Annotated in this window: 222 protein-coding genes, 2 tRNA genes and 11 pseudogenes; 89 read left to right on the plus strand and 146 right to left on the minus strand. The window is 61.9% G+C overall.

Annotation, left to right across the window (positions count from 1 at the left end):
- Positions 1–8: 8 nt before the first annotated feature.
- The 5 genes from tnpB (X756_RS1000000169975) to X756_RS1000000169995 all read right to left on the minus strand — a co-directional run bounded on the left by tnpB (X756_RS1000000169975) (position 9) and on the right by X756_RS1000000169995 (position 2235).
- Positions 9–290, minus strand: a complete 282-nt coding sequence (tnpB, locus tag X756_RS1000000169975) for a transposase (protein WP_245264540.1) — start codon at positions 288–290, stop codon at positions 9–11.
- Positions 284–448 carry an IS66 family insertion sequence element accessory protein TnpB gene (tnpB, locus tag X756_RS1000000169980; RefSeq protein ID WP_245264541.1) on the minus strand — a complete coding sequence of 55 codons (165 nt, stop codon included), beginning with the start codon at positions 446–448 and terminating at the stop codon, positions 284–286. The genes tnpB (X756_RS1000000169975) and tnpB (X756_RS1000000169980) overlap by 7 nt, the downstream gene beginning before the upstream one ends.
- A complete protein-coding gene (locus X756_RS1000000169985; protein WP_023730533.1) occupies positions 445–672 on the minus strand; it encodes a hypothetical protein in 228 nt (75 codons plus the stop codon). Before X756_RS1000000169985 ends, tnpB (X756_RS1000000169980) begins: the two co-directional genes overlap by 4 nt.
- Before the next feature lie 378 nt (positions 673–1050).
- The gene (locus tag X756_RS1000000169990) at positions 1051–1335 is read right to left on the minus strand and encodes a hypothetical protein (RefSeq protein ID WP_023730535.1); all 285 of its coding nucleotides are present in this window, start codon (positions 1333–1335) and stop codon (positions 1051–1053) included.
- A gap of 651 nt (positions 1336–1986) precedes the next feature.
- A complete protein-coding gene (locus tag X756_RS1000000169995; protein WP_023730536.1) occupies positions 1987–2235 on the minus strand; it encodes a hypothetical protein in 249 nt (82 codons plus the stop codon).
- 461 nt (positions 2236–2696) lie between these two features.
- Here X756_RS1000000169995 and X756_RS1000000166760 point away from each other — a divergent pair.
- The 3 genes and pseudogenes from X756_RS1000000166760 to X756_RS1000000167805 form a co-directional block, all read left to right on the plus strand.
- Positions 2697–2956 (plus strand): annotated as a pseudogene (locus X756_RS1000000166760) (winged helix-turn-helix domain-containing protein); the annotation flags it as partial.
- A 344-nt stretch (positions 2957–3300) separates the two neighbouring features.
- Positions 3301–4284 carry a phosphatase PAP2 family protein gene (locus tag X756_RS0134845; protein WP_023730539.1) on the plus strand — a complete coding sequence of 328 codons (984 nt, stop codon included), beginning with the start codon at positions 3301–3303 and terminating at the stop codon, positions 4282–4284.
- Positions 4285–4766: 482 nt separating this feature from the next.
- A pseudogene (locus X756_RS1000000167805) lies at positions 4767–5523 on the plus strand (IS5 family transposase).
- Here the strand turns inward: X756_RS1000000167805 and X756_RS146965 are convergent.
- From X756_RS146965 to X756_RS146945, 5 genes are read right to left on the minus strand one after another with little or no spacing between them, the layout of a single operon-like run.
- Complete coding sequence (locus X756_RS146965; protein ID WP_023730541.1) at positions 5520–6059, minus strand: prepilin peptidase; 540 nt, start codon at positions 6057–6059, stop codon at positions 5520–5522. The pseudogene X756_RS1000000167805 and the gene X756_RS146965 sit on opposite strands and share 4 nt — an antisense overlap.
- A 9-nt stretch (positions 6060–6068) precedes the next feature.
- Positions 6069–6611: a tetratricopeptide repeat protein gene (locus X756_RS146960; RefSeq protein ID WP_023730542.1), complete on the minus strand. Its 543-nt coding sequence runs from the start codon at positions 6609–6611 to the stop codon at positions 6069–6071.
- Positions 6612–6663: 52 nt separating this feature from the next.
- Positions 6664–7614 carry a type II secretion system F family protein gene (locus X756_RS146955; RefSeq protein WP_023730543.1) on the minus strand — a complete coding sequence of 317 codons (951 nt, stop codon included), beginning with the start codon at positions 7612–7614 and terminating at the stop codon, positions 6664–6666.
- Positions 7615–7631: 17 nt separating this feature from the next.
- Complete coding sequence (locus tag X756_RS146950) at positions 7632–8603, minus strand: type II secretion system F family protein (protein WP_023730544.1); 972 nt, start codon at positions 8601–8603, stop codon at positions 7632–7634.
- A complete protein-coding gene (locus X756_RS146945) occupies positions 8603–9985 on the minus strand; it encodes a CpaF family protein (RefSeq protein WP_023730545.1) in 1383 nt (460 codons plus the stop codon). Before X756_RS146945 ends, X756_RS146950 begins: the two co-directional genes overlap by 1 nt.
- 526 nt (positions 9986–10511) lie before the next feature.
- On the opposite strand from X756_RS146945, the gene X756_RS146940 reads away from it, so the two are divergent.
- From X756_RS146940 to X756_RS146895, 10 genes are all read left to right on the plus strand, one after another.
- Positions 10512–10724 (plus strand): Flp family type IVb pilin, encoded by a 213-nt coding sequence (locus X756_RS146940; protein WP_023730546.1) that lies wholly within the window; start codon positions 10512–10514, stop codon positions 10722–10724.
- Between the two features lie 99 nt (positions 10725–10823).
- Positions 10824–11864: a Flp pilus assembly protein CpaB gene (cpaB, locus tag X756_RS146935; RefSeq protein WP_023730547.1), complete on the plus strand. Its 1041-nt coding sequence runs from the start codon at positions 10824–10826 to the stop codon at positions 11862–11864.
- A gap of 51 nt (positions 11865–11915) precedes the next feature.
- A complete protein-coding gene (locus X756_RS146930; RefSeq protein WP_023730548.1) occupies positions 11916–13352 on the plus strand; it encodes a type II and III secretion system protein family protein in 1437 nt (478 codons plus the stop codon).
- 4 nt (positions 13353–13356) lie between these two features.
- Positions 13357–13635 (plus strand): hypothetical protein, encoded by a 279-nt coding sequence (locus tag X756_RS146925; protein ID WP_245264543.1) that lies wholly within the window; start codon positions 13357–13359, stop codon positions 13633–13635.
- A gap of 69 nt (positions 13636–13704) precedes the next feature.
- Complete coding sequence (locus X756_RS146920) at positions 13705–15246, plus strand: pilus assembly protein TadG-related protein (RefSeq protein WP_023730550.1); 1542 nt, start codon at positions 13705–13707, stop codon at positions 15244–15246.
- 8 nt (positions 15247–15254) lie between these two features.
- A complete protein-coding gene (locus tag X756_RS146915) occupies positions 15255–15761 on the plus strand; it encodes a pilus assembly protein (protein ID WP_280806615.1) in 507 nt (168 codons plus the stop codon).
- A gap of 41 nt (positions 15762–15802) precedes the next feature.
- A complete protein-coding gene (locus X756_RS146910; protein WP_245264545.1) occupies positions 15803–16396 on the plus strand; it encodes a TadE/TadG family type IV pilus assembly protein in 594 nt (197 codons plus the stop codon).
- Entirely contained in the window at positions 16393–17559 is a 1167-nt protein-coding gene (locus X756_RS146905) for an AAA family ATPase (RefSeq protein WP_023730553.1), read from the plus strand. Before X756_RS146910 ends, X756_RS146905 begins: the two co-directional genes overlap by 4 nt.
- Positions 17540–18127 (plus strand): L,D-transpeptidase, encoded by a 588-nt coding sequence (locus X756_RS146900; RefSeq protein WP_023730554.1) that lies wholly within the window; start codon positions 17540–17542, stop codon positions 18125–18127. The genes X756_RS146905 and X756_RS146900 overlap by 20 nt, the downstream gene beginning before the upstream one ends.
- On the plus strand, positions 18124–18717 hold the full coding sequence (locus X756_RS146895) for a hypothetical protein (RefSeq protein ID WP_023730555.1): 594 nt from the start codon (positions 18124–18126) through the stop codon (positions 18715–18717). Before X756_RS146900 ends, X756_RS146895 begins: the two co-directional genes overlap by 4 nt.
- A 22-nt stretch (positions 18718–18739) precedes the next feature.
- Here X756_RS146895 and X756_RS146890 read toward each other — a convergent pair whose 3' ends face one another.
- The 3 genes from X756_RS146890 to X756_RS1000000170000 form a co-directional block, all read right to left on the minus strand.
- A complete protein-coding gene (locus X756_RS146890; protein WP_023730556.1) occupies positions 18740–19279 on the minus strand; it encodes a hypothetical protein in 540 nt (179 codons plus the stop codon).
- 678 nt (positions 19280–19957) lie between these two features.
- Complete coding sequence (locus X756_RS146880) at positions 19958–20254, minus strand: DUF1294 domain-containing protein (RefSeq protein WP_023730558.1); 297 nt, start codon at positions 20252–20254, stop codon at positions 19958–19960.
- A gap of 87 nt (positions 20255–20341) precedes the next feature.
- Positions 20342–20599, minus strand: a complete 258-nt coding sequence (locus tag X756_RS1000000170000; RefSeq protein ID WP_245264546.1) for a hypothetical protein — start codon at positions 20597–20599, stop codon at positions 20342–20344.
- A gap of 477 nt (positions 20600–21076) precedes the next feature.
- Between X756_RS1000000170000 and dusA the strand changes: the two genes are divergently transcribed.
- Entirely contained in the window at positions 21077–22072 is a 996-nt protein-coding gene (gene dusA, locus X756_RS146875) for a tRNA dihydrouridine(20/20a) synthase DusA (RefSeq protein ID WP_023730561.1), read from the plus strand.
- A gap of 5 nt (positions 22073–22077) precedes the next feature.
- Here dusA and X756_RS146870 read toward each other — a convergent pair whose 3' ends face one another.
- Positions 22078–22782 (minus strand): TIGR02281 family clan AA aspartic protease, encoded by a 705-nt coding sequence (locus tag X756_RS146870; protein WP_023726599.1) that lies wholly within the window; start codon positions 22780–22782, stop codon positions 22078–22080.
- 13 nt (positions 22783–22795) lie between these two features.
- Entirely contained in the window at positions 22796–23029 is a 234-nt protein-coding gene (locus X756_RS146865; protein ID WP_031238898.1) for a DUF1289 domain-containing protein, read from the minus strand.
- Positions 23030–23216: 187 nt separating this feature from the next.
- Between X756_RS146865 and X756_RS146860 the strand changes: the two genes are divergently transcribed.
- Entirely contained in the window at positions 23217–24215 is a 999-nt protein-coding gene (locus tag X756_RS146860) for a nicotinate-nucleotide--dimethylbenzimidazole phosphoribosyltransferase (protein WP_023730563.1), read from the plus strand.
- A gap of 9 nt (positions 24216–24224) precedes the next feature.
- Here X756_RS146860 and X756_RS146855 read toward each other — a convergent pair whose 3' ends face one another.
- On the minus strand, positions 24225–25748 hold the full coding sequence (locus tag X756_RS146855; protein ID WP_023682481.1) for a HAMP domain-containing sensor histidine kinase: 1524 nt from the start codon (positions 25746–25748) through the stop codon (positions 24225–24227).
- A gap of 75 nt (positions 25749–25823) precedes the next feature.
- On the opposite strand from X756_RS146855, the gene X756_RS146850 reads away from it, so the two are divergent.
- The 4 genes from X756_RS146850 (at position 25824) to X756_RS146835 (ending at position 28350) form a co-directional block, all read left to right on the plus strand.
- Positions 25824–26447 carry a thermonuclease family protein gene (locus X756_RS146850; RefSeq protein WP_023688516.1) on the plus strand — a complete coding sequence of 208 codons (624 nt, stop codon included), beginning with the start codon at positions 25824–25826 and terminating at the stop codon, positions 26445–26447.
- 39 nt (positions 26448–26486) lie between these two features.
- A complete protein-coding gene (locus X756_RS146845; protein WP_023688515.1) occupies positions 26487–27098 on the plus strand; it encodes a glutathione S-transferase in 612 nt (203 codons plus the stop codon).
- Positions 27098–27715 carry a uracil-DNA glycosylase family protein gene (locus X756_RS146840; protein WP_023688514.1) on the plus strand — a complete coding sequence of 206 codons (618 nt, stop codon included), beginning with the start codon at positions 27098–27100 and terminating at the stop codon, positions 27713–27715. Before X756_RS146845 ends, X756_RS146840 begins: the two co-directional genes overlap by 1 nt.
- 143 nt (positions 27716–27858) lie before the next feature.
- The gene (locus tag X756_RS146835; protein ID WP_023669013.1) at positions 27859–28350 is read left to right on the plus strand and encodes an Lrp/AsnC family transcriptional regulator; all 492 of its coding nucleotides are present in this window, start codon (positions 27859–27861) and stop codon (positions 28348–28350) included.
- A 48-nt stretch (positions 28351–28398) separates the two neighbouring features.
- Here X756_RS146835 and X756_RS146830 read toward each other — a convergent pair whose 3' ends face one another.
- The 10 genes from X756_RS146830 to X756_RS146785 all read right to left on the minus strand — a co-directional run bounded on the left by X756_RS146830 (position 28399) and on the right by X756_RS146785 (position 36027).
- The gene (locus X756_RS146830; protein WP_023690736.1) at positions 28399–28968 is read right to left on the minus strand and encodes a DUF3299 domain-containing protein; all 570 of its coding nucleotides are present in this window, start codon (positions 28966–28968) and stop codon (positions 28399–28401) included.
- Between the two features lie 46 nt (positions 28969–29014).
- Positions 29015–29599, minus strand: coding sequence for a GNAT family N-acetyltransferase (locus X756_RS146825; RefSeq protein ID WP_023730564.1), 585 nt, complete (start codon positions 29597–29599; stop codon positions 29015–29017).
- A complete protein-coding gene (locus tag X756_RS146820) occupies positions 29559–30263 on the minus strand; it encodes a DNA alkylation repair protein (protein WP_023710489.1) in 705 nt (234 codons plus the stop codon). Before X756_RS146820 ends, X756_RS146825 begins: the two co-directional genes overlap by 41 nt.
- Before the next feature lie 9 nt (positions 30264–30272).
- Positions 30273–31142 carry an NAD(P)-dependent oxidoreductase gene (locus tag X756_RS146815; protein WP_023726595.1) on the minus strand — a complete coding sequence of 290 codons (870 nt, stop codon included), beginning with the start codon at positions 31140–31142 and terminating at the stop codon, positions 30273–30275.
- 103 nt (positions 31143–31245) lie between these two features.
- Complete coding sequence (locus tag X756_RS146810; RefSeq protein WP_023696151.1) at positions 31246–32076, minus strand: ABC transporter permease; 831 nt, start codon at positions 32074–32076, stop codon at positions 31246–31248.
- Positions 32073–32789, minus strand: a complete 717-nt coding sequence (locus X756_RS146805; RefSeq protein ID WP_023669007.1) for an ABC transporter permease — start codon at positions 32787–32789, stop codon at positions 32073–32075. Before X756_RS146805 ends, X756_RS146810 begins: the two co-directional genes overlap by 4 nt.
- A 75-nt stretch (positions 32790–32864) precedes the next feature.
- Positions 32865–33650 (minus strand): ABC transporter substrate-binding protein, encoded by a 786-nt coding sequence (locus tag X756_RS146800; RefSeq protein ID WP_023682491.1) that lies wholly within the window; start codon positions 33648–33650, stop codon positions 32865–32867.
- A 319-nt stretch (positions 33651–33969) separates the two neighbouring features.
- Positions 33970–34473 (minus strand): molybdopterin-guanine dinucleotide biosynthesis protein B, encoded by a 504-nt coding sequence (gene mobB, locus X756_RS146795; protein WP_023682492.1) that lies wholly within the window; start codon positions 34471–34473, stop codon positions 33970–33972.
- A complete protein-coding gene (gene mobA, locus X756_RS146790) occupies positions 34470–35099 on the minus strand; it encodes a molybdenum cofactor guanylyltransferase MobA (protein ID WP_023730565.1) in 630 nt (209 codons plus the stop codon). Before mobA ends, mobB begins: the two co-directional genes overlap by 4 nt.
- Before the next feature lie 7 nt (positions 35100–35106).
- On the minus strand, positions 35107–36027 hold the full coding sequence (locus tag X756_RS146785) for a DMT family transporter (RefSeq protein ID WP_023730566.1): 921 nt from the start codon (positions 36025–36027) through the stop codon (positions 35107–35109).
- On the opposite strand from X756_RS146785, the gene X756_RS1000000169435 reads away from it, so the two are divergent.
- Positions 35978–36154, plus strand: coding sequence for a hypothetical protein (locus X756_RS1000000169435; protein WP_198020043.1), 177 nt, complete (start codon positions 35978–35980; stop codon positions 36152–36154). The genes X756_RS146785 and X756_RS1000000169435 overlap by 50 nt on opposite strands.
- Positions 36155–36252: 98 nt before the next feature.
- Here X756_RS1000000169435 and X756_RS146780 read toward each other — a convergent pair whose 3' ends face one another.
- From X756_RS146780 to moaA, 3 genes are all read right to left on the minus strand, one after another.
- Positions 36253–36609, minus strand: coding sequence for a hypothetical protein (locus tag X756_RS146780; protein WP_023696148.1), 357 nt, complete (start codon positions 36607–36609; stop codon positions 36253–36255).
- Positions 36610–36705: 96 nt separating this feature from the next.
- The gene (locus X756_RS146775) at positions 36706–37206 is read right to left on the minus strand and encodes a hypothetical protein (RefSeq protein ID WP_023696147.1); all 501 of its coding nucleotides are present in this window, start codon (positions 37204–37206) and stop codon (positions 36706–36708) included.
- A 52-nt stretch (positions 37207–37258) separates the two neighbouring features.
- Positions 37259–38254, minus strand: coding sequence for a GTP 3',8-cyclase MoaA (gene moaA / locus X756_RS146770; RefSeq protein WP_031193366.1), 996 nt, complete (start codon positions 38252–38254; stop codon positions 37259–37261).
- 200 nt (positions 38255–38454) lie between these two features.
- Between moaA and X756_RS146765 the strand changes: the two genes are divergently transcribed.
- Both X756_RS146765 and X756_RS146760 read left to right on the plus strand, forming a co-directional pair.
- Positions 38455–38808, plus strand: coding sequence for a DUF971 domain-containing protein (locus tag X756_RS146765; protein WP_023668999.1), 354 nt, complete (start codon positions 38455–38457; stop codon positions 38806–38808).
- Between the two features lie 65 nt (positions 38809–38873).
- Entirely contained in the window at positions 38874–39485 is a 612-nt protein-coding gene (locus X756_RS146760; RefSeq protein WP_023696145.1) for a pyridoxamine 5'-phosphate oxidase family protein, read from the plus strand.
- Positions 39486–39511: 26 nt separating this feature from the next.
- Here X756_RS146760 and X756_RS146755 read toward each other — a convergent pair whose 3' ends face one another.
- Positions 39512–39964 (minus strand): MarR family transcriptional regulator, encoded by a 453-nt coding sequence (locus tag X756_RS146755; RefSeq protein WP_023682500.1) that lies wholly within the window; start codon positions 39962–39964, stop codon positions 39512–39514.
- A gap of 48 nt (positions 39965–40012) precedes the next feature.
- Here X756_RS146755 and X756_RS146750 point away from each other — a divergent pair, with 48 nt between their 5' ends.
- The gene (locus X756_RS146750; protein WP_023730567.1) at positions 40013–40921 is read left to right on the plus strand and encodes an alpha/beta fold hydrolase; all 909 of its coding nucleotides are present in this window, start codon (positions 40013–40015) and stop codon (positions 40919–40921) included.
- A gap of 45 nt (positions 40922–40966) precedes the next feature.
- Here the strand turns inward: X756_RS146750 and X756_RS146745 are convergent, their stop codons facing one another.
- Positions 40967–41365, minus strand: a complete 399-nt coding sequence (locus X756_RS146745; protein WP_023730568.1) for a rhodanese-like domain-containing protein — start codon at positions 41363–41365, stop codon at positions 40967–40969.
- Positions 41366–41426: 61 nt separating this feature from the next.
- Positions 41427–42035 (minus strand): TetR/AcrR family transcriptional regulator, encoded by a 609-nt coding sequence (locus X756_RS146740; protein ID WP_023710494.1) that lies wholly within the window; start codon positions 42033–42035, stop codon positions 41427–41429.
- Between the two features lie 97 nt (positions 42036–42132).
- On the opposite strand from X756_RS146740, the gene X756_RS146735 reads away from it, so the two are divergent.
- Together X756_RS146735 and X756_RS146730 are read left to right on the plus strand one after the other, a co-directional pair.
- Entirely contained in the window at positions 42133–42879 is a 747-nt protein-coding gene (locus X756_RS146735; RefSeq protein WP_023730569.1) for a 3-oxoacyl-ACP reductase family protein, read from the plus strand.
- A gap of 212 nt (positions 42880–43091) precedes the next feature.
- Positions 43092–44972 carry a murein L,D-transpeptidase gene (locus X756_RS146730; protein ID WP_023696140.1) on the plus strand — a complete coding sequence of 627 codons (1881 nt, stop codon included), beginning with the start codon at positions 43092–43094 and terminating at the stop codon, positions 44970–44972.
- 97 nt (positions 44973–45069) lie between these two features.
- On the opposite strand, the gene X756_RS146725 is transcribed toward X756_RS146730, so the two are convergent.
- The 3 genes from X756_RS146725 to X756_RS146715 form a co-directional block, all read right to left on the minus strand.
- The gene (locus X756_RS146725; RefSeq protein ID WP_023668992.1) at positions 45070–45540 is read right to left on the minus strand and encodes a hypothetical protein; all 471 of its coding nucleotides are present in this window, start codon (positions 45538–45540) and stop codon (positions 45070–45072) included.
- Between the two features lie 91 nt (positions 45541–45631).
- Entirely contained in the window at positions 45632–46372 is a 741-nt protein-coding gene (locus X756_RS146720; RefSeq protein WP_023730570.1) for a lysozyme inhibitor LprI family protein, read from the minus strand.
- An 83-nt stretch (positions 46373–46455) separates the two neighbouring features.
- Entirely contained in the window at positions 46456–46713 is a 258-nt protein-coding gene (locus X756_RS146715; protein WP_023668990.1) for a PepSY domain-containing protein, read from the minus strand.
- Between the two features lie 357 nt (positions 46714–47070).
- Here X756_RS146715 and X756_RS146710 point away from each other — a divergent pair, with 357 nt between their 5' ends.
- Entirely contained in the window at positions 47071–48843 is a 1773-nt protein-coding gene (locus tag X756_RS146710) for an adenylate/guanylate cyclase domain-containing protein (protein WP_023730571.1), read from the plus strand.
- A gap of 129 nt (positions 48844–48972) precedes the next feature.
- Positions 48973–53295 carry a cytochrome P450 gene (locus X756_RS146705; RefSeq protein ID WP_023730572.1) on the plus strand — a complete coding sequence of 1441 codons (4323 nt, stop codon included), beginning with the start codon at positions 48973–48975 and terminating at the stop codon, positions 53293–53295.
- A 29-nt stretch (positions 53296–53324) separates the two neighbouring features.
- Here the strand turns inward: X756_RS146705 and X756_RS146700 are convergent, their stop codons facing one another.
- Positions 53325–54011: a Crp/Fnr family transcriptional regulator gene (locus X756_RS146700; RefSeq protein WP_023668987.1), complete on the minus strand. Its 687-nt coding sequence runs from the start codon at positions 54009–54011 to the stop codon at positions 53325–53327.
- Between the two features lie 508 nt (positions 54012–54519).
- On the opposite strand from X756_RS146700, the gene X756_RS1000000166765 reads away from it, so the two are divergent.
- The 5 genes from X756_RS1000000166765 (at position 54520) to X756_RS0134860 (ending at position 62298) form a co-directional block, all read left to right on the plus strand.
- Positions 54520–56784, plus strand: coding sequence for a DNA/RNA non-specific endonuclease (locus X756_RS1000000166765; RefSeq protein WP_050589284.1), 2265 nt, complete (start codon positions 54520–54522; stop codon positions 56782–56784).
- Between the two features lie 16 nt (positions 56785–56800).
- Positions 56801–57784: a trypsin-like peptidase domain-containing protein gene (locus tag X756_RS146695; RefSeq protein WP_023730574.1), complete on the plus strand. Its 984-nt coding sequence runs from the start codon at positions 56801–56803 to the stop codon at positions 57782–57784.
- A gap of 304 nt (positions 57785–58088) precedes the next feature.
- Positions 58089–59219, plus strand: a complete 1131-nt coding sequence (locus X756_RS146690) for a hypothetical protein (RefSeq protein ID WP_156941398.1) — start codon at positions 58089–58091, stop codon at positions 59217–59219.
- On the plus strand, positions 59216–61912 hold the full coding sequence (locus tag X756_RS146685; protein ID WP_023730576.1) for a DNA/RNA non-specific endonuclease: 2697 nt from the start codon (positions 59216–59218) through the stop codon (positions 61910–61912). The genes X756_RS146690 and X756_RS146685 overlap by 4 nt, the downstream gene beginning before the upstream one ends.
- 113 nt (positions 61913–62025) lie before the next feature.
- Positions 62026–62298 carry a hypothetical protein gene (locus X756_RS0134860; protein WP_023730577.1) on the plus strand — a complete coding sequence of 91 codons (273 nt, stop codon included), beginning with the start codon at positions 62026–62028 and terminating at the stop codon, positions 62296–62298.
- Between the two features lie 164 nt (positions 62299–62462).
- On the opposite strand, the gene X756_RS146680 is transcribed toward X756_RS0134860, so the two are convergent.
- From X756_RS146680 to X756_RS146670, 3 genes are all read right to left on the minus strand, one after another.
- A complete protein-coding gene (locus X756_RS146680; protein ID WP_023730578.1) occupies positions 62463–63356 on the minus strand; it encodes a hypothetical protein in 894 nt (297 codons plus the stop codon).
- 613 nt (positions 63357–63969) lie between these two features.
- Positions 63970–64044: transfer RNA gene (locus X756_RS146675), tRNA-Val, on the minus strand.
- Between the two features lie 127 nt (positions 64045–64171).
- On the minus strand, positions 64172–64855 hold the full coding sequence (locus X756_RS146670) for a phosphoglycolate phosphatase (protein ID WP_023691328.1): 684 nt from the start codon (positions 64853–64855) through the stop codon (positions 64172–64174).
- A gap of 155 nt (positions 64856–65010) precedes the next feature.
- On the opposite strand from X756_RS146670, the gene rpiA reads away from it, so the two are divergent.
- From rpiA to gor, 3 genes are all read left to right on the plus strand, one after another.
- On the plus strand, positions 65011–65742 hold the full coding sequence (rpiA, locus tag X756_RS146665) for a ribose-5-phosphate isomerase RpiA (RefSeq protein ID WP_023730579.1): 732 nt from the start codon (positions 65011–65013) through the stop codon (positions 65740–65742).
- On the plus strand, positions 65729–66346 hold the full coding sequence (locus X756_RS146660; protein WP_023668979.1) for a DUF2059 domain-containing protein: 618 nt from the start codon (positions 65729–65731) through the stop codon (positions 66344–66346). Before rpiA ends, X756_RS146660 begins: the two co-directional genes overlap by 14 nt.
- 124 nt (positions 66347–66470) lie before the next feature.
- A complete protein-coding gene (gene gor, locus X756_RS146655) occupies positions 66471–67862 on the plus strand; it encodes a glutathione-disulfide reductase (protein WP_023730580.1) in 1392 nt (463 codons plus the stop codon).
- Positions 67863–67935: 73 nt separating this feature from the next.
- Here the strand turns inward: gor and mgtE are convergent, their stop codons facing one another.
- Both mgtE and X756_RS146645 read right to left on the minus strand, forming a co-directional pair.
- Positions 67936–69303 (minus strand): magnesium transporter, encoded by a 1368-nt coding sequence (mgtE, locus tag X756_RS146650; protein WP_023696129.1) that lies wholly within the window; start codon positions 69301–69303, stop codon positions 67936–67938.
- A gap of 289 nt (positions 69304–69592) precedes the next feature.
- Entirely contained in the window at positions 69593–71479 is a 1887-nt protein-coding gene (locus X756_RS146645) for an ABC transporter ATP-binding protein/permease (protein ID WP_023730581.1), read from the minus strand.
- 601 nt (positions 71480–72080) lie between these two features.
- On the opposite strand from X756_RS146645, the gene X756_RS146640 reads away from it, so the two are divergent.
- Positions 72081–72515, plus strand: coding sequence for a hypothetical protein (locus X756_RS146640; protein ID WP_023730582.1), 435 nt, complete (start codon positions 72081–72083; stop codon positions 72513–72515).
- Between the two features lie 6 nt (positions 72516–72521).
- On the opposite strand, the gene X756_RS146635 is transcribed toward X756_RS146640, so the two are convergent.
- Positions 72522–73202 (minus strand): DsbA family protein, encoded by a 681-nt coding sequence (locus X756_RS146635; RefSeq protein ID WP_023730583.1) that lies wholly within the window; start codon positions 73200–73202, stop codon positions 72522–72524.
- Positions 73203–73251: 49 nt separating this feature from the next.
- Complete coding sequence (locus X756_RS146630) at positions 73252–75072, minus strand: extracellular solute-binding protein (protein ID WP_023730584.1); 1821 nt, start codon at positions 75070–75072, stop codon at positions 73252–73254.
- A 260-nt stretch (positions 75073–75332) separates the two neighbouring features.
- Between X756_RS146630 and X756_RS146625 the strand changes: the two genes are divergently transcribed.
- Complete coding sequence (locus X756_RS146625) at positions 75333–75956, plus strand: invasion associated locus B family protein (protein ID WP_023730585.1); 624 nt, start codon at positions 75333–75335, stop codon at positions 75954–75956.
- Positions 75957–76037: 81 nt separating this feature from the next.
- Here X756_RS146625 and hspQ read toward each other — a convergent pair whose 3' ends face one another.
- Entirely contained in the window at positions 76038–76361 is a 324-nt protein-coding gene (gene hspQ / locus X756_RS146620) for a heat shock protein HspQ (RefSeq protein WP_023668971.1), read from the minus strand.
- 224 nt (positions 76362–76585) lie between these two features.
- On the opposite strand from hspQ, the gene X756_RS146615 reads away from it, so the two are divergent.
- On the plus strand, positions 76586–77548 hold the full coding sequence (locus X756_RS146615; protein WP_023730586.1) for an AEC family transporter: 963 nt from the start codon (positions 76586–76588) through the stop codon (positions 77546–77548).
- Here the strand turns inward: X756_RS146615 and X756_RS146610 are convergent.
- Positions 77525–78736, minus strand: a complete 1212-nt coding sequence (locus X756_RS146610; protein WP_023730587.1) for a UbiH/UbiF family hydroxylase — start codon at positions 78734–78736, stop codon at positions 77525–77527. The genes X756_RS146615 and X756_RS146610 overlap by 24 nt on opposite strands.
- Positions 78737–78831: 95 nt before the next feature.
- On the opposite strand from X756_RS146610, the gene X756_RS146605 reads away from it, so the two are divergent.
- From X756_RS146605 to X756_RS146570, 8 genes are all read left to right on the plus strand, one after another.
- The gene (locus X756_RS146605; RefSeq protein WP_023691318.1) at positions 78832–79719 is read left to right on the plus strand and encodes a DUF2182 domain-containing protein; all 888 of its coding nucleotides are present in this window, start codon (positions 78832–78834) and stop codon (positions 79717–79719) included.
- Between the two features lie 14 nt (positions 79720–79733).
- Positions 79734–80348: a DUF1326 domain-containing protein gene (locus X756_RS146600; RefSeq protein ID WP_023691317.1), complete on the plus strand. Its 615-nt coding sequence runs from the start codon at positions 79734–79736 to the stop codon at positions 80346–80348.
- A complete protein-coding gene (pcsA, locus tag X756_RS146595; protein ID WP_023682522.1) occupies positions 80345–81175 on the plus strand; it encodes a phosphatidylcholine synthase in 831 nt (276 codons plus the stop codon). Before X756_RS146600 ends, pcsA begins: the two co-directional genes overlap by 4 nt.
- Positions 81176–81193: 18 nt before the next feature.
- The gene (locus X756_RS146590; protein ID WP_023730588.1) at positions 81194–82171 is read left to right on the plus strand and encodes a quinone oxidoreductase; all 978 of its coding nucleotides are present in this window, start codon (positions 81194–81196) and stop codon (positions 82169–82171) included.
- 215 nt (positions 82172–82386) lie between these two features.
- On the plus strand, positions 82387–83964 hold the full coding sequence (locus tag X756_RS146585) for an ABC transporter ATP-binding protein (RefSeq protein ID WP_023730589.1): 1578 nt from the start codon (positions 82387–82389) through the stop codon (positions 83962–83964).
- Entirely contained in the window at positions 83961–85085 is a 1125-nt protein-coding gene (locus tag X756_RS146580; RefSeq protein ID WP_031238910.1) for an ABC transporter permease, read from the plus strand. The genes X756_RS146585 and X756_RS146580 overlap by 4 nt, the downstream gene beginning before the upstream one ends.
- The gene (locus X756_RS146575; RefSeq protein ID WP_023730591.1) at positions 85085–86005 is read left to right on the plus strand and encodes an ABC transporter permease; all 921 of its coding nucleotides are present in this window, start codon (positions 85085–85087) and stop codon (positions 86003–86005) included. Before X756_RS146580 ends, X756_RS146575 begins: the two co-directional genes overlap by 1 nt.
- Positions 86006–86055: 50 nt before the next feature.
- On the plus strand, positions 86056–87123 hold the full coding sequence (locus X756_RS146570; RefSeq protein ID WP_023682527.1) for a BMP family ABC transporter substrate-binding protein: 1068 nt from the start codon (positions 86056–86058) through the stop codon (positions 87121–87123).
- Positions 87124–87263: 140 nt separating this feature from the next.
- Here the strand turns inward: X756_RS146570 and rimO are convergent, their stop codons facing one another.
- From rimO to X756_RS1000000166770, 6 genes are all read right to left on the minus strand, one after another.
- Positions 87264–88577, minus strand: a complete 1314-nt coding sequence (gene rimO / locus X756_RS146565; RefSeq protein WP_023730592.1) for a 30S ribosomal protein S12 methylthiotransferase RimO — start codon at positions 88575–88577, stop codon at positions 87264–87266.
- A gap of 142 nt (positions 88578–88719) precedes the next feature.
- Entirely contained in the window at positions 88720–89379 is a 660-nt protein-coding gene (locus X756_RS146560; protein WP_023668959.1) for a TerC family protein, read from the minus strand.
- Between the two features lie 262 nt (positions 89380–89641).
- The gene (locus tag X756_RS146555) at positions 89642–90049 is read right to left on the minus strand and encodes a DUF930 domain-containing protein (RefSeq protein WP_032999567.1); all 408 of its coding nucleotides are present in this window, start codon (positions 90047–90049) and stop codon (positions 89642–89644) included.
- Positions 90050–90159: 110 nt separating this feature from the next.
- Positions 90160–91086, minus strand: coding sequence for a glycosyltransferase family 2 protein (locus X756_RS146550; protein ID WP_023730594.1), 927 nt, complete (start codon positions 91084–91086; stop codon positions 90160–90162).
- Positions 91087–92286 (minus strand): FAD-dependent oxidoreductase, encoded by a 1200-nt coding sequence (locus tag X756_RS146545; RefSeq protein ID WP_023730595.1) that lies wholly within the window; start codon positions 92284–92286, stop codon positions 91087–91089.
- 64 nt (positions 92287–92350) lie between these two features.
- On the minus strand, positions 92351–92740 hold the full coding sequence (locus X756_RS1000000166770; protein ID WP_023730596.1) for an FdtA/QdtA family cupin domain-containing protein: 390 nt from the start codon (positions 92738–92740) through the stop codon (positions 92351–92353).
- A gap of 410 nt (positions 92741–93150) precedes the next feature.
- Between X756_RS1000000166770 and X756_RS146540 the strand changes: the two genes are divergently transcribed.
- On the plus strand, positions 93151–93903 hold the full coding sequence (locus tag X756_RS146540; protein ID WP_348529830.1) for a hypothetical protein: 753 nt from the start codon (positions 93151–93153) through the stop codon (positions 93901–93903).
- 347 nt (positions 93904–94250) lie between these two features.
- On the opposite strand, the gene X756_RS146535 is transcribed toward X756_RS146540, so the two are convergent.
- On the minus strand, positions 94251–94442 hold the full coding sequence (locus X756_RS146535; RefSeq protein ID WP_023730598.1) for a DUF3606 domain-containing protein: 192 nt from the start codon (positions 94440–94442) through the stop codon (positions 94251–94253).
- Positions 94443–94628: 186 nt separating this feature from the next.
- Between X756_RS146535 and X756_RS1000000169440 the strand changes: the two genes are divergently transcribed.
- The 7 genes from X756_RS1000000169440 to X756_RS146510 all read left to right on the plus strand — a co-directional run bounded on the left by X756_RS1000000169440 (position 94629) and on the right by X756_RS146510 (position 99043).
- Complete coding sequence (locus tag X756_RS1000000169440; protein WP_023691300.1) at positions 94629–94790, plus strand: hypothetical protein; 162 nt, start codon at positions 94629–94631, stop codon at positions 94788–94790.
- A 314-nt stretch (positions 94791–95104) separates the two neighbouring features.
- Entirely contained in the window at positions 95105–96340 is a 1236-nt protein-coding gene (locus X756_RS146530) for a site-specific integrase (RefSeq protein ID WP_031238913.1), read from the plus strand.
- Positions 96333–96803 (plus strand): hypothetical protein, encoded by a 471-nt coding sequence (locus X756_RS146525; protein ID WP_023730600.1) that lies wholly within the window; start codon positions 96333–96335, stop codon positions 96801–96803. Before X756_RS146530 ends, X756_RS146525 begins: the two co-directional genes overlap by 8 nt.
- 76 nt (positions 96804–96879) lie before the next feature.
- Positions 96880–97074 carry an AlpA family phage regulatory protein gene (locus X756_RS146520; protein ID WP_023730601.1) on the plus strand — a complete coding sequence of 65 codons (195 nt, stop codon included), beginning with the start codon at positions 96880–96882 and terminating at the stop codon, positions 97072–97074.
- Positions 97071–97253 carry a hypothetical protein gene (locus X756_RS146515; RefSeq protein WP_023730602.1) on the plus strand — a complete coding sequence of 61 codons (183 nt, stop codon included), beginning with the start codon at positions 97071–97073 and terminating at the stop codon, positions 97251–97253. The genes X756_RS146520 and X756_RS146515 overlap by 4 nt, the downstream gene beginning before the upstream one ends.
- A gap of 441 nt (positions 97254–97694) precedes the next feature.
- A complete protein-coding gene (locus tag X756_RS10360) occupies positions 97695–98570 on the plus strand; it encodes a hypothetical protein (RefSeq protein WP_023730603.1) in 876 nt (291 codons plus the stop codon).
- Positions 98567–99043 carry a hypothetical protein gene (locus X756_RS146510; RefSeq protein WP_023730604.1) on the plus strand — a complete coding sequence of 159 codons (477 nt, stop codon included), beginning with the start codon at positions 98567–98569 and terminating at the stop codon, positions 99041–99043. Before X756_RS10360 ends, X756_RS146510 begins: the two co-directional genes overlap by 4 nt.
- A gap of 287 nt (positions 99044–99330) precedes the next feature.
- Here the strand turns inward: X756_RS146510 and X756_RS1000000170410 are convergent, their stop codons facing one another.
- Positions 99331–99456 (minus strand): hypothetical protein, encoded by a 126-nt coding sequence (locus tag X756_RS1000000170410; RefSeq protein WP_280806616.1) that lies wholly within the window; start codon positions 99454–99456, stop codon positions 99331–99333.
- Positions 99457–99707: 251 nt separating this feature from the next.
- Between X756_RS1000000170410 and X756_RS146505 the strand changes: the two genes are divergently transcribed.
- The 9 genes from X756_RS146505 to X756_RS146480 all read left to right on the plus strand — a co-directional run bounded on the left by X756_RS146505 (position 99708) and on the right by X756_RS146480 (position 106411).
- Positions 99708–100082 carry a hypothetical protein gene (locus tag X756_RS146505; protein ID WP_156941399.1) on the plus strand — a complete coding sequence of 125 codons (375 nt, stop codon included), beginning with the start codon at positions 99708–99710 and terminating at the stop codon, positions 100080–100082.
- Between the two features lie 196 nt (positions 100083–100278).
- Entirely contained in the window at positions 100279–101523 is a 1245-nt protein-coding gene (locus tag X756_RS1000000166775) for a hypothetical protein (protein WP_023730607.1), read from the plus strand.
- The gene (locus X756_RS146500) at positions 101520–101714 is read left to right on the plus strand and encodes a hypothetical protein (RefSeq protein ID WP_023730608.1); all 195 of its coding nucleotides are present in this window, start codon (positions 101520–101522) and stop codon (positions 101712–101714) included. The genes X756_RS1000000166775 and X756_RS146500 overlap by 4 nt, the downstream gene beginning before the upstream one ends.
- A gap of 12 nt (positions 101715–101726) precedes the next feature.
- Positions 101727–101855 (plus strand): hypothetical protein, encoded by a 129-nt coding sequence (locus tag X756_RS1000000170415; RefSeq protein WP_280806617.1) that lies wholly within the window; start codon positions 101727–101729, stop codon positions 101853–101855.
- The gene (locus X756_RS146495; RefSeq protein WP_023730609.1) at positions 101852–102529 is read left to right on the plus strand and encodes a hypothetical protein; all 678 of its coding nucleotides are present in this window, start codon (positions 101852–101854) and stop codon (positions 102527–102529) included. Before X756_RS1000000170415 ends, X756_RS146495 begins: the two co-directional genes overlap by 4 nt.
- A 3-nt stretch (positions 102530–102532) precedes the next feature.
- Positions 102533–102991: a hypothetical protein gene (locus tag X756_RS146490; protein ID WP_023730610.1), complete on the plus strand. Its 459-nt coding sequence runs from the start codon at positions 102533–102535 to the stop codon at positions 102989–102991.
- Entirely contained in the window at positions 102988–104181 is a 1194-nt protein-coding gene (locus tag X756_RS146485; RefSeq protein WP_023730611.1) for a hypothetical protein, read from the plus strand. The genes X756_RS146490 and X756_RS146485 overlap by 4 nt, the downstream gene beginning before the upstream one ends.
- Positions 104182–104255: 74 nt before the next feature.
- Entirely contained in the window at positions 104256–105338 is a 1083-nt protein-coding gene (locus X756_RS1000000166780) for a head decoration protein (RefSeq protein ID WP_023730612.1), read from the plus strand.
- Complete coding sequence (locus tag X756_RS146480; RefSeq protein ID WP_156941400.1) at positions 105227–106411, plus strand: hypothetical protein; 1185 nt, start codon at positions 105227–105229, stop codon at positions 106409–106411. The genes X756_RS1000000166780 and X756_RS146480 overlap by 112 nt, the downstream gene beginning before the upstream one ends.
- On the opposite strand, the gene X756_RS146475 is transcribed toward X756_RS146480, so the two are convergent.
- The 4 genes from X756_RS146475 to X756_RS0134885 are packed head-to-tail and all read right to left on the minus strand — an operon-like array spanning position 106408 to position 109346.
- Positions 106408–107430, minus strand: coding sequence for an acyltransferase (locus X756_RS146475; RefSeq protein WP_023730614.1), 1023 nt, complete (start codon positions 107428–107430; stop codon positions 106408–106410). The genes X756_RS146480 and X756_RS146475 overlap by 4 nt on opposite strands.
- Positions 107430–108452 carry an acyltransferase gene (locus tag X756_RS146470; protein ID WP_023730615.1) on the minus strand — a complete coding sequence of 341 codons (1023 nt, stop codon included), beginning with the start codon at positions 108450–108452 and terminating at the stop codon, positions 107430–107432. The genes X756_RS146475 and X756_RS146470 overlap by 1 nt, the downstream gene beginning before the upstream one ends.
- 52 nt (positions 108453–108504) lie before the next feature.
- Positions 108505–108810 (minus strand): hypothetical protein, encoded by a 306-nt coding sequence (locus X756_RS146465; RefSeq protein ID WP_023730616.1) that lies wholly within the window; start codon positions 108808–108810, stop codon positions 108505–108507.
- 53 nt (positions 108811–108863) lie between these two features.
- Positions 108864–109346 (minus strand): hypothetical protein, encoded by a 483-nt coding sequence (locus tag X756_RS0134885; RefSeq protein WP_156941401.1) that lies wholly within the window; start codon positions 109344–109346, stop codon positions 108864–108866.
- 413 nt (positions 109347–109759) lie between these two features.
- Here X756_RS0134885 and X756_RS146460 point away from each other — a divergent pair, with 413 nt between their 5' ends.
- Positions 109760–110422, plus strand: a complete 663-nt coding sequence (locus X756_RS146460) for a hypothetical protein (protein ID WP_023730618.1) — start codon at positions 109760–109762, stop codon at positions 110420–110422.
- Positions 110423–110507: 85 nt separating this feature from the next.
- Here the strand turns inward: X756_RS146460 and X756_RS146455 are convergent, their stop codons facing one another.
- From X756_RS146455 to X756_RS0134895, 4 genes are all read right to left on the minus strand, one after another.
- The gene (locus X756_RS146455) at positions 110508–110975 is read right to left on the minus strand and encodes a hypothetical protein (RefSeq protein ID WP_156941402.1); all 468 of its coding nucleotides are present in this window, start codon (positions 110973–110975) and stop codon (positions 110508–110510) included.
- Positions 110968–111288: a hypothetical protein gene (locus X756_RS1000000168895; protein WP_023730620.1), complete on the minus strand. Its 321-nt coding sequence runs from the start codon at positions 111286–111288 to the stop codon at positions 110968–110970. Before X756_RS1000000168895 ends, X756_RS146455 begins: the two co-directional genes overlap by 8 nt.
- A 191-nt stretch (positions 111289–111479) precedes the next feature.
- A tRNA-Ser gene (locus X756_RS146450) sits at positions 111480–111569 on the minus strand.
- A gap of 210 nt (positions 111570–111779) precedes the next feature.
- Positions 111780–112259 carry an MgtC/SapB family protein gene (locus tag X756_RS0134895; RefSeq protein WP_027050850.1) on the minus strand — a complete coding sequence of 160 codons (480 nt, stop codon included), beginning with the start codon at positions 112257–112259 and terminating at the stop codon, positions 111780–111782.
- 295 nt (positions 112260–112554) lie between these two features.
- On the opposite strand from X756_RS0134895, the gene X756_RS146445 reads away from it, so the two are divergent.
- The 7 genes from X756_RS146445 to X756_RS146415 all read left to right on the plus strand — a co-directional run bounded on the left by X756_RS146445 (position 112555) and on the right by X756_RS146415 (position 120071).
- A complete protein-coding gene (locus X756_RS146445) occupies positions 112555–113760 on the plus strand; it encodes a septal ring lytic transglycosylase RlpA family protein (protein ID WP_023688476.1) in 1206 nt (401 codons plus the stop codon).
- Positions 113761–113862: 102 nt separating this feature from the next.
- Positions 113863–115029 (plus strand): D-alanyl-D-alanine carboxypeptidase family protein, encoded by a 1167-nt coding sequence (locus X756_RS146440; RefSeq protein ID WP_023688475.1) that lies wholly within the window; start codon positions 113863–113865, stop codon positions 115027–115029.
- A 72-nt stretch (positions 115030–115101) separates the two neighbouring features.
- Entirely contained in the window at positions 115102–115776 is a 675-nt protein-coding gene (tmk, locus tag X756_RS146435) for a dTMP kinase (protein ID WP_023688474.1), read from the plus strand.
- Positions 115773–116828, plus strand: coding sequence for a DNA polymerase III subunit delta' (locus X756_RS146430; RefSeq protein WP_023730621.1), 1056 nt, complete (start codon positions 115773–115775; stop codon positions 116826–116828). The genes tmk and X756_RS146430 overlap by 4 nt, the downstream gene beginning before the upstream one ends.
- Positions 116829–116919: 91 nt before the next feature.
- The gene (metG, locus tag X756_RS146425; protein WP_023730622.1) at positions 116920–118470 is read left to right on the plus strand and encodes a methionine--tRNA ligase; all 1551 of its coding nucleotides are present in this window, start codon (positions 116920–116922) and stop codon (positions 118468–118470) included.
- Positions 118470–119258 carry a TatD family hydrolase gene (locus X756_RS146420; protein WP_023730623.1) on the plus strand — a complete coding sequence of 263 codons (789 nt, stop codon included), beginning with the start codon at positions 118470–118472 and terminating at the stop codon, positions 119256–119258. The genes metG and X756_RS146420 overlap by 1 nt, the downstream gene beginning before the upstream one ends.
- A gap of 3 nt (positions 119259–119261) precedes the next feature.
- On the plus strand, positions 119262–120071 hold the full coding sequence (locus tag X756_RS146415) for an MBL fold metallo-hydrolase (RefSeq protein ID WP_023688471.1): 810 nt from the start codon (positions 119262–119264) through the stop codon (positions 120069–120071).
- Positions 120072–120094: 23 nt separating this feature from the next.
- Here X756_RS146415 and X756_RS146410 read toward each other — a convergent pair whose 3' ends face one another.
- From X756_RS146410 to X756_RS146375, 11 genes and pseudogenes are all read right to left on the minus strand, one after another.
- Positions 120095–120856: a GNAT family N-acetyltransferase gene (locus tag X756_RS146410; protein WP_023730624.1), complete on the minus strand. Its 762-nt coding sequence runs from the start codon at positions 120854–120856 to the stop codon at positions 120095–120097.
- 198 nt (positions 120857–121054) lie between these two features.
- Positions 121055–121273 carry a hypothetical protein gene (locus X756_RS1000000167820; RefSeq protein ID WP_084569940.1) on the minus strand — a complete coding sequence of 73 codons (219 nt, stop codon included), beginning with the start codon at positions 121271–121273 and terminating at the stop codon, positions 121055–121057.
- Positions 121270–122186 (minus strand): annotated as a pseudogene (gene fusA, locus X756_RS146405) (elongation factor G); the annotation flags it as partial. The pseudogene fusA and the gene X756_RS1000000167820, both read right to left, overlap by 4 nt.
- Before the next feature lie 23 nt (positions 122187–122209).
- A complete protein-coding gene (locus X756_RS146400) occupies positions 122210–123112 on the minus strand; it encodes an alpha/beta hydrolase (RefSeq protein WP_023730626.1) in 903 nt (300 codons plus the stop codon).
- A gap of 70 nt (positions 123113–123182) precedes the next feature.
- Positions 123183–123959 carry a DUF2066 domain-containing protein gene (locus X756_RS146395; RefSeq protein ID WP_245264548.1) on the minus strand — a complete coding sequence of 259 codons (777 nt, stop codon included), beginning with the start codon at positions 123957–123959 and terminating at the stop codon, positions 123183–123185.
- A 107-nt stretch (positions 123960–124066) separates the two neighbouring features.
- Positions 124067–124843, minus strand: a complete 777-nt coding sequence (locus X756_RS146390) for a pyrroline-5-carboxylate reductase (protein WP_023730628.1) — start codon at positions 124841–124843, stop codon at positions 124067–124069.
- Positions 124844–124866: 23 nt separating this feature from the next.
- Positions 124867–125748, minus strand: a complete 882-nt coding sequence (locus X756_RS146385; RefSeq protein ID WP_023730629.1) for an aldose 1-epimerase family protein — start codon at positions 125746–125748, stop codon at positions 124867–124869.
- 171 nt (positions 125749–125919) lie between these two features.
- A pseudogene (locus X756_RS1000000168900) lies at positions 125920–126282 on the minus strand (Bax inhibitor-1/YccA family protein); the annotation flags it as partial.
- Positions 126283–126292: 10 nt separating this feature from the next.
- A pseudogene (locus tag X756_RS1000000168905) lies at positions 126293–126730 on the minus strand (Bax inhibitor-1/YccA family protein); the annotation flags it as partial.
- A gap of 39 nt (positions 126731–126769) precedes the next feature.
- Positions 126770–127546 (minus strand): anti-sigma factor, encoded by a 777-nt coding sequence (locus tag X756_RS146380; RefSeq protein ID WP_023730630.1) that lies wholly within the window; start codon positions 127544–127546, stop codon positions 126770–126772.
- Entirely contained in the window at positions 127543–128064 is a 522-nt protein-coding gene (locus X756_RS146375) for a sigma-70 family RNA polymerase sigma factor (protein ID WP_023728022.1), read from the minus strand. Before X756_RS146375 ends, X756_RS146380 begins: the two co-directional genes overlap by 4 nt.
- A 187-nt stretch (positions 128065–128251) precedes the next feature.
- Between X756_RS146375 and X756_RS1000000166785 the strand changes: the two genes are divergently transcribed.
- The 3 genes from X756_RS1000000166785 (at position 128252) to mazG (ending at position 130904) form a co-directional block, all read left to right on the plus strand.
- Positions 128252–128689 (plus strand): DUF3592 domain-containing protein, encoded by a 438-nt coding sequence (locus tag X756_RS1000000166785; RefSeq protein ID WP_050589287.1) that lies wholly within the window; start codon positions 128252–128254, stop codon positions 128687–128689.
- 129 nt (positions 128690–128818) lie between these two features.
- A complete protein-coding gene (locus tag X756_RS146365) occupies positions 128819–130003 on the plus strand; it encodes an amino acid aminotransferase (protein ID WP_023730632.1) in 1185 nt (394 codons plus the stop codon).
- Positions 130004–130079: 76 nt separating this feature from the next.
- Positions 130080–130904 (plus strand): nucleoside triphosphate pyrophosphohydrolase, encoded by an 825-nt coding sequence (gene mazG / locus X756_RS146360; RefSeq protein ID WP_023730633.1) that lies wholly within the window; start codon positions 130080–130082, stop codon positions 130902–130904.
- Positions 130905–130910: 6 nt separating this feature from the next.
- Here mazG and hflX read toward each other — a convergent pair whose 3' ends face one another.
- From hflX to dusB, 8 genes are all read right to left on the minus strand, one after another.
- Entirely contained in the window at positions 130911–132302 is a 1392-nt protein-coding gene (gene hflX, locus X756_RS146355; protein WP_023730634.1) for a GTPase HflX, read from the minus strand.
- Entirely contained in the window at positions 132303–132548 is a 246-nt protein-coding gene (gene hfq, locus X756_RS146350) for an RNA chaperone Hfq (RefSeq protein ID WP_006202172.1), read from the minus strand.
- A 145-nt stretch (positions 132549–132693) separates the two neighbouring features.
- Positions 132694–133554 carry a D-amino-acid transaminase gene (locus tag X756_RS146345; RefSeq protein ID WP_023730635.1) on the minus strand — a complete coding sequence of 287 codons (861 nt, stop codon included), beginning with the start codon at positions 133552–133554 and terminating at the stop codon, positions 132694–132696.
- 101 nt (positions 133555–133655) lie between these two features.
- Entirely contained in the window at positions 133656–135017 is a 1362-nt protein-coding gene (locus tag X756_RS146340; protein WP_023668929.1) for a sigma-54 dependent transcriptional regulator, read from the minus strand.
- On the minus strand, positions 135007–137295 hold the full coding sequence (locus X756_RS146335) for a PAS domain-containing sensor histidine kinase (protein ID WP_023730636.1): 2289 nt from the start codon (positions 137293–137295) through the stop codon (positions 135007–135009). The genes X756_RS146340 and X756_RS146335 overlap by 11 nt, the downstream gene beginning before the upstream one ends.
- Before the next feature lie 144 nt (positions 137296–137439).
- Complete coding sequence (gene ntrC / locus X756_RS146330) at positions 137440–138897, minus strand: nitrogen regulation protein NR(I) (protein ID WP_023691281.1); 1458 nt, start codon at positions 138895–138897, stop codon at positions 137440–137442.
- Positions 138894–140039: a nitrogen regulation protein NR(II) gene (locus tag X756_RS146325; RefSeq protein WP_023706549.1), complete on the minus strand. Its 1146-nt coding sequence runs from the start codon at positions 140037–140039 to the stop codon at positions 138894–138896. The genes ntrC and X756_RS146325 overlap by 4 nt, the downstream gene beginning before the upstream one ends.
- Entirely contained in the window at positions 140036–141058 is a 1023-nt protein-coding gene (gene dusB, locus X756_RS146320) for a tRNA dihydrouridine synthase DusB (RefSeq protein WP_023730637.1), read from the minus strand. The genes X756_RS146325 and dusB overlap by 4 nt, the downstream gene beginning before the upstream one ends.
- 139 nt (positions 141059–141197) lie before the next feature.
- On the opposite strand from dusB, the gene X756_RS146315 reads away from it, so the two are divergent.
- Positions 141198–142421: a bifunctional 2-C-methyl-D-erythritol 4-phosphate cytidylyltransferase/2-C-methyl-D-erythritol 2,4-cyclodiphosphate synthase gene (locus tag X756_RS146315; protein ID WP_023730638.1), complete on the plus strand. Its 1224-nt coding sequence runs from the start codon at positions 141198–141200 to the stop codon at positions 142419–142421.
- Positions 142418–142927: a CinA family protein gene (locus X756_RS146310; RefSeq protein WP_023730639.1), complete on the plus strand. Its 510-nt coding sequence runs from the start codon at positions 142418–142420 to the stop codon at positions 142925–142927. The genes X756_RS146315 and X756_RS146310 overlap by 4 nt, the downstream gene beginning before the upstream one ends.
- Here the strand turns inward: X756_RS146310 and X756_RS146305 are convergent.
- The 11 genes and pseudogenes from X756_RS146305 to eno all read right to left on the minus strand — a co-directional run bounded on the left by X756_RS146305 (position 142903) and on the right by eno (position 153290).
- Positions 142903–143364: a type II toxin-antitoxin system RatA family toxin gene (locus tag X756_RS146305; protein WP_023730640.1), complete on the minus strand. Its 462-nt coding sequence runs from the start codon at positions 143362–143364 to the stop codon at positions 142903–142905. The two genes, X756_RS146310 and X756_RS146305, sit on opposite strands and share 25 nt — an antisense overlap.
- An 11-nt stretch (positions 143365–143375) precedes the next feature.
- The gene (gene lipA, locus X756_RS146300) at positions 143376–144341 is read right to left on the minus strand and encodes a lipoyl synthase (protein ID WP_023730641.1); all 966 of its coding nucleotides are present in this window, start codon (positions 144339–144341) and stop codon (positions 143376–143378) included.
- Between the two features lie 208 nt (positions 144342–144549).
- The gene (locus tag X756_RS146295) at positions 144550–144807 is read right to left on the minus strand and encodes a GlsB/YeaQ/YmgE family stress response membrane protein (RefSeq protein WP_023668920.1); all 258 of its coding nucleotides are present in this window, start codon (positions 144805–144807) and stop codon (positions 144550–144552) included.
- Positions 144808–144909: 102 nt separating this feature from the next.
- Positions 144910–146358 carry a dihydrolipoyl dehydrogenase gene (gene lpdA / locus X756_RS146290; RefSeq protein WP_023730642.1) on the minus strand — a complete coding sequence of 483 codons (1449 nt, stop codon included), beginning with the start codon at positions 146356–146358 and terminating at the stop codon, positions 144910–144912.
- A 21-nt stretch (positions 146359–146379) separates the two neighbouring features.
- Entirely contained in the window at positions 146380–147021 is a 642-nt protein-coding gene (locus X756_RS146285; protein WP_023682555.1) for an SGNH/GDSL hydrolase family protein, read from the minus strand.
- Positions 147018–147437, minus strand: a complete 420-nt coding sequence (locus tag X756_RS146280) for a hypothetical protein (RefSeq protein ID WP_023730643.1) — start codon at positions 147435–147437, stop codon at positions 147018–147020. Before X756_RS146280 ends, X756_RS146285 begins: the two co-directional genes overlap by 4 nt.
- A gap of 14 nt (positions 147438–147451) precedes the next feature.
- Positions 147452–148856 (minus strand): annotated as a pseudogene (locus tag X756_RS01000000165775) (pyruvate dehydrogenase complex dihydrolipoamide acetyltransferase).
- 18 nt (positions 148857–148874) lie between these two features.
- Entirely contained in the window at positions 148875–150296 is a 1422-nt protein-coding gene (locus tag X756_RS146275) for a pyruvate dehydrogenase complex E1 component subunit beta (RefSeq protein ID WP_023696091.1), read from the minus strand.
- A 15-nt stretch (positions 150297–150311) separates the two neighbouring features.
- Positions 150312–151358: a pyruvate dehydrogenase (acetyl-transferring) E1 component subunit alpha gene (gene pdhA / locus X756_RS146270; protein WP_023682559.1), complete on the minus strand. Its 1047-nt coding sequence runs from the start codon at positions 151356–151358 to the stop codon at positions 150312–150314.
- Positions 151359–151553: 195 nt separating this feature from the next.
- Positions 151554–151877: a septum formation initiator family protein gene (locus X756_RS146265; RefSeq protein ID WP_023682560.1), complete on the minus strand. Its 324-nt coding sequence runs from the start codon at positions 151875–151877 to the stop codon at positions 151554–151556.
- A gap of 138 nt (positions 151878–152015) precedes the next feature.
- A complete protein-coding gene (eno, locus tag X756_RS146260; RefSeq protein WP_023730644.1) occupies positions 152016–153290 on the minus strand; it encodes a phosphopyruvate hydratase in 1275 nt (424 codons plus the stop codon).
- A 535-nt stretch (positions 153291–153825) separates the two neighbouring features.
- Between eno and X756_RS1000000169445 the strand changes: the two genes are divergently transcribed.
- Positions 153826–154974: a hypothetical protein gene (locus X756_RS1000000169445; RefSeq protein WP_023730645.1), complete on the plus strand. Its 1149-nt coding sequence runs from the start codon at positions 153826–153828 to the stop codon at positions 154972–154974.
- A 109-nt stretch (positions 154975–155083) separates the two neighbouring features.
- Positions 155084–155206 carry a hypothetical protein gene (locus X756_RS1000000170420; protein WP_023688444.1) on the plus strand — a complete coding sequence of 41 codons (123 nt, stop codon included), beginning with the start codon at positions 155084–155086 and terminating at the stop codon, positions 155204–155206.
- A gap of 75 nt (positions 155207–155281) precedes the next feature.
- Here X756_RS1000000170420 and X756_RS146255 read toward each other — a convergent pair whose 3' ends face one another.
- The 6 genes and pseudogenes from X756_RS146255 to X756_RS1000000170425 form a co-directional block, all read right to left on the minus strand.
- Positions 155282–155647, minus strand: coding sequence for a PRC-barrel domain-containing protein (locus X756_RS146255; protein ID WP_023668909.1), 366 nt, complete (start codon positions 155645–155647; stop codon positions 155282–155284).
- An 83-nt stretch (positions 155648–155730) separates the two neighbouring features.
- Positions 155731–155933: pseudogene (locus X756_RS01000000165780) on the minus strand (dodecin family protein).
- Positions 155934–156029: 96 nt separating this feature from the next.
- Positions 156030–156908 carry a 3-deoxy-8-phosphooctulonate synthase gene (kdsA, locus tag X756_RS146250; protein WP_031238928.1) on the minus strand — a complete coding sequence of 293 codons (879 nt, stop codon included), beginning with the start codon at positions 156906–156908 and terminating at the stop codon, positions 156030–156032.
- Positions 156905–157777, minus strand: a complete 873-nt coding sequence (locus X756_RS146245) for a VOC family protein (protein WP_023730647.1) — start codon at positions 157775–157777, stop codon at positions 156905–156907. Before X756_RS146245 ends, kdsA begins: the two co-directional genes overlap by 4 nt.
- Before the next feature lie 55 nt (positions 157778–157832).
- Positions 157833–158123, minus strand: coding sequence for a Dabb family protein (locus X756_RS146240; protein ID WP_023730648.1), 291 nt, complete (start codon positions 158121–158123; stop codon positions 157833–157835).
- A gap of 114 nt (positions 158124–158237) precedes the next feature.
- Positions 158238–158372: a hypothetical protein gene (locus X756_RS1000000170425; RefSeq protein WP_023730649.1), complete on the minus strand. Its 135-nt coding sequence runs from the start codon at positions 158370–158372 to the stop codon at positions 158238–158240.
- Positions 158373–158631: 259 nt separating this feature from the next.
- Between X756_RS1000000170425 and X756_RS146235 the strand changes: the two genes are divergently transcribed.
- Entirely contained in the window at positions 158632–159882 is a 1251-nt protein-coding gene (locus X756_RS146235) for a cyclopropane-fatty-acyl-phospholipid synthase family protein (protein WP_023730650.1), read from the plus strand.
- A gap of 61 nt (positions 159883–159943) precedes the next feature.
- Here the strand turns inward: X756_RS146235 and X756_RS146230 are convergent, their stop codons facing one another.
- Positions 159944–161923: a bifunctional 2',3'-cyclic-nucleotide 2'-phosphodiesterase/3'-nucleotidase gene (locus X756_RS146230; RefSeq protein ID WP_023730651.1), complete on the minus strand. Its 1980-nt coding sequence runs from the start codon at positions 161921–161923 to the stop codon at positions 159944–159946.
- 141 nt (positions 161924–162064) lie between these two features.
- Positions 162065–163330 carry an NAD(P)/FAD-dependent oxidoreductase gene (locus X756_RS146225; protein ID WP_023730652.1) on the minus strand — a complete coding sequence of 422 codons (1266 nt, stop codon included), beginning with the start codon at positions 163328–163330 and terminating at the stop codon, positions 162065–162067.
- A 179-nt stretch (positions 163331–163509) separates the two neighbouring features.
- Between X756_RS146225 and X756_RS146220 the strand changes: the two genes are divergently transcribed.
- Positions 163510–164175 carry a 5-formyltetrahydrofolate cyclo-ligase gene (locus tag X756_RS146220; RefSeq protein WP_023730653.1) on the plus strand — a complete coding sequence of 222 codons (666 nt, stop codon included), beginning with the start codon at positions 163510–163512 and terminating at the stop codon, positions 164173–164175.
- On the opposite strand, the gene X756_RS146215 is transcribed toward X756_RS146220, so the two are convergent.
- On the minus strand, positions 164172–164645 hold the full coding sequence (locus X756_RS146215) for an Lrp/AsnC family transcriptional regulator (RefSeq protein WP_023668897.1): 474 nt from the start codon (positions 164643–164645) through the stop codon (positions 164172–164174). The genes X756_RS146220 and X756_RS146215 overlap by 4 nt on opposite strands.
- A gap of 155 nt (positions 164646–164800) precedes the next feature.
- Here X756_RS146215 and X756_RS01000000165785 point away from each other — a divergent pair.
- Positions 164801–165953 (plus strand): annotated as a pseudogene (locus X756_RS01000000165785) (alanine dehydrogenase).
- A gap of 275 nt (positions 165954–166228) precedes the next feature.
- The gene (locus X756_RS146210; protein WP_084569944.1) at positions 166229–167464 is read left to right on the plus strand and encodes an outer membrane beta-barrel protein; all 1236 of its coding nucleotides are present in this window, start codon (positions 166229–166231) and stop codon (positions 167462–167464) included.
- 389 nt (positions 167465–167853) lie between these two features.
- On the opposite strand, the gene X756_RS146200 is transcribed toward X756_RS146210, so the two are convergent.
- The 6 genes and pseudogenes from X756_RS146200 to X756_RS146180 all read right to left on the minus strand — a co-directional run bounded on the left by X756_RS146200 (position 167854) and on the right by X756_RS146180 (position 171873).
- Positions 167854–168321 carry a DUF1203 domain-containing protein gene (locus tag X756_RS146200; RefSeq protein ID WP_023730656.1) on the minus strand — a complete coding sequence of 156 codons (468 nt, stop codon included), beginning with the start codon at positions 168319–168321 and terminating at the stop codon, positions 167854–167856.
- A gap of 134 nt (positions 168322–168455) precedes the next feature.
- Positions 168456–168554: pseudogene (locus X756_RS1000000170005) on the minus strand (OmpA family protein); the annotation flags it as partial.
- A gap of 25 nt (positions 168555–168579) precedes the next feature.
- Entirely contained in the window at positions 168580–169143 is a 564-nt protein-coding gene (locus X756_RS146195; protein ID WP_023682574.1) for a GNAT family N-acetyltransferase, read from the minus strand.
- Between the two features lie 5 nt (positions 169144–169148).
- Entirely contained in the window at positions 169149–170000 is an 852-nt protein-coding gene (sseA, locus tag X756_RS146190) for a 3-mercaptopyruvate sulfurtransferase (RefSeq protein WP_023730657.1), read from the minus strand.
- A 95-nt stretch (positions 170001–170095) separates the two neighbouring features.
- Complete coding sequence (locus tag X756_RS146185; protein WP_023730659.1) at positions 170096–170839, minus strand: alanyl-tRNA editing protein; 744 nt, start codon at positions 170837–170839, stop codon at positions 170096–170098.
- Positions 170839–171873 (minus strand): cysteine synthase A, encoded by a 1035-nt coding sequence (locus X756_RS146180; RefSeq protein ID WP_023672785.1) that lies wholly within the window; start codon positions 171871–171873, stop codon positions 170839–170841. Before X756_RS146180 ends, X756_RS146185 begins: the two co-directional genes overlap by 1 nt.
- 214 nt (positions 171874–172087) lie before the next feature.
- Between X756_RS146180 and X756_RS146175 the strand changes: the two genes are divergently transcribed.
- Positions 172088–172909, plus strand: coding sequence for an SDR family oxidoreductase (locus X756_RS146175; RefSeq protein WP_023710548.1), 822 nt, complete (start codon positions 172088–172090; stop codon positions 172907–172909).
- A gap of 70 nt (positions 172910–172979) precedes the next feature.
- Positions 172980–173960, plus strand: a complete 981-nt coding sequence (locus tag X756_RS146170; RefSeq protein WP_023730660.1) for an alpha/beta fold hydrolase — start codon at positions 172980–172982, stop codon at positions 173958–173960.
- Between the two features lie 94 nt (positions 173961–174054).
- Here the strand turns inward: X756_RS146170 and X756_RS146165 are convergent, their stop codons facing one another.
- Positions 174055–175458 (minus strand): DEAD/DEAH box helicase, encoded by a 1404-nt coding sequence (locus tag X756_RS146165; RefSeq protein WP_286461048.1) that lies wholly within the window; start codon positions 175456–175458, stop codon positions 174055–174057.
- A gap of 440 nt (positions 175459–175898) precedes the next feature.
- Here X756_RS146165 and X756_RS146160 point away from each other — a divergent pair, with 440 nt between their 5' ends.
- Positions 175899–177431: an acyl-CoA carboxylase subunit beta gene (locus X756_RS146160; protein ID WP_023730661.1), complete on the plus strand. Its 1533-nt coding sequence runs from the start codon at positions 175899–175901 to the stop codon at positions 177429–177431.
- 154 nt (positions 177432–177585) lie between these two features.
- Positions 177586–178509 (plus strand): M48 family metallopeptidase, encoded by a 924-nt coding sequence (locus X756_RS146155; RefSeq protein WP_196814072.1) that lies wholly within the window; start codon positions 177586–177588, stop codon positions 178507–178509.
- 25 nt (positions 178510–178534) lie between these two features.
- Here the strand turns inward: X756_RS146155 and X756_RS146150 are convergent, their stop codons facing one another.
- Positions 178535–180535: a hypothetical protein gene (locus X756_RS146150; protein ID WP_023730662.1), complete on the minus strand. Its 2001-nt coding sequence runs from the start codon at positions 180533–180535 to the stop codon at positions 178535–178537.
- A complete protein-coding gene (locus tag X756_RS146145) occupies positions 180532–182085 on the minus strand; it encodes a bifunctional ADP-dependent NAD(P)H-hydrate dehydratase/NAD(P)H-hydrate epimerase (RefSeq protein WP_023691258.1) in 1554 nt (517 codons plus the stop codon). Before X756_RS146145 ends, X756_RS146150 begins: the two co-directional genes overlap by 4 nt.
- Positions 182086–182469: 384 nt before the next feature.
- On the opposite strand from X756_RS146145, the gene X756_RS146140 reads away from it, so the two are divergent.
- The gene (locus X756_RS146140) at positions 182470–182808 is read left to right on the plus strand and encodes a P-II family nitrogen regulator (protein ID WP_006205430.1); all 339 of its coding nucleotides are present in this window, start codon (positions 182470–182472) and stop codon (positions 182806–182808) included.
- Positions 182809–182866: 58 nt separating this feature from the next.
- Positions 182867–184276, plus strand: a complete 1410-nt coding sequence (gene glnA, locus X756_RS146135; protein WP_023730663.1) for a type I glutamate--ammonia ligase — start codon at positions 182867–182869, stop codon at positions 184274–184276.
- Between the two features lie 137 nt (positions 184277–184413).
- Here the strand turns inward: glnA and X756_RS146130 are convergent, their stop codons facing one another.
- Complete coding sequence (locus X756_RS146130; RefSeq protein ID WP_023730664.1) at positions 184414–185454, minus strand: glutamine synthetase beta-grasp domain-containing protein; 1041 nt, start codon at positions 185452–185454, stop codon at positions 184414–184416.
- A gap of 317 nt (positions 185455–185771) precedes the next feature.
- Between X756_RS146130 and X756_RS146125 the strand changes: the two genes are divergently transcribed.
- Positions 185772–185969, plus strand: coding sequence for a DUF2735 domain-containing protein (locus tag X756_RS146125; protein WP_023730665.1), 198 nt, complete (start codon positions 185772–185774; stop codon positions 185967–185969).
- A 94-nt stretch (positions 185970–186063) separates the two neighbouring features.
- Here the strand turns inward: X756_RS146125 and X756_RS146120 are convergent, their stop codons facing one another.
- From X756_RS146120 to tuf, 36 genes and pseudogenes are all read right to left on the minus strand, one after another.
- On the minus strand, positions 186064–187950 hold the full coding sequence (locus tag X756_RS146120) for an MFS transporter (protein WP_023682590.1): 1887 nt from the start codon (positions 187948–187950) through the stop codon (positions 186064–186066).
- Between the two features lie 178 nt (positions 187951–188128).
- The gene (locus X756_RS146115) at positions 188129–188920 is read right to left on the minus strand and encodes an ATP12 family chaperone protein (protein ID WP_023691254.1); all 792 of its coding nucleotides are present in this window, start codon (positions 188918–188920) and stop codon (positions 188129–188131) included.
- A gap of 11 nt (positions 188921–188931) precedes the next feature.
- Positions 188932–189849: a DMT family transporter gene (locus X756_RS146110; protein WP_023730666.1), complete on the minus strand. Its 918-nt coding sequence runs from the start codon at positions 189847–189849 to the stop codon at positions 188932–188934.
- Between the two features lie 2 nt (positions 189850–189851).
- Positions 189852–190832, minus strand: coding sequence for an RluA family pseudouridine synthase (locus X756_RS146105; protein ID WP_023698805.1), 981 nt, complete (start codon positions 190830–190832; stop codon positions 189852–189854).
- A gap of 131 nt (positions 190833–190963) precedes the next feature.
- Entirely contained in the window at positions 190964–191338 is a 375-nt protein-coding gene (gene crcB / locus X756_RS146100; protein WP_023672768.1) for a fluoride efflux transporter CrcB, read from the minus strand.
- A 53-nt stretch (positions 191339–191391) separates the two neighbouring features.
- A complete protein-coding gene (locus tag X756_RS146095; protein WP_023730667.1) occupies positions 191392–192222 on the minus strand; it encodes an aspartyl/asparaginyl beta-hydroxylase domain-containing protein in 831 nt (276 codons plus the stop codon).
- A gap of 183 nt (positions 192223–192405) precedes the next feature.
- The gene (locus X756_RS146090) at positions 192406–193716 is read right to left on the minus strand and encodes a replication-associated recombination protein A (RefSeq protein WP_023730668.1); all 1311 of its coding nucleotides are present in this window, start codon (positions 193714–193716) and stop codon (positions 192406–192408) included.
- Positions 193717–193763: 47 nt separating this feature from the next.
- Positions 193764–195257: a DegQ family serine endoprotease gene (locus X756_RS146085; protein WP_023688416.1), complete on the minus strand. Its 1494-nt coding sequence runs from the start codon at positions 195255–195257 to the stop codon at positions 193764–193766.
- A 197-nt stretch (positions 195258–195454) separates the two neighbouring features.
- The gene (gene rplQ, locus X756_RS146080) at positions 195455–195886 is read right to left on the minus strand and encodes a 50S ribosomal protein L17 (RefSeq protein WP_023682598.1); all 432 of its coding nucleotides are present in this window, start codon (positions 195884–195886) and stop codon (positions 195455–195457) included.
- A gap of 105 nt (positions 195887–195991) precedes the next feature.
- Positions 195992–197002: a DNA-directed RNA polymerase subunit alpha gene (locus tag X756_RS146075; protein ID WP_023730669.1), complete on the minus strand. Its 1011-nt coding sequence runs from the start codon at positions 197000–197002 to the stop codon at positions 195992–195994.
- 102 nt (positions 197003–197104) lie between these two features.
- Positions 197105–197494 carry a 30S ribosomal protein S11 gene (rpsK, locus tag X756_RS146070; protein ID WP_006205444.1) on the minus strand — a complete coding sequence of 130 codons (390 nt, stop codon included), beginning with the start codon at positions 197492–197494 and terminating at the stop codon, positions 197105–197107.
- Between the two features lie 126 nt (positions 197495–197620).
- Complete coding sequence (rpsM, locus tag X756_RS146065) at positions 197621–197989, minus strand: 30S ribosomal protein S13 (RefSeq protein ID WP_006205445.1); 369 nt, start codon at positions 197987–197989, stop codon at positions 197621–197623.
- A 211-nt stretch (positions 197990–198200) separates the two neighbouring features.
- The gene (locus X756_RS146060) at positions 198201–198809 is read right to left on the minus strand and encodes an adenylate kinase (protein ID WP_023701778.1); all 609 of its coding nucleotides are present in this window, start codon (positions 198807–198809) and stop codon (positions 198201–198203) included.
- Positions 198806–200146: a preprotein translocase subunit SecY gene (secY, locus tag X756_RS146055; protein WP_023672761.1), complete on the minus strand. Its 1341-nt coding sequence runs from the start codon at positions 200144–200146 to the stop codon at positions 198806–198808. The genes X756_RS146060 and secY overlap by 4 nt, the downstream gene beginning before the upstream one ends.
- Before the next feature lie 257 nt (positions 200147–200403).
- Positions 200404–200874, minus strand: a complete 471-nt coding sequence (gene rplO, locus X756_RS146050) for a 50S ribosomal protein L15 (RefSeq protein ID WP_023672760.1) — start codon at positions 200872–200874, stop codon at positions 200404–200406.
- Between the two features lie 22 nt (positions 200875–200896).
- Positions 200897–201094, minus strand: a complete 198-nt coding sequence (rpmD, locus tag X756_RS146045; protein ID WP_006205449.1) for a 50S ribosomal protein L30 — start codon at positions 201092–201094, stop codon at positions 200897–200899.
- A 24-nt stretch (positions 201095–201118) separates the two neighbouring features.
- Positions 201119–201682, minus strand: a complete 564-nt coding sequence (gene rpsE / locus X756_RS146040; RefSeq protein WP_006333394.1) for a 30S ribosomal protein S5 — start codon at positions 201680–201682, stop codon at positions 201119–201121.
- Positions 201683–201835: 153 nt separating this feature from the next.
- A complete protein-coding gene (gene rplR, locus X756_RS146035; RefSeq protein ID WP_023682602.1) occupies positions 201836–202195 on the minus strand; it encodes a 50S ribosomal protein L18 in 360 nt (119 codons plus the stop codon).
- Positions 202196–202334: 139 nt separating this feature from the next.
- Positions 202335–202868: a 50S ribosomal protein L6 gene (rplF, locus tag X756_RS146030; RefSeq protein WP_023682603.1), complete on the minus strand. Its 534-nt coding sequence runs from the start codon at positions 202866–202868 to the stop codon at positions 202335–202337.
- A gap of 41 nt (positions 202869–202909) precedes the next feature.
- Positions 202910–203308 carry a 30S ribosomal protein S8 gene (gene rpsH / locus X756_RS146025; RefSeq protein ID WP_006205453.1) on the minus strand — a complete coding sequence of 133 codons (399 nt, stop codon included), beginning with the start codon at positions 203306–203308 and terminating at the stop codon, positions 202910–202912.
- 12 nt (positions 203309–203320) lie between these two features.
- A complete protein-coding gene (rpsN, locus tag X756_RS146020; RefSeq protein WP_010909282.1) occupies positions 203321–203626 on the minus strand; it encodes a 30S ribosomal protein S14 in 306 nt (101 codons plus the stop codon).
- 27 nt (positions 203627–203653) lie between these two features.
- Positions 203654–204253, minus strand: coding sequence for a 50S ribosomal protein L5 (gene rplE / locus X756_RS146015; RefSeq protein WP_023672755.1), 600 nt, complete (start codon positions 204251–204253; stop codon positions 203654–203656).
- A complete protein-coding gene (gene rplX, locus X756_RS146010) occupies positions 204246–204560 on the minus strand; it encodes a 50S ribosomal protein L24 (protein WP_013531428.1) in 315 nt (104 codons plus the stop codon). The genes rplE and rplX overlap by 8 nt, the downstream gene beginning before the upstream one ends.
- A gap of 12 nt (positions 204561–204572) precedes the next feature.
- On the minus strand, positions 204573–204941 hold the full coding sequence (rplN, locus tag X756_RS146005; RefSeq protein ID WP_006205457.1) for a 50S ribosomal protein L14: 369 nt from the start codon (positions 204939–204941) through the stop codon (positions 204573–204575).
- Between the two features lie 72 nt (positions 204942–205013).
- Positions 205014–205253, minus strand: coding sequence for a 30S ribosomal protein S17 (gene rpsQ, locus X756_RS146000; RefSeq protein WP_010909280.1), 240 nt, complete (start codon positions 205251–205253; stop codon positions 205014–205016).
- Between the two features lie 11 nt (positions 205254–205264).
- The gene (gene rpmC / locus X756_RS145995; RefSeq protein ID WP_006205459.1) at positions 205265–205465 is read right to left on the minus strand and encodes a 50S ribosomal protein L29; all 201 of its coding nucleotides are present in this window, start codon (positions 205463–205465) and stop codon (positions 205265–205267) included.
- 13 nt (positions 205466–205478) lie between these two features.
- Positions 205479–205892, minus strand: coding sequence for a 50S ribosomal protein L16 (gene rplP / locus X756_RS145990; RefSeq protein ID WP_006205460.1), 414 nt, complete (start codon positions 205890–205892; stop codon positions 205479–205481).
- Between the two features lie 26 nt (positions 205893–205918).
- Positions 205919–206644: a 30S ribosomal protein S3 gene (gene rpsC / locus X756_RS145985; RefSeq protein ID WP_023672753.1), complete on the minus strand. Its 726-nt coding sequence runs from the start codon at positions 206642–206644 to the stop codon at positions 205919–205921.
- The gene (gene rplV, locus X756_RS145980; protein ID WP_006205462.1) at positions 206644–207033 is read right to left on the minus strand and encodes a 50S ribosomal protein L22; all 390 of its coding nucleotides are present in this window, start codon (positions 207031–207033) and stop codon (positions 206644–206646) included. Before rplV ends, rpsC begins: the two co-directional genes overlap by 1 nt.
- A 2-nt stretch (positions 207034–207035) precedes the next feature.
- A complete protein-coding gene (gene rpsS, locus X756_RS145975) occupies positions 207036–207314 on the minus strand; it encodes a 30S ribosomal protein S19 (protein ID WP_006205463.1) in 279 nt (92 codons plus the stop codon).
- Between the two features lie 16 nt (positions 207315–207330).
- Positions 207331–208174: pseudogene (rplB, locus tag X756_RS01000000165790) on the minus strand (50S ribosomal protein L2).
- Positions 208175–208197: 23 nt separating this feature from the next.
- The gene (locus X756_RS145970) at positions 208198–208491 is read right to left on the minus strand and encodes a 50S ribosomal protein L23 (RefSeq protein WP_023672751.1); all 294 of its coding nucleotides are present in this window, start codon (positions 208489–208491) and stop codon (positions 208198–208200) included.
- Positions 208488–209108: a 50S ribosomal protein L4 gene (gene rplD / locus X756_RS145965; RefSeq protein ID WP_023672750.1), complete on the minus strand. Its 621-nt coding sequence runs from the start codon at positions 209106–209108 to the stop codon at positions 208488–208490. Before rplD ends, X756_RS145970 begins: the two co-directional genes overlap by 4 nt.
- On the minus strand, positions 209108–209836 hold the full coding sequence (gene rplC / locus X756_RS145960; RefSeq protein WP_023682606.1) for a 50S ribosomal protein L3: 729 nt from the start codon (positions 209834–209836) through the stop codon (positions 209108–209110). The genes rplD and rplC overlap by 1 nt, the downstream gene beginning before the upstream one ends.
- 61 nt (positions 209837–209897) lie before the next feature.
- Positions 209898–210206 (minus strand): 30S ribosomal protein S10, encoded by a 309-nt coding sequence (gene rpsJ / locus X756_RS145955; RefSeq protein ID WP_010909272.1) that lies wholly within the window; start codon positions 210204–210206, stop codon positions 209898–209900.
- A 69-nt stretch (positions 210207–210275) separates the two neighbouring features.
- Positions 210276–210413, minus strand: a pseudogene (tuf, locus tag X756_RS1000000167830) (elongation factor Tu); the annotation flags it as partial.

Consider the following 210413-nt stretch of genomic DNA (forward strand, 5'->3'; position numbering starts at 1 on the left):
ACCCCTCTTCAATGGGCTGATCTGGCCGAAGGACGGCTGAAGCCTCGACCGCCTAGGCCGCAACGGCGCGTCTCGACTTTCTTCCCCTGTCGGCTCCCACCCGATGCGGCAAGCGCATGGGGACCCCGAGCGCCGCCATTCCTCGCGAGACAAGAAAGCCGTTCCTGCGCCGGCGTCAGCGTGATCGAGCCATTGAAGCCGGCCATCACTGGCCACGCGAAGCTGCCCTGGTCGAGCCGTTTTGTGAACAGGCACAACCCGTTTCCGTCCCAGAACAGTATCTTCAGCATCGACGCCTTTTCTTGCCCCGGAAGGCAAACAGATTGCCCGAGAATGGGTCCTGCTTCAGCGTTTGCTGCACCAGCATGGCGAGTCCGTCGAGACCTTTGCGCATATCGGTGTAGCCCAGCGCCAGATGCACCTTCACGCCCGCGGGAACGATCATCATGGTCCTGTTGCTCCGCTTCCGAGATGCTCACGAACGGCATCCGGATCGCTGCCGGTGGGCGCAAATACGCGTCGGCCGTCAGGCAGATCGATCGTTCCATCCGGCGGCTGCACGAGTTCACGCAGCAGAAGTGCCGCTGGCGTGCCCTCAGTCAGCGTGACGGGGGCAAGCTTCGCGCGCTTCATCTGCGCGACGCCGAACTGCACGCGCCAGCGGAACAGCATACCCGTGAGATCCCGTGCTTGCGCGCGACCTGCGAGACGCTGACACCAGGCTGGTCACTCTCCAGCGCGATGGCATGCTTTTCCTCGTCGCTGAAGAAGCGTCGGACAGGTTGCCGACGGGCGCCTGGATCAACCTTCGATGAGGCCGTTAAGCTCGATTCTGCCAGCGTTCCGCTAGCACTAGTGCCAACGACCGGACGGGCGGAGGGATGAAGATGTGCCCGCCAGTCGATTTCGACCTCACCCTCGTCCAGTCGGTCACGCCATGTGCGCAGGCTCGTCGGCGAAAGATGCAGCGCGGCGGCGTATTCACGGATGCCCGTGCCGCTCCAGTTCATCGACTCGACATGCATCGCCCAGAACGCCTGGACAGCACGGTTACGCACATCCGTGCTCACCGCGAAGCGCAGCCGAGCGCGCTTTTTTCTGCCGCTTCGCTCGCTCTTCCAGACGCTTCTGGCGGCGCAATTCCGCCTGATATTCCGCCTGCTTACGTGCCGCGTCGTTGGCCGCAAAGTACTTCAGCCAGCGATCGAGCGTGTCCTTCGTCAGGCGATGCACACGGCAATATTCCGTCCGCGTCAGACCGCTTCGTGGCCACGCCTCGACGTGAACCATCCAATAGGACTGCCGCGCCTTGTTCTCGAAATGTCTCAAATTCACCGGAGATCCTCCATGCAACGAAGGAGCCCGACATGTCGCGCTATTGCACTACTCAATCTGGGTGCAGAGACCGGACGCTTACGAACAACCGGAAGATGGCAGGATAAAAGGGAGCACATTGCGCTGCGGTTGGGCGCTATTTTTCAATGGGTTAGACGGCGATTTCACAATGTGTGGATGTTTACTCCACATTGCGAGAAGAGCGATTCCATTCTTAATGCAGTGTGCGGCGGCTGGGCCCGCAGTTGAGGAGACTTGGGCCGGGAAGGGGGCGCAGTCGACGGCAGCGAGACGCTCGACAGAAAGCCCCGTTCTCGGAGGTGGACGCGGGCTCCTTCGGTGACCTCTGGTCGGCATGGCACCCTGAGTGGCCGTCGTTGCGGCTCGGCGATAGCCGACATCGCCAGCATCGGCCGTAGGATGGCGGCCGAATGCAGGCTTGTCGGCGGCGCTCCCGGTCGCGCCTGCGTATGCAAAGCCTTCACGGCTCAATAGAGCGCGCCGGCCGCGACAGGCTTGCCACCGATCCAAGCTTCCATCGCGGCTTGTAGGGGCGCAGCATTCAGGATGCGGGCGCTGCTATCTCCAGCCGCAGTCGCTGTCGGCTGACATGGGACCTTCCATCCTGACACGAATGCGCAAACCGGCGTGCTACGGTCTGATGAGCTGGCCGCGCGAGCCAGCCATTTGCTCTCCGCTTCGCAGTTGCCGGCGTAGAGGGCGCAGCTTTTGTCCTAAGTTGGACACCTTGCCAGCGCCGGCCGCCGCAAGCAGCGCCTGCGCCGCCGCCTCGACCTCGCGCTTCTTGCTGACACCCATCATGTAGACGTAGGCCTGGTCTGCCAAACCACTGATGGCGGCTAGGTCATCCGTGAAGGCGTTCGGTAGATGTCTTGCCATCCATTTTCGAGGAAGTTCATGCTGCGCTTGCTCATGAGGCACAGCTCGCCGCGCTACTGCTGCGTCCGTACACGTTCCCGAGCCAGTGCGGCGACAAGCACCGAACAGTCGAGTTCCTCGTTGAACGAAACGTGCGGGTCCGCCTCTGGCAAAGCCTGAATCAAGCGAAGCGATTTCAATCTGGCTGTCTTGGCGGCACGCTTAGCGCATTCAAGTTCAATGATCGATTTCGCGGACCGCGCACGTCGGCGATCTTCCAGCCAACACATTCCTGCAACCTCCCAAAGTTTTCTCGGTCCATGGATCCCATACGTTGGTGAACTATGTCCCTTCATTTTGATGAAGCCTGCCACCCAAGCGAGGATTCAGATCGACATCGGTGCGATCTGGAACCTGCCAATGAAGCGACCTTCGATGATCTTGCCAATCTCGTTAGGGAGCCCAGGGGAACGCATGGCACGCTGTCCAGGCGCGAGATGAGGCGGGGCGGCGAGGCGCGCTGAAGCTGACCCACCGCGAGCAGGAGATCCCGGCGATCTTCGCCGCGCGCGCCGGCGAAACCATCCCGCTCCATGAGTTGGTCGGCGACGATTCCGAAGTCAGCGAGCGCACCATCGACGTCCAGATCAACCGCCTGCGCCGCAAGATCGAGCGCGATGCGTCCAATCCGGTCTGGATGCAGACAGTGCGCGGCATCGGCTATCGGCTCAGTGTGGAATAGCTGGCCCGGCCAGGTGTTTCAGTTGCATGCTGGCAAAACCGTCAAACAAGAGTATTTGGTTTGACAGTTTTGTCCCTGCACCGTGCCCGGCGATGGCATTCATCGCTTCATGCGCACGCGCGAGCGAAGTAGTTGCTTCTTAATTAAGTCGGGCGCATCCTATCTCGCGGCTTGAGGAGCGATTTGCGCGTGGGCTTTTTGAGAATGCTTCTGATTTGCGCGATTGCGAGCGCAGGTGCCGGCGGTTTCGTCAAGGTCGTCGAATACTTTACCTTTACCCCACCATCGCCGGTCGTGGTCGACGCTCCGGTCCTTCTGAAAAAAGCCCCGCCAAAGAAGCGAATATGGCGGCGAGCGCTGACGTAACTTCCGCACCGAGGAAAGGGCTATCGGCAAAACTGGCGATCTTCGGCCTTTGCTACGCTGGTGTCGCGGCTGGCCTGTTCCCTGAAACCTACCTTGCGGCACTGGGAACACAGCGGCTGCTGATCCTCTATTTCCTGCCGCCCTTCCTGATACTGTTCGGGCTCGCCATTGCCGCTATGATCAACCGGCCGCGCTCCCCACTCAGCTGGTTGCGGGACAAGCTGAAGTCACGAGGCATCGGAGCGACGTGCACGCTCGGAGTCTTCATTCTTAGTCTGGCTGCATTCACAACCTTCAAGCACGAATTCTCGCAGATGGTGCCGTTCTTCGCTGATGAAATCCTGGCGACAATCGACACCGCCCTGCATTTCGGCGACCCTTGGCAATGGCTGCGTGCTCTGCCAATTCCGGCCTTTGCTGATCGGGCGCTTTATATACTTTATTCCCATCTGTGGTTTGTTCTGCTTGCCGGCATCGTTGTCGTAGCAGCTTGGCTTGACGATGCTTTGAAGCGTCAGCGCTACTTTCTGTCGCTCACCGTCGTGGTGATTGTTCTGGGCGTGATCTTGCGGTTGACCGCGTCTTCGGCTGGGCCGATCTTCTACGATCGGATGTTTGAGTCTGACAGGTTCGAAGACCTCATGATGTCGCTAAAGGCGAGCAATGCCGGCCCCGACATCCTCCTGATCGCCGACTATCTTTATTCGTCCTACACGACCCATAAAGCGTCGATCGGTACTGGTATTTCGGCAATGCCGAGTTTCCATGTTGCCATCGCTGTCCTGAACGCCCTTTTCCTCTGGAGCCTCAACCGATGGGCCGGCTTGATCGCCTGGATCTACGCAGGCCTTGTCATGTTCGGCTCGATCTACTTCGGATGGCACTACGCCACCGACGGTTATCTGGCGATCGTCGCAACTGTGATGATCTGGCTATATTGCGGGCGATGGGTAGGGCGGTAATTGGCCGTCCAATAGCGAAGAGCTTATGGCCACGCCAAGAGCTAGGTCGTGAACCCATAAATCTGAGAGAAGGATGGGTTCACGCCGGTGGCGTAAAAAAATAGGCCTCCAGGGGGAACCGATCTCCCTCGCACATTAGCCTTCCGCCGCTCTCTTCAAAGGTTCGCAAAGTCCACCGAGCAAAATCAATCGCGAGGGCATAAGGCTTGAAGGGGATCGCCTCCAGCAATGCGGAGCGGCCTCTGAAAATCGCCCATCGAATGACACACCGCCACTGCATCTCTCGCTCTAAGAAGGGGCTCTGAACTTCAAGTTTGAAAGGTATCGAAGGGCCATCGGCTGGGATGGCTTCGAGTTCCAACGACAAGACTACTGGCTGCTCACTCATGCAAACGTCTTAGTCGAAAAGTGTGACATCCGCTATCAAGGGCGTCACAACTGAGCGGCTTTCATGTTGCGCCCGAATATGAACCAGGATCGTCATGAGCCGATATGACCTGACTGACTTCGAGTGGCGCGTGACCCAACCACTTCTGCCCAACAAGCCGAGAGGCGTGCCGCGAGTTGACGACCGCCGCGTGCTGAACGGCATCTTCTGGGTGCTGCGATCCGGTGCGCCTTGGCGCGACCTGCCGGAAACGCTATGGCCCCGCACCACTTGCTACGACCGCTTCGTGCGATGGCGGACGGCGGGCGTGTGGGACGGGCTGATGGACGCCATCACCGCCGCCTACGAAGGCGACATCCAGAGCACTTCCGTTCGCGTCCACCAACAGGCCGCGACGGCAAAAAGGGGGATCGAGATCATTGTCTCGGTCGTTCCCGAGGCGGCCTCACGACCAAGATCCACGTCGTCGTAGATGCGCAAGGGCTCCCGATCCGGCTCAGCCTAACGGCAGGCCAGACCCACGACGGGCAAGTTGTTGATGATCTGCTCGACCATGTTGGCCGCGACACGATCGTCTTAGCGGACAAGGCCTATGATGCCGATCATATCCGCGCCTCCCTCCGCGAGAAGGGGCCATGGCCAATATCCCGCCAAAGTCCAACCGGCGTAGCAAGCCCTACTTCAGCACATGGCTCTACCGTTAGCGCAACCTTGTCGAATGGTTTTTCTCCAAGCTGAAGCACTTCCGCCGCATCGCCACTCGATACGACAAGTTGGCCGAGAACTTTCTCGCCATGGTTCAACTCGCCTCGATGCGGCTATGGCTGCGCGCTTATGAGTCTACGGCTTAGTTCAACTGCTGCAGAACTCCCGAACTGCTGGCCAGCAGCCAACTCCCGTATATCTGGAAGGCAATTGCGCCAGTCGCAGCTGCCGAAATCGGCACGCCGAAAGGCACGACACCCTTGCGGTCCATGTGCTGGACATAGAGGCGAAACGCGCCTGCCGGCAGCAGAAACGGGTTTTTCATCACCATGGCCATTACCACTGCGAACACCATCAGGAGCAGAGAAAACACGACGAGGCCGCTGCCGCCGACCAGGAACGGTATGACCGCCATCAGCTTGACATCGCCGGCTCCGACCTTGCGCAAGACCCAGAACGGAAAGAGCACGATAAACAGCAGCAGGCCGGCAAGCGTGCTCAGCGTCATGTCCCACCAAGAGTCGGACGGAAGGGCCAACAACAGCAGTGAGCCTGCGCCCAGGCAAAGCAGCAGCAGCACGTTGCTGTTGGATATCTTCTGAGTGGTGAAGTCGAGCCAGGCAATCCTCGCAAGCAGAGGGATCGCAAACGCCTTCAGCAGCAGCGACGCGGCAAGCAACATGTTGGGGCTCTACCGCTCGATGTTCTGCACGCTGGACGACAGGAGCTTCAGATTGTTGACCACAGTCGGATCGTTGGGTGCCAGTTCGTAGGCCTTGAGAAAATTGCTGCGCGCGTCTTGCAGCTTGCCGCGCAGCAGATGGGAATAGCCGACATTGTTGTAATATTCGGGCGTCGCGCCAACCAGCTTGAAGGCACGGCCATAGGCCCGGTCGGCAAGGTCGAAGCGGTGGATCCGGTCGCAGGATGCGGCCAGTCCCATCCAGGCGCCACCGTCATTGGGGGCCAGTTGCGTCGCCTTGAAGAACAGGGCGCCGGCATTGCCGTAATTTTCCGCGCGGAACTGGTTCTTGGCCTCGGCAACAGCCTGATCGGAGGCGTAATATTCGACGTCCCCGACTGTCTTCAGCCCATCGAAAGCATCGCCGAAGGACGTGACATCGCCTTTCGATGGCTCGTTGGTGCGAACGACACCGTCGGTTGTGTCCGCCGTCTGACAGCCGACGAGTGCCGCCATGAACAGGCAGGCCACGACTGCAATTGGCCTTTTCATACAATCTCCCCGTGAGTCCCCGACCCATATTAGGACAAAAGAATATATGCAACTAGAAGAAAACGCCTTTCATGCGGATGATTACAGGCAGCAGGATGACCATAAGCACTACAGGAAAGACGCAAAGTCCCAACGGGATCATCATTTTGACCGGCAAGGAATTGGCACGTTCCTCGGCGCGAAAGATACGCTGGCTTCGCATCTCGTCGCTATAAACCCGCAAAGCTTCAGTCAGGCTGGTGCCAAGTTCCTCCGACTGCCTGAAAAGCACCGCCAGAGTCCGTGCCTCATCAAGTCCCAAGCGGTCGGCGAGTTCACGCAGCGCCTCCCGCATCGGCTTGCCGGCGCGCATTTGCAGATTCATGATCGCCAGTTGAATGCCCAACCATTTGTGGGTGCCGGCCAGTTCCTGGCTGACACGCTCGACCGCCGCTTCCAGGCTCATGCCGGCATCGGCGCAGGTGATCATCATGTCCATGAAGTCGGGAAAGCCGCGCTGGTAAACCCGCTTTTGTCCATTTTCAAAGCGGTCGAGCATGACGCTTGGAATCACCAGGCAGGCGAGACCGAATAAAGCGGAGACGACGTAAGGTATGAAAGCCGGCAAATTTGGCGGCAGTACCCGCGACAGAATCGCATAGCAACCCAGGAAGCCCAAACACACCACTGCGAGCCGCGACACTGTGTAGATCAACGGCGCGCCGGCTTTATAGAAACCAGCACGGAAAAGTTTGGCTTCCAGTGCGTTTGGCTCTCCGCGCGCCTTCTCGACAGACCGGAAATAGGCTTCGATCGGACGCTGGGCAGCGATCCTCGCAAGCTTCTCCTGTCCCAGCAAAGAGCGGCGGTCAGCAATGCCGTCGGCAATCAGGCTCTGCGTCACCAGTTTTCGCGTCTGCAGCGCCGGAAGAAAGATGAGCGCTCCAAAAAGGAACAGGGCCACCGCGGTCAAAAAGACCGTAATGGAGATCAAAAAACTCAGGTCCTGCAAGTTCGCGAACAAATCTGTGCTTCGCCCCGCTAGATATCGAAGTTGACCATTCGATACATCATGAAGTCGCCCAACAGCGCCCAGCCCGCGGAAATTGCAAACGCCGGCAACATCAGCGGACTGTTCCAGACGGTGCCATAGTAGGTGGGCGCGGTGACCTCAAGAGCCAGGAACATTACCACAGGAAACAAGGATATGATCCAAGCCGACATTCGCCCTTCCGACGTAAGCGCTTTGATCTTCAAGCGCAGTTTTTGCCGCTCACGCAGGACCGACGAAAGATTGCCCAGGATTTCGGTGAGATTGCCGCCCGTCTTGGATTGGATCGAGAGTGAGACCGACAGCAAATGCAAACCCTCGAAGCCGACCCGCTCCGACAGCTTTCGCACTGCCTGCTCCAGGCTGAGACCGAAAGTGATCTCGTCCGACACGATGCCGAATTCGGTTCCTATCGGGTCAGGCATCTCACGTGCGACCAAGCTGATTGCAACCGATGCTGGATGACCGGCCTTCAGCGACCGCACGATCATGTCAAGAGCGTCAGGAAGTTGCCGGGCGAATTTGAGGATTCGTTTATTGCGGGCTCGCCGCAGAACCAGCAAGGGCAGCACGAAGCCGATGACGAGAAAGGCAATGAACCCGATAACCATCTGCAGGTTGAAGACCAGTGTAGCGAGAAGTCCAACAACCAGTCCCGCGAGCAGAAAGATCACTGCAAAGAGGATTGGATTCCCCGTGGTACCCGACTGCGTATAAAGCCTGTTTAAACCTATCGCTCCAAAAAGGTAGTCGCCGGTGCTGGTCAGGCCTCGCTCGAGCAACAAACCTTGCAGTGTCTGTTCTGCCGGACCCTCCTCTCCGAGCCGCTTTAGTCGGCGATTGATAACTCCGAGCCTTGCATGCCGCGCGGAATACGACACGTAGACAGACTCGACCGCAAGGATCACCGAGGCGGCCGCCAATACGTAGATGAAATAAAGCAGGGTCTGTCCGGTCGGCATCACAGCGCAACCTGAGGATTGAATGCGTCCTTCGCAAAATGATGTCCCAGCGTAGCCGCTTCCGGGGCAAAGCGCGGTCGGACACCCGTTGCCCGAAAATCTCCGATGATCGTGCCGTCGGCGGCAACATCGCGCCGAACAAAATGATAGATTTCCTGGAGCTGGACGACATTGCCTTCCATGCCGGTTAGTTCCGATATGGAGATAACACGCCTGCCGCCATCGGAAAGGCGCTGCGTCTGCACGATGATGTCAATGGCGGATGCGATCTGTGCCCGGATGGCATCATGGGTCATCGGCATGCCGGCCATGCCGACCATCTGCTCAAGGCGCGAGATGGCATCACGCGGCGTGTTGGCATGGATGGTGGTCATCGACCCCTCGTGGCCGGTGTTCATGGCCTGCAGCATGTCAAAGGCCTCCTCGCCGCGAACCTCGCCGACGATGATGCGGTCCGGCCGCATGCGAAGCGCGTTCTTCAGCAATTCGCGCTGACGAACCTCGCCTCTGCCCTCGACATTGGGAGGCCGCGTCTCCAGACGGCCGACATGCGGCTGCTGCAATTGCAGTTCGGCCGCATCCTCGATGGTGATCAAGCGCTCTTTCGAAGGGATGTAGCTCGACAACGCGTTAAGCAACGTCGTCTTGCCGCTGCCGGTGCCGCCCGAAACCAGGATAGATTTGCGCGACTGCACGGCGATCCGCAGCAGCTCGATCATTGGCGGGCGAATCGAGTTGAACGCCATCAGGCGTTCGAGCGAATAGGGGTTTTTTGAAAATTTTCGAATCGAGACCAGCGGGCCATCCACCGAGATCGGCCGCACCGCGATGTTGACGCGCGACCCGTCTGCTAGGCGGGCGTCGACCATCGGCGCCGATTCATCAACACGCCGGCCGATCGCCGAAACGATCTTGTTGATTATGCGCAGCAGATGCGCCTCGTCACGAAAACGAATCGAAGTTTCTTCGATCACGCCGCGCCGCTCGATGAAGACGCGGTTGTGCGTGTTGATCAGGATATCAGCGATCGAGTCGTCCTTGAGCAGCGGTTCGATCGGCCCCAGTCCGAGCATCTCGTCGGCGGTGTCGCTGGTCAGTTGATCGAGTTCACGTGCATTCAACGGAACGTTTCGACTGCGGACAAACTCCCGTACGATCGGCCTGATTTCGTTGAGGATCTCGTCCTTGGTTGCTGTTTCGAGCGCGGCCAGGTTGAAGCGGTCGATCAGATGGCGGTGGATCTCGACCTTGAGCGTCAGGAAGTCGTCGCCACCCTCTGCCGCATCCATCGTTGGAGATTGAACGCTCGGAATCACCACGACGGGTACCGGAGCCTGCGGCGCCCGCGTCTCATTCGGTCCCTTGATGAAGCGGCCCAACATCGCATTCAACCCCTCGACAATTCCCCGGACCGGAAACTAAACGTTAACCAAGGGAGGCACAAGCGCCGAGCGAGGCGGCGATCACCTGATACTTACAACATAGTTAAAGCCCTGACGTAAAAAAACGTTTTTATTTCACGCCGCGCTCGGCTGTCATCAAACACGAAACCCACCTCACGGAACCTTTCATACCGCAACGAACCGCATGCGGGTGAAAAAGGTCGGTAAGCCATTAGATATAAAGGAATATGCCGCCTGGCTAATACGACCCTCTTTCGCCTTAGCTGTGGCCAAATTGTGAACGAATGGTTAAGGACGATTGAAAATTCAGCACAATCAAGCTCTTGTCAGAATTCAAATCGCCCTTGAACTCGCGAGCATAGGTATTGGAAGGTTAAGGAATTGTTAATCCCGTTTGACTCTGCTTTTTCGCGAGCCTTAGGATTGAGGTGACGGGGGATGCTTGGGTATGGAGTTCATCCTGGCTCTGTCTCGTCGGGTTCAACTCCAAAGGGGAGAAATTGACATGAAGAAGCTCATGACGATGACCCGGCAGTTCCGCGACGACGAAAACGGCGCTGCTATGGTCGAATATTCCATCCTGGTCGGCATTATCGCCACCGCGTCTATTCTGATCATCGTCGGCATCGGGTTGTGGGTGACCGGACGTTTCACCGCTCTCTGCGTTGGTCTGAATGCTGGACCTGGCAGTTGCGCCGTGGGTGGCACGGGTAGCTGATCACTCGCGCTCTCCTCAGGCCCGGACAGGGGGTCCGGGCCTGAGATTTAGCCGCCGGACAAACGCGGCTGATTTAACAAGCCTCCTGGGGTTGGGCTCATGCGCGCAAATACAGTCATAATGATCATTCTCGCCGGCGTGTTCGGAGTGCTGGCGGTTGTGCTCGCCAATATCTGGCTGGCCAACCAGCGTAGTGCGATTGCAAAGACAGGCGATATCCCTCGCGATACGGTCGTCGTGGCGTCAGTGGCGCTGAAGTTTGGTGACACACTGTCCGCCGACAAATTGCGCGAAGTCGCGTGGCCGACGGGCGCGGTTCCGACTGGCGCCTTCAAGACAACAAAGGACCTGCTGGCCGGAGAAGGTTCGAAGCAGGCGCTGCAGGCGATCGGCGTCAACGAACCAATTCTCGCCACCAAGATCACCGGCCCCGGCCAGCGCGCCACGCTTTCGGCAGTGCTCGGCGAAGGCATGAAAGCCGTTTCCATCAGGGTCAATGACGTGCTTGGCGTCGCCGGCTTCGTCTTCCCCGGCGACCGTGTCGATATCCTGCTGACTCGCACGGTACGCAACACCGAAGGTGTGGATCAAAGTTTTGTCGATGTGCTGTTGCAGAGCATGAAGGTGCTCGCCGTCGACCAGGTCGCCGATGAGAGCAAGGACAGCCCTACCGTCGTCAAAGCGGTGACGCTCGAAGTCAGCACCAAGGATGCGCAGAAGCTTACTTTGGCCGCCGGCGCCGGCCAATTGTCACTGGCGTTGCGCCAGGCAGCCGCCAGCAAGGGCGAGACGACCGAACGCGTCACGGTGTCAGACCTGACTGCCGAAACGCCAGCCGACGTCGCAGCCAAGCAGGCCGAACGCGACAAGAAGGTGGCAGCCGATGCCGCGGCCGCGGCGGAGCGCAAGCGCGCGGATGACAAGATCGCCGGATTGGAAAAGGCCGTGGACAGAGTGGGAAGCCAGCTCGACCAGTTGAGCAAGGTCAAGCCGGTTCCGGCCGTGGTGACGGCACCCGCATCAAAAGAAGTAGTCAAGGAAGTTATCAAGTATTTGGAGCCGGCACCGCCGAAGAATGTTACAGTGGGCGTGTTTCGGGGCGTGAAGCTCGAATCCTATGACGTGCCGCGACAACCATAACAAAGCGCGGCGAAGCGGGGGCTGGCGGTGGCCGCAGTTTGGGAGATGGGGATGCAGGGGTTTTGGATGAGGGTAGCGGCGGCCGCGTTGTCCTGTTTGGCTGCGCTGCTGACGTCGAGCCTTAGGGCTGAAGCAGCCGACCGCTTCATCGACGTATCGAACCCGAGCGTCCATCGCATCTTCCTGCCGATGTCGCAGTCGGTGACCCTCCAGGTGAGCGCCAATCTCGGCGATATCGTTGTCGGCGACGAGAAGATCGCCGATGCCCAGCCGATGACCGACCGGACGCTTTATGTGATCGGCAAGAGCGCCGGCACCACCACGGTCAATCTCTTCTCCCCGGAAAAGCGCTCGCTGGGCGTAATCCAGATCGAAGTCGGCGTCGACGTTAGCGACATGGCGCAGGCGATCCGCCAGGTGGCGCCCAAGGCGCGCATCGAGATCGGTTCGATCAACGGCAAGGTGAGGCTTGGGGGTCACGTCAAGGACGGCGCCACGCTGGCATCCATCATGGAGGTGGCGCAGCAATATGGCCCCGACGCAATCATCAACTCAGTTATTGTCGACGACAGCCAGCAAGTGAACCTGGAAGTGCGCATTCTCGAAGCCAAGCGCAATGCCGGCCGAGACCTCGGCGTTTCGTTCAGGAGCAGGGGCAGCAATGCAACCAAGTTTGGAACGGGCATCGCAGCTACCCAAGCACCCGGTGTAGACCCTGGTGAGCTGGTGACGGGCCTGCTGTCGAAGTCGAATCCTTTCGCGACCCTGATCACCCAGGTGATCGACAGCAACATCAAGGTCGACCTGATCATTGAAGCGCTCGAGGCCAAGGGAGTTGTGCGTACGCTGGCTGAACCCAATCTCACCACCTTGTCCGGTGAGCCGGCCAGCTTCAACGCCGGCGGAGAAGTGCCCATCCGTGTCGTCGGCAATGATGGCCAGATAACCGTCACGTACAAGCAATTCGGCGTCAATCTGCTGTTCACGCCGATCGTGCTCGACGACGGCAAGATCCATATGAAGCTGGCGCCGGAAGTCAGCGATCTGACCAGCTTCACCACCGCCGGCGACCCGATCTTCACCAACCGCAAGCTTGATACCGTCGTCGAACTGCGCGACGGCCAGAGCTTCGCGGTCGGAGGGCTGCTGTCCAGCAAGACCACCAAGCTGCAGAACCAGGTGCCATGGCTCGGCCAGGTGCCGGTCATCGGCTCGCTGTTCCGCAATTCGAGCAACCAGAAGGAAGAGACCGAACTGGTCGTCATCGTCACGCCGCATGTCGTGCGGCCGGTCAAGCCCGGCGAACAGCTGGCGACGCCGTTCGACAAGACACGGCCGGCCAACGATCCGGAATTCTTCGTGCTCGGTCAGCTTGAGGTGAACAAGGATATGATCCGAAAATACGAAACGGGCGACGGCGTGACTGGACCCTATGGCCACATGCTGGACTTCAAATCGAAGGACAAGATGCTCTATGTCAAGAAATAGTGTCGTGATCCTCATTCTGTGCGCCGGTGCACTATCAGGCTGCGCCGCCGATTATCTGAACCACTACGACACGGTGACTCTGGCCGCCGGCGATACGCAGAAATACAATTCGCTGGCTCAGACAGTCGATCCGTTCAATCCGAACTCGAAGAACACACATATCGAAGGCGACGGCACGCGGGCTGCCGCTGTTGCCCAGGGCTACAAATTTCCACCGCCACCACCACCGCCGCCTGCGATCACGGTCAATGTAGGCGGGGCGGTGAACAACGGAGCGAATTGAACAGAAGGATGCGGTCGCAATGCGCCGGGTGAGCGAGGGGCTCGGTGCAAGGAAGCAGAGAGTAAGGTCATGTTGGGGACCATTAGGGCGTTCTGGAACGATCAAAGGGGTATTGCGCTCATCCTCGTCAGCATCATGCTGCCGGCGATCATCGGCTTCTCGCTGTTGGCGATCGACGCGAGCCGGGTGAACAATCTGCACAACGACCTGCAGAAAGGCACCGACGCACTGGCGCTTGCCGCCGCGGCCGAGTTGAACGGTCGATCCGATGCATGGACGCGCGCCGAGAACGCTCTGTCCAATCTCGTTTCCAACAGCACCAGGTTCTCGGATGGAGGCACCGTACCGCTGACCACTGGCACCGGAGCCACCAGTGTGAACTCGACCTATTCGGCGTGCCGGTCGAAAGGGCAGATTTCATGGTGTTTCCTCGCCTCCATACCGACAAACGACTCCGATCCGATTACGTCAGCCAACTATGCCGCATCGGCAATCGTGACCCGGTTCATTCAGGTAGAGGCACATCCTGAGAGCTTCACGTCGTTTTTCCCCGTTTCCATCGTCTCCTCGGGAGGTACAGCCAACAGCAGCTACAATCTCAGCACCGCCTCGGTGGCCGGGTTCACCTCCGGCGTCTGCAATTACACCCCCGTCTTCATGTGCAACCCATATGAGATGGTGAATGGCACCAATTCGGCGGGTGGGGCGACGCTCGAGCAGGCTGTGACCGACCCAGCTATTCATCGCCGGCTGATCGAACTGCGATTGGTGGGAAACAACTCCGCCTATGGGCCGGGCAATTTCGGCTTCCTGGCACCGCCGGATGATGTCGGCAATGGCGCTCAGGCACTCGCACAGACAATCGCCACCTCGACACCCCGTGGCTGCTATTCGGCGCAGGGCGTAAGCACCAAGACCGGCCAGAACAACGGCCCGGTCCAGGACGCGTTCAACGTTCGGTTCGGTATCAACGCCAGCGGCAATGCTTTCAACAGCCCGGAATACGGCCCGGCCGCAAACGTTCGCAAGGGAGCGATAACTGGAGGGAACGGGCAGGGGAATGGAGGGGGGAATCAATGCCCTTCCTATAACCAATTGACGTTCAATGGAACGGGCAATATGGGTCTGCCCCGGGATGCCACCACGCCCTATATGGGCGGACGCATGGGCGACGGAAACTGGAACCTTTCCGGTTACTGGAGCACCAATTTCGGCTCCGCCAGCTACCCCTCTTCGTGGAATACGACCACGCCGACCCGGTACCAGGTCTACAAACACGAGCTTGCGAATAGCCTGGTCGGAACAGCCTCGGCAGGCGGCGAGGTGGGAACCCCGCCGAGCTCCTGCCAGCCTCCGGTGACTTCCGTTGATCGTCGCTTGCTCTACGGCGCGCTCCTTAATTGCAACGCGCTTCAGGCCGCCGGCAACAATTTGAGCGGCAACAGCACCAACCTTCCCGTTGAAGCCTTCGGCAGTTTCTTCATGACGGAACCCGTTCCGGGTGCGTCGCAGGGAGGGTCGGTCTTTGTCGAGCTCGTCGACATTACTGGCCGCGGCGGACAAGGGACGCTCGACAACTTCCTGCGCGACGAAGCGCAGCTTTACCGGTGATGACGACAATGGTTCGGCTGATAGCTCGCCATCTCCGGAGATTTAGGCGCGACCAGCGTGGCACGGTGCTTCTTGAAATGGCGATAGTGGCGCCGCTGATGCTGCTCTTGTCGGCTGGCGTGTTCGAGTTCGGCAATCTGATCCATGACAAGCTGTTGATGGAAGCCGGCCTTGACGATGGAGCGCGTTTCGCCTCACGTTGCAATAGCCAAATCTACACTCAAGCCAATCTGACAATTAACTGTGCTGCCGTTGCGGAAAACATTGCCGAGCGCGGCAATGTAGCTGGCGGCACTGAGCGCGTTCCTGGTTTTAACGTGACCATCAACACTTCTACTTGCTACAACACGGTCGACGTCAACGGGGTCGTTCTCTACCTCTCGACGACATCCCAAGTCTGCGTTGTGACGGCTTCCGGCACCCTTCTTTACAGCGACATCGGCATGCTGTCGCTACTTGGCATCGGCCCGATCACGCTAACCGCCAGCCATCAGGAGCGGTTCATCCGATTTTGATGATGATGAAGCGGTTCGTGACATCGGAAGACGGAGCGACGATGGTCGAAATGGCCATCGCGATGACGCTGCTGCTTACCTTGACCCTTGGCTTCGTCGATTTCGGCTATGCCCTGTATCAGTGGAATGCCGCGACCAAGGCCGTGCAGATCGGCGCTCGGCTCGCATCAATTTCCAATCCGGTTGCAACCGCGCTTACGACAGCCGCACCGACCACGACCCCGGGCGCTCCGGTGGTTGCCGGTATATATGGGCCGTTCGCCTGCAGCTATGCCGGTTCCACTGGCTCCTGCACCAACAGCGGCGCATTCGACGCCACTAATTTCAGCCGCATCTTTCGCGGGGACACAGCCGTCACCAACGACGATGCCTGCCCCACGCCGACAGCAAACCAGCGACCCGGCATGTGTCACTTTTTCCCCGGCTTGCTGCGCAGCAACGTCGTCGTGACCTACACCGCTACCGGCCTCGGCTATCAGACCCGCCTGGGCGGCCCAGTGCCGACCATCACTGTCAACCTTCAGAACATTACATTCCAGTTCTTCTTTCTGGGCGGACTTGGATACGGAAACCTCACAATGCCCTCCATGTTGAGTACGGTAACGGGCGAAGATTTGAAGAGTACTGCGTCATGAATGCCATCAACACTAAGGTCCTTCCGACCAAGCGAAAGCAGGTGGCGCTGTTCTCGTCGGATGCGAATTTCAAGCGCGATGTGGCGACGCGGCTCGACGCGCTGGCGATCTATGATGTCCGGATTTCCGAGACCGGCGACTTCCTTAAAGGGCCGCCCGCGGACACGCGCCCCGGCATCGTCATCCTCGACCTCGGCAATGGCGAGTTGCTCGGCAGGCCGGGCATCGTCGAAGTGCGCGCCCTTTGGGCAACCGTGCCGCTTATCGCGGTCTCGGACGAACTGTCGTCGGAGCAGACGCGTGTGCTGGTGCGCATGAACGCTTCGGACTGGCTGCACAAGCCGCTCGACGGCAAGGAACTGCTCAATGCGGTGACCTTCCACGACACCGGGAACCAGGGAACCAAAAGCCGTATCATCACCTTCATCAGTGCGAGCGGCGGCGCCGGCGCGACGACGCTTGCTCTCTCGGCGGCCGAGTTCCTGTCATCGAAGTCGAAAGAGCGGGCGGCTTCCACTTGTCTGGTCGACCTCGATTTCCAGAGCGCCAATTGCGGCGCCTATCTCAACCAGTTCAACCAGTTCGACCTCGGCGGCATCATCGGCCAGCCGGAGAGGCTCGACGTCGAGCTGATGGATGTCATCAAGCTCTCGCGCCCGTCCGGGCTGACGCTCTATTCCTTCGAGAGGCCGCAATTGCCTTTCGAACCGCAGGGCAGTGATTTTGTCTTCCGGCTGCTGGACCTTGTGGCCTACCGGTTCGACGACATCATCATCGACCTGCCGAACATCGAGACGCCCTGGCACAATTCCGTGCTGTCGACGAGCGATGAGATATTCATCGTCTTCGAACTCAACGTCGCCTCACTGCGGCAAGGCAAACGGCTTTACAAGAAGATCCGTGAGTTGCGTGGCAGTGCTGTCAGCATCACGCTGGTCGCCAACAAGCACAAGCGCAAATGGTTCGGCAACCATTTTTCGCGCAGCGAACTCGAGAAGATCTTCAAGGCGCCGCACATCAAGTCGGTCGCGCTGGACAATGCGCTTCTGACCGATGCGTTGAACCGTGCTATCCTGCCTGCCGAGGTGGATGGGCGTGCGCGCTTCAACAAGGACCTCAAGCGGATGTTCAAAGAGCGGCTCGATGACGCTGCTGCCAAGTAGGTATCGGATTGGCCCGGGATTGGCCTGCGTCATGAGCATTGCGCTGATGGTGCTGGTCCAGGATTTTGCCAGCGCGCGATCGGCACTTTCGGATCGGCCGCCGCTGCCGGCAATGGGCCCCAGCCTGCGCAAGACAGTTGCCTTCGAGACGACAGAACAGCCCGGAACAATCGTTATCCGCAAGGACGAGAAAGCGCTTTACCTGGTGACCCGACAAGGCCAGGCGCTTCGCTATCAGATCAGCGTCGGACGCGACGGATTTGGCTGGACCGGAGTGGTCGAGGTGGGGGCGAAGACCGAATGGCCGGAATGGCGCCCACCCCGCGAGATGCGCGCCCGCCAGCCGGACCTGCCGCAAATGGTGCCTGCCGGTCCTTACAATCCACTTGGCGCCAGGGCGCTCTATCTGCTTCGGAACGGGCGTGACACGCTCTATCGGATACACGGAACCAACGATCCCAAGGGTGTTGGCTTCGACGGAACATCGGGGTGTTTTCGCCTTACCAACACCGATGTGATCGATCTCTTCAAGCGCGTCGCGATCGGCGCAAAGGTGGTGGTTCAATGACGATGATCAGCGAACCGGACATGCCGGCAATCGAGATTGGGACAGCAGCCCGCATCGGAGAGCAGGCTGTCACTGGGAAACCGAGCGACAAAAGCATTATCGGCGCGGTCATCATCGGCACGTCCCTGCTCACTTTGGTGAATATGGTAGCCGCGGTTTATCTCTACCGCGGCATCAGCGATATGCGCTTTCTGGAAGGGCGCCTGGAACAACTCGGGACGTTCGAACAACGAATCGGCGGCCAGTTGGATACGGTCAACAACGGTTTTCAGAGCCGATTTGAAAAACTTGACAGTCAACTGCAGAGCAGCTTTGGCGAAATCAACCGGAGCATAGCCCGGCTGGAACAGAGCCAGCCTATTGCCCATGACGAAATCACGTCGAGCGCAGCGGAACCTTCCGTCGACACGACCAGCAGCATGGCGGAGGCGCCTGCTGTTCTCGATGGTGAAGACGCGACCGACCCCAACGTTGTCGATGCGCCGCGTCCAGCGAAAAACAGGATCGCGGCCGCAGCGCCTGCCCCAAGCTCCAACTACCAGCGCATAGAGCAGGCCGACGGCAAGGTTTACTACCGGAAGATCAACTAACGCCGGAAAAAATAGGGCACCCTTAGAGATCTCGCTGCAAAGCAACAAGCCTCGCGGCCAGCGCTCCGGACCGCTGCCGGGTTTCGCTGAGAAAGACAACATGACAGTAGGCGCATGCTGTCACACCCAAAAACAGCACAAGGGTGTTCTTCAAGGTAAAATCAACCATTAGCGAGAATGGAAGACCCCCGGGTACGGCGAATGAAGCGATCGTGCTCGCCGTTTCGGAATGGCTGGTGACGGCGATCATCAACCCGGCAAAAAGCAGGGCGATGTGGTTGGCAAGGAAGAAGAAGGCAGCCGACTTTCTTGTGCGGCACGCCGTCCAGCAAACGATTGATGCGGCAGCCAGGACGGAAGCATCGAGGACCATCGAGGCGCCCACAAAGAGATCGACCTGTTGCCAGAACATCATCGACAGTGGCCTTAGTTCAAGCCAGATCCGCCACATTGTAGGACTGGCCGGATAAGCTCCCAGCAAGAAGGTCGCCATGCGCTCCCCTGCCAGGATCAGCAGGATCAGAGCTGGGAAGGCAAAGAGCATTATCGACTTGCGCTTCATGTCACCCTCGACAAACTGGCAACAAGATAGCTTGCAGAGATTGAGCGAGGCTTAACAGACCTTTGCTGGTCCTGCGGCAGCGCGGCCAGCCGCGAATGGCAGCAGAAAGAGCCATGCGCCATTAGTTGCTTTGGCTAAGCACGAGCGTCACCACCTTCGGCTCGACCCGTTTCAAACATCGTTCAGGAATATTGGGCCACATCGCCTTGGCGCATCGCTCGTCGTCCTTTGGCGTTAAGGCAATCCAGCGTTTTGAGCTACGGGCTTCCTCACCGGTCGTAAGGAAGACCTGTGTAAGCAGCGCGGTCGCCATGAGTACCTGGACGATGATAAGAGCGTAAGCGAAACTTCTGATCATCCGCTCGCAACGCCGAACTCGCGAGCTGGTTCCAATGTCGTGCCCACCGGGTAACCACGATCGCGATTCTTGGCTCCTCGCAGTGAATTTTGCCATTCAATACCGGCGGATGTTGAACGAAGTACGCGTCTTGTCCTTGGCCGCGTTTCCAGAATACGACGCGTACTCGCGAAAGGTGCCGATGCTCGTCCCTTTTTCGCGAAGGTTGACGCTAGCCGCGCATTGATGGCCAGCAGTCGGGGTCGGTTCCGGTAGGGCGCGCGCCGGCATTCATCGCTGATCCGGTGCCGCTTGAACGTCCGCTCTTGACACCCTTGAAACTAGAGGCCCCCGAATTCGCCTCCGAATGTCAGTAATTGCGAGAGCGCTTCGGGCAATCCCGGAAAGAGCAATCCCACTTCAATCGCGATTACCGCGAGGACTTGGAGCAGGACGATGCGAGCGAGGCTGGAGCGGAACGGCTCCTTGCGCGTCTTGTGCCGGATCGTCTTTTGCGCGATCACAGTCCCGATGCTACCGCCAATGATGGCGAGTGTAAGAAGCGTCGACTCTGGAATGCGTTGGGCACCGTTTTTGGCCATAGCCTTGTCGAACGACATGGTGGCGTAAGCCAGCAAGTTTACCGCGACAGCGTAGCCGATGACCCCGATTGCAAACTGCCGGCATGCGCTCCTCCACCTTCGGGCCAGTATAGCCTAAGCCCGCTAAATCATCGGATGGCAACGGGTCCATCTAAATGGGCTATCTGAAACGTCGTCATGGTGACACGAAGTGACCGATGAGCCTGTCGAGTTCATCCTGCGTCGGGCGCCTGTCGCGCTGATGGCCTTTCCAACCACGCGAAGCCTCTTCAGGGCAATACGCGCGAGATCAACCGGTTCGACCTTGACGGGCAGACCGTGCACCGCAGCGGCATGAGCCAGAATGAGTTTTACAAAGCCAATGTCGATGCCGAGCGTCATCGGTCCGGCACCTTGGGCGGCGCGGTCACGACCAAAACGAATGAGCCGTTCGCGATCGAGCGCTGCTAGGTTGCACTTCCCCAGATGTCTTTGGAGCATATCGAGGGCTGCGGCCTTGGAGCGGCGAGGGGACTTGCCTACATCGCACATGTCGTCGATATGAAGGTCGATGGGTTCGCCGAAAGTTTTCAGGCGCGCTATACGGACTTGGTCGGCGTCTCACCGCGATCGACTTGGCGCTCGGTTTAGGTTGCCCAGCGCCTGGCGTCGTCTCGGCGCAGAAAGGTCTCGCTAACGTAGCAACCCTTGCGACGGACTTGGACACGCCATGAACCGGACGAGAGTTTTGTGTAGGTGGCCATTTTCTCGTGTGCGCTCCGTGTGCACTGAGAGATCGAAACGTGGCGAAAAGGGTCGTATTCTGGCGTAAATTCGCGTGCACTCGGGCTGCTATAACGATTTGATGTTAAAGAAAAAATGCTGAAAAATCAAGATCATAGACTGGCTATTGCACCCATGATGGACTGGACCGACCGGCATTGCCGGTTCTTCCACCGCCAGTTGACGCAGCGTGCGCTGCTCTACACCGAAATGGTGGTGGCGGACGCTGTCATCCATGGTGCGCGCGAGCGGCTGCTTGGTTTTGACGAGACCGAACATCCGGTGGCACTGCAGCTCGGCGGCTCCGATCCGCAAAAGCTGGCCGAGGCGGCGCGCATCGGCGAGGGCTTCGGTTACGACGAGATCAATCTCAATGTCGGCTGTCCGTCCGACCGCGTCCAGTCCGGCACGTTCGGCGCCTGCCTGATGAAAGTGCCTGACCTCGTCGCCGATTGTGTGGCGGCGATGAAGGCGGCGGTGAAAATCCCGGTGACGGTCAAATGCCGCATCGGCGTCGACGAGCAGGATCCGGAGCCCGCGCTCGACGCGCTGGCCGACGGCGTTTTCGCGGCCGGCGCCGACGCGCTGTGGGTGCATGCGCGCAAGGCTTGGCTGGAGGGTCTGAGCCCGAAGGAAAATCGCGACATCCCGCCGCTCGACTATGACAGGGTCTATTGCCTCAAGGCTAGAAAATCGAACAAATTCATTGGCATCAATGGAGGCGTTCAATCGCTCGAAGAGGCGGCTCGCCACCTCGATCATGTCGATGGCGCCATGCTTGGCCGCGCCGCCTACCACACGCCAGGCATCCTGGCCGGCATCGACGCGGCATTCTACGGCGGCAAGGCCGGCGCCTACGATTTTGCCGCGCTGATCGACGCGATGGCCGACTATGCGGCGCGGCATATCGAGCAGGGCGGGCGGCTCGGCCACGTCACTCGCCACATGGTCGGGCTGTTCCACGGCCTGCCCGGCGCGCGCCGCTTCCGGCAGATACTGTCTACCGACGCGACGAAACCCGGCGCCGGACCGGATGTGCTGAAGGCTGCGTTCGCTGCCGTCGATTTCGACCGTGTTGAAAAGGCCGCTTAAGCAGTTCAGTCGCGCAGAATCATCCGGTCGCCGCGCACGTCGAAACCCGACAGGGAACCGATGAAATTCATGCCGAGCAGGCTCTGGCTGAGCGCGCCGGGCGCGGCGACCATGACCTGCATGTTCTTGCGCACGATGCCGCCGATCGCCAGTTCGTCGGTGCGCACCGAAGCGGCGCGTGCCATGCCATTGGCAGTCGAGACCGGGACGGTGAAGCTCAGCGCTGCCGGATTGAAGCCGGCCGCCTGCGCGTCTTCGGCGGTGAGCACTGTACTGGTCGCGCCGGTATCGACGACGGTGCGGATCGGCGCGCCGTTGATCGTGATGCGGGCCTCGAAATGGCCGCTGTCGGCCTTGTCCAGGGTCACGGTGGCATGGCCGTCCTCGACGCCGAGCGCCAGCGGGCTGCCGGGAACCAGGCCCGCCGTCACCCGGCTGGCGAAATCCTGCAACTCGTAGCGGTACTGGTAGCCGGCGACGAGCGCCAGCACGATCAGGGCCCACGTGCCGAGATTGCGGGCCATGACGCCGAGCGGCCTGCCGGACCGGACAAGGCCGGCGCTGACGAGCAAGCCGATCGCCCCCAGCCAGACCAGACGGCTGAAATCGTAATTCTCGATGCCGAACGTGCTGCCGGCGTCGTTGTTGATCATCAGCAGCACCAGCCCGAGGCCGATTGCCGCCATCACGATCCAGAACAGTCGGTTCATTGGACCTGCCGTTTCAAGAGAGGACGTCGCGCTCGCGCGCCATGCGGCTGCGGCGTGTTTCCCGGCGCGGCCGGCGCTCGACCGTTTCCAATCGGGCCGGCAACTCGGCCATGACGCTGCGGCGTAGCTCCGGCGTCATGCCCATCCAGGCGCCGATTTCATCGCGCGTGCGGCCACAGCCGAAGCAGAAGCCGGTTTTCATGTCGATCGAACAGACCAGGATGCACGGGGATTCGATGGCCGTCATGACTTTCTCTTGAAGGTTCCGTCCGGAATCCCTCGTTCCATCTCCACATGGTGCAACGGCAAAGCCAATGCAAGCCCTTCGGAATGCGGCGCGGGCAACCGCTTTCGCGCCAATGTCGAGGGGAGTTGTGCAGGCCGGGCAAGGCGGTTATGCCGCTGATCAACCACAGGGGATGATCAGGATCGACATGACCAGCGCGCTGCCCTTCGACGACTTTCGCAATCTGCTGGCGAGCCTGCCGCCTGCCGATACAGTCGCGGAAAACAGGGTGCGCACCCTGTTTTCCAAGGCCGACAAGCCGAAAGCCTCGCTTGGCCGCATCGAGGACATCGCCGCATGGCTTGCTGCCTGGAGCGGGCGCGCCCCGCCGGCGGTGAACCGGCCCCTGGTGGCGATCTTCGCCGGTAACCATGGCGTGACCCGCCACGGCATCTCGCCGCGCCCTGTCGCTGCGACCGCCAACGCCGTTGAGCTGTGCGCCGCCGGCGGTGCGGCAATCAACCAGATATGCGTCGCCAACAATCTTGGCCTCAAGGTGTTCGACCTGGCGCTGCACATTGCGACCGCCGACATCACCGAGGACGCCGCCCTCGACGAACGCGGCTGCGCCGCCACCATGGCCTTCGGCATGGAAGCCATCGCCGGTGGCGCCGATCTGATTTGCCTTGGCGATCTCGGCGTCGGCAACTCCACCGTTGCGGCGGCCTTGTGCGCTGCCCTGTTCGGTGGCAGCGGCGCCGACTGGGTCGGCCCCGCCTCGGGCGCCGACGCGGCCATGCAGGCGCGCAAGGCTGATGTAGTCGATGCAGCCGTCGCCTTGCATGGTGCGGCTCTGAAGGACCCGTTGGAGGCACTGCGCCGGGTCGGCGGCCGCGAATTCGCGGCCATTGCCGGCGCCATCATCGCCGCGCGGATGCAAAAAATCCCGGTGCTGCTCGACGGCTTCGCCGCGACCGCCGCCGCTGCCGTGCTGCATGCCGCCAAACCGGGTGCGCTCGACCATTGCCTGCTGGCCAGTCTGTCGCCGGAGCCCGGCCAAAGGCTTGCCGCTGTGCGGCTCGGCCTCAGGCCGCTGTTCGATCTCCGCATCAGCCACGGCGAAGGGGCAGGGGCCGCCCTTGCCGCCGGTCTGGTCAAGGCGGCGGCGCTTACCAGTTTGGGCATGGCGGCGGCGGTCAAAGCCTAGAACAAGCTGTCAGCGTCGGCGAGCCGCCGCGACCGCCTTTGTCGGCAGCGCCGGCAGTTCCTCCATCACTCGGGCGAGCGGGAAGATGGCGATTGCCTCGGTGCCTTCGCGCAATTTCGACTGAAGTTCGAATTCGCCGCCATGCATGGCGAGCAGGCCCTGAACGATCGGCAGCCCGAGCCCGGTGCCCTGTTCGGCGCTCTTGATGGCGATCGAGCCCTGGCCGAAGGCGGACAGCACGATCGGGATTTCGTCCTCCGGTATGCCCGGCCCATTGTCCTTGACCGAAATGTACTGGCCACCGCCCGCCGTCCAGCCGACGCGCACGCGAACTTCGCCGCCGGTGGCGGTGAATTTGATGGCGTTGGACAGGAGGTTGAGCGTGATCTGCCGCACCGCGCGCTCGTCGGCGAACAGCCGCGGCAGGGCACTTTCGAAATCCTGGACGATGCGGATGTCCTTGTTGCGCGCCTTCAATTCCATCATGTGGCAGCAATCTTCGGCGATGTTGAGCAGCATCACCGGCTCTTCGTTGAGCTGATAGCGGCCGGCCTCGATGCGCGACAGATCGAGGATTTCGTTGATCAGGTCGAGCAGATGCTGGCCGGAATCGTGCACGTCGCGGGCGTAGTCGCGATAGGTCGGGTTGCTCATCGGCCCGAGCACCTCATTGGCCATCACCTCGGAAAAACCGAGAATGGCGTTGAGGGGCGTCCTGAGCTCATGGCTCATAGAAGCAAGGAAGCGCGACTTCGCCAGATTGGCGTCTTCGGCCCGCCGACGAGCTTCGTCCGACATCGATTTCGCGGTCTCCACCTCGGCGAGCAGCGCATCCTTTTCGGAGCGGAAGGACAGAAGTATCAGCGACGAGCGGTTGAGATGGCGCGCGATATAGGCAAAGAACGGCAATGCCGCGACCAGCAGGGCGACCATGATCGTCCCGACCGGCACCCAAAATTTCGTTTCAGCATAGGCATAGACCGCCACCGGAACGACGAAGGTGGCAAGCAGCGAGCCGCGCAAGGACGACGCCATGATAGCGGTCGTCGCCATGGCCAGCAGCAGCACCACCGCCTTGGCCACCTGGAACTGGTCGATCTGGCAGGTAGCGCAGCCGAGCCAGGCGAACCACGCCCAGCCGAGGCCGCACAGCGAGTGGCCGATCAGAAAATCCCTGCGGGTGCGAACAGGGTTGAGCTCGGCAGCTTCGGTGCGGCCGACGCGCCGCGCCATGAAGGCGACGATCGAATAGCAGATCAGGGTGAACAGCGCCCAGACGCTGATCTGTTTGTCCACACCGGCCAGCAGCCCGGCCGCCGCGACCGCCAACACCAGCAGTGGGATGACGGCTGCGCCGCCCACCATGGTCCCGGCGTGCAGCTTCAGCAGCTCGCGGTCGAAGTCGAGATTGCCGACCTGCTGCGAAAGACGGTCGCGCGTCTTGCGCACCGCGCGCGCCACATCGCTGTTGCGGTGCGGTTTCCGGCGGTCCACAATGAATTTATCCGCTGTGTTCGAGCGTAGCAGAGGCATGGAAACTTCGATTTATGCGCGCAGCGATCTCAATTCGTTAAGCTACGTTCGAATGATTAAGAGACTGTTTGCCATATGAGCCGTTCGTGGTCGCCAAGGCCGCGCCGGCGATACTATCCGCCGCCGCCGCGAAGCCTGTGGCGCAAGCTGCTGGATTACGCGCTGACGGTCATTCTGCTCGGCCTGCTGATCCTGCTCGCCGCACGCCTCGACCGTTTCGAGACGCGCAAGGCGCAAGGGGCGGCGATCGTCAACGATGGCGATTCACTCACCCTTGGCACCGAACGTATCCGCATGCGCGGCATCGACGCTCCGGAATACCAGCAGATCTGCCGTAGGCATGGCGCAGACTACGCTTGCGGCAGGCTGGCACGCCAGGCGCTGGTGCGGCTGATATCAGGCAATCCGGTGACCTGCAGCGGCTGGCAGCGCGACCGCTACGGCCGCCTGCTCGGCGATTGCAAGGCCGGTGGAAAGGATCTCAACCGGGCCCAGGTTGAGGCCGGCTGGGCAATTGCCTATGGCGATTTCGACACCGAGCAGGCCATTGCCCGCGCCGGCAAGGTTGGCATCTGGGCCGGCACGTTCGATCGGCCGCAAGACTGGCGCGAAAGCCACCACGGCGGCCCGCTCGAAAGAAAGCACGGCACCCTGGCTTCGGTCGGTGACGCCTTGCGAGAGATGTTTCGCTTCTGGTGACGAGCACTATAGTTGAAGGACCAGATCGGGAGGATAAGCATGAAACTGTTCGACGGCGGCCGCGCCCCCAATCCGCGGCGCGTGCGGGTTTTCCTCGCCGAAAAGGGCATCGCAGTGCCGCTGGTGCCGGTCGACATGGGTGCGATGGGGCACAAGCAGGAGCCGGTCAGGTCGCGCAACCCGCTGCAGCGGCTGCCCGTGCTCGAGCTCGACGGCGGTACCATCCTCACCGAATCCGTCGCCATCTGCCGCTATTTCGAGGAACTGCATCCCGAACCGGCGCTGTTCGGGCAAGGCGCGCTCGGCAAGGCCAAGGTCGAGATGTGGCAAAGGCGCATGGAGTTCAATCTGCTCAGCTGCGTCGCCCAGGCTTTTCGCCACATCCATCCGGCGATGAAGGAATGGGAAATTCCGCAGATCCCCGAATGGGGCGAGGCCAACAAGGCGAAAGCGGTCGAATTCCTGAAACTGCTCGACCCCGAACTGGCAAACCGCGAATTCGCCGCCGGTGACGCCTATTCGATCGCCGATATCACCGGCATGATCGCCATGGATTTCATGAAACCGGCGCGCATCAAAGTGCCGGACGAGTGCACAAACGTGCTGCGCTGGTACAGCGCCGTCTCCAGCCGTCCGAGCGCTTCCGCCTGATGGAGGCGGAACTCGAACGCTTGACGGCAAAGGTCCGCGCCTGCCGCATCTGCGTCGACACTCCGGTCGGCAGGCCACTGCCGCACGAGCCGCGCCCGGTGCTGCTGCCATCATCCAGCGCCCGCATCCTGCTCGCCGGCCAGGCGCCAGGCACAAAGGTGCATTCGTCCGGCATGCCGTTCACCGACCCGTCCGGCGACCGGCTGCGAAGCTGGCTGGGCGTAACCAGCGAGGAATTCTACGACACGGATAAATTCGCCATCGTGCCGATGGGGTTCTGCTTCCCCGGCCAGGACGCAAAGGGCGGCGACCTGCCGCCGCGCCGAGAATGCGCGCTGGCCTGGCGCGCGCCGCTGATGGCGCTGATGCCGCAGATCGACCTCGTTTTGACAATCGGCTCCTACGCGCAATCCTGGCATATGGGCGCCACGCGCCGGCCGTCGCTGACCGAAACCGTGAAGGACTGGCGCACCATCTGGGATGCGCCGGCCAGCCTGAAAGTGCTGCCGCTGCCACACCCGTCATGGCGCAACTCAGGATGGCTGAAGCAGAATCCATGGTTTGAAATGGATTTGCTGCCGTTTCTGAGATCGGAAATCCGCTATCGCATAGATTAGACTTTAAGCAAGATATCACTCGCTTTTGTGCCATCCGGCAGAATTTCTTTCTTGTGAAAGGTCGAAATAAGAGGGAGTATAGCCAATCTATTCCCAAAGCGCGTCGCGCCCGAGGGAACGCGGCCTGCACCAGGAGCACCTTAATGGATCGCCTCGACAGAAAAATTCTCCGCCTCCTGCAGGAGGACGCGACGCTCGCGGTTGCCGATGTCGCCAAGAAAGTCGGCCTGTCGACGACGCCGTGCTGGCGCCGCATCCAGAAGCTGGAGGAAGAGGGAGTCATCAAGCGGCGGGTCGCCATCCTCGACCACGAAAAGGTCAATGTGCGCGTCACCGTCTTCGTGTCGATCCGCACCAATTCGCACAGCCATGAATGGCTGCGGCGTTTCTCGGAAGTCATCCAGGAATTTCCCGAAGTTGTCGAATTCTACCGCATGAGCGGCGACGTCGACTATCTCCTGCGCGTCGTGGTGCCCGACATCGCCGCCTATGACGCCTTCTACAAGCGGCTGATCGCCAAGATCGAGATCCGCGACGTATCGTCGTCCTTCGCCATGGAGCAGATCAAGTACACGACCGAAATGCCGCTCGACTACATGCTGCTGGACAAGGAATCCGGCGCCAACGCGGCCTGAGCGCGGTTGTCCGTGACTGGGCGGTGACGCTGCACAAGCAGGCGGCGCTTAGTTTTTCTTTTTGTTGAGGAAACTCCAGGGCGAGTTGACCGGCAGCGTGATCGTGTCCGGCACCGTGTCGACTGCCACCACATCGGCTTTGCGTACGGTGTAGCCGGACTGGATGATGCTGACGCCGTCGAGAATGAACAGCTGGCTCTTCTCCAAGCCGGGCCGCAAGGCGCCGGTCACGGCAACCGACTCATAGGCCTGCGACATCTTGTAGGGACGAGCCGGCGTCACCAGCACGATCTGGTTGGGCGGCGGCGTCGGCATGTGGCTGCAAGCGCCTGTCCACGGCACCAGCAGGAACTGGTAGACGAGATCGCCATCACGGTCGACCGGCAATGCATAGCCGGCTAATTGTACCGTCTTGTCCTGCAGGTTAAGCGACAATGTCTCGCCACGATCGGGCAGTTTTGCCGCAATCATCGGCAGGCCGGCATCTTCGGCCACCGCCTGCGTCGCAGGACGCAGATCTTTCCAGAAGATGTGCGCGGTTTGGCCTGAGGCGTTGGTAGCGGTGAACACCAACAACGCGGCTGCAAGCGCCAAGGTCGATTTGAGAGGACTGCTCATCGGCCGCTTCCTTTGTGCAGGAGTAAAGACGCCGCGGCCGATCGCGTCAACGCTCGAGCCGCATCACATGTCTGCGAGAGCCGGCCATGCCGACCTCATGGAACCCGCGAGCGATGAACATGTCGCGAAACCCCATGAAACGGTAGCTCGGCGATGCCTCGTCGACCGGGTAGGCCTCGATCACGCCGGCGCCCTTGGCAAAGGCGTGATCTATGGCGGCGTCAAGCAGCGCTGCCGCCAGCCCGCCGCCGCGCAGCGCCCTTGGCACATAGAAGCAGACGATCGACCAGATGCCGGTCTCGTCATCGTCCTGTTGCGACGTCAGCTTCCGATATGTCTGGCGCGGCGCGACCGAGCACCAGCCGACGGTCTTGCCGTCAATCTGGGCCAAGATTCCGACCGGCGTACCGGCCTCGACAAGCGCCATCATGGCCCGTTTCAACTCGGCGTGCTGGACATGCTCGCGGCGGCCGGGCAGGGGCCGCCAGGCCATGCACCAGCAATACTTCGGACCGCCTTGCGCTTCGAAGAGGCCTTCGAAATCGGCGCGCGTCTGCCGCGTCACCTCGGTGAACCGGACGTTGGCTAGGTCAGCCTTTTCTGGCGGCGATCCGCTCGACGATCTTGGCATTGGTGAGTTCCCGTACGGCGTCCTTGCCAATCCAGCGCGCCGTCTTGTCGGCCGACTGGGCCAGTCGTTCGGCCACGGCAAGGGCAGCGCCGTGCATCTCCAACGATCGCTTGCCGATCGAACGAAGCGCCCAGTTTGCCGCCTTCTTCACGAAATTGCGGCTGTCGGCGGCATGCGCTTCGATGATCGGCAGGAAGCCGAGGAAAGTCGCCACCGGCTCCTGCTTCCGGTGCACGACGGACCACGCCATCATGGCAAAGGCCGTGCGTCGAACGAACTCGCGCTCGTCCGCCGCGAACTCTTCAATCAGCTCCTTCCAGGCGTCCGTGTCGACGAAGAGATCGGAGACGCCGTCGACGATATCCCAGGAATCGAAGGACGCGGCCCATTGTCGTGCATCCGCGGCTGAGAAGCGCTTCGGGTCGGCCGTGACGGAAGCGATGAACTGCGCCTCCATGATGCCGGTCTGCCAAAGTTCGAAAGCTCGCTCGTGGTTGCGCTTGATCTTTTTGGCGATCTGCCGCTGCATGCCATGCGAGATGCCGAGCGCGCGCTCGGTCTTGATACCGTAGCGCAACATGCCGCGGCGATTGTCCTCCGAGCCGATCGAGCGCAAATGGGCGACGATCTCATCGGCGCTCGATTGGGGCGAAAGCTCGGCCATTGCGAACGCTTATTTTTCCAGGCGCGCCAGCAAGGACGAGGTGTCCCAGCGCTTGCCGCCCATCGCCTGCACATCCTTGTAGAACTGGTCGACAAGGGCGGTCACCGGCAGTCTCGCGCCATTGCGGTCGGCTTCATCGAGGCAGATGCCGAGATCCTTGCGCATCCAGTCCACGGCAAAGCCGAAATCATATTTACCGGCATTCATCGTCTTGTGGCGGTTCTCCATCTGCCAGGACCCGGCAGCGCCCTTGGAGATGACTTCGATGACCTTCTCGATGTCGAGCCCGGCCCTCTTGCCGAAGTGGATGCCTTCGGCCAGTCCCTGCACCAGCCCGGCAATGGTGATCTGATTGATCATCTTGGTGAGCTGGCCGGCGCCCGACGGCCCCATCAGCCCGACCATCCGGGCAAAGGCGTCGATGACCGGCCTGGCCTTGTCGAAGGCAGCCTGCTCGCCGCCGACCATCACCGTCAGCACGCCGTTCTCGGCGCCCGCCTGCCCGCCGGAAACCGGCGCGTCGAGGAAGGAAAAGCCGGCCTTTTCAGCGGCGTCGGCCAGTTCGCGCGCCACTTCGGCCGAAGCGGTGGTGTTGTCGATGAAGACGGAGCCTTTTTTCATCGCGGCGAAGGCGCCATCGGCCCCGGTCGTCACCGAGCGCAGATCGTCGTCATTGCCGACGCAGGAGAAGACGAAATCCTGGCCCTCTGCGGCGTCCGCCGGCGTCAAAGCAAGCTTGCCGCCATGCTGGGCCACCCATTGTTCCGCCTTCGCCGCGGTGCGGTTGTAGACGGTGACGTCGTGGCCGCCTTTGTTCCTGAGGTGCCCGGCCATGGGATAGCCCATCACGCCAAGACCGAGAAATGCCACAGATGCCATGGGTTTGCCCTTCAGACGGAACGGAATTGTCTTGGACAGCTCTAGGCTCTACGCGCCATTCGTCAAGACGCGCATGAGCCGATCGACTGGTACAGCCGAACGCTCAGCGGATCAGATGAATGGTGATCCGTCGCTCGATCCATTCGACGCCGTGGCGCAGGATCTCGACCATCACCAGATAGACGATGGCGACCCAGACATAGGCCTGGAAGTCGAAGGACTTGGCGTAGGCCAGCTTCGCGTTGCCCATCAAATCATAGACGGTGATGATGGCAACGATGGCGGAAGCCTTGATCATCAAGACGAGTTCATTGCCGTAGGGCCGGAGCGCGACGATAAAGGCCTGCGGCAGGACGACCTTGCGCAGCGTCTGCAATTTGTGCAGGCCGAGCGAAGCAGCGCCCTCCCATTGGCCCCTCGGAACACTTTCTATGGCGCCGCGCAGGATTTCGGCCTGGTAGGCGGCGGTGTTGAGCGCGAAGGCGAACACACCGCAATTGAAGGCGTCGCGGAAGAACCACCACAGTCCGACGGATTCGAGCTGCACCCGGAATGAGCCCAGGCCGTAATAGACGAGATAGACCTGGACGAGCAGTGGCGTGCCGCGGAAGAAATAGACGTAGCAATAGGCCAGGACAGACAAATAGCGGTTCGTTGACATGCGGGCATAGGTGACGGGCAGCGAAAAGAGCGCGCCGAGCACCATCGAGATGGCCACCAACGCAAGCGTGGTTCCCAAGCCCTGCAGATAGGCAGGCGCGTATCTGGCGAAGAACTCGCCATTCCAGGCGTAAACCAGATAGACGGCGATGCCGATGCCGAACAGGATCCAGAAGCCGACCAGTGCATAGCCGACGACACGGGCCCGCGGCCAGCCCCGCGCCCGTGGTGGTGGCTTCTCGATGTCGACGGCGGCGCGCGTCACGACGCTCATCGTGCCTCCCTCCGCCCGAGCGAACGCAGGATGAAGCCGGTGGCGATCGACGACAGGATGGCAAGGATGAGAAACACCATCGCCGCGACACTGTAGAACAGGAAGGAATGTTTGGTGACACGGGCCGCCACGCCGGCGTTGCGCAAGGTTTCAGCCAGGTTGACGACCGACACCAGGGCCGTGTCCTTGAGCAGGCTCAGCCAGCAATTCTCAAGGCCGGGGAAGGCGATGCGCAGCAGCTGCGGCAGGATCACCTTGCGCATCGTCTGCCATTTCGACAGCCCGATCGCATAGCCGCCCTCGTACTGGCCCTTCGGAATGGCGCGAAAGGCCGACAGGAAGACTTCGCTGGAATACGACGAAAAGATCAGCGACAGCACGATCATGCCGGCGAGGAAGCTGTCGACATCGACCGTCGCTTCCGGCCTGAACAGACGGATGACATACTGCAAGAGGATCGGCATGCCGAAGAAGAACAGGAAAAGCGTCACCAGTTCCGGCAGTCCGCGAAACACCGTAGTGTAGATGTTGGCAGCCACGCGAAGCGACGGCTCTTCGGATTGTTTTGCCCAGGCGACGAAAAAGCCGATCGTCAGGCCGATCGGCAGTGTCGCCAGCGCGAGCGCAATCGTGACCAGTGCGCCATAGGCAATATCGTCAATCCAGCCATCGGGTCCCCAAGTGAGAAGTATCCATATGTTCTGGCTTGGCATTGACGGGTCTTGTCTCCACTTCTGTCAGGCCAAGGCGGCAGCAGGAAACTTCCCCTGCCGCCTTGTTTCAGACGATCAGGACTCGGCGCCGAAGACGTCGAACTTGAAGTACTTGTCGTTGATTGCCTTGTACTTTCCGTTGGCGCGGATTGCGTCGATGGCGCTGTTCAACTTGTTGACCAGATCCGTCTCGCCCTTGCGCACGGCGATGCCGGCGCCCGGTCCAAAGATATCGACCGGCTGCGGCGAAGGCTGGCCGAGAATCTTGCAGCAGGCGCCATCAGGCGAATCCAGGAACTGTTGCAACACGACGATATCGTCCTCGATCGCGTCGAGACGGCCATTGGCGAGATCGGCCTGCTCTTCGGGGCTGCTCGGATAGCCCTTGACCGTGCTGTCCGTATAGGTTTTCGAGGCATAATTGAAATGCGTCGTGGTGGTTGCGACGCCGATGGTCTTGCCGGCCAGGTCTTCCTTGGTCACGCCCTTGAGGGTCGAATCCTTGGGTACCGCGATCGCCGACGGCGTGTTGTAGTATTTGTGGGTGAAGTCGACCTTCTCGGCGCGCTCCGGCGTGATCGACATCGAGGCGACGATGGCGTCGAACTTGCCGGCCTGCAGGGCCGGAATGATGCCGTCCCAATCCTGGGCGACGAAGGTGCACTTGACCTTCATCTCGTCGCAGAGCGCCTTGGCGATGTCGATGTCGAAGCCCACGAGCTGGCCGTCGGAGGTCAGGTTGTTGAATGGGGGGTACGCGCCTTCGGTGCCGATTCTCAGGGTCGTTTCCTGAGCCTGGGCGACGCCGAGCGTCAGCAGCGCAGCCGATGCGGCGAGCGCGATACGCAGTGCAATACGCATGATAGTCCTCTCTTTATGGCTCCCGGCCGTCGTTCCGGAACGGCTCTGTGGGGCGGTGCTTTTGACCGCCCGCTGGCGCGATACTCCCACTGTTTTCGGGAGAAAAGCAACTGTAAAACCGTTGCTTGCGGGATTTGCGGGTCCAGCCAATGCCGACGCCGGGTTAATGCATGTCGCCCAAAAGTGCGCAGCGGTTTTGGGACGACGACATGCATAAATAAAACAACCTGAAGCGCGTCGCATGAGGCCGTTCAGGCGCGACGCGCTTAGACAATGCAACGGCTGAAGAGGGCGGCTGACCCGGGCGAGGGCAGGGGCCTCAAGGTTTGAGGCCGGTCATGCGCTCGATGAAGTCGGCTATCCCTTCCGTGTCGTCGAGATCGAACACAGGCAGGCTTTCGCCGGTAACCGCGAAGTCGGCGGCAATCGCCACGATATGTCCGTCGTTCGCCGACAGCGGCGAGCGGTCCTTGGCCTCCCGCCGCCGGGTCTCGATCTTTTTGTGCGCCTCGCGCTTGTAGCCTTCGACCAGCACGATGTCGCACGGGGCCAACCGCGACAGGACCGTCTCCAGCGTCGGCTCGTCCTCACCGCGCAATTCATGCATCAGCGCCCAGCGTTTGCCCGACACCACCGCGACTTCGGTGGCGCCCGCCTGGCGGTGACGAAAGCTGTCGGCGCCAGGCTTGTCGATGTCGAACTCATGATGGGCGTGTTTGACCGTCGACACTGTCCAGCCGCGCCGGACGAGCTCTGTGACCAGCTTCTCGGTCAGTGTGGTCTTGCCGGAATTCTTCCAGCCGGTGATGCCGAAGATGTTCATGGGCCGATGCTCTGCAACAGACGCTCGGCCACCGCAAGGTCGGGCGGTGTGTTGATGTTGAAGAACGGGTCGATCTCGTCACTGCCGTGGGTCAGCAACGGAAATGCCACTTTGACACAGTCGTGCCGCTCGATGAAGGCGGAGACGCGCCTGTTGTCCTCGATCAGGAAATGGCGCAAGGCCTCACGCAGCCCGAGCGGCCACAGCGCAAAGGTCGGATGCCGCCTGCCGCCGGAACTGGCAACAGCGATGGAGCCTGGTCGCTCGTCAACAGCCGCAGCCAGCCTCTCGACCAGATCCACCGGCAGAAACGGCGTGTCGCCGGCGGCCGTCGCCAATGCCGTGCAAGCGGTGTTCGCTGCCGCCCATTCGAGGCCGGTGAGGATTCCGGCAAGCGGTCCGGCATAGCCTTCGACCGCATCGGCGAGAACCGGAAGACCGGCCGCGGCGAAGCGCGCCGGGTCACCATTGGCGCTGAGCGCCAGCGATCCGACCTGCGGCGCCAGGCGGGCAACGACATGGTCGAGAAGCGGACGCTCGCCAAGCGCTAGCAAAGTCTTGTCGCCGCCGCCCATGCGCCGTGACAGGCCTCCGGCCAGGATAATTCCTGCAATGTCTTGGCTCATGGCCAACCTATATGCCGTCCGGCGCCATGTCGGGTCCAGCGCTTTCGGCCGCCGGCTTCTGCCGGCCGACGACCCGTTCGCGATAGAGCGCGTAGAGGCCGGAGCCGATGATGATGGCGGAGCCAACGATCATCGGCAGGTCGGGAACATCGCCGAAGATGATGAGGCCAAGCAGCATCGACCAAAAGAGGGCGGTGTAGCGGAATGGCGCAATGAAGGAGATGTCGCCGGCCCGCATTGCCATGATGATGAACTGGTAGCCGATCAGCACCAGCACCGCCGCCAATGCCAAAAGTGCCGAGCCTTTGCCGGACATCGGCGTCCAGCCGCCCATCGGCGACAGCAGCACGGCGCCAACGATGGTCATGGCGATTGCCGTTGCCGTCGACACCAGCAAGGTCGGGATAGCCCTCGGGATGCGCTTGGTGGCGAGGTCACGTACTGCGCAACAGGCGACGCTGACGAGTGCGTACAGCGAATAGATGCTGAAGCCTTCGAAGCCTGGCCGCACGATGATCAGCACGCCGCCAAAGCCGACCGCGATCGCCAGCCAGCGCCGCCAGCCGACCGCTTCGCTGAATACGAGTGCCGCCCCCATCGTCACCGCCAGCGGCAGCGCCTGCAGCACCGCCGAGACATTGGCGATCGGCAGATGCGCTAATGCCACAAGGAAGGCGACGGTGGCGCCGGCCTCGGCGACCACGCGAAGCGTCACCAGCGGCTGCAGCATCGACCTCGGTCGCGCGAGCGCGCCTTGCTGCCAGGCGAGCAGGCCGACGAGCAGCGACGCAAAGGCGCCGCGCACCAGCATCACCTGCGCCATGTTCATCGATTCCGACGAGAACTTGGTGATGGCGTCGTTGAGGGTGAAGCCGATCATGGCCACCATCATGCACAGCGCGCCGCGAATGTTTGGGGAAAGAGGCAAGGGCGTTACCGGTTTGCAAGAGCAATTCCAGAAAAGTGTGAAACGGTTTTCCGTCCGGAATTGCGTGAAAACAAAGAATAAAGCGGTTCGACGTTTCGGCGAAACGGTGAACCGCCCAAGCCTGTAGCAGCCGGCGGCAAGACAGCAACGTCAAAGAAATAGGCCACGGATTTTCACCCGTGGCCCACAAAATCGCTAAGAGGGCTGGCCGGATGACCAGCAGGCTCATTTCGGGGTCAGCACCTCGGTGCCGCTGCCGTTCTTGCCGGCGATGGTCCACAGGCCGTGCAGCGAGCCGTCATCTTCTACCTTATAGACGACGAGACCGATTTCCTTGCCCATGACATAGCCGGCGGAGAAGGCATCGTCGTTGCGCATGCAGATGCCGTCCGACGATGATCCGCCCGTCTCCCAATGGATGGTGCAGGTGGTCTCGCTGGTCAGTGTGATGGTGGCTTCGCCGCCATATTTCGAGCCGTCGAAATTGGTGCCCGCAACGGTGTAGCTGCCACCGATGGACTGTGCTGCTGCCGGCGCGACGGCAAACCCAAGCATTGCAAGAGAAAGTAAGAATGTGCGCATGTCGTATTCCCCCAAACCGAGCGACGAGCCGCTATAGGCCGAAATTTAGGGCGGAACGCGATGGCGGTAAATCGGGTTTGCAGCGTCGAGAGCGATTTATTCCCAGTGTTGCTCAGCCCCATGCAGGCTGTCGCCGATAGCGCCGACCAGTGGGTCGTACTTGGCCTTGAGCGAGGCGGGATATTCGATCCAGACTGTATGGATTGCATCCTCTTTTTCGAAGACGATTCGGGTATAGAAGATCTTGTCGCCTTTGGTGCCTGAGACCACTGCCCAGTTCTTACCGGTTTTGCTGTAAGTGACCTTTTCCCCAGAGTCAGGGTCGGCTTTTTCCTTTTCAACCAGACTGTCGGGCGTATCTTCCGTCAGCTTGTATCCGCCGTAACAGGACAAGCTCGCACCATCGGGGCTAAGCCATTTTCGACCGTCGCCATTGAGGGACTCAGCCATCGGCTTGCTGAAAATCTGGCTCGGGAACGTGCACACCGTGCCATAGCGCGCATTGATGTAGGTGAACGGCTTTGCGAGCGCCACTGTGGTCGCCAATGATAGGGCCACGACCAGCGCTGACAGCCCGGTTTGGCAAACACGCTGCATGGAAATCCCCCTCGCTTCCAACGGAAGCATTCTGCACCAATCGCGGAGAAAATCAGCCGCCGGTGACGCTCATATGTCTCGACACCGACGGGCGGCTGGTGCGGCGGTCGATGATGAAATCATGGCCTTTCGGCTTGCGGCCGATCGCTTCGTCGATGGCAGCAGCGACCAGCTCGTTGCCTTCTGAGGCACGCAACGGCGCGCGCAGGTCGGCGGCATCCTCCTGACCCAGGCACATATAGAGCGTGCCGGTGCAGGTCAGCCGCACGCGGTTGCAGCTTTCGCAGAAATTATGCGTCATCGGCGTGATGAAGCCCAGCCTGCCGCCGGTCTCTGCGACATGGACGTAGCGGGCCGGACCGCCGGTCTTGTAGGGGATGTCGCTCAGCGTGAACTGGCGCTCGAGCGAAGCGCGCAGCAGCGATAGCGGCAGATACTGGTCGGTCCGGTCGGCGTCGATCTCGCCCATCGGCATGGTTTCGATGACGGTCAAGTCCATGCCGCGGCCATGCGCCCAGCGCATCATCTCCGGCAGCTCGACGTCGTTGAAGTCCTTCAGCGCAACGGCGTTGAGCTTCACCTTCAGCCCCGCCGCCTGCGCGGCATCGATGCCTTGCATGACCTTGCCGAGATGGCCCCAGCGGGTGATGGCGTGGAACTTGTCGGCATCGAGCGTATCCAGCGAGACATTGATGCGCTCGACACCGCAATCGGCAAGCTCGGCGGCAAAGCGCGACAGCTGCGAGCCATTGGTGGTCAGCGTCAACTCTTCCAGCGCGCCGCTCTTCAGGTGCCGCGACAGCTGGCGCACCAGATGCATGATGTTCTTGCGCACCAGCGGCTCGCCGCCGGTGAGGCGCAGTTTGCGCACGCCCTTTTCGATGAAGACGGTGCAGAGCCGGTCGAGTTCCTCGAGTGACAGCAGGTCCTTCTTGGGCAGGAACGCCATGTCCTCGGCCATGCAATAGGTGCAGCGGAAATCGCAGCGGTCGGTGACCGACACGCGCAAGTAGCTGATCGTGCGACCGAAGGGATCGATCATGTCCATGCGTTCAAGCGTTTCCAATGCTGCGAGTGGTGCCGTTATATACGGCTATGTGATACGATCCAACCCGCCATTCAAGATAGCCGCTCTCGATCTTTGGTGACATTCCCTGGCCGACATCCGATGTCGGCCGGGTCCAAATGGCCTTTTCCGCTCGCGCGAAGCAGCGTAGGGAAGGGCGGATTGATGCGGGATGCAGAACAATGACGGCGCCGAAGGAACTCAGGGTCTCGAAGGACAGAAAACTGCTGTCCGTCACCTTTCCCGATCATCGGCCGTTCGAACTGCCGGCCGAACTGCTGCGCGTCGCTTCACCCTCGGCCGAGGTGCAGGGCCATTCGCCGGACCAGCGGGTGACGGTTCCCGGCAAGCGTAACGTTGCTATCCTGAAGATCGAGCCGGTCGGCAACTACGCCGTGCGCATCACCTTCGACGATTTCCACGACACCGGCATCTTCACCTGGAATTACCTGCACACGCTTGGCCACGAAAAGGACGCGCGCTGGAATGCCTATCTCGCCGAGCTCCAGGAGAAGGGACTGAGCCGCGACCGCTAGTTCGGCACTGTCGGCAAAACGTCATTGACTGGGGGTAACGCTGGCAACGGTTCGGAGACGGGAAAATGTCTGACATCACCACGGTCGAACAGCTCGAAGCCCTCTACGGCCTGCCCGGCGAAGCGTCGACGGTCAAGGAACTCGACCACGTCATTCCCGAATATGCCGCCTTCATCGAAGCCTCGCCTTTTGTCGCCCTGGCGACGAGCGGGCCGGAAGGGCTGGACTGTTCGCCGCGCGGCGATCTCGCCGGCTTTGTGCGCATGCATGACCCGAAAACGCTGATGATGCCGGACAGGCGCGGCAACAACCGCGCCGATTCGCTTAAGAACATCATCCGCGATCCTCGCGTCGGGCTGCTGTTTCTTGTGCCGGGTTCGGGCACGACGCTGCGCGTCAACGGCCGCGCCCGCATCACCACCGACGCCGCGCTTTGCGCCTCCTTCGCCGTCGAAGGCAAGCCGGCGCGCTCGGTCACCGTGGTCGATGTCGATTCGGTCTATTTCCAGTGCGCCCGCGCCATCGTTCGCTCGGAGCTGTGGAACCCGGCAAAGCACGTCGACCCGAAATCGCTGCCGACACCCGGAACAATCCTGGAAGTCACCAGCCGCAAGAATATCGATGCCGGTACTTACGACAAGGAATGGCCGGAGCGGGCGAAGAAGACGATGTGGTGAGGTGGGAGGCGCGTGGATCGAACGGCTCAGGTATCCTTCAGCACGTCATAGATCTTGCGCATCTGTTCGCCGATCATGTCGCACTGTTCCGCTGTCGACTGGCTCATCGCCTTTTCGATCAGCGCCATATGCACCTTCAGCGCTTTCATCAGGAGCTCCGTGCCGGCCTCGGTAAGCGTCAGCCGCAGCACGCGCTTGTCCTTCTCATCGCCTTCGCGGCGCAGCAGGCCGCGCGCCTCGAGCTGCGGCAACAGCATGGTGATGTTGGAGCGGCCGACCAGCAGTTTGCGGGCGAGATCGTGCTGCGACATGCCGGGATGGCGATAGAGGTTCATCAGCACGTCGAGCTGCGCCGGCTTGAGATCCAGCGGCGCCAGCTTTACCGCCAGCGTACGCTCCAGCACATGGCAGGCGCGCGCCACCGCGACCCAGTTGCGAAAGCGCGGGTTGTCCCAGGGCAGCTCTTGTTTAATGTTCATGTTTGAACTATTATGTTCATGCTTGAACGGAATGGATGGATCGCCACTATGGCATCATTTGGACTGAAGGTCATCCGGGGCGTGTTCCGCGCCGCCGAGCATGTGGCGCCCCGCCTGAGCGGGCGCGCCGCCTTCGAACTGTTCTGCCGCACGCCCAGCGTCAAGGCGCTCAGCGACGGCGAGCGGCGTGCGGTCGACCGCGCCGCCGGCTTCATGGCCGAGGCGCGCCATCATCGGCTGACGACCAAGGCCGGCTGCGTCATGGTGCACGAATTCCGGGCCGAGCCGGGCAGGGCGTCCGCCGGCACGGTGCTGGTGGTCCATGGCTGGCGTTCGCGCACGGAATATATGCGGGCGCTGATCGAAGGCTTTCGCGATGCGGGCTACCGGGTCGCCTCGCTCGACCTGCCGGGCCATGGCCAGTCGCTGGGCCGTCATCTCAATATGGTCAATGCGGTCGAGGCGGTCAGGGTCGCCGGCGAATGGTTCGGTCCGTTCAAGGCGATCGTCGGCCATTCCTTCGGTGGCGCCGTCGCCGCCAATGCCATTGCCGGTTCGATCAAGGGTATCCACCCAGTGGCGGCCGAGCGGCTGGTGCTGGTCGCCGCGCCAAGTTCCCTGCCGGCGATCTTCGCCGACTTCAGCCGCATGCTCAATGTCGGTCCGCGTTCGCAGGTTTCCATGGCCGATCAGGTGAAAAGGCTGTCGGGCCGGCCGCTGCATGAATTCACCGGCGACCGCCAGTTGGCTGAGGCGCCGGTGCCGACGCTGGTCATCCACGCGCCGGACGACCGCGAAGTCCCCGCCGATCATGCCACACGTTATGCCGGCGCCGGCAGCCATGTGCGGCTGCACTGGGCCGATGGGCTCGGCCACCGTCGCATTCTCGCCGACAAAGGTGTTGTCGAACGCGCTGTGACTTTTGTCAAAAACGAGCGCGAGCCGATACTGCATTGATTCCAATGGGTGTATTGTCGACTCCGACAACGCCGGAGCGGTGAGCTAACCGTTCTTCTTGCCGCCCGGCTCGACGGGCAATCCGGCCGCCTTCCAGGCGGTATAGCCGCCAAGGATGTGCTTGACCGGCGACAGCCCCATATCCTGCGCCGTCTTGGCGGCCAGCGCCGAGCGCCAGCCGCCGGCGCAAAAGAAGACGAAGCTTTTGCCCGAGGCAAAGAACGGCTTGTGGTAAGGGCTTTCGGGATCGATCCAGAATTCCAGCATGCCGCGAGTGACATGTTTGGCGCCGGGGATCTGGCCGTCCCGCTCGATCTCGCGTGGATCGCGCAGGTCGACGAAGATGGTGTCCTCGTCGTCGAGCAGCCCGGCCGCTTCCTCGGGCGAGACCACCTCGATCTCGGCATTGGCCTCGTCGAGCAACTCGCGATACCCTTTTTTCACGGATGATCCCTCCCGGCGCATTCGCCGCCGACTGGATTTCCAGCACAAGCTCCGCGCTTTGTCACGCTGTTCCGACCAGCCCCTGCCACGCCGCCATCGCTCCGGCCACTGTGGCCATCAGCGCTTCGCACGAGGCGCCGTCGCGGGCCTGGATCGACATGCCGTGCTGGACCGTCGCATAGAAGGTCGCCGCCGCGTTGCTGTCGAAGCCCGCCGGCAATTCGCCTTCCGCCACACCGCGTTCCAGCCGTCTCAGCAAGAGGGTGTGGTTTTCGGCGCGGCGGCGGCGCAAATCATCGCAGATCGCGCCGCTGCTTGAATCCTGGTGCAGTGCGCCCAGCGCGATGAGACAGCCCTGCGGGCGGTCGTCCTGAGAGTACGCTTTTGCCGTCTGGCGCAGGAAATTCTCGATCGCCTGGCATGCCGTCGGCGCTTCGTCCAGCGCGCTCCAGATCTCGGTGCCTTCGTTGCGGGTGTAATACTCGGTCGCTTCCAGAAACAGCGCCTCCTTGCTGCCGAAGGCGGCATAGAGGCTGGGCGAGCTGATCCCCATCGCCGCGGTCAGGTCGGCGATCGAGGTGCCCTCATAGCCTTTGGCCCAGAACAGCTCCATCGCCTGCCGCAAGGCGGCGGTTCGATCGAAGGTGCGGGGACGGCCTCTTTCCGGCATGATGATCTTTTCTGTGTTGACCGATACATAATTCACTTGACGTCGCGAGGCAAGGTTGCCAGATTTATGTATCGATCGTTATATAAAGGAGCATGACATGTCAACGAACGGATTGAACGGCAAGGCAGCACTCGTCACCGGCGGCAGCCGCGGCATTGGTGCTGCGATTGCCAAGCGGCTCGCGGCCGATGGCGCCGACGTCGCCATCACCTATGTCAACAGTGCGGCGCCGGCCCAAGCTGTCGTCGCCGAGATTATAGCGGCAGGTGGTCGCGCGATCGCCATCCAAGCCGACAATCGCGACGCTGCCGCCATCGAAAATTCGGTCACCGAGGCGGTGAATGCCTTCGGCCGGCTCGACATCCTGGTCAACAGCGCCGGCATCTGGCGCGCGGCGCCCATCGAACAGATGTCGCTGGCCGACTTTGACGAGACCATTGAGGTCAATCTGAGAGCGCCGTTCGTGGCCTCGAAGGCGGCAGCGGCTCACATGGGCGAGGGCGGCCGCATCATTTCGATCGGCAGCAATCTGGCCGAGCGCGTCACCGACACCAGCCTCAGCGCCTATTCGACCAGCAAGGCTGCGCTGGTCGGCCTGACCAAGGCGCTGGCGCGAGACCTCGGTCCGCGCGGCATCACCGCCAACGTCGTTCATCCCGGTTCGACCGACACCGACATGAACCCGGCCCAAGGCCCGCATGCCGAACACCAGCGGCGGAAGATGGCGACGCCCCGCTTCGGCAAGGCTGACGAGATCGCCGGCATGGTTGCCTGGCTCGCCGGTCCGGAAGGGCGCTTCGTCACCGGCGCCGCGCTCACCATCGACGGTGGCGCCAACGCCTGAAGCAGCAGCCGCTTTGACCGGTCTGGAGCGGCAACGCCGCTCCAGACGTCACGATGTTGTGAAACCGTTCTGCAACAGGCCTGCGGAAATTTATGGAAGCTTAACGAAATCGGTATGAATCGGTATAGTAGCGCCTTACATCCGCCATGCGGTTGGCAAGATCGTCTAGCGGCGCGGAACGGGAGCCGGCTTGCAGCCGGAGCGGGTGATTAATGAAATTCCTCGGAAATAAAGCCACCGTGATGCCGCTTGCAGTGGCGGCAGCACTGGCCTTCGGTGTGCCGCAGGCAAGCGCGCAAGGCCTGTTCGACATGCTGTTCGGCGGTGGCGTCAAGCACAGGCCGCAAGGCGAATTCCCGCCGCCGCCAAAGCGCAAGCCGAAGCCCGCCGTATCGGGCGGCGGCGGCACCAGGATCAGCAGCCCGTCCTACTACACCTACAAGGCCGACCGGCTGGTGCGCGTCGACTTTGCCGCGTTGGTGGCAGCACCTCCCCAGGTGGCAACAGCTGAAGACGCCGCCTTTGTGCCGTCGGCGACCAGCACTGCCTTCCGCGAAGCCGTTGCAGGCCTCAGTGACTATGAACTCTATGCCGAGCCCGATATCGCCAAGGCACTGATTGCCTATTACTCTGCCAATCCTGATTTCATCTGGGTGAACGAGGGCAATCCCAATGCCCGCGCCCAGGATGCGGTGCGGGTGCTTGGCGAAGCCGCAAGCTATGGTCTCACGTCGGCCGACTACACGGTCGAGGTGCCGGCAGCCAACGCATCGGCAGTCGATGCCGACGCCCATCTGAAGGAACTCGTCCGCTTCGAGATGGCGCTGTCGGCGCGCGTACTGCGCTATGCCCGTGACGCCCAGAGCGGGCGCGTCGATCCCAATCGCATCACCGGCTACTATGAATTTCCGCCGAAGCCGGTCGACATGGAAGGCGCGCTCAAGACGCTGGCCCACACCCAGGAAGTGCGCACCTACCTCGAATCGCGGCACCCGCAGAACGCGGAATATCAGGCGCTGCGCGTCGAACTTGAATCGCTGCAGGCGAGCGCCGAAAACGAAATCGTCGTCGATCCCAAGCTGTTGCTGAAGCCCGGCGAGACCAGCGCCGAACTGCCGAAGCTGCTGACGCTGATCGCGCGCAATCTCGACGACGAGATGGGCGGCGCCTATGGCGAGATCCTGTCTCGTCTCGGCACCAGCGATGTCTATGTTCCCGAACTGGTTCCGATCATCAAGGCCGTGCAGGTGAAGGCCGGCATGAAGGGCGATGGGGTCATCGGCCCGCGCACCGTCGCCTCGCTCGCCGGCGCATCCAAGGCAGACAGGCTGCAGAAGGTGCAGGTTGCGCTGGAAGAGTTGCGCTGGCTGCCGTCCGATCTTGGTAGCCCGCGGGTCTTCATCAACCAGCCTGCCTTCACCGCCAGCTATATCGACAATGGCGAGGAGAAGCTGAAGACCCGCGTCGTCATAGGCCGGACCACCAACCAGACCGCCTTCTTCTTCAAGGAGATCAAGCAGGTCGATTTCCATCCCTATTGGGGCGTGCCGCAGTCGATCATCGTCAACGAGATGCTGCCAAGGCTGCGTAGCGATCCGGGCTATCTCGACCGTGCCGGCTACGAGGTGACCGATTCGCGCGGCAGGCGGGTTCCCTCTTCCTCGGTCAATTGGGGCGCCTACGGCGCCAACATTCCCTACAGCGTGCGCCAGCAGCCGAGCGAAGCCAATGCGCTGGGCGAACTGAAGATCCTGTTCCCCAACAAGCACGCCATCTACATGCACGACACGCCGCAAAAATCCTTCTTCCAGCGCGATATGCGGGCGCTCAGCCATGGCTGTATTCGCCTTCAGGATCCACGTGGGATGGCGGCGGCGGTGCTCGGCGTCTCGGTCGACGACATCGCCGAAAAGCTCAAGCACGGCCATGCCAGCGAAGACGTGACACGCACGATTCCCGTCTATGTCTCCTACTTCACTGCCTGGCCGGACCTGTCCGGCAAAGTCGAATATTTCAACGACGTGTACGACCGCGACACGCGGCTGATGCAGGCGCTGGACGCGACCGAAGCGGTGCGTTCGCCGACGAGCTGAACCAGCGGAGTTCCTCGTTCAACGAAACGAGGAACTCACTTTGTCTCTCTGGTTTTATTAGATTTTTGGCCGATAGACGGTCGCCCGTTTCCTGCGATCAGCGCTGGATGAGCGGACGCCGGAAGCCGGCGTCGCGGCCCGCGATCAGCCAATAGACCAGGCCGGCTACGAGGCCGGCGGCGGCGATGATGCCGATATCGGCCCAGCGTCCGGCATCCTCTTCCGCGGCCGGCCAGACCAGGAAGAAGCCGGCTGCAGCGGCAGCGGCGCCAAACAGCATGTGCACCAGGAAATTGCGCAGGGCAAAGAATTCGGCGAGCAGCGCGAAGATCAGCGTCTGCAGGCCGGTCAGCACGATCGTCAGGAAATAGACGACCATGCCGAGCGGCGGCCACAGCAGCACGACAATGGGCGAAAATTGCATGGCGCCGAAATAGTCCGGCGCGTTGGGCAATACGGCGAGTGCGCAATATATCGCCACGACCGCGAACAATCCGATCAGCACCGAAACGAAATAGCCGGCAAGCATCATCAGGATGCGCTTCAAAACATGCTTAACCATGGCCATGCACCCCCGTGCCCTGCAACTGTTACGCGCACTCAGCCATCAAAGGCGGATCGGCGCAAGAGTGCATCCAGCAGTGCTTTGCGGCAAATCTTCAGGCGCCGCCGCATAGATGTTGTGAATCCGGCAAAACCCATGTGCCTTTTATCGTGAGGTCGACGCCGTAATAGACCCGCCCGCGCTCGTCGCCCTGCGGACAATCCCTCGGGATCGATATCAGGCACATGACGACAGGATCGCCGGCTTTCGAACTGGCAAGGCCAGGCTCCCGCTCGTAGGAAACCCCGGCGCCGCCATTGCTGAACCGCGCCAGGCTGCCGGCTTCAGGGCCGGCCGTTTCCAGCGGGTCGTCGCCGAGCCGCGTCGTCAGCGCGGTGATGTGGGTCAAGGCGCATTGGCCGATCGACGAGGGCAGGGGCTGGTCGGGGCTGCCCGGATGGCGGGCCGCGGTGTCGAGCGCCTTCTTGCCGATCAGGGCGATGTTGTAGTCCTGCACCCAGGACGGCGCATTGCCGTAGGTCTGCAGCGCGTTGTTCTGGGCGCTGACGATGCAGGCGGCATCCTGCCCACAGGCGTTCCTGTCGGCGATGAGCGCACGGGCGATCTTGCGCTTGTCGCCGCCAAAGGCTGGCTCGAAACCCGTAAAGGCCTCGGCCACCAAGGCATCAATTGCCGACAGTTGCGGGTCGGCACAGATCGCCTTTTCCACCGGCAGGCTGGCTTTGCGGCAATCGAAGGACGGCCCGTCGGCACGCGCTGGACCAAGGCAGACCGCCGCGCCAGCCAGTGCGACGACAAGCGCAAGCGAGTTGGCAATTCGATTGGAAGAAAGCATGGTCGCCCCGTTGTCCGACAACTGCCACCATCGTAGGCAAAAAACGTGGCGGACGGAATTGCCGAAGCGGTGCGGTATCGGCGCTATTTCGGTTCGGCGGTCACGGGATCGAAGGTGATTTCGACTTTCGCCTTGTCGGCGGTGTAATAGGTGACGGTGTACCCGTCCTTGTCCCAGTCGACCTCCTTAACATAGCGAAAGCCGTCGCGCTGCTCGACCTTGGCGATGATTGCCGACAGTTTCTGGGCATTCGTCGGCGGCAGTGGGCTGTCATCCGCGGCAAAGGCCGTCGAGCCGGCCAGAAGAACGACGACACCGGTCGCCAGAACAAGATTTCGCATGATTACCCTCATTTCACGTTGGTATGAACCGCACCGGAAACTCGCAGGCAGCACAGTTTGTTCCGAGATGTGACGTCGCGCAGCTTCCGTGAAGCCCTAGATCGCCGCGCTCAGAGCGACGGCACGCCAATATTTGCGCCAACCGCCGGCCAACCATGAGTGCTGCCACGGCCCGCGCTGGACAACCCGATGGTGGTAGAGCTTTGCCCAAGACCCTGCTAGACTTCTGGTCCTGGCGGGGTGGCATGGCGCGCCAACCCCGCCGGAATCTTCATCTCTCAGCGCGCGGCGAAGTGTTTCAGGAACGGGTCGTCGCCTGTGCTGGACCAGAACCAGAAAGGGAGCGGGGGCTCGAACATGGCTGTACGGAACTACACCCGTCAGCTGGCGACAATCATTTCTATCGATGCCGTCGGGTTCTCCCGGCTGATGGGCATCGACGACGAGTCTGCTGTCGCGGCATTCGAGGAACGGCGCGACATCATCGCCGACAGCTGTGGCACATTTGGCGGCCGCACGTTCGGCGACGCCGGCGACAGCATCATGGCCGAGTTCGGCAATCCGATCGAGGCGTTGCGCGCGGCCTTTGATTTCCAGGGCCGCATCGTCGCCCTCAACGCCGAGGTTGCCGACGACATGCGCATGCCGTTTCGGGCCGGCATCAACACCGGCGACGTCATCGTGCGTGGTGGCCGCCTCTACGGCGACGACGTCAACATCGCCGCGAGAATCCAGGAATTCGCGCCGGGCGACGGTCTCGCCGTTTCGGAGACGACCTGGCACCATGTGAAGGACAAGACGGCGGCCGAATTCACCGATCTCGGCGAATTCATGCTGAAGAACATCGCCTTGCCGGTGCGCGTTCTGATCGCCGGCCGCAGCGGCAACGGATCCTCGCCGGCGGCGTCGTTCGCGGCCATTCCCCAGGCCAATGCGCAGCAGAAGCTGTCGTCCAAGGGGCCGCCGGCGATCGCCGTCCTGCCCTTCCACGCCGATGGCGGCGAGCATGACATCGGCTACATGGCCGACGGCATCGCCGAGGACATCATCTATGGTCTATCCAACACCAGATGGCTCTCGGTCATCGCCAAGGGCTCCAGCTTCCAGTTCCGCGACGACACGCTGGGCACCCGGGTGATCGGCAACGCGCTCGGCGCGCGCTACATCGTCAGCGGCACGCTGATGCGCAATGGTGGCCAGATCCGCCTCAACACCTCGCTGGCCGACGCATCCAACGGGCGGCTGGTGTGGTCGCAGCGCTTCGATCGCGATCTGGTCGACATCTTCAACCTGCGCGACCAGATCGGCGCTGAGATCGTTTCGATCCTCGACAAGGAGGTCGACCGGGCGGAACAGGCACGCACCTTCCAGGTTCCCTGGGAAAGCCTGGAGACCTGGCAACTGGTGCGACGGGGCCGCTGGCACATGAACCGGCGCACCCGCGGCGACACCGAAACCGCACTCGAGTTCTTCCAGAAGGCCTACCGCGAAGACGCCAATTCGAGCGCCGTGCTCAACGAACTGGCGTGGTGGTATTTCTGGCGGGCATGGCTGCGTTTCGGCGACAGCGACGATTTGAACAAGGTCGAGCAGTTTGCCCGCAAGGCGTTGCTGGTGGACAGCCTGGATGCGCGCCCGCACGCCCATCTCGGCGCCGTCGACATCATGCGCGGCGAACCGCGGTCGGCCGTCGACCATCTCGAGGAAGCGATCCACATCAATCCGAGCTTTGCCTTCGCGCGCTCGGCCATGGGCAGCGCCCAGCTGCTGCTCGGCAATGCCGCGACCGCGATACCGTTCTTTCTCGATACCGAGCGATTGAGCCCGTTCGACCTCTACCGCTTCCACAATCTGGGGGAACTGACGGCGGCCTATTGTTTGGTCGAGAACTGGCCGGCGGCGATCGCTGCCGCTGACCGCTCGCTCAACCTGTCTCCCGGCTATTTCTATTCCAGGTTCCTGAAGATCGGCGCGCTGATGCGAAGCGGCCGGCCGGAACAGGCGCGGCGCGAGATGACCATTTTCACCACCCGGCATCCCGATTTTTCAGAACAGCGTGTGCGCTGGATACCGTTCACCGACAAGGCCGCGAACGAGATCCTCGTCGCCAATTTCCGACTGGCCAAATGAACATGGCGTCAATGCAGGCTGGAACATGGACCAACTGTGAAAAGATTCACATACGTGCAACCGATGCAAACCTAGGCGTTGAACGGCCGGCATCGCAATAACGTGGATAGCCGGGGGGCTTGAACGCGCATGACCGAACTGAAGTATTTCGACGCTATTCGCGTGGCCCAGAAAAACCAGCGCCCGCTGTCGGAAATGCCGCCGTTCGATCTCGGCCGGATCCGCAAGACAGGGCTGATTGCGCGCATCGTCGGGTCTCTGGCCGAAGACCCCCGCTGGGCGCTTTCCCTGTTGCGGCGTATCCGCCCGACCGGCAAGCTCTTCGGTGTTCTGGTGGTCACCAAGAACGCCGATGTCCGCGACATATTGGAGCGCGGCGACGAATTCCAGACCCCATACGGCCCGGAAATGACCGAGCTTGCCCGCGGATCGAACTTCATCCTCGGCATGCAGGACGGCGCCGACTACCGGCGCATGAAATCGTCGGTGCTGAGTGCATTCCCGCCGGCCGAGGTCGAAGCCGCCGTCAGGCCGATCGCGGCGCGTCATTCGCAAGAGATCATGACGCGCGCCAGCCCCGGCTTCGATGCGATCTCCAGGTTGATGAAGATCGTCCCGGTGCACATCTGCCGCGATTATTTCGGCGTCGAGATGGACGATGAATCCGAATTCGCCGACTGGGCGATCGCGCTGAGTGCGCTGTTCTTTTCGGACCCGACGGCGAGCCCCGTCATGCGCGAACTCGCAGTGGTGGCGGGCGACCGTCTTCTCAAAGTCATTGATCGCTCCATCCAGTCGGCTAGGGACCGGGGCTTGAAGGCCGAGCAACCGCTGGCGAGGCTGGTTGTCCAGATGGATCAGGGCCGCCTGTCGCGGGATGACCTCAATTCGATCATGCTGGGCATGATCGCCGGCTTCGTCCCGACCAATGTGCTGGCCGCCGGCAATTGCCTCGACGTGATCCTGTCGCGGCCCGACGCACGGCAGGCTATCGATGCCGCATTGGCCGAAAACGATACCGCCAAGCTCGACAGGGCCGTCCTTGAAGCCATGCGCTTCAAGCCGATCTGGGTCGGCCCCTGGCGCTACACGGCCCGCGACGCGATCATCGGCAAGGGCACGCGCCGCGAGCGCCTGGTGAAAGCCGGCACGGTGGTGATGCCGGCGACGCTGTCGGCGATGTTCGATGCGGACGCCGTGCAGAACCCGGACCAGTTCGACACATCGCGCCCGCATCGCGACTACATGGTGTTCGGCCACGGCATTCATCAGTGCATCGGCGCCGAGATCGCCAGGATCCAGATCGGCGAAAGCCTGCGCGCCCTGTTCCAGAAGCAGGGCGTGCGCCGCATGCCCGGCAAGGCCGGGCGGATGACCCGCATCGGCGCCTATCCCGAAACCCTCAAGGTCGATTTCGAACGGGCAGAACTCTGCCGCACCGTAACGCAGTCCATGGTGACGGTGGTCTGCCCGGTCACCCGATCCGCGTCGCTGGATGCTGTCCGCGACAAGGTTGCCAGCCTCGGCAACCCGGCCGTCGAAGATATCCGCACCGCGCTCGACATTGCCGGCACCGTCCACTTCACCAGCCTGACCGTGGTCGGCACCGGCGAGATCGGCGCTGATTCCGGTCAGGAAAAAGGAGCTCTGGTTCTCGAGATTTCCGGTGACGGCAGCATCGACGATGTCATCGATGCGGTCACGCACGCCATCGGGCACCGGCTGCGGCCGATCTTCAAGGATGTCTGCGATCTGCGCGATGGCGGCGCATTGAACGATTTCCTGCGCAAGCACAATGTCGACATATCGCCGTCCTTCGGCAGCAATGCCGGACTGGTGTTTTCGGGCACGCCGGGGCACTCGGTCCAGCGTATCAAGGCCGAGCAGCAGCTTTTCGAAGCCGTGCGCGACATCGTCGAGCGGCCACGCAAAGGCGCCGGCAACGCTCCTGCCGTGCTCGCTGAAGTTCGCCAGCATGTCCAGTCATTAGGGACGTTTGCCTGGGCGTTCGAGCCGGCCGAGAGCCTGCTGGAAAAGCCGCCGGGTCATTGGGGCCGTGCCCTGATGACGACGTTGCTGGTACCACCGGTCTTCGTCACGGTGGCGATCATCTGGGCTGCTTGCTGGTACATGACCTACAGTGTGGTGTTCGGCAGATCTATCGACATCAGTTCCCAGGAAATCTCCTTCACCGCCATAGCCGTAGCAATCACCTCACTTCTGTTGTCGGGACTTGGAGTGTCGGTGGCAGCGGCGCTGCTGGCGTTTTCGTGCTTGCTGGCGCTGCGACGCCGCGAGGACAGGGATCGGCCGGAAAGCACATCGATCGGCATATCTGAATTGAACGCGATACTCGTCAAGGAGGGCCACGCGGCACAAAACCATCTGACTGCGATTTCGACGATGAAGGCCGGCATTCTGCGGCGGCTGGCGCTCAGGTTTTCTTTCTACCTGATCTCGATAGCTGCCCAGAAGGTATTCAAGCCAGGCTTCCTCAACACCATCAACACCATCCATTTCGCCCGCTGGATACTGCTGCCCGGCTCCAACCGATTGATGTTCTTCTCCAACTACGGCGGCAGCTGGGAAAGCTATCTTGAGGACTTCATCGCCAAGGCGTCCGCTGGCCTGACCGGCGTGTGGAGCAACACCGTGGGCTATCCACGCACACGATGGCTGTTCCTGGACGGCGCGCGCGACGGCGATCGTTTCAAGCGCTGGGCGCGGCGCCAGCAGGTGCCGACCCTGTTCTGGTACTCCGCCTATCCCCAAATCAACACAGAGCGCATCCGGATCAATTCCCGGGTCAGGCGCGGCATTGCTTCCGCCGTCGGCAACGAGGCGCGCGACTGGCTGAGCTTGTTCGGTTCGCTACGGCGCCCGGCGAGCGAAACAACCACCGTTCAAAAGACCACTTCGCTGCTGGCCAATATCAGCTCTGCCTTTCCGGCGCCTCTCGAACAGCAGCTGGAAACCGGCGAGATCCAGTCCATCTTCTTCGGCCCGCTCGGCCCGCTCGCTTATTCGCATATGCTTGCGATCCGGGTGCCGGACAAGTTGCCGGCGCCCAAGCGCAGAGCCTGGCTCGATTTCGTTGTCGAGCAGACGAGTTTCGGCGAAGGCAGGCCCGCCGGGCGCGCTATGATAGTCGCCTTTGGTCCCGGTGGCCTGCGGCAGTTTGGGCTCGACGAGGGTGTGGAGGGCGATCCACTGGAAACATTTCCGATCGCCTTTCGCCATGGCATGGGCAACCCCGAGCGTAGGCGCATACTGGACGACCGAGGCCGCGACGGCCCGGACGAATGGGAGTGGGGGTCGCTGGAGAACCCTGTGGACCTGGTCATCGTCTGCTATGCTGAAGACCCGGGACGGTTGAAGACCGAGATTGCCACCGTGAGACGAAAGACGACCGGTGCAGGCATGAAGGTCGTCGCCGAACTGCCGCTCGCCGTAAACCGGGGTCCGACCGACACGAAGACGAAATCGTCCGACGGGGCAAAGCGTGACGATCGGTCGGAACGTGGGCCAGCCTACGAGCATTTCGGTTTCGCGGACGGGATTTCGCAGCCGATTGTCCGGGGCACGACCCGCGCCAGCAGGGGCGCCGCGCCCATGCATCTGGTCGCGCCCGGCGAGTTCCTGTTCGGCTATCGTGATGAGCATGGGTTCTATCCAGCCTCGCCCTCGGTAAGCGCATCACGCGATCGGACTGGAATCCTTTCGCAGGTGCGCCGTAGCCGGCTGATTCCGGGCCTGCCGCCACCGCCGCGCGATTTCGGGCGCAACGGTTCATTCCTGGTTATTCGCCAGTTCGAGCAGCACGTCGACGTCTTCAACAACTACTGCAAAAAGGCTGCAGCCTTGGTCGCGAGCCAACTCGGCAACCAAGCCATCACGCAAGACTGGATTGCCGCCAAGATGCTCGGCCGCTGGCAGAACGGTAGCTCGCTGGTGCGCAACCCCGATCATCCGGGACGCGTCATCGACAACAACTTCGCCGCTGGCGCCGAGGATCCGCAAGGCCATCGCTGCCCGCTTGGTGCCCACATTCGCCGTTCCAACCCACGCGACTCGCTGGGTGAGGACCGCGATACGCAGATCAATATCGGCAAGCGCCATCGTATCCTGCGGGTCGGCCGTACCTATGAGAAGCAGGACGGCAAGAATGGCAAGGTCGAAAAAGGGCTGCTGTTCATGTGCCTCAACGCCGACATAGAGCGCCAGTACGAATTCATTCAGCAGACCTGGGTTTCGTCGGCCACGTTCCAGGGCCTCGTCGCTGAAAAGGACCCGACGATTGGTTCGCGCAGCGGTGATGGCAGGTTCACCATTCCGTCATGGGAAAAGGTCACGACGCTCCGTGACATGCCGCAATTCGTCACCACCAAGGGTGGTGGATACTTCTTCATGCCCAGCCGCTCGGCGCTGCGCTACCTGATTTCGCGGCTCTGAGTCTTAGCCGGGGCTATTCGGGATCGGCGTCAGTCGTCGTCCTGCGATTCGGCGATATGGCGCAGCGCCCCGGTGTCGGTGATGCGCAGGCCGCCGCGTTTGATGGCAATGAACGAGCGGTTGCGCCAGTCGTTGAGCGTCTTGTTGACGGACTCGCGCGTGGCGCCGAGGAACTCTCCGAGTTCCGATTGCGAGATCGGGATCCAGCCGGCGCTGTCGGCCATCACCTTGGCCAGGAAGACCAGGCGTTTGGCGAGCCTCGCCTCGATGCCGAAGAAGGCCTGGTCGCCGAGTTCGCCGCTGACCCAGCGCAGCCGGGCGCACAGAAGTTCGATCATCGCGCGTGCCAGCGGTGGATTTCTCTCAATGCGATCAAAGAGTTGTGTCCTGCTGAGCGAAACCAGCTCGCAAGCGGTCAGGCAGATGGCGGTGGCGGTGCGTGGCCGCCCGTCAAGCGCGCCGATCTCGCCGACGAGGCTGCGCGACAGCTCGATATTGGCCACCAGCTTCTGCCCGCCAGGCGAATAGATCGAGATTTCCACCGTGCCGCTCATCACCCCGTAGATCCGGTCGGCGGCATCTTCCTGGACGAACAGATGCTGGCCGGCGGCGTAGCGCTCGACCTTGCAGCCGCTGAACAGGATATCGAACAGCTTTGGATCGATGCGTGCCAGGCGCGGCAGATCGTTTCTGTCGTTTGGGCCGCCAAAAGCCATGTTCCAAATTCCCAATTGCCGCAATCGGCGAAGTTTAAGGGCCGAAGTCTAAGGCAAGAGTGCACCGCGTCAAAGGCCGGCGTTCATCCCTTGCGATTACGCCTTGTAAAGGCTTGGCGCAGTGGTCGCGCCCAGTGCCTGGCTCGTGCCGGGCGGAAAGCCGCCTGCACGCGCGGCGAGAGGAGCCGCGCGTGCAGGCGCCAACTGATAAAAATGGATAGGTGATAAAATTTCTGTAAAACCGAGCGGCCGCAATGGCCCTTCCACCCGTTGCGATAGGTGGGCGCAAACAGCGTGAGCGTCTGTGACGGAGATCACATACAGCATCGCTGAAATAATGCGAGCGTCATACATCGCGCGAGCGACTGCGGCAAAGAGACATGCCGACGTTGCACTCCGGTCATCTTCGACGCGAGTTGATTTGTTTCCTTGCCTGCCAGTCAGAATTGCACCAGTCTAAAATGGGGCAATACACTTCTTTTCTTCGACAGAACCTTTGAGGGCGACTATGCCGGTCAGCAGAGAGCAGCGAATCCGTCAATATCTCGATCTCGTCACCGGGGGCGAGGGGACTGAATCAGTCCTCGGCAACGTGGAGACGATGGCAGGCGGCGCTCTGGAATCCCTTGCGCCTGCGGAAGCCGGCAAGACGGAGGCGGCGTTTGAATCGGCGCGCGCTGGCATGGAGAGCCTCGCGCGGGGCGCCGAAGTCGCGCCCGAGCAGCTTTCCGATCTGGAAGCCATAATCATCCCGGAGTTGCGGCCGGTTTATGACATCAAGGATGGCACCTTTACGACGCTGACTATCGACGGCGCTCCGACACCTGGCCATTCGCTGTGGACGAAGCTTACCAGCGAGGCCGCATTGAAGCAGCGCATCGAAGCCGCCCTGCCGGCGATCGGGCGTATCGAACTGTTGTGGAACACCAATATCCCTTACGGCGGCACGGGCTTCGTCGTCGGCCGCAACCTGCTGATGACCAACCGTCATGCGGCGCAGATATTTGCGGACGGCCTTGGCGACCGCAATGTGCAATTCATCAACGGCCGCGCCGCCGGCATCGACTTCAAGCGCGATTCGGCGGCGGGAAACGTCTTCAAGATCCGCAATGTCCGGATGATCCATCCCTATTGGGACATGGCGATCCTCGAAGTCGAAGGCCTGCCCGACAACATCACGCCGCTGTCGCTCGCGGTCGCCGACGCGCGCGATATGCTGCGCCAGGAAGTCGTCGCCATCGGCTATCCCGCGTTCGACAATCGCAACGCAGTCGATGTCCAGAACGAGCTCATGCGCAATCGTTTCCAGGTCAAGCGCCTGCAACCGGGCATGCTGCAGGGCGGCTTCGATACGGAGAGTTTCGGCAAGATCGTCAGCGCGGCGACACATGATTGCTCGACCACTGGCGGCAACTCCGGCACCGCCATGATCAACCTCGCCACCGGCGAGGTCGTGGCGCTGCATTTCGCCGGCCGCTATCTCGAGCGCAACTACGCCGTGCCCACCGGCGCGCTCGCCAAGGACCAGCGTGTCGTCGACCTCGGCCTCAATTTCGCCGGCGCCGCCAGCGGCGGCCCAAACGATTGGGGCGCATGGTGGAACAAGGCGGACAGCGGGTCGCCGGCCGAGGGCGTAAACCTGGTTGAAGTCGGCGGCGTCCAGCAGATCCCGGGCGTCGCCACTCAGACGCCTCCATCCGGAGGTGTCGTCGTTTCGCCGGGCGGCAGCGTCACCTTCGAAGTGCCGTTGCGCATCACCGTCTCGCTCGGCGCAACGCCTGCCCATGAAGCGGTCACGGAATCGGTCGAGCTCGAAGCGGCCAAGTCGACCCCTCCAGGCGGCGCATTCGTTCCCAAAACGGTCGCGGACTATGCCGGCTATAAGGGCTACGACGAGAAATTTCTCTCTGGCGGCACTAAACTCGGGCCGGTCGTTGTGCCGATGCCTGAGGCCACCGACCTCTCAGTGCTGGCGCCGCTCAAGGCCGGCGGCACGCAACTCGACTACCAGAATTTTTCGCTCAAGATGCACGCCAAGCGGCGGCTGGCGCTGTTCACCGCCTCCAACGTCACCGAGGAGAGCAATCTGCGCGAGCCGGAAAAGGGCCGCAACTATTCGCGCGGCGGCCTGTTCAGCGAGCGCTGGTTCCCGGATCTGCGGCTCGACGACAAGTACCAGATCCCCGACGTCTTCTACACCCAGGATCAGGGCGCCTTCGACAAGGGCCATATCGTCAGGCGCGATGACGTGGCCTGGGGCAGCACGTTCGAGCTTCTGCTCAGGGGCAATGTCTGCTCCTTCCATGTCACCAACTGCTCGCCTCAGGTCGAAGGCTACAACCGCTCCGACAGCGGCGAGAAGAACTGGGGCGATCTTGAGAACCACGTCCTGTCGGAGGCGGCCAGCGAGCGGCTGTGCGTCTTCGCCGGGCCGGTCCTCGCCGAAGACGACCGGACCTTTGCCGGCAAGGGTCCCAAAGGCACCAGCCTTCGCGCGCCGGTGCCGCGCCGCTTCTGGAAGGTGATCGTGGCGCGCGTCACAGACGGGCTCGCCAGCTATGGCTTCGTCCTCGAACAGGATCTGTCGGACACGGAGCTGGAGTTTGCCGTCTCCGACGAATTCATCGGCGCCATGTACCCGCTAACCGAAATCTCCGAAATGACCGGCATCACCTTCGACAAATCGATTGTCGACGCCGACCAGTACGAAACGGTTCGTGGCGGCGAAATTGCAATGCGGGCGGGATCACGCAAGCGGAAGAAGAAGGCTTAGGGTCGGAGGGAATCCCATGACCGAATGGACGCAATCCGAACTGAACAGTCTCAACCGCATCCTTGCCAACCTCTACCCGATGATCGGCGACGGCGTGCGTGTTGCCAAAGGTGTCGGTCTTTCGACTGCCCAGATCGCCTTTGACAACAAGGCGATCAACAACTGGTTTGCGATTGTCCAGCGCGCAAAGCAGGAGACCAGGGCCGATGACCTCGTCGCCTTTGCACTCGATGAGAATCCCGGCGACCAAGCACTGCTGCAGGCAAAGCAGCACGCCCCGCCGCCGCCGGTCGAAGGCCCCGCGACCGCCAATTGGAGCGGCGCGACGGCGCCGGCCCAGCTCGAAAAAATCCTTGGCGACAAGAGCACGCTGGTGCCGATCAGCTATCTCGAACTCGGCCTTGTCAGGGCAAGATCGGTGGTGCGCATCAAGCGTGCGGATGGCAGCTCCGGCACCGGCTTCATGACCACCGGCGGGATACTGATCACCAACAACCATGTCTTGCCTGACGACGCTTCATTGGCGGGCACGGTGGTCCAGTTCAACTATCAGCGCACCGTTACCGGGCTCGACGCGCCGCTCGACCAGTTCGACATCGACACCGCCGTGCCTCTTCGTACCTCCAAGGACAATGATTGGTCAGCCGTCCGCATCAAGGGCGACGCCTCCAAATGGGGCGAGTTGGAATTGAAACCCATGACCGTCAAGGCCGGTGACCATGTCAACATCATCCAGCATCCGGGCGGCGCGCAAAAGCAGATTTCGTTCGTCGCCAATGTCGTGGCCTTCGTCGGCGGCGGCCGCGTCCAGTATCTCACCGACACCCTGCCGGGTTCGTCGGGCTCGCCGGTCTTCGACACCGACTGGAACCTGATTGCGCTGCATCACAGCGGAGGCTGGCTCACCGAGCCCAACGCGCCTACCAAAAGCACATATTATCGCAACGAGGGCATTGCGATCGACACCATCATCCAGGACCTCGCGGCCAAGCCTGTGTAGATGGTGAGCTATGCAGACCGATGGCGCAGCTCGATGCGCGGCGATTTGGGACTACGGCATGTAAATTTTTTCGGATGTGACGGTTCATAACGCCAGACACCAAACACCAGGGAGTTCAGAGATCAGCGCCTATTTCGACCTCAGGCTTCAACTGGCTGATCTCTACCCATTGCCTCCCGATTGGTTGCAGGTAACCAAGGACGCTGGAATCGTCGCTGGCGCCATCAACCTCCAGGGGGCGGCGCTTACAGTCTGGTTCAACATCCTTGACTATGCGTTGACCAATAAACTGTCGCAGGCGCTTATGACTGCCGTCGTGGCGCAAAATCCGCAGTGCGCGGCCCGGTTCAAGGCCTATCTGGACGAACTCGCCGCGGGCCAGAAACCGACGGCCGAGTTGCCCGGCCTGACGACCGACGATCGGGTCAACACCGCGCTCGCAGGCTTCAACGCCGTCAACCAGCAGTCCAAGGACATTCAGGCCACGCTTGCCGCCGACAACGGCCTCACCAATGTCACCAGCCAGATCGATGTCCTCAAGACCTACAAGGACCTGCATGACCATCTGCAGAGTTTTCAATACGGCATCGGCAGCTTCCAGAACCTGCTGGTCGCCGCCCGGGACATGGGGGCCGACCTGGAGCAGGTCCGCGTCATGCGCAATTTCCTCAAAATATTGAAGCTCTTCTGTGTCTCGATCGGAGAGTCGGTCATGGAGCTGCCGGCGGGGCCAGCGCTTCACGATATCGAGCAGGCCTGGCTCGACGACCTCAAGGCGGCTGCGATCAAGTTGCAGGCTGCCATCGATAACAAGTCTCCGGACGCCTACGACGCGCTTTTTGACGTGCGCACCGTGCTGCGCGTCGTGCCCTCGCGGCTCAACCAGCAGATTTTCGTCACGGCAAAGAACCTGCCCTTCGGACTTTTGGCCACCGGTCTAGATACGATAGCCGGCAAACTTCCTGCAGAAGAGCCGTCCGTGCCCTTGATCAAGGCCGCGCATGACGCGATCATGGTGCTGTCGTCGACCATCTATGCGCGCGTCGTCGAGCATAAGCTCTGGCAGGACGTCGACAACAAGCTGGCCAGCCTCACCGACATGATCGAGCCGATAGAAGAGGGCGCCGCGGCGGACAAGTCGCTGCCGTTCCAGTTTTCGCCACTGTGGCGAAACCTGGAAGTGAAGGTCAAGGTTCTTGCCGATCTCGATCCCAATGGTGCCTGGCGAACGACGCTCGCCGACTACTCCACCGACGTCAACGACCAGCTGTCGCGCGAAACCGTCGACACCGCCTTCATCCTTGCCTTCGAAGCCTATCGGGACGAGGCCCAGCAACGCTTCGTCCAGGTCGATCTGGCGCTGAAAACGGAATGCGCCTCGATCGTCCGCGTCAGCACGCCTTTGCATAAGATCATTGAGGACCTGGGGCCATGAGCGATGAACTTGCGACAGGCACGGAGACCGAAACTCCGGCCGATTTTATTTCGCTGAGCGACATCCGGATCGCACATCTCGAGCTGATGCGCATCGCCAGCAGCAATGAAGCCGTCGACCCATCGATGAGCCGAAACGACAAGGCCGGCGCCGAGACGACGGAAGCCAGCATCGACAACACGGCCCCCGACGCGCAGGCCATCCGCGACTTCCTGGCCAAGGCACGGCGCGCCGGCAGCACCATCGCGCGGGAATCCGACCGGCGCGCGGCGCAGCGCATACTCGATTATTGGTCCGCCGAACTGGTCACGCGGCCGGGCATCACCTCAGCCGACGTCAGCCCGGCGCGTCTAGCGCCCTTCGCAGGCAGTGGCGGCCTCCAAACAGCCGAGCCAATTGCCGTCGCGGTCGACTCCGAATCCGCATCGCGTGAAATCACCGATTCGGGGGACATTGCCATCGCCGTTCCCGAACCGGTTGCCGTCGTGACCAAGGACAGTGCCGTATCCGGCGACGGCTTCGCATCCGACGACGAACTGAGTTCGGACGAGCTGATCGAGCGCTTTCGCATCCGCGTTGCCGCCCAGGCCCGGCAATGGAAGAACACCGGCTATCCCGGCTATCTCCTGCGCGGCGAAGCGCTGAAGGAGGCGGCGGAGCTGCCGCAGGGGCCTGATATTGCCGAGTTCGTCGAGGCGAGCGCCAAGGCGGAGACGGAGAGGAAAACGCGCGAACGTCGCAAGACACTGCTGACCTTGGTGTTCGCCGCGCTTGGGATAATACTCGCAGCAGTGACCTATTTCGCTTATGCCCAGAGAAACGAAGCTCTCGATGCGCGCTCGATTGCCGACAAGGCGCTGCTTCAAGCAGAGGAATCAGCGAACAGGCTCGCGACGCTCAACATAGCCCTTAGCGAGGCCCTTAAAGAGACAAAAAGTGCGCGCGAGCAGGCCGAGGCCGCGTTTGACGTCGCGCGGAAGAGTGTCGATGACGCCGCCAAAAGGCTCGCCGAGCAGCAAGCCGTGCAGGGCACCTTGCGGTCGGCGACCGTGCTGGTGATCACACAGCTCAAACTTGAAAAAATGGCCATCGACGAGCTGACTCCCAGTCTGCGGCAGGCCGTGCTTGTGGAATTGGCTGATCAGGTCAGGAGCGGCGAGGTCGTTCTCGCCCAGTTGCCGGCACCGCTGCAGAGTGCACTCGAACCGCTGCTCGGCAAAGTTACGGACAACTTGCCCAGCGGCCTTACGGGATACAACATCGATTTTATCCAGGCCAAAATCGGTTTGCCCAGGCTAACCGGCGATTTGGCGAGCGACGTCGGCCTGTCGGCGCCGCTGGCCTACTTCAACTATTCGTTGGTCATGGACCGAAGTCACCGCATGGCCATCTATTCAGCGGTCAATCTGGACCGCTCGCAAAGAGTGAGCCTCCAGATCACCGGCAGCGGATTGCGGTACGATGTCCGCCAACCGACTTCAGTGCAGCCGGATCTCAACTGGTATCTTGGCCAAAATCGAAGCTGGCTGCCGGCGCGTTTGGCAAGCGCAAATGACATTGCGTGGGGTCCCGAATTCGCAGGTGATCCGGCCGCGGCAGCGCTCAAACTGGCGCAATATACCCGTATCTTGCCGAACACGATGCCGCAGGCGCGTGAATTCTATCGGCTCAGGTGGACGCGGCTCGAAAGCTGGGTGGGCACGCAACATAATCCACTGGCCAACCGGGTGATCATTTTCAGCGGTCCGGTCTTCCGGCCTGCGGACCAGCCGATCGGCGGCGTGCCGGCCCCCTACGCCTATTGGAAACTCGCCGTTTCTTCCGTGCCGGCTGCCGCTAAGGGAGAGGTGAGGGAGCCCGAATTCGTCGTCGACGCGTTCTTCATTCCAGCCGACGCAATAGGCGAATTCGATCCCGAGCGATACCGGCTCCCGGTTGCCGAGCTTGAAAAGCGCACCAGTCTGAATTTCGGCACGCTCATCGAATGGACGGATTCAGTGAAGAACCCCGGCCCGGATGGAACCGCGGCAGACGCGTTGGCGGGCCGCGTCAAGCTGCTCGACAGCGCCGACGGCGCCAGCGATGCGCTGCGCGATGAATTGATTGCCGTCCTCGGCAATCCGGACCTGCCGGCACCTGAACGGCGCAAGGTCGTGGCGGCTCTCGTCGAGATGGCCGGCCTCCGACACATGACCGGACTGACGCCTGCCGGGCGCAGCAACGTGCTTGAGACCTTGCTCAGCGTTCCGCCCGACCTGTGGAGCCGCCCGGATTGGCTGCCTGTGCTTGCCGCCGCGCGCCGCGCCGTCGCGGATCTCCATATGTCCGAGGTCGATGGGCATGCAATCATCGACGATCAGGACCGCGAAGCCCTCAACACGTTGAAGGACCGGCTGCATATCCAGCGGAGCCCGCAGACGGTTTACGTCCAGTTCGCCGGCATGACACGCGAGGACGCCCAGGCGCTCTCCGCCAAGATGCGGGCCTTGGGCTGGAATATTCCAAGCCCTGGTGAAGAACGGGTCGCCGCTGCGGCCGGCAAAAACGAGGTTCGCTACAATCCCGACAGCGACGCCGACCACCGCGCCGCCGAACTGCTGGCCGCCGACCTTACCGCTGCCGGCCAAGCGGTGACCATAAAGGCAGTCCCCGTTATCGGCGCCAACACGCTGGAGATCTGGATCAGCATATAGCAGCGGCAGAAAGCACGGGCTGCCGGAAGAAAATCTGGTTCGTCAAAAAGCCGTGATGCAGCGCTTCAAAATAACGGCGATAATACGGGCCGGTTTCACTCTGGCGGTTTACCATGCGCACACGCCACGCCGTCATGCTTGCACTTGCAGCGCTTTCCATTCCTGCCGTCTCTATGCCGCTGCAGAAAGCCAGCGCGCTGGAGCCTGAAAAATACACGGTCTATTGCGCCAACGACCACATCGAGGTTTCGTTCTGGGATCTCGAGCAGATGAAGGTGCGCAACGGCTCCGATGTCTGCCAGTTCCAGAGCTATACGAGCTACTCAAGCGCCTTGAATTTTGCCCAGAAGAATTTTGGTGGGGAAGGGGCGGACTGCAGCTGTTAGCTTTTTTTGGCGTGCGATTTGGGGCGCCGACACCGACTCCTGACTCATACCGGATAAGGCTGCGTCAATCGCATCCACAACTGGGGAATCAACCTTCGTTCAGCCTCCGTCTTTTCATCTCGCCGGCATTTCGCCGTTTTCTTAACCATGCCAAGAGACTTCGGTCACCGCGCGATTGGCCTCCAATAATTACGCAAAAGCTCATTGCAGGTTGTCGGAGGGAGATCGATTTTTCCAAAAGTCACCGCCTCTGGTCCGAGCGAAGTTTGAATTTCCTCGGAGATGAGAAAGCGGTTCGCGTCTGAGATACCTATGCTGGTGCCAAGGACAAGCGACTTCTTTTTTCCCTTCTCTGGAAGAGTCAGCAGCTCAAGGTTCATGGTCCCATACGAAAACCCAAGATAAATCACCTGTTCGGCCTCTGCGATGAGGCCGTGAATTCTGGCCATCATCTCCTCGTCTTCCACGCGCTCGGTGAAAGTTCGAATCTGTTTGGCAATCTCTAAAAGCTCGGTTGAATGTGGTTCGGCGCCGAATTTAACCTGGCCGTTTGGTTGCCACGGTAGCCTGCCGACCTGACCGTAGGGATGGATGACGGTCAGCTTGTTGACGGCTTTCTGCGCTTCCTGCTCCGAGATGAGCAGGTAGTTTTGCAAGGCCTTTTCCAAATAGAGTTCGATACACCGGTCGTAGTTGAAGGTGATAAAGCTCACATTGTCGAAAAGCGTGTCAGTGGCCTTCGCCTGGGCATTTTCCAAAAGCATTTTGACGAAGGTTGAATGCCAGCTCTCTTTGATTGAGTCGTAATTCAATTTGCCATCCCGATCTTTGTCGCCGCGAAGGCTAGAAGCCCGTTCGGCCTCTAGGATGCAGACGGCAATCCCGAGGTTGCCCATGAAGACGATGTGTTCGTCATGGGAATGGGTGTGCATGAAGTTATCAATCGAAATAGCTTGCGGCATGGCGGCTTTGATGGCTCGGCCAGCGCGCCACCAAGGGTTAGAATCTCGTATTTCCAGCTTCTTGATATGCTCTTGGACAGCCCAATAAACAGCCAAATTTCCTTCTTTCGGATTGAACCCGTCCGGGAAGGTAAAGCCCAGCGCCTTGCCGATGCGCCCTTAAGCGCATCTCCCATCGGCAAATCAACTTCTGCGCTGGCGCCAGCACCAACAATGAAGACAGTTTTCTTCTTAAACATGGTCACCCGAACCGCTTAGGCGCAATCGCCGCACTCGGTGGCACCGGTTTAATAGGGTCACAGGTTTTTGCCTAGGCAAGCGCCGGGTTTCTCGCAAGATTCAGACGAAGAGGCTCCGGCCTATCGTGAAGCTTACGGCACATTTGTGCTCGATGATGAGGTTAAACGGAGTAACCGAATGGGATACCGCCACCCAGATTGGTCATCGTCGGCCGGGCACCACGGAGACATACATGCCGATGATCCGGCGTGCCTTAAGTGTGCCGCTAAGGCGCTCAATAAGCTGGTAGCGGCGGTAGCAAATGAGCTTCCCGCGTGGGCAAGCGGGACCACTATCCGGACCGGCTAACCGGTGGAACGGGTGGGGCCGGTATGACGCCATGCCGGAGGGTTTTCGGTTTGCGCGCCAATGACTGGCGCTCACTCCATGGCGGCTGATTAAATTATCTAGGGATTCCAAGCAGATTGAATGGTGGGCGATGCAGGGATTGAACCTGCGACCCCACCCGTGTGAAGGGTGTGCTCTCCCGCTGAGCTAATCGCCCGCTCGTTGCCCGAAGGCCAAGCGAGCCGCGATATAAGGGAGGCAGGGTTGTGAAGTCAAGGCGATGCGCCCGCCTTCTATGCCTGAAATAGGCGAGGGCAGGCGCTGCCCGCAATCGCCCGTTTCGCTCAGCCGGCCGCAGCTGCAATCAGCCGTTCCGCCAGGTCGAGCGTCAGCGCGTCGAAATGCGAAATCACCGCCGACGGCTCGAATTCTCTGACATGGCGGTCGGTGTAGCCGAAATCGACGGCGACCACCGGAATGCCGGCGGCCTTGGCGGTGTCGATGTCGGTCTGCGAATCGCCGACCATCAGCGCATGATGCGGATCGCCGCCGGCGAGCCGGATGGTCTCGGTCAGATGGCGCGGGTCGGGCTTGCGGAAGGCGAACGTGTCCTGGCCGGCGATCGCGGCGAAATGCTTTGTCAGGCCGAGCGCCTCGATCAGCGCTTTCGAATTCGCCTCATATTTGTTGGTGCAGATGGCGAGCAGATAGCCGGCCTTCTCGAAGCGGGCGATGGCTTCGACGACACCAGGGTAGGGGCGCGACTTGCCGGGGATGTTGAGTGTGTAGTGGTCGAGGAACACCTTCAGCAGCCTGTCGTGCTCCTCCACCGCCAGCGATTTCTGCTGCGCGGTATGCGCGCGCTCGATCATCACCCGTCCGCCCTGGCCGACAAAACGCCGGAAGCCGGCCTCGTCGACAGCGGCAAGCTCGCTGGCGGCAAGGCTGTGGTTGAGGCTGTCGAGCAGATCCGGCGCCGTGTCGATCAGCGTCCCGTCGAGGTCGAACACGATGATCGGTTGGGTCATGGCCTGTCCTGTGGCTGATGCATTGCAGGCACGCGATAGCGGCTGCGCTTCTTTCAGGCAAGCCGGTGCGAGCCAAAGTCTTTGACCCTGCGGGCAAAAGTGCTAGGAGCGCGCATCCAGAAAAATCAGAACCAAGCCAAACCCCTGGGGCGAGCATGGATGCGAGGCAGTTGAAAGTCGAGGCCGCGCGGGCAGCCCTTGCCCATGTCAGCGACGGCATGCGCATCGGCATCGGCACCGGGACGACGGCCGACGAATTCGTGCGGCTGCTGGCCGAAAAGATCGCCACCGGCTTGTCCGTCATCGGCGTGCCGACGTCGGAGCGCACCGCAGCCCTTTGCCGCGAACTTGGCGTGCCGCTGTCGACGCTTGAGGAAACGCCCGAGCTCGACCTTACCGTCGACGGCGCCGACGAGATCGACGCGGCGCTGACACTGATCAAGGGCGGCGGCGGCGCGCTGCTGCGCGAGAAGATCGTCGCGGCGGCATCTCAGCGCATGATCGTCATTGCCGATCGCTCGAAGATGGTCGACACCCTTGGCCGGTTTCCCTTGCCGATCGAAGTCAACCAATTCGGCCTGTGCGCGACCGAAATCGCGGTCGCGGCAGCGGCCAAAAGTCTCGACCTTTCCGGCCCGGTTACATTGAGGATGACGGGGGGCCAGCCTTTTGTTACAGACGGCGGCCATTTTATCCTCGATGCATCTTTTGGCCGCATTCCGGATACAAGAGCGCTTTCTAATGCTCTCCATGCCATTCCTGGTGTGGTCGAGCATGGTCTTTTCATCGGGCTGGCGTCAGCGGCCATCATCGCCGGCGGCGACGGCATCCAAACAGTCCATGCCGCCCGAAAACCAGGGAGTTCTACCGATCATGATGTTGCATAACCGGGTTCGCAATCTTTGCGCCGTTCTGGCGGCTTCGGCCGTTTTCGCCTTCTCTTCCCCGGCGTTCTCGCAGGAGATCACGGAATCGCATCTGAAGGCGGCACGGGCGGCGGTCACGGCAATCCACGCGACCGACTCGTTCGACAACATCCTGCCGCAAGCGGCGGCCTCGCTCGAGCAGCAGCTCATCCAGAAGAACCCTGATATGCAGGAGCTGATCGGCAAGACCGTCAGCGAAAAGGCACTGGCGCTGGCCTCGCGCCGTGCCGATCTGGAGAAGGAAGCAGCGCTCGCCTATGCCAAGGTGTTCTCCGAGAAGGATCTCACCGACATCGCCGCCTTCTACAATTCCGATGCCGGCAAGAAGCTGCTCGACAACGGCCCCAACGTGACGCGCGAACTGGTCAAGGCCGCCGACATCTGGCAGAACGGCCTGGCGCGCGATCTCGCCCAGCAGGTCGGCGAAACGCTGGCAGCCGCCGCGAAGGCCGCTGCTCCGGCCGCGCCTGCGCCGGATAACGCAACTGCCCCCGCCGATGGCGCTGCACCTGCCGACGGCGATGCGCCCGCAGACGGTGACCAGCCGGAAGCGCCGAAGAACTAAGAGGTCTGATTTCGCCACCGGCATCCTTGCCGCTGGACCAGAAAGCCCGGTGGAAACCGGGCTTTTCTTTTGGCCTCATGCGGCCTACCTGTCTCAAACATTTCTTGAGGCAAGGAACAGCAGCATGGCCGGTTACGACTACGATCTCTTCGTCATCGGCGGCGGCTCCGGCGGGGTGAGGGCGGCGCGCGTGGCGGCAGCGCTCGGCAAGCGTGTCGGCATCGCCGAGGAATACCGCTATGGCGGCACCTGCGTCATCCGTGGCTGCGTGCCGAAAAAACTCTATGTCTATGCCTCGCAATTTCCCGAGCATTTTGCCGACGCCGCCGGCTATGGCTGGACGGTGCCGGAGGCGAGCTTCGACTGGCCGACGCTGGTCGCCAACAAGGACCGCGAGATCGCCCGTCTGGAAGCGATCTACGAAAAGAACGTGAAAGGCGCCGGCGGCGAGACGTTCCACTCGCGCGCCATGCTGGTCGACCCGCATGTCGTGCATCTCCTGGGCGATGACCGCACCGTCACCGCCGACCAGATCCTGATCGCCACCGGCGGCCGGCCGGCGCCGCACCCGGCGCTGCCCGGTCACGAGCATTGCATCTTTTCCAATGAGGTTTTCGACCTCAAGCAACTGCCGAAGGCGATCATGATCGAGGGCGGCGGCTACATCGCCGTCGAATTCGCCAATATCTTCCATGGCTTGGGCGTCGACACCAAGCTGGTCTATCGCGGCAAGGAGATACTGTCGCGCTTCGACATGGACCTGCGGCGCATGCTGCACGAAACCATGGAAAAGAAGGGGATCAAGATCCTCTGCCACGCCGTGTCGGAATGGGTCCGCAAGCGGCCGGACGGCAGGCTGGATGCGTCGGTCACCGGCGGCAAGGTGCTGACAGTCGACCAGGTCATGCTCGCCATCGGCCGCCTCCCCAACACTGAGAATATGGGCCTGGAAGGCGTCGGCATCGAACTCGGCAAAACCGGCGCCATCGTTGTCGACGAATATTCCCGCACCAACATCGACAACATCTGGGCGATCGGCGACGTCACCAACCGCGTGCAGTTGACACCGGTGGCGATCCACGAGGCCATGTGTTTCATTGAGACCGCATTCAAAGGCAATCCGACCGCGCCCGACCACGACACCATCCCGACCGCCGTCTTCTCACAGCCGGAGATCGGCACCGTCGGGCTGTCCGAGGACGATGCCGTCAAGCGCTACTCCGATATCGAAATCTACCGCGCCACATTCCGGCCGATGCGGCACACGCTGTCGGGCCGCGACGAAAGGATGCTGACGAAGCTGGTGGTCGATGGCGCCACGCGAAAAGTGCTCGGCGCGCACATCCTCGGGCCGGACGCCGGCGAGATGGCGCAGTTGCTCGGCATTCCGCTGAAGGCCGGCGTCACCAAGGATGATTTCGACCGCACCATGGCCGTCCACCCGACGGCAGCGGAGGAACTGGTCACCATGTACAAGCCTACCTACCGCGTGAAGAACGGCGTGCGGGTCGATTGACGCCCGCGCGCTCGATCTTGAAGAACCCCCCATGGCAGCCGCTGTTGCCACCGAGATGGGAGCCTGAAGCTTATTACAACAAAGTGCCGCGCAGGATGACCAGCGCCACCGAGAAATAGATCACCAGGCCGGTGACATCGACCAGCGTGGCGACGAACGGCGCCGAGGCGCTCGCCGGATCGAAGCCGATCCGTTTCAGCGCGAACGGCAGCATCGACCCCGACAGCGAGCCGAAGGTGACGATGCCGACGAGTGCTGCCCCCACGGTCGCCGCGATCAGCGGCCAATGCGGCCCATAATCGTAGAAGCCCATATATTGCCAGAGCGCGATGCGGCAGATGCCGACCACGCCAAGCATGGCGCCGAGCACGAAGCCGGTGGGCAATTCGCGCAACGCCACCCGCCACCAGTCGCGAAGGCCGATCTCGCGCAGCGCCAGCGCGCGAATGACGAGCGAGGTCGCCTGCGAACCGGAATTGCCGCCCGAGCTCATGATCAGCGGGATGAACAGAGTGAGCACGATCGCTTTTTGCAGTTCGCCTTCATAGCTTTGCATGGCATTGGCGGTCAGCATCTCCGAGATGAACAGCGCGCACAGCCAGCCGCCGCGCTTCTTGATCATGGCGAGAAAGCTCATCTTCATGTAGGGCTCGTCGAGCGCCTCCATGCCGCCGAAGCGATGCGCGTCCTCGGTCGTCTCCTCGATCATGGTGTCGATGATGTCGTCGATGGTGACGATGCCGAGGATCTTGCCATGGTCGACGACGGGAACCGCGAGCAGGTCATATTTGGAGATCGTCTGCGCCAGTGTCTCGCGATCGGTCAGCGGCGTCACCGTCACCGGGGCGCGATCCGGCGCCACCGACAGGATCGGATCGTCCGGCTCGCCGGTGATCAGCCGGCGCAGGCCGGTCGAGCGCACCAGCACATGCGTGTCTGGATCGACGATGTAGATGGCGTAGACGGTCTCCCGCGTCCGCTCCACCTTGCGGATGTAGTCGAGCGTGCGCCCGACGGACCAGTCCGACGGCACGCTGACGAATTCGGTCGTCATGATCGAGGCGGCGCTGCCTTCGGGATAGCCGAGAATGGAAAGCAGCGTTGCCCGCAGCGGCGGGACCAACCCGCCGAGCAGCTCGGAGCGCGTCGGCTCATCCAGCTCTCGCAGGATATCGGCGGCGCGGTCGACCGACATGGCGGTCAGCAGCTTGCACGCCTTGGCGCGCGGCAGCGCCTCGGCCAGATCGGAGGCGCCGTCGAGTTCAGGCTGGTCGAAGATCTCGACCAGCCGCTCGAACGGCATTTCGCAAAGCAGTTCTATCGCGGTATCGCGAGCTTCCCGGTTCAGGGCCTCGACGACATCGGCGACGTGATCATTGGCAAGGATACGCGCGATAGCGACGGCATCGTCGCCCGCTACGACGGGGGTAAATTCGTTCATGGCTCACTCCTTGCCGTCCGGCGGGACGTGAGCCGTTAGAGGTCACATCGAGGCGGACGGCGGTTGCGTTCGACTACTGTCGCCAGGCATGGCGCGGTGACCTTTCTGCTCGCAGGTTCGAGTTGGAATTCAGCGAGCGGGCGCAACATAGGAGCGCATCTTGGCGAGTCAATCGCGGGGGTGGCGGAAAACAGCCGGGAGCCGGCCCAATCGCGAGACTGTGATGATTATTGAAGGGGGAGGAGCGAGTGCCCCGCCGCCAGTGGCGGAACGCGCTTCGGCGTGGCTGCTATTTCTGCTTCAGCCGGCGTGAAAAACGCATCCATTTGTCCTCGACCGGCCGCGGCTGCGTAAGGATGGTGGTGAGCTCGCGCGGAAGGTTCGGAACAAGCGGCCTCTTGGTGGCGACGCCGTCGGCGATCGCGACCACGCTATGGTAGAATTCCTCGCCCGAGGCCGAACGTGGCGGCACCGCCTCATGCATGATGCTGATCACCGTGACATCGGGACAGTTGTCCTTGATGGCCTGGTGGAAGGCGATCTTGCCATCCGGATCGAGCGCGCCGGTCGCTTCGTCGAGGAACAACAGTCCCGGTTGCTGCAGCACGATGCGGGCCACAACCAGCTTCTGCTTCTGGCCGCCGGACAGCAGCTGGTCCCAGATCTTTCCCTCGCGGCTTTCATCGGCCATGTGTTCGATGAAATCGCCAAGGCCGGCCTTGTGCAGGGCTGCCGCGACCTGCGCATCGCCATAGTCGTCCTCGGAGCCGGGCAGGCACACCAGCTGCTTCAGCGACACCTGCTGCAGCTTGACCTCCTGGGCGGCATAGAAGCTCCTCACACCGTCAGGGAAGACGATGGTGCCGCGGCCATAAGGCCACAAGCCGTTGATCGCCTTGATCAGCGAAGTCTTGCCGCAGCCGGATTCGCCCTTGAGGAATGCCCACTCGCCGCGCCGAAAGCGCAGATTGGCTGCGCTCAGGAACGGCGTGGCGTCTTCACCCTGATGCGCCAGTTCAAGCTTCTGGATGGTCAGGCCGAAGACCGGGTTCTGGCTGGCATAGTGGAAGTCGGAACGGCCGGTCTGGCTGTAGAATTCCTGCGGCTGTTGGACGTTCTCAATGGCGTGCGCCAACTCGATGACGCGCTGGCTGTTGGCCCGCAAGGTGGCGAGACTCGGCATGACATGGATGAACCAGGAACATTTGCTGATCAGCGCGTTGACCTGCTCGGAACCGGTTATGTAGCCCTTGAGGTCGACGCCGTTGTGGATGAACGGCACCAGACCAGGTCCGTAGGCGACAACTTTGGCCCCGACGAAATTATAGACCGATTCGAATCCCGCATAGAGGGTGTTGACGATGTTGAGCTTCGACCAGGTGGTATCGATATCGAGATAGAGCCGTCCATGTATCGTCTTTTGCACGTCTTCGCCTTGCGACGCCGACACATGGAAACTGCGGCGCAACAAAGTGATCAGCTCGCTGCGATAGGTGCCTTCGGCCTTCTGCATCCTGACGTTGAGCCACTCCAGCATTCCGCCGAGTTTGACCGCGATCCAGGTATTGACCGGCACGTAGATGGCAACCGCCAGCAGAGCGAGGACGGCGCTGCCATAGCTGCCGAGGGCATCCAGGCCTTTTACCTCCACGGAATTCGCCAGCAAAGCGCCGCCGACAAAATAAAGTGAGGTGAAGACGCCGAACACACCTTGGGCAAGCCCGATGGCGCCGCCCGCCATGTCTTTGATGGATTCCTGCACGCGCTGATCGATGTTGTCGGGCGCTGGCGCATCTGGCGAGCCATTCTGGGCGTGGTAGTGCGTATGGTTGGTATCGAGCAGCGCCGCATTGAAACGCGCGTTCAACCAGGCGCGCCATTTGCGATGCAATGTCGCCGATACAAATTTGCAGGCGCCTATGATTCCCATGTCCTTGAACACGACCAGCAGGACAAGCAGGCCGGCATTGGTAAGCACCGATTCAAGGGGCGTGGTATTCGCGGCGTCGTGAAAAAAAGCGATTGAGGCTGCCAGTTCGCCCGCCAACACGGTAAACCAGACGTCCGCCTTGCTCGACAGGGCTATGATGAGTGCGAGGACGACGGTGAGAGCCCAGGCTTCCCTCCACCGGTCCGAGAACCAGTAGGCCCGCATCAGTCCCCAGAAGGTCCGCATCGACGATACTGGCGTCAGGGGCGACGGCCCGGCGGGGGCGTCGCGGTTCCAAAGTGCCGATATTGAACGTCGCGGTCTGTCGACCCGAATCACAATCCCGCCCAAACCTTTTTTAGTTTTGTTACGGATAGTAACACCAATTGATCATTTTCTATGAATTTTATCCCGGCGAATGTGAGGCAGCCCACCCGCCGTTGCCATGAGGCAACAGTCGGTGCTGGGATGCCGCCGTTTCCAGGCCAAATATCCCCTTCATTTCAGTGCTTTGCGAGAACGCTCAGATGTGCGGAAATATTCCCTGAGGGAAGGCTCATACACGGCTTTGTGACCAAAAAGCCTTGCCCATCAGCCGGTTTTCCTGGTGCGCGCTAACCGGATCGGTCGAAAAACTGCCATCGGTGATCGCTCCAAGGCTGCGCGAATCATCTCACAGGCCATCATGTCGGGCACGCAAGATCGCCCTGCACAGCGACTGTTCATGCGTCCGCACGCGCTTTTTAGCTGCAGCTTAACGCCGTTTGACAATCGTGCGCGCTGGAATGAACCTTGCCGGGCACTGTCGGCACCCAGCATATCCGGTTCTTGAACAAGGAAGCTCTCCATGCTTGCACGCGCCGCCGCTCCCGCAATCCTGTCGTTCCTTGCCTGGCTGCCTCTGGCGCATGCCGGCAGCCAGACCATTGCGGCAAGCGCCGAAGGGCAAATCGAGTTCAATGGGCCGTCCGGCAACATCGGCTGCATCTACACGCCGAAGGGCGGCACCAGCACCTACGAGCCACAGGATGGCGGTCCGGAACTGAGCTGTTCGCGCGTCGAGCCCAGCTACGTCACCGTGATCCTTGGGCCGAACGGCCCGGCGACATTGATCAAGAATCCGGGAGAGCAGGGCTGCTGCAGCGATGTCGCGAAGCTGGCCTATGGCAACAGCTGGAGCAAAGGGCCGTTTACCTGCCAGTCGTCAACCAAGGGACTGACCTGCACGGGCAGCAACGGGCATGGCTTCTTCCTCAGCAAAGCCAAGGTGACGGTGAAATAACTTCGGTCAGCCGGCCTTTTCCAGCTCGCCCTTGGCCTTTGCAGCCGCGACCTGGCGGATGGCATCAGTCAGCGTGTCGGCGTCCTGCGCGCCCATGACGGCGTATTTGCCTTCGAGCAGGAAGCACGGCACGCCGGTGATCCCCATCCGCGATGCCGTGGCGATTTCTGTGCGCACCTCCTCGACGTCGGCATCGGTCGGCAACAGCGTTTCGACCACGGCAGCGTCCATGCCTGCCTCGCGGGCGGCATCGACCAGCACGGCGTGGTCGCCAATATTGCCGCCTTCCTCGAAATACAGCTGGAACAGCCGGCGCACGAGCCGGTTCTGCACGGCTTCACCGGCGGCACCGGCCCAGCGGATGACACGATGCGCGTCCAGCGTGTTGGCGGCGACCTTGATGGCGTCGAAAGCGAAATCGATGCCTTCGGCTTCGCCGAGCGGCTCTATGCGGGCATGCATCTGACGGATGCGCTCGTCGCTGCCGAATTTGGCCAGCATGTATTCGCGCCGGTCCTTGCCCTCGAGCGGGATGGTCGGGTCGAGCTGGAACGGCCGCCAGCGCACATGAACCTCAACGTCGCCGGCAGCGGCAATCGCTTTATCCAGCCGCTTCTGGCCGACGAAGCACCAGGGGCAGACGACGTCGGAAACCACGTCGACCGTAATGGAATTGTCATCGCTCATCTTGATCTCCTGCAGCCGAGCGTTTTACCGAGCATGATCTCGGCTACGCTCAGTTCGGCTTGCGCCACCATGTCGGCCATTGATAACCGAATATGGGTGTCTTTTTGGGATGATCCAGGTAATTCCAGTAAGCGAGCCATTGCTGCGCGTTGTACTGCATCGGCACCATGTAATTGCCGGAGATCAGCAATCGGTCGAGCACGCGCACGGCGGCGACATAGTCTTCCTTGGTCCGTGCTCTCAGCATCGCGTCGATCGCCGCGTCGACCGCCGGATCGGCGACGCCGGCCAGATTGAATGAACCTTCTCTTTTGGCCTCTGAAGAACCCCAGCGAAGGTTCTGCTCCATACCGGGAGACAGCGAGTTGCTGAACCCGCTCGACCCGACAAGAACCTCAAAGTCGAAACGCTGCTTGCGCGACTGGATCTGGTCGGCTTCGAGGCTGCGGATGGTCACCGCGATGCCGATCTTTTCCAGCGAGCGCTGATAAATGGCGGCAAAGCGTTCCTCGTCCTGCGAGGCCGTCAGGATCTCGAAACCGAAGGGAGTTCCCTTTGGGTCCAGCAGGACACCATCCCTAACGGCGTAGCCCTGGCTCTTCAGCAGGTCGAACGCCACCTTCATCACCTTGCGGTCCTGGCCGGTGCCGTCATTCACCGGCGGGCGCCAGCTGCCGTCCATGACATCGGCCGGCACGCGGCCGGGGTAGGGCGCCAGCAGCGCCTTTTCCCTGTCGCTGGCGGGATGGCCGAGCGCGGAAAGTTCGGAGTTTTGCCAGTAGCTCATCGTGCGCGTGTACTTGCCGCCGAACAGGTTCTTGTTGGCCCATTCGAAGTCGTAGAGCATGCCGAGCGCGCGCCGCACCTCCGGATTGGAAAACTTCTCCAGTCGCGTGTTGAACAGGAAGCCGGTCACCACGGGCGGTATGCCGGTGTCGAAGGTCTCGGCGATCACCTCGCCGCGATGGAAGGCGGGAAAATCGATATCGCGCTCGCGCTTGACCGGATCGCCCTCATCGTAAATGGCGCAGATGCCTTTCTTGAACGCTTCCGTCTTGGCATTGGCGTTGAGGAAGTACTCGATGGTGATCTGGTCGTAATTGTCGAAGCCGCGCTTGGAAGGGATGTCCTTGCCCCAGTAATTCGGATTGCGCTTGAAGACGATGCGCTGTCCCGGCTGCACCTTGTCGATGGTATAGGGACCGCTGCCGATCACCGGCTTCAGCGTCGTCTTGTCGAAGGTATCCTTGTTGAAGGCGTGCTTTGGGATGATCGGCGTCAGTGCGATGATCAAGGGGGTCTCGCGATTGGCCTTGTCGTTGAAGGTGAAGCGCACGCTGTGATCGCCGGTCTTTTCGAGCTTGGCGATCAGGCTCATGCGGTCCCTGTAGGGCGGGCGGCCCTTGTCGGTGAAGACATCGTAGGTGAACAGCACGTCATCCGGCGTCACCGGCTCGCCGTCGGACCACTTTGCATTTGGGTTGAGATGGAACTCGATCGACTTGCGCTCGGGATCCATATCGGCTGTGTCTGCGAGCAGGCCATAGAGGCTGAAGGCCTCGTCGTAGTTGCGCATCATCAACGGCTCGAAGACGAGATTGCCGAAAATGAGGTCCTGCATGCCGCGCGCCGTGGTGCGCAGGCTCTTCAGGATGAACGGGTTCAGATTGTCGAAGCTGCCGACGACGCAGTAAGTGATGTTGCCGCCCTTGGGCGCATCGGGATTGACGTAGTCGAAATGCTGGTAGTCGGCTGGCAGCGCCGGCTCGCCCTGCATGGCGATGGCATGTTTCGGTTCCGACATCGCCACGCCGGGTGCAAAGGCGAAGAACGAAATTGCGGCGATCAGCCAAACAAGAATGCGGCCCATGACCGTCTCCTTACTGGGCGGCTTGATGATTCGGAGTGCACCCTAACATGGCGCCGCGGCGCTCCGGCCAGATACATCAACCCAAATCGCACGACCCAAATTGCGCGGCCAAGAATTGCAGGCGGCGGGCTGGATTCGGCTGCTCATGCAGTGTAACACGCGCTCCGAAGTCATTCTGTTGCCTCAATTCGGCAACAGGTAGCAGGACCACACGGCGCGAAGAAGCCGGTCCCGGGATCATTTGAGAGGAAATGCACGACATGACGAGCCTGAACAGCAACGCATACCGCCTTTCGGTCATGGCCGCGGGCGTGGTCGGCTTTCTGGGCGCCGGACTTCCCACCGCTTCGGCACAGCAACAGATTCCGCAGGGTTGGTTCAAGGCCTGCACCAAGCAGGAAGATGTCGACATCTGCAATGTCCAGAACATCATCACTGCCGGCAACGGCCAGTTCGTCACCGGGGTTAGCCTGATCGAGTTGAAGGGCAAGGTAAACCGCAAGGTCTTCCAGGTCACGGTTCCCCCAGGTCGCCTGGTGCCCCCCGGCATCGCCCTGCAGATAGACGCCGGCAAGGCGACGAAGCTGGATTATGTCATTTGCTTCGCCGACCGTTGCGTTGCCGAAGTGCCGCTGACCGACGCGCTCGTCGCGTCCTTCAAGAAGGGACAGGCGATCACGCTGACCTCGATCAACTTCCAAAGTCAGCCAAATCCCATCAAGGTTGCCTTGACCGGCTTCAGCGGCGCCTTTGACGGCGCGCCGCTGCAGCAGTCGGACATCGAGGATCGGCAGAAAAAACTTCAGGATTTCGTCGTCAAGAACAACCAGGACTTCGCCAAGAAGCTCAAGGACGAGCAGGCCAAGGCCAAAGCCGCCAACTAATCGCCGGGACAGATACCGGAGCGACAAAAAGCGGGGTCATGCCCCGCTTTTTTGTTGTCGTCACGTCGATGCAAGGTGATGTCAGTGTCTCGACTGGCGTTTTGGCTCATAGCGTCCGTCGGGCCGCTTGTCGAACATCTCACCGATCTGTGGATGCCGGACCGGTTCGCCCGATTGATCCTCGAGCAGGTTCTGCTCGGAGACATAGGCGATGTATTCGGTTTCCGAATTCTCGGCGAGCAGATGGTAGAACGGCTGGTCCTTGCGCGGCCGCACGTCGGCCGGGATGGCTTCGTACCATTCGTCGGTGTTGGCGAATTGCGGATCGACATCGAAAATGATGCCGCGGAACGGAAACAGCCGATGACGAACCACCTGTCCGATCGAAAATTTGGCCGTTTTCATCATACTCACCACTAAGCCTCTAGAGCGCCCGGCGTCCCCTCGAATGTGCGAAGAGCGCTCTAAGACTTTGAATTTACACACACCGTGGCCAAAAATCGAGCCCGACTTAGGTCTGGGATCAGGCTTTATTTGGCGCAGATGGCGTGTCAGTTCAATGCCGAAGCGCTTGACGCCCGATGAAGCTACGGGCTAGCCCGGTCCCGGGGTTTCGGGCCAGGGCAAAAATGTCTGACATTGTCGGTCTTGTTATTCCGTTCTTCGGGCTGATTTTCATCGGCTTTCTGGTCGCGCGCATAACCAGGCAGCCGCTGGAGGCGCTTGGCTGGATGAACACCTTCATCGTCTATGTCGCGCTTCCTGCCCTGTTCTTCCAATTGCTGGCCCGCACGCCGTTCGAACAGTTGACCGAATGGCGCTTCATCTTCGGCTCGGTATTTTCCACCTACACGATCTTCTCGATCATGTTCGTATGGTCGGTGACGGCGTCGCGCGGCGAGATCGCCCAGTCGACGATCAAGGCGCTGGCCGCGGCCTACGGCAATATCGGCTATATGGGGCCGGGGCTGGCGCTGCTCGCCTTCGGCGAACAAGCGGCGGTCCCCGTTGCGCTGATCTTCTGCTTCGAAAATATCATGCATTTCGCCATCGCGCCGATGATGATGGCGCTGTCGGGCGACGACAAGACATCGCCGTGGCGGCTCATCCTCGGCGTAGTCAGGAAAATCGTCCTGCACCCGTTCATCATCGCGACCGCGCTTGGCGTCGGCGCCGCCTATCTCGGCTTTCACCCACCGCAGCCGGTCGATCGCCTGCTCGAATATCTGTCTCGGGCGGCCGCCCCTTGCGCCCTGTTTGCCATGGGCGTGACGCTTGCGCTCCGGCCCCTCAACCGCGTGCCGCATGAGTTGGCGTCGATCGCGGCGCTGAAGCTGATCCTGCATCCATCGCTCTGCTACGTCGTGCTGAGCTGGATCGGGAACTTTTCCGAAATCTGGGTTTTTTCAGCCGTGCTTTTGGCGGCATTACCGACCGCAACCAACGTCTTCGTCATCGCCCAGCAATATGGCGTCTGGGTGCAACGCGCGTCGGCCAGCGTGCTGATCACCACCTGCCTCTCGGTGCTGACGGTGACCGGGCTGCTCTACATGATCCGCCACGGCATCTTACCGCCGGACCTGTTTCCCTGAACCGCCGGTAAGCGCCGCAAAGCCGCTGCCCGGCCTCAAGCCTTCGCGCATGAAAAAGGCGCGCAGCGGCGCGAAACTGCCGAGCACATTGAGGCCGGCGCTGCGTGCCATCTGCGCCGGCAACATGTCCGACAGCAACGACATGTTAAGCAGGTTGACCGCGCCCGAACGCGCCAGAATGTCGGGACGGCGCCTGGAATCATAGGCGGCCAAAGCCCTTGCGGCGCCAGGGTCGCCGCGATTTTCGCGTGCGATTCCAATCAGATCCTCGACGTCCCTGATGCCGAGGTTTAGACCTTGGGCCCCGATCGGCGGGAACACATGTGCAGCCTCGCCGACCAGCGCCACACGGTTTTGCGCGAAGCGCCCCGGTGATGCCGCTGAAAGCGGGTAAATTTGTCGGCCGGGCTCGACCGACACCCGGCCCAGCATCGACTGCATCTGCTGCTCGACACGCTCGGAAAGCGTCGCGTCATCGAGTGCGGCGAGGTCCTTCGCCGCCTCCGGTTTCACCACCCAGACGAGGCTGGAGCGGTTGCCGGGCAGCGGCACCTGGGTGAACGGCCCGGTCTCTGTGTGGAACTCGGTCGAGGTGAAGCCGTGTTCGCTGCGATGGCCAAAATTCAGCACCAGCGCCGCTTGGCGGTAGGATCGCACCGAGGCCACTATGCCTGCCGCCTCGCGCGCCGGCGACAGGCGCCCATCGGCAGCGACCGCAAGCGCGGCCGAGACTTCGCGACCATCAGTCAAGACGGCATGCGCCTGATCGGCGTCCAGACGCCAACTCTCGACCATCGACGTCAGCCATTCGATGCCGGGATGGGCCGCGACGGACTTGGCCAGCGTCGGGTTCAGCGCACTATTGGGCAGGTTGAGCCCGAACTGCTCCTCGCCGATCTCCATGGCGCGAAAAGTCACCACCGGGCTGCGGATCAGCCGGCTGGTCGCATCAACGATGCGCATGACCTTCAGCGGCGCGGCCTTCGGCGCAAGTTCGGCCAGCACGCCCAGCCGATCGAGAACCTTGAGAGCAGGGTTCATCAGCGCCGTGGTCCGGCCATCGGGCCCGCCTGCTTCGGGTCCGACCAGGGTTACCGGAAAGCCCGCCTCGGCGAAACCGAGCGCCGCGATCAGTCCGGCAGGGCCGCTGCCGGCTACCAGTATCCGTGCTGTCTCGCGATGATCCAAATTGGACTTCCAGTTTGCGATGCAGGTGTCTACCCATGGATATAGGTCAGACCATGCGGCTTGATCAACGCGGCGATTAGGCTCATTCGGTTGTCATGACCGGCCAGCAGGACGATTTCAGCCATCTCGACCGCGCCGGCCGCGCCACGGCAAGCCTGGCCCGCAGCCCCCGCCTGACGGTCAACATCGCCATCGCCGGCGGCATTCTGCTCGCCTGGTTCATTCTCGGCGCCATGGCGATCCGCGGCGCCGAAGCCCGGCTCCCCGGCGTACCAGGCGATGTGGTCCTGCGATATCTGCCGCAACTGCCGCTGCCGGATGTCCTCGACCGCTTCTTCGGCATGTGCCTGACGCCCGCACCACTTGATGCCGGCGGCGCACCGGTTCTGGCGCTGATCGTGATGTGGTTTTTGATGGCCGTGGCGACGATGCTGCCGTCGGCGGCGCCGATGATCCGTACCTATTGTGAAATCGCCGACACCGCCCGCATCAAGGGCGAGCCGGTGGCCCATCCGCTGGTCCTGGCTGCCGGCTACCTCTCGACATGGCTTGTCGCCTCTATCGGCTTCGCGGTGCTGACGTTGCTCGTCCACGCATTTACGTCCTCCGCTCGATTGCTCGATCCGGTGAGCGGCCTTGCCGCGGCGGCCGCGCTGCTGGTTGCCGGCCTCTACCAGTTCAGCAGCCTCAAGCAGGCCTGCCTGACAAAATGCCGGAACCCGTTCTCGACACTGTTTTCCAACTGGAGCGCGGAGCCGGGTGGCATCTTCCGGCTAGGGCTGAAGCAGGGCCTGTGGTGCCTCGGCTGCTGCTGGGCGCTGATGCTGGTGATGTTTGCCGTCGGCGCGATGAACGTGTTCTGGATGGCGCTGATCGGCCTGTTCACCTTGATCGAAAAACAGACCACCGGCAGCCTTCCAACCCGAGTGGCCGGTGCGATACTGCTTGTCTGGGTAGTCGCCCTGCTAGTAGTCTCGGCATGACGGGGGAGAATTCCATGGCAGAGCAAGGCTGGGCAATGAAAGGAGAGCTCGTACTCTCCTGCAATTGCACGGTTTTTTGTCCTTGCGTGCTGTCGCTTGGCAGCCATCCGCCGACGGAGGGTTATTGTCAGACCTGGGCGGGCTTCCGCATCGACGCAGGCCATTTCGGCGAGGTCGACCTGTCCGGCCTCAATCTCGGTCTGGTCATGGAAATCCCCGGCTTTATGAGCCGCGGCAACTGGACCGCAGGCCTGTTCATCGACAAGCGCGCCTCCGTCTACGCGGTGAAAGCGCTGACCAGGATCTTCACCGGGAAGGCCGGCGGAACAACCTCGCTGTTGTCGATCCTTGTCGGCAAGTTCCTCGGTGTCGAGCAGGTGCCGATCACCTACGAGACGCGTGACAAGACCCGTATTTTCCAGATACCGAAGATCATCGACGGGGCGGTCACACCGATTCCCGGCAAGGATCGCGAGAAGGATACCGTGATCGGCAACTCGGAATACTGGATCGCGCCGGAGATCATCGTGGCCAGGTCCGACAAAAGCAAGATGCGGGCGTTCGGCCACAACTGGAACTTTGCCGGCCGCTCGGCCGAAATCTGCAAACTGGATTGGCGGGGCCCGTGAGCAAGAACACAACCGCCAGGAATGCCGCCAAAAAGATCACCGACCGGATACCCAGGCCGAAGAAAAAGGTCACCTGGCCGCAGGCGCGGGCATTCTCGGTGCATCTGTTGACCGCGTCTGGCTCGTTCCTGGCCTTCCTGTCTCTGGTGGCGGCAAGCGAGCAACGCTGGACGGCGATGTTCTGGTGGCTGGGGCTGGCGCTGTTCGTCGACGGCATAGACGGGCCGATCGCGCGCAAGCTTGAGGTCAAGGAGATCCTGCCGACCTGGTCGGGCGAACTCCTCGACAACATCATCGACTATGTCACCTATGTGCTGATCCCCGCCTTCGCGCTCTACCAGCGCGGCTTCATGGGCGAAGGGCTGTCTTTCCTGTCGGCGGCCATCATCGTGGTGTCCAGCGCCATCTATTATGCCGACACCGGAATGAAGACGAAGGAGAACTTCTTCAAAGGCTTTCCGGTGGTCTGGAACATGGTCGTGTTCACGCTGTTCGTCATCGAGCCGGGACAGTGGGTGTCCTTCGGCGTCGTCGTGGCGGCCGGCATCCTCACCTTCGTGCCGATCAACTTCATTCATCCCGTGCGGGTGGTGCGGCTGCGGCCAATTAATCTTGGCATGACGCTGCTCTGGTGTGCTTTCGGTGCGCTGGCGCTGGCGCAGGCGGCCCTTGCCGCCTTCTACGACCAGATCGGCGTTTTGGGCGAACAGGTCGGCGTCTTTACCAAGGTCGGCATCACCATCACCGGACTTTACCTCGCCTGCATCGGCGGTATCATGCAGTTCTTCCCCAAACTCGGCGCCAAGCCGGACACTAAGAAAGCCTGACCGCAGGAAAGCCCACAAATGTCCAAAGCAATCCGTATCCACGCCCATGGCGGTCCGGAAGTCCTGACCTATGAAGACGCCGATCCGGGACAACCCGGCGCCGGGCAGATCCTGGTCAGGCACACCGCGATCGGCCTCAATTTCATCGATGTCTATCACCGCAATGGCCTCTATCCGCCGCCCGGCGGCTTCCCGCTGATCCCGGGCGGCGAGGCGGCAGGTGTGGTTCTCGAGGTCGGCGCAGGCATCGACTGGCTGAAGCCGGGCGACCGCATCGCCTATGCCGTCAATGTCGGTGCCTATGCCGAACAGCGCATTGTCGCCGCCGACCGCGTGGTCAAGGTACCGGACCGCATCAGCGACGAACAGGCCGCCGGCATGATGCTTAAAGGCATGACGGCGGAGTATCTGTTGCGCCGGACCTTCAAGGTGAAGGCAGGCGACACCATCCTGTTTCATGCCGCCGCCGGCGGCGTCGGGCTGATCCTGGGACAATGGGCAAAACATCTCGGCGCCACCGTCATCGGCACGGCAAGCTCAACCGACAAGATCGAGCTCGCCAAGGCGCATGGCTTCAACCATGTCATCAACTACAAGGAGCAGGATTTCGTCGCCGGGGTCGCCGCCATCACCGGCGGCAAGAAATGTGACGTCGTCTACGATTCGGTCGGCAACGACACATTCCCGGCCTCGCTCGACTGTCTGAAGCCGCTCGGCATGTTCGTCTCTTTCGGTCAGTCCTCTGGACCGATCCCGCCATTTTCGATGTCGCTGCTGGCGCAGAAGGGCTCGCTGTTCGCTACCAGGCCGACTTTGTTCGTCTACAACGCCAAGCGTGAAGACCTCGAAGTCTCCGCCGCGGCATTGTTCGACGTGGTGTTGAGCGGTGCGGTCGAGATCAAGATCAACCAGCGCTATGCGCTGAAGGACGCCGGCAAGGCGCAAGCCGATCTCGAAGGGCGCAAGACCACGGGTACGACAATACTGATCCCCTGACGGAGGTTTGCCTTGCTTTCAGCGTTTTGCCGCGACGCCAGGCACTGTTTACCCGAAAAACCGGGCGATCGGTTTGTTGTGCGAAGCAGGTCAATCTTTACCCCTTGAGTTTCCGCTGAAATTCTTGAAGCTCTTTCAAGGTGGGTGCTGCTTTCGCACGAGAGCGGCCAGCGCATACCATGCTGGCGGGAACACAGAACATGTCCGGGAACCGGATGGGAGGCACTGTGAGTGCAGATCATGATGGAGCGAACCTGCTTGAGGTTCGTGGCCTGACCAAGATATTCGGCACGCTGACGGCGTGCGATCATATCGACCTTAACATCGCCAAGGGCGAGATCCACGCGCTGCTTGGCGAAAACGGCGCCGGCAAGTCGACGCTGGTCAAGATGCTGTTCGGCTCGCTGGAGCCCAATTCCGGCGAGATATTCTGGAACGGCGAAGCGGTGCGGATCACCAGTCCGGGCATGGCGAAGAAGCTCGGCATCGGCATGGTGTTTCAGCACTTTTCGCTGTTCGAGGCGCTGACCGCGGCCGAGAATATCGCTCTGTCTCTGGATGACGGCTCACCGATCAGCTCGATCGCGGCCAAGGCGAGGGCGCTTTCCTTCAGCTATGGCCTGCCGCTCGATCCGGACTCGCTGGTCGGCGATCTCTCGGTCGGCGAACGCCAGCGCATCGAGATCATCCGCTGCCTGTTGCAGACGCCGCAGCTCATCATCCTCGACGAGCCGACCTCGGTGCTGACGCCGCAGGAAGCCGACAAGCTGTTCGAAACGCTGGAGCGCCTACGCTCGGAGGGGAAATCCATCCTCTACATTTCGCACCGGCTGGAAGAGGTCAAACGCATCTGCGACCGCGCCACCGTGCTGCGTCACGGCAAGGTCGTCGGCCATTGCAACCCGCGCGAGGAAACGGCTTCGTCGCTGGCCCGCATGATGGTCGGCAACGAGGTGAAGGCCGTGGTGCGCGCACCGGCCGAAGGCATCGAGACCGCGCAGCCGCTGCTCGAAATCCGCGCCCTCAGCCGCAAGCCATCAACGCCGTTTTCGATCCCGCTGAAGAATATCAACCTCACTGTGCACGCCGGCGAGGTGATCGGCATTGCCGGTGTCGCCGGCAACGGCCAGGGCGAGTTCTTCGAATCCGTCTCCGGCGAGGTGCTGCAGCAGGACGCCCCATCCGTGCGCATCCGTGGCAAGGATGCCGGCTCGCTCTCGATCACAGGCCGGCGGCTGATGGGCGCTGCCTTCGTGCCGGAAGAACGCCTCGGCCATGGCGCGGCGCCACGCATGAAGCTTTCGGAAAATCTGCTTCTGTCGCGGCACGCCACCGACGGCAAGGTTTTTGTCGGAGCCGGCGGCGCGGTCAAAAGCGGTGCGGTCTATGCCGCCGCCCAGCGCATCATCGTGGCCATGGATGTGCGCAAGAGCGCGCCCGATCCGGAAGCCGCGGCCCTTTCGGGCGGCAATCTGCAGAAATTCATCGTCGGTCGCGAACTCGACCGCAGCCCTGCCGTCATGCTCGTCAACCAGCCGACCTGGGGCGTCGACGCCGGTGCCGCCGCCCACATCCGCCAGGCGCTGATCGAACTGGCGCGCAGTGGCTCGGCGGTTCTGGTCATCAGCCAGGACCTCGATGAGCTGTTCGAGATTTCGGACGCGATCGCGGTCATGCACAACGGCGAATTGTCGAAGCCGCTGCCGATCGCCGAGGCAACTTTCGAAAAGATCGGCCTGTTGATGGGCGGCGCCGAGCCCGGCCACGCCGAACATGTTCTGGAGACGGCATGATGCGCCTCGAACTCGTCAAACGCCCGCAGCGCTCTATGCTCTTTTCGGCGCTGTCGCCTTTCATCGCCTTCGCCCTAACGATCATCGCCGGCGCGGTTCTGTTCGCGCTGCTCGGCGTCAACCCGCTGAGCGCATTCGAGATCTATTTCATCGAGCCGATCAGCCAGGTCTGGCAGCTGCATGAGCTGGCGATCAAGGCCGCGCCGTTGATCCTGATCGCGGTCGGCCTGTCGGTCTGTTACAAGGCCAACATCTGGAACATCGGCGCTGAGGGACAGTTCATCCTCGGCGGCATTTTCGGCTCGGCCATTCCGGTGCTGTTTCCCGGGTTCGAAGGCCCACTGGTGCTGCCGCTGATGCTGTTGTTCGGTATGGTCGGCGGTGCCGCCTATGCAGCAATCCCGGCTCTCTTGAAGACGCGCTTCGGCACCAACGAAATCCTGACCAGCCTGATGCTGGTCTATGTCGCCCAGCTTTTCCTCGACTGGTTGGTGCGCGGCCCCTGGCGCGATCCACAGGGCCACGGTTTCCCGCAGACGATCCAGTTCAATGACTCGGCGGTCCTGCCGGAACTGATGCCGGATGCCGGCCGCGCCAATTGGGGTTTTGTCTTCGCGCTTGTTGCAGCCGTGCTGATCTGGGTGCTGATGAGCCGCCTGCTCAAGGGTTTTGAGGTCCGCGTGCTCGGCTCCAGCCCGAGGGCAGGGCGGTTCGCCGGCTTCGGCCTCAACCGCATGGTCTTCTTCGCCTTCCTGCTGTCAGGCGCGCTGGCCGGACTTGCCGGCATTTCGGAAGTCTCCGGCGCCATCGGCCAGCTCCAACCGGTGATCTCGCCCGGCTACGGCTTCACAGCGATCATTGTCGCGTTCCTCGGCCGGCTCAATCCGCTCGGCATCGTCGCCGCCGGCCTGGTGCTGGCGCTGACCTATCTCGGCGGCGAGGCGGTGCAAAGCGCGCTCGGCATCTCCGACAAGGTGGCGCGTGTGTTCCAGGGCATGCTTTTGTTCTTCGTGCTCGGTTGCGACACGCTCATCCATTACCGCATTCGCCTGGTCAGCATGGCGCTGACGAAAAGCGCGGCGAAGCTTGAAGCCGCGCCGAAGTTGAAGGAAGCCCGCTGATGGACATCGCCGTCAACATCCTTTTGACCATCACCACGGCGGCAACGCCGCTTTTAATAGCGGCAATCGGCGAACTCGTGGTCGAGCGCTCCGGCGTGCTCAACCTCGGCGTCGAAGGCATGATGATCATGGGCGCCGTCGGCGGCTTCGGCGCCGGCTATCTCACGGGATCGCCCTGGATCGGCCTGTTGGCGGCAATCGCCATGGGTGCCGTGTTCTCGCTGCTGTTTGCGGTGATGACGCTGTCGCTCGCCACCAACCAGGTGGCGACCGGCCTGTCGTTGACGCTGCTTGGCCTCGGCCTGTCCGGCATGATGGGGACCAGCTTCGTCGGCCAGCCGGGCGAGCGGCTGCCAAACCTCTACGTTCCGGTGCTCACCGACATTCCCGTCGTCGGCAGGCTGTTGTTCGGCCAGGACCCAATCTTCTACATCTCGATCGCGCTGACGGCGGCCGTCATGTGGTTCCTGTTCAAGACCCGCACCGGCCTCACCCTGCGCTCGATCGGAGACAGCCACACATCGGCACATGCGCTCGGCATCAAAGTCATCCGCTACCGCTATCTCGCGGTCATCTTCGGCGGCGCCTGCGCCGGCCTTGCCGGCGGCCACCTGTCGCTGGTCTACACGCCGCAATGGGTAGAGAACATGAGCGCGGGCCGCGGCTGGATCGCGCTGGCGCTGGTCGTCTTCGCCTCCTGGCGTCCGTGGCGCGTGCTGGCCGGCGCCTACATCTTCGGCGCGGTGTGGATCGGCCAGCTTCATGCACAGGCATTTGGCATTCCGGTGCCTTCGCAGCTGCTTTCTTCTCTGCCCTATCTGGCAACCGTCGTGGTTCTCGTTCTAATCTCGCGCAACAAGCGTCTGACGATGATGAACACGCCGGCTTCCTTGGGGCAGCCATTCGTTCCGGATCGTTGACAACAAAAACAAACGGGAAGCTCCAAGGCTAAACTCAGAGAGGTAACACAATGAAAAAACTGCTTATCGCGTTGATGACCACGACCGCCGCCATGTCACTGGCGGCGTCGGCGCAGGCCGCCGACAAGTTGAAGGCATGCTGGGTCTACACCGGCCCGATCGGCGATTTCGGCTATTCCTACCAGCACGACCAAGGCCGCCTCGAGGTGGAGAAGGCGCTCGGCGACAAGGTCGAAACCGCCTATCTAGAGAACGTCTCGGAAGGTCCCGATGCCGACCGCGCTTTCGAGCGTCTGGCGCGCGAAGGCTGCAAGATCATCTTCGGCACCTCTTTCGGCTTCATGGACCCGGAAGTGAAGGTCGCCAAGAAGTTCCCCAAAGTGATGTTCGAGCACGCCACCGGCTACAAGACCGCTGACAATCTCGGCATCTACAATGCGCGCTTCTATGAAGGCCGCTACGTGCTCGGCCAGATCGCCGCCAAGGAATCGAAGGCAGGGGTCGCCGGCTATATCGTTTCTTTCCCGATCCCCGAAGTGGTGATGGGCATCAACTCCTTCATGCTCGGCGCGCAGTCGGTCAACCCGAACTTCAAGGCCAAGATCGTCTGGGTGAACTCCTGGTTCGATCCGGGCAAGGAAGCCGACGCGGCCAAGGCGCTGTTCGACCAGGGCGCCGACATCATCGTCCAGCACACCGATTCCACTGCGGCACTGCAGGTGGCGGAAGAGCGCAAGCTGCACGGCTTCGGCCAGTCCTCCGACATGATCAAGTTCGCGCCGAACGCGCAGCTGACCTCGCTGACAGACGAATGGGGGCCGTATTACATCAGCCGCGTTCAGGCGGCGCTCGACGGCACCTGGAAGCCTGACAATGTCTGGCTCGGCATCAAGGACGGCGCCGTCAAGCTGGCGCCCTTCACCAACATGCCGGACGATGTGAAGGCGATGGCCGAGGCAACCGCCAAGAAAATCGCAGATGGCTGGAACCCATTCACAGGACCGGTCGCCAAGCAGGACGGCACGCCGTGGCTCAAGGACGGCGAAGTAGCCGACGACGGCACGCTGCTCGGCATGAACTTCTATGTGAAGGGCGTCGACGACAAGTTGCCGCAGTAAGTATCGGAAACGCAAAAGAGAAGGGGCGCCGCCCGGCGCCCTTTTTCACTTCGCGGGCTGCACGCTTCGACTGCGAAACCGCGCCGAGGGCTGTGCCCAAAAATCCGAGGGCGCCGGGAGGCGCCCTTTTTGGTAATTTTCTAAACCGCCGAGCCGTAAAGGTCGTAGGCGTCGGCGCGGTCGATCTTGACCGTGACGATGTCGCCTTGGCGCAGCGGGCGGCGCGACTGGATATGCACCGAACCGTCGATCTCGGGCGCGTCGTATTTTGTCCGGCCCTTGGCAGACGTGCCATGCGCCTCGTCGATCAGCACCGGCAGGCGCTTGCCGAGCTTCTTGGCCAACTGCGTCGCCGAGATCTTCTGCTGGCGCTGCATGAAGCGATGCCAGCGCGCTTCCTTGATCTCCTGCGGCACCTGTTCGAGGCCGAGATCGTTGGAGCGGGCGCCGCGGACCGGCTCGTATTTAAAGCAGCCGGCGCGATCGATCCTGGCCTCGTCCAGCCAGTCGAGCAGCATCTCGAAATCCTCGTCGGTCTCGCCGGGGAAACCGACGATGAATGTCGAGCGTATCGCCAGATCCGGGCACATCTCGCGCCAGCCGCGAATGCGCTCCAGCGTCTTTTCGCCATGGGCGGGACGGCGCATGTTCTTCAGCACCTGCGGCGAGGCGTGCTGGAAGGGGATGTCCAGATAGGGAAGGATTTTTCCATCCGCCATCAGCGGGATGACATCGGCGACATGCGGGTAGGGGTAGACATAGTGCATGCGTACCCAGATGCCGAGCTTGCCCAGCTCCTCCGACAGGTCGAGGAATTTCGCCCGCACTTCGCGGTCGCCGAACATCGACGTCTGGTACTTGATGTCGATGCCGTAGGCGCTGGTGTCCTGCGAGATGACCAGCAGTTCCTTGACGCCGGCCTTGGCCAGCTTCTCGGCCTCGCGCAGCACATCGGCCGCCGGGCGCGAGACGAGGTCGCCGCGCAGTGCCGGAATGATGCAGAAGGTGCAGCGGTTGTTGCAGCCTTCGGAAATCTTGAGATAGGCGTAGTGGCGCGGCGTCAGCTTGACGCCTTGCGGCGGCAGAAGGTCGATATAGGGATCGTGGCTGGGCGGCGCCGCCTCATGCACCGCGGCCATCACGCTCTCATAGGCCTGCGGGCCGGTGATGGCGAGGACGTTGGGGTGCTTCTCTCGGATGACGTCCGGCTCGGCGCCGAGGCAGCCGGTGACGATCACCCGGCCGTTTTCCGAAAGCGCCGAACCAATGGCTTTGAGCGATTCGTCGCGGGCTGAATCGAGAAAGCCGCAGGTGTTGACGACGACAAGGTCGGCGCCGTCATGCTTGCGCGCGATCTCATAGCCTTCGGCGCGCAGGCGCGTGATGATGCGCTCGGAATCCACAAGGGCCTTCGGGCATCCAAGGCTGACGAAACTGACGCGAGGCGCAGACATGAGAAAACATTCCGGGTTTTTTCGGGATCGGCGGCCAGTACCACACTTATTGCGGCATTGGTATGGGCAGCGGCTGCGGCGAACGCGACCACTGCCTCCGGCAGATACCCATGCTGCTACAGAAGCTGTGGGACCGGCTGCGTCAGCTCACCACAGGACTGACATGCGGCCAGACCTCGACAACGCCGCGATAGACCATATCGATCGCGACGTAGAGAATGATCAGCAAGCCGACATAGGCGATCCAGCGGTGGCGATGCAGCAGCTTGGCAATGAAGCTCGCGGCCAAGCCCATTAAGGCGATTGACAGCACCAGGCCTATGACAAGCACCGGAAAATGATCGCGCGCCGCACCGGCGACCGCCAGCACATTGTCCAGCGACATCGAAACATCGGCGACGACGATCTGCAGGGCCGCCTGGCCGAGCGTCTTGCGCGGCGCCTTGCCACCCACCGTTCTGTCGCTGTTGAGGTCGGAATCGGACAGCGCCTCGGTCGCCTCGAACTCGTCGGCATGCGACGTCCGCAGCTCGCGCCACATCTTCCAGCACACCCACAACAAAAGGATGCCGCCGGCCAGCAGCAGGCCGACAATGGCAAGAAGCTTGACGGTGACGGCGGCAAACAGGATGCGCAGCACAGTCGCTGCCAACACGCCGATCAGGATGGCTTTCTTGCGCTGCTCGACCGGCAGGCCGGCGGCGGCAAGGCCGATGACGATGGCATTGTCGCCGGCAAGCACCAGATCGATGGCGATGACCTGGAGGAGGGCCGTCATGCTTGCAGCGCTGAAAATGTCCATCGACCGGAGCCCCTTGCTGTATCGGCGTGTTCGTCGTCGGATATGCCGACGCCCTAACGTGTATGGTTCCCGCGCGTCAAGAGACTGCCGGCGCAATTCCAGGAAAAGTGCGTAGCGGTTTCCCGTCCGGAATTATGCAAAAACAAAGAGTTAGAGTGGGTCAGCTGCTCTATAAAAAGCTGAACCGTTCTAACGGCCGACGCTGAAAGCCACGGGAATAGGGAAGGTCGTTCTGCCAGAGAGAATTCTGGTCGCAGCGAATTCAGTCGTAGAGATTGTACTTCGCCCAGTCGGCTTCCGGAATCTCGTCGCCGATGCGGTAACGGAACTGCAGGACCTCCATATGGTCCGGCGCCGTCTCGCATTTGAACTTCAGCCGGTACCACTGTCCCTTGCTGCGGAAGGCAGCACCCGGGCTGCGGATGGCATCGGCTTTCATTTCCGGCGTCGCGAAGGCGTAGGCGACGACGCGGTCTGCCTTGTACTTGTGGTCGTCATGGCTGATGCGGTCGAGCACTTCGGCGTCGCATCTCTGCTCCAGCCGGGTCTCCGGGTCGAGTTTCAGCAGGCCGGCGCGCAGGGCGGCGTCCATGGCGTGGGCGGGCCAGGCCAGCGTCACCGAGGCCAGGGCCACAAGGAATAGGTTTTTCATGGGCGGGAGAACGAGCATATTTCGGCTCAGGAATCAACCGGAGTGCCATTTTGGGGCAGCCGGATATGCGCGGAAATCGCCGTTACCCGGGCAGGCGCAGCCGCTTTGATACGTCGCCGGCGCCATTCTTATTTGTCCGGGCTGCCATGCACCGATTGCCTGTTTCGCCGTCTTTGCGCTTCTCGCGATCGCGGCACCCACCGCCACGGCCGCAAGGCGATATAGACAGCGAGGAAGGCTCTTTGTGCAAGGCCGGCCTCGCTGTGCCAGACCTCCCTTATCCCCGCCGCCCGCAAGGCCCTTCGTTGGGTGCTGTTGCGGTCCCAGCGCCGGCTGATGCTGCCCGCCCGGTAGTATTTGTGGCAGAGCACTTGCGGCACGCGGACAAAGCCGCCGAGCAGCGACAGATGCAGAAGCCAGGTCCAGTCGGCGCTGAATTCGCCTTGGCTGTTGGGCTTGATCCCGCCGCTACGGTGGAACGCCCAGGCCCTGAATATCCCACGATTGGGAACCCACCATCCATGCGGCTGGCGCGCCATCGCCCGGCCACGCGCAAAACCGTCCTGCAAGCCCTCCAGCAGGTCGAACTTCCACGTGGCACTTTCGCCGCTGACTTCGATCACTTCGACGTCGCTGAACGACAGTACGGCCGCGGGATTGGCATCGAGCGCCCGCACCAGCGCCTCGATATAGGTTGGATCGATGACGTCGTCATGGAAGGCAAAGAACATCAATTCGCCGCTGGCATTGGCCATCAGATCGTTGGAGTTCTTCAGCCATCCCAGGTTTTTGTCCCGGCGCAGGATACAGACATCGTCGCGGCCGCCGGCGAAGGCTGAAACGATCTCGAATGTCGCGTCGGTCGAATTGTCCTCGCCGACCAGGATCTCGATATTGTCCCAGGTCTGCGCGGCGAGGCTGTCCAGCGTACGCGAAATGAATGCCGCCGAATTGTAGCACGGCACCAGCGCCGTGACCTTCGGCCGCCAGCCGGATCGAAGCTGGACTTGTTTCTGCGCTACCTGCTTCGCGCCGCCCTGTTCTGTCTCACCCATTCACTCGATCCCGCAGATTTGCCGCGCCAGCCTGTCGGCAAGCCACGGCGCCGTCGAATATTTACCTGTGTCGACCGAGATGTAGTTGCCCAGGCGGTTGACCCCGAATTGGTCGCGGCGATGGATCGTGGCTTTCGGGTCGCTGAGCGAACCACGCCCTTGCGCAAACACGAAGCCGCCGCGTACCTCAAGCTCCTCGGCATCGTCGAACATGCTGGAAACAACGGGCACCAACCGAGTGAGCGTGGCGCGAACGTCGCCGATGAACCGCTGTCGTGCGTCGGCATCGAGCGCTTGTGGCGTTTCGATCGACAATACGCCACTCTCCGCAAGCAACCCGCTCGGGTACCAGGAGAGATAGAAGTTGCGCCCGTCATAGTTTTTTATGTCGCCGAACGGGCCAAGGGCGACGACCGCGCACGGCACATCGACAGGCTGGCTGGTGCGGCCGAACAGGCAAAGCCTGTAGCGGTGCGACCATCCGGGAACCGGCTCGATGCCGGCCGTGCGGTCGACAGCCAGCCGCCCCTCCCAAAGGCAATTGACGACGATGTCGAACGCCTCACTTTTTTCGCCTGCGACCGCCACGCGCCATTTCCCGTCAATTCCGTCCACCGGCTGTGCCGACAGGACTTTGGCCGCCATTCGCAAGCTGGTGTTGGGTTCACTCCGAAGCACGGCGCAAAGCCGGTCGGCAACCCATCGCGTGTTGACGGATCGCTCCGGCACCTGGAAGCCGCCGACGATCTGGTCCGAGTTGGTGACATCGGCCAATTCAGTTTTGGAAAGCCGATTCGATCGCGCCGCCGATACGTCGGCAAGGTAGCTGGTGGCGTCAGCGTGGCTGCGCACCAATACATCTACACGTTCAAAGATCGCCCCCAGCGCCTCGACAGGGACGACCGAGTTGCGATGGACCAGATAAAGGTCTTCCGAAAAGGTCGTGTGCGCTTCCAGATTGCTTCCGATCAGCTCGGAAACAAGCCTGCCGAAACACAGTCCTCCCGAAAGCAGATGCCGGGCGGTCAGCAGCGAGGGATCGTTCCCGTAGAGATAGCCGAGATGAATCTTGCCCTCGTTCCAACGGCTGGCGCAGGCCATCGGCTCGCTCTCCTTGTCGAAGAGGGACACCGCGTAGCCTCTGCGGGCCATCATGAGAGCGAGGCTGGCGCCCATGATGCCGGCGCCGAGAATAGCCATTCTACCGCGAGGCGCTGTCATGTCCTGGCGCGCATCGCGGCCTCTCCTTTCCTGACGATTGTCATCAGGGATACGAGACGTAGTCTTTAGGGTCGTATTCGGTATCGCAGAAAACCAGCAAAGACGGGTTCTCGCCTTTATAGGTCTGCAGCGCCCAAACCGGGGCGTCGACCAGCACCGCGCGGTTCGATGCGGTGAGCGTCAGCCGTTCGATCCGTTCCTGGTAGCGAAATTCGATGCCGATCTCGCCCGACAGCTGCATCATCAATTGCCGGCCCGAGCCGTGTGCATGTCCCCCCCGCGACGTGCCGCGCGGCGCGGTGACGACGAACGCCCGCACGGCTTGGAAATTGTAACCGCTGAACTCGATGGCGGTCAGCATTCCCCTGGGATCGCTATGTAACGAAGTGGGGATCTCGGTGACCTTGCCGCCAAAGAACGTTCGATGCTGCATAACGTAAGCCCGCCAGATGCCGGTCGAAATTTTACCTCAGACTAGCGCTTATATCAAAAGACAGGGAATACAACCACTTAGGCGGTGTTTGGGAACACTGCAGCGGATCGATGTCGAGCTCGGCCTCAGGCCGATAGGTGCCGACTACCGAAGGTCGCCGCGCCGTCACGACTTCTGAGTCGCGGCCGAAACCACGGCTTAAGACCTTGGTCTGAGCGGTCTAGGACCTTTGAGTTCGGAAGGCCGGCCGGTTCCAAGGAGGGTGATCTACTTCAGCAATTTCAAAGAGTTATGCTGGTTGGCGTTTCGCCGGCCGGCCGCTTCGTTCTCGCAATGAAAGCACATCTATATCTAAGTTTACCCTTTGTGTTAGCGATTCCTCATGTTGCCCGCTATAGCGGTTCGTGGCGGTGGCAATCTCGGAGGTAGTTATGACATCCCGAAAGACCCTTTTTGCTGCATTTGCGGTGTTCTCGCTTCTGGTGTCGCCGGCCCTGGCTGCTGCTGGTGGCAACGGCCATGGTAACGGCCATGGCAATGGTAACGGCAATGGCAATGGCAATAGCGGAGGAAACGGTAATGCTGGCGGCAATGGCGGAGGCGGCGGTTCGGTCGGCAAGTCGGCATCCGCCAAGGGCCAGGCCCCTAAGGGCCAGGTCGCCAAGGCCGCTACCCCTTCTGTGTCCAAGGAAAAGAATATCCATGCCAAGCTCGGCCGGTTGAACTCGCTGCAGCGCAACGCCAACGCCTTTATGCACTCCAAGAGCAAGAACTTCGCTGGCGTGCAGGCTTTTGTGACACAGTCGGCAATAGCCAAGAACGCTCAATCGGCGCTCGATGCCGCTAATCAGGCGGTTACCGACGCCAAAGCGGCGCTCGACGCGCTGAATGCGAAAGCGGCTGACCCGAATACCCTGCCCGAAGATGTCCCGACGCAGGCCGACCTCGATGCAGCACAGGCAGCGCTCGATGACGCCACCCAGGATGCGGCCGCTGCTCAGACCGCCGCCACAGCTGCCGCTGCCAACGTCCCATCGATCGATGCAGCCCTTGCCCAAATGGCCAACAAGCCCGTTGACCCTGAGGTGACAGATTGGGCCAATAGCGTACTTGCCGACAAGATCGACCAAGTAGCCGCCAAGCTGGCGCCGGCCGCGCCTTAAGGCCCCATGCGGCGGCAGCGATCCAATCGACGATAAGCCGTCGGGTCCGCCCGGCGGCTGCACCTTTCTCGCCTATCTGCAGCGTTGGTCCCAATGCAGGTCCGAGATTCTGGTCATGGCTATTTTGCGAAATCTCCAGCCGGGCCGCCGTCCTCAAGGCTGAATTCATGCGTGCTTCGCGCATCTTCATCGACCACACGAAACCAATGCTCCTGAAGCGCTCTAGGCGACACCCTTTGGCCCGTGACCTTCTCTACCGCAGATAACGGATCATCGGCGCTCGTGGCCTGAGTTGAGACACACTCCTCTCCATGCCACTCTTCCACCTGGTACTCTGGCATGCCGGCCTACCTACCGCTCCCCAGAGCCTTCGCTTCCCGCTCCAGCGTCTCGCGTCGGTTGCCGTGCTTCGCGATCGATTCCTTGACCTGCTGCGGGGTGATGCCGGCCTTGGTGGCGAAATACTCGACTTCATAATCCTCATCGGCAGAGACGCGGTCCCGATCGCGGAAGCCCGTCTTCGTTTTGCCGTCGGCCATTTGCTTTGCTCCTGGTTTAATGATCAACCGCAACGTGCAGCCGCAGCCTTTTGTTGCAGCGGAGCCCGGATTTCCGAAACGGTCACATGGGAAAACGGCCCTCAGTCGCAGGAGGTGCTGGTGTTGCTGTAACTTTGAACGGAACGGTTCTTCTCCTTGACGGTTGTGACGTGAAGGAGATGCCTCATGTTTGAAAGTGTGATGTGGTTGATCGTCGTTGCTGGTGGGCCACTGTTGCTGGCCCTATTGATGGCATACGTTCTTATGACCCGACGCCACCGTGGTCCTGCAGAACGCATGGAAAGCGACCGCGCGACCAAACGGCTCTATCGCCAGGACGAACGTTGATCCTGAGGCTGGCGCAACGTTTGCGCTCACGCTGGCCCGCTGCCTCGCGGTGGCAGGCTTCTTCGTTTTAGGAAGTTAGGAATAACTTAGGAAAGATTTGGCCCTCTTTGAAAATACAGAGGCAATTCAGCACGGTAGCCAAATATCTGGCGGAGGGAGTGTCCGTCTCCGCCCAATCCGAGGGTGTCCAAGGTGGTCTCGCTTGATGCCTGAAACCCTTGCAATCTCTGCTTTACAGTTCCGATAGTGTCTAAGGGGGTCTTGCCAAATCCAATGGCAAATTGTACGTAGGGCTGTCCGCAAGGAGAGTTCGAATGCAAATCAACCGCCTGTCCGTCAAAGCCGTCGAGGCTCAAACCAAGCCCGGTCTCTATGCCGATGGGCTCGGCCTTTACCTCCAGGTGGCGAAGGGTGGAGCCAAGAGCTGGATCTTCCGCTACATGCTCGCCGGCCGGCCGCGCAAGATGGGCCTAGGCTCGGTCAACACCGTGTCGCTGAAGCTGGCTAGGGAGCGGGCAGGGGAGGCGCGGCTCAAGCTCCTCGATGCTGACGACCCGATTGAGAAGCGCAAGGCGGAGCGGCTGGAGAAGCTGGCGGCATCAGCAACCGCTCTGTCGTTCAAGGAAGCGGCCGAGGCCTATATCAAAGCACACCGCTCGGGATGGAAGAACATCAAGCACGCCGGGCAATGGAAGGCCACGCTGGAGGCTTACGTCTATCCCGTGTTCGGTGAGCTTGCTGTCGGCCGCGTCGACGTGGGGCTGGTCCTCAAGGCGCTGGAGGCGATCTGGACGACGAAGCCGGAAACGGCAACGCGCGTGAGGGGTCGCATCGAAAGCATTCTGGACTGGGCAACGGCGCGCGGTTACCGCCATGGCGACAATCCGGCCCGGTGGCGCGGCCATCTCGACAAGCTCCTGCCGGCCCGTAGCAAGGTCGCCAAGGTCAAGCACCATGCCGCGCTGCCATATGCCGAGATCGGCGCATTCGTGGCCGAGGTCCGCCACATGGAAGGCACCAGCCCGAAGGCGCTTGAATTCGCCATCCTGACCGCAACCAGGACCGGCGAAGTCGTCGGCGCCCGCTGGCAGGAGATCGACACCGACAATGCCCTGTGGACCATCCCCGGCGACCGAATGAAGGCAGGCAGGGAACATCGCGTCCCGCTGTCCGATCGAGCGCTTGAAATTCTCAAGGCCCTTCCCCGCGAAAAGGGTAATGATGCCGTGTTCATCGGCGACAAGGGCGGCAAGGCGCTGTCGAACATGGCGCTCCTGATGACGCTACGCCGCATGGATCGCGACGACCTCACCACCCACGGTTTCCGCAGCACCTTCCGCGATTGGGCGGCGGAGCAGACGGCGTTCCCGAACGAGATGCTTGAAATGGCGCTGGCGCACACTGTCAGCGACAAGACCGAAGCCGCCTATCGCCGCGGCGACCTCATGGAAAAGCGCCGCCGGCTGATGGACGACTGGGCGGCATATTGCGCAACCACCAAGCCAACGGCGTCGAATGTCACTCCTATCAGGAGCGGCGCAAATGTCTGAGTGGTGTTCGGAGGCCGAAGCATTTGCGCGAGCCGAAATTCGTTTTCCCGGGGTCTCATCGATCAGACCCGCGCTCGCGTATGCCATCGACGCAGGCCAGATAGCGAAGCGCGGCGGTCGCCGGGCAAAGCGCCGGCTCGATTTCATTCCAATTCTCAGCCCTGGCGAGAATGCCCCAGGCTATTGGGACGACCGTGCAGTAGAGATAAATATTCGAGACTTGGAGCATTGGCTGCAGAAGATGGCCGGCACGTCTGAAAAGGCATCCGGGAAAAATGCCGATCGATCATTCACGACCGCTGATGCTCCGCTGGTCGAGAAGATGAGGCCGCATGTGCAAGGTGGCATGTCGCCAAGCGCGGCCGCGCTACTTTTCGTTGATGAGGCAACTGGCGGCGGTGAGACCGTGAGCAAGCAGCGGCGGCTGCAAAGGGCGTACAGCAAGGTTTACGGAGTGACGTAGCGCTCCCTCAAACTCCGATGCTCCGTTCGGCGCTGTTGGACATCTTGGGCCTGTTTTAGAAACAGGAGCGACCCCAATGGTCCAGAACATCCTCAGGCGCGAAGACGTAGAGCGCGCCACCGGGCTCCCCCGGTCAAGTCTCTACGCAGCCATCTCCGCAGGAACCTTCCCCAAACCAATCAAGCTCGGCGCTCGCGCCGTGGGCTGGCTGGAGGAAGACATCGCCAAATGGCAGAAGCAGCGCATTGACGCGAGCGGGGTGGCGGCATGACCACCGACCACGAACATAGCGCCGCCATCGAGGAGGCTGCAGCCTGGCTGCGGTCCGATAATCGGGACCGTATCGGCCGGCCCATCATCCCCCACCTCAAGCAGACCTTCGGCCTGACCGCCGCCGAGGCGATAGAGGCGATCCGCGAAGCCAATCTTCGGCATCAGCGTGCAGCATGAGACATCCAGATAAACGAAACGCCGCCCTGGCTGGCACCAGGAACGGCGTTGATAGAACCGGCGCTTCCGAAGGCAGCCTCCCGGCAATTTATCCCACCTTCAGCCGCACCGCAACGGACTTCGCTACAGCGCTTGTCGCGCACCGCTGGCACCTGCCCGCGACGACGGCTCGAGTTGTGGTTGAGCTTGCCTGTCTGGGAGGCCGCTCATGACCTCGCCAGCAACGAAGTGGAAGAATGCCCACCCGAAAGCCGTATGGGCTCAGGCGGCTCTGCGATCGGCGCTCAGGCGGGGCCTGATCATTCAGGAGGCGTGCAAGGAATGTGGATCTTCGCACGCCGAGGCTCACCATCCCGATTATGACCGGCCGCTTGCTGTCGACTGGCTTTGCCGGCTGCATCATCGGCACGTGCACATCCGGATGAAATGCGAGGCCGTATCATGACCGAGCATTTTCAACCGGGATTGAAAAAGGGTCGAGGCATGGCGCAGGCCTCGCTCGACCTGATCACCGCGATGCACCAGATCGCCGAAAAGGTGCAACCGATCACGGGTCGGGGCATCGGCTACAAACTGTTCACGACTGGGCTCAGCCCGTCAATGTCAACGAACGATATGCAGAAGGTCTATCGGCTGCTGCGGATTGCCCGAGAGCAGGGCGACATATCCTGGGATTGGATCGTTGACGAGACGCGGGAGTTGGAGCGCGTTTCCACTTGGGATGATCCCGCTGAGTACGCCCGGGCTGTAGCCCGGTCATATCGTCGGGATTTCTGGAATCAGCAGCCGCATAGGGTCGAAGTCTGGTCTGAGAAGGGAACCGTTCGTGGTGTCCTGAAGCCGGTGCTCGACCACTACGCTGTCGGTTTCCGGGTCATGCACGGCTTCGCCAGCGCCACCACCGTCAATGATATCGCCAAGGACGACGATGGCCGGAATCTGGTTGTCCTGTATTGCGGCGATTTCGACCCAAGCGGCATGTACATGTCGGAATGTGACCTTCCGCGGCGAATTGAGGAATACGGTGGCCACCACGTCAAGTTCGTCCGCATAGCGCTGACCAGTCAGCAGACGGTAGGGCTTCCGTATTTCCCGGCATCCGACAAGGTCGCTGACAGGCGCCACGCATGGTTCGTCCAAAACCACGGGTCAAAGTGCTGGGAGCTGGACGCGATGGACCCGCGCGACCTGCGCAACTGTGTAGAGCGGGAGATCAAAGCGCTGATAGAGCCACACGCCTGGGCGCGCTGCGAAACTGTGAACGCGGCTGAGCTGGAATCCCTTCAGTCAATCCTAACCGGTTGGAGGTCGTCATGAGCCGAGATTTCGCGCCTGTCTCGCCCGCGATTTGGACGTCGCCGGCTTTCCTGTCGCTGGACAGTGACGGCCGGCAACTGATGCTGTTTTTCATCAGCGGCCCTCACCAGAACAGCGCCGGTTGCTGCAGGGTCAGGGAAGGCTACGCGCTGGCCGATCTTCTGTGGCAGCCCGAACAGTACCGCGCAGCACTCGCGAGCGCTGTTGCGGCCGACCTGGTGCTTCATGACCCGAGGACCGAAGAAACCTACGTGAAGAAGTGGTTCAAGCACAAAGGCAACATCCCGACGAACAAGGATCACGCCAAGGGCACCATGAAGATCATCGCCAACATCGACAGCGACGAGATCAGGGAACTGGCCGAGGCCGACTTCATGGCGACAGAGTGGGGCGGCAAGGCGGCGGCCGGACCGAACCCGCTTGACCAGACCTTAGACGCGCTCGCCCGGTCGAGAATGCTCAACAACCGATGAATCGCCCGACACACTGTGGACAGGCTCCCCACAGTCTGTCGACACACAGAGACAGAACCGAACCGAGACAGGGACACGAGACATGAAACCGAATGTGCACATGAGACCGAACGGAGACCATGAACCGAAAGGAAAGAGAAACAGAACTCGGACATGGACCTCCGCATGCAGGCCAGTGTCTTCAAGAGCCAATTGCTCTGAGTTTGAAGGGTAATCGCCAAGGGCTTCGAGAAAGATAGAGAGGATGGCCGGATTACATATTGAATCCCGGCCATCCGGATGCAGCTCTAGGCAGCCAACTGCAAGGCGATCCGAATGATTTCGCCAACCTTCGAGGTATTTCCGTCAAGCGCATAAAGGAGCACCGCGACAACCAATATCGTGATTAGGCGTGAGGCAAGTTTGTCAAACATGAAGACCTCCTTTGTTTTGACGCCTGAAGATTCGCACGGTGCACTCACCGAAAAATCACGGATGGCTTGAAACTCACGCGAAGAGCGCGCTTTTTCTGCCACCTCTCACCGAAGCAGCAAGACAGGCCTTCTCAGCCCGGCAGCGGAGGGTATCTCCGCCCGATATCCTTTCATCACAAGGCTTTCAACGGCACACCTTGCATTTACGTACAAGTTGACGCACATTCGACGAACCGATTTGGAGCGTCGAAGTGCTAGCCATCAACCCCGCTCAAGCGCCTGACATGGCCCGCAAGTATGGCGGCCTTGCTCAAGGCATGCTGGACCGTCGCACGCGCGAGTGGCGCCGCCGGCAGGAGCTTGTCGACATGTTCGCTCAGGCTCTCGGCGGAGCGGACACGCTGACCCCGGTAACGCTCTCCAAGGTGCAGATCGCAGCCGAGCTCTCCGTTGCCGCCGAGCTTACCCGAGTGCGCTTCATGGCCGGCGAGAACATCAGCCCTGACGACGTGGTGCGCACCGCCAACCAGGCAGCGCGGGCAGAGAAGGCGCTCGGCATCGGAACCAAGGCCAGCACCGCACCGCTGACGCTCCGCGAGCGCATGATGCAGGAGCAGCAAGCTTGAGCATCCTCGCCCCGTCCCCGCTCGACTTCTTCGCCCGGCTCAACTGGATCGACGGCCGGCCGCTCATGGACACCATTGAGCCCTACAGGCGCGAGTTCCTTCTCAAGGCGCTCTACACCTTCCGCGACAACGGCACGCCCCTGTACAACCTCGTGCTGTCGGGCAGGGCCAAAAGAACAACAAGACCACCGACCTTGTGCTGGCGAGCTTCTACCGCCTGCTGGTGTGGGACAGCGAGCACGGCAACGACGTCAACCTGCTGGCCAACGATGAAGGGCAGGCCGGCGACGACCTGGAGCTTGCCAAGAAGCTGGTGGACGCGAACCCTGTCGAACTCGGCCATGAGGTGCACAAGCAGGCCAAGGGCATCAAGCGCCGCGACGGGCGCGGGCAGATGCGCGTGCTGCCTTCCCGTGACGCTCTCGGCCAGCACGGCAAGACGGCCTCGCTCAACGCCTATGACGAGATCCACGGCTATCGGCATTGGGACATCTTCGAAGCGCTCGCGCCCGACCCGACACGCGCCGACGCGCTGCAGTGGATCACGTCCTACGACACGATCTATTCCAGCCCAGGCGTGCCGCTCTACGACCTCAAGATACTCGGGAAGGCGGGCAGCGACCCCCGCATGCTGTTCTCGTGGTATTCAGGCGACCTCTGCACCGACCCGGCGCTGGCCGAACTGCCGCAGGAGCAGCGGGCCAATCCTTCGATGGATTCATGGCCGGAAGGCCCAGCATACCTCGAGCAGCAGAAGCTTCGCCTTCCGACCCACAAGTATCGCCGGCTGCACCTGAACCTGCCTGGCGCGCCCAACGGGGCCTTTCTCGACGGCGATATGGTCATGCGCTCGATCGTGCCGACGCTGCGCTCTATCCCGCCTGAGAAGGGCATTAAGTATCGCGCCTTTGTCGACATGAGCGGCGGCAGTTCGGATGATGCCACACTGGCGATCGGCCACATGGATGGCCGCAACCGGCGCATCCTCGACCTGCTTGTCTCGCAGGACGGATCGGCGCCATTCAACCCGCAGAAGGCAGTCGAGAAGTTCGCCCGCGCCATGAAGGTCTACGGCATCCGCAAGGCAGTTGGCGACAACTATGCCGGCGAGACGTTCCGTTTTGCGTTTGAAGGGCAGGGCATCAAGCTCGTGGCCTCCGAATGGAGCCGCACCGAGATTTACGAGGCTTTCGAGCCGCACCTTAACGCGGGCGATATCGAGCTGCTCGACGTGGGCAAGTTGCAGGAGCAGTTGCTCACGCTCGTCGTGCGCGGTGCGCAGATCGATCACCAGATTGGCGACCATGACGACTGGGCCAATTCGGCCGCGGGCGTTCTCACCCTCGATTTCAACAAGGACGATGAGGACGACGGTTGGCCGGTAGCGCCACCGCACGGCCACACCGGCAAAATGAGCGATCCTTTGGAGGCATTCCGATGAGCACACTTGGCGAAGTTTTCGGTTCGAATGGCCGCGAGCGCCCGAACCCATTCAAGCGCGATGCCGAGGGCAAGATCGTCAGCGTATCGGCGATCTCCGCCGCGATCCGGGAGAACCCGACGCGCGCCATCCAGCTTTGCAAGGCAGCCGGGGAAAACCTCGATGCCTGGTTTCCGATGAACCCTCGCTGAAGGAGCCCGACAATGCCCGTTTACGCAGGACCAGCCAACGCGGCAAAGCTGCGCAAGGAACAGAAACAGCGCGAAGCGCAGGCCAAGGCGCGCCAGGCGCAGGCCCTTGCGCACGCCAGCCGAAAAGGAACTCGGAAATGACCCTGCTCTTGTCTGCCCACACCGAAGCGCTTCACGCTGCCCGGACATCCGGCGAGTTCGCGGCGGTGATCTCCGCGCTCGACACCGACATGAATTCCGCCATCGGCCGCAAAGCCGAGCTTGAGAAAGCCGAGGACAAGGCCATTTTCGGCGATGGTGATCTGGCCGAAGTCCGCGCCGATCTCGCCGCCTGCATTTCCGAGATTGCACTCTACGAGAAGGCGATCGAGGGCGCCGACATCCGCCGCATTGAGGCCGCGAAGAACGAGGCCGCGATCGATATCGAGGCGCTGGGCAAGGATGCAAAGGCCAAGGCGGCCGACCTTTCGAAGCGCTGGCGCCGTGTCGCCGGGCTCATCGAGGAGGTTCGAGGCGAACTGTTCGAATGCGATGCACTGAAACGGTCTTTGATGGCGACGGATGGCGACTTCGAGCGGGCGCGGCGTCCTGACCTGCGCATCAACCTCAACAGCGTTCGCCGCGAAGCCATGGCTGGCAAACGCGCGGCCTCACCTGAGCGCCTGAGCCGGTCGGCTGTCCTTGTCGACAAGACGCTCCTGTCGTTCTTGAGCCTCGGTGGTCCGCTCGATGGTCGCGCCACGGTGCGCGCCAGCCTCAACCCGACCGTGCGCAAGGGCGACACGCATCATCCCGGTCAAGGCGAGGAGGCCTGATCCATGGAGGGCTACGGTTTCCAATTCTGCGGCAACTGCCTGGGCGACATCGTACCGAACGGCAGTGACGTCCAGGTCGACCCGTCGCTTGAGATTCGGCCGCTGGATGTCGTGGCCGTTCTGCTCGATCCCGAAGCCGGCGGGGCGTTTGCTGGTTTCATCAACAGCATCGGCGCCGGCGGCTTCATGGGCGTCTGCAAAATTTATCTTGGCTCTCATGTGTCGCGGCATGGCGAAGCAATCCACCTGGTCGCACAGTTGAACCCACCGTTGATTTCCCCGATTCCGGTGAGCGCCATCAAGGCCATGCATCGCTGCACGGAGGCAGGCGTCTTGATTGAGAAGGCTCCGCTCTCTGCCGAAGACGTGGCCGCGATGGATCTGCTGGTGCCGTTCGTCACCTCGGGAGACGCCCGATCGCCGATCAATCCCGCTTGGCAGCCGAAGGGATACCCGCAATGACCGTGCACCCGCTCCAGCTCGTCGGCGGCATGACGGTGTCGGCAGTTCCTGACATGGCCAAGGTGGTTTTCAGCCACGGTCTCACCAGCACCTTCAAGGATGGCTTTGTCCCGCTGGTGACAAATTTCCGCACGTTCAAGCTTGCGGCCCAGGAGGTGAAAGAGGCGGGAACAGCCCTCGACCTGGTGCTGGATAGCCGGGTTATGGCCATGGCTGACATCACCGACGATTTTGGGCGGCACACCGCCTTTGAACGTGGTCTCACGGCGCTGTCGTCACGCTTCGGCGTGGTGTCCCTGATGGCGCCTTGGAACGCCTGCCTCAAGCAGTTCTCGGGGCTCGTCACGATGACGAACATCATGCGCGCCTCGCAGCGCGTCGTTGAGGGCAAGGCGACGGCCAGAGACATCAGGAGCCTCGCATCATCCGGCATCGATGCCGATCTGGCCGCGCGCATCGTCCAGCAATACGCCGAACACGGCGATGAGCAGAACGGCATCCTTTTTGCCAAGGCAGGGGATTGGACCGACCGCGGCGCCATTGACGCATTCCGCACGGCCGTCGTGCGTGAAGTCGATCGCATCATCGTCACCCCTGGGCAGGACAAGCCCCTGTGGATGAGTACCGAGCTCGGCAAGACGGTATCCCAGTTCAAAAGCTTCGCCGTCTCGAGCATGCAGAAGACCATGCTCGCTGGCTTTCAGCAGCGGGATGCCGCCACCCTCAACGGCGTGCTCCTGTCGCTCGGTCTTGGCGCTTTGACATACTGGGCTCGCGAGACAATCGCCGACCGCGAGACGTCGGCCGACCCGAAGGTGTGGGCTGTCGAGGCGCTGGACTGGTCCGGGCTGACAGGGTGGGCGATGGATGCCAACGGCGTCGTGGAGAAGGCCACCAGGGGCAAGTTGGGCCTTTCCATGCTGACGGGAAAGCAGATCTCTCGATATGCCTCCAGGAACACCGCTGGCGCGCTGCTAGGCCCAACGCTGGACATGGCAGGCGACGCTTTTCAGATTTCCGGCGCCATCTCCGCAGGCGACTTCAAGCGGAGCGATGTGCACACCCTGCGCAAGCTGCTGCCGGCTCAGAACCTTTTCTACATCCGTACCCTTTTCGACAGGGTCGAGCACGCCGCTGGCGATGCCTTGGGCCTGCCGGAAAGCGCCAAATCATCCGGGGGAGCCCGGTAGCCAGAAACGACCCTTAGGCAAGGTCTATCGGCCCGTCGTGATGACGCGCCCGTCCCGTTGAAGGAGCCTTCTCTATGCCCCGACCCACAACTGCCGCCGTCCGCCTGCTCACCAGCGCGCGTGAACCTGTCCGCCTCTGTGCCACAACCAACATCGACGTCGACACCGGCGGTCTCCAGACAATCGACGGCGTGCTGACTGAGGTCGGCGACCGCATTCTCCTGACCGGTCAGACCGACGGGTCCGAGAACGGCATCCGCACCGCCAGCACCGGGCAGTGGTATCGTGCGTCCGACGCGCGCACCGCCCGCACTATCCAAAAAGGTACGACCGCCTACGTCCAGGAAGGGACGGCAAACGCCGGGAAGACGTTCACCTTCAACACGCTCGACCCGGTGGTTGGCGACACCAACTTGGACATCACTGCTGATGAAACACCGATCGCTGCCGACGTGCTCACGACGCGCGGTGACCTCCTATTCCGGAATGCAACTGAGCCGGCGCGCCTGGCTGCATCCACCGCGGGCTACCTGCTGCAGACCAATGGCGCTGGGGCTGACCCGTCTTGGGCCGGCTTCCTTCAGGCCGGCACCAGTGCCGTTACGCGCACATGGCAGGACAAGGCGCGCGAGCGCATCAGCGTCAAGGACTTCGGCGCTGTCGGGAATGGCGTGACCGATGACACGGCGGCCATTCAGGCAGCGGAAACTTATCGCGCGACGGTCGGTGGTGAATTGGTTTTCCCGCCCGGCACCTACCAGATCAGCGCGGCAAGCATCACTGTCAACCGCGCGAATGGCGGCGCTTGGCGCGGGATCGGTGAAGCCATGCTCCGCGCTTCGGCAAACACAACGTTCCTGTGCATCCTGACGGGCGCGGTCGCTGGAACGACCAATAAGCCATTCCTGATAACCGGCATTCACTTCCACGGTGGTGGTTTTACTGCGTGCCGAGGCGTTCACGAAACTACCCCATATGGGACGACCATCGAAAACTGCACCTTCACGCAGATGGCGTTTGCGCGTCCTTCGTCGGCGGTTCTGTTTTGGCAACGCAGACCGGATGGATCCAGATCAGCAACGTCCGCCAGTATGGCGGTGGATCATGGGCCTTCTACGGCTTCGACGACACGAAGTACCTATTCCACATCGAGATGAACAACATTCATCAGGTGGGAACGAGTAGCGCCGCCAATTGGGAGAATGACTTTTGGATCGAGGGCCGCCGCGCCGTTGGCCTGTCGATCAACAATTGCTGGTCTGGTTCCCTTGATGGTGGAGCCGCTGGCCTCCGCCTCCGTGGCGATTGCCAGGGTGTGTTCGTAACGAACTCAACGTTTGTCTGGCCGACAATCGGCATCCAGGCCCTTACTTGGACCGATTCGCTCAAGCCGGCCTATGTCTACATGTCGAATGTCGGTGTGGATCAGCATACGACCAGCGGCGCGGAGATCGAGGGGCGCACATGGTTTATCACAAATGCGAATTTCGCGAACGGCTACGCCCACACCAACACCGGGCAGGCGTGCCTGATCAAGTCGACGAGCACGGACATAGTGATCCAGGACGCACTTTTTGCCTACGATCAAAAATCTGGCCTCGTGGTGCAGAACGGCGCGAAGAAAGTCCGAGTGGGGAACTACACGGCCGAAAATAATAATCAGGCGGCGGGCGCGTTCTACGACGTCGACCTTGGCGCGTCACCCTATGCCGACGTTCGGCTTTTCGGTAAGAACGTGCTCGGCACGGCGGGCGTCAATGCCACCGGCCAGCGCCTGGTGAATGGCGTTACCTCGGACATGGTGTCGGCTAACGTCACGCCGGCCTCCACGACAGCCGTCACGACCGCTGAAGACCTGATGACCTACAGCATCCCCGCTGCTGCGCTTAAGGTTGGTCAGCGCGTTCGCATCAGGTCCTGGGGCACGACTGCCGCCAATGCGAACACCAAGACCGGCCGGCTCTGGTTCGGCGCGACCAACATGGGCGGCTGGTCTACGACGCTCAACGCCATCGGGTGGGAGGTGAGCTCCGAGGTGCTCGTGACTGGCGCTTCGGCGGAGACCTACAGGCGCACGACAGTCGGAGGAAGCAGCATCTCGCAGGTCGTAGGCGGCACAGGTGCCGAGGCCACCAGCGGAGCAATCGTCATCAAGTTCCAAGGGCAGAACGGCGTCGCGAGCGCTGGCGATATCACCTGCCAGGGCTTGACGGTCGAGATAGTGGACTAGGCCACTTTGGGCGCGGGCCTCGGCGCTGCAAGCAGGCGCCGGGTCTTCTCGCCCATGGCCATGCCCGGGACTTCGACAGCAAGGTGAGTGATCCACGCGAGGGCGATGGCTATGGCGATCGACGTGACGCTGTAGACTGCAAAGAGCGAAAAGGGGTTGAGGTCTAGCGACCTTACCCCGAGCTTTGCGACGATCAGCGCGCCCGCGAGGTGAAGTAGGTAAAACGGGTAGCTGATCCGCCCGAGGAAATGGGCGAAGCGATTCGCCGTCAGCCAGATCGAATTGCGTGAAATGTAGGCAACTACACAAACCGCTCCCGCCATCTGCCAACAACGCATTGCAAAGCCCTGGCCGAGCATGAAGTCAGCCGTCATCAGGGCGACAAGCCCGAGCACAGCGGCAACGCGGGTGATCACGGTGGCCGGCAGATCGTCGATGATCGCGCCAAGGGCAAAGGCGCTCATGAACAGCGGAACCGGGCGATGGTCGAAGTAGGAAACTGCGATCGTAGCGGCTACAAAGGCATAGAAGAGCGCCGGGTGTATTCGCCTGCCTGTCGCTGCGGCGTAGACCCAAAGGCTTCCCCAGACCTCGATCTGCAGTGTCCACAGCACCCCGTTTAGAGAGGTGTCGTACAAGATCGACGCGCCGAGGATCTGCGACCAGGTGCTTGCCGGCGTCAGATAGCCAATGATGAGTGCTGAGGCGGCCGCCACCGGGAAAAGGCGGAAAGTTCTTCGGACGATGTAGGCCACAATGCCATCGTCTCGGCTCCTAAGCGACCGGGAAAGCACCAGACCCGACAGAACAAAGAACACGATAACCGCAGCGTCGGCATGAAAGACGATGTGCAGGAGCCGAAAAACGCCATCCTGCAGCGTCGCGTCCGGTGCTGTTTCGATCGTCATACGCAACGCTGGGCCAACGCCACCGATAGCGGTAGCGCAATGCCCGACCGCCACGCTGAGCGCTGCCAGCCCGCGAAGCGCGTCCAGATCGTAATTTCGCTGCGCCGCCATTAACTGGCTTGAGCCTGAGCTACGGGACTAACCAAATATGCCCATTTGGCGATTGGCCGCCAGTATCTCACATAGAGCCATTGCTCCAGGGGGCCAAACAAAAGGCCGCCTGCCAGCCCTGCGCACAGCATAGTGACCACCATCGCCCAAAGCGGCCAGCCTGGCGCCAAGGTATAGATCGCGGAGATGATCGACAGATGGGCGAGATAGAGCCCGTAGGAATAGTCCCCTGCCTTTGCCAACCATTTCGGCACTAAGCCGGAGTCGATTTTGAGGGCGACGAATACCGCCGAAGCACTCAGGACAGCGAGCCCGAGGTAAGTTCCGCTCCAGGCGTTGGCGTACAAACTCATGATGGAAGTGAGGAATACCAAGGTAAAAAACGGTCGCCAGTCCTTTGTCATCATACCCGACGCCATCACGTAACCGATGACGAAGAACACATTCACGCCTACGAAGGGGATCTGGATAGCGGTGGGGTTTGGCACAGGGACGCGGACGCCGGCGGCGGCAACAACGAGGATGATCGCCGCCCACCCCACAGCCAGCCACATTCTCACCAGATGCGATGTGCGGCAGAGCAGGGCGATCCAAAGCAGGAAATAGAACTGCATCTCGTAAATCAGCGTCCAATAGGGGATATTGAACGTGGAATTGAGATCACCGGTCGGAAGCAGAAGCAGGGAAGCATCCGGTCCGACGTGGGGGCGTGTCCCTGCGATCCACAGTACGACATAGGCGAAGACGAGGGCGAGGAAGAAGGCAGGGTATATTCGTGTCAGGCGCGCAAGAGCAAAGGCCGTCGGCGCTTCCTTCGACACCAGTGCCATGACTGCGCCGGAAATGACGAAGAAGATGAAAACACCAGTGGTGCCAAGCTGGAGATGCCGAAAGCCGAGCGTATCAGATCCTGTCGCAAGGCCGGAAAAATAGCCCACATGTTGAATCACAACCAATAGGGCAGCGATAGCTCGTAAAGCCTGCAGACCGGTGTAACGTTGCTCTTTGTTGTTGCCTCCCATCTTTTGCCGATACCACAGAGAAACGCCTGTAGCCAGCAGCCAAGGGTAGTAGCTAGACCTTATCGACAAGTGGATTCTTCCGCTTTGGCGCGACGTAGCTCTCGACCAAGCGAACATGCTCGACGTCGACAGTCACCAACGGCCGGAGGCTGACGGTTACCTTGTCCCCGTCGATGTGTGTGACAGGGCCGATCATTTCCATATGCTGGCCAATCACAGCCTTCGAAGTCGAATCGACCACCGAATGCGGGAAGTCATAGGACGGGATTGTCACGCTTATGCGATCGGGCGTCACCCGACCGCGCACAACCGCGGTGACGGCGACCTCATCGCCAACTTTGATACTACCCCGAGCCATGTCTAAGATTCTGGAGCAGCGGGAGCTCGCGTCAAGATGAGCGGCTGGCAAGCTTATGTGGTTAGCGCCCCGTGCAGCCATGTCAGGAATTCCGGCATATTTGCCAGCCCGGCCTTGATAGCGTCCAGCGTTAGGGCCTTCGTCGCCTCGGCCGGCAACGCCTTGATCTGGTCGACAAGTTTTGTTCGAACACTGGCCGGTGCATCCGATTTTTCGATCCGGTCGATAAGGAGAGCTTTGATCGTGTCCTCGTGAAGACGGATCGTCACAACCCCAAGGATAGCCGACAAGCCGCCATCGTCCGCAAGGAAATCCATGCCAGCAGCAGTGATGCGTGACCCTGTTGGAGAGGCAGGCGAATTAAGGGTCCGCGTCCATTTGGCGTCCGCCAAGCCGTGGTCGCAGAGGTAATATAGGTTTGCAGCAAACATGGCGGTGTCCACGCCATCGATGCCAGGAAAACGTCGGATCGGTTCTGGATAAGCCTCCGCCATTGCTCGCAGCATCGTCTGCTGCAGGTCGCGGTCGAGCCTCATCGCGTCATTCCCCCTCACCAAAAACGAGCATCGCGCGCAAGCTTCGCCCCCGCAAGGGCGCGCTTGAATTTTTAAGGATGTAGGCGCATCATCGTCCGTGGGTGTGAGAACCCGGACTGCGATCGACCGGTGGAGCCTTGGCGGGCTCGGTCTCTCTTGGCAGAAAGACCCCGGTTTAAAGTTTCCAGAACTCTGGAAACAACGGACGTGCTTGGCGGCACGGCTCCGAACCCGACCTTTATGGCCGGGGGCGAGCGTGCTGTCCAGAGGGAAACCTTAAAAGCGTTCGACCTGTCTCGCGGCAGGTTCTCACCCCCCGGCTATCGGTCCGCCACCGATGATGGCGAAATGCCCACAATGGGCAATTTGCCGCCGGCTGTGAGAGGCCGGTTTCAAACCGCGAGTGATAGACAATGACCACCATCCATCAACCTGAAATGCGCCGTGAAGACGGGGCAATCTTCCTCACCGTGGCGGAAAACGACCGCCTGGCTATCGCAACCTCGATCGAGCGGCTGATTGACCTGCTCGACGCCATGAGCCCGGATCCTGACCTCGAGGAAAGCCTCGGATGGGGATATGGCAGCCAACTGGAGTTGCACGCCCAGGACGGCGAGCGCGAGGAAGAGAACGAGCACGGCGGCGACATCAACGATGAACGTCACGATGCACTGGACGAGGGCGATTCGGAACCCTTCCTTGGCTGGCGGGAGCAGTGCTGCCAGAGCGGTGTCGGCACAGAGGAATGGAACGGCAGCGATGATCAGGGCGGCGTGAGCGGCCCCTGTGACGGCTTCCGAGGTGACGGTGTACTTGCTGGAAGGACGGTGTTGCGGGAGCTACAGCGCCGCCGGCCGGACGTGAAGCAGAGGCACGTCCCCTCAATACCGGCCTATGGGACGCGGGCACTGGTCGTGAATGGCCTCAACATCACCGGGGCGCCATCCGCCAAGGCCTCAGCCGTTCGCGTAGTGCCAGGCAAGGTCAACGTGGAAGACCACGACTGGATCGTTGAAGCCTGCCCGCAGATCGACCCAGCCCACTGGCGCGCATACCTGACCGCGAAGGGCTTCTGAACATCTTTCGCCACGAAAGAAGTTGGCCCGCTGCCTTACGGTGGCGGGCTTTCTCGTCGCCGTGGTGCGATTTAGTAGGTGGCTATTATTCAGGCGGTGGCTTGTAAGTTTGTAGAGCCTTCACCGATTCAATCACCGTATCCATCTTTTTTGAGAGGTCTTGGATGTCTTTCGATTGCTGTACGTTTTCGGTAGAAAGCCGGTCGATACCAAGCTTGCGATCGACCGAGGCGACGCCGACCTCAACGCCACCGCTGAAACGGTCTCCGCCAAACGCCAAAAGAGCAACGAGTAAACCCATCACCGCCAAGGTCGATGCAACAGCCGAGGTCAGCAAATACGATGTGCTTGGCATATGACGGAGCGTTTCTTCGATGCGACCCAAGGTCCCATCGATCCTAGCCTCGCTGGCGCTCAACTTTGCGTCCAGCTCTTCTCTTGAAACGGCTGTCATGCCTTCAGATGTAGGCCCGTCGCCCCCGCTTGTCGAGGAGCCGAGAACGGAGCGCGGCTTGTAACGGTGATCACGGTCAAGTCTGTAGGGTTCAGCCACGACGATTGATCTCCCAACGTGCAATCGGGTCCCGGTTGAATAATCGGGTGAGACCACAATTCGTGCAGCTTATAATTACTACCGGCAGGTAGTTTTTCAACTCATCGTCAGGCACTCCAGCTGACATTGCCAATTCTGATTTATGCAGCGTGCCAGACACATCCCAATCGTCTACACCGCAGACCGGGCAAGGCAGATCCTTGGATCCCGACTTTTCCGTGATGAAGGCGATCACGGTCTCGGCAAGAATAGGCGTCTGGACTTTCTCCGCCACCTCGTCATCGATATCGCGTCCAGATGAGTGAACGGGCATTTGCTATTTTCCCCCTAAACGCGCGGCCATTCGTCCAGAGTATTGTGCCCAGATCAAGTATCAGCGCAAGTCACCAAGATCCGACTGATTCTCGCGTTGAACTGGCGTAGGACCGTTCTTCCTTGGGCTATACGTCAGTTTGTACGCAAGCCCAAGAAAAAGGCACAAACAACAATAATTTCAATGGCATCTGGCGGAGGGAGTGGGATTCGAACCCACGGTGGGCTTGCACCCACGCCGGTTTTCAAGACCGGTGCCTTAAACCGCTCGGCCATCCCTCCAACGTGACTTTTCAATCATCTAGGAACATCAACCGACCCAGTGAACGACAGTTGGTATCGAATGATACCTATCCTTCCGGACCAGCTTGCGGTTCATTTCTCTAGAGCGTTGCCCATCGCCAAGTCAACCATCGGCGCTGCCATGGATAATAGGGGGTGGCGTTCGTTACCCGAACGGAGCTGCGAACCCGTTTTCGAAGGAGCCGGGATCTAATTGCGATCCTTGCTGCCGACCTGCACAAGTTGCAGAAGACCCAGCACGACAAGTGCGAGCAAGGTAGCCAAAGCCGCGATCTGCCAGAACCCGAGCCCAACCGCCAGGCCTATGGCGCCTGCCAGCCACATGCCCGCCCCAGTGGTAAGCCCTTGAACCTCGCCCTTGGAGAAGAAGATCAAGCCCGCGGCCAGAAATGCCACGCCGGCAGTCGTGGCTTCGATCAAGCGGATAGGATCAATGGCGATTTCCTGACCATCGAAGACGTGAAGATGAGTAATCTCGATCGTGAGGATGGCAATTAGAGCCGTCGCAACACAGACCAGGATGTGTGTCCTCAATCCGGCCGGTCGGTTACGCCATTCGCGTTCGATCCCAACGATGGAGCCAAGGACGGCCGCGAGCAAAAGCCTGGCTGAAATTACGGAAAAGGGCAGCCACGTCTGTTGCCCGAAACGTTCAATGAATTCATCCATGAGGCGCAGAACGTATCTCGGGTCGGTCGGTTCCAGGCAGCCGCGCTTCATGCCACAGGTTCACTTCCAGACTCCAAAGGACAGAGGTCTCGGATGCCTCCTCACAGGCGCCCGGCCAGCCCGGGACCTGGCCGCCACATTCCTGCCCGGTTCCGGACACAATCGATTAATACGCTGATAAACAATTCCTGCGCACAAGGGATGGGGATTGGCGCGTCGCAGGCATTGCTCATCTGGCTCCGCCGAAATTCTAGAAGCGGCGCCTGTGTCGAGACGGTAGGGGACATCGGAAAACATGCAGACCACGACGCATCGGCGTCTTCGTCGCGCTCCTGCTTTGGTGTTGTGCGCTCTTTCGGCTGCGTTGCTGGCCGCGTGCGCGTCGCCGCAGTCCGAGCCGAAAGCCATGGTCTACAAGAAGCCTCGCTCGAAGGAATATTTTGCCGAGACCGAATACGGTGTGAAGGCCAGCCCGCGCGTTCAGTACATGCGGCGCGGCGGCGGCCGCGACCAGTTGGGCAAGCCCTATCAGGTGCGCGGCAAGTGGTATTACCCCAAGGAAGACAAGCGCTACGCCAAGGTCGGTCTCGCCTCCTGGTATGGCGATGCCTTCCACGGTCGTCTCACAGCCAATGGCGAAGTCTACGACATGACCCATCTGACGGCGGCGCATCCGACCATGCCGCTGCCAAGCTACGCCCGTGTCACCAACACCGAGACCGGAAGCTCGGTCATCGTGCGAGTCAACGACCGCGGCCCCTATCACGAGGGACGCATCATCGATGTCTCGGAACGCGCCGCGCAAATGCTCGACTATGCCAAGGTCGGCACGGCCAGGGTCAAGGTGGAATATATTGGCCGCGCACCGCTCGACGGCGACGACGACCAATATCTGGTCGCCTCCTACCGCCCGGGCAACCGCCCGGACCCGTCCGATGGCTTGCCGACCGGCGTCATGGTGGCGATGAACGGACCTTCGCCGAGCCTATCTGTTGGCGCACCCCCTGCCGTAGTGCCGTTTCCTGGTCAGTTGACGAATTCCGACACACAGCCAGTGATGTCGATGCAGGCACCGGCCTCAAGCGATGTGACGCTGCCTGAATTCGGGCCGATCGTGCCTCAGCGCCCGGAATCGCCCTTTGCCGTGGCTTCGCTCTCCTATGCGGATGAGCGCGTACAGCGCGCCGACGTCTTTGCAGCGCTTGACGACCAGGGCATGTCGCCAGCCGACATCCTGCAATCGTGGAAGAAATCCAACCCGCAGGCATCGCCTGCCGTTTCCGACTATGTCGCCGCCGGATCCTTCGACGATGCTGCCGAGGCAAAGCGGGTGGCTGCGGCTCTCGAACCGTTCGGCAGGACCGAAATCCAGAGCACCGAACTCGACGGCAATGACTGGTACGCGGTCAATCTCTATCCGGATGGCCATGGCAATGTCGACGACCTCTTGCACGCGGCATGGTCGCATGGCGCGCCGGACGCGCTGGCTGTGCGCAACTGACCAACAAAGGCACGCCGGTTTTGTCATTGCGCGGTTGATCCGCCGGGAAGAAGCCTGATAGCGTTGCGGCAAGTTTCTGCCGGCTAACAGTCGAGCCTCTTCATGCGATTTCGCCTTTTCCACCCTTTTGCCGGGCTTTTTGGCCTTGGCTTCTTGCTTGCCGCGCTGGTTCCGGCCAACGCACAGCTTTTCGAGACCAAGGCGACGCAGGCTTTCATGATCGATGCCGAAACCGGCACGGTGCTGTTTTCCAAGGATGCCGACCAACCGATCCCGCCGGCCTCGATGGCCAAGCTGATGACGATGGAGATGGTCTTCAACGCCATCAAGTCGAAGCGCATGAGCCTCGACGACACCTTCGTGGTTTCGGAAAATGCCTGGCGCAAGGGCGGTGCGCCTTCGGGAACGTCGACCATGTTTGCCAAGCTCAAATCGGCGATCCGGGTCGAGGATCTGATCCAGGGGGTCACCATACAGGCCGCCAATGACGGCTGCATGGTGCTGGCCGAAGGCATGGCCGGTTCGGAAGAGAATTTCGCGGCGCAGATGAACGATCGCGCGCGCCAGATCGGGCTGCCGAAATCGACATTTGTCAATTCCACCGGCCTGCCGGCCGACGGCCAGCAGACGACAGTGCGCGAACTGGCGCAGCTTGGCCTGCATATATGGCGCGAATATCCGGATCTCTATCTCTATTACGGCCGGGCCGATTTCACCTGGAACAAGATCTCGCAAAAGAATCGCAACCCGTTGCTGGCCATGGGCATCGGCGCCGATGGGCTGGCGGTCGGGTCGAGCGAGGCGGGCGGTTTCGGCATTGTCGGCTCGGTCAGCCATGACGGAACCAGGGTGTTCGCGGCGATGAGCGGATTGGCCAATGATCGCGAGCGCGCCGAGGAAGCGCGCAAGCTGCTCGAATGGGGCGTCCGCTCCTTCGAGAAGACCGAGATTTTCGCTGGCAACGAAGTGGTCGGCGAGGCCCAGGTGTTCGGCGGCGCCAAATCCAGCGTAGCGCTGAAGGCAAAGGCGCCGATCGACGTCCTGCTGCCGATCGCCAACCGCGACAAGCTGACCGCCAGGATCGTCTATCAGGGGCCGGTATCGGCGCCGGTGGAGGAGGGGCAACCCGTCGGCGCGCTGCGCGTCTGGATCGGCGACACGCTGAGCCAGGAAACGCCGCTTTTCGCCGCCGAATCGGTCGGCGTCGGCACGTTGCCGCAACGCGCGTTTGATGCCGCCAGGGAACTGGCCGTAGGCTGGCTGCGTTGAGTTCCTGCGGCGTGGACCTTTTCTCAGGCGCGAACTAAGACACCAGCGCAAAGCAGGACAAAGGCCTTTCGATTGGCAAGCGGATTTTTCATCACCTTCGAAGGCGGCGAGGGCGCCGGCAAGTCGACGCAGATCGAGCGGCTGGCCCAGAAGATGCGCGCCAAGAAATACGATGTCCTCCTCACCCGCGAACCCGGGGGGTCACCCGGCGCCGAGGCGGTCAGGCATGTGCTCCTGTCCGGCGCCGCCGAGCCGTTCGGGCCGAAGATGGAGGCGCTGCTGTTTGCCGCCGCGCGCTCCGACCATGTCGAGCAGGTCATCCGGCCGGCGGTGGAGCGCGGCTCCATCGTGCTTTGCGACCGTTTCCTGGATTCGTCGCGCGTCTATCAGGGCGTCACCGGCGGCCTCGATCCGGCTTTCATGGAAGCTCTGGAGGAGGTCGCCATCCACGGCATGATGCCGGATATGACGCTCATCCTTGACATTGACCCTGCCGAGGGCTTGCGGCGCGCCGCCGCGCGGCGTGGCGCCGAGGACGGTCCGGACCGCTTCGAAAAGGAGACGCTGGATATCCACCAGCGCCGCCGCGACGCCTTCCTGGCGATCGCAGCCGCCGAGCCGGACCGCTGCATCGTGATCGACGCGTCGGCGCCTCCCGCTGCGGTGGAGGATGTCATCACCGCGGTGGTGTTCGCCGCACTTGAGGCGAGGGCGCCCGCGCGCAACCGACAGGCGGCGCCCGCATGATCTTCGAACGCATCGCTCCCGAGCAGCACGACACACTGGACGGTGTACCGGAGCCGTCCGAGACGCTGCGCCTGGTCGGCCATGAGCAGGCGGCCGCGATGCTCGCTGCCGCCTATCGCTCGGGAAAACTGCCGCATGCGTTGATCTTTGCCGGGCCGGTCGGCATCGGCAAGGCGACGCTTGCCTTTCACCTGGCGCACCATCTGTTGAAGCATCCGGCCTTCGACCAGGCGCCGGATGTGTTTGCCGTTCCCGATCCGGCCTCACCGCTGTTTCGCCAGATCGCCACCGGGGCGCATCCCGGCGTGCTGCACCTGACCCGGCCGCTGAACGACAAGACCAAGAGTTTCAAGACCGTCGTCACCGTCGACGAGATCCGCAAGGTCAACCGCTTCCTGTCGCTGACCTCGCATGACGGCAGCTACCGGGTGGTGATCGTCGATCCGGCCGACGACATGAACACCAACGCCGCCAATGCCTTGCTGAAGAACCTCGAGGAGCCGCCGAGCCGCACGCTGTTCATCCTCATCGTGCATGCGCCGGGCAGCCTTTTGCCGACCATCCGTTCGCGCTGCCAGATGGTGCGGCTGACGCCGCTCGATGCCGGCAGCCTGATGAGTGTTCTGGAGACCGTCGAGCCGCCGCCACCTTCCGATCCTGCTGCGCGCGCGGCACTGGCGGAACGGGCAGGGGGCAGCGCCCGCAATGCGATCCTTCTGACCCAATATGGCGGGCTGGAGATTGCCGGCACGCTCGACGCCCTGGTCACGTCGGGCAAGAGCGACATCGCCGGCGCCTATCGCCTTGCCGAGGCCGTCGCCGGCCGCGACCAGGCGATCCAGTTCGACATCTTCAACCGCCGCGCGCTCGATCTGCTCTCCACCGGCGCCAGTGAAGCCGCGTTGGCCGGGGATCTCGCGCGGGCGAAAACGCTGTCCGACACTTGGCACGAGGCGCTGAACGCCATATCTGAGACCGATACCTACAATCTCGACAAGAAGCAGCACGCCTTGACCATGATCGACCGCCTGAATTCCGCAATGCGAATGTGACCGGATCCGGCCTCGGGTCGGGATGGCAATCGCCGTCTCGATGCGATATCCACCGCTCACACTCAATTCGGACATTCATGACGGTTCATTCATGTCACGCGACACATTCTACATCACCACACCGATTTTCTATCCGAACGGCAAGCCGCATATCGGCCACGCCTATACGGTCATCGCGACCGACGCGCTGGCCCGCTTCCAGCGCCTGGACGGCAAGGACGTGCTCTTCCTCACCGGCACTGACGAACACGGCCTCAAGATGCAGCAGACGGCCGAGAAGGAAGGCATAACGCCACTCGCGCTTGCCGACCGCAACTCGGCGATCTTCCGTTCGATGACAGAGGTCCTGGGCGGCTCGAATGATGATTACATCCGCACGACGGAACCACGCCACTACGAGTCGTGCCAGGCGATCTGGAAGGCGATGGCGGCCAATGGCGACATCTATCTCGACCGCTACAGTGGCTGGTATTCGGTCCGCCAGGAAGCCTATTTCGAAGAGAGCGAAACCACGCTCGGCGACGACGGCGTGCGCCGCGAGCCGCTTGGCTCGCCGGTCGAATGGAATGAGGAGGAAAGCTACTTCTTCAGGCTTTCCGCCTATCAGGACAAATTGCTTGCGCTGTACGAAAGCCAGCCCGATTTCGTCGGTCCGGCCGAGCGCCGAAATGAGGTGATGAGCTTCGTCAGGTCCGGCCTCAAGGACATCTCGGTCTCGCGCACGACCTTCAATTGGGGCGTGCCGGTGCCGGGCGACGACAAGCATGTGATGTATGTCTGGGTCGATGCCTTGACCAACTACATCACCGCTGCCGGCTATCCCGACACCAAGGCCGAGCAATGGCGCTACTGGCCGGCCACGCACATTATCGGCAAGGACATCGTCCGCTTCCATGCCGTCTACTGGCCGGCTTTCCTGATGTCGGCCGGCATCGAACTGCCGAAGCGCGTCTTCGCGCATGGCTTCCTGTTCAACCGCGGCGAGAAAATGTCGAAGTCGGTCGGCAATGTCGTAGACCCCTTCACCATGGTCGAGCATTACGGCCTCGACCAGGTGCGCTATTTCTTCTTGCGTGAGGTGCCATTCGGCCAGGACGGCAGCTACAGCCATGACGCGATCGTCAACCGCACAAATGCCGATCTCGCCAACGGTCTCGGCAATCTGGCGCAGCGCTCGCTGTCGATGATCGCCAAGAACTGCGGCGGCGTGGTGCCGCATCGCGGCGAGCTGACCGAAGCCGACAGCGCGATCCTCGACCAGGCGGTGGAAGCGCTGGGTACCGCGCGCCAGGCGATGGCGGAACAGGGCATCCATCTCGCGTTGGCGGCGATCTTCGGCGTTGTGGCGGAAGCGGATCGCTACTTCGCCTCGCAGGCGCCCTGGGCGCTCAAGAAGACCGATCCGGCGCGCATGGAAACGGTGCTGTGGACGACCGCCGAACTGGTGCGGCGCGTGGCATTGCTGTGCCAACCCTACATTCCGGGGTCGGCCGGCAAGCTGCTCGATCTGCTGGTGGTGCCGGCGGACAAGCGTGACTTCGCGCATGTCCATGCCGACTATGCGCTGGTGCCCGGCACGGCGCTGCCCGCGCCGGAGGGCGTGTTTCCGCGTTATGTCGAAAACCCTGAGGCGAGCGCCTGATGCTCGTCGACAGCCATTGCCATCTCGACTTTCCGGATTTCGCCGAGGAGCGGGCGGCCATCGTCGCCCGCGCAAAGGCTGCCGGTATAGGTCACATGGTGACCATCTCGACACGCGTGAAGCGGTTTGCGCAAGTGCTTGAGATTGCCGAGAGTTTCGACGAAATCTATTGCTCGGTCGGCACCCATCCTCACAATGCCGGCGAAGAGCTGGATGTGACGGCTGAGGACCTTGTGCGCCTGTCCGCGCACCCGAAGGTGGTGGCGATCGGCGAGGCCGGGCTCGACTATTTTTACGACAAGGCGCCACCCGATGCGCAGGCGCAGGGTTTTCGCACTCATATAGCAGCTGCGCGCGAGACCGGGCTGCCGCTGGTGATCCATTCGCGCGATGCCGATGACGACATGGCTGCCATCCTCGAAGACGAAACAGGGAAGGGCGCCTTCCCCTTCATCCTGCATTGTTTTTCGTCGGGGCGACGGCTGGCAGAGGTCGGCGTGGCGCTTGGTGGCTATGTGTCCTTCTCGGGCATACTGACCTTCAAGAACTCCGCCGATTTACGCGCCATCGCAGCCGATGTGCCGCATGACCGGCTGCTGGTCGAGACCGACGCGCCGTATCTGGCGCCGGTGCCGTTCCGCGGCAAACGCAACGAGCCGGCCTACGTCGCGCATACAGCCAAGGTGCTGGCGGAGACGGTCGGCGTTGGCGAAGCCGAGATCGCGACGCTGACGACGGCGAACTTCTTCCGGCTGTTCGGCAAGATGCCGCGGCCCGCCGGGCTCTGACGCATGAGCGACCGGCTGCGCCTCACCATCCTCGGCTGCGGCTCGTCACCTGGCACGCCGCGCATCACCGGCGATTGGGGCAATTGCGACCCGGCCAATCCGAAAAACCGGCGTACACGCTCAGCCGCGCTCGTCGAGCGGATAGCAGCCAACGGCGCCAGAACCACGGTGGTCATCGACACCGGGCCTGATTTCCGTGAGCAGATGCTGATGGCGGCGGTCCGGCGCATCGACGCCGTCGTCTATACGCATCCGCACGCCGACCACATCCACGGCATCGACGATCTGCGCGGCTACGTGCTGGAGCAGCGCCATTTGATCGATGTCCATGCCGACCAGCCGACCATGCTCAGGCTGCGCGAAGCGTTCGGCTATTGCTTCGAGACGCCGTTTGGCAGTTCCTATCCGCCGATCGTCAGGCCGCACATCATCGATCACGCAAGGGCGGTGACGATCGAAGGCGAGGGCGGTGCCCTCACCCTCGAGCCGCTGCCGCAGATCCATGGCGACATCATTTCGCTCGGCTTCCGCATCGGCGGGCTGGCCTACTGCCCCGATATAAGCGACTTCCCGGATGCCACCGCCGAGCGGCTGCGCGGCCTGGAAATGCTGGTCATCGATGCCTTGCAGTACCATACCCATCCCAGTCATCTGTCGCTCGGTCAGGCGCTTGGCTGGATTGAAAAACTGGCGCCGAAACAGGCCGTGCTGACGCATATGCATGTGCCGCTCGACTATGCCACGGTGAAGGCCGAGGTGCCGGCCAACGTCACTCCGGCCTATGACGGCATGGTGATCGAAATTCCTTTATGAGACAGCATGATACGAGCAGATCTTTATAAGGACGTTCGGTTCTTCGGCGCGAAGATCAGCAGCGTTCCAATCCGCTCATAGCCCATGCGGGGATAAAGCAGCGCTCCGGCACGCGTCGCCAACAGCATCGAGCACCGCGACCCATGCGCTTTGTCGTCATGCAGCATTTTGGCCATCAGCGCCTGGCCGATGCCTCGACGCCGGTGCGAAGGCTCGACAAACATTGCCGAGCACCATGTGGCGCCGACGGCGTCTATGCTGCGCACACGCCCGACGATGGCGTCGCCATCGAGCGCCACATACTGGCGAAACGGCGCATCGTCGCCGAGTTGATCGTCTGGAAGTGGCCGCCTGCGTATGACCTTTCCCAGTTGTGCAGCGCGTTCAGCCGTCCTCACCCGTTCGATAGAGACGATTGCTGGCGGGTCTGGAATTTGGCGCAGCGACTGGATGAAAAAGCCTTCCGTCCGCAGCAGCCGGTAGCCGAGCGCCTTGTAGGCCGTTCGCGTTGGTTCGTCCGGGCCGTCATTCGCGATCACGACCGAAACGGCAAAGCCCGGCCGCGCATGCTGCCGCACGATGGCATCGGCTTCCTCGGCGGCGACGTCATGGACGATCCATTCTTCGCCACGGTAGTCGCGTGCATTCTTGCGCTCGGCATCGCGCATCAGCCACAAGGGTCCGACGCGGCTGGCTTCGTATGGAAAGGTGCGGCTCTTATCGGTACTGAAGCCGTGCACGAACACTTCGATCGCCGCTTCGATGTCACGCGTTGCTGTCGTCATCGACACAGCGTAGCGTTGGCCATCGGCTCAAGGCAACACGCGTCGATCATGCCAAACCCGTGAAAATCGCAGCAATTTCCAGCTTCAGTCTAATGCACAAGTTCCATAATCTATCTTATGCGACTTCATATGTGGCTGCTGCTTCCATTAGGGGCGTGCCAATATACGCCCTGCTGACTGAGATGCGGGCTGGCGGCTCTAGGCAGGAAACTGCAGCGCAGCCAATCCGATGGAAAGGCCGGTGATCGTTGTGTTGGTCAAAAGCGTTGCCAGCATGGGGACCGGATAGAGAAGTCGCGCCAGCCCATAGTCGCCATGCCCGGCTCCGGCCGAATAGAGCGCCAGGAAAAAGGCGACCGGCGTGACGCCGAGGCCGACAAGGAACCCTGCCCGCGAGGAGAATTTTGGCGACGTCATCTGGCCATGGCCATGGCAGCCGGTGGGTCGCCGCCGGGTGGCAGTGGTACGGGAGCGTATCCGGAATAGTCGGCGCGCAGGCGTGCCAGTCCGTTCGAACAGGACCGGAGCGCATCCTCCAGCATGAACATGTTCGCGAGCGGCATTGTCGCTTTGACAACGACGACCACGCCGCTGATTCCCCAGTCCGGATCAGGCCCCGGCGGCTGTGCAGTTCGGCGATGATTTTGTCGACATAGGCCGCCGACGTGTTCACCTCGACTTGCATGATCGGCTCGAAGAACTGCACGCCCAGCTTGGGAGCGGCTTCACGGAAGCAGGCTCGGCCGGCGATCTCGAAAATCAGGGGCGAGGAATCAGTATCGTGATACGCGCCGTCGATCAGCGTTGCCTTCACGCCAAGCATCGGGAAGCCAGCAAACGGGCCTGAAGACAGAATGTTCCGCAGCCCCTTTTCGACGCCCGCAACATATTCGTTCGGAAGCGCACCGTCGGCGACCTTGGACCCGAAGACGAAGTCCCAGCTACCGCCATTCGGCTCGAACGCAATCTTGACGCGGGCGAACTGACCCGTACCACCGGACTGCTTCTTGTGCGTGTAGTCCTGCTCGTGCTTACGGGTGATCGTCTCGCGATACGCTACCTTGGGCGCGCCGACATTCACCTCAATGCGAGACTCGCGGCGCAGGTGGTCGATGACTATGTCGAGGTGGAGTTCGTCCCTGCCGGCGACGATCGTCTGGCCCGATTCCGCATCCTGCTTGACGTGCAGCCAGGGATCCTCGTCCGCCAGCTTCGACAAGGCAGTAGCTAGCTTCTCCTGATCCGCCCGCGACTTCGGCTCGATCGCGATTTGCAGCAGAGGCCAGGGCGCGGCAGACTTTTCTATCATGACGCCATGGTTGCAGATCGATCCGATGACCGCAACGGAGGGGTCTACGCCCGGCCGGCCGCCCTGCCCGTCCCTTTCGCTTCCTGACTGTGGACGCGCGCCAGGAAATCGCGCACCAGCGGAAGTGCCTCATCGAAATGCGTTTCGAGCAACCAGTGGCCGGCGCCATCGATCAGATGAAGCTCCGCTTCCCGCAAATCGCGCTGGTAGGCATGCGCCGATTGTGCCGGCATGTAACCATCCTCGGGGCCCCAGACGATGAGCGTTTGCGGTTGGTGCTCGCGCAGATAGCTCTGATAGCGCGGGAACCAGCCGAGGTTCGCCTCCAGCTTCTCCATCAGGCCGACCGCGAGCCGCCGGCGGATCGGCGTGTCCATCAAAGGCCAGTGGAGTTTCCAAAGATCGGGAGGCACGCGCTCGGCTACAGCGTAATCCACCTCTCCGACAAACTCGTGCCGGAAGCCCTCCTCGCTTACCGCCTCTTCCAACGGCCGGTGCTTTTCGGGCGTCTTTTCCTTCCAATAGGCTTTTATCCCAGCGTATTTCGGCCCGAGAACATCCTGGTATATATCGCCGTTCTGGATGATGAGTTCCGCGATGCGCTCGGGATGTGCGATGGCGTGGCGCAGTCCGATCTGAGAGCCATAATCGTGCAGCCAGAGCGCATAGCGCGACGTGCCGAGCGCATTGGCGAAAGCTGTCAGAAACCCGGCATAGGCATCGAAATCATAGCCAAAGTCCGACATTTCGGGCGTGCCGCTGTAGCCAAAGCCGGGAAAGTCCGGCGCGAATGTATGCCAGCGATCGGCAAGTGCCGGCATCAACCGTCGGAATTGATAGGACGAGCACGGATAGCCGTGCGGCAGGAGAAGGACGGGAGCATCAGGCGGGCCGTCTTCGCGATAGAAGATGCTGTTTCCGTCAACGTCGATCCGGCGATGTTGCAATTCTACCTCCTTGCTCAAAGCTTGCCCGCCACTTTGTTTACGGCGCTCCGGCAAGAAGGTTCCCTTGAAGTCAGGGCGTGACGGCTTCCGGCTCTCCATTGCCCGACCGGATCTGCAGCGTTCCGCGCGTGGCGTTGCGGAACGCATCGTCGAAACTGACGCCACGTACCTGCCAGCGATACTCCTTATCCTTGAAGCTGAGCCGCCAGTCGCCGACCCAGCCCAGCGCTTCCTGGCGCCATACCAAAGTGCCGGCAAGCAGGGCGTCCCCATCCAGCGTGTTGGCCACGTCGGCGAGCGCGACGTCGGACGGCCGAGGCAACTCCAGCGGCAAACCGGTCCGGTGCGCCGCGTCCGCCAGCGCAACGCGCATATCCGCCGCAAGCTCGCCGCCGCCATCGCGCACCAGCGTGAAGCCGTCGCCTTTCATCGGCCTTACATCCAGCAGTGCGACGATTTTTGGCCGCGGCACCGCCCACGGTTTGCGCCCGAGCGACGCCAGCAAGGCATCGATCTTGTCCGGGTCGAAATCGGCGGTGATGTAATGCGGCCGGTCGTGGGTGCCCTGCTCGTCATGCGGCGGGCGGTTGTTGAGCAGGTCGCGGTAGCCGACACCAGTGACATAGTCGGCCGCGTGCCGGCTCATGTCCGCAACACGCGGGTCGCCGATCAGCCGCGGGTCGCCGGAAACCTTGACCAGCACCTCTTCAAGGCACGGCGCCAGGCCCCACGCCCGGTTCTCCTCGCCAGTGCCGCTGGTCACCGATTGCGCGCGGTAGAGGCTGGCGCGGTCGATGTCGGCGGCAGCGACCGGAAAGACAATCAGCACAGCCAGCGCCGCTGCCACAAAGCCCAATTTCAAGCATCCAGGCACCCGACGACCCTCCCGAAACGGTCCGGAACATCCGTTGGAGCCATACTCCTGATCATCAGGGAATTTCAAGGTACCGCCCATCAAGGCGTATCGCCGACGATGCGCCGGTGTACGCCGTCCAGGCTCTCGGTGAGCGCCTCGAACACGTTTTGCGCCGTCAGTTCGCGAAGAACCTGTTCGTTGATGCCGCCGCGCGTCGCATAGTCCTGCGCCAGATTCATGAAGTCGGCATCCGGCGACATATCAGGAGCGCTTCCCAAGGCTTTGAAAAGCGAGGCGATGTAATCGCGCCCCTTCCCTTCCTCCACGCCATTCCTCTTGAGCCAGCTGTTGATCGTATCGAGATATCTGAAGTAGCTGGCATAGGTTGCGGTGGCCACGCTCAACGCGTTGAATTCGGCTGAGTTCTCGACCTCGATCGCTTTCCCCAGATTGCCGAACAAGGCAGCGACAGTGGCATCCGGCGGGCAGATGATCGTTGCCCCCAGCCGGTGGGCGATCATCGGCATGGGCAGCGCTTTCGTCACCTGGTGCGCTGGTGCGGTCAAGCCGGCAATCTCCTCGCGCGGCAGCGTGGCGATCAAGCTGATGAGGTGATGCTCGCGCCGAAACCGCAAACCCGGCAGGACGTCATGCGCAATTTGCGGCCGGACAGCCAGCATGACTAGGTCGCATTGATCGAGAACCGCCTGATTGTCATCAGCGATACGCACATCCGGATAACGGGCTGCCAGCTCCGCGGCGATCTCTTCATTGCGCGGCGACAGCAGCACGGAGACGGAGTTATCCGCGACGGATTTGAGCCCGCTGACTATGGCCGCTGTAAGGGCACCCGTGCCGATGAAGCCAAGTTTCATCGCGCCTGTCTCTGGTTCATCGGTCACAGCGGCGCATGGTCGAGCCGTACCTGATAGCTCAGCACGCGCTTTTCACCGGGCGCGATCAGCATCACGCCCGGCTTGTCCGCGAACTCGCCTTCGAAATCCACGGGGCTGGCAAGCCCGTGCCAGGGTTCGATGCACAGGAACGGAGCGCCGCCCGGCTTCGACCAGATGCCCAATTCCTTAAAACCCTGCCACGACATCTCGATCGCCGCACCGTTCGCGGCGGCATAGCGCACGCTGGTGCTGGCCGGCCGGTCGAGGATCACGGCGTCTGCCTCGAACAGCTGTTCGGAAAGCGCCAGCGTTTTGCCTTCGATGGGCGTCGGCCGCGGTGCAGCCAGCACCAGGCCATCCTTCAGCCGGCGGATCGGCGCCGGCTCGTCCTGGGCAAAGGTCAGGTGGTAGTCGGTCTTGGCGAGCCCCGGCTGCAATGGCCAATTGAAAGCCGGATGTGCACCGATGGAGGCTGGCAGCGTCTCGTCGCCGGTGTTGGCAATCTCGAAGCTCACACCAAGTTCCCGACGCTCGAGCGTATAGGTGATGGCAAGGCGAAAGGCGAACGGATAGCGCGTGCGTGTATCGGCATCGTCGGTCAACACCAGCGTGCAGGATCGGGGACTCGTCTCAGCAGCCCACACAAACGGCTTGTCGCGGGCAAATCCGTGCTGCGTCAGGGGATAGACCTGGCCCCCATGGCGGAGCTGGTCGCCCTTCAGCCGGCCGACGATCGGAAACAGCACCGGCGAATGCCGCCGCCATTCCGGCCCGGCCTGCCACAAAAACTCCAGACCCTCGGCATTGCGCAAGGAGATGAGCTCGGCCCCCTGCCCGACAATGGTTGCCGAGATGCCGTCGCCGTGAAGCGTCACTTGTTCCATGCGTTCTCGCGGAAAGCTGCGTGCGAGCGGCAGGTTAGCAAAAGCCCGCGTGGACTCAAGGGCGCGACATCGCGCTGATAGAGGAGCGATGTCTCCACGCCAAAACGACGGTGGCCGGAGATTCACCTCCGGCCACTGCGAGATCGAGATTGTTGCCTTGCTAAGGTTCGACTATTCGCGCTCGCCGGTGAAATTCAGCAACAGCTGGAAGATGTTGACGAAGTTCAGGTACAGCGACAGCGCGCCGAAAACGGCAAGCTTCTGCTGCGATTCCGCGTCGAAATTCTCCGCATACTGTTCCTTGATCGTCTGCGTGTCCCAGGCGGTCAGGCCGACAAAGACGGCAATGCCGATCACCGAGATGGCGAACTGCAGCGCGGTCGAGCCAAGGAAGATGTTGACGACGCTGGCGATCACCACACCGATCAGGCCCATGATCAGGAAGGACGAGAACTGGGTCAGGTCGCGCTTGGTCGTGTAGCCGTAGAGGCTGGTGGCGCCGAACATGGTGGCGGTGATGAAGAAGGTGCGCGCGANAGGACGAGAACTGGGTCAGGTCGCGCTTGGTCGTGTAGCCGTAGAGGCTGGTGGCGCCGAACATGGTGGCGGTGATGAAGAAGGTGCGCGCGATGCTGGTGCCTGTGAAGACCAGGAACACCGAAGCCAGCGACAGGCCCATCACCGCGCAGAAGGCCCAGAACATCAACTGGGCGCTCGCCGCCGACATCGTCTGCATCTTGAACGAGAACAGCAGCACGAAGGCGAGCGGCGCCATCATCACCACCCATTTCAGCGGGCTGGAAAAGATCGGCACGTAGAGGGCCGGCGTCGAAGCGACCACCATGGCGACGATGCCGGTGACGACGAGGCCGATGCCCATGTAGTTATAGACACGCAGCATGTGGCTGCGCAGGCCTTCGTCATAGATGGCGCCGGCGCGCGCGCCAGTGCCCATGCGGTATCCGAGGTCAGGGGTATTCATTGCGGGTTCTCCTTATGTGGTCTCAGTAAAGTGTCCTGATCAGTAAAGTGTCTTGGCAAGCGTCTCGGCGGCGCGGTCGAGGTCGTGGACATCGCTGCGCGCGACGACCGCGTACGCGACCTCGCCGATCTGGAAATAGGCAGAGGAGATGTCGCCGGAGGGCGCGATGGCAGGCTTGACCACGTCGAAGGTTCCGGGCCGGATCGCAAACAGCGAGACCAGCCCCATATCCTTCGTCTCCAGCGCCACCTCGACGCTCGGCCCGAAGCGCGACGGATAGATCTGCACGTCGAGGACCTTCCAGTCCTTGGGCAGCGATGGCATGACGATTGCGGTGGCGGTGCGGATTTCGTCGCCATTGTAGTTGGGCGCCTCCAGCTGCGAGGGCATCGCCTCGCGCATGAGCGTCGTCTTGTGCGCCCGGATCGCTTCTTCGACATAGGCGGGCGGCGGCGGCGAAGCCACGACCTTGGTCACCAGCAGCGGCCCGAAGAGGCCGTTCGCCAGCCAGCCGGCAGCGACAAAGACGGCGACCGCGGCCGCCCGCTGCAGCACGGCGAAGACGCGGCGACTGGCCAGTCCCCTGCCCAGCCGGCGCGCGACTTCAGTCGTCGCCGGCCGCGCCATTCCTGTGGAAGCAGCCAGCGCCAGGCGCAGTTCGTCGCGCGTCCTCAAGTCGGACATCACCCGCGCCGCAGCCTCCGGACGAACCGAGAGGAACGCCTCGACCTCGATGCGGCGCGCGACATCCAGCTGGTCGTCGACATAAGAATCGAGATCGGTATCGGTCACCGGGTCCCGCAACAGGTCGGTCATGACGGGTCTCCCACGATCCTCAGATGGCTTTTGGCCGGCGAAGGTGCAGCGTTTTCCATCTCGCGCAGTGCTGCGCGCGCCCTGCCGATGCGCGACATCAGCGTGCCCAGCGGCACCCCGCTGGCGTCGGCGGCCTGCTGGTAGGAAAGGCCCTCGATGGCGACCAGATGCAGCGCCGAACGCTGCTCCTCCGGCAGACTGAAAAAGGCCTCGCGCACCTGCGCCAGTCGCACGGAATGTTCCTGAGGCGCCGGCGTGCTGGCATCGGTGAGATAGCCGGCCTGCTCGACACGCGCTGCTTCCGACCGGCGCGAGCGCATCTTGTCGATGAAAGCGTTGTGGACGATCGACAGCAACCATGCCCGCAGATTGCCGCCCGAGCGGAATGTGTCGCGCCGCTCGTAGGCGCGCACCAGCGCATCGTGCACCAGATCCTCGGCGTCAGTGCCGTCGCGCGTCAGCGAGCGTGCGTAGCGCCTGAGCGAACCCAGCTGTCCGACAATATCGAAGCGTGGCATCGACCGTTTCATGCCCTGTTTACGAAACAGGCGGGGATCTTAATCCATCGCCACTAAACTTTTTTGCGTCGCCACAATAGGCATCATGCAATCAGAAGTCCGCTTCGCAATCACCCCATCTCCCGCGCGGCAGATGTTTGCTCTATGATGACGATCTAGCCTTCTCCGTCGTTGCCGGGAGCAAAAGATGGCCAATGGTAGTCGTGTAACGGGTTTTGCAGCGCTGCCGGTCGTCGGCAGGGTCTTCATCATCTTTGGCATTGTCGGACTGATCGCTTCCGGCGTGCTGGCCATCGTCGAGATGTACGGCCCTCGTACCGCATCGGCGAAAGGCAGGATTGTCGCCGCCGAATACAATCCCCGCATCGAGTTCTCGACCGCCGACGGCACCGTCATCCGCTTCAACAATGCCGTCCATAGCTCGTTCTGGGGCGATGGCGACAGCGTCCCTGTCGCTTACGACCCAACCAATCCGCAAAATGCCTCCGTCGACAGCTTCGCCGGACGCTGGTTCCTTGCCGGACTGGCCGGCATGCTCGGCGGTTTCTTCCTGCTGATCGGCATCGGTCTCTCCCTGATTGGACGGGTGCTTATCCGGCGGATTGGAATAAACCCGTCGCCATAGCCGTCGACCCCTGCCGTACAGACAAAGCTTGGCGTAACGGTCCAGCACGCTAGCGGACTGGCGCAAGTGGAAGCACTGGCGAAACGCGGCCGCTTTGCGTATTACTCCGCCGCCATTGGAGCCGTATTGATGTTCGAGACGCTGCAACCTGCCCCGGCTGACAAGATCATCGCCTTGATCGGCCTCTATCGCGCCGATCCGCGCCCCGGCAAGATCGATCTCGGCGTCGGCGTCTACAAGGACCGCGACGGCAGGACGCCGGTCATGCGCGCCCTGCGCGAGGCCGAGAAGCGGTTGCTGCAGGGCCAGGACACCAAGACCTATCTCGGCCTTGCCGGCGACACCGGCTTCAACACGGCGATGGTCAAGCTGGCCTTCGGCCCCGCTGCCGACATGACGCGCATCCGCGCCGCGCAAGCGCCTGGCGGTTCCGGCGCGCTGCGGCTGGTGGCGGAGCTGTTGAAGCGGACCCGCCCCGACGCAACCGTCTGGCTGTCGGACCCGACATGGCCGAACCACCCGCCGGTGATGCGCGGGGCCGGCCTCAAGGTGCGCGATTATCCCTATTTCGATGCCGTTTCCGGCGCGGTGCGCTTCGACGAGATGCTGGCAACGCTTGGCGCAGCCGAGCCCGGCGATATCGTGCTGCTGCATGGCTGCTGCCATAACCCGACCGGCGCCAATCTCGATATCGCGCAATGGGCCAGCGTCACCGATCTTGTCGTCGAGCGCGGGCTGTTGCCCTTTGTCGACATTGCCTATCAGGGCTTTGGCGAAGGCCTGGACGCCGATGCGGCCGGCTTGCGCCTTCTCGCGGGCAAGGTGCCTGAAATGGTCGTTGCCTCGAGCTGCTCGAAGAACTTTGCCGTCTACCGCGACCGCGTCGGCGCGGCGATGATCCTGGCGAAGGATGGTGCGCAAGCCGATGTGGCGATGAGCCAGATGCTGGCGGCGGCGCGCGCCATGTATTCGATGCCGCCTGACCATGGCGCCGCCGCCGTGCGCATGGTGCTGGAAGATGATGGCCTTCGCGCCGACTGGGAGGCGGAGCTGGAGGAGATGCGGCTGCGCATGCTGAGGCTGCGCGTCCAGTTCGCCGACGCGCTGCGCCGGCAGTCCAACTCCGACCGCTTCGACTTCATCGCCAGCCATCGCGGCATGTTTTCCAGGCTTGGCCTGACCGAGGCGCAAGTCGAGCGGCTGCGTGCCGAGTATGGCGTCTACATGGTCGGCGACAGCCGCATCAACGTCGCCGGCCTGCCCGAGGACGGCATGGATGACCTCGCCAAGGCGGTTGTGTCGGTACTCGGCTGAAGCTCGCTGTGGACAATCTCCCCTCTCCGGCTGACGCCGTTGGCCGCACGACAGGCAGCGGGATAGCATTCGCCGCATGAAACCTTCGCGCGACATTTCCCGGCTGATCGAGATCATGGCGGCGCTCAGGGCGCCGAAGACCGGTTGTCCCTGGGACATCGAGCAGGATTTCTCGACCATCGCGCCCTATACGATCGAGGAAGCCTATGAGGTGGCCGACGCCATCGCGCGCGGCGATCTCGACGATCTGCGCGACGAACTCGGCGATCTCCTGCTGCAGGTCGTCTACCACGCGCAGATGGCTGAGGAAGCCGGCGATTTTGCCTTCGGTGATGTGGTCGAGGCCATCACCACCAAGATGATCCGGCGCCATCCGCATGTCTTCGGCGACGAGAAGGCGCGCAGCGCCGGCATGGCAAAGGGCATGTGGGAAAAGATCAAGGCTGAGGAAAAAGCCGAAAAGCGAAGTGCGCGCCTCGCCCGCGGCCTCGACCCCGAAGACCATGGCAAGGGTTTCCTGGACAGCGTGCCCGTCGCCCTGCCCGCTTTGACTCGTGCGCTGAAGCTGCAGGAAAAGGCAGCGCGTGTCGGTTTCGACTGGAGCGAGGCAGCACCCATCCTCGACAAGATCGAGGAAGAGATCGGCGAGCTGCGCGAGGCACTGGCTAAGGGCGAAACGGCTGAGATCAAGGACGAATTCGGCGACATGCTGTTTGCCGTCGTCAATCTGGGGCGTCACCTCAAGCTCGATTCGGAAGCGGCGCTTAGCGGCACCAACGAAAAATTCCGCTCGCGCTTCCACTATGTCGAGCGCGCGATCGATGCATCGGGAAGCACGCTCGAAAAAGCCACGCTGGACGAGATGGAAGTGCTCTGGCAGCAGGCCAAGAGCGCGAAATAATCAGGCTTACTGCCTGTTTTTGCGGTGCAATCGGCTTTCGATCTCATGCCGCGCGCTGTGCGTGGCCTTGAGTGCGATGGTCGCGCTGCCATCCTCATTGTCTACCCGCGAAACGACGTCGCCATTGCGGTAGAGCCAGTCGACAAGGCCGAACTGCGCCGGTTCGATCGTCACCGTCAATTCCTCCAGTTCGCCCGACATCCTGGTCTCGATCAGCGCCTTCAGCGCATCGATGCCTTCGCCGGTGACGGCCGAGATGGCGATCGGCGGCGCCTTGTTGGCGTCAGTGCCGTCGGCGAGCAGGCGCTCCCGGTTGCCGTCGTCGAGAAGGTCGACCTTGTTCCACACTTCGACGACGCGCTTGGCATCGCCGGCATCGACGCCGAGATCGGCGAGAATGCGCTCGACGTCCTCGGCTTGCGCTGCGGTATCCGGATCCGAGATATCGCGCAGGTGGATGACCAGATCGGCCTCGACGACCTCTTCCAGTGTGGCCCGGAAGGCGGCGACCAGATGCGTCGGCAGGTCCGAAATGAAGCCGACTGTGTCCGACAGGATGATCGGCGTGCCGTGCGGCAGGCGCACGCGGCGCAGCGTCGGGTCGAGCGTTGCAAACAGCATGTCTTCGGCCAGCACGTCGGCCCCGGTCAGCCGGTTGAACAGCGTCGACTTTCCGGCATTGGTGTAGCCGACGATCGCCACCACCGGGAACGGCACCTTCTTGCGCTTGGCGCGGTGCAGGTCGCGGGTGCGGCGCACCGTTTCCAGCTCATGCTTGAGCTTGATGATTTTTTCCTGCAGCTGCCGCCGGTCCGACTCGATCTGGGTTTCGCCGGGGCCGCCGAGGAAGCCGGCGCCGCCGCGCTGGCGTTCAAGGTGGGTCCAGCTCCGCACCAGGCGGCCCTTCTGGTAGTTGAGATGGGCAAGTTCGACCTGCAGCGTGCCCTCCTTGGTCCGTGCGCGCTCGCCAAAAATCTCCAGGATCAATCCGGTGCGGTCGAGCACCTTGGCATCCATTTCTTTTTCGAGATTGCGCTGCTGCACCGGCGTCAGCGGATGGTCGACGATGACCACCTCCGCGTGACCCTCTTTGACGATCTCGGCGAATTCCGCGACCTTGCCGCTGCCGAGCAAGGTTGCCGGGCGTGGATCGTTGACGGTGACCACCGCCGTGTGGATCAGATCCAGGTTGATGGCGCGGGCAAGGCCGACCGCTTCGTCGTGGCGCGCATCCGCCGAACGCGTCAGCCGTGGACGGTTCGTTTCGTCATCGTTGCGCTGATGCCGGGTAAGCACCGGCACGATGACAACCGCCCGGGTCGGACCTGTGGCTTCCGTCCCGGAATTATGTGCTGGTTTCCCGCGGACGCCGCGGTCCGCGTCTTTTTCACGTGCCAATCAGGCGCCCTGGCTTTCCTCGCCATCGAACATCTGAACCGGCTGGCTCGGCATGATCGTGGAAATGGCATGCTTGTAGACGAGCTGGGAGTGGCCGTCACGGCGCAGCAGAACACAAAAATTGTCGAAGGAAGTGACCACGCCGGTCAGCTTGACGCCGTTGATGAGAAAGATGGTGAGTGGATTTTTGCTCTTGCGAACAGAATTCAGGAACAGGTCCTGAAGGTTTTGCGATCGTTCCGCCATTGTTCTTGTCTTTCGCCGATCCCCTTCGGTTTGCAGGCTAATGCGCCAAATTAGCGGGCACATGTCAAGCTTGCAAACACCCCCTTGCCGTCAGTAACGACAAGCAGAACGAGATATATTGATGTGCAGTCCGTCTGTGCGGTTATCAGGCTGGACTTTTTTCCGCAACGTCAAAAAAGGCTTGCCGCAATGAAAGTGTTATCGAACCGGGGTGCCCATTGGCGACCGCGGCACCGTCGATTGCCACGACCGGCATGGCGATTGTCGTTGCCGAACTGATGAAAGCTTCTCGCGCCGCCTTGGCTTCAGTGACTGAAAACCCGCGCTCCTCGATCGTCAACCCGAGCTTTGCCGCCACTTCGAACATGGTCGTGCGGGTGATGCCGCGCAGGATGCCATGCTCCGCCGGCCGGGTGACCAGAACGCCGTCCCTTGTAACGATCCAGGCGTTGGACGAGCCGCCCTCCTTGACGTTGCCATCGGTGTCGACGAACCAGGCTTCCTGGGCGCCGGCCTCCTTGGCCTTCTGCTTGGCCAGCACGTTGGGCAGCAGGCCGGTGCTCTTGATGTCGACCCGGTCCCAACGGTTTTCCGGCACGGTGATGACCTTGATGCCGGTCTCGGCTCGCTTGGCGGCCGCCGCCGGGTCGGCCTTTCTGGCCGTAATCACCAGCGATGACGGTGTATCGACCGGGAAAACGAAGTCGCGGCTGGCAACACCGCGCGTAACCTGGACATAAACCAGGCCGTTGACGACGTGGTTGCGCCGGACGATTTCGCGCAGAAGAAGCGGCAGCACGCCCTTGGTGACCGGCCAGTCGATCGACAATTCGCTAAGCGAGCGGTTCAGCCGGGCAAGATGGCGCGGCATGTCGACGATAAAGCCCTGCGCCACCTCGCATACCTCGTAGACGCCGTCGGCGAACTGATAGCCGCGATCCTCGATATGCACGGCAGCGTCGGCATGGGCGACATAGCGCCCGTTCACATAGGCAATGCGCGGCATGGGTGATCCCTCAGAGAAGTCCCGCTATTTCTAGGCGATTCCGCCGCTGCCGTAACCGGCAATTGCACGGGCCGCGGCCCGCTGGACCAACAACAATGGGGTCAGACCCCCAGCGACTTCAGTTTCCGGTGCAGCGCCGAGCGCTCCATGCCAATGAATTCGGCCGTCTTCGAGATGTTGCCGCCGAAACGGTTGATCTGGGCGATCAGATAGTCCTTCTCGAACTGTTCGCGCGCCTCGCGCAGCGGCAGCGCCATGATGTGCTGGTCCGACTGGTTCGGCGTGCGCGGCATGACATCGCCGATCTCCGACGGCAACAGGTCGGCGGTGATCGGCGCATCGATATCGTCGCCACGCGCCAGGATCATCAGCCGTTCGACATTGTTGCGCAGCTGGCGGACATTGCCCGGCCAGTTGTGCGCCTGCAGCACGGCAAGCGCATCGTCGCCGATGCGGCGCGGCTTGATGCCGGCCTGGCGAGCGATCTGCTTCATGAAATTGTCGACGAGATAGGGAATGTCCTCTCGCCGCTCGGCCAGGCCCGGCACCATGACCGGAACCACCGCCAGGCGGTGATAGAGGTCTTCGCGAAAACGGCCGTCGGCGATCATCGCCTCCAGGTTCTGCGAGGTCGAGGAGATGATGCGGACGTCGACCTTGACCCGCTTGGTGCCGCCGACCCGCTCGAACTGCTGTTCGACCAGCACGCGCAAAATCTTGTTCTGCGTCTCGCGTGGCATGTCGGCCACTTCGTCGATGTAGAGAATGCCGCGGTGCGCCTCTTCAAGCGCGCCGACCTTGCGCTCGGTGCCGTTCGATTCGGTGCCGAACAGCTCGATCTCCATGCGCTCGGGCGTGATGTTGGCCGCGCTCAGCGTCACGAACGGCGCGCCCTTGCGCGTCGACAGCGTGTGGATGGCGCGCGCGGCGAGCTCCTTGCCCGAGCCGGACGGACCGATGATCATGACGCGGCTGTTGGTCGGCGCCACGCGCTCGATGGTCTGGCGCAGCTGGCTCATCGCCGACGACATCCCGATCAGGTCGAAGGTTTCGCCGCTGCGCTGCTTGAGGTCGGACACCTCGCGCCGCAATTTCGAGGTTTCGAGCGCCCGCTCGGCGATCAGGATCAGCCTGTCGGCCTTGAACGGCTTCTCGATGAAATCATAGGCGCCGCGGCGGATGGCCGACACCGCTGTCTCGATATTGCCGTGGCCGGAGATCATCACCACCGGCAGGCTCGGATGCATCGTCTTGATCTCGTCGAGCAGCGCCAGCCCGTCGAGGCGCGAGCCCTGCAACCAGATGTCGAGGAAAATCAGCCGCGGCGCCCGGTCGGCGATTGCCGCGAGCGCACTGTCGGCATCGAATGCCGTGCGGGTTTCATGCCCTTCGTCGCTCAATATGCCCGCGACGAGTTCACGGATGTCTTCCTCGTCATCGACGATGAGAATATCAGACGCCATTACCGACCTTTTCAGTTTCTCGTTCGTGTTCCGTTTCGCCTTGACCGCGTGGCGGCGCGGTTGCGGCAGCTGGCGGCAGGATGATCGAGATCATCGCGCCGCGTCCACCGTGGAAATCCGCGGGCGCATCGTGCAATTCGAGCCGCCCGCCATGGTCCTCCACGATCTTCTTGACGATGGCGAGACCGAGCCCGGTGCCCTTCTCGCGCGTCGTCATGTAGGGCTCGAGCATCCTTTGGCGGTTCTCGCGCGGCAAGCCTTTGCCATTGTCGATGACGTCGATTCTGATCGCGCCATTCTGCCGGGCAGCTTGAATCCGGATTATGCCGTGCGAACCGTCCTTTTGTTCTAGCCCGTCAATCGCCTCGGCCGCGTTCTTGATGACGTTGCCGAAAGCCTGCGCCATCAATCGGCTATCGAACGTGCCCTTGAGCGGTTCGTTGCCGAACACGCGTTCGAAAGCAATGTCGGCGCGGCTGACTTCGACCAGGAACGACGCCTCGCGCAGCGATTCACGCAGATCGATGGCTTTCATCTCGGGCTTGGGCATGCGGGCGAAAGCCGAGAACTCGTCGACCATGCGGCCGATATCCTCGACCTGCCGGATGATGGTGTCGGTGCACTGGTCGAAAATCTCGCGGTCTTCGGTGATGACCTTGCCGAAGCGTCGCTTGATGCGCTCGGCCGAGAGCTGGATCGGCGTCAGCGGGTTCTTGATTTCATGTGCGATACGCCGCGCCACATCCGCCCAGGCCGACGAGCGCTGTGCCTGGACCAGATCGGTGATGTCGTCGACCGTCACGACGTAGGATTTCTCCTCCTCGCCGTCGTCGCCGGCCTCGATGGTGATCTGCACGTTGAAGGTACGCTCGGCGCCGGTGCGATAGAAGGTGACCTGCTCGCGATAGACCGGCTTGCCGGATTTGCGGCCGATCTCGAAGACACGGCCGACATGCGGCAGCACGGCGGACAGGTTCTGCCCCAGCGCCGCCGTGGCCGATATGGCCAGCATCGTTTCGGCCGATTTGTTGACGATGGAGACGATGCCGTAGGGATCGACGCCGATGACGCCGGCGGTGACGCCGGCCAGCACCGCTTCCGAGAAACGACGCCGTTCGTCGATCAAATCCTTGGCCGACAGGATCTCGTTGCGCTGCGATTTAAGCTCCAGCAGCATCTTGTTGAACGTATCGCCAAGCGAGGCGACATCGCCGTCGGAAGGCCGTACCGGAACGGCGACATCGAGATTGCCGGTCGCAACCTCGTCAGCCGCGCCGATGAGTTGACGGATGGGCCGCACCAGACGGTCGGCCACCGCTATGCCGGTCCAGATGGCCGACAGGATGATGATCAGCGTCAGTGACAGATAAGGCAGCGCGAACGCCACCTGCGACGTCCGCCTGTTGTCTTCCAGGCCGCGATATTCGGCGGTGTTGGACTGGACGATCGCCCTCGCCTTGATCACTTCGGGGTCGACCAGGCGATTGGTGTAGAGGTAGAGGCCTTCGATCTCCCGCAGCTTGATGATGGCGCCCATGATGTTGCGCGTCTTCGGCTCGATCAGCACCGGTTTGCCGTCGGCCGCGGCGCTGACCGCGCCCTCCGGCGGTGGCGGCATAGAGAAATCCGCATCGGTCTTCGCGCTCATGACAAAGGAGCCGTCTTCCCTGACCAGCGCCGCATGCACCAGGCTCCTGCCCACGGCTTCCTTGTTCATCAGGTCGAGAAAGCCGGTTCGATCGAGGCCGTAAAGCGTGCGCGAGGCGTCGAGATCATAGGCCATCGACAGCGTCGTGCCCTGAAGATTACGAGCGTTTTCCTGCACATAGGCGTCGGCGATCGACAGCGACGAGTTGACGATCGCCTTGGTGCGGATTTCGAACCAGCGGTCGAGGCCGATATCGAGCGTGATCGAGGCAATGATGGCCACCATGATGGCGGGGATGGCCGCGACCAGCGCAAACATCGTCACGATGCGCACATGCAGCCGTGACGCCGCCTTGCCGTGCCGGCGCGCCATGGTGATGCGATGCACCTCTCGGCCGACCAGGGCGATCAGCGCCAGCACAAATAAGGCATTGGCCGCAATCAGCGTCAGCGTTGTGTTTGCGTCTGGCGTGATCGGCGTGGCGCCGACAAGAATGGCAAACGAGATTGCCGCCGTAACCAGCGCGCCGGCAATTGCCACAACGCCAGGCAACGCAAGCAGCCGGCGTCCATCCCTCTGGCCGGGTCTGCTGAAAAGCGGTTCGTTTGATGTCAGAGCTTGCGAAGCCATGTCGCCGTCTAAGAGCCAGTGATTGCGTCGGATGTATGCAACGCATTGTGGCGATTATGCAACAAGTGTGGCCGTGACGGAAATCTTTCGGCCACCGATCCCCTGAAAAGGGGATGACCTGACGTCACATCGGGCGGTAGGCGCTCACGATCTCGACGATTTGTAGACGTTGACGCCCAGCTCGCGAATCTTCTTGCGCAGCGTGTTGCGGTTCAAGCCGAGCAATTCGGCGGCCTTGATCTGGTTGCCGCGCGTTGCCGTCATGGAAGCGAGCACCAGCGGATATTCGACCTCCGACAAGATGCGTTGATAGAGACCTGCCGGCGGCAAATCACCGGCGAAAGAGGCGAAATAGCGCTGCAGGAAGTGCTCCACCGCCTGGCCGATGGACAGATCGTCCGGGATCAAATTGCCGCCGCCGGGAACGACCGGCCTTTCGCCTGTCTTCAGTTCGGCTTCGATGATTTCGGCTGATATTTCGTCCTGCGAATAGAGCGCCGCAAGCCGGCGCACCAGGTTTTCCAGCTCGCGCACGTTTCCCGGCCACGGATAGCGCTTCATCAATTCGATGCCGCCGGTCGAAATGCGCTTGGTCTGCAAGCCTTCGCTGGCGCCGATCTTGAAGAAATGCCGCACCAGATCGGGAATGTCTTCCGACCTCTCACGCAAACCCGGCAGCCGAAGCGGCACGACGTTCAGGCGATAGAACAGATCCTCGCGGAAAAGCCCCTGGTTGATCAGCGTGCGCAGATCCTTGTTGGTGGCGGCGACGATGCGCACATCGGTCTTGATCGGGGTGCGCCCGCCGACAGTGGTGTATTCGCCTTGCTGCAGCACGCGCAGCAGCCGCGTCTGCGCCTCCATCGGCATGTCGCCGATCTCGTCGAGGAACAGCGTGCCGCCCTCGGCCTGCTCGAAGCGGCCTGTCGAGCGGTTCTGTGCGCCGGTGAAGGCACCCTTCTCATGACCGAACAGTTCCGATTCGATGAGGTCGCGCGGGATTGCCGCCATGTTGATGGCGACGAACGGACCGCCGCGGCGGCGGCCATATTCGTGCAGCGCGCGCGCCACCAATTCCTTGCCGGTGCCGGACTCGCCCGAGATCATCACCGTCAGATCGGTCTGCATCATGCGCGCCAGCATGCGGTAGATGTCCTGCATGGCGGCCGAGCGGCCGACCAGCGGCATGGCGTCAGGCTGTTCTTCCGGTCGCGTATCGATCTTCGGTCGGCGCGGCTCTGACAGCGCACGATTGACGATGTTGAGCAGCTCGGTCAGGTCGAACGGCTTCGGCAGATACTCGTAAGCACCTGTTTCGGAAGCACGAATAGCCGTCATGAAAGTGTTTTGCGCGCTCATCACGATGACCGGCAGCTCCGGCCGGGCCTTCTTGATGCGGGGCAGCATGTCGAAGGCGTTCTCGTCCGGCATGACAACGTCGGTGATCACCAGATCGCCCTCGCCCGCCGCCACCCAGCGCCACAGCGTCGAGGCGTTGGAGGTCACGCGCACCTCATGGCCAACGCGCGACAGCGCCTGATTGAGCACGGTGCGGATGGCCGCATCGTCGTCGGCGACGAGAATATTGCCGCGAACCGTCATTTGCGGTCTCCTTCGCCTTCATCATCGGCAGTGTCGATGGGTGTTTCTTTCCAGGCCGGCATCAGGATTCGGAAGGTGGTGCCGCGCGGCGTCGAATCGCATTCGATGATGCCGCCATGCTCGCCGACGATTTTCGCCACCAGCGCCAGGCCGAGCCCCGAGCCGTTCGGCTTGGTGGTGATGAACGGATCGAACAGGATCGGCAGAATGTCTTCCGAAACGCCGGACCCATTGTCGCGCACGCAGAATTCAAGCGGTAGCGACACGCGGTCCTGGGTTCCGGGAACGGAAACGCGGATGCCCGGCCTGAACGCGGTCGACAGCACGATCTCGCCCTGCGGGTCGCCGCCGATCGCCTCGGCAGCGTTCTTGACCAGGTTGAGAAACACCTGGATCAGTTGGTCGCGGTTGGCGAAAACCGGAGGCAATGATGGATCATAGTCCTCCAATATCCTGATTCTCTTGGCAAAACCGTTCTTCGCGATTGCCTTCACATGATCCAGCACGACATGGATGTTGACAGGATAGCGGTCAATCGGCCGCTCGTCGGAAAACACTTCCATGCGGTCGACGAGGGAGACTATGCGATCAGTCTCGTCAGTGATGAGGCGGGTCAGCGCGCGATCCTCGTCGGACGCCGAGAGTTCGAGCAGCTGTGCGGCGCCACGTATGCCGGACAGCGGGTTCTTGATCTCATGTGCCAGCATGGCGGCAAGGCCGGTGACCGAACGCGCGGCACCCCTGTGTGTCATCTGCCGGTCGATCTTGTCGGCCATCGAGCGTTCCTGGAACATCACCACGATCGAGCCTGGGAATTCCGGCACCGGCGCGACATAGAGATCGACGACCTTCTCGATGCCGAGACGCGGCGACGACACGTCGACACGGTATTCATTGACCGGCGCACGGCGCTCGCGCACCTGGTCGACCAGCTGCAGCAACGGGCTGCCGAACGGGATCAGCTTGGAGAGTGTGTTGCGGGCAAGCATGTTGGCACTTGAGCGGAAGAAGTCTTCCGCATCGGCATTGGCGTAGGTGATGAACCCGTCCGGATCGACCATGATGACGGGACGGCGGATGGTGTTCAGCACTATACTGGCGGCATCCGCCATGTCGGAGCTCGGTGTGACGGTGGCGTTCATGCGGCGCTCCGCAAGGGCGTGGCTTCGCCGGAAAACACCTCATGCAGCAAGGCAATGACGCGGGCGGGTTCGAAAGAGGTGAGGATGGCTTTCCGCCGCTCATCGGAAACGCCAGCAGAGTGGCGGTCGAGATACCAGCCGAGATGCTTGCGCGCCTGGCGCAAGCCACTTTCGACGCCGTAAAGCGTCAGCATGTCTTCGTAGTGGGAAACGATGTAGTCCGCCATGGCTTGCGGGCTTTCCGGCACGCCGGAGGGCGCGTCGCCCGCAGCCGTTGCCGCGATTTGGCCCGCCGTCCATGGCGCGCCATAATGCGCGCGGCCGATCATCACCGCGTCGGCGCCCGACTGTTCAAGGATTTCGGCGGCCTCCGCGGGCGAGCCCACATCGCCGTTGGCGACGACCGGGATCGAGACGGCGTCCTTGATGCGGGCGATGGCGCTCCAATCGGCCTTGCCTTGATAAAACTGGCAGCGCGTGCGCCCATGCACGGTCACCATTTTAACACCGGCCTCTTCGGCGCGGCGCGCCAAGACGGGTGCATTGAGCGCATTGTCGTCCCAGCCGAGCCGCATCTTGACCGTGACCGGCACCTGGACCGCGCCGATCACCGCTTCGATCAGCGACAGCGCGTGGTCGAGATCGCGCATCAGCGCCGAGCCGGCATAGCCGCCGGTCACCTTCTTGGCCGGGCAGCCCATATTGATGTCGATGATGTCGGCGCCCTCGCCGGCAGCGATGCGCGCGCCCTCGGCCATGTGCTCGGCCTCGCGGCCGGCAAGCTGGACCATATGGACGGGCAGCCCGGAATGACGGATGCGCAGGTCGCAGCCGGCCCTGCCCTTGGCAAGCTCGCCGCTCGCCACCATTTCCGACACGACCAGGCCCGCGCCATGCGCGTAGGCGCGCTGCCGGAACGGCTCGTCCGTTATTCCCGACATGGGCGCGAGGAAGACGCGGTTGCGGATCGTCACGCCGCCAACGTCGAGCGGCGAATCCAATTTTGTCACTTCAGGCATGCACAAAAACCAAGCATATCGAATTGCTGCACATTCTCTAGCCATAAGAAAGGCATTGTGCAACGCGCAATGACGTCACATTGCGGCGCATTTGGGAAAATGCTGGCCTTCGCCATAAGCCGCGACTAAGCCTCTCGGCATGACAGACGCAAGCGAAAAACCGGCCGAGGCGACGACCGACAAGGTCGGCGTGGTCATCGTTGCAGCCGGCCGCGGCGCGCGCGCCGGACAGGCCGACGGGCCGAAGCAATATCAGCGCGTCGGTGGCCGTGCCGTCATCGCGCGCACGCTGGAGACATTCCTGGCGCATCCCGAAATTGGTCCCGTCGTCGTCGCCATCCATGCCGATGACCGCGCGCTTTTCGACAAGGCAGCCGGCCTGTATGCCGAGCGGGTTACCGCCGTGGTCGGTGGCGAGTCGCGCCAGGCCTCGGTCCGGCTCGGCCTGCTGGCGCTGAGGGATCGTACGCCCGGCCGTGTCCTTGTCCATGACGCGGTGCGGCCGTTTGTCGACGCGGCCCTGATCGACCGTACCATCGCGGCCATTGGCGAGCGCCAAGGCGCGCTGCCCGCTTTGCCTGTCGCCGATACGCTGAAGCGCGAGTCGGCGACCGGCATGATCGAGGAGACGGTGCCAAGGGCCGGCCTTCATGCCGCGCAGACGCCGCAGGGCTTTCCGTTCTGGCCGTTGCTCGCCGCGCATGAAAAGGCCCATCATCTCGGCAAGACGGATTTTACCGACGATGCCGCGATCGCCGAATGGGCGCATATTCCGGTGAAAATCGTTCAGGGGTCGCCGGACAATGTCAAACTGACCTGGGCAAGGGATATTGCGATGGCGGATCAGCGGCTTACTGGCGAGCGTTTTCCAGACATTCGCACCGGCAATGGCTATGACGTGCACGCCTTCGAGGCAGGCGACCATGTCACTCTGTGCGGCGTCGCCATTCCGCACGGCAAGAAGCTTTCCGGCCATTCGGATGCCGATGTCGGCCTGCACGCGCTGACCGATGCGCTGCTCGCCACTTGCGGCGCCGGCGACATCGGCACGCATTTCCCGCCTTCCGATCCGCAATGGAAGGGCGCGGCGTCAAAGATCTTCGTCGAGCATGCGGCCAGGTTGGTGCGCGAACGCGGCGGCCGCATCGCCAATGCCGACATCACGCTGATCTGCGAGGCGCCGCGCGTCGGCCCGCATCGCGAGGCCATGACCAACGCGTTGTCGGCGATGCTGGGCATTTCCAGCGATCGCATCTCGATCAAGGCGACGACGAACGAGAAACTCGGCTTTGTCGGCCGCGAGGAAGGCATCGCCGCCATCGCCACCGCCAGTGTCGTCTTCCCCGGGGAGGTTCCCGCATGAACAACAGCGATCTTGCCAACGCCCTGCTCCAGGTCTGCCAGCAACGCGGCATCATGCTGGCGACGGCCGAGAGTTGCACCGGCGGCATGATCATCTCGGCACTGACCGACATTGCCGGCTCGTCCGCTGTCGTCGATCGCGGCCTCATCACCTATTCCGATGAAGCAAAGATGGAGATGCTCGGCCTCTCGCCCGCCACACTCGAGGCGCATGGCGCCGTCTCGCGCGAAACGGTTCTGGAGATGGCGGAGGGCGCTCTGGCCCGCTCGCGCGCCGGGCTTGCGCTTGCCGTCACCGGCATTGCCGGCCCAGGCGGCGGCTCGCCGGAAAAACCGGTCGGCCTCGTCTGGTTCGGAGTTGCCCTAAGAGGTGGGCCGGTGGCTGCCGAGCTCAATATGTTTGCCGACAATGGCCGCGACTTCATCCGCCGCGAGACGGTCAAGCATGCGCTGGAGATCGGCCTGCGCGCGCTGGGCGACACTCATGAGATGGGCGTCGTTCCGTAGATGACGTCCGCACGTTTTTCGAACGCTTCGGAAAACATGCGGAAGGCGCGATCGAACATGGTGCCCATCAACACGCCGAGGATACGGCTCTTGAACTCGTAGTCGATGAAGAAGCGAACGTTGCAGCCGCCGCCGTCGGCCGGCTCGAAGCGCCAGATATTGCTGAGATATTTGAACGGTCCATCGATGTATTTGACATCGATTGTGTTTTCGTCCGGCTTCAGCAGCACTTGCGTCGTAAAGGTCTCGCGGATCGCCTTGTAGCCGATGCTCATATCGGCAACGAGAATGGTGCGGCCATCACGCTCCTTGCGCGAGCGCACCGTCAGCGCCTCGCACAGCGGCAGAAATTCAGGATAGGTCTCGATATCGGCGACCAGCGCAAACATCTGCTCCGGCGTGTGGGCAACGCGGCGTGTGGCTTCGAATTTCGGCATTGAAGCAGGATTTAACTGGCTTTTTTGAGCTGCGCCTCACGCGCCGCCCGCAGCCTGGCGAAATCGTCACCGGCATGATGCGAGGAGCGCGTCAGCGGGCTCGACGCCACCAGCAGGAAACCCTTGGTCTTGCCGATCGTCGCGAAGGAGTTGAACTCCTCCGGCGTGACGAAGCGGATCACCGGGTGGTGTTTCTTCGACGGCTGCAGATACTGGCCAATGGTCATGAAGTCGACATTGGCCGAGCGCAGGTCATCCATCAGTTGCAGGATCTCGTTCCGCTCTTCGCCGAGGCCGACCATGATGCCGGACTTCGTGAAGATCGACGGGTCGAGCTCCTTGACCCGCTGCAACAGCCGGATCGAGTGGAAATAGCGAGCACCCGGCCGCACCGTCAGGTAGTTCGACGGCACGGTTTCGAGATTGTGGTTGAAGACATCGGGCTTGGCCGCCACGACGATCTCCAGCGCGCCTTCCTTGCGCAGGAAATCGGGCGTCAGGATTTCGATCGTGGTCAGAGGTGTCGCTGCTCGGATAGCCCGGATGACTTCGGCAAAGTGCTGCGCGCCGCCATCGGCGAGATCGTCGCGGTCGACCGAGGTGATAACGACATGGGTCAGCCCCATCTGCGTGACGGCATGCGCGACACGCGCCGGCTCATCGGCATCGAGCGCGGTCGGAATGCCGGTGGCGACATTGCAGAAGGCGCAGGCGCGCGTGCAGATCTCGCCCATGATCATGAACGTGGCGTGCTTCTTTTCCCAGCACTCGCCGATATTGGGGCAGCCGGCCTCTTCGCACACCGTGACCAGCTTGTGCGACTTCACGATCTCGCGGGTTTCGGCATAGCCCTTCGACATCGGCGCCTTGACGCGGATCCAGTCGGGTTTGCGCAGCACGTCCTGATCAGGCTTGTGTGCCTTCTCGGGGTGCCGCAGGCGCGGCGCGTTGGCGATCGTGTCGAGAACAGTGACCATCTCAAACCTGACTTGTTGGCGTCTGCCCGTCGGCATTCGCCCTTCTGGCGTCATCTAGGGCTTTTCGGTGCAAAGAAAAAGGCTGCGGCGGCGCATGCCGCCACAGCCTTTTTCGCATAGCGGGGATCCAGAGCAATTCCAGGAAAAGTGTGACACGGTTTTCCGTCCGGAATTGCGTCAGAAGAACGAGTTAAAACGGCGAGCCGTTTTATCTGCGTATCAGCCGCCCGGCAAAGATCAGCAGGCAGGCGCCGATGAAGCCGGTGATCAGGTAGGCGAGCCAGCCGACACCGAAGGGTTCGATGTTGAGCGCCCTGAGAATTGCGTTCAGCACCACCGCGCCGACAATGCCCATAATGATGTTCATCAAGACGCCGGTATTGCTCTTCATGACCATCTCGGCCAGCCACCCGGCCAAACCGCCGATGATGATGGCCGCAATCCAGCCCACGCCATTCACGTCCATATGCCAACTCCTCCAGTGTCAGGTGAAAATGCATCCGGAAACGAACTGTCTTGCCGTAAGGTTCCTCCGGCGCATGCGTCTGAGTCTCGCGGCAGCAATTTATCACGCGTTGAGCGCACGGCCATAGGCATCGAGCACGCTTTCCTTCATCATCTCCGACAGCGTCGGATGCGGGAAGATGGTGTGCATCAGTTCTTCCTCGGTGGTCTCCAGGTTCATCGCCACGACGAAGCCCTGGATCAGCTCCGTCACCTCGGCGCCGACCATATGCGCGCCGAGCAGCTGGCCGGTCTTCTTGTCGAAGATGGTCTTGATGAAGCCCTGGTCCTCGCCAAGCGCGATCGCCTTGCCGTTGGCGCCGAACTGGAAGCGGCCGACACGAATGTCCTTGCCTTCGGCCTTGGCCTTGGCTTCGGTGAGCCCGACCGATGCGACCTGGGGGTTGCAATAGGTGCAGCCCGGGATCTTCAGCTTGTCTGTCGCATGCACGCCCGGGAAATTGGCGATCTTTTCGATGCAGACCACGCCCTCATGCTCAGCCTTGTGAGCCAGCATAGGCGGCCCGGCGACATCGCCGATGGCGTAGATGCCGGGAACGTTGGTCTTGCCATAGCCGTCAATGACGACGCAGCCGCGATCGGTCTTCACGCCGAGCGTCTCGAGGCCGAGATTCTCGATGTTGCCCTGCACGCCGACGGCCGAGATCATGCGGTCGGCGGTGATCTTCTCGACCTTGCCGTCTTCCATCTCGACGTGGGCAGTGATCGAGTTGGCACCCTTCTCGACCTTGGTCACCTTGGCCTCGAGGATGATCTTCATGCCCTGCTTCTCGAACTGCTTCTGCGCGAATCTCGAGACCTCGGCATCCTCGACCGGCATCACCGCCGGCAAAAGCTCGACCACCGTCACCTCGGCGCCCATGGTGCGATAGAAGGAGGCGAACTCGATGCCGATGGCGCCCGAACCCATAACCAGCAGCGACTTCGGCATCTCCTTCGGCACCATCGCCTCGAAATAGGTCCAGATCAGTTTGCCGTCCGGCTCGATGCCGGGCAGCGCGCGCGGCCGGGCGCCGGTGGCCAGAATGATGTGCTTGGCGGTATAGGTGCCCTCGCCCTTGACGCCCTTGGGCACCGGCGGCTGCGGCTCCATCGGTTTCTTGGCCGTCTTGGAGACGACGATTTCACCCGGCTTGGAGAGCTTGGCCTCGCCCCAGATAACGTCGACCTTGTTCTTCTTCATCAGGAAGGCGACGCCGCCATTGAGCCTCAACGACACTTTGCGCGAGCGGTCGACGACAGCGGCCGTGTCGGCGCTGACCTTGCCGCCTTCGAGCTTCAGGCCGTAGTCCTTCAGATGATCGGAATAGTGCATGATCTCGGCCGAGCGCAGCAGCGCCTTGGTCGGGATGCAGCCCCAGTTGAGGCAGATGCCGCCGAGATGCTCGCGCTCGACGATGGCAGTCTTGAAGCCGAGCTGGGCGGAGCGCACCGCCGTGACATAGCCGCCGGGGCCTGAGCCGATGATTATGACGTCGTAGGATTCAGCCACGGGGTTTCTCCCTGATTTTCTCTAGAGTTCCAGCATCACACGCACCAATGGCGCCAATGCGTCACCTATATTGCGCGTGTTTTCGGCATCGAGATGGACCCCGTCGATCGGTGTGGTCTCGGCCACCGTGCCGGCATCGAAAAAGCCGCAGCCGGCCTCGTCGGCGAGCGCGGAATATTGCGGCGCCAGCCGCTTCGAGGCCTCGTCGCCGCCGGCAAACATTTCCTTGAATTCGGCATTGTCGGTGCGGCTGACCGCTGGTGGCGCGACGATCAGGATTTGCGGCGCGGCCCAGTCGAACGGATAATCGTGGCCGCGCACGATGTCGATCAGCCGCTGCACGCCCTGCTTGGCCGCGACCGGATTGCCGTGGATCCAGGGCTTCATGTCGTTGGCGCCGAGCATGATGATGATCAGGTCGAGCGGCGCATGGCTGGTCAGGATCGTCGGCAGCACCTTGGCGCCATTGCGGTCGGCACCAGCCAGGTGATCGTCGAAAGCCGTGGTGCGGCCGTTCAGACCTTCGGCAATGACTTCGATATCGTCGTCGCCCAACGCCGCCTTGAGCACGCTCGGCCAGCGATCTTCCAGCGCATGACGCCCGAGGCTCGCCGCGTCATAGCCCCAGGTCAGGGAATCGCCGTAGCAGAGGATCGTCTTCATGCACCCGCACCCGCCTCCGCCCTAAGCCCGCGCCGCACGCGCCATCCCACGAACAGCCACTGCACGATAACCGTGGCGATGCTTGGCAAAAACAGACCGGCGACAACGGGGAGATCGCCCGACCACTGGGCTTTGCCAGGCGGCTGCGAGAAGGTCCAGGCAATCAGCCCGATTCCGGCCAGCACGAACAACGAAACCCCAACAAGCCCCGTCAGGTTTATCGCCCTTTGCGGGTTTGGCACCAATTGCGCGATGAAAAACGCCACGGTCGCAACGATGGTGACCAGCGCCGAAACCATGAAGACCAGGATGTATTCGGAATTCGCATTGGTGACGATTGCCAGCCACAGCGCCACCAGCCCGCCGGCCAGGCCGGAAAGGATCAGGGCGAAAAGGCTGGTGACGAATTTCCGCACAGCCTTTTTCCTTTCTAGACCAGCATGCCCATCGGATTTTCGATCATGCGCTTGAAGGCGACCAGAAGTTCGGCGCCGAGCGCACCGTCGACGGCGCGGTGATCGGTCGACAGCGTCACCGACATGATATTGGCGATTCTGATCTCGCCATTCTTGACCACCGGCCGCTGCTCGCCGGCACCCACCGCCAGGATCGTCGCATGCGGCGGGTTGATGACGGCGGCAAAGTCCTTGATGCCGAACATGCCGAGATTGGAGACAGCCGTCGTGCCGCCCTGATATTCCTCAGGCTTCAGCTTGCGGCTGCGCGCACGGCTCGCCAGATCCTTCATCTCGTTGGAGATAGTGGACAGCGTCTTTTCGTCGGCGTGGCGGATGATCGGCGTGATCAGGCCGCCGGGGATCGACACGGCAACGCCGACATCGGCGTGCTTGTGCTTGACCATGGCGCTTTCGGTCCACGACGCATTGGCATCCGGCACCGCCATCAGCGCCATCGCCATCGCCTTGATCACCATGTCGTTGACCGACAGCTTGTAGACGGGCACTTCGCCCTTGTCGGTCTTCTTCATCGGAGCCGCCGCATTGATCTGTGTGCGGAGCGCCAGCAGGGCATCGAGCTCGCAGTCGAGCGTCAGGTAGAAATGCGGGATGGTTGTCTTGGCCTCGACCAGGCGGCGCGCAATGGTCTTGCGCATATTGTCGTGCGGGACGAGCTCGTAGGACCCTTCGGCAAACAGCTTCAGCACCTGTTCGTCCGACATCGCCTTGGGTGCCGGAGCCGGCGCAGACGCCGGAGCGCCGGCAGGTGCGGCTTTCGCGGCCGGCGCGGCCTTGGCGCCACCGCCGGCGATCGCCGCCTCGACATCGGCCTTGACGACACGGCCATGCGGGCCGGTGCCACTCACGGCGGACACATCGACGCCGGCGTCTTTGGCTATGCGCCGCGCCAGCGGCGAGGCGAAAGTGCGCTCGCCTGACGATTGGCTGATCTCCCCCCTTGTGGGGGAGATGGCCGGCAGGCCAGAGGGGGGNGGTCGGCGGGACAGCGCCCCCCTCTGTCGACTTCGTCGACATCTCCCCCACGGGTGGGGAGATTGACGCCTTATCCTGTTTGGCATCGGCTTTCGCGGGCGCGGCATCGCCGCCGCCCTTTGCCGCCGCCCCTGCATCCTCGCCTTCGCCAGCCAGAATGGCGATCAGAGCATTGACCTTGACGCCTTCGGTGCCGGCCGGAACGACGAGCTTGGCAACCGTGCCCTCATCGACGGCCTCGACTTCCATCGTCGCCTTGTCGGTCTCGATCTCGGCAATCACGTCGCCCGGCGAAACCTTGTCGCCCTCCTTGACCAGCCACTTGGAAAGATTGCCCTCTTCCATCGTGGGCGAGAGCGCCGGCATGGTGATGTTGATTGGCATGATGTCCTCCCGACCGGCTCAGCGATACGTGACGGCTTTGACCGCCTCGATGACCTCGCCGACATTGGGCAAGGCCAGCTTTTCGAGGTTCGCCGCATAGGGCATCGGCACGTCCTTGCCGGCGATGGTGATGACCGGCGCGTCGAGGAAATCGAAGGCGCGCTGCGACACCTGGTTGGCGATGTGGTCGCCGACCGAGCTTTGCGGGAAACCTTCTTCCACCACGATCAGGCGGTTGGTCTTTTTTACGGAGGCAATGACGGTGTCGAGGTCGAGCGGGCGGATGGTCCGGAGATCGATGATCTCGGCATCGATGCCCATGCCGCGCAGTTCGGCTTCCGCCTTGATGGCGTAGGTCATGCCGATGCCGAACGAGACGATGGTGACGTCCTTGCCCTGCTTGTGAATGCGCGCCTTGCCGATCGGCAGCACGAAATCATCGAGCTTCGGCACGTCGAAGGACTGGCCGTAGAGGATTTCGTTTTCAAGGAAGATGACCGGGTTCGGATCGCGGATCGCCGCCTTGAGCAGGCCCTTGGCGTCGGCAGCCGTGTACGGCATCACCACCTTCAGGCCGGGAATATGGCTGTACCAGGCGGCATAGCACTGCGAATGCTGGGCGCCGACGCGGGCGGCAGCCCCGTTCGGGCCGCGGAACACGATCGGCGCGCCCATCTGGCCGCCCGACATATAGAGCGTCTTGGCGGCGGAGTTGATGATCTGGTCGATCGCTTGCATGGCGAAATTAAAGGTCATGAATTCGACGATCGGCTTCAGGCCGGCCATTGCCGCACCCACGCCGACGCCGGCAAAGCCATGCTCGGTGATCGGCGTGTCGACCACGCGGCGCGGCCCGAATTCCTGCAGCAGGCCTTGCGTGATCTTGTAGGCGCCCTGGTATTCCGCGACCTCCTCGCCCATGACGAAGACATCGCCGTCGCGGCGCATTTCCTCGGCCATGGCATCGCGCAAGGCCTCGCGCACCGTGGTCGAGACCATCTCGGTGCCGGCGGGAATATCGGGATCGGCCGCAGGTTTGGCTGCCGGAGCGGCGGGAACTGCCTTCGGAGCCTCGCCGGCATCCTGGGGAGCCGCTTTTGAACCTTCCTCGGCTGCATCGGTCCGCTGACCGCCAGCGGAAACGGCATCCTGGGTGGAGGCAGGCTTGCCGCTCTTTTCGACATCGCCTGCACTTTCACCGTCCTGCAGCAACACGGCGATCACCGCGTTGACCTTGACGCCTTCGGTGCCGGCGGGAACCACGATCTTGCCGATCGTGCCTTCATCGACGGCCTCGACTTCCATCGTCGCCTTGTCGGTTTCGATCTCGGCGATGACATCACCGGCGACGACCTTGTCGCCCTCGTTCTTCAACCACTTGGAAAGATTGCCCTCTTCCATGGTCGGCGAGAGAGCGGGCATGAGAATTTCGATCGGCATGTCCTTGCCCTCCCGTTACAATACGATGTCGGTCCAGAGCTCGGACGGATCCGGCTCTGCGTCGTGCTGGGCAAATTCGGCAGCGTCGGCGACGATGTCGCGGACTTCCTTGTCGATGTTCTTGAGCTCGTCCTCGGTCGCCCACTTCTTGGCCGTCAGCCGCGCCTTGACCTGCTCGATCGGATCATGATCCGAGCGCATCTTCTGCACTTCTTCCTTGGAGCGGTATTTCGCGGGATCCGACATCGAGTGACCGCGATAGCGATAGGTCTGCATCTCGAGGATGATCGGACCGTTGCCGGCACGGCACCATTCGGTCGCCTGATCGCCGGCGGATTTGACCGCACGCACATCCATGCCGTCGACCTGAATGCCGGGAATCTTGAACGAGGCGCCGCGATGCGAAAAATTGGTTTCGGCCGACGAGCGCGACACCGAAGTGCCCATGGCGTAGCGGTTGTTCTCGATGATGTAGATCACCGGCAGCTTCCACAGCGAGGCCATGTTGAAGCTTTCATAGACCTGACCCTGATTGGCAGCGCCATCGCCGAAATAGGTCAGCGACACATTGTTGTTGTCGCGGTAGCGGTTGGCGAAGGCGAGACCGGTGCCGAGCGAGACCTGCGCGCCGACAATGCCGTGGCCGCCGTAAAAATGCTTCTCCTTGGAGAACATGTGCATGGAGCCGCCCTTGCCCCTCGACAGGCCACCACGGCGTCCGGTCAGCTCTGCCATGACGCCCCGCGGTGACAGTTCCATCGCCAGCATGTGGCCATGGTCGCGATAGGCGGTGATCATCTGGTCGCCGTTGATCAGCGACATCTTCATGCCGGTGACGACCGCTTCCTGGCCGATATAGAGGTGGCAGAAGCCGCCGATAAAGCCCATGCCGTAGAGCTGGCCGGCCTTTTCCTCGAAGCGACGGATAAGCAGCATGTGCCGGTAGGCGGCAAGCTCCTCGTCCTTGGTGAAGTCGGCCGGCTTGGGGGCGGAAAGCCCCGTTGATTTGGCGGATGTCGATTTAACGGATTTGGCAGGCGCTTTTTTGGCGGCGGTGGCCATGCATCACTCCCTGTTGGCGTCTCTTCGCGGACACTAAAGCAGACCATGTCTGCTCCGGGGAGGATCAGCTCCTCCCCACCGATTGGAAGGAAGCTAACATGCGAGACCGTGTTTCGCCATGCAGAAAAACGCATGGCTGGCATGCGCCTAAACGCCCAGAATCGTTAGAGATAACAGCGATTAACCGAAATTCGGTTATTTCGAATTGGCCGGCAGCATGATGGTGATTTCATCGGGCTGGGACAGATTGAGCGCCCGGCGTGCCTGCTCGTCGAGCATATCCTTTTCGAGCGTGCCCTCATGCATCAGCTGGACGCGCCGCTCCAGATCGATCCGGCGCGCCTTGATGGCATCGTACTTGGCCTGCAATTCGATGGTCTGCGCTTCGAGCTGATATTTGGAATTGATGCCGAACTCGCCATGATAGGCATGGAAGCCGAAATAGGCCAGGAACGCCACGCAAAGCGACGGGATGATCAGCCGGCCGGTGTTTCTCTGCTTGTGCTGGCGTGTCCACATGGTCGCAATCCTTTGACCGCCATTTGTCGCTCGATTGTGCTTAATGGACGGTTACGGACAGGTGCATTAGCCAGCGGCCGCAACGAAAAAGGGCGGGAAAATCCCGCCCTTCCATCGTTTTCGCCAGTTCGGCAGAATTTAGGCTTTGACCACCGACTTGCCAGCGTAGCGCGCCTGCTTGCCGAGCTCTTCCTCGATGCGGATCAGCTGGTTGTACTTGGCCATGCGATCCGAGCGCGACAGCGAACCGGTCTTGATCTGCCCGCAATTGGTGGCGACGGCGAGGTCGGCGATGGTCGAATCCTCGGTTTCGCCCGAACGGTGCGACATGACTGCGGTGTAGCCTGCCTTATGCGCGGTCTCGACAGCGTCGAGCGTTTCGGTAAGCGAGCCGATCTGGTTGACCTTGACCAGGATCGAATTGGCGACACCCATGCGGATGCCGTCGCGCAGCCGCGCCGTGTTGGTGACGAAGAGGTCGTCGCCAACCAGCTGCGTCTTGTTGCCGATCAAATCGGTCAGGTACTTCCAGCCCTCCCAGTCGTCCTCGGCCAGGCCGTCCTCGATCGAGATGATCGGATAGTCGGCGGCGAGCTTGGCCAGGTACTTGGCCTGCGCCTTGGGATCGCGGGTCTTCTTCTCGCCCTCATAGACGTAATTGCCGTCCTTGAAGAATTCGGTCGCCGCACAGTCGAGACCGAGCGCGATCTCCTCGCCCGGCTTGAAGCCGGCCTTCTCGATCGATTCCATGATGAAATCGAGCGCCACCGGCGCACTCTTCAGATTGGGCGCGAAGCCGCCTTCGTCGCCGACATTGGTGTTGTGGCCGGCACCCTTCAGCTTCTTGCGCAGCGTGTGGAAGATTTCGGAGCCCCAGCGCACGCCTTCGCGCAGCGTCGGCGCGCCGACCGGCAGGATCATGAATTCCTGGAAATCGATCGGATTGTCGGCATGCGCTCCGCCATTGATGATGTTCATCATGGGCACCGGCAGCAAATGCGCCTTGGTGCCGCCGACATAGCGGTAAAGCGGCAGTCCGGCGGCTTCCGCCGCGGCCTTGGCGACCGCCAGCGAGACGCCGAGGATGGCGTTGGCGCCGAGCCGGCTCTTGTTGGGCGTGCCGTCGAGCTCGATCATGGTCTGGTCGATGTGGATCTGGTTTTCGGCTTCCATGCCGCCGATCGCCTCGAACAGCTCGCCATTGACGGCCTCGACCGCCTTAAGCACGCCCTTGCCGAGATAGCGGCCGCCACCGTCGCGCAGTTCGACGGCCTCATGCGCGCCGGTCGACGCGCCGGACGGCACCGCGGCGCGGCCCGTCGAGCCGTCCTCGAGGACGACGTCGACCTCGACGGTCGGATTTCCACGGCTGTCCAGGATTTCACGCCCGACAATGTCGATGATGGCGGTCATTGCGATGTCCCCGATTGATCGATTGAAAGCGTCGCGCCCCTCTTAGCCAAAGTGCCGCAAAAGGCAATCAGGAATGGCATGAAATAATGGTGACGATCGCCCCTTGCGCTCAGGCCGTGGGGCATGGGCGACGCCACCTGAACGCAAACAGCCCGCCCCGACGTCATATGTCTGGCGCCGCATGGGGCGGGTGCCCCTCCCCTTTGATCGCGGCAATCCCTTATCACAAAATACCAGGCGGCACACAAACTCCAGCCGATGATTCAAAAGAGGCTACCGCCAACGTGACAAACTTCACAATGCAGAGAATTCGAAGATGTTAGGGTCACATCTACAACGCGGACTATTTGACGACGACAGCGAAGTCAACAAACTTGAACTCTTTGGGGAGGCGGCAATGGCAGCGATTTCAGGAACTGGCTGGGAACTTCTTATTAGCCGCAAAGTCGAGCATATGAGGGGCACCAGACGCAGGACAGTTGGTGCCTATAAAGTTTTTCACAACGGCACGGCAGTAACGGGTCTATCGGGGTTCGTGTGTGAATCTCGCGGCCCAGGCGACAATTCCAAAGAAGACAATGGCAGGCGCATCGAGCCCGGCACCTATCCGCTGGCGACACAGGCCGGAGGCAAATATGTGACGATCGGCTACACTGGCGCCAAGACGCCACCCAAACCTGGACTCGAACTGCTGAAGACCAACAAGCGCACCGAAATCCTGATTCATCCGGGCGTCAATTTCCTGTCCAGCGTCGGATGCATCAACCCGACGAAGAAGGTGAGCGGTCCGCTTTCCGACATGGATTTCACGGAGAGCCGGACACGCGTAATCGCCCTCATCGACGATCTGAAAACCTTTGCCGGCGGTGGCTTCCCGAAAAGCAACGGCAAGCGAATTCCCAATGCTTCGGTGGTCGTCGAAGGCGAACCGGTGCTGTCGACCGAGAGTGTCGAGAGCGTGCTCGAAGCCGTTGCGGGCGATCCGAACAAGGGTTTGCCAGCAGCGGTCTTCCAGAAATTCGCGCCGAGACCGGCAAGCGGTTCCAAGCGAACAATCTATGACGGTTACATCGGCGCCTTTACCTCCGACAAAGGCCTCAAGACACTTGGCGATCATGGCGTGTGCAACAACTATGATCGGCTGATGCATTTCTTCGCTCAAGCGGCGATGGAAACCGGTGGCTTCACCCTCATTCGCGAATCCCTGACCTACACGACCGTGGCGGCAATCCGGAACGCATGGAGGTCGCGAGCCGCGGGCAAGACCGATCAGTGGATCGAGGACAACCTGCTGCGCAAGCCGCAAGCCCTGGGCGACTGGGCCTATGGCGGCCGCATGGGCAATGTGAAAGGAACGTTGGACGGCTTCAATTTCCGCGGCGGCGGCACGTTCCAGACCACCGGGCGCGACGCGTACACGGCCAAGGGCAAGCTCGCCAAGGTCGACCTCGCCAATCATCCTGAACTGATCGAGGATCCGCAGATTTCGCTGCTCGCAGCTTGCGCCGAATGGAAAGGGTCAGGCTGCAATGCCTTTGCCGATGCCGGCCTGATTAAAAAGATCTCGCGCGCGATCAACGTCGGCAACGCCAATTCCACCACGCCGGCCAATGGCGAAGCGGATCGGATCGCCTGGCATGAAAAGGTTTTCAAGGCGGTGAAGAATGCCGGACTCCTCGGCTGAGCATGCCTCGGATCACGTTCGACAACACCACGTCATCATAATTCAGAGATAACAATCTATGTGTCGATTAGGATGGTGATGCGCGGGGCGAAACAGGAGGAGTTTCGCCATGTCCGAGTTGAGCGGTATCGTGAGTTTGTTCCTGATCGCGGCGGCGTTCCTGACGTCGTGCGATACGCAGCAGCCGCCAAAGGCGGCGACGCAGCTGTCCACGCTTTACGCAGCAGAATAGAAACTGTCGGGTTACACTGAAAAGGCCCCCGTTTCGGAATTCGGGGGCCTTTACGTCAGGCGTCAGCGCAGCTGATCAATGCCAATACGGCGTGACCTTGTAGTAATCATAGGAAGCATCACGTGCGGCCTCGCCATCGGCGCCGGCCAGTTCATTGATCGAATAGGCGGGTGCTGCCTTCAGCTGCTCCTTCGAGAACGGCACGACATAGCCGCCCTTGTCCTCGTCATAGTCGAGGCTCGCCCACGGAATGGCGTGATACTTCTCGCCAATGCCGAGAAATCCACCGAACCCGATCACCGCGAACATGATGCCGTTCGACGTCTTGTCGAGCATGATGTCCTCGATGCTGCCGATGCTCGTGCCTTCGGTGTTGTAGACCGACGTGCCGATGACGCGCGAAGCGGCGATGGCTTCGGTGTGGCCTGTCTGGGTGGTCATGGCTGCTGCTCCTCATGTCGTTGATCGATACTTTGACAATGAGGGGCGCGGGCGAAAGTTCCCGTTTTTCGAGCGGCGGGCGGTTACTCCGCGAGGATGAACGTCACCTTCATGTTGACGCGATAGGCCGCGATCCTGCCGTCCTCGACGACGATCTTCTGGTCCTGGATCCAGGCGCCTTCGACGTTCTTCAGGGTCTTTGAGGCGCGCTCAATCCCCTTCTCGATGGCGTCCTGAAAGCTCTTTTCGACGACGACGTGATTTCGGTGACGCGGGCGACGGACATGGCTTCCTCCTGCCAAGACGCTCATTTGCAGCAGCGAGCCTACAGCCCGCTTATGCCTTCCACAAGCAGGGCAGCGCGCGCGCCATGCCGAAACCATCAGCCTCGGTTCAGGTCAGCAGCATTCTTGGCGATGCGGTCGAACGCCATCAGTCTTTCGAGCAGCGCCGGCATGTCCTTCAGTGGCAGCATGTTGGGCCCGTCGGAGGAGGTCGAATTGTCGGGATCCTGGTGGGTCTCTATGAACACGCCGGCGACGCCGACGGCAACGGCAGCCCGCGCCAGCGTCTCGACAAAGCGGCGCTCACCACCGGAGGAACCGCCCTGCCCGCCCGGCTGCTGCACCGAATGGGTGGCGTCGAAAATCACCGGCGCGCCGATCTCGGCCATCACAGGCAAAGCCCGCATGTCCGACACCAGCGTGTTGTAGCCGAAAGACGCGCCGCGCTCGGTGGTCAGCACATTGAGGTTGCCCGAACCGGTGATCTTGGCCACCACGTTCTTCATATCCCAAGGCGCCAGGAACTGCCCCTTCTTGACGTTGATCACCTTGCCGGTCTTGGCGGCGGCGACCAGCATGTCGGTCTGGCGCGACAGGAAGGCCGGAATCTGCAGCACATCGACATGGGGTGCGACGATCGCGCACTGCTCCTCGGTGTGGACATCGGTCAGAATGGGAAGCGAAAACGCCTTGCGCAACTCGTCGAACACCGGAAGCGCCGCGTCCATGCCCGCGCCGCGCGTTGCCGACAGTGAGGTGCGGTTGGCCTTGTCGTAGCTGGTCTTGTAGACGAGGCCGATGCCGAGCTTGCCGGTCAGTTCCTTCAGCGCGCCGGCCATGTCGAAAGCGTGCTGGCGCGATTCGAACTGGCACGGGCCGGCGATCAACGCCAAGGGCCCGCTATTGTCGAAGACGACATTGCCGACGGTTACCGACGAATTCGGCGCCAGCGAATTGGGCCCTTGCGGCTGGCTCATGGGGTCTCCCGGAAGATGAAAGCCGCGCCCTGCCCGGATGCCGGCTGCACGACAATTTCGTTGCCCGCTATATCGTGCCGGACGGCGTTGTCTGCAAGCAGCCTCGCGACAGTGCCGGCACTGCGGGCCGAAAAGACGATCGCGGCGAAGCGAAGGTCCGTCGGCGCGCCAGCCGACATGCCGAAGCGCTCAGCGAAAGCCGCGGGCTCGAGAACGCTCAAACGCGCGTTCGCCAGGTCGAACGCCGTGCTGCTCCTCTGCCTCGAACCCGTCGCTGTCTCGATCAGGTGGCGCTTTTCGGATGGCACGCCGCTGACCGCGACGATTTCGGCAATGCCGGTCACGCCGTTGGCATGGGCCTGCAGTGCCGTACGGTCGATTTGAGGGGCGTTGATCCGCTCGCAAGCGAACAGAAAGGCGTCCGTCGTCTCGGCGCCGGCGGCGAAAGCCAGTTTGAACGAGGCCATGTCGCTCTTTCCGGCCGTGTCGGTGAAGGCGCGGGAAAAGCTCAGCACGTCCCCCGCCGACAGACCGGCCGAGACATAGCGCGCATGATCCGCATCGGCGTCGTCGGTGGCCAGCACCACGGCGGAAAAGCCCTCATCGCCCAGGCTGGCGCGATAGAGCCGGTCGCGGGCGACAAAGACATTGCCGCCGGCGATCGCACTCGCTGCCACCTGTTCATTCCCAACCGCCAGCGGTTCGAGATAGGTGCCGTCGGCAAGGAAGACGCAGCAATTTTCGGTGCCGAAGGGATGAATGCCGGTTGGCGCGACGATGAAGCCAAGCGATGTCAGCCGCGCCCGCGCCACGGCGAGGCTCGCCGTCGGCAGCACCAGATGGTCAAGCGGATGGGTCGTGCTGGTCATGCCGGCGCGGTGTGCATCATTCCCGAAAGTGGTTCAAGGCCTTTTGCCGACCCAATCAGGCCGTCGCCACGATATCGGCCGAATAGCGCAATTCGCGCAAGGGTTTGACCCGGCTGGTCGTCTCGGCATAGAGCGGGTGCGCCTTGTAGGCGGCAAGCGCGGCATCGTCCTCGAACTCGGCATAGACCACCACGTCGATCGCATCCGACAGCGGATCGACCTTGGTATTGAGCGTCACCTCGAAGTGGCTTGAATGCGGGATCTTGCCCAGCGCGAGCAAGCCCGTGCGCACGGCCTCGACATCGTCCTTGCGCCGCGCGCTGAAGAAAACGATATGCCGGATCACGCCTGCCTCCACGTTCGATTTGCGGGCATGTTTTGTGTGAGCGGGACCGTCGCGTCAACCGCCACGATGTCGCGCCCGGCAACGCCGGCAGGCGACTTTGCAGAGGCGCAAAAGCTAGGCCCCGCCGGTGACGTAGCGCACGACGCGCGACATCTCCCTGACCGTCGTGTCGAGATAGCGGCCCTGATTATAGAGGCCATCCCAGATCAGGAAAAAGGCGACGGCGGTGATGACGATGACGTAACGCATCGCTGAAACTAACGTATGTGGCTGTTCGTAACCATAGCGATTTCACCGCCGGTCGCTCGCCCTCACGGATTCTGGCCCCAGGCACGCCACCTGGGCCAGTGCCGGGCACGGCTTGCCTCTTGAAGTTCCGGTCGATGCGGTGGAAGATTGTGGCGAAAATTTAAGCAGGCTGCGGGTGTTCGCGCCTGGCGAATGAAGTGGAGGATGTGGAGGCCGGCAGATCTTGCGCCGCCCCCGCGGAAGTCCAGGGGGGTGTGAGATGGCTGTCAGGGAATACAAAGGCATCGGCGACGCCATCAGGCTGGACGAACTCAATTTCGCCGAGATGGTCAAGGGCCTGCCGGCCAAGGCGCGCATGGTGCTGTCGGCGGCGATGAAATTGCCGCGCGGTTCGCTGAAGGTGAGGATGCCGGATGGCCGGGCGGTTCTTGTCGGCGGCAACGGACCCGGCCCGGATGCCGAACTGGTGTTGAAGAACTGGCGCCTGCCCGGCCGTGCCTTTTCCGGCGGCACCATCGGCGTTGCCGAATCCTACATGGACGGCGACTGGGAAAGCCCTGATGTAACCAGCTTCCTGGAACTGTTCGTCGTCAACTCGGCCGTTGGCGAACGCATTGCCGGCGGCGCCAACTGGCTCATCAACACGGTCCAGCGCATCCGCCACTGGTTCAACGAAAACACCCGCACAGGCTCGAAGCGCAACATCTCGGCGCATTACGATCTCGGCAACGCCTTCTACAAGCAATGGCTCGATCCCAGCATGACCTATTCGTCGGCGCTCTATGCGACCGGCGCCAACGACCTGGAAAGCGCTCAGGCCGCCAAATACCGCGCGCTGGCCAAGGATACGGGTATCGGCAAGAAGGACCATGTGCTCGAGATCGGCTGCGGCTGGGGCGGTTTTGCCGAATTTGCCGCGCGCGAGATCGGCTGCCGCGTCACCGGCCTGACCATCAGCCGCGAACAGCACGATTTCGCCAAGGCGCGCATCCAGAAGGCGGGACTGTCTGACAAGGTCGACATCAAGCTGCAGGATTACCGAGACGAAACGGGCACTTACGACCGCATCGCCTCGATCGAGATGTTCGAGGCGGTCGGCGAAAAATATTGGCCGGTATTTTTCGGCAAGATGAAGGCATGCCTGAGGCCCGGCGGCACCGCCGGCCTGCAGATCATCACCATCAACGAGGCCGCCTACGACACCTATCGGGCGAGGCCGGATTTCATCCAGCGCTATGTCTTCCCCGGCGGCATGCTGCCGACGCCGTCGATCCTGAAGACGCTGGGCAGCGACCATGGCCTTTCCCATCTGCGCGAGCGCGTCTTTCCGGACGACTATGCCCGCACGCTTGCCGAATGGCGCAACCGCTTCTGGGCGTCGTGGGAAAAGATCGTCCCGCTCGGCTTCGACGACCGCTTCAAGAAGCTTTGGGAATTTTATCTCCACTATTGCGAAGCCGGCTTCAGGGCCAGCTACATCGACGTGCGCCAGGTGGTCTACAAGGCCTGATCCGAAGCGTGATTGAGCGGGCGTATGCCCGCTCGTTTTCCCTGTTACCTGCGCGTTTGCCTCAAAGCAGGATGCGATACTTCGCAAACCCGGATTCGCCCTCGCCGGCCGGCTCGATCTTGAGCGATTTCACTCCCGATATAAAATCCTTCGCTTTGGGGCCGGTCTCGAACACGACGCTGGTGCCGGGCAGCGGCGTGAACGACCAATTGTCGTCGGCCGAGGGATTGATCGTGCCTTCGCTAACGACGTAGCGCACGATCACGTCGCGGTTGGTGTCCGGCGCCTCGTAGATGATCTTCGAGGCATTGATGTCGGGGAAATTGCCGCCACCGCCGGCGCGGTAATTGTTGGTGGCGACGACGAATTTCGCTGCCGGATCAATAGGCTTGCCGTCGAAGCTGAGGCCGATGATGCGGTTCGAGCCGGCATTGGCGACGCCACCCTTGGCATCGTATTTCGGCAGCTGCGACAGGTCTATTCCGTAGCTGACGCCATCGATCACATCGAAATTGTAGGACGGGAATTCGGTGTCGATGAGCGCCTGGTCGGCCTTGCCCGGCTCGATCTTCCGGAAAATGCCGGCCGACATTTCCAGCCATTCCTTCACTTGCGCGCCGGTGATTTCGACGGCGCGCACCGTGTTCGGATAGAGATAGAGGTCGGCGACGTTCTTGATGGCGATGTCGCCCACCGGCACGTCGGTATAGTAGTCGGCGCCGTTGCGCCCGCCGGCCTTGAAGGGTGCTGCCGCCGACAGCAGCGGCACATCCTTCCACTGCGTGCTCTTCAATATGTCCTTGAGATACCAGCTCTGCGCCTGGTTGACGATCTGCACCGACGGATCGTCGGCGACCAGCGCGAAATAGGAATAGAGCGGCGCCGAGGTCTTGCCGACCGGTCGGCGGACATAGGCAAGTGTCGCCTCATGGTCCGGCTTCAGCGCATCGACGACGCGCTGGTCGTCCGCCACCGTCGGCTTGTTTGCCTTGTCGACGCGCTGGTAGATCGGCCTTGCCTCCGATGTGGCCGAGGCTACGCGCCATTTCGATCCGTCCCGTTCCAGAAGCAGATCGATCAGTCCCATATGCGAGCCCCAGAAACCGCCCATCACGGCGGGCTTGCCCTGCAGCGTGCCTTTCTCGGTGTCGACGCCTTCGAGCGCCTGAAAATCCTTCTTGCCGGGGAAGACGAGATGCTGATGGCCGGTGAACACCGCATCGATGCCTTCGACGCCGGCGACGAAGAAGGAGGCGTTCTCCATGCCGTCGCCCTGCTTGATATCGATGCCGGAATGCGAGAGCGCGATGACGATGTCGGCGCCCTCCTCCTTGATCTGCGGCACCCATGCCCTGGCCGCCTCGACGATGTCGCGCGTCCTGACATTGCCTTCCAGGTTCTTCAGGTCCCAGACCATGATCTGCGGCGGCACAAAGCCGATGATGCCGATCTTGATCGGCTGCTCGGCGCCCGACCCGTCCTTGATCTTCTTGTCGAGGATGACATAGGGCTTGAGGTAGAGCTTGTCGTCGCGCGGTTTGGCGGCAAGCTCGGTGCCGCGGATCAGATTGGCGCAGACGAAGGGGAAATTGGCCCCGGCCAGCACCTTGTCGAGGAACGACAAGCCGTAGTTGAACTCGTGATTGCCGAGCGTCGAGCATTCATAGCCCAGCAGGTTCATGCCCTTCATGATCGGATGCAGATCGCCTTCCTTGAGGCCCTTCTCATAGGCGATGTAATCGCCCATCGGATTGCCCTGCAAAAGATCGCCATTGTCGATCAGCATCGCATTGGTGGCTTCCTTGCGCACCGCCGCGATCAGTGAGGCCGTCCGCGACAGGCCCATCGTGTCGTTGGCTTTGTCTGCGTAGTAGTCGTAAGGCAGCACATTCACATGGATGTCGGTGGTCTCCATGATCCTCAGATGCGCCTGATTGGCCTGCGCGCGGGCGGAAAACGGATGCAGCATGATCAGCGCCCCGCTGGCGGCCGCACCGGCAAGAAAACTACGGCGGGAGACGGGGTAATTGAGATGCGGCATTGGTTTTCCTTCCCAGCGACGTGACAAGATCCCAGCCCCGGGCGGAAGCTTCGCGCCGAAAACCGGCCATGTCCATCGGGAAGTCAGTCGATCAGCAAAAGGTGACGGCTGGATGAATATCCTTGGCCGCGGTTGAGAACCTCAGCCCTTGTTATCATCGCCCTGGGTGATCAGCCGCGCGCTGCGCTGGCCGGTGAAATAGATCCATAGCCAGCTAAGCGACACCGAGAGCCGGTTGCGAAAACCGATCAGGAAGTAGATATGCGCCACGCCCCACAGCCACCAGGCAAGCCATCCCGTGAGCTTGATCGAGCCGAAATCGATCGCGGCTGCCCACTTGCCGATCGTCACCAGGTCGCCGGCATGTTTGTAGCGGAAAGGGCGCGGCGCGCTATCGCCGGCCAGCCGCGCCCTGATCGTCGCGGCAACATGCTTGCCCTCCTGCTTGGCGGAGGGCGCCACGCCTGGCACCGGCTTGCCGTCCAGCCGCAAGACATGCGCTGTGTCGCCGACGACGAAGATCTCCGGACTGTTCGGCACGGTCAGATCGGGCTCGACCATTACCCTGCCCGCCCGGTCCACCGGCGCGCCCAGCCACTCTCCCGCGGGCGAAGCCGCTACGCCGGCGGCCCACAGGATGGTTCGCGCCGGCAGATGCGTCTCGCCAAAGACGACGCCTTCGGCATCGAGGCGCGTGACGGCGCGGCCAAGCTCGACCGTGACGCCCCGCCGCTCCAGCGCCTTGCGCGCATAGTCGGACAGCTTTGGCGCGAAATTGGCTAGGATCCTGTCTCCGGCCTCCACCAGCACCACACGCGCCTCACGCGTGTCGATGTTGCGGAATTCGCCGCGCAGCGTTTCATGCGCGAGTTCGACAATGGTGCCGGCAAGCTCCACGCCGGTCGGGCCGCCGCCGACGATGACCAGTGTCAGCAGTGCCTGGCGCTTGGCCGGATCGGTCTCGCGCTCGGCCTGCTCGAAGGCGAGCAGGATGCGCCGGCGAATGGTGGTTGCGTCTTCAAGCGTCTTCAGCCCGGGCGCGAAAGGCTCCCATTCGTCGTGGCCGAAATAAGCATGACGCGCGCCGGTGGCGAGCACCAGCGTGTCGTAGGGAACAGAACTGCCGTCCTCAAGCAGCACGCGTTTGCCTGGACGGTCGACGCCGGTGACGTTGCCGAGCAGGGTCGTCACGTCCTCGCGCTTGCGCAGCAGATGACGGATCGGCAAGGCGACTTCCGAGGTCGCCAGCGAGGTGGTCGCCACCTGGTAGAGCAGCGGCTGGAAAAGGTGATGGTTGCGCTTGTCGATCATGGTGATGCGCACGGGTGCGCCGGCCAGCGCCCGGGTGAGTTCGAGACCGCCGAACCCTGCGCCGACGACAACGACATGATGGCTGGTTTCACTCATCGCATTCACCCCTATTTGTCTCCCTTTATCTAGTGATTTTTGTGCACCGCAACAATGTCGCGGCGAGCTAGATTGCCGCTTAAGGCTGCCCAGGACTCGTCGCCGGATGTCGCGAATGCCTATGTCGGCAAGCATGGACGGGTATAGCCTTGCAGGGGCTGGAACCACGGGAGTGAAGCATGGCCAACGGCGATGACAAAGATCGCAAAGGGCGGGCGCAATATTCTTCGCCGCCTTGCTTCATGCACGAACTCGATCCGGAATTTCGCGCGCCATTGACCGACTGGACCGATGTGCGCCGTTGGCGCAAGGCCGAGCGCGAGCGTCTGATCGCGGCACGGTTGGCGGTTTCCGCCGATGCGCGGGTGGCGATGTCGCGGGCTATCGCCGAAGGGCTCGACGCGGCCATCGGCGACATTGCCGGCCGCATGGTCAGCCTCTATTGGCCGTTTCGCGGCGAGCCGGACCTGCGGCCGTGGATGGCGTCGATCAACGAACGCGGCGGCCGCACGGCGCTGCCCATCGTGATCGAGAAAGGCCAGCCGCTGATCTTCCGCGCTTATGTACCCGGCGACCGGCTGGAAAAAGGCATCTGGAACATCCCGATCCCGGCCGAAGGCGAGCCGGTGCTGCCCGACATCGTCATCTCGCCGATCGTCGGCATCGACCCGCGAAACTACCGCCTTGGCTATGGCGGTGGCTTCTTCGACCGCACGCTGGCTGCCATGCCGTTCAAGCCATTGGTCATCGGCGTCGGCTACGAACTGCAGCGCATCGCCACCATTTACCCGCAGCCGCACGATATTCCGATGGATAGGCTGGTGACCGAGGCTGCTCAGGGCTAGGCCAGTTCCGGCTTCATCCCCATCGCCGTGCGATCGACGATCTCGCGCAGGGCAAAGGATGAATTGATCTTGGTCACATGCGGCATCGCCGACAGCCACTCCTTGTGGATGCGCTCATAGTCGACCAGATCCTTGGCGGCGATGCGCAGGATATAGTCGTATTCGCCCGACATCAGGTGGCACGACAGCACATTCGGGCAGCGCTTGATCGCCGCCTCGAAATCCGACAGCGTCTTTTCGAATTGGCCCGACAGCGATATGTGCACGATCGCCGTCATCTGGTGGCCGAGCGCGGCATTCGAAAGCCGGGCGTGATAGCCGCGGATGGTGCCGGATTTCTCCAGATTGTCGAGCCGGCGCGAACAGGCCGACTGCGACAGGCCGACCCTTTCGGCGAGCGCCGCATTGGGTATGCGCCCATCCTTCTGCAGAGCCTCGAGAATGGCGATATCGATCCTGTCGAGCGGCATTTCTCGTGATTCCTGCGAAATTTCCTTGATTTCGCGCAACGATTATCGAAACGCGTGACCCCGCGCAAGCGCATTCGCAAACACCTGCGCAACGATTCGTGGTTCACTCGGTTGATACAGGGAACGAGCCCGAAGGGCCGGATCAGGAGAAGACTATGCGCGTCGGCTGCCCCAAGGAAATCAAGAACCACGAATACCGCGTCGGCCTGACGCCGGGCTCCGTCCGCGAATATGTCGCGCATGGCCATGAAGTGCTGGTCGAAAGCGGCGCCGGCGCCGGCATCGGCGCCGATGACAATGCCTACCGCGCCGCCGGCGCCACCATCGCCAGGACCGCCGCCGACGTGTTCGCCAAGTCGGACATGATCGTCAAGGTCAAGGAGCCGCAGCCCAACGAATGGGCGCAGCTGCGCGACGGTCAGATCCTCTACACCTATCTGCACCTGGCCCCGGATCCGGAGCAGACCAAGGGCCTGCTCGCGTCCGGCGTCACCGCAATCGCCTATGAGACCGTAACCGACGACCGCGGCGGCCTGCCGCTCCTGGCGCCGATGTCGGAAGTTNGGCGCCCTGCCGCTCTTGGCGCCGATGTCGGAAGTTGCCGGCCGCCTGTCGATCCAGGCCGGCGCGACCGCGCTGCAGAAGGCCAATGGTGGCCGCGGCGTGCTGCTCGGCGGCGTGCCCGGCGTACTGCCCGGCAAGGTCACCGTGCTCGGCGGCGGCGTCGTCGGCCTGCATGCCGCCCGCATGGCGGTCGGCCTCGGCGCCGACGTCACCATCATCGACCGCTCGATCCCGCGCCTGCGCCAGCTGGACGACCTCTTTACCGGCCGCGTCCACACCCGCTACTCCACAGTCGAGGCGCTTGAGGAAGAATGCTTCTCGGCCGACATCGTCGTCGGCGCCGTGCTCATCCCGGGTGCTGCTGCACCCAAGCTGGTGACCCGCGAAATGCTGTCGGGCATGAAGAAGGGCTCGGTGCTGGTCGACGTCGCCATCGACCAGGGCGGCTGTTTCGAGACCTCGCACGCCACTACCCATGCCGAGCCGACCTATGAGGTCGACGGCGTGATCCACTACTGCGTCGCCAACATGCCGGGAGCCGTGCCGGTGACCTCGGCGCACGCGCTCAACAACGCGACGCTGCATTTTGGCCTGCAGCTGGCCGACAAGGGCCTGAAGGCGCTGGTCGACGACCATCATTTGCGCAACGGTCTCAATGTCCACAGGGGCAAGATCACCAATCGCGCCGTCGCCGAAGCACTCGGCTATGAGCTGGTCGAACCGAAAGTGGTTCTGGCTGCCTGACCAGACGCCTTAATCGACTCAAGCAGTTCTGCCTCCCTCACCCGCCGGTTGCGCCGGCGGGTTTTTTATTGGCTGCGTGCTCACAAATTGCGGGCTCTAAGGCAACATCACGGCGAAACGGCCCGGCTTGGCGGTGCTTTTGCCTGCCGATGTGGCATTTTTGTCATTCCAATATTGGCGAGCGTCCTGTTAGAACACGGACGGGTTTGTTCTTATGCTAAGGGGCTAAAATGTTCATCTCTGCTAAATCCGTTCTTCTCGGGGCCGTTTCGGCAATGGCTTTGATATCGGTAGCGCATGCCGCCGATGTTGTGCAGCCAGTGGAAGAACCTGCCGGTTTCAACTGGAGCGGCGCCTATGTCGGCATCGGCGGCGGCTTCGGCGCCACCGTGCATCGCATCAGCGTCGACCCGGTGATCGACTTCAACGGGATCGGCGGCAACGGCGTGTTTGGCGAAATCACCGCCGGCTACGACTATATGGTCTCCGAGCGCTTCCTGCTTGGCGGCTTTATCGACGCAAACATCGGGAATATCGGTCCGTCGATCAGCCTTCCGGGCGCTGATATCGACCTGACGAACGCTTATGGCTTCGACGTCGGCTTGCGCGCCGGCTATCTCTTGAACCCCGATACGCTCGGCTATGTGCTCGGCGGCTACACCTGGAACCATTTCAAGCTCGAGGGTTCGGGCTTTGCCGACGGTCTTGATTTCACGGAGAACCGTGGCGGCTATGTCGTCGGCGTTGGCATGGAAACCGTGCTGCGCGGCAACTGGACGATCAAGACCGAGTACCGCTACGCCAACTATGGCGACGACTCGGTGGCTGACCTCGGCATTATCGGCGGCCCGGGGACCTCTCTGGATGTCGAGCCATCCAGCCATACCTTCCACATCGCGGCCAACTACCGCTTCGGCGCCCAGAATGGCGGCGGTGCCTCGTTTGCTGCTCCGACCTACAACTGGACCGGCTTCTATGTCGGCGGCGCGCTTGGCGCCGGCACTGTAGTGCATGACCTGACGCTCGCCAGCGCCCTCGAATTGGATGGCATCGGCGGCGAAGGCGTGTTCGGCGAGGCGAGCATCGGTTACGACCATGATTTCGGCGGCTGGGTCGCCGGCGTTCTGGTCGACGCCCGCTATTCCGGCATACGCTCGAAGCTGGACATTCCGGGTGGGTCGATCAAAGGCGATGCCGACTATGGCTTCGATGCCCTGGCCCGCATCGGCGCCAAGGTCAACGAATCGACGCTGGCCTATGTCCTCGGCGGTTACAGCTGGCAGCATTTCGACCTGCATGCCTCCTCGCCCGTTGGCGACATCATCGACTGGGGCTCGAGCGGCTTCTCGGTCGGCGGCGGCCTGGAAACGGCCGTTTCCAGCAACATGACGCTTGGTCTCGAATACCGCTATTCGCAGTATGAGAAAGAGGATTTCGGTTCGGACGGCTTCCTCACCGACGAGCCTTCCTTCCAGACCGTTCGCGTCGGCGCGAAGTATAAATTCAACTAAACGCCGCACACACACACGGCGAAGGCCCGTCGGTCAATTCCGGCGGGCTTTTTCTTTGCGCAAAATTCCTGACGTCGGAATTGAACAGGCTGGCGGACAACAAAAAAGCGGAGCCAAAGCCCCGCTTCCTCGGTCGTCGAGATCCCCGCCGGTTCATCCGCGGTCGGCAATCCATCGACGCTGGTTTTTAGCGCGAGAATGCGACGGGAGTACGACAAGTCCCAACCGGCATCGGCGTGAGTCGCCATGCCGGCGACAATCGCGATGCTGTGTGAAGTGCTTCACATCCGCCATTCGAAAAGCATGCGCAGACAGAGCTGCCAACTTGACGGATCGAGCCGTCACACGGTTCCCAACTGCCCGCCAGACCACCGGCGGGCATCTTTTTGTCAGAAACGCTCGATGCGGCACTGATAACAATTGTTGCGCGCCGAGCGGACCTGGACATAGGCGATGTCAGCGCGCTCAAACAGCGTCTCTGCCCGCGCCGCAATGCCGCCAGCCGGAATGACGCCGCCGCTGCCATAGACGATGCGGTCATCCGCACCATAGCCGCGCACGATATAGTCGCTGCTGTCAAGCATCTCTGGAAGCGCTTCCGTCTCGGCTGCGCGTTCGCATTCCTGCGCATGCAGGAAGATCGGTCCTGTCTCGGCGTAAGGCTGCAACGCCGGAAACGGCCGGTAGGCCAGGATCAGATAGTAATCGCCTTCGGTGACGTTTCTCAGGCAATGCCGGCACGGCACGCCGTCGCCATCGGAAACCTTCCGCTCCGGCGTTTGGCCATAGGCGTCCGCCCCGCCGCGCTGCAGCGCTCTCACATCTTCTGTCGGCAAGGCTTTGAACTGGACGGTCATGGCTAAATCTCCGGTGTGGTTGACCGGAAATTATGCCCCCGCCGAGGTACTTCCCACCCGATTCCTGTCAACTGTCAGCAGCCCGGCCAGTCTCAGGCCGGACTGCTTCGGCATTGGGCAGGTCCCGCGCCGGCTCAGCGGATGAAATCGTCGAAGCGGCGCAGCGTCACCCGGCGCCTGCGCCAGTTCTCGTCCTGGGTCCGCACGAGCAGGAATTTCTCGCCATCAACGGTCGGTTCGGCCTTCAGTCGGAGAAAGTCACGGCCGCATGACGCTGGCCGAGCGCTCGGCGAACGACAGCGGGTGCACGGTCTCCTTCTTTTGCGCCACCGGCGCAAAACCGAGCTTCTGGTAGAGCGGCAAGGCAGCCGGATGGTCGAGCGTGCAGGTCTGCACCGTTACCCGTTTCGGCCCATACGACCATGCTGCGGCAATCGCCGCACCGAGGAACCAACGGCCGATGCCTTGCCCGGTCGCATGTTCCATCATGCCGAAATAAGCGAGTTCGACTTCCTCTGGCAAATGCGGCTTGAGGTCGAAGAACCCGGCCGGCGCGCCGTCGAGATAAAGCACCCTGATGTCGCGGTCCTCGCGGTGGATGCCGGCGGCAAGCTCGTCATCGTCCAGCCTCAGCACATTGACCCAGTGCCATTTGCGTCCGACCCGATCCATGAGATAGCGGTAGAAATGCAGCGGAATGTCCTTGGTCCTGAGCAGCGCGATCTGCCTGTTGTAGGGCAACGGCGGCGAATAGGCCGGCGGCACATGCATTTCCAGAAACGTGACCGTAACCTCGATGTCGTCCAGCGCGCCATTTTCCATCGCCATCATTCCTTGCCCCTCACCACGGGCGTGTCTGCCAGCCCGCCCCATTCCGTCCATGAGCCGTCATAGAGCCGGTTGTCGGTGTAGCCGAGCGTCTCCAGCGCCAGAGTGACGACAGCCGCCGTGATGCCGGAACCGCAAGAGGTGACGACCGGTTTCGACAGATCGATACCGGCATCCTCAACGGCCTTGCGCAACTGGTCCTTCGACAACAGCGCGCCATCCTGTGACAGCGCCGAATAAGGCAAATTGTGCGCGCCGGGCATGTGGCCGGAGCGAACACCCGCGCGGGGCTCTGGCTCGGCGCCGGTGAAGCGGCCCGCGCCTCGGGCGTCCGCAATCTGGCTCTCGCCAGTCTCGACGATGCGGCGCATGTCGGCAAGGCGGGCGACGCGAGCGGCATCGAAATCGGCATGAAACACATTCGGCGCGATCTTGGTCGGCTCCGCTGTCACCGGCCGGCCCGCCGCCTTCCAGCGGTCGAAGCCGCCGTCGAGCACATAGACCTGGAACACGCCCATGACGCGGAACATCCACCAGGCGCGCGGCGCCGAGAAGAAACCCGGACCGTCATAGACGACAATGGTGTCGTCGGCCGAAATTCCCATGGCGCCTACATATTGCGCGAAATGCTGTGGCGAGGGCAGCGTGTGCGGCAGCTTGGCATCAGGATCGGAGGCCGCATCATGATCGAAGAATCGCGCACCCGGAATATGCGCAGCCTCATACTCGGCGCGCGCATCGCGCTTCTGCGCCGGCAGATACCAGGATGCATCGACGATCGTCAGGCCGGGCTCGCCAAGACGGCTCTGCAACCAGTCCGCATCGACGGTGAAAGGGCTGTCATCGGCCATTGTTCTTCTCCTGCTCCGCCTTGGCGAAGCATTGCTTCCTGTTGACCATGATCTTCCCCGAAAACCAGCTTCCACTTTTCGGGATCATGGTTCGTTCAAGCTACCGGCGGCGGTCCGAAGCGAATGCGAAAACGCCGGTTTTCGCGGCCCTTCTTCTCGATCTTGCCGATATGGATTTCACCGACTTCGCCGGTGCTTTTGACATGGGTGCCGCCGCAGGGCTGGCTGTCGATCGAAGCGTTGTCGCCGATGCAGACCAGGCGGATCTTGCCGGTGCCGGCGGGCGGCCGGACATTCTTGGATTTCACCAGGCCAGGATTGGCTGCCAGTTCCTCGTCGGTGATCAGCCTGATGAAGATCGGATGATCGGCTCGCACCAGTTCCATCAGCCCGGCGGTGACGTCTTCCCTGGTGAAGCCGGCATCGGGAGCGTCGAAGTCGACGCGGCTGTCATCTTCGGAAACCGCAGCACCGGTAATCGGAAACGGACAGACGACGGTGAGCAAATGGCAAGCTGCGTGCATGCGCATCAGGAGATGCCGCCGCTCCCAGTCGATGGCGAGTTTCACCCGCTCACCGACCTCGGGTGCCGGCTGCTCCGGCGCCGGCACATGGATGATCTCGTCCTTGGTCTCGCCGGTGATGGTTGCGGCAATGGCGATGCGGCTGCCGTCGGCGCGCTCTAATGTTCCGGTATCGCCAGGCTGGCCGCCCGATGTGGCATAGAAGATGGTCCGGTCGAGAATGATGCCGCCGCGCTCGTTGATGGCGACAACAGTGGCGTCAGCCGCTCTGAGATAGGCGTCGTCGCGAAACAGCGCTTCTGTTCTGTGCGCCATCAGGCGACCTTCTCATACGGCACCGGAATTGTGCTGCGCTCATCCATCCAGCCCGGCACCGGCAGGTTCTTCTCGCGCAGGAATTCCGGGTTGAACAGCTTCGACTGGTAGCGCGTGCCATAGTCGGCAAGGATGGTCACGATGGTGTGGCCGGGGCCAAGCTCGCGCGCCAGCCGTATCGCGCCGGCAATGTTGATGCCGGTCGAACCGCCGACGCACAGGCCTTCTTCCTGGATCAGGTCGAAGACGATCGGCAGCGCTTCCTCGTCCGGCACCTGGAACGAGAAGTCCGGCGTGAACCCATCGAGATTTGCCGTGATGCGCCCCTGCCCTATCCCTTCGGTGATCGAGCTGCCGTCGGACTTCAATTCGCCACTCGTGTAGAAGGAATAGAGCGCCGCACCTAGCGGATCGGCGAGCGCGATCTTGACGTTGCTGCTCCTGGCCTTCAGCCCGAAGGCGACGCCGGCCAGCGTTCCGCCCGAACCCACCGCCGAGACGAAACCGTCGACCTTGCCGCCGGTCTGCGTCCAGATTTCTTCCGCCGTGGTGCGGATATGGCCGTCGCGATTGGCAACGTTGTCGAACTGGTTGGCCCAGATCGCGCCGTTCGGCTCCGACCTCGCCATCTGCTCGGCTAGCCGCCCCGACAGTTTCACGTAGTTGTTGGGGTTCTTGTAAGGCACCGCCGGCACTTCGATCAGCTCGGCGCCAAGCAGCTTGATCGTGTCCTTCTTTTCCTGGCTCTGGGTGTCGGGAATGACGATCACTGTGCGATAGCCCAGCGCCTTGGCAACCAGCGTCAGGCCGATGCCGGTATTGCCGGCCGTGCCTTCGACGATGACCCCGCCCGGCTTCAACAGCCCGCGCTGTTCGGCGTCGCGGATGATGAACAGGCCTGCGCGATCCTTGACCGACTGGCCGGGGTTCATGAACTCGGCCTTGCCCAGGATCTCGCAGCCGGTCTGCTCCGAGGCCTTGTTGAGGCGGATCAGGGGCGTGTTGCCGATCGCTTCGATCACAGAACGGGGCATCCGGGATTCCTTATGTAGCTGCGGCGAGACCCTAGAAACCCGAAGCGTGCGTTTCAAGGCAAGAATTCGCCTGGTCCAGTCGCATTTCGGGCACTGCAATCTCCCGCGGCCGCACAAAGCGCGATGACTATCATTTCGGCCAGTACGGAAAAGCGCTCTTTTCATTCGATTTTTTCACCGCTAGAGCACTAATGACAGATCGGCAGGGCGCAGAATGACACTTTACCGGGCCAACCCGAAGCACGGCGTCGCCTGGATAACCGGCGGCAGCAGCGGCATCGGCCGTGCGCTGGCCAAAGACCTCGCGTCAAAGGGCTTTGTCGTCGCGGTCACCGCACTCGACGGCGACCCACTCGACGCGCTCATCGTCGAGACGGCGCAGATGCCGGGACGTGTCGCCGCCTATCCTTGCGACGTCACCGATGAGCCGCGCATGGCAAGCACGGTGGCGGCGATTGAAAAGGAGCTCGGGCCGATCGTGCTCGCCGTCTTTAACGCCGGCAACTACATCGCCACGCCCGGCGAAGACCTCAGGGTCCGCGACTTTCGCCAGACCTTCGAGGTCAACTATTTCGGTATCATCAATGGCCTCGTCCCGCTCATGGAGCGCATGCGCATCCGTGCGCGCGGCCATATCGTGCTTGTCGGATCGGTTACCGCCTATTTCGGCTGGCCGACCACGGCGGCCTATGGCGGCTCGAAGGCGGCGATCAACATCCTGGCCGAGTCGCTGAAATACGATTTCGACAAGATGAATGTCCGGATCCAGGTGATGAATCCGGGCTTCATCGACACGCCGCTGACCGAAAAGAACATGCTGCCAATGCCGGGACTGATGCCGGTCAACCGCGCCTCGCGCCGCATGCTGCGCGGCATCGAGCATGGCGGCTTTGAGGTTACCTTCCCTCACCGGCTGAGCTGGGGGCTGAAGCTGCTGGCACTGCTGCCAAGGCCAGTCTGCCGGTGGTTCATCAGCACGGCGACCCGCTGGACAGGGCGGCCGCTGAATTTCGACCGCAAGCCGCCGAACGAATAGCTGTCCACAGCCCGGCTGTTGCCTGACTGCACCGGCCGCCATAGGCTTTAGAATTGTTGTGGTGTCTGAGATGGGGCGACGGATCGTGCTTGCGGTGCTGGGCGTCGTCATCATCCTTGTCCTGGCCCTCCTGCTTGGTCCGCGCGTTCCCGTCGACACAACAATCAGCTTCGACCCCAAGGTGATCGGCGACGATCCGCAAGCGTATATCGCGCGTGAAGAGGCTACCGTGCCCAACGTCCGCGACGCGCTCGAGAAAGAAATCATCTGGGCCGATCCGATGGTTCACGCCAAGACGCCATTGGCGATTGTCTATATCCATGGCTTTTCGGCATCGAAGGGCGAGGTTCGCCCGCTGGCCGACGAGGTCGCCGACCAACTCGACGCCAACCTTTTCTACACCCGCCTCACCGGTCATGGTCAGGACGGCGCTGCTATGGCGCAAGGCAGCGTCAATGCCTGGATCAACGACTATGAGGAGGCGCTCGCCATCGGCCGGGCCATCGGCGACAAGGTGATCGTCATCGGCACCTCGACCGGTGGATCGCTGGCGGCATGGGCGGCGACTGAGCCTGGCGCATCGGACGGCGTCGCTGCAATCGCATTCATCTCGCCGAATTTCGGCGTCAGGGCTGCAGGCGCCGAGCTGCTGACCATGCCCTGGGGCAGGCAGATCGCCGAGTTCGTCGGCGGCAAGGAGCGCAGCTTTCCGACCCGCAACGCGCTGCACGAGAAACTCTGGACGCACACATATCCAATGGCAGCCGTGCTACCGATGGCGGCGCTGACCAACCTTGCCTACGCAGCGCCTGTGGAGAAGGCAACCATACCGGCGCTGTTCATCTTCTCGGATTCCGACAAGGTGGTGCGCCAGGATCGCACCCGCGAAATCGCCGGCCGCTGGGGCGCACCGCATGAACTGGTGCCCGTCGACGACAATGGCGATCCCGACAACCACGTCATTGCCGGCGACGCGCTGTCGCCCTCGACCACGGCATTCCTGGCGCAGCGGATCGTCGTGTGGGTTCAGGCAACTACCGGGCAGCCCTAAACGAAAAAGGACGGCCGAAGCATTGCCCCGGCCGTCCTCATATTCAATCGTCAGCAATCAAGCCAGGCTCGACGAGCCTGACCGGTTCGTCTGATCAGGCAGCCCGCGCCGCGGGCCGCTTGCCGCCGAAGCGGCGCTTGTTGTTGCCCTTGAAGGCCTTGGCGCCTTCCGGCTTGCGCTCGCTTGCACCCGCAAAGGCCGGCTTGTCACCAAAACGCTTCTTGGCGAAGCCGTTGTTCTGGCCACCGGGCCGCCTGCCGTCGCGACGGCCATTGCGGTCGTTGCGATCATTGGCGGGCTCGAAGCGCTCGTTCTTTTCGGCCGGATTGCGCACCGGATCCGGGCTGCCGAGATGGTCGGCAACGATCGGCAGCTTGCTGCGGATGATGCGCTCGACCTGACGCAGCTTGCTGTTTTCGGAAGGATCGCAAAGCGTGATGGCGATGCCGTCCATGCCGTTACGGCCGGTACGGCCGATGCGGTGGACATAGCTTTCGGCCTCATCCGGCAGGTCGAAATTCACCACATGGCTGATGCCGGGAACGTCAATGCCGCGCGCCGCGATGTCGGTCGCCACAAGAATGCGCACCGAGCCCTCGCGGAAATCGTTGAGCGCCTTCTGGCGGGCGTTCTGCGACTTGTTGCCGTGGATGACGGCGGCCTTGAAGCCGTCGCGTTCGAGGTCCTTGGTCACCCGGTCGGCGCCATGTTTGGTGCGCGAAAAGATGATGACGGACTTCATCGCTTCGTCGGCGAGCATCGTCGACAGCACCTGGCGCTTCTGCTTGGTGCGGGCAAAGACAACGCCCTGCACGATTTCGGCAGCAGCGGTGCTCTGCGGCGCGACTTCGACGCGGATCGGGTTCTTCAACAGGCCCTTCGCCAGTTCGGCGATTTCATTGGGCATGGTGGCCGAGAACAGCACCGTCTGACGGTCGGGCGCGGTCGCCTTGGCGATCCGCTTGACGTCGTTGATGAAGCCCATGTCGAGCATGCGGTCGCCCTCGTCGAGCACCAGCCATTTGGTGTCGGAAAGGATGAGGTCGCCCTCGCGCACCAGGTCGGTCAGGCGGCCGGGCGTGGCGATCAGGATGTCGACGCCGGGCGCAACCTTCTTCACCTGGCTGAAGCGCGAGACGCCGCCAAGCACGAGAGCGGTTGAGACATGCGCGCCCTTGGCGAGGATCTTGATGGTGTCCTCGATCTGGACGGCGAGTTCGCGCGTCGGCGCCAGGATCAGCGCACGGGTGGTCTTGGCCCGGCGCTTGGTGCCGAGCGCGATGATCTTCGACAGGATCGGCAGCGCGAAGGCCGCGGTCTTGCCGGAGCCGGTCTGGGCGATGCCGAAGATATCACGGCCTTCCATCTGCGGCGGGATCGCCTGCGTCTGGATCGGCTTCGGCTCGGTGAAGCCGGCGCCATGCGTCGCCTTGAGCAGCGCGCCGGTGATCCCAAGAGCTGCGAAACCGGTAAGGTCCGCAGTGGTGCCGGTCGAGATTGCGTTACCGGCTGAGGTGTTTTCGTTGGTCAAAATAGTCTTCTTTCACGCGGTCTTGGCCGCAAACATCGATGGCGGCAGGGCGCAACCTGCCGTCGAAAAATTTGATATGAAACGACAAGGCGGGCGGACGGTAACGTCCACTCGGCTACGCTGTCGTGCCCGCAGGCGTCATGCCACGGGGCTCTTTCGCCACTTCGTGATGTATCGGAAAGAGAGGCCGATATACCGGAAAGAGGGAAAACAGACGCAACCAGTCTCATTTGTCGAGAAGGCCGGAATCTCCGGCCCAAGCGCCTATGGGCTGCATATGGCTGAGTTCGCTCCGGAATGCAAGGGGCCACATGTTGCAGCGCAATAATCGAGGCCGAAAGCGGCGCTTGCACACGCCTGCAGGCATCATTACCACAAATGCAGCTGCCATTTCTGGAGACCGAGCGATGAAGGACGTGCTGAAGGAACTCGAGCGCCGCCGCGAGATCGCCCGCATGGGTGGCGGCCAGGCCCGCATCGACGCCCAGCACAAGAAGGGCAAGCTGACGGCGCGCGAACGTATCGAGGTCTTTCTCGACGAAGGCTCGTTCGAGGAGTTCGACATGTATGTCGAGCATCGCTCGACCGACTTCGGCATGGAGAAAACCAAGATCGCCGGCGATGGTGTCGTCACCGGCTGGGGCACCGTCAATGGCCGTCCGGTCTATCTCTTCGCCAAGGACTTTACCGTCTTCGGCGGCTCGCTGTCGGAGGCGCACGCCGAAAAGGTCATCAAGGTGCAGGAGATGGCGCTGCGTAATCGCGCGCCGATCATCGGCATCTACGACGCCGGCGGCGCCCGCATCCAGGAAGGCGTGGCGGCGCTAGGCGGCTATGCCGAGATCTTTCAGCGCAACGTGCTCGCATCCGGCGTCATTCCTCAGATTTCCGTGATCATGGGCCCGTGCGCCGGCGGCGACGTCTATTCGCCTGCGATGACCGACTTCATCTTCATGGTGCGCGACACCTCTTACATGTTCGTCACCGGGCCGGATGTGGTCAAAACGGTCACCAACGAGACGGTGACGGCCGAGAGCCTTGGCGGCGCGTCCGTCCACACGACGAAATCCTCGATCGCCGATGGCGCCTACGACAATGACGTCGAGGCGCTGTTGCAGATGCGCCGGCTGGTAGACCTTTTGCCCGCGTCAAATACGTCGGAGCTTCCTGAGATCGAGTGCTACCAGTCGGTCACCGACCATGATCTGTCGCTCGACCGGCTGATCCCAGAGAACGCCAACAAGCCTTACGACATCAAGGAGCTGATCCTCAAAGTTGCCGATGAAGGCGATTTCTTCGAGATCCAGCAGAACTTTGCCAAGAACATCGTCACCGGTTTCGGCCGCGTCGAAGGCCGCACCGTCGGCTTCGTCGCCAACCAGCCGATGGTGCTGGCCGGCGTGCTCGATTCCGACGCAAGCCGCAAAGCGGCGCGCTTCGTGCGCTTCTGCGACTGTTTTTCCATTCCCATCGTCACCTTCGTCGACGTCCCCGGCTTCCTGCCCGGCACCGCGCAGGAATATGGCGGCCTGATCAAGCATGGCGCGAAACTCCTGTTTGCCTACGCCGAGGCGACCGTGCCGAAAATCACGGTCATCACCCGCAAAGCCTATGGCGGCGCCTATGACGTGATGGCCTCAAAACATCTGCGCGGCGATATGAACTATGCCTGGCCGACGGCGCAGATCGCGGTGATGGGGGCGAGAGGCGCGGTCGAGATCATCTACCGCAAGGATATTGGCGACGCCGAAAAGATCGCAGCTCACACAAAGGCTTACGAGGACCGTTTCCTGTCGCCCTTCGTCGCCGCCGAACGCGGCTATGTCGACGAGGTGATCATGCCGCATTCGACCCGCCGCCGCATTGCCCGGGCACTGCGCATGCTGCGCAACAAGGACATGCAGAACCCTTGGAAGAAGCACGACAACATCCCGTTGTAAACATCCAATGTCGCGACTGATCATCAGCGCCGGTCGGCGGTTTGGCAGGTTCACGGTCCTGTTTTTCGTTGTTCCCGCTCTCATCATCTTCTGCGTCTGGATGTCCCTGCTCGACAACCATCCAATCTGGTTTATCGCCAGCGGCTTCGTCGTCATGCCGATCGCCACCACGGCCTTGGCATTTCTGTTCGGCACATTGTTTGCGGGCTTCCGACGCAGCAAGATCAAAGGCGTCAGTGAAGCAGAAGCGCCCGGCCTGTGGGCGCTGTGGCGGAGCGTCGCCGGACCGCGCCGTGCTGCGCGCACGGTTGTCATACTAGAGGGCAACCTGAACGCCAGCGTGCGCGAAGAGCGCACGCTTCTCGGCCTTCTCGGCAATCGGCTGTTTCTAACCATTGGCATCCCTCTCCTCGCAGTGACCGATGAAAGAGCGCTTGCCGCGATCCTTGCCCATGAGGACGCGCATGTGCGCAACAAGGATACCAATGGCAGCCTCAATCTCGCTGAGTTCGAAAACGGTTTCGGATTTGTCTTCGAGTATGCCCCGCCCGGAACCACGATCACAGGCAGCCTGCTCCACGCCGCTATCGGCTGGCTGTCGCAATCGTTCGAGCGGGAAGAAATCCGGCTTTCGCGCGAAGCGGAGATCAAGGCAGATCGACACGCGGCATCCTCCGGCGACGCCGAGCACGCCGCACGCGCGCTGTTGCTTCTTGCCACGGCAGACGTGCATTTCACGGAGACGGTCTATGACCCTTTGCAGCATGAATTGCGAGGTGCTTTGCGTCCGCCGCGACCGCCGCTCGAGCGCATGCTGGAAGCTGCCGGCCAGCTGCGAGAACCCATTTGCCTCGATGTTTGCGCCCGCAAGGCGTGGGCAAGCCCGGATGACGCAAAGTCCACCCATCCATCATGGGCTCAACGGCTGGCGGCGCTTGGATATACGGAGCCGCCCGACCTGGACCCGATCGCCGTGACCGCGCTCTCGACGCTGCTGAACTCGAGCGTAGCACAGCGCCACATTTCGGAATTCGACACCAAATGGACTGCGCGGATGGAAGACTATCTCCAGCGCTGAACTGGTGGTCGCCCAACTCGCAGGCTCACTCCTCTTCCGCCGCCCCGAACCCCGCATTCCTGGGGGCGCTGGTCGCGCTCGCCCAGGGCGTCGCGTGATTGTCGATGCGCATCTGGAAGATGAAATAGGTCGGCGAGCAGTAGCCGATGCCTTTCACCTTGGCAGCACCCGGCGTGTCCGGCGGCAGCGACTGGCACATATAGTCCTCGCGGCAGAAATGATCAGCCGAGCAGGCTGGACGGTTGCCGCGGTTGACCGCGCCGCCGAGGCACTGGTCGAAATTGTTGGTGGCGACGCAGGTGTCGAATTTCTTGCCGCCGACCATGCCGCAAATTTCCGATGGCATCGGCTTGCCCGTCTTGAATGCGGCGAAGCTGCGGTCCTTGTCGTCGCAGGCGCGATAAGCGATGCCTGCCGGTACGCCGATTTTCGGTGGCCGGCAGGTGTAGGCGGTCCGCGAAAAGGTCGGCGCAAAAGCCGCGAACTGGCCGGTGATCTTGTAGCGGTCGTTGAACGGCTGAGACGGGTTGCTGGCGATCGACCCGGTCAGGCAGGGATGGCCCGAAAACATCTTTGGACTGTCCGTGGGCAACAGACATTGCGCCAACGCGGTATGCACGCCTGAAGCCGTCGCGAGCGGCGTGCAGACGGTGCCGCCACCGCATTGCCAGGTCGCGCCGAAGCGTTTTGCATCATCCGGCATCAGGCACGGCATCGCCATCTCGGCCGGGGCGTAATCGACATCGCCGGCATCGGTCCATGTCGCCGGCGGCGCGAAGGACAGCGGCCGGTAGCGGTTCGGCTCCTTGCCTTCTTCCGTCGCGCGCAGCCAGGCCTCACGTCGCGGAATCTCGGCATGGAGATGCGGCGAGATGCCGACCTCGATCCGGTTGAGAGGCGACGTCGTTTTGTCGTCGAGGCCGATGAAGTGAAAGCCGGCCGTCGAGCCCGCCTGGTGGCAGCCCTGGCAGGCGCCATTGTCCAGCCGCTCGACCAGCGCCTCCGGTGTCCGCACCAGCTTTAGCGCCGCATAGTCCAGGCCGGCGAAATCCGCTGGCTGGAACAGCGGCGTGAACGGATGGTTGGCCCGTCTCGCGCTGCCGAAGGTCGACCACGAGATGATTTTCTTGGCCAGGAATTCGTCGGGGATTTCGTAGACGCCGAGATCGACGGCCGCGACATTGGCGCTGACGTAGTCGGCGAGCCCTTTCTTCAGTGCGGCATCATCCGAGAGCCGCGCAACGTCAGGCGTATTCTCCAGCGGCTTCTCGCTGATGGCAGCGCCATCGATGCCGAAGATCCGCATCAGATAGGCCGCCTGCCCGCCGAATTCGGTCTCCTGTCCCGAGGGAAAACGCACCACCTGCGCATTGAGTTCAAGCTGCTTGAACGTCAGTTCCTCCGGTGCCAGCGAACCGCCGGCCAGCCAGCCGGCATCGACGTTTTCGTCGATCTGCGGTGTCCAGCGCCCGGCAACGCCGACGCAGCCGCCATCGGCATCCGGCGCCACGCTGTAGACGGCGTTGAAATTGAATGGCAGCCGCGATGCCAAAACCTTGCCGTTCTTGCGGAAACTGTAGGCCAGGCGATAGATGAAGCGCACCTCGCCACAGCTCTTGTCGCCTTGCAGCGCGGTGAAGTCACGCCGGTCCAGCCGGTTGACGACGCCGACCAGGCGGAAGCGCGCGGCCTCGGTCTTCAGCCAGCGCATATCCATGATGCGGCCGACATTGCCGTCGGTCACCTCGTAGAGCGTGCGCCCGCCGGCCTTTATCTCGGCCCGCAGCGTGGCAATATCGGCCGCCACCATGTCGACAACAGCACGATAGGCCGGCACCTCACTGTAGAGCGTCTTCAGATCGTCCGCGCCGTCGACGGCGAAAATGCCGGCGAAGCCAAACCCCTTGGCATCGAGGGCGGCGAGCACCGCCGGATCGTCGACGATGGTCACCGGCTGCTCAGCGCGCACGCCATGCGAGGCGAACAGCGCGATGATGGCTGCAATGGCGAGCGCGAAACGCTTCATCCGATCGGCACCTTCTGCCGTGCCTCGACAAGTTCACGCAGCACCGGCACCAGCGCCAGCGGCAGATCCTCGGCGATCAGACCCGGTCCGAAGCGGCTGCCGGCCTCGGCATGGATCCAGACCGCTGCGCAGGCGGCCTCGAATGCCTGCATGCCCTGCGCCAGCAGCGCGGCGACAATGCCCGCCAGCACGTCGCCGGAACCGGCGGTGGCGAGCCATGGTGCACCATTGGCGTTGATCACCGCGCGGCCGTCCGGCGCCGCGATGACGGTGTCGGCGCCCTTGTAGACCATGATGGCGTTGGCTCGTTCAGCGGCTGCGCGCGCCTTGGCGAGTTTCGACTGCTTCTTGTCCTTCGCGATGTCGGGAAAAAGTCTGGCGAATTCGCCTTCATGCGGCGTCAGCACCAATACCGGCGCCCACGGGAGCAGCGCGGCGTCGAACAGGGCCTGAGGCTGATGCGCCAATGACGTGATGGCGTCAGCATCCAAGACAATGGCAGGGCGCTGAATTCCGAATGAACTCGTCGACGTGCGGTTTAGGTCAGCGACCGTCGCGATCAATTGCAACGCGAAATCCCCCACTTTGGGTTTCGGCCCGAGCCCTGGTCCGAACACAAGTACTTCGGGGTGCCTCGCCGACAAAAATTCCTGCACTTCCTCCATCGAACCGGCCTCGCGCAGCATGATCGATGTCAGATGCGCGGCGTTTACCTGCATGGCATTTTCAGGCGAGAGCACGGTCACCGCCCCTGCCCCGGCTCTGGCTGCAGCCATCGCCGACAGCCGCGCCGCACCTGTCGCGCTCGGCCCGCCGGAAAAGACGCTGACGTGGCCGCGCTTATACTTATGTGTATCGACCGCCGTTTTCGGAAAACTGTATAGCCAGAAATCAGGCGTGTTCTCGAACGTCTTGATCTTGAACTCATCGACGATCGCATCCGGAATGCCGATATCGGCGATGATGATCTCGCCGCAGAGGCTGCGCCCCGGCATCAGCAGATGGCCGGGCTTTTTCCGCACGAACGTCACCGTCACGTCGGCCTTGAAATAAGCGTTGCTCAAGCCGGTCTCGCCCGACACACCAGAAGGCAGATCGATTGACACCACAGGCACGCGCTCCGCCGCGGCCAATCCTGAGACGGCAGAGGCATGCAGGGATATCTTCTTCGACAATCCCGCACCATAGAGCGCGTCCACGACGACTTCACCCGGTTCCGGGTAGCAGTGTCCGATGTGCTCGACCGGCAGATTGCAGGCCTCGGAAGCTCGCGCCGCATCACTCCCGGGCTTCTGCTTGCCTTCGGCCCAGAGCGCCACATTCACACCAGCCTCGGCCAGCAACCGCGCTACAACATAGCCGTCGCCACCATTATTGCCGGGGCCGCACAGCACGTGCACGCGGCTTGCTGCGGGATAGCGTGCCAGGACCACAGCAGCGACCGCTTCGCCGGCGCGCTGCATCAGGCCATAGCCGTCGAGCGGACCGGCCGCGATCGCCAGCCGGTCGGCCTCGCCCATCTCGGCCGGCGACAGGACTTCATTGCTCATGGATTGCCGATCCGCATTTCGTTCAAGGCCGACCCCTTTGTCCCTATCGAGCATTGTCCAGTTTCGGATTCGAAGCAAACGGCCAGGTGCTGCGTTGGCGTGCGGCCAATCCTTTCGCAGACTGGTGCCACGGATCCGCGCGGGCCTGCAAAATGCGCAATCTGCCTAATTATCGTGCAGACGCCCGAAGCGGCAATGTGTAGGCTTCGGGCAGCTTTGCCGCAGCCGAAGCAGAGGATGACGCGAATGTGCATCCCGGCGCGGCGCGGCATTGGAATTGCGCGAAACCGCTTCGCGTGGGCTGAAATTGGCACAGTTCGTGCTTGATGGAGGCGCAAGCGGGGCGCACAACCCGTTTTTTTGGCAGTGGAGGCCACTTTTTACATGAAAAAGATCGAAGCGATCATCAAGCCGTTCAAGCTAGACGAAGTGAAGGAAGCGCTTCAGGAGGCCGGTCTGCAAGGCATCACCGTGACCGAGGCCAAGGGCTTTGGCCGCCAGAAAGGCCATACCGAACTCTATCGCGGCGCCGAATATGTCGTCGACTTCCTGCCCAAGGTGAAGATCGAAGTCGTGCTGGGCGACGACGCCGTTGAAGGCGCCATCGAAGCCATCCGCAAGGCGGCGCAGACCGGCCGCATCGGCGACGGCAAGATCTTCGTCTCCAACATCGAGGAGGTCGTTCGCATCCGTACCGGCGAAACGGGGATGGACGCCGTCTGAGCTTTCTGATTTCAGATTAACGTCTCCTCGAAACGTCATCACACAGGGAAGAAACGACATGACGACAGCCAAAGACATCATGAAGCAGATCAAGGACAACGACGTGAAATTCGTCGACCTGCGCTTCACCGATCCGAAGGGCAAGCTGCAGCACGTGACGATGGATGTCATCGAGGTCGAGGAAGACATGTTCGCCGACGGCGTCATGTTCGACGGCTCCTCGATCGCCGGCTGGAAGGCGATCAACGAGTCCGACATGGTGCTGATGCCCGATGCGGACACCGTCCACATGGATCCGTTCTTCGCCCAGTCGACCATGGTCATCCTGTGCGACATTCTCGATCCGGTCTCCGGCGAATCCTATAACCGCGATCCGCGCGGCACTGCAAAGAAGGCCGAGGCCTACATGAAGGCCGAAGGCATCGGCGACACCATCTATGTCGGCCCCGAAGCCGAGTTCTTCGTCTTCGACGACGTCAAGTACAAGGCCGATCCCTACAACACCGGCTTCAAGCTGGACTCGACCGAACTGCCGTCCAACGACGACACCGACTACGAGACCGGCAATCTCGGCCACCGCCCGCGCGTCAAGGGCGGCTACTTCCCTGTGCCGCCGATCGACAGCGCGCAGGACATGCGCTCCGAAATGCTGACCGTGCTCGCCGAAATGGGCGTGCGCGTCGAAAAGCACCATCACGAGGTTGCCGCTGCCCAGCACGAGCTCGGCATCAAGTTCGACACGCTGGTCCGCAACGCCGACAAGATGCTGATCTACAAATATGTCGTGCACCAGGTCGCCAACGCCTATGGCAAGACGGCCACCTTCATGCCGAAGCCGATTTTCGGCGACAACGGCTCGGGCATGCACGTCCACCAGTCGATCTGGAAGGACGGCAAGCCGACCTTCGCCGGCAATGAATATGCCGGCCTGTCGGAGTCGTGCCTGTTCTACATCGGCGGCATCATCAAGCACGCGAAGGCGATCAACGCCTTCACCAACCCGCTGACCAACTCCTACAAGCGCCTTGTGCCTGGCTATGAAGCCCCGGTTCTGCTCGCCTACTCCGCGCGCAACCGTTCGGCCTCCTGCCGCATTCCGTTCGGCTCGTCGCCGAAAGCCAAGCGCGTCGAGGTCCGTTTCCCCGATCCGGGCGCGAACCCCTACCTCGCTTTCGCCGCCATGCTCATGGCCGGCCTCGACGGCATCAAGAACAAGATCCACCCGGGACAGCCGATGGACAAGGATCTCTACGACCTGCCGCCGAAGGAACTGAAGAAGATCCCGACCGTCTGCGGTTCGCTGCGCGAAGCGCTGCAAAGCTTGGACAAGGACCGCGGCTTCCTGAAAGCCGGCGGCGTCTTCGACGACGACCAGATCGACTCCTACATCGAGCTCAAGATGGCCGAAGTGATGCGCTTCGAAATGACCCCGCATCCGGTCGAATACGACATGTACTATTCGGTCTGAACGATAAGCCTCAGCGACAAGGAAAAACCCCGGCGTCAGTTCAGACGCCGGGGTTTTTGTTTGACCAATAGCAGACCGTAGACGTGCTAGCAGCAGGCTACGGCGCAGGCTTATGAAGCCTGCGCCGCTATAGATGCTTAGGCGGCCGCCGAAACCTGCGCGCTGGTCGCAACCTCCGCGATGGTCTTCAGGATCTGCGAAGCGATCTGGTAAGGGTCGCCTTGCGAATTCGGGCGGCGGTCTTCCAGGTAGCCCTTGTAGTCATTGTTGACGAAGGAATGCGGCACGCGGATCGAGGCGCCGCGGTCGGCGATGCCGTAGCTGAAGCGGTTCCACGGCGCGGTCTCATGCTTGCCGGTCAGGCGCTTGTCGTTGTCCGGGCCGTAGACGGCGATGTGGTCCATCAGGTTCTTGTCGAATTGAGCCATCAGCGCTTCGAAATAGGCCTTGCCGCCGACTTCGCGCATATAGGCGGTCGAGAAGTTAGCGTGCATGCCCGAGCCGTTCCAGTCGGTGTCGCCGAGCGGCTTGCAGTGATACTCGATGTCGATCTCGTATTTTTCGGTCAGGCGCTGCAAGAGATAGCGGGCCATCCACATCTGGTCGGCGGCCTTCTTGGAGCCTTTGCCGAAAATCTGGAATTCCCACTGGCCCTTGGCCACTTCGGCGTTGATGCCTTCATGGTTGATGCCTGCTGCGAGGCAGAGGTCGAGATGCTCCTCGACGATCTGGCGCGCGAGCGGGCCGACATTCGAATAGCCGACGCCGGTGTAGTACGGACCCTGCGGCGCCGGATAGCCGCTCTCGGGGAAGCCGAGCGGACGGCCGTCCTTGTAGAAGAAATACTCCTGCTCGAAGCCGAACCAGGCGCCCTCGTCGTCGAGGATGGTGGCGCGCTTGTTGGACACATGCGGCGTCACGCCATCTGGCATCATCACTTCGCACATCACCAGCACGCCATTGGTGCGGGCCGGATCGGGGAACACGGCAACCGGCTTCAGCACGCAATCGGAGCTATGGCCTTCGGCCTGCTGCGTCGAGGAACCGTCGAAGCCCCACAGCGGCAGTTGCTCGAGCGTCGGGAACTCGGCGAACTCCTTGACCTGGGTCTTGCCGCGAAGATTGGGGACCGGCGTGTAACCATCGAGCCAGATATACTCGAGCTTGTATTTCGTCATTCTAGAGCCTCTCGTTGCTTGATCACCGAACCTGGATGACGCCGGCGCGCCGAGCCATCCAGCAGCCCAGCTGCCAAGCCAATAAAATGCAAATCGTGTGCCACTTCAGTTGGTCAGGGTGCGGCAAAAATGCCCTTTCATGCCGGTGACGAAGGCAAGCCGCCTAAGCAATGCGCCCGGATCGATCAAAGGCAGAATTTGCTTAAATAACAGGCAAATGCCGATCTTTCTTTAGGCATCTTGCCTAAAAGGATTGCAGGACCTACCTTGATGGAAAGATGAATCGAAGAGCCTCTCCAGAAGAAAGGAGACCGACCATGGAAATCACCTCAGCCCGTCCGTCGGCCAAAATCCTGATGTTCCCGGCGGCATCGCGTGCATCTGCCTCAAATTTAGGCGTAAAGGCCAAGTTTGCGGCAGAGCTTGCTTCGCTGCGCGATCACCCGCTCGACCATGGCGAGGCCTGGTATCATGAGGCCGCCATTGCGGAGGCCGAACAGCCTCGCAAGAGCTAGGCGTCTTCCGCGCTGATAGATCGAACAGGCCCACAAAGCAAAAACCCGGCGCGATCGCTCGCGCCGGGTTTTTTGTTTGATACAGGGCCGTCGGCTACTGCTTGGTATGCAGGTCGGTGCCGAGCGTATCCCTGACGAAGATCATGCCGATGATCAGCGTCACCGCCGCGATCACCACCGGATACCAAAGGCCATAGTAGATATCGCCCTTGTAGGCGCTGAACGCGAACACGATCGCGGGCAGCAGGCCGCCGAACCAACCATTGCCGATGTGATAGGGCAGTGACATGCCGCTGTAGCGGATGCGTGTCGGGAACATCTCGACCAGGATCGCCGCGATCGGCCCGTAGACCATGGTCACGTAGAGGACCAGGATGAACAGGATGCCGATGACCTTGGCCCAGTTGACCTGTGCGGGGTCGGCAAACATCGCGAACGCGCCCGCTGCCGGAACGCTGTAAACGGTCACCTCGGTGGCGCCCGCGGCCTCATCCTTGGTCAGCACCTTGTCCTTGATCGCCTGTTCGGTCGGGACTGCGGTCTTCTCGCCGGCGCGGATGGCCGCCGCATCGAGCTTCAGTTCAGGATTGGCCGCGACAAAGGCGTCGAGCTTCTGGTCGGCAACCTTGGCGGCAGCACGTTTCAGCGGATAGCCGCCACCCTGAAGCGCGAGGTTGATACCCTTCTTGAAGGCAGCGTCGCTGGCAGCCTTCTTGTCGCCCGCGGCCTTGGCATCATAAGACGCCACGGTTTCGCTGCCAATCATGACACTCGCCGGGGTCCCCGCCGCCGCCGTCGAGACGATGTCGTAAGGCACCGAGTTCTTGGCAAGGAAGTCGGTCGCGATATCGCACGAACTGACCGGCACGCGCGTGCCGGTCGGGTTGAACTGGAAGTTGCAGTCTCCCGGCGCCGCCGTCACCGTGGCGCGCGTGTTCTGCTGCGCGGTGGCGAGCGCCGGATTGGCGGCCCAGGTCAACGCCTTGAACAGCGGGAAAGTGGTGACGACCGCCAGCGCAAGGCCGGCCATGATGATCGGCTTGCGGCCGATCTTGTCGGACAGCCAGCCGAAGAAGACGAAGAAGCCCGTGCCGAGTGCCAGCGCAATGGCGATCATGATGTTGACCGACTGCGCGTCGACCTTGAGCACATTGGCCAGGAAGAACAGTGCATAGAACTGGCCATTGTACCATACCACGGCCTGACCGGCGGTGAGGCCGAACAGCGCCAGGATGGCGATCTTGGCGTTTTTCCACTGGCCGAAGGCTTCCGACAGCGGCGCCTTGGAACTCTTGCCCTCTTCCTTCATGCGCAGGAAGGTCGGCGATTCCGAAAGCGACAGCCGGATCCAGACCGAAATGCCGAGCAGGATAGCCGAGACCAGGAACGGAATGCGCCATCCCCAGGCGTTGAAGGCGTCCTTGCTTACGGAATTCTGCACCAGCAGGATGACAATCAGCGACAGGAAAAGGCCGAGCGTCGCCGTCGTCTGGATCCATGAGGTGTAGAAGCCGCGACGGTCGTCCGGCGCATGTTCCGCGACATAGGTCGCGGCGCCGCCGTACTCGCCGCCAAGCGCCAGGCCCTGCAGCATGCGAAGCGCGATCAACAGGATCGGCGCCAGAATGCCCAGTGTCTCTGAGCCCGGAAGCAGGCCGACAAGGAAAGTCGACAGACCCATGATCATGATGGTGACAAGGAATGTGTATTTGCGGCCGACGAGATCGCCGATGCGGCCGAACACCAGCGCGCCGAACGGGCGCACGATGAAGCCGGCAGCGAAGACCAGCAGCGTGAAGATGTAGCGGGTGCTTTCGGGAAACGAGTTGAAGAAGGTCAAGCCGATCGCGCCGGCCAACGCTCCGTAGAGATAGAAATCATACCATTCGAAAACCGCGCCCAGCGAGGAGGCGAAGATGACCTTCTTCTCCTCTCGTGTCATGCCGCGGCTGGCTCCGCCGGCGGTCGATGCCAATGCCATTGAACTGTCCTCCCGTGAATCGTCTGCCTTCGACGCTGGGCGTCATCGTCGGCGTTCCCTCTGAACGCGACTCAAACCAGCCATCAGCGTAAAAAATGACAGAAAGCGACCGCCGGAGGCAGACAGACCTTGGGTTTATGACTTTGGTATTAGGTGCAGTGCGGCAAAAGGCCGAGGATCAGGTCTTCAGCGCATCGAGCAGGCCGACGGCCGCCATCATGTCGCGCTTGCGGGCCGAGCGGCGTGCGACAGCCTCGGCATCCTGGCCCCAATGCTCGATCTGCCAGTCCTCGTCGACATGGCCGGCGGCCCAAGCCGCGTCGCCATCGAGCGCGCCGTAATCGACCGCCAGCGCCAGCAGCGCCGACCCGGTCAGCGAAGTCATGACATGGATTGCGGCCAGCCGCAGCGGCTCGGCACGCTGGGCAAGATGGGCGCCGAGCACTGCGATGCTCTCGCGCGGCTGTTCGACATGGATAATGCCCTCGGCGAGGTTGAACCGAGCCCCTAATGTCACCCTCGCCCAGTCGATCACCGGATCCCAATGCTGGTTCTGCCGCTCGACCAGCCCCTGCGGCGCGTCGGCGCGGTAGCAGGTCAGATCGGACGAGGCAAAGCGCAAGACGTCCTCCAGCACCGCCTGCGGGTCGCTGGCGACGCCGTCGATGGCGGTGTTGACCAGACGCAACACCGGCATCGTGACCGGGTCGATGGTCTCGCCCTGTGCAGCGAACTCATTGGCGACCAGGGCGGCGGCCTTCTCGGTCGGCAGCGCCAGCAGCGCCTTGCCCGGCGTGCGCACCGGCTTGCCGTCGAGATGGACGGCAAAACCGTCTTCCACAGCTGCGACCGACACGTCCTTGTAGAAGCGCTTCGGCAGGTGCGTCTTCATCTGGATCTGCGCGCGGCGCACCGGATCCGGATCGGACAGATGCTTTCCCGCTTCGAGGTCGTTGAGGATGTCACGCATGGTCGAACTTTCTATCCAGGTACCTGCTTGCGCGCCGGCCGGTTGACGATGATCAGGCCGACAGCGATCAGCCCAAGCGCCACAAAGATCCTGGTCGTCGGCGCCTCGCCCAGAATGATAGCGCCGCAGAGGACGCCGAACACCGGCGACAGAAAAGCGAAGCTCGACAGGCCCGATGCCGGATAGCGCCTGAGCAGCCAGAACCACAGCACATAGGTGAAGGCAACTATATAGAGCGACTGGAACAGCAGCGCCAATGTCGGCAAGGCACTGACCGCGCGGATCGGCGGGCCGGCGAAAGGCATCACCAGGACACCGACAATGGCCGCACCGGCCAGCTGATAAAGCAGCAATTTCTCGGCACTGGTCTCGACCAGTTTCGAACGCTTGATGACGATGCTGGTCGCCGCCCACAGGATGCCGGAGCCGAGGCTGAGCAGATCACCCATCAAGGTCATCTCGGTGCCGCCGGCAATCCCGTCGGAAAACACCGCCACCAGGCCGCAGAAGGCGAGAACGAGCCCGCCAAGCTTGCGCGCGTTGATACGCTCACCGAGCAGGAAATGGCCGCCGATCAGGACCCAGAACGGCATGGTGTTGACCAGCAGTGTGTTGCGAGCAACGGTCGTGTATTCCAGCCCGATATAGAGGCACAGGAACTCGACGCCGAACAGCACGCCGACAATGATGCCGGCGACAAGCGACCCGTCGGCCTTAAACAACCTGATGCCGCGCAGCCAGCACCAGCCGAGCACACAGAGCCCGCCAATGATCGAACGTGCGATCGAGACGAAAACCGGATCGAAGCCGGCATAGGAGATCTTGGCGGCGACGTAGTTCAGCCCCCAGGAAAAGGTCAGCCCGACCATGATGGAAGCAGCCGCCAGATCGACCGCATCGCGGCGATCCAATGCCGAGGCAACGGCCAATGTCAGTCCTCCGCGCTGGCGTCGTCGAAGCCGATCAGGTTCCAGCTCTGGCGCATATGCGGCGGCATCGGCGCGGTGACGTCGATGATGCCCTTGTCCGGGTGCGGTATGACGATGCGGCGCGCATGCAGATGCAGGCGGTTCTGAATGCCGCCCGGAAAGTCCCAGTTGGTGTCGGCCTCGAAATATTTGGGGTCGCCGAGGATCGGGCAGCCGATATAGGCGGCATGAACGCGCAGCTGGTGGGTGCGGCCAGTGTACGGCTCCATTTCCAGCCAAGTCATCGTCTGAGCCGCCTGCTCGATGATGCGATAGTAGGACACGGCGTGGTCGGCGCCCTTTTCGCCATGGGCTGCCACGCGCACGCGGTCGCCGTCCTCGGTCGGCTCCTTGATCAGCCAGGTCGAGATCTTGTCCTCACGCTTGGGCGGGACGCCCTTGACCAGCGCCCAATAGGTCTTCTTGGTCTCGCGCGCCCGGAATGACTCGGAAAGCTTCATCGCCGCAAGCCTGGTGCGGGCAACCACCAGCACGCCCGACGTGTCGCGGTCGAGCCGGTGCACCAGGCGCGGCTTCTCGCCCTTCTGGCTGCGCCAGGCCTCCAGCATGTCGTCGACATTGCGGGTGACGCCCGAGCCGCCTTGCACCGCCAGGCCCGCCGGCTTGTTGAAGACGAAGACTTTTGGATCTTCGTGGATCAGCATCTTGGCCAGCACATCGGCGTCGCCCTGGTTGCGGATCGAGTAACCCGTAAGCGCACTCTCGCCCTTCTTGTCGACCTCGAGCGGCGGCACACGCACCACCTGGCCGGGCTCGACACGGCTGTCGGCCTTGACCCGGCTGCCATCGACGCGGATCTGGCCCGAGCGCAGCAACTTCTGCAGATGGCCAAAGCCGAGGCCGGGGAAATGGGTCTTGAACCAGCGATCGAGCCGCATGCCCGCCTCGCCGGCCTCCACCGTGATCTGTTCTACGCCTGCCATGATTTTCGCTTTATCCGTTTCTAACGCGTGACCCCGAAAATCTACTCCGGCTTTCGGAAAGGAATGCGCAAGATCAAAGTTTCTGCAGCGCGTCCAGGAGGATGCGCCGTGCTCCAGGCGGGGCAATAACACTATGAAACGGTTCTTGCGAGCCAAAGTCCCAGAAACAGGGCGATAATGGCGCCAACGACGCTGGCCAGCGCATATCCCAACGCCGGCAGCGTCGCTCCGCGCTCCCATAGGGTCGCGAAATCGAGCGAAAAGGCGGAGAAGGTGGTGAAGCCGCCAAGGATGCCGGTGGCGACGAACAGCCGGAGCTCATTGGAACCGCCGCGCCGCATCAGCGCGGCGATGAACAATCCCATGGCAAATGAGCCGACGATGTTGATCGCCATCGTCCCCCAGGGATAGTTGGGGCCGACGAGGCGCAAGGTGCCGATGTTGGTCAGGTGGCGGATGCCGGCGCCGATGCCGCCGCCGACCACAACAAGAAGCAGATTGAACATGCCCGTTTACTGCCCGGCCAAGGCAGTGCGGTCAATCCCTTCAGGCCAACGCCTCAGGTCGTCTCGACCTTCTTTGCCTTGCTCGAGCCGATCATCTTCCAGTTCTTGTAGAACATGGAATTGATGCGCTCGACGGTGACCGAAACGATGGCCAGAAGTCCGGCGATGAAACCGGGGAACGGCGACGGGCGGATGATGTCCATGAACACGCAGTAGCGGCGCCCATCATACTCGTTGACCGAGCGGTGCAGCAGCGTGTCGTCGAAAATATAGAGCGGGTTGTCGTGCCAGTAATTCCTGGCGCCGTTGCATTCGACGAAAACCTCTGCCTTCACCGGCAAGAGATTGTAGAGGATGCGCAGGCTGAGCCGCAGCGGTCCAAAATGCCAGGAAGTCGATTCCTTGCCTCTGAAGACAGACACGGCAATGGTCTTGATGTATTTGAAATCCTTGTTGAATTCCGCGACATTGTCGATCCGGTGCTTGCCGTACCACTGATAGACATACATGCCGCGACGACCGGTGCCGAAATTGGCGTCGATATCGGCGATGATCTCGTCCTTGCGCGCCTTGAAGACGTCAAGAACCTCGCTGACCTCGCGCTGATAATCGGCGGGAAACTGCTCCAGCTTCCACACGCCCGGGTTCCTGTAGCAAACGAGGTCCACCACCAGATTGAAGGGCGACAGCAGCCAGGTGAAGATGCCATTGCCGAGGAAATAGCCGCGCAACAGCGACAGATCCTTGTTGGCGTTGCGCAGCACATCGATCAGGCCGCAGACGATCCAGATCGTGGTCAGGATCGGAATGAAATAGAATCCGAGCGCGAGCAGCGGGACAGCAATCACAGCCTGGCGAAGCATTTTGCGAAGGGATTTTGTCATTTTCTGTTCGCGCGGCGCGCTGTCCCCGTTCCGAATTATCGCCCGTCCTGGCAGCCTCCCGGCCGAGTCATGCGACGTGATAGGGCTTTTTGTCATGCGGTACAATCACACTGCTGTGACTGGCGGGGACAGAATTTCAGTTCATCGCGGGCAGGCCGAGTTCGTCCCGTTTGTCCCGCGCGCCTATTTTTCCCGCTCGCTGCGCAGCTTTGCCCAATAGTCCAGCCGTTTCTTGATATCGCGCTCGAAGCCGCGTTCGGGCGGATCGTAAAAGGTCTGCCGGCCCATCTTTTCGGGGAAATAGTCCTGGCCGGAAAAGGCATCGGGCTGGTCGTGATCGTAGCGGTAGCCGGCGCCGTAATCCTCCTCTTTCATCAGCTTGGTCGGCGCGTTGAGGATGTGCTTGGGCGGCAGCAGCGAACCGAACTCCTTCGCCGCCCGCGTGGCTGCCTTGAAGGCGGTATAGACGGCGTTGGATTTGGGCGCGGTGGCGAGATAGACGGTGGCCTCGGCGAAGGCCAGTTCGCCTTCGGGCGAGCCGAGATAGTCGTATGCGTCCTTGGCGGCGTTGGCCACGACCAGCGCCTGCGGGTCGGCGAGCCCGATATCCTCCATCGCCATGCGCACCAGCCGGCGGCCGAGATAGAGCGGATCCTCGCCGGCGTCGAACATGCGGGCGAGATAGTAGAGCGCCGCGTCGGGATCGGAGCCGCGCACCGATTTGTGCAGCGCCGAGATCAGATTGTAGTGGCCGTCCTGGCCCTTGTCGTAAATCGGCGCGCGGCGCTGGACGATGCGCTGCAACCCTTCGGGATCAAAAACCTCGCCGGGTTTGGCGGCGCGCCAGACTTCCTCGGCCAGCGTCAGCGAGGCCCGGCCGTCACCATCGCTCATGCGGATGAGCATCGCCCGCGCCTCTTCGTCGAGCGGCAGCGCCCTGCCCTCTGTCTCCTCCGCGCGCGTCATCAGCTTGGCGATGCTCTCCTCGCCCAGCGAGTGAAACACCAGTACCCGCGCGCGCGACAAAAGCGCGGCGTTCAGCTCGAAGGACGGATTTTCGGTCGTGGCGCCAACCAGCACGACGGTGCCGTCCTCCATGACCGGGAGAAACGAATCCTGCTGAGCGCGGTTGAAGCGATGGATCTCGTCGACGAACAGCAGCGTCTGGCGGCCATTCGTGCGGCGCAGCTTCGCTGCTTCGAACACTTTCTTCAGGTCCGCGACGCCGGAAAACACCGCCGATATCTGCTCGAACGCAAGACTGGTCTCACCGGCCAACAGCCGTGCAACGGTTGTTTTGCCGGTTCCCGGCGGTCCCCAGAAAATCATCGAGCCGAGCGAACCCGAGTTGATCAGCCGCGTCAGCGCGCCGTCCGGCCCGGTCAAATGCTCCTGGCCGACGACCTCGCCAAGGTTTTTCGGGCGCAGCCGATCGGCCAAAGGCCGGCCGGGCGGCGCTCTTTCCGGTTCATCGACGCTGAACAGATCGGCCATCTAGGTCTTCTGGTTGGAGCACGATCCTCAGAAATGGGAAGATCGCCTCAGTAACGCAACACCTGGCGCAGTATCTGCCCGCCGCGCTCGACGGTAAAGCGCCACCAGCGTGTATCCTGCTGGGCAAGCTGCGCCAGTGTCGCCGCCGTATCGACCGTCGTGCCGTTCACCTCGCGCACGATGTCGCCCGGCTGGAAGCCGAAATCGGCGGCCGGCGAATCGCGGTTGATGTCGACCACTGTGACCCCCTTTAGGTCGGTGCGCAGGCCGAGCCGCTGGGCGAGCCTGGGCGACAGTTCCGCGACCTTGGCGCCGGAGAACGGGCTGCGGCCATGCAGGGTCACTTCCGACGCCTTGGCGCCTTCCGGCGCGCGCTCCAGTGCAATCTCCATCGTCGCCTGCTGGCCCTTGCTCAGGATGGCGAAGGTCGCCTTGGTGCCGATCGACAGGGTCGCCATGCGGTAATCCAGCGCCTCGATGCCTTCGACCGTCGTGCCATTGAGCTGCAGCACGACATCGCCGGGCTTCAGCCCTGCCTTGGCCGCCGGTCCGGCTTCCTCAACCGACGACACCAGCGCGCCGGTCGGCTTCTCCATGCCAAGCGATTCGGCGATCTGCGGTGTGACCGCTTCGAACTCGGCGCCTATATAGGGCCGCTCGAAGAAATCGAGCCCGGCCTTGGCCGCGTCGGCGAAGGCGCGCACCATGTTGGCGGGGATGGCAAAGCCGATGCCGATCGAGCCGCCGCTGCGGCTGTAGATGGCGGTGTTGATGCCGACCAGCTGGCCGCCCATGTTGATCAGCGCGCCGCCGGAATTGCCGGGATTGATGGCGGCGTCGGTCTGGATGAAGTAGCCCGAATCCGAAACGCCGATATGGCTGCGGGCAAGCGCCGACACGATGCCGCTGGTGGTGGTCTGGCCGACGCCGAACGGATTGCCGATTGCCAGCACCAGGTCGCCGACCTCGAGCGCGTCGGAATCGCCGATGGCAATCACCGGGAACGGCTTGTCGGAGGTGATCTTGAGCACGGCGAGGTCAAGCGTCTCGTCCTTGAGCATGACCTTCGAGGTGAATTCGCGCCCGTCGGCGGTCGCGACCTTGACCTCGTCGGCATCCTTGATCACGTGGAAATTGGTGACGACGACGCCGCTCGGGTCGACCAGCACGCCCGAGCCGAGCGAGGATTGTGCGCGCGGCTGCGCGCGGCCGAAGAATTCCTCGAAGAAAGGATCGCCGTCAAAGGGCGACGTGACCTTGGCCGTCTGCGAAGCATAGACATTGACCACGGCCGGCGCCGTCTGCTTGACCAGGGGGGCAAACGACAGCTGCACCTCTTCGCGGCCGAACGGCACGCGCTTGTCGGGACCGGAGGTGCCGTTCTCGCCTTCGACGCCATGCAGGAGGTCGGTCAGCACATCGGAGAGCCCCGGGTCGGCTGGCTTGGCGGCGTCCTCGGCCAGAGCCTGCCTGACTGTCGGCGCGGCTGCGAACGCCATCATGGCGAAGAGCAGAACAAGAGACAGTCGGTTGGCGCGCATTCGCGAATCCTCCAAGGCAAGTTCGGGGGCATTGTCCCGACGATTGTGCAGAATGAAAGGCTAATGCACTGAAATGCGGCGATTGTCGTGCAAAAGCACTTGGCCGGCAGGCAAAAAAGCCTGGCGAAGCATGCCCTCGCGACAATGCAAAAAAGGGGCCCGAAGGCCCCTTGAAGTCATTCCTGAAAAACCGAGCCTTATGCGGCAGCGGCTTCCTCGTCGGTGCCTTCGGCCTCGATGCGGGCGCGGTCGCCGGCGCCCTTGGCCGAGGTGTCGCGGTCGACGAACTCGATGACTGCCATGGCGGCATTGTCGCCGTGGCGGAAGCCGGCCTTCATGATGCGCAGATAGCCGCCATTGCGGGTGGCGTAGCGCGGCGCGATGGTGTCGAACAGACGCTTGACGACGCCTTCATTACCGATCTGGGCAATGACCTGGCGGCGCGCATGCAGGTCGCCGCGCTTGCCGAGCGTCACCAGCTTCTCGACGATCGGACGCAAATCCTTCGCCTTCGGCAGGGTGGTGACGATCTGTTCGTGCTCGAGCAGCGACACGGCGAGGTTGGCGAACATCGACTTGCGATGGCTAATGCTTCGGGCGAAGCGGCGGCCTTTAAAACCGTGGCGCATGGCTCTTTTCCTTCTTCAGTTGTTCAAGAGGCCGTGGCCTCTGATGGTTTTCCGCATGACCGTCGGATCGAGCGGCCCACGCCGCCGATCCTTGGAAATTCATGCTCAATATTGGTCTTCGTAACGCTTGGCGAGGTCTTCGATGTTTTCCGGCGGCCAGTCCGGCACTTCCATGCCGAGGTGCAGGCCCATCGCCGCGAGCACTTCCTTGATCTCGTTCAGCGACTTGCGGCCGAAGTTCGGGGTGCGCAGCATCTCGGCTTCGGTCTTCTGGATGAGATCGCCGATGTAGACGATGTTGTCGTTCTTCAGGCAGTTGGCCGAACGCACCGAAAGCTCGAGTTCGTCGACCTTCTTGAGCAGCGCCGGGTTGAAGGCGAGCTCGGTGACAGCTTCGGCGGCGACTTCCTTCTGCGGCTCGTCGAAGTTGACGAACAGGCCAAGCTGGTCCTGCAGGATGCGGGCGGCGAATGCCACCGCGTCCTCGCCCGAGATCGAACCGTCGGTCTCGATGGTCATGGTCAGCTTGTCATAGTCGAGAACCTGGCCCTCGCGGGTGTTCTCGACCTTGTAGGAGACCTTCTTGACCGGCGAATACAGGCTGTCGACCGGGATCAGGCCGATCGGCGCGTCTTCGGCGCGGTTGCGGTCGGCCGGCACGTAACCCTTGCCGGTGTCGACGGTGAATTCCATGCGGATTTCAGCGCCCTCGTCCAGCGTGCAGATGACGTGGTCCGGGTTGAGGATTTCGACGTCGCCAACCGTCTGGATGTCGCCAGCCAGAACCGCACCCGGGCCCTGCTTGCGAACGACCATGCGCTTGGGACCATCGCCTTCCATGCGGATGGCGATTTCCTTGATGTTGAGGACGATGTCGGTCACGTCCTCACGCACGCCGGCAATCGACGAGAATTCATGCAGAACGCCGTCGATCTGCACGGCGGTGACAGCCGCACCGCGCAGCGAAGACAAAAGCACGCGGCGCAGCGCGTTGCCGAGCGTCAGGCCGAAGCCGCGCTCGAGCGGCTCGGCGACCAGCGTGGTCAGCGTCTTCTTCTTCGACGAGAACTCGATCTTGTTCGGCTTGATCAGTTCCTGCCAATTTTTCTGGATCATGATGCTTTCCTTCCGTTGACCCGCCACCATCCAATCGTGGCGGGCGACCTGGAGTGCCGTGGAGGAGCGCCTTGAGGCGCTCACGCGGCGTTCGGTAATGTCTTAGACGCGGCGCTTCTTGCGCGGGCGGCAGCCATTGTGCGGGATCGGCGTCACATCACGGATCGAGGTGATGGTGAAGCCGGCCGCCTGCAGGGCGCGAAGCGCCGATTCACGACCGGAGCCGGGTCCGCAGACCTCGACTTCGAGCATGCGCATGCCGTGTTCCTGGGCCTTCTTGGCGACGTCTTCGGCAGCCATCTGGGCGGCGAACGGGGTCGACTTGCGCGAACCCTTGAAGCCCTGGGCACCGGCCGACGACCAGGCAATGGAATTGCCCTGCGCGTCGGTGATGGTGATCATCGTGTTGTTGAAGGTCGAATTGACGTGGGCAACGCCCGACGAGATGTTCTTGCGTTCGCGACGGCGAACACGAGCGGCTTCCTTGGCCATGATAGTCCTTTCAGTTGATCTCTACACCGCCGTAATGCCAGCGGCTCCACCTTTGAAAGCGAGTAGTGAGCAGGGACTAGCGAATAGGGGACCGCTACTCGCTAATGGCTACTCGCTATCGCTCACTTACTTCTTCTTGCCGGCGATCGACTTGGCCGGGCCCTTGCGGGTGCGTGCATTGGTGTGCGTGCGCTGACCGCGAACCGGCAGCGAACGGCGGTGACGCAGGCCGCGGTAGCAGCCGAGGTCCATGAGACGCTTGATGTTCATCGACACTTCGCGGCGCAGGTCGCCTTCGACCTGGTAGTCGCGGTCGATGGTCTCGCGGATCTGCAGCACTTCCGCGTCGGTCAGTTGGTTGACGCGGCGCTCGGCCGGGATGCCGACCTTGTCGACGATCTCCTGGGCGAACTTCTTGCCAATGCCGTGAATGTACTGAAGCGCAATGACGACGCGCTTGTTGGTCGGAATGTTGACGCCGGCTATACGAGCCATATTCTTCTCTTCTCCATGTGGGACCGGCCGGCCTTCAAAACAAGGCATGCGCGGCGCTGTTCAAATTACCCCGCGTCCGGTGGAGGCCGGCCCTTGCGGGAGTTCCCTAGTTTCAATGCGGCTGCCTTGCCCTTGCGGACAAGCAAGCCTCATGCCTGATAGGAAGACGGGCCGCCATAACCCAGCGAACCGTTCCAGTCAAGCGCAATCTTTACTTTACCGTAACGGTCTCCCGCGTCACCGCCGCGAGCAGCGCTTCAATCTCCGCCGTCACGGTGTCGACAGGAGCCATGCCGTCGACACTCCTAAGCGAGCGTTTGGCGTAATAATAGCCGATCAGCGGCGCCGTCTTCTTGTAATATTCCCGCAGGCGCTCTTCGAATACCACCGGATTGTCGTCCTTGCGCACCGGCTGTCCGGCGGCCTTGGCGTCGTCGGCGCGCTTGACGATGCGGCCGACCAACGCTTTGTCGTCGACGACGAACTCGATCACGGCATCGAGGCCAATGCCGCGCTCGGCGAGCATCGATTCAACCGCATCAGCCTGCACCAGCGTGCGCGGATATCCGTCGAGGATGAAACCGTTGGTGCAATCGGGCTGGTCGATGCGCTCGGCCACGATCGCGTTGACAATGGCGTCGGAAACCAGCTCGCCGGCATCCATCACCGCCTTGGCGCGCTTGCCGACTTCAGTGCCGGCCTGTACGGCGGCCCGTAGCATGTCGCCCGTCGACAGCTGCGGTATGCCGTATTTTTCTACCAGTCTTTGTGCTTGCGTCCCCTTGCCCGCTCCTGGCGGCCCAAGCAATATCAATCTCATCTGGCCTTCTTCCCCCCGCGCAGCTTCGACTTCTTGATCAGGCCCTCATACTGGTGCGCGATCAGGTGACCCTGGATCTGCGCCACCGTATCGAGGGTTACACTGACCACGATCAGAAGCGATGTGCCACCGAGGTAGAATGGTACGCCAGTCGCCGAAATCAGGAACTCGGGCAGCAGGCACACCAGCACCAGATAGATGGCGCCGACGACGGTGATGCGCGTCAGGACATAGTCGATGTAATCGGCAGTGCGCTCACCCGGACGGTAGCCCGGAATGAAGCCGGAATGCTTCTTGAGCTGGTCGGCGGTGTCCTTCGGATTGAACACGATGGCCGTGTAGAAGAAGGCGAAGAACACGATCATTGCCGCATAGAACAGCATGTAGAGCGGCTGGCCGTGGCCGAGCGAAGCGAGCACGGTGCTTGCCCAGGCCGGCAGGTTTGTCGTCTGCGAGAAGCCGGCGACCGTTGCCGGCAGCAAAAGCAGCGACGACGCGAAGATCGGCGGAATGACGCCCGACGTGTTGAGCTTCAGCGGCAGATGCGAGGTATCGCCCTGGAACATGCGGTTGCCGACCTGGCGCTTCGGATACTGGATCAGCAGGCGGCGCTGCGCGCGCTCGAAGAACACGATCAGCGCGATGACGATGATGGCCAGCACGATGATCGCGAGTATCAGCCCGGTCGATAGGGCGCCGGTGCGGCCGAGCTCCAGCGTGCCGGAGATGGCGCGCGGCAGGCCGGCGACGATGCCGGAAAAGATGATCAGCGAAATGCCGTTGCCGATGCCGCGGGCGGTAATCTGCTCGCCCAGCCACATCAGGAACATGGTGCCGCCAACCAGCGTGACGACGGTCGAGATGCGGAAGAACATGCCGGGATCGTTGACGATGCCGTTGCCGCCTTCCAGGCCCACTGAAATGCCGTAGGCCTGCACCAGCGCCAAGAGCACCGTGCCGTAGCGCGTGTACTGGTTGATGACCTTGCGGCCCTGCTCGCCTTCCTTTTTCAGCGCTTCCAGCGACGGAATGACCGAGGTCATCAGCTGCATGATGATGGAGGCTGAGATGTAAGGCATGATGCCGAGCGCGAAGATCGCCATGCGCTGCACGGCGCCGCCGGCGAACATATTGAACATGCCGAGCACGCCCTTGGCCTGCGAAGAGAAGGCCTGCGCGAATGCATCCGGATTGATGCCGGGCAGCGGGATATAGGTGCCGAGGCGATAGACGAGCAGCGCGCCGACGGTGAACCAGATTCGCTTCTTCAGGTCCTCCGCCTTGGCGAAAGCCGCAAAGTTCAGATTCGAGGCTAGTTGTTCAGCAGCCGAAGCCATGCCTGATTCTCCGCTAGAGCATGATGCCGAAAAGTGTGAAGCGGTTTTCGGACAACGTCATGCGCTACTTCTTTGATTTGTATGTCACGCTCGATGCCCGCAGCTCAGGCGGCGCGTGGCACCGAAGCTCACGAGATAAGCTCCGGGCTCTAAACATGCAAGCGGCCGCGTTGACGCGGCCGCCTAATTGATTGGATCAAAGCGCAATCGTGAACAAAAACGGATAGCGTTCCTGCCGGCCGCGCTTCAAATTGCCGTTACTCCGCTGCCGCTTCCGGCAGCTTGACCGAACCGCCGGCCTTTTCGATCTTCTCGATCGCGGCCTTGGAGGCGCCGGCGACGTCGAAGGCAAGCTTTGCCTTGAGCTCGCCGTCCGAGAGGATGCGCACGCCGTCCTTGACGCGGCGGATGACGCCGGCGGCAACGAGTGCCTCGGCCGTCACGGTCGCCTTGGCGTCGAGCTTCTTGGCATCGAGCGCCGTCTGGATACGAGCCAGCGACACGACGACAAAGCTCTTGGCGAAGATGTTGTTGAAGCCACGCTTCGGCAGGCGCCGATAGAGCGGCATCTGGCCGCCCTCGAAGCCGTTGATGGCAACGCCGGAGCGCGCCTTCTGGCCCTTGACGCCGCGACCGCCGGTCTTGCCGGAGCCGGAGCCGATGCCACGGCCGAGACGCTTCTTGGAGTGCGTCGCGCCGTCCTTGTCACGCAGATCGTTGAGTTTCATCTGGGTTCTCCTGCGCTTTTGCTCAGCCCTCGTCCACGACGCGGACGAGATGCTGGACGGCAGCGATCATGCCGCGCACCGAGGGAGTGTCCTCCAGCGTGCGCTGCTTGTGCATCTTGTTGAGGCCGAGGCCGACCAGCGTTGCGCGCTGTTCCTTCGGGCGGCGGATCGGCGAACCGATCTGCTCAACGGTGATGGTCTTGGTTGCTTTCTTGGCCATGGTCAAAATCCCTGGTCAGATCGACTATTCTTCAGCCGCAACGGCGGTGCCGCGGCGGGCCTGAAGGGTCGAATACTTGATGCCGCGCGCAGCAGCCACATCCTTGGGATGCATCTGGCTCTTCAGCGCGTCGAATGTGGCCCGAACCATGTTGTAGGGGTTCGACGAACCCATCGACTTGGCGACCACATCATGCATGCCGAGCGTCTCGAAGACAGCGCGCATCGGGCCGCCGGCGATGATGCCGGTACCCTGCTTGGCAGCGCGCAGCAGCACGCGTCCGGCGCCCCAGCGTCCTTCGACGTCGTGGTGCAGCGTGCGGCCCGAGCGCAGCGGCACGAAAATCATGTCGCGCTTGGCCGACTCGGTTGCCTTGCGGATCGCTTCCGGCACTTCGCGCGCCTTGCCGTGACCGAAGCCGACGCGGCCCTTCTGGTCGCCGACGACGACGAGTGCTGCAAAACCGAAGCGACGGCCGCCCTTGACGACCTTGGCGACACGGTTGATGTGGACGAGCTTGTCCACCATGCCGTCATCGCGTTCTTCACGATCGCGGCCGCGGCCGCCATCCCTACGTTCCTGTGCCATATCCTGTTCCTTGTTTTTTTCCGGAAGCACGGTTGCTGATAAGATCCGGTGCGCCTCTTTGGGTCACCGGGGGCGAATTATTTTTCCTTGCATGATCTTGTCCGAAAAGTCTGCAACTTTTGCTGCGCTGACCTTCGGTTCGGGATCAGGCAATTAGAAGCTCAGACCGCCTTCACGGGCAGCCTCGGCCAGCGCCTTGACGCGGCCGTGATAGATATAGGCGCCGCGGTCGAAGACGACTTCCTTGACGCCGGCCTTCGAAGCACGCTCGGCGATCAGCTTGCCAACAGCAGCTGCTGCCTCGGTGTCGGCGCCGGTCTTGAGCGAACCCTTGAGGTCCTTCTCGAGTGTCGATGCAGCCGCGATGGTATGGCCCTTGGCGTCGTCGATGACCTGCACGTAGATGTTCTTCGACGTGCGGTGAACCGAGAGACGCGGACGTTCGCCGGCGACCTTCTTGATCTGGCGGCGGACGCGCTGCGCGCGGCGCTGGATGGATTCCTTGGTAGCCATGATAGTCTTCCTTGCCTTCAAAAAACGGGGGCCGCCATCTGCGGTAGGCGAAAGCGCCTCCCGCGACCGCTCCCCGCGGCGTTGCACTTCTTTGGCTTGGCCTTTTCCGAAAGTCTGCAACTTTTCGGGGCCAGGCCTACTACTTCTTCTTGCCTTCCTTGCGGACGATCTTCTCGCCGGCATAGCGGACACCCTTGCCCTTGTAGGGCTCGGGACCGCGATACTCGCGGATCTCGGCTGCAACCTGGCCGACCTGCTGCTTGTCGATGCCGGTCACGGTGATTTCCGTCGGCTTCGGCACAGTGATCGTGATGCCGGCCGGCGTCTCGTAAACGACGTCGTGGCTGAAGCCAAGCGCCAGCTGCAGGTTCTTGCCCTGGAGTGCCGCGCGATAGCCGACGCCGGTGATCTCGAGCTTCTTCTCGAAACCGTCCTTGACGCCCTGCAGGATGTTGACGATCTGCGTGCGCGACATGCCCCACTTGGAGCGGGCGGTCTTGGTCTGGTCGCGCGGCTGGACAGCGATTTCGCTGCCTTCCATCTTGACCAGCACTTCGTCGTTCACCACGAACTTCAGCTCGCCCTTGGGGCCCTTCGCCGTCACGGTCTGGCCATTGACGGTCGCGGTCACGCCCTGCGGCAGCGAAACGGGTTTCTTTCCAATACGAGACATTTGGTTGTCCTCGTCACTTCTCTTGTTTCAGGTCTGCCGAATTAGAAAATCTGGCAGAGGATTTCGCCGCCGACATTCTGTTCGCGTGCTTCGTGATCGGCCATCACGCCCTTCGGCGTCGAAAGGATGGCGATGCCGAGGCCGTTGGCGACGTGCGGGATCGACTTGGCCGAAACGTAAACGCGGCGGCCAGGCTTCGAGACGCGGGCGATTTCGCGCACGACCGGAGCACCGTCGAAATACTTCAGCTCGATTTCGATTTCGGACTTGCCGTTGTCGAAGTCGGTCTGGCTGTAGTCGCGGATATAGCCTTCAGCCTTCAGCACGTCGAGGACGCGGGTACGCAGGCGCGAGGCCGGCGTCGAAACGCTCGACTTTTTGCGGCCATACGCGTTGCGGATGCGGGTCAGCATATCGCCGAGAGGATCGCTCAATGACATGTTATGTCCTCCTTACCAGCTCGACTTGACCAGGCCCGGGATCTGGCCGTTATTGCCGAGATCACGAAGCGCGATGCGCGATACTTTGAGCTTGCGATAATAGGCGCGCGGACGGCCGGTAACTTCGCAGCGGTTGCGGATGCGGATCTTGGCCGAGTTGCGCGGCAGGGCAGCAAGCTTCAGCTGAGCGCGGAAACGCTCTTCCATCGGCTTGGACTGGTCCATGATGATCGCCTTGAGCGCTGCGCGCTTGGGACCGTACTGGTCGGCAAGCTTGCGGCGCCTGTTGTTCTTCTCGACTGAGCTGGTCTTTGCCATTTCAGATTTTTCCTTTTCTCGCTGCCGTTACTGGCGGAAGGGGAAGTTGAAGGCCTTGAGCAATGCCCTGGCTTCGTCGTCCGTCTTCGCAGTCGTACAAACGATGACGTCCATGCCCCAGATCTGATCAACCTTGTCGTAGTTGATCTCCGGGAACACGATGTGTTCCTTGATGCCCATGGCGTAGTTGCCACGGCCATCGAAGCTCTTCGGATTCAGTCCGCGAAAGTCGCGGACGCGCGGCAGTGCGATGTTCACGAGACGGTCGAGGAACTCGTACATGCGTTCCTTGCGCAGCGTGACCTTGGCGCCGATCGGCATCTTCTCGCGGACCTTGAAGCCGGCGATCGAATTACGGGCGCGGGTGACGACGGCCTTCTGGCCGGCGATCATCGCCAGGTCTTCAGCCGCGATCGAAGGCTTCTTCGAATCCGCGGTCGCTTCGCCGACGCCCATGTTCAGCACGATCTTGTCGATGCGCGGAACCTGCATCTCGTTCTCGTAGCCGAACTGCTCCTGCAGCGCCTTGCGGATGGTCTCGTTGTAGACCTGCTTGAGGCGCGGCGTGTTCTGGGCCTTGGACTGTTTGCTTTCAGCCTTGGGCTTCGTGGTTTGAGCCTTAGCCATTGATGACTTCTCCCGAGCGCTTGGCGACGCGCACCTTCTTGCCGTCCTTCTGGAAGATGAAGCCGACGCGGGTCGGCTTACCATCCTTGGGGTCGGCCAGCGCGATGTTCGACAGCTGGATCGGCGCTTCCTTGGTGATGATCCCGCCCTCTTGGGACTGGGACTGCTTCTGGTGACGACGGATCATGTTGACGCCGCGCACCAGCGCGGTGTCTTCCTTCGGCTGAACCGAGAGGACTTCGCCCGAACGGCCCTTGTCCTTGCCGGCCAGCACGACGACCTTGTCGCCTTTTCTAATCTTTTGCATTGGTCCGGCTCCTTACAGCACTTCAGGCGCGAGCGAGATGATCTTCATGTGGTTCTTGGCGCGGAGTTCGCGCGGAACCGGTCCGAAGATACGCGTGCCGATCGGCTCTTTCTTGTTGTCGACGAGAACGGCCGCGTTCTTGTCGAAACGGATCACGCTGCCGTCCGGGCGGCGGATGTCCTTGGCCGTGCGAACCACGACCGCCTTCATCACATCGCCCTTCTTAACGCGGCCGCGCGGAATGGCTTCCTTGATCGACACCACGATGATGTCGCCTACGGAAGCGTATTTCCGCTTCGAGCCGCCCAGCACCTTGATGCACATGACACGACGGGCGCCGGAATTATCCGCGACGTCGAGGTTTGTTTGCATCTGAATCATGACTGGCCGCCTTCTTCTCTTCTAACGGGACGGGCTCAAAGCCCCTCCCCGGTCTGTCCAAAATTCGGTTTGTTACGCCTGGTCCGAAGACACGACGATCCAGCGCTTGTCCTTGGAAATCGGCTTCGATTCCTGGATGAACACCTGATCGCCGACCTTGTGGGCGTTGTTCTCGTCGTGCGCCTTGTACTTCTTGGTCATGCGCACGGTCTTCTTCATCACGGGATGCGTGAAGCGCCGTTCGACCTTGACGACTACCGTCTTCTCGTTCTTGTCGCTGACGACAGTGCCCTGCAGAATGCGCTTTGGCATGATTTTCGTCCTTAAGCCTTCTTGGCCGCGGACTTTTCCGCAGCGATGGTCTTGATACGCGCAATGTCCTTGCGAACCTGCCGCACGCGCGCGGTCTTCTCGAGCTGGCCGGTGGCCTTCTGGAAGCGCAGGTTGAACTGCTCCTTCTTCAGGCTGGCCAGATCGTCGGTCAGCTGGTCCTGGGTCTTCGTCCGGATGTCTTCGGCTTTCATGATCAGCCCGTCCTTATTCTGCGATGCGCTGTACGAAGCGCGTCCTGACCGAGAGCTTGGCCGCGCCGAGACGCAGCGCCTCACGGGCGGTTTCTTCGTTGACGCCGTCGATCTCGAACATGATGCGGCCCGGCTTGACGCGCGCCGCCCAGTAATCGACAGCGCCCTTGCCCTTGCCCATGCGCACTTCGGTCGGCTTCGACGTCACCGGCACATCAGGGAAAATACGGATCCACACGCGGCCGGCACGCTTCATCTCACGAGTGATCGCGCGGCGGGCCGCCTCGATCTCACGCGCGGTGACGCGGTTCGGCTCAAGCGCCTTCAGCCCGAAACCACCGAAATCCAGGTTGGTGCCGCCCTTTGCGGTACCATGGATACGGCCCTTGAACTGCTTGCGGAACTTTGTGCGCTTTGGCTGCAGCATCGTTCTAACTCCAAATTCCTAAATAATCAGGCGTTTTCGCGACGACGACCGCGTTCGCGATCACCACCACCGCCATGCGCAGCATCACCCTCGGTCGCGCGACGCTCCGAAGCCATCGGATCGTGCTCGAGGATTTCGCCCTTGAACACCCAGACCTTGACGCCGCAGATGCCGTAAGCCGTGTGCGCTTCGGCCGTGCCATAGTCGACATCGGCGCGCAGCGTATGCAGCGGCACGCGGCCCTCGCGGTACCATTCCATGCGCGCAATCTCGGCGCCGCCGAGACGGCCGGCGCAGTTGATGCGGATGCCTTCGGCGCCCAGGCGCATGGCCGACTGAACGGCGCGCTTCATGGCGCGGCGGAACGCGATACGACGCTCGAGCTGCTGGGCGATCGACTGGGCGACCAGGGTCGCGTCGATTTCCGGCTTGCGCACTTCAACGATGTTCAAGTGCGTCTCGGACTTCGTCATCTCCATCAGCTTCTTGCGAAGCTTTTCGATGTCGGCGCCCTTCTTGCCGATGATCAGGCCCGGGCGCGCCGCATGGATGGTGACGCGGCACTTCTTGTGCGGGCGCTCGATCACGACCTTCGAAATCGCAGCCTGCTTGAGTTCCTTTTCAAGATATTTGCGGATCTTGATATCCTCATGCAGCAGTTTGCCGTACTCGCCGGTGTTCGCGAACCAGCGCGAATCCCAGGTACGGTTGATGCCGAGGCGCAGACCGATCGGATTGACTTTCTGACCCATTATGCGGCCTCCCCTTTTTCTTCGACTTCACGAACGACGATCGTGAGGTGCGAGAACGGCTTTTCTATACGGCTGGCGCGACCGCGGCCACGAGCATGGAACCGCTTCATGACGATCGACTTGCCGACATAGGCTTCCGCCACGATCAGCGCATCGACGTCGAGGTCGTGGTTGTTTTCCGCGTTGGCGATCGCCGATTCCAGCGTCTTCTTGACCGTGCCGGAAATCCGCTTGGCCGAGAATTCGAGATCGGAAAGCGCTGTCGCGACCTTCTTGCCGCGGATCAGCGCGGCAACCAGGTTCAGCTTCTGCGGGCTGATACGGATCGTGCGCAGAACGGCGCGCGCTTCGTTGTCAGCAAGCCTGCGCGGAGCTTTGGCCTTGCCCATGATTATTTCCTCTTCGCCTTCTTATCCGCGCCGTGACCGTAATAGGTCCGGGTCGGAGCGAATTCACCGAACTTGTGACCGACCATGTCCTCGTTCACCGAGACGGGAACATGCTTCTGGCCGTTGTAGACACCGAAGGTGAAGCCGACGAACTGCGGCAGGATGGTGGAGCGACGGCTCCACATCTTGATCACCTCATTGCGACCACCTTCACGAACCTTGTCCACCTTCTTGAGAAGGTAGCCGTCGATGAAGGGGCCTTTCCAAATAGAACGAGTCACTTGGCGTTACCTCTTCTTAGCTCTTGCGCTGATGGCGCGAGCGCAGGATGAACTTGTCGGTCGCCNTCGGTCGCCTTGTTGGACCGCGTCTTCTTGCCCTTGGTCGGCTTGCCCCACGGGCTGACCGGATGACGGCCACCGGAGGTGCGGCCTTCACCACCGCCATGCGGATGGTCGACCGGGTTCATGGTCACGCCGCGATTGTGCGGGCGCTTGCCGCGCCAGACCGTGCGGCCGGCCTTGCCGTCGTTGATGTTGCCGTGGTCGGGGTTCGACACGGCGCCGACGGTGGCCATGCAGGAGCCGTGAACGACCCGCTGCTCGCCCGAGTTGAGGCGCAGGATCGCCATGCCCTGGTCGCGACCGACCAGCTGTCCGTAGCCACCTGCCGAGCGGGCAACCTGAGCGCCCTTGCCCGGCTTCAGCTCGATGTTATGGACGATCGTGCCGACCGGCATCGAGGCCAGCGGCATCGCATTGCCTGGCTTCACGTCGACCGATTCACCGGCCACGATCTTGTCGCCGGCGGCAAGGCGCTGCGGAGCGATGATGTAGGACAGCTCGCCATCGTCATACCTGATCAGCGCGATGAAGGCGGTGCGGTTCGGATCGTATTCAATGCGCTCGACCGTGCCGACGACGTCGAACTTGCGGCGCTTGAAGTCGATGATGCGGTACGAACGCTTGTGACCGCCGCCGATGAAGCGGGCCGTGATGCGGCCGTGATTGTTGCGGCCGCCCGACTTGGTCAGGCCTTCGGTCAGGCCCTTGACGGGCTTGCCCTTGTAGAGGCCCGAGCGGTCGACGATGACCAGCTGGCGGGTGCTCGGCGTTACCGGGTTGAATTTTTTAAGTGCCATGTTTGTTGTCCTCGCGGCCTAGCTCAGAGACCCGTCGCGACGTCGATCGACTGGCCGTCGGCCAGTGTCACAATCGCCTTCTTGACGTCGCTCTGGCGGCCGATCGTGCCGCGGAAGCGCTTGATCTTGCCCTTGCGGACAAGCGTGTTCACGGCCGTAACCTTGACGCCAAACAGCGCTTCGACAGCGGCCTTGATTTCCGGCTTCGACGCCTTCTTGGCGACGTTGAAAACAACCTGGTTGTTCTCGGAAGCCATGGTCGACTTTTCCGTGATCGCCGGCGAGACGATCACGTCGTAATGACGGAGGTCGGTCATTTAAAGCGCTCCTCGAGAGCCTCGACGGCGGCCTTCGAAAGGACCAGCGTGCCGCGGCGCAGAATGTCGTAGACGTTGATGCCCTGGATGGGCAGCACGTCGATGTTCGGGATGTTGGTCGCCGCCAGCTTGAAGTTCTGGTCAAGCTCGGCACCGCCGATCACCAAGGCGTTGGTCAGGCCCAGTGTCGCGAAATTCGCGATCAGCGCCTTCGTCTTGGCCTCGGTCAGCTTCAGCTCGTCGATGATGATGATCGACGCGCTCTTGGCCTTGGCCGAGAGAGCATGCCGCAAGCCCAGAGCGCGCACCTTCTTCGGCAGATCGTGCTCGTGGCTGCGAACGACCGGGCCGTGGGCCTTGCCGCCGCCGCGGAACTGCGGAGCGCGTGCCGAATGGTGACGGGCGCGGCCCGTACCCTTCTGCTTGTACATCTTGGCGCCGGTGCGCGCGATTTCGGCGCGGCCCTTGGCCTTGTGCGTGCCCTGCTGCCGTTTGGCCAGCTGCCAGCGCACGACGCGCTGCAGGATGTCCTCGCGCGGATCAAGGCCGAAAATCTCCTCGGAGAGTTTCACCTTGCCGGCGTCCTTGCCGCCAAGCGTTGTGATCTTGAGATCCATTATTCTGCTCCCTCTGCGGCCGGAGCCTCGTTCTTGGCGCCACTCTCGGCGGCAACGGCGCGGATCGCGGCAGGCTTCGGCGCGTTGGCCGGCAGTGCCACCTTGGCCGCATCGCGGACCAGGATCCAGGCGCCCTTCGATCCGGGAACCGCACCGCGGATCAGGATCAGGCCGCGGTCGGCGTCGGTCGAAACGATCTCGACATTCTGTGTGGTGACGCGGGTGTCGCCCATGTGGCCAGCCATATGCTTGCCCTTGAACACTTTGCCCGGGTCCTGACGCTGGCCGGTCGAACCGTGCGTACGGTGCGAAACCGAGTTACCGTGCGTCGCGCGGCCACCACCCATGTGATGGCGCTTGATGACGCCCTGGAAACCCTTGCCGATCGTCGTGCCCGTCACATCGACCTTCTGGCCGGCGACGAAGTGCTCGACGGTGATCTCGGCGCCGACATCGATCATGTTGTCGGCGGAGACGCGGAACTCGGCGACCTTCGCCTTCGGCTCGACGGAAGCGGTCGCGAAATGGCCGCGCATCGCCTTCGACGTGTTCTTCACCTTGGCAAGGCCAACGCCGAGCTGGACGGCGGTATAGCCGTTCTTCTCCTGCGTGCGCTGAGCCACGACCTGGCAGTTCTCCATCTGGAGAACGGTGACGGGAACATGTTCCCCGGCATCATTATAGATGCGGGTCATTCCCACCTTCTTTGCAATCACACCTGAACGCATCGGTTCAATTCCTTTAGAGTTCCGGGCCAGGGGCACCGCCCCTTACCGCGCTCTCATTCCCTTAGAGCTTGATCTCGACGTCGACACCGGCGGCCAGATCGAGCTTCATCAAAGCATCGACCGTCTGCGGGGTCGGATCGACGATGTCGAGCAGACGCTTGTGCGTGCGCATCTCGAACTGCTCGCGGCTCTTCTTGTCGACGTGAGGCGACCGGTTGACCGTGAACTTTTCGATCCGCGTCGGCAGCGGAATGGGGCCGCGGACGTTTGCTCCGGTGCGCTTGGCCGTCGACACGATTTCTTTCGTCGAGGCGTCAAGCACGCGGTGATCAAACGCCTTCAGGCGGATGCGGATATTCTGTCCGTTCATGCGTCACTTCCTTGTTCTGGCGCGGCGCGGGCAAATCCTGCGCCCGCGACAGATCGGTTTAAGTCCAAATTACTCTTTGATGGTGACGACGATGCCGGCACCGACGGTACGGCCGCCTTCACGGATGGCGAAGCGCAGCTTCTCTTCCATGGCGATCGGCACGATCAGCTCGACATCGACCGTGATGTTGTCGCCGGGCATAACCAT

The organism is Mesorhizobium sp. LNJC405B00, from assembly GCF_000502615.1.
Taxonomy (GTDB): domain Bacteria; phylum Pseudomonadota; class Alphaproteobacteria; order Rhizobiales; family Rhizobiaceae; genus Mesorhizobium.

Bases quoted from the DNA above. Each gene is read 5' to 3' on its own strand.
- tnpB (WP_245264540.1), bottom strand. From the start codon at position 290: ATGCTGAAGATACTGTTCTGGGACGGAAACGGGTTGTGCCTGTTCACA.
- tnpB (WP_245264541.1), bottom strand. From the start codon at position 448: ATGATGATCGTTCCCGCGGGCGTGAAGGTGCATCTGGCGCTGGGCTAC.
- X756_RS1000000169985 (WP_023730533.1), bottom strand. From the start codon at position 672: ATGCTGTTCCGCTGGCGCGTGCAGTTCGGCGTCGCGCAGATGAAGCGC.
- X756_RS1000000169995 (WP_023730536.1), bottom strand. From the start codon at position 2,235: ATGGCAAGACATCTACCGAACGCCTTCACGGATGACCTAGCCGCCATC.
- X756_RS0134845 (WP_023730539.1), top strand. From the start codon at position 3,301: ATGGCGGCGAGCGCTGACGTAACTTCCGCACCGAGGAAAGGGCTATCG.
- X756_RS146965 (WP_023730541.1), bottom strand. From the start codon at position 6,059: ATGTTGCTTGCCGCGTCGCTGCTGCTGAAGGCGTTTGCGATCCCTCTG.
- X756_RS146960 (WP_023730542.1), bottom strand. From the start codon at position 6,611: ATGAAAAGGCCAATTGCAGTCGTGGCCTGCCTGTTCATGGCGGCACTC.
- X756_RS146950 (WP_023730544.1), bottom strand. From the start codon at position 8,603: ATGCCGACCGGACAGACCCTGCTTTATTTCATCTACGTATTGGCGGCC.
- X756_RS146945 (WP_023730545.1), bottom strand. From the start codon at position 9,985: ATGTTGGGCCGCTTCATCAAGGGACCGAATGAGACGCGGGCGCCGCAG.
- X756_RS146940 (WP_023730546.1), top strand. From the start codon at position 10,512: ATGAAGAAGCTCATGACGATGACCCGGCAGTTCCGCGACGACGAAAAC.
- cpaB (WP_023730547.1), top strand. From the start codon at position 10,824: ATGCGCGCAAATACAGTCATAATGATCATTCTCGCCGGCGTGTTCGGA.
- X756_RS146930 (WP_023730548.1), top strand. From the start codon at position 11,916: ATGCAGGGGTTTTGGATGAGGGTAGCGGCGGCCGCGTTGTCCTGTTTG.
- X756_RS146920 (WP_023730550.1), top strand. From the start codon at position 13,705: ATGTTGGGGACCATTAGGGCGTTCTGGAACGATCAAAGGGGTATTGCG.
- X756_RS146915 (WP_280806615.1), top strand. From the start codon at position 15,255: ATGGTTCGGCTGATAGCTCGCCATCTCCGGAGATTTAGGCGCGACCAG.
- X756_RS146910 (WP_245264545.1), top strand. From the start codon at position 15,803: ATGGTCGAAATGGCCATCGCGATGACGCTGCTGCTTACCTTGACCCTT.
- X756_RS146905 (WP_023730553.1), top strand. From the start codon at position 16,393: ATGAATGCCATCAACACTAAGGTCCTTCCGACCAAGCGAAAGCAGGTG.
- X756_RS146900 (WP_023730554.1), top strand. From the start codon at position 17,540: ATGACGCTGCTGCCAAGTAGGTATCGGATTGGCCCGGGATTGGCCTGC.
- X756_RS146895 (WP_023730555.1), top strand. From the start codon at position 18,124: ATGACGATGATCAGCGAACCGGACATGCCGGCAATCGAGATTGGGACA.
- X756_RS146890 (WP_023730556.1), bottom strand. From the start codon at position 19,279: ATGAAGCGCAAGTCGATAATGCTCTTTGCCTTCCCAGCTCTGATCCTG.
- X756_RS1000000170000 (WP_245264546.1), bottom strand. From the start codon at position 20,599: ATGACGCTCGGCATCGACATTGGCTTTGTAAAACTCATTCTGGCTCAT.
- dusA (WP_023730561.1), top strand. From the start codon at position 21,077: ATGCTGAAAAATCAAGATCATAGACTGGCTATTGCACCCATGATGGAC.
- X756_RS146870 (WP_023726599.1), bottom strand. From the start codon at position 22,782: ATGAACCGACTGTTCTGGATCGTGATGGCGGCAATCGGCCTCGGGCTG.
- X756_RS146865 (WP_031238898.1), bottom strand. From the start codon at position 23,029: ATGACGGCCATCGAATCCCCGTGCATCCTGGTCTGTTCGATCGACATG.
- X756_RS146860 (WP_023730563.1), top strand. From the start codon at position 23,217: ATGACCAGCGCGCTGCCCTTCGACGACTTTCGCAATCTGCTGGCGAGC.
- X756_RS146855 (WP_023682481.1), bottom strand. From the start codon at position 25,748: ATGCCTCTGCTACGCTCGAACACAGCGGATAAATTCATTGTGGACCGC.
- X756_RS146850 (WP_023688516.1), top strand. From the start codon at position 25,824: ATGAGCCGTTCGTGGTCGCCAAGGCCGCGCCGGCGATACTATCCGCCG.
- X756_RS146845 (WP_023688515.1), top strand. From the start codon at position 26,487: ATGAAACTGTTCGACGGCGGCCGCGCCCCCAATCCGCGGCGCGTGCGG.
- X756_RS146840 (WP_023688514.1), top strand. From the start codon at position 27,098: ATGGAGGCGGAACTCGAACGCTTGACGGCAAAGGTCCGCGCCTGCCGC.
- X756_RS146835 (WP_023669013.1), top strand. From the start codon at position 27,859: ATGGATCGCCTCGACAGAAAAATTCTCCGCCTCCTGCAGGAGGACGCG.
- X756_RS146830 (WP_023690736.1), bottom strand. From the start codon at position 28,968: ATGAGCAGTCCTCTCAAATCGACCTTGGCGCTTGCAGCCGCGTTGTTG.
- X756_RS146825 (WP_023730564.1), bottom strand. From the start codon at position 29,599: ATGCCAAGATCGTCGAGCGGATCGCCGCCAGAAAAGGCTGACCTAGCC.
- X756_RS146820 (WP_023710489.1), bottom strand. From the start codon at position 30,263: ATGGCCGAGCTTTCGCCCCAATCGAGCGCCGATGAGATCGTCGCCCAT.
- X756_RS146815 (WP_023726595.1), bottom strand. From the start codon at position 31,142: ATGGCATCTGTGGCATTTCTCGGTCTTGGCGTGATGGGCTATCCCATG.
- X756_RS146810 (WP_023696151.1), bottom strand. From the start codon at position 32,076: ATGAGCGTCGTGACGCGCGCCGCCGTCGACATCGAGAAGCCACCACCA.
- X756_RS146805 (WP_023669007.1), bottom strand. From the start codon at position 32,789: ATGCCAAGCCAGAACATATGGATACTTCTCACTTGGGGACCCGATGGC.
- X756_RS146800 (WP_023682491.1), bottom strand. From the start codon at position 33,650: ATGCGTATTGCACTGCGTATCGCGCTCGCCGCATCGGCTGCGCTGCTG.
- mobB (WP_023682492.1), bottom strand. From the start codon at position 34,473: ATGAACATCTTCGGCATCACCGGCTGGAAGAATTCCGGCAAGACCACA.
- mobA (WP_023730565.1), bottom strand. From the start codon at position 35,099: ATGAGCCAAGACATTGCAGGAATTATCCTGGCCGGAGGCCTGTCACGG.
- X756_RS1000000169435 (WP_198020043.1), top strand. From the start codon at position 35,978: ATGGCCACCATCATGCACAGCGCGCCGCGAATGTTTGGGGAAAGAGGC.
- X756_RS146780 (WP_023696148.1), bottom strand. From the start codon at position 36,609: ATGCGCACATTCTTACTTTCTCTTGCAATGCTTGGGTTTGCCGTCGCG.
- X756_RS146775 (WP_023696147.1), bottom strand. From the start codon at position 37,206: ATGCAGCGTGTTTGCCAAACCGGGCTGTCAGCGCTGGTCGTGGCCCTA.
- moaA (WP_031193366.1), bottom strand. From the start codon at position 38,254: ATGGACATGATCGATCCCTTCGGTCGCACGATCAGCTACTTGCGCGTG.
- X756_RS146765 (WP_023668999.1), top strand. From the start codon at position 38,455: ATGACGGCGCCGAAGGAACTCAGGGTCTCGAAGGACAGAAAACTGCTG.
- X756_RS146760 (WP_023696145.1), top strand. From the start codon at position 38,874: ATGTCTGACATCACCACGGTCGAACAGCTCGAAGCCCTCTACGGCCTG.
- X756_RS146755 (WP_023682500.1), bottom strand. From the start codon at position 39,964: ATGAACATTAAACAAGAGCTGCCCTGGGACAACCCGCGCTTTCGCAAC.
- X756_RS146750 (WP_023730567.1), top strand. From the start codon at position 40,013: ATGGCATCATTTGGACTGAAGGTCATCCGGGGCGTGTTCCGCGCCGCC.
- X756_RS146740 (WP_023710494.1), bottom strand. From the start codon at position 42,035: ATGCCGGAAAGAGGCCGTCCCCGCACCTTCGATCGAACCGCCGCCTTG.
- X756_RS146735 (WP_023730569.1), top strand. From the start codon at position 42,133: ATGTCAACGAACGGATTGAACGGCAAGGCAGCACTCGTCACCGGCGGC.
- X756_RS146730 (WP_023696140.1), top strand. From the start codon at position 43,092: ATGAAATTCCTCGGAAATAAAGCCACCGTGATGCCGCTTGCAGTGGCG.
- X756_RS146725 (WP_023668992.1), bottom strand. From the start codon at position 45,540: ATGGCCATGGTTAAGCATGTTTTGAAGCGCATCCTGATGATGCTTGCC.
- X756_RS146720 (WP_023730570.1), bottom strand. From the start codon at position 46,372: ATGCTTTCTTCCAATCGAATTGCCAACTCGCTTGCGCTTGTCGTCGCA.
- X756_RS146715 (WP_023668990.1), bottom strand. From the start codon at position 46,713: ATGCGAAATCTTGTTCTGGCGACCGGTGTCGTCGTTCTTCTGGCCGGC.
- X756_RS146710 (WP_023730571.1), top strand. From the start codon at position 47,071: ATGGCTGTACGGAACTACACCCGTCAGCTGGCGACAATCATTTCTATC.
- X756_RS146705 (WP_023730572.1), top strand. From the start codon at position 48,973: ATGACCGAACTGAAGTATTTCGACGCTATTCGCGTGGCCCAGAAAAAC.
- X756_RS146700 (WP_023668987.1), bottom strand. From the start codon at position 54,011: ATGGCTTTTGGCGGCCCAAACGACAGAAACGATCTGCCGCGCCTGGCA.
- X756_RS1000000166765 (WP_050589284.1), top strand. From the start codon at position 54,520: ATGCCGGTCAGCAGAGAGCAGCGAATCCGTCAATATCTCGATCTCGTC.
- X756_RS146695 (WP_023730574.1), top strand. From the start codon at position 56,801: ATGACCGAATGGACGCAATCCGAACTGAACAGTCTCAACCGCATCCTT.
- X756_RS146690 (WP_156941398.1), top strand. From the start codon at position 58,089: ATGACTGCCGTCGTGGCGCAAAATCCGCAGTGCGCGGCCCGGTTCAAG.
- X756_RS146685 (WP_023730576.1), top strand. From the start codon at position 59,216: ATGAGCGATGAACTTGCGACAGGCACGGAGACCGAAACTCCGGCCGAT.
- X756_RS0134860 (WP_023730577.1), top strand. From the start codon at position 62,026: ATGCGCACACGCCACGCCGTCATGCTTGCACTTGCAGCGCTTTCCATT.
- X756_RS146670 (WP_023691328.1), bottom strand. From the start codon at position 64,855: ATGACCCAACCGATCATCGTGTTCGACCTCGACGGGACGCTGATCGAC.
- rpiA (WP_023730579.1), top strand. From the start codon at position 65,011: ATGGATGCGAGGCAGTTGAAAGTCGAGGCCGCGCGGGCAGCCCTTGCC.
- X756_RS146660 (WP_023668979.1), top strand. From the start codon at position 65,729: ATGATGTTGCATAACCGGGTTCGCAATCTTTGCGCCGTTCTGGCGGCT.
- gor (WP_023730580.1), top strand. From the start codon at position 66,471: ATGGCCGGTTACGACTACGATCTCTTCGTCATCGGCGGCGGCTCCGGC.
- mgtE (WP_023696129.1), bottom strand. From the start codon at position 69,303: ATGAACGAATTTACCCCCGTCGTAGCGGGCGACGATGCCGTCGCTATC.
- X756_RS146645 (WP_023730581.1), bottom strand. From the start codon at position 71,479: ATGCGGACCTTCTGGGGACTGATGCGGGCCTACTGGTTCTCGGACCGG.
- X756_RS146640 (WP_023730582.1), top strand. From the start codon at position 72,081: ATGCTTGCACGCGCCGCCGCTCCCGCAATCCTGTCGTTCCTTGCCTGG.
- X756_RS146635 (WP_023730583.1), bottom strand. From the start codon at position 73,202: ATGAGCGATGACAATTCCATTACGGTCGACGTGGTTTCCGACGTCGTC.
- X756_RS146630 (WP_023730584.1), bottom strand. From the start codon at position 75,072: ATGGGCCGCATTCTTGTTTGGCTGATCGCCGCAATTTCGTTCTTCGCC.
- X756_RS146625 (WP_023730585.1), top strand. From the start codon at position 75,333: ATGACGAGCCTGAACAGCAACGCATACCGCCTTTCGGTCATGGCCGCG.
- hspQ (WP_023668971.1), bottom strand. From the start codon at position 76,361: ATGAAAACGGCCAAATTTTCGATCGGACAGGTGGTTCGTCATCGGCTG.
- X756_RS146615 (WP_023730586.1), top strand. From the start codon at position 76,586: ATGTCTGACATTGTCGGTCTTGTTATTCCGTTCTTCGGGCTGATTTTC.
- X756_RS146605 (WP_023691318.1), top strand. From the start codon at position 78,832: ATGACCGGCCAGCAGGACGATTTCAGCCATCTCGACCGCGCCGGCCGC.
- X756_RS146600 (WP_023691317.1), top strand. From the start codon at position 79,734: ATGGCAGAGCAAGGCTGGGCAATGAAAGGAGAGCTCGTACTCTCCTGC.
- X756_RS146590 (WP_023730588.1), top strand. From the start codon at position 81,194: ATGTCCAAAGCAATCCGTATCCACGCCCATGGCGGTCCGGAAGTCCTG.
- X756_RS146585 (WP_023730589.1), top strand. From the start codon at position 82,387: ATGGGAGGCACTGTGAGTGCAGATCATGATGGAGCGAACCTGCTTGAG.
- X756_RS146580 (WP_031238910.1), top strand. From the start codon at position 83,961: ATGATGCGCCTCGAACTCGTCAAACGCCCGCAGCGCTCTATGCTCTTT.
- X756_RS146575 (WP_023730591.1), top strand. From the start codon at position 85,085: ATGGACATCGCCGTCAACATCCTTTTGACCATCACCACGGCGGCAACG.
- X756_RS146570 (WP_023682527.1), top strand. From the start codon at position 86,056: ATGAAAAAACTGCTTATCGCGTTGATGACCACGACCGCCGCCATGTCA.
- rimO (WP_023730592.1), bottom strand. From the start codon at position 88,577: ATGTCTGCGCCTCGCGTCAGTTTCGTCAGCCTTGGATGCCCGAAGGCC.
- X756_RS146560 (WP_023668959.1), bottom strand. From the start codon at position 89,379: ATGGACATTTTCAGCGCTGCAAGCATGACGGCCCTCCTCCAGGTCATC.
- X756_RS146555 (WP_032999567.1), bottom strand. From the start codon at position 90,049: ATGCTCGTTCTCCCGCCCATGAAAAACCTATTCCTTGTGGCCCTGGCC.
- X756_RS146550 (WP_023730594.1), bottom strand. From the start codon at position 91,086: ATGGGTGAGACAGAACAGGGCGGCGCGAAGCAGGTAGCGCAGAAACAA.
- X756_RS146545 (WP_023730595.1), bottom strand. From the start codon at position 92,286: ATGGCTATTCTCGGCGCCGGCATCATGGGCGCCAGCCTCGCTCTCATG.
- X756_RS1000000166770 (WP_023730596.1), bottom strand. From the start codon at position 92,740: ATGCAGCATCGAACGTTCTTTGGCGGCAAGGTCACCGAGATCCCCACT.
- X756_RS146535 (WP_023730598.1), bottom strand. From the start codon at position 94,442: ATGGCCGACGGCAAAACGAAGACGGGCTTCCGCGATCGGGACCGCGTC.
- X756_RS1000000169440 (WP_023691300.1), top strand. From the start codon at position 94,629: ATGTTTGAAAGTGTGATGTGGTTGATCGTCGTTGCTGGTGGGCCACTG.
- X756_RS146530 (WP_031238913.1), top strand. From the start codon at position 95,105: ATGCAAATCAACCGCCTGTCCGTCAAAGCCGTCGAGGCTCAAACCAAG.
- X756_RS146525 (WP_023730600.1), top strand. From the start codon at position 96,333: ATGTCTGAGTGGTGTTCGGAGGCCGAAGCATTTGCGCGAGCCGAAATT.
- X756_RS146520 (WP_023730601.1), top strand. From the start codon at position 96,880: ATGGTCCAGAACATCCTCAGGCGCGAAGACGTAGAGCGCGCCACCGGG.
- X756_RS146515 (WP_023730602.1), top strand. From the start codon at position 97,071: ATGACCACCGACCACGAACATAGCGCCGCCATCGAGGAGGCTGCAGCC.
- X756_RS10360 (WP_023730603.1), top strand. From the start codon at position 97,695: ATGACCGAGCATTTTCAACCGGGATTGAAAAAGGGTCGAGGCATGGCG.
- X756_RS146510 (WP_023730604.1), top strand. From the start codon at position 98,567: ATGAGCCGAGATTTCGCGCCTGTCTCGCCCGCGATTTGGACGTCGCCG.
- X756_RS1000000170410 (WP_280806616.1), bottom strand. From the start codon at position 99,456: ATGTTTGACAAACTTGCCTCACGCCTAATCACGATATTGGTTGTCGCG.
- X756_RS146500 (WP_023730608.1), top strand. From the start codon at position 101,520: ATGAGCACACTTGGCGAAGTTTTCGGTTCGAATGGCCGCGAGCGCCCG.
- X756_RS1000000170415 (WP_280806617.1), top strand. From the start codon at position 101,727: ATGCCCGTTTACGCAGGACCAGCCAACGCGGCAAAGCTGCGCAAGGAA.
- X756_RS146495 (WP_023730609.1), top strand. From the start codon at position 101,852: ATGACCCTGCTCTTGTCTGCCCACACCGAAGCGCTTCACGCTGCCCGG.
- X756_RS146490 (WP_023730610.1), top strand. From the start codon at position 102,533: ATGGAGGGCTACGGTTTCCAATTCTGCGGCAACTGCCTGGGCGACATC.
- X756_RS146485 (WP_023730611.1), top strand. From the start codon at position 102,988: ATGACCGTGCACCCGCTCCAGCTCGTCGGCGGCATGACGGTGTCGGCA.
- X756_RS1000000166780 (WP_023730612.1), top strand. From the start codon at position 104,256: ATGCCCCGACCCACAACTGCCGCCGTCCGCCTGCTCACCAGCGCGCGT.
- X756_RS146475 (WP_023730614.1), bottom strand. From the start codon at position 107,430: ATGGCGGCGCAGCGAAATTACGATCTGGACGCGCTTCGCGGGCTGGCA.
- X756_RS146470 (WP_023730615.1), bottom strand. From the start codon at position 108,452: ATGGGAGGCAACAACAAAGAGCAACGTTACACCGGTCTGCAGGCTTTA.
- X756_RS146465 (WP_023730616.1), bottom strand. From the start codon at position 108,810: ATGGCTCGGGGTAGTATCAAAGTTGGCGATGAGGTCGCCGTCACCGCG.
- X756_RS0134885 (WP_156941401.1), bottom strand. From the start codon at position 109,346: ATGAGGCTCGACCGCGACCTGCAGCAGACGATGCTGCGAGCAATGGCG.
- X756_RS146460 (WP_023730618.1), top strand. From the start codon at position 109,760: ATGACCACCATCCATCAACCTGAAATGCGCCGTGAAGACGGGGCAATC.
- X756_RS1000000168895 (WP_023730620.1), bottom strand. From the start codon at position 111,288: ATGCCCGTTCACTCATCTGGACGCGATATCGATGACGAGGTGGCGGAG.
- X756_RS0134895 (WP_027050850.1), bottom strand. From the start codon at position 112,259: ATGGATGAATTCATTGAACGTTTCGGGCAACAGACGTGGCTGCCCTTT.
- X756_RS146445 (WP_023688476.1), top strand. From the start codon at position 112,555: ATGCAGACCACGACGCATCGGCGTCTTCGTCGCGCTCCTGCTTTGGTG.
- X756_RS146440 (WP_023688475.1), top strand. From the start codon at position 113,863: ATGCGATTTCGCCTTTTCCACCCTTTTGCCGGGCTTTTTGGCCTTGGC.
- X756_RS146430 (WP_023730621.1), top strand. From the start codon at position 115,773: ATGATCTTCGAACGCATCGCTCCCGAGCAGCACGACACACTGGACGGT.
- metG (WP_023730622.1), top strand. From the start codon at position 116,920: ATGTCACGCGACACATTCTACATCACCACACCGATTTTCTATCCGAAC.
- X756_RS146420 (WP_023730623.1), top strand. From the start codon at position 118,470: ATGCTCGTCGACAGCCATTGCCATCTCGACTTTCCGGATTTCGCCGAG.
- X756_RS146415 (WP_023688471.1), top strand. From the start codon at position 119,262: ATGAGCGACCGGCTGCGCCTCACCATCCTCGGCTGCGGCTCGTCACCT.
- X756_RS146410 (WP_023730624.1), bottom strand. From the start codon at position 120,856: ATGACGACAGCAACGCGTGACATCGAAGCGGCGATCGAAGTGTTCGTG.
- X756_RS1000000167820 (WP_084569940.1), bottom strand. From the start codon at position 121,273: ATGACGTCGCCAAAATTCTCCTCGCGGGCAGGGTTCCTTGTCGGCCTC.
- X756_RS146390 (WP_023730628.1), bottom strand. From the start codon at position 124,843: ATGAAACTTGGCTTCATCGGCACGGGTGCCCTTACAGCGGCCATAGTC.
- X756_RS146385 (WP_023730629.1), bottom strand. From the start codon at position 125,748: ATGGAACAAGTGACGCTTCACGGCGACGGCATCTCGGCAACCATTGTC.
- X756_RS146380 (WP_023730630.1), bottom strand. From the start codon at position 127,546: ATGACCGACCTGTTGCGGGACCCGGTGACCGATACCGATCTCGATTCT.
- X756_RS146375 (WP_023728022.1), bottom strand. From the start codon at position 128,064: ATGCCACGCTTCGATATTGTCGGACAGCTGGGTTCGCTCAGGCGCTAC.
- X756_RS1000000166785 (WP_050589287.1), top strand. From the start codon at position 128,252: ATGGCCAATGGTAGTCGTGTAACGGGTTTTGCAGCGCTGCCGGTCGTC.
- X756_RS146365 (WP_023730632.1), top strand. From the start codon at position 128,819: ATGTTCGAGACGCTGCAACCTGCCCCGGCTGACAAGATCATCGCCTTG.
- mazG (WP_023730633.1), top strand. From the start codon at position 130,080: ATGAAACCTTCGCGCGACATTTCCCGGCTGATCGAGATCATGGCGGCG.
- hfq (WP_006202172.1), bottom strand. From the start codon at position 132,548: ATGGCGGAACGATCGCAAAACCTTCAGGACCTGTTCCTGAATTCTGTT.
- X756_RS146345 (WP_023730635.1), bottom strand. From the start codon at position 133,554: ATGCCGCGCATTGCCTATGTGAACGGGCGCTATGTCGCCCATGCCGAC.
- X756_RS146340 (WP_023668929.1), bottom strand. From the start codon at position 135,017: ATGGCGTCTGATATTCTCATCGTCGATGACGAGGAAGACATCCGTGAA.
- X756_RS146335 (WP_023730636.1), bottom strand. From the start codon at position 137,295: ATGGCTTCGCAAGCTCTGACATCAAACGAACCGCTTTTCAGCAGACCC.
- ntrC (WP_023691281.1), bottom strand. From the start codon at position 138,897: ATGACGGTTCGCGGCAATATTCTCGTCGCCGACGACGATGCGGCCATC.
- X756_RS146325 (WP_023706549.1), bottom strand. From the start codon at position 140,039: ATGAACGCCACCGTCACACCGAGCTCCGACATGGCGGATGCCGCCAGT.
- dusB (WP_023730637.1), bottom strand. From the start codon at position 141,058: ATGCCTGAAGTGACAAAATTGGATTCGCCGCTCGACGTTGGCGGCGTG.
- X756_RS146315 (WP_023730638.1), top strand. From the start codon at position 141,198: ATGACAGACGCAAGCGAAAAACCGGCCGAGGCGACGACCGACAAGGTC.
- X756_RS146310 (WP_023730639.1), top strand. From the start codon at position 142,418: ATGAACAACAGCGATCTTGCCAACGCCCTGCTCCAGGTCTGCCAGCAA.
- X756_RS146305 (WP_023730640.1), bottom strand. From the start codon at position 143,364: ATGCCGAAATTCGAAGCCACACGCCGCGTTGCCCACACGCCGGAGCAG.
- lipA (WP_023730641.1), bottom strand. From the start codon at position 144,341: ATGGTCACTGTTCTCGACACGATCGCCAACGCGCCGCGCCTGCGGCAC.
- X756_RS146295 (WP_023668920.1), bottom strand. From the start codon at position 144,807: ATGGACGTGAATGGCGTGGGCTGGATTGCGGCCATCATCATCGGCGGT.
- X756_RS146285 (WP_023682555.1), bottom strand. From the start codon at position 147,021: ATGAAGACGATCCTCTGCTACGGCGATTCCCTGACCTGGGGCTATGAC.
- X756_RS146275 (WP_023696091.1), bottom strand. From the start codon at position 150,296: ATGCCGATCGAAATTCTCATGCCCGCTCTCTCGCCGACCATGGAAGAG.
- pdhA (WP_023682559.1), bottom strand. From the start codon at position 151,358: ATGGCCACCGCCGCCAAAAAAGCGCCTGCCAAATCCGTTAAATCGACA.
- X756_RS146265 (WP_023682560.1), bottom strand. From the start codon at position 151,877: ATGTGGACACGCCAGCACAAGCAGAGAAACACCGGCCGGCTGATCATC.
- eno (WP_023730644.1), bottom strand. From the start codon at position 153,290: ATGACCGCCATCATCGACATTGTCGGGCGTGAAATCCTGGACAGCCGT.
- X756_RS1000000170420 (WP_023688444.1), top strand. From the start codon at position 155,084: ATGTCCGAGTTGAGCGGTATCGTGAGTTTGTTCCTGATCGCGGCGGCG.
- X756_RS146255 (WP_023668909.1), bottom strand. From the start codon at position 155,647: ATGACCACCCAGACAGGCCACACCGAAGCCATCGCCGCTTCGCGCGTC.
- kdsA (WP_031238928.1), bottom strand. From the start codon at position 156,908: ATGAGCCAGCCGCAAGGGCCCAATTCGCTGGCGCCGAATTCGTCGGTA.
- X756_RS146245 (WP_023730647.1), bottom strand. From the start codon at position 157,777: ATGACCAGCACGACCCATCCGCTTGACCATCTGGTGCTGCCGACGGCG.
- X756_RS1000000170425 (WP_023730649.1), bottom strand. From the start codon at position 158,372: ATGCGTTACGTCATCGTCATCACCGCCGTCGCCTTTTTCCTGATCTGG.
- X756_RS146235 (WP_023730650.1), top strand. From the start codon at position 158,632: ATGGCTGTCAGGGAATACAAAGGCATCGGCGACGCCATCAGGCTGGAC.
- X756_RS146230 (WP_023730651.1), bottom strand. From the start codon at position 161,923: ATGCCGCATCTCAATTACCCCGTCTCCCGCCGTAGTTTTCTTGCCGGT.
- X756_RS146225 (WP_023730652.1), bottom strand. From the start codon at position 163,330: ATGAGTGAAACCAGCCATCATGTCGTTGTCGTCGGCGCAGGGTTCGGC.
- X756_RS146220 (WP_023730653.1), top strand. From the start codon at position 163,510: ATGGCCAACGGCGATGACAAAGATCGCAAAGGGCGGGCGCAATATTCT.
- X756_RS146215 (WP_023668897.1), bottom strand. From the start codon at position 164,645: ATGCCGCTCGACAGGATCGATATCGCCATTCTCGAGGCTCTGCAGAAG.
- X756_RS146210 (WP_084569944.1), top strand. From the start codon at position 166,229: ATGGCTTTGATATCGGTAGCGCATGCCGCCGATGTTGTGCAGCCAGTG.
- X756_RS146200 (WP_023730656.1), bottom strand. From the start codon at position 168,321: ATGACCGTCCAGTTCAAAGCCTTGCCGACAGAAGATGTGAGAGCGCTG.
- X756_RS146195 (WP_023682574.1), bottom strand. From the start codon at position 169,143: ATGGAAAATGGCGCGCTGGACGACATCGAGGTTACGGTCACGTTTCTG.
- sseA (WP_023730657.1), bottom strand. From the start codon at position 170,000: ATGGCCGATGACAGCCCTTTCACCGTCGATGCGGACTGGTTGCAGAGC.
- X756_RS146185 (WP_023730659.1), bottom strand. From the start codon at position 170,839: ATGGCGCACAGAACAGAAGCGCTGTTTCGCGACGACGCCTATCTCAGA.
- X756_RS146180 (WP_023672785.1), bottom strand. From the start codon at position 171,873: ATGCCCCGTTCTGTGATCGAAGCGATCGGCAACACGCCCCTGATCCGC.
- X756_RS146175 (WP_023710548.1), top strand. From the start codon at position 172,088: ATGACACTTTACCGGGCCAACCCGAAGCACGGCGTCGCCTGGATAACC.
- X756_RS146170 (WP_023730660.1), top strand. From the start codon at position 172,980: ATGGGGCGACGGATCGTGCTTGCGGTGCTGGGCGTCGTCATCATCCTT.
- X756_RS146160 (WP_023730661.1), top strand. From the start codon at position 175,899: ATGAAGGACGTGCTGAAGGAACTCGAGCGCCGCCGCGAGATCGCCCGC.
- X756_RS146155 (WP_196814072.1), top strand. From the start codon at position 177,586: ATGCCGATCGCCACCACGGCCTTGGCATTTCTGTTCGGCACATTGTTT.
- X756_RS146150 (WP_023730662.1), bottom strand. From the start codon at position 180,535: ATGAAGCGTTTCGCGCTCGCCATTGCAGCCATCATCGCGCTGTTCGCC.
- X756_RS146145 (WP_023691258.1), bottom strand. From the start codon at position 182,085: ATGAGCAATGAAGTCCTGTCGCCGGCCGAGATGGGCGAGGCCGACCGG.
- X756_RS146140 (WP_006205430.1), top strand. From the start codon at position 182,470: ATGAAAAAGATCGAAGCGATCATCAAGCCGTTCAAGCTAGACGAAGTG.
- glnA (WP_023730663.1), top strand. From the start codon at position 182,867: ATGACGACAGCCAAAGACATCATGAAGCAGATCAAGGACAACGACGTG.
- X756_RS146130 (WP_023730664.1), bottom strand. From the start codon at position 185,454: ATGACGAAATACAAGCTCGAGTATATCTGGCTCGATGGTTACACGCCG.
- X756_RS146125 (WP_023730665.1), top strand. From the start codon at position 185,772: ATGGAAATCACCTCAGCCCGTCCGTCGGCCAAAATCCTGATGTTCCCG.
- X756_RS146120 (WP_023682590.1), bottom strand. From the start codon at position 187,950: ATGGCATTGGCATCGACCGCCGGCGGAGCCAGCCGCGGCATGACACGA.
- X756_RS146115 (WP_023691254.1), bottom strand. From the start codon at position 188,920: ATGCGTGACATCCTCAACGACCTCGAAGCGGGAAAGCATCTGTCCGAT.
- X756_RS146105 (WP_023698805.1), bottom strand. From the start codon at position 190,832: ATGGCAGGCGTAGAACAGATCACGGTGGAGGCCGGCGAGGCGGGCATG.
- crcB (WP_023672768.1), bottom strand. From the start codon at position 191,338: ATGTTCAATCTGCTTCTTGTTGTGGTCGGCGGCGGCATCGGCGCCGGC.
- X756_RS146095 (WP_023730667.1), bottom strand. From the start codon at position 192,222: ATGACAAAATCCCTTCGCAAAATGCTTCGCCAGGCTGTGATTGCTGTC.
- X756_RS146090 (WP_023730668.1), bottom strand. From the start codon at position 193,716: ATGGCCGATCTGTTCAGCGTCGATGAACCGGAAAGAGCGCCGCCCGGC.
- X756_RS146085 (WP_023688416.1), bottom strand. From the start codon at position 195,257: ATGCGCGCCAACCGACTGTCTCTTGTTCTGCTCTTCGCCATGATGGCG.
- rplQ (WP_023682598.1), bottom strand. From the start codon at position 195,886: ATGCGCCACGGTTTTAAAGGCCGCCGCTTCGCCCGAAGCATTAGCCAT.
- X756_RS146075 (WP_023730669.1), bottom strand. From the start codon at position 197,002: ATGATCCAGAAAAATTGGCAGGAACTGATCAAGCCGAACAAGATCGAG.
- rpsK (WP_006205444.1), bottom strand. From the start codon at position 197,494: ATGGCCAAGGAAGCCGCTCGTGTTCGCCGTCGCGAACGCAAGAACATC.
- rpsM (WP_006205445.1), bottom strand. From the start codon at position 197,989: ATGGCTCGTATAGCCGGCGTCAACATTCCGACCAACAAGCGCGTCGTC.
- X756_RS146060 (WP_023701778.1), bottom strand. From the start codon at position 198,809: ATGAGATTGATATTGCTTGGGCCGCCAGGAGCGGGCAAGGGGACGCAA.
- secY (WP_023672761.1), bottom strand. From the start codon at position 200,146: ATGGCTTCGGCTGCTGAACAACTAGCCTCGAATCTGAACTTTGCGGCT.
- rplO (WP_023672760.1), bottom strand. From the start codon at position 200,874: ATGAAACTCAACGATCTGCGTGACAAGGACGGCGCGACGCACTCCAAG.
- rpmD (WP_006205449.1), bottom strand. From the start codon at position 201,094: ATGGCCAAGAAAGCAACCAAGACCATCACCGTTGAGCAGATCGGTTCG.
- rpsE (WP_006333394.1), bottom strand. From the start codon at position 201,682: ATGGCACAGGAACGTAGGGATGGCGGCCGCGGCCGCGATCGTGAAGAA.
- rplR (WP_023682602.1), bottom strand. From the start codon at position 202,195: ATGGCTACCAAGGAATCCATCCAGCGCCGCGCGCAGCGCGTCCGCCGC.
- rplF (WP_023682603.1), bottom strand. From the start codon at position 202,868: ATGTCTCGTATTGGAAAGAAACCCGTTTCGCTGCCGCAGGGCGTGACC.
- rpsH (WP_006205453.1), bottom strand. From the start codon at position 203,308: ATGTCATTGAGCGATCCTCTCGGCGATATGCTGACCCGCATCCGCAAC.
- rpsN (WP_010909282.1), bottom strand. From the start codon at position 203,626: ATGGCAAAGACCAGCTCAGTCGAGAAGAACAACAGGCGCCGCAAGCTT.
- rplE (WP_023672755.1), bottom strand. From the start codon at position 204,253: ATGGCTAAGGCTCAAACCACGAAGCCCAAGGCTGAAAGCAAACAGTCC.
- rplX (WP_013531428.1), bottom strand. From the start codon at position 204,560: ATGCAAAAGATTAGAAAAGGCGACAAGGTCGTCGTGCTGGCCGGCAAG.
- rplN (WP_006205457.1), bottom strand. From the start codon at position 204,941: ATGATTCAGATGCAAACAAACCTCGACGTCGCGGATAATTCCGGCGCC.
- rpsQ (WP_010909280.1), bottom strand. From the start codon at position 205,253: ATGCCAAAGCGCATTCTGCAGGGCACTGTCGTCAGCGACAAGAACGAG.
- rpmC (WP_006205459.1), bottom strand. From the start codon at position 205,465: ATGAAAGCCGAAGACATCCGGACGAAGACCCAGGACCAGCTGACCGAC.
- rplP (WP_006205460.1), bottom strand. From the start codon at position 205,892: ATGCTGCAGCCAAAGCGCACAAAGTTCCGCAAGCAGTTCAAGGGCCGT.
- rpsC (WP_023672753.1), bottom strand. From the start codon at position 206,644: ATGGGTCAGAAAGTCAATCCGATCGGTCTGCGCCTCGGCATCAACCGT.
- rplV (WP_006205462.1), bottom strand. From the start codon at position 207,033: ATGGGCAAGGCCAAAGCTCCGCGCAGGCTTGCTGACAACGAAGCGCGC.
- X756_RS145970 (WP_023672751.1), bottom strand. From the start codon at position 208,491: ATGACCGACCTCCGTCATTACGACGTGATCGTCTCGCCGGCGATCACG.
- rplD (WP_023672750.1), bottom strand. From the start codon at position 209,108: ATGGATCTCAAGATCACAACGCTTGGCGGCAAGGACGCCGGCAAGGTG.
- rplC (WP_023682606.1), bottom strand. From the start codon at position 209,836: ATGCGTTCAGGTGTGATTGCAAAGAAGGTGGGAATGACCCGCATCTAT.
- rpsJ (WP_010909272.1), bottom strand. From the start codon at position 210,206: ATGAACGGACAGAATATCCGCATCCGCCTGAAGGCGTTTGATCACCGC.